Origin of the sequence: Actinoallomurus iriomotensis, from assembly GCF_030269445.1 — a bacterium.
Classification (GTDB): Bacteria; Actinomycetota; Actinomycetes; order Streptosporangiales; family Streptosporangiaceae; genus Actinoallomurus; species Actinoallomurus iriomotensis.
On sequence record NZ_BSTJ01000003.1, the window covers coordinates 511,658 to 742,343 of the forward strand.

Consider the following 230,686-nt stretch of genomic DNA (forward strand, 5'->3'; position numbering starts at 1 on the left):
GGCCGCCCGCCGTGGGCGTCAGGTGGATCGCCGACCCGTCGGCCCTCATCGTGTGCGGGATCAGGGCGTCGCTCCCCAGGCTCTCGCGCAGCGGCCCCCAGTCGCCGAGCTGTTCGATCTCCCCGGTGCGGTGCCGCAGCAGCATTCCGGTCGTGACGTGGATGAAGTCGCTCCCGTAGCGGGCCCAGGCGTCGTTCTCCAGCAGCCGCCCGTCCCGCAGCCGGATCACGCCCGCGTCGCTGACCCGGTACCCCCGGCGTCCGGCCCCTTCCGATCCCGTGAAGGGGCTGACGTGGCCGATGAGGGTGGCGAACAGGTCGAGGTGGCGGTCGCGCAGGCCGGACCGGGAGAGCCCGTCCTCGGGGGCGGCGTCGAAGTCGCCCATGAGGCTGCCCGCGTTCCGCGCGGTCCGGGAGATGGTGTGGAGGGTCTGCCCCACCTGATGATTCCGTGAGGTCTCGCCGGCCTCGTCGCGGGCGCCGAGCTGGTGGGCGATCTCGTGGGCGTAGAAGACCGGGCGCTGGCCGATGATCCAGGTCCGCTGTGTCATGAGCCGGCCCGGCGTGTAGGGGGCGACGGTGGTCTCGAGGTGGGCGTCCTGGCCCGGCTCGGCGCGGACGACCCTGACGCGGAACAGGTCGCCCGTCACGTCGCCGTGGCGGAAGCGGTGTCGCGGCCGGTTGAAGAACTCCTCGACGCCGGCGGTGAGGCGTTGCCAGGTGTCCTGCAGGTCGGCGTCGCCGACGCCGGCTTCGCGGTTCAGCCGGACCACGACGGTGAGCTCGGTGACGCGTTCGCCGTCGTGCTCGACCCGTCGTACGTCGAACGCGGACCTGACGGGCCGGTGGGACGCGGGATCGAACCAGGTGTGGCTCCGTGGCTCGCCCGGCGCCTGCGCTAGCAGGCGCGTCAGCGTGCCGGCGCTCGGCGCTGCCGGCAGGGGCGGGGGCGGCGCGACCGGCTCGCCGTCCGGCCGCTCCACGGCCACGGAGCTGGACGGCACGTGGGCATGCCCTGGACCTGGCGGCACAAGCGTCCGCAGCTGGTCGAGCGCGTTCCTCACCGCCGCTACCGCCCTGTCGGCGTACCGCACGACGATCGGGTTCCGCTGCGCGACGCCGCGCAGCGCGGCGGCGAGTCCCTCCAGCTCGGTGACGAGGTCCGCGGCCCTCCTGACGTCGCCGCGCAGCATGTCGCTCGTCGCGCCGACGATCGTGTCGACGCGCTCCTCGGTGACGACCGCCGTCTCGTTCTCCAGGCCCTGCAGGACGGGATCGAGGTGCCAGGCGATGTCCAGGGCCGAGTCGATCTGCCGGGCCCACTGCGGGGTGGCGCCGCGGAACATGTCGAGCCGGGCCGGCGCGGCGGCGGCCAGCCGGCGACCGGTCTCGGTGTTCGCGAGGGTTCCGAACACTCGGGCGGCGTGGTGCGCGCCCTGCGCCATCATCTGCACCGTCTCGAAACGGTCCCGCAGGCCCGCCATGGTGTGGCGCCCGTTCTGCTGCCGTCCGAAACTACGCAGCTCGACCAGGACCAGGGGCGGAGACAGGCGACCGTCGTTGGTGTCCGGATCATCGAAGTGCGTGTCCACGCCGAGCGCCTCGTCCTGGGTGATCAGGTCTTGGCCGGGCAGCAGCGCGGTGTTCAGGTAGTCGCCGAGCGTGTGTCCCCACCTCTCGTCGAGGCTCTCCTCGCTGAGCGGGTCGGTGCCGTCCACCTCCGGCCGCCGGGCGCTCGCCGTCCGCACGACCGCGTCCCGGATGTGCTGCGCGTGGGAGGCGAGGAACGACCTGACCGGGTCCGGCAGGGTCCTGCGGACGCCGGCCAGGGACGTACGCGACGCCGCGGCCGCGCGCGCCTTGAGGGCCACGTTCCGGCCCGGCTTGCCGTGCATGATGGGGCCGACCTGGGCGTAGACCAGCGCCAGGAAGCCGCGCAGCGCGCTGACGTCCGGGCGCTCGGTGAGCAGGTCCACCGCGTACGGCGGGATCCGGTGGCCGGCGAACTGGGGCAGCGTCCGCACGTAGTCGGCGGCCATCGCGTTACCGAAGTTGAGCGCGTCCGCGAGATGCTGCCGGGCCGCGTTGTGGGAGGAACTGTGATCGCGGACGCCGCTCAGGAACTCGTGCATCCGCGAGACCGGAACCCCGGCGGTGAAGTGCACGAGGAAGTCGAACGGGCGGTCGGCGAGGTCAGGATGGACGACGGCGCCCCGCGCGTCGTCCGAGTACGTGAACGACTCCTCGGGGAAGATCTCCTCGATCGGGCGGCCGGCCTCGAGCCGACCCAGCTGCTCGATGGCCTCCTCCACCGCCGCGAGGACCTGGTCGCCGTTCGCCCGGCCCGTGTCGCCGGGGACCGTCTCGATCGGCGCGGTGACGATCTCCAGGACCCGCGCGGGCACCTGCCGGTCGAGAGTCCGGCCGGCGGCTCGCAGGGCCTGCGCGGTGCCGTGCACGCTCCCGTCCGTGGCGACGTAGAGATAGGTGTTGTCGAGGACGACGGAGAAGCTCCCGTCCCGTGCGGTGATCCGGAAGTCGCTCTCCCAGGGGTCCAGTCCGTCCCGGAGCAGGATGATCGTGCGGGCCTCAGCCTCGAAGCCGACCGCGCCGGCCCGCACTCTCGGCGGCGTGCCGAGCGCGAGCCGGCCGGCGATGTCGGTGGCCAGCCCCTTGGGGTCCTTCGGACCTCCCTCGGGCAGCTCGGCCAGCGCGTGCCGGACCTGGTCGGCGTCGACCGCGCCGCCGGTCCAGCGGTCCCCGAACTCGGCCAGCCGGCGGTTGACCTCGATCACCAGATAGTCGTCCACTTCGCGGTTCCGCCGGCCCGCCGGGCCGGCGAAGGGGGCCCCGCTCGGCGCCTCGGGGGCGACCGGCGCCGTCGGGGACAGGTCCGGCACGCCGGTGGACGGCCCCGGGTCTCCCAGTTCCTGGTGGATCTCCGTGGTCAGCCGCTCCAGCTCCCGTACCTCCCGGAACATGGTGTCGAGCCGGTGCTGGGCGCGGATGTGCGCCGGGACGTCCGGGTGGGCGTCGGGCGCGCGGCCCTGCCGGAACCGGCCGACGATCGCCTCGGCCTCGGTGCGCCGCGCGGCCCCGGTGTTCGGCGGAAGCCGCCTCAGGAGCGTCTCGAGGTCGGTGGTGGCACCGTGCAGTCGCCGCTCCAGCGCCTCGGTCCGCGCCTGGAGCCGTCTCCGGGCATCCTCGGCCGACGTGGGCAGCGCCGGACGGAGCCTCTCCCACCGCACCCCCGGAGCGAACGGGTTCGTGCTCTCCGCGCCGCGGAAGTGGCCGGGCGTGCGGATGAAGCTGAGCCGGGCCGTCCCGTCCGGGCCGAGCGGCGTGACGTAACGGTCCTGGATCAGGGTCAGCGGCAGGCCCAGCTCATTCGCGGCGATGTGCGCGGCGAGGTCGCCGGCCTCGTTGGACCACGAGTCCATCCGCCGGATCTGGTTCACGAGCGCGCGCTGCTGTTCGGCGATCGAGACCCCGTTGTCGGCCACGTGGAAGAAGTCCCCGTAGCGGGACGGGAGGCCCTGGGCCGCCACCAGGAGGTCGGCCTGCAGCCGGTCCGCCAGCCAGTTCCGCAGGCGCTGCACGGCGACCCGCTGATCGCCCTGGACGTCCAGGCCGGAGATGTGCCGGGCCAGGTACGGACCGGCCATCACGAGCAGGCTGTGGTAGAAGCAGTTGTTGTCGAGCGGGACCTCCACCGCCCGCAGCCGCCGGTCGCGCAGCACCTGGTCCAGCCGGGCCGGGTCGAACGCGGTCTGCTCGATCTCGGCCGCTCGCCGGGCCGCCCTCTCGACCTCGTTCGAGCCCGTGGACGTGGACGCGGTCGCCTTCGCCGGCGCGCTCCGGCGGGGCCGGGCGATGACGACGGTGTGCCGGCCGTCGTTGACCGGCGACAGGCCGGCCCGGTCCTGCGTGGTGAGTGTCGTGTCGCCCGGTCCGGTGCGCCGGTAGCGGCCGTCCGGCAGCACCACGGCGGCGCCGGTGTGCACCGGGCCGGTGTAGAAGATCAGCGTGCCCGGCGGCAGGTTCGCGGGGACCTCATGGGTCGTCTCGACGGTACGCCCGGTGGTGCCGGCGATGAGCGAGCGCACCGTCTCGGCGGTCTCGCCGGTCACGCTCGCCTCGGTGAGGAAGCTCGTCGCCCGGTCCAGGTCGGTCGCCACGACGTCCGCGACCGTCGTGTTCCGGGCCGGGCCGCCGCGCGACAGCCACGAGATCGGGGCGTACGCGGAGAGCGGCCCGAGGTCCCGCCGGTCCGGGTTCTGTGAGCCGGCGGCCGCGACCCGGTAGCGCCCGTCCGGCCCGACGTACAGGTGCGGTGTCTGCGGAAGCGGCCGGTCCACCGCCACCTGCTGCGACGTGTCCGCGGGCGCGGTGCCGCGCCGCCCGCCGGCCCCCCGGCCCCCGCGCCGTGTGCCCGTCCCGCGCTGCGTGCCGTCGCCGCGCGAGGTGCCCCGCGTCCCGGTGGAGCGTGCCGTGCCGCCGGAGGTGTCCGGGCCGGGTGAGGAGGGGACGGCCGGGCTCCGGTCCGGGGACCTGCGGGCGCCCACCGGCACGCGGCTGACCACGATCGTGTGGGGCCGCCCGTTGAGCTCGTCCCGTACGTCCTGCTCGGTCTCCTCCGTCGTGTCCGTACGGCCGGTGAGGTGGACGCGGTACCCGTCCGGCGTCACCACGGCGACACCGGTGCCGACCGGACCGGTGAACCAGACCCAGGTGCCGACCGGCAGGCCGGCCGGCAGTTCCCGCGGCGTCTCGGTGATCCGGCCGACGCGGTCGCCGAGCGCGTCGCGGACCCGCTGGACATCGGTCCGCCCGGAGCGGCCCGACAGGTGGTTCACCGCGGCGCCCAGCGCGGTCCGCACGACGTCCGCGGCGGTGGGCACCCGCCGCGGACCGCCCCGGAGGAGCCACAGCAGAGGCGCGAAGTCGGCGAGCCGCCCCACCGGCCGCCAGCCCAGTGTCACCGCGCCGGCCGGTCCGATGCCGTGCCGCCCGCTGATGTGGGCGTAAAGGTGCGGATCGGCCGGGAGCGGCCCGAGCGCCGCGGTGGACAGGCTGACGATCCGCGCGTCCGGCCCGGCCGTCGATGCGGCTCTGGCCTCGTCCTCGGCGGCCACCTCGTACTCGAACGCGGCGGCGGACAGGACGAGCGCCGGGCGCTCACGTTCGGCGACCGCCCAGGCGTCCTGGTGACGGCCGCGCGGATCGAGGTGGTGCGCGACCATCGCCAGCGCCGTGTCGCGCACCGGGCCGAACGCGGTCTCGCGCGGTCCGGCTCCGCGTAGCTCGGCGGGCGGGTTCACCAGCGTGCCGCGGGCGTCCATGTCGAGCGAGTACACGCGCTGGGCGTCGGTCGGTGGGCCCACCCGCAGTCCGGAGAGCGACTCGAACCACCTGACCCGGCCCTCGTGCTCGACCACGATGAACCGGCCGCCGGTTCCGTCCGCGTCCGTGGTGACGACCAGCGAGACCGCGCCGGGCCCGGCCTGCCGGAGTGTGGACTCGATGTCCTCGATCGCCTCGGCCGTCGTCCGCGCCGCCCGCTGCCGGTACGCCTGCCGTACCCGCCTGCCCTCGGTGAGGGTCTCCAGGTCCGTCACCTGCCGTCCGACGTCCTCGACGGCGGTGTCGGACCAGCGTTCCCGTGCGTCGTCCTCGTCCTGCTGTCCGGTGGCGCGCAGGTCGCCGAGGACGGCCTCCGCGTCGTCCGCCCGCGCGCGTGCGTCGTCGAGCCGGCGGGTGAGCCGCGCGTCGCGGCGCCGGTGCTCCTCCAGCCGTTGCCGCCGTCGCTCCCGGCTCGTCTCCAGGGTCCGGGTCCGCTCGGCGTTCCGGCGCAGCGCGTCCCGGTCCGGCGACTCCTCCAGCGACAGGGAGAACCGCTCGCCGTCCAGCTCGCCGAGCTGGTCGTTCCGGCGGTCGAACGCCTCCTCGGCGCGAGTGATGTCCCGCGCCAGCTCGGCCTGCTCCAGCTCCAGCCGCCGCACCTCGGCGTGCCACTCCTCGGCGGCGGCGAGCGCCCGGTCGAACATGCCGGCCAGTCCGGGGTACACCGTCTCCAGCCGCGCCCGGCGCTCGGCGATCTCGGCCGCGACCGCCTGCTCGAAGGTGCGCTGGTCGGCCCAGGACGTGCGGTAGAACCGGCCGAGGTCGACCGGGCCGAGTCCGTGGGCCAGGGCCTCACGGCGGATCTGGTCCGACCAGAGCCCGGCGCGCGTCGCCTGGTCGGCGGTGAGCGCGATGTCGTTGAAGGTCGCGGGGTCGAAGGCGTAGATCCGCCCGGCCGGGTCGACCCAGCGGCGTACCCTCGTACCTCCCGGGTCCTCGATGTCGAGCCGCACGTGGGTGTTCAGCTCGTTCGCCACGTCACGGGCCAGGTGGACCGGGTCCATGGACAGCAGTGACGCCTCCGGCGGCAGCGCGGCGGGAGCCCCGAGCGGGTTGTCCGGGCGCAGGTCGTGGATCCGGTTGACCTCCCTGATCATCGCGGTGATCTCGGCCGCGACCGGGCGGGGCAGGCCGCTGGGGATCCCGTCCACGGCGCGGTACCCGCGGTAGCGGGCCAGCGACGGCGGGACCGCGACGGTGGGATCCACCGCACGGGCGGCGCGCAGGTCCTCATCGATGGTCCGGATCGCCCAGTCCAGCATGGCGCGGTACCGCAGGACCTCGGCCTCCCGGCCGAAGCGCAACGCCAGCCGGCGGGCGCCACCGGCGTGCTCACGGATGTGGCGCACCACGCCGTGGTGGGCGCGCCTCGCGTCCAGGCCGTTCCGTCCCGCGTCCACCAGCAGCGTGTGAAGGTCGAAGGCGGGCGCGTCGTCCATGCCCCGCCAGGCGGCGGGGACGACCCGGTTCCGCAGCGCCTGCTGGGCCTGCCGGGTGTTCGCGGCCATCTGGGCGCGCAGTTCCTCGTACTGGGCCTCGAACATCTCCACGTACACGTCGCCGGTGACCGGGTCGCTGCGCACCGGGTCGCCCACGTCGTGGGACTTGCGCAACAGGTGGTGGCGGGTCTTCTGCGCCTCCAGCCAGAACCGGCCGCGCATGCGGATCAGCAGCGTCGAGCCGAGCTCCTTGGCGTGCTGCTCGCGGCGGTAGTTCTCGGTGCCGGAGCTGTTCTGGTTCGCCGACGTGGTCCGGTTGCCGGAGTGGTTGAACTCCCAGTCGTGGTCGGGCCGGTGCGGTGGCGCGTCGGCCGGCAGGTTCTGCGGCCGGATCGTGTCGTTGCCGTTGACGGCGTACTCGCCGACGACCCGGCCCAGGTCCGAGCTGTTGTTGACCGTGGTGCCGCTCTGGTGCTTGATGTAACGCCCGGTGCCGGTGCCGCCGTCGGACATCCGCCCCACGACCTGCGCGTCGAACAGGTCGCCCTGCATCCACATCGTGGCGCGTTCGCTGGAGTCGCCGGGGATGAACAGGTTGTCGGCCAGCTTGTACCTGTCCCCGCCGGTCGCCTCGCGCACGTGGTTGGTCAGGTGCGAACGCGACAGCAGCACCGGCAGCGACAGGCTGGAGCGCGTCTTCGGGTCGTTCGCCCTGGCGCCGAGCGCCTTCTCGTACCAGCGCGGGCCGAACAGCCCGCCCAGCATCTTCCGGCCCGCCGGGAGCAGGTCGTCCACCATCGCGCCGGTGACGTAGGCGTTGCCCGGCAGCTTCGGCAGCGGGACGATGTTCCGCACCTGCTCCGGCCCCCGCTGCCGCCCCGCCTCGGCGAGGGCGCGCGGCACCTGGAGGTTCAGCGTGCCGTGCGCGACGGCCTGGGACGTCCGGCCGTGCCGGGTCCACTTCCCGAAGCTCTTCAGCAGCAGGTTGTTCAGCGGGCGGCCCGGCATCTTCAACCGCTGGACCCGCACCGTCAGCCGGTGCCGGAACCGCACCCGGTAGTGACCGCTCCAGTCGTAGACGGTCTGTTCGCTGACCGCGTTCTCCGCCCGGGTCGTGCCCCGATGGTGCCCCTCGGAGGCCTTGAGGTCGACCGGGCCGCTCGCACGGTCGCCGCCCGCGCTGAACTTGGGGAAGACCCACGCCTGCGAGCCGTCGCGGGACTTGGACTTGGCCGTGGCGATGTAGCCGTGTCCGTAGTTCTCCAGGCCGGTGTCGGGCTTGAAGTCGTGCACCTCCGGGGCCGAGGTCAGCACGTCGGCCAGGTTGATCTCGACGACGTCGGTCAGGAACCAGCCGACGGGATTGACCAGGTAGAGCGAGTAGCCGCCCTTGGCCAGCACGTCCTCCCACATCGCCTGGTCGCGGCCACGGGCCAGGATCGACTGCAACGCGTCGACACCGCCCTGCATCCGGCCGATCCGGCGGCCCCGGCCGTCCCAGATCTCCGCGCCGGCCGCCAGCATGCCGGGGGCCACCTGCTCGATCTGCTCCCGGACGATCTCATAGGTGGAGCGGTGGCCGTCATAGTCCAGGTCGTGCACGCCCGAGTGCCCGAGGACCCGGCCGTTCGGGTCGTCGCGGGTCAGGTACTCCGGCATCTCCATCAGGTGGTACGGGCGCGGCGGGTGCGACAGGTCCTGCCGGAACGTCTGGTTGAACCGCTCCCGGATCTCCGGTGAGTCGATCGGCGCGCCGCCGGACCGGTGCCGCTGGACGAGGGCCCCGACGAACGCGGCGCGCCCGCGCCGGAGCGTGCCCGGCAGCGCGGGCGCGTCGGCGTGCCAGCGCATCAGCGTCCGCGCCACCACGTCGCCGCTCAGCCGCACCGCGCCACTGCGCCAGCCGGCCAGGACCTCGGCCAGCCGCCGGTCCGTGATCGGCGCGCGGCCCTCGGCGTACGCGACGACGTCCGCCGGCATCCGCGGATGGAGATACGGCGACGCCGGGTCCTCCAGCGCGTGGCCGAAGGCCGCGTTGAAGTCCGCGCGTACCTCGTCGTCGAGGATCCGGACCGTGCCGATGCGGTGCATGCGCGCGAGCGCCCGCGCCAGTTTGACGCGGCTGACCCGTGCCTCCCGTGGCAGGCCGGGCGCCTCCTTGTTCCAGCGCATGAGGATCCGCGCCACGAGGTCGCCGCTCAGCTTGAGCCTGCCGTTGCGCCAGCGGAGCATGGCGTCCTTGAGCTGGGCGTCGGAGACCGGGAGGACGCCGTCGGCGTACCGGGTGAGCGCCTCCGGCTCGGGCAGCAGGTACACCACGGTGCGGGCCGGCACGGGCTCGGAGTGGTGCCGGGGAGAACCGCTCGGCAGGACCTTGGAGTGCTTCTCCCGGCGGCTGCGGACGGTCAGGTTCACCGTGCTCCGGTAGGAGTACACGCGGTTGAAGTCGAGCTGGATGAGCTCCTTGCCGCCGGTACGGCCGCTGCCCGTCGAGCGGTTGTGCTGCCAGTGCCGGTTGACGTCGGTCTCGCCGACCAGAGTGGCGTGCCCGGCCGGACCGCCGACCGCGACGTCGAGCTGGTCCCAGCTCCAGCCGAGGGAGCTGGTGTCGGTGAGGCGGTTCTCGGCCAGCCACAGCTTGATGACGCCCAGGACGAACTTGTCGTTGGTGGCGCCGGTGAACATCGACGCGCCCATCTCGCCGCTGATGTCCATGGCGCCGAACGTGTCGCGGAACAGGCCGGGCTCGAACGGACGGTCGGTGGTGTACTCGCCCTGCAGGATCTCCTTCAGGTGCGCCCGCAGCTCGATGGTGCTCGCGAATGTGTCGCGGATCGAGGACGCCGTGCCGGCCGGGTCGGCCATGTCCCCGAGCGCCTGGACCGCGTCCCGGACACCGGTGGTGTCGAGGAAGTAGACGACGCCCTGGTCGAGCACCTCGGCCGGCGTCGGACCCGCCGACCTCGGGCCGTGCTGGGGCCCGGCGCCCAGGGGCAGCAGGTACGCCTGCGCGGTCTGGTCGCGCACGTGCATCTCCGCGGGGTCGCGGCTGCCCTTGCGGACCTTGCCCTGCCGGCCGGAGTGCTGGTACTCGATCCGGATGTGGTAGTCGCTGGTCAGCGCGAACTCGTCGACCTCCCCGGGGTACTCCAGGAGCTCGGGACGGTTGTTGAGGAAGTTCAGCGAGTCGGAGGCGCCGACGACCCGCTGGAACTCGATGCCCATGAGGGCCGCCTTGAGCACCTTGAAGGTCCCCCGCAGCTTGACGCCCCAGGCGAGCTTGCGCGAGTGGCTGACGGACATGCCCGCGCTGTCCATGCCCATCGCCAGGTTGACGGTGTGGAACTCGTTCGTGCTGCGGATGAACCGCGGCGGTCTGGCCGTGTGCGGCGTCGCCGTGATGGTGACCTTCGCCGAGTCGACGTCCCAGTCGACCCCGGCGCCGCCACGCCGCTTGCGCAGCGTGAACGTCATGCCGTCCTGGTGGATCTGGTCGTAGTGGGAGTCCAGTCCACGGCTGGAGACCATCTTCTCGACCAGTTCGAGGTTGTCGAGCAGGCTGTCGGTCTTGTTGCCGTGGCCGTACCAGGAGTATCCGGCGAACGGGTCCTCGTCGTTCGCCGGCAGGAAACCACGCGCGCGCAGTTCGTCCTTGACCTGCTGCTGGAGCGCCTGAACGGTCCCGTCCGCGACCATGACCAGGCCCATCCCGACGCCCTTGCCGTCCGCGACGTACTGCGGCACGGGCTTCGTCGCGGGGTCGCCCGCGCGCCTGCCGGTGTTCCGGATCGCGTTCGGCGCGTACGGCTGGGGGCCGCCGTGCGGCGGCGGTTGCTTCAGCGCCTCCCGGTCGACGGAGAAGCCGTGCTCGTACGCCGCCGCCTCCGGCATCCGGACCAGGGCGTCGCCGCGGACCGGCCTCGTGGTCCGGGACGCGTCCGGCCGGCCGCCCGTGCGGACGCTGACCGCCGCCCGGTGTGAGAAGGACATGCGGTACGCGGCGGTGTGCGAGGTGTTGCGCGGCACCAGCACGTTGAGGCCGACCCGGCCCGTCGATATCCCGTCGGCGTTGGAGGAGGTGAAGCTCAGCGAGGTGCTGACGCCGAGGCCGACGTCGGGCAGCCCGAGCGGGTTCGGCAGCAGGTCGAACTCCAGGCTCGGGAGGGTCAGCGTGCTGCTGTTGGTGATGGTGTGGCCGCCGCTCGATCCGTCGATGGCGGTCCGCACGTTCTCGATGTGCGCCTTGTCGCTGGTCGCGCCGACCCGGGGCGCGGCGGCCAGCCGCTCGGACTTCACCGCCACCGTCGCCACCGGCCGCCCGTACTTGTTGTGCAGCGTGATCCGGTAGCCGCGCCTGGTGTTCACGGCCTCGTCCAGGTGGGCGTTCAGGTTCCAGAGCTTCTGCAGCAGCTCCTGGCGGATCGAGCTGCCCATCGGCAGGTCGAGCCCCTGGCCGCGCAGCGTCGCCACGATCTCGTCGAACAGCCGCGGGAGGTTCGTCAGGCCCGACGCGGAGAAGAACGCCGGCAGCTCCTTCACCTTGACCGCGGGGCCGGTCGCGGTGACCTGGTCCGGCGGGGCGGTGTCCAGGTAGTGGTCGGGAATCCACAGCAGCAGCCGCTCGTCGGTCCGGCCGCCGAGCCGGTGAACGTTGGTCGTGGCCCAGCTCTGGTTCGCGTCGGTCCGCAGCTTGAAGGACCACTTCGGCGTGTAGGAGACCAGGCGCGCCTCGGTGCGGTTGTCCTCGACGTGACCGCCCTCGGCGTCGGCGATGTGGGTGTCGCTGCGGTTCGACTGGTTCGTCGTGCCGGAGATGCCGCCGCCGACCTTGACGACCTGCAGGACGCCGGGGCTCACGCCGATGCCGAAGGTCAGCGAGAGCGCGCCGCGGGTCGCGCCGGTCTGCCCGGCCTGGGTCTGGACGTGCGCCCCCGTGGCGTACGTGGCGTTGATGGTGTCGACGGCGTGGTGCTCGCCCTCGACCGGCGGCAGCTGTGAGGGCGTCAGCGTCGAGCCGGCCGGGTTGTTCAGCGTGTGCGGGTCGGTGGCCTCCAGCGAGATGAGCAGCTCCGCGTCGCCGATCGGCACCTGCAGGCCGTTGGTGCCGATCGGGGCGCCGTCCCCGAGGAGGTACGGATAGTTGGCGAGCAGCCGGTGGGCCAGCAGGTTCAGCTCGTTCTCGTCGTAGCGCACTCCCTCGGCGTCCAGCTCGGCGCGGATACGCGCGAGGAGCTCCGGCTGCTGCGGCAGGCCGGCGCGCGGCACGCCGATCGAGCGGATCATCGGGTCGGCCGCGATGGGAGTGGCGACGGGCTGCGGCGGCAGCGGGCCGCCGGGTGGCCGGGGCGGCGCGATCCGCGGCTCCTCCCTCCTCCCGCGTTCCGACCCGCCGAACCGGCTCGGTGGGTGGCCGGGACTCTCGTCCCGCGGACGCCAGCCCTCGCGGGCGCCGTCGAACAGCGCCCTGAGGATCGGCTGCCCGTGCTCGTCGCCCGGGGAGAACACGCGGAACCAGTCCTCTTCCGGCGTCGGCCCCTCCGTCGTGCCGCCGGGGCGGCGGGACACCACGTCGCCGGTCTCGGTGTCGTACTCGACCTCGTAGGAAGTCGCCAGCACCGGTTCGTCCAGGGCCCGCGACAGCGGCTCGGCGACGCTCGCGCCCCCGGACATCAGCAGGAACGGCTTCATCCCCGGCGCCTTGCCCGCGATGGCCGCGGCCAGCGCGTCCACCGAGATCTCCCGCTCACCGGTCGTCACCCGGCCGTCGTGGACGGCGCCGAAGACCAGGACCATCTCCTCGGGCGCGAGCCGGCCGAGCCGGGTCAGGGTCTCGGCGTCGAACGCGGGCCCGGTCTCCGGCGCGCCCGGGAGCCAGATCGCCACCACGCGGTCACCGACCATGCCCACGCGCGTTTCCCGGATGACGTCCTCGACCCGCATGGGCGGGAGCGTCTTCGCCCCGCCGTCGCGCTCGGCCGCCTCGGAGGTGTCCTGCCCGTGCTCGTCCTCGACGTCGGACTCGTGTTCGAGCACGTCCCGGGTCTGTTCGTGGACGGTGACCTCGTCGGCGAAGCGGACCTGCCTGCGCGGACCCGAGCGCGTCCTGGCCTTGGGCGAGGCGGTCTTCCGCGCGCTCTCCGCGGCCAGCGCCCGTGCGAGCGCGGTCCCGGCCCGGCGCCCGGACCGGGCGAGCTCCGCGGCGACCAGCAGCCGCTGCTCCCGCCGTGCGCGGCCGCCGCCCTCGGGCACGGACGTCTGGACGGTCACCTCCCGCAGGATGGTGTCCGCCTCGTTCAGGAACCCCTCGGCCCGCACGTCCGACATGAGGCCCAGCGTCGTACGGGCCCGGCCCGGGTCGTTCCGGGCCGCGTTCGCGAACCCGGTCACGCTACGGGACCGGACGCCGGAGGCGGAGGAGCGCGGCAGGCCGAGGATGTCGGCCGCGAGGTTCTCGGCCGCCTGGTGGCCGGCCCACGGGATCTCCGCCGCCGTCAGCAGCCAGACGAGGGCCAGCCGTCGCGCGTTACCCCGCGTCGCGGACGGTGAGGGGGTCCGGCCGGCCAGGTGCCCGACGATCAGCCGGGCCTCCTGGAGAACCTGCGCGTAGTGGTCCTCGGAGATCTTCTTCATCAGATCGAGCGTCGCCCGGGCGAGGTTCAGGCGTTCGCCGTCGACCGTGACGCGAGGGACGGGCTGAGGCGACGGCTCGTGCAGACCCTGCCGCGCCAGCTCACGCGCGAGCGTCTCCCCGGCCGCCCGCCCGGAGTGGGCGATCGCCGCGGCCACCAGCACCCCGGCCCGGTCGAGGCGGGAGACCTGGTCGCCCACGTTCCGTACGGACGGCGCCAGTCCGCTCAGATCGCCGAGGATCGTTTCCGCCTCGTTCATGACCTCCGCGCGCCGCTCCGGGTCCAGCCCGTTCAGGGTCGTACGGGCCTCGGCCAGGGCGGGGTCCGCGGTGCTCTGGCTCTCGCCGGTACGGGACGCCGGAGGTTTCGTGCCCGAACGCACGTCCGTGGAGCTGATCTTCGTGGTGTCCGGCGTCGCCGGGCCGGCCGCGCCGTACGGCGGCGGCGGCGGCGGATCATCCGTCGTCTCGGTGGTCGTCGTGTTCTTCTCGGTGACCCGTTCGGGCTGCTCGAGGACGGTCATCGTGCCGTTGCCGTCATGGACCCGCAGCGTGCTCCCGGCCACGCTCTCGCTCGCCCCTGCGTCGCGCAGATCCTTGAGGGTGACCGGTTCCTTCCTCGCCGGGCGGGGCTTGACCGGTTCGGCCGGGGAGCCGCCGAGCTTCGCCCGCTCGGCCTTCGCCTTCTCACGCGTGCCGTTGTCCACGCCGGGGATGCCCGCGCCCTTGCCGTCGCCCTGGCCCAGCACCTCACCGTCGCCCGGGAACCGCTCCGGTCGCTCCGTCGTCGGGTCGTCGGCGGTCATCGGATCGCCGTCGTGCTCCTCGCCGGTGAACGGTGCGGCCTGCTCCATCGGCGACGGCTCCGGCGGCAGGTCGGCGAAGGTCATCGGGGCCCCGCCGTACCCCTTGCCGGTGCGGTCGGACCGGGCCCGCGCGGATTTGACCGGCGGTCTGCCCTGCTCGGCCCGTTGCCGCTCTCTCTCGGCGCGCGCGGCCGCCGACTCGGCGCGTGCGTCGTCGTCCAGGCCCGGGATGCCGGCGCCCTTGCCGTCGCCCTCGTCCAGCCGGTGGCCGGCTCCGGAGAAGGGCTCGGTGCGGCCGGCCTTCTCGCCCGCCCGCGCGGCGAGCCGCTTCCGCCGCTCCACGAACCATCTCGCCCGTTCGCCGCGGGTGAGACGGCGGATGCCGCTCGTGCCGCTGCCCAGCGTCCGGCCGGTTCCGGGGAACTTCGGCGGCGTGGTCTCCGGCAGGTCGGCGAAGGTCATCGGGTCGCCGTCGTACCCCTTGCCCGAGCGCGGCGGCCGTGCCGTGCCCGACGGCGTGGCCGGCCTCTCCTGCCGGGCGGCCGTCTTCTCCTCCGCCCGTCTCCTCCGTGTCTCCGGATCGATGCCGGGGATGCCGCCCGTGCCGTCGCCCTCGCCGAGCACCTCGCCACGGCCGGAGAAGGGGAGACGTTCGCCACCGGTGACCACGGGCTGGTCCGACCCGATGTACGCGCCGTGGGACCACGGGGTCGAGCGCTCGGCGATGGCCGTACGGGGGAACCCCTCGCTGGTCGGCAGGAACTGCAGGCTGCGGAACCGGTCCGGCGGCGTCGCCTGCGCCCCCTTCTGGCCGTCCAGGTACACGATCCGGCCGTTCCTGTTCACGACGTTGAACACGTGGTCGATGTCGTTGCCGCTCCGGCCGACGAGGAGCATCCCGCGCGCGCCGTCGCCGGCCGCCTTCATGGCGTGCTCGACCGCCCGGTAGCCGGGCACGTCGACCGGGTCGCCCTTGCCCATGTTGGCGAGGTGTTCGTACGGGGCCTGCTGCTCCGGCGGCACCTGGTAGTAGTGCAGGTCCTCGGGCCGTACGTCCGGGTTCTGCTGCGCCTCCTGCAGGGTGAGCTCGACGCCGATGGCGGCGAGGAGACAGTTCGTCAGGTAGTCCCCGCCCGTGACGTACATCGGGTTGATGTTCGGCAGCCAGGGGTAGGCCTGCCGGAACTCGGCGTCGGACAGCGGGGTGTGCGACCACGCGGGCGTGACCGGCGCCGGCATCGGCAGCGGCCTCGGGCGGCCCCCGTCCGCGGGGAAGCTCATCCACTGCACGCCCTTGCGCCGGCCGTTCCCGAGCTGCGCGCGGTCCACCCGCGCCACGACCTCGACGCCGATCCGGTCCGCGGCGGCCTGGACCTCGTGCGCGGGCAGCACCTCTCCCTCGCCGGCGTCCACGACGAGCCTCTTGGCGAGCGGCACGTGGGAGACGTCCAGGGAGGCCAGCCGCGTCGCGGGGACGACGGTGGCGTCGTCGATCACCTCGGCGGGCAGTTCGGTCCGTGCGGTCCCCTCGCCGGCGGAAGCCGCCCGGGCCCGCTCCTCCATCCGCGCGCGGAACGGGTTGGTCTGCCGCTGCGGCGACCGGCTGCCGCCGTTCTGGTCTCCGGCGCCGCGGTCGTTCGCGGTGCGGTCGTCGCCGGGAAGCCTGGTCTGCGACCGGCTCGGCCCGCCCGGGTTCGTCGTGGCCCGGTCGGTCGAACGGCCACCGGTGCCCTGACCGGCCCCGGCGGTCGCCTCTTCGTTGCCGGTGTTCGTTCCGGTCCGGGTCGTCGTTGAGGGGGGCGTGGTCGTGGACCGGCTGCCCTCGCGGAACGGGTTGCGCGAGGACGACGAGGACGTCGTCTTCTGGCCGTCCTGGTTCCCCTTCAGCGTCTCGGTCGAGGAACGCGTGGTCGGCGTGGACTCCGACGAGGCCGTGTTCGTACGGCCCCGGCTCGGCGGCAGGTTCGTCGACGGGCCGGTCCGGCCGGTGCGCGAGGGGGCGTCCTTCGGCGGCACCGGCGGTGGGGTCTGCGCGTCGCGGCTCGGCGACGGCGATCCGTTCCGCGAGACGCCCACGACCGGGCCGGTACGCGAGCCGGTGTCCTTCGGCGGCACTCGCGGCGGAAGGGCCGAGCCGGACGGCCGCGTCGTGTTCCGGCTCATGCCGTCGCCCGGCGACGGTGAGGACGGCCGGGAGGACGGCGGGCTCGACGCGGGTGACGTGGCAGGCGTCGTCGTGTCCTCGTCGGAGTGCCCGAACAGGGACTCACCGTCGTCGACGGTTTCGGTGGTCTCGGTGTCGGAGGTCTCGCCGGCCAGCAGCGGCGTGTGCTCGTCGCCGCCGTCGCCGAGCGCCGTGTAGCCCTGCCGCACCGGTTTGGGCGTGGCCAGCAGCCTGCCGATGCCGTGACCGCCCTGCGTGGCGATGCTGGAGGCCACCCCGGAGGTGAAGGAGAAGGGGTTGAACTGGAAACCCTGCCCGTTGACGGCCATGACGACGCCCTCGGTGATGGCCTCGTGCAGGCCCTCCTCGGTCATCTCGATGATCGCCGGCACGCCGATCTCGGTGAGGCGGATGCGCAGCGGCTTGTCCGCGGCTCGGAACAGGTGCTCGGTGACGCTCTTGGCGGCCTGCGGGATCGGCGTGTCCTTGCCGAGGTCGCGCGCGGCCCCGTTGACCGCGCGCACCACGACGGGCTGGAGGGTCGTGACGTTGACCTCACGGCCGAGAAGCCTGGTGAGCCCGTTCGTCAGCCGGTGCGACAGGAAGTGGCTGATGGCCGAGAAGGGCAGCGACAGCAGGCCGCCGATCGCGCCGACCTCGACCGCGCTGATGGTGGCCTGGACGTCCCAGCTCGTCCGCGTGCCCTTGGCGAACTGGATCGCCTGCGTCAGCACGTCCAGCGCGACCTGGAACGCGATGCCGAACAGCTCGGCGAGGACGAACTGCAGGACCAGGCGTCCCCACCAGGTCTTCAGCAGGAACCGGACGATGGCCATCCGGGCCGCGAGCCAGGTCATGCTGGCGCCGTCGGTCCAGAAGGCCATCGCGATCGCCCAGGCGATCTGGGCGATGAGGAGCACCAGCTCCTCGATTGAAATGATCTTGACGTACTCCACCTGGGTGGCCGCGTCCAGCAGGAACTTCTTCAGCTGCTGGAACTGCGCGGCCGCCTGGGGGACGTACCGCGGCTGGTCCACGACATAGGGCGCCATCATGTCGGCGAACTTGATCGCCGACTTTCCGGTGAAGTTCGCCCTGATGTTCTGGACCACCTGGAGCAGGTACGGTGCGAGTTCGTTCTCCAGGCGATCGCCGGCGGTCCCCCAGGCGTTGCCGACCTCGCGCAACGCGTCCTCGTTCGCGGTCGGCCACTTCTCGCCGGTCAGGACGAGGAACAGCCCCTGTACGCCCTCGGGAACCTCGATCGCCATGGCGGATCAGCCCTTACGGCCGTGGCCGCCGGATCCGGATTCGGTGATGGTCGTGTCGTTCACGTCACCGAACAGGCCGCCCAGCAGGATCGTCTTGCCGCCGTGCGTGTCGACCAGGTCCTTCAGGTCGCGCAGGAAGCCCTCACTGTCCTCGGCCGCGGGGTAGTAGTTCGCCTCGAACGCCTTCTGCGTGTCTCCGTTGCCGCCGAGCCTGCGGCCGTACTTGCTGGTCACGTTGTGCAGGTCGCCGTAGATGGTGGCGGCGAGGTTGGCCAGGTGCTCGATGTCGACGCCGCCGCGCCTGAGCTCTTCGATGTCGACCGAGAACGTGCCGTCGTCAGCCATCGAGGTCCGCTCCTTCCGGGGAGGTCTCATTCGTGTCGGGGGCCGAGGCCATCGCCGCGGAGACCGCGGCGTCGAACATCGCGTCGAGGTCGAAGTCGCCGTCGACGGGGAGGCCGAGTCCCGGCGGCAGCAACCCGCTGAGCGCGGTGGCGGCCTCGCGGGCCGCGTTCTCCTGCGCGGCGCGCACGGTCGCGACGATCCGCGTGCACAGCTCCGCCGGGGCGAGCCGGCGGTAGCGGGTGCCCGCGAGCTTCAGCTCGACGAGCCGGCCCTGGCTGTCGACGGTCGCGCTGACCATCCGGTCCGCCGACGACGCGGAACCGGTCACGCTCGCCATGTGCTCGCCGGCCGCCTGGATGCGGGCCTGCTCGGCGCGCAGCTCGGCGATGGCCTGACCCATGTCGTATTCCGGGGGGTTCGACATTGTTCCTTCCTTCGGGTGGTTCGTGCCGATGTCACGTCGCCGACGCGGAACCGGACTCCTCGCCGGGGGCCTGGATCTCCTCCTTGCGCCGTTCGTCCTCGTCGCGACGCCGCCGTCGCGTGTCCGGGCGTGCCCGGCGTGAGGGTCCGGCCAGGGGGATCTCCTCGACCTCGAACTCCTCCTCGTCGAGGCGGCCGATGACTCCGGAGCCGACGTCGACGCGGGTGCCCCAGATCTCCTCGTCCTCCGCGAGCCAGGTCTGCCGCTCGCGTTCCTGCGGCTTCTCACCTCCGGCGCCGGCGCCGCCCATCATCGGCGGGAAGAAGGGGACCCCACCGGAGCCGTCGCTGCCACCCGAGGATCCGGGCGCGCCGTTCAGACCGGGGCTGCCGCCGGTGAGCTTCGCCGGGACCCCGTCGAGCAGGCCGTTGCCACCGAGACCGTTGTTGCCGAGCCCCGCGCCGCCGACCCCACCGGCACCGCCCAGACCGCCGCCCAGTCCACCGCCGACACCGCCGACACCGCCGCCGGCACCCGTACCGACGCTGGAGCCGTTGCCGCCGAAACCGCCGCCGAGGCCGCCTCCTGTACCCGCGCCGGCGCCCAGGCCGTCGCCGAGACCGCCGCTCGGGTCGAAGTTCTTGCCGGGGTCGGAGCCGAAGCCGCCGCTGCCGTCGGCACCGCCTCCCGGCGGTACGGCCGTGTCCGACTTGCCCGCTCCCGGAGGCAGCAGCGAACCGCCGGTGCCCCCGTCAGGTGGCGTGATCACGCCGTCGCCGCCGCCGTTCTCGTCGAACGCGCCGTCTCCGCCCGGTCCGACCCCTTTGCCCGTACCGCCGCCGCCGGCATCGGAACCGCCCGGGGGCACCAGCGAGGGAATGAACGCGCCGTTGCCACCGCCGTCGGCGGGCGGCCCGTCACCGCCGGGCACGTTCAAACCGTCGCCCCCGCCGCCGGGCACGTTCAGACCATCGCCCCCGCCGCCGGGCACGTTCAGCCCGCCGTCCCCGCCACCGCCGGCACCGGGCAGGTCGGCCCCGCCGGAGCCGTCCGGAGGCGGGATGTCACCGCCGCCCCCACCGGAACCGTCCGGAGGCGGGATGTCGCCGCCTCCGCCACCGCTGCCGCCTCCGTCCGGCGGAGGGATGTTCCCCCCGCCGCCTCCGTCGGGCGGCGGAGGAAGGTTGCCGTCGCCGCCACCACCGTCGCCGCCACCGCCGTCTCCGTTCGACGGATCGGGCTGAGGAGCCGTCTCCGTCGGCGGCGGGGTGATCTCGATCAGGGAGGTGGTCGCCAGCACGTACTTGGGCTTGAGCGTCGAGATCGCGGTCTGCGCGTAGGTGTCGAGGAGGTTCTTGAGGTTGTCGAGGGTGGTCTGGGTGATCGAATCGCCGATCTTCTGCCATCCGCTCGCGCTGGTGAGGTCCCCCTTGGGGTAGTTCTGCAGGACGTTGCGGATGAACGCCTTGCCGGCGTCCACGTCACTGTTGAACGCGTTGAGCTTGTAGTTCGGCAGCCCCAGCTGGAGGCCGCTGTCGTCGATGTAGCCGGCCACCGCGTTGATCTCTGCGCCGAGGGAGTTGTTGATCCAGTCCCGGATGTTGAGGATGTAGGCGGTGTTCCAGTGCCCCGACATCGTCGAGTTGAAGCTGGCGAGCTCGTCGGCGGCGTCCCCGACGGCGTCCGCGATCGGCCGCCCGTGCCTGCTGTTGACCTGCTCATAGGTGTCGTTCAGGCCGTCGCCGTTCACCTTGAGGCGCCAGTAGATCAGGAACGCCGCCTTGCCGCGGAAGGACGAGTCGTCGGAGTCCAGCCGGTTGGCCCACTGGGTCATGCCGCCACCGACGGCCTGGGCCCACCCGCCGAAGTCGCGGATCGCCCCCTCCAGGTCCCTGAGGGTCTGCAGGTCCATGCTGCCGCGCTTGCCCCGGGCGACGTCCGGCATCATCTCGTTGATCGCGTCGACCGCCTGCACCCACTTGGTGACCGCGTCGTCGTTGACGTTGACGCCGTAGTAGTAGTCACCCCACGCGTGGTAGGTGATGTGGTCGCTCGCGCCCGGGCTGGGGTTGAAGTTGAACCAGGTCGCCTTGGCCGCCGCGTGGAGGTCCTCGCCCTCGCCGGTCAGCGCCTTGAGAGCCTGTTCGAACGTCCACTCGGTCCAGTTCTCGGTACTGGGGATGCTCAGACCGCCCGAATCATCCGCCATGGCTCCTGCTCCTCCTTCTGGTTCACGCGGCCGGCCCGCCCGGCCCGCTCAGGTGGTCGTCGTGCCGCCGAGGTCCGGGTGCTCGTGCTCGAACTTCGAGGCGTCGTACGTGGTGAGGTCACCGGTCTCGTCGAAGACGTCCTCGGCGTTCTTGAGCGCCGTGTAGAAGGTGCGCAGGTCCGTCTCGTAGCCGGTCAGCCGCGTGTGCACGGAGTTGCCGAACGTGCCCGCCTGCGTGACGAAGTCCTTAACCACCGGCCAGTCCTGGGACCCGGGGTGGAACCTGGAGCTCAGCGTGGTGTCGAGCTTCAGGTCGGCCGACGGCCCGAGGTACTTGGGATCGGTGTTGAGGACGTGGTCGACGGCCAGCAGATAGCCGATGAGCTGGTCGTAGTGGGCCTTGTCGAACGAGGTGATCTTTCCGGTGTCGTCCACTTCTCCTCTTTCCAAGATCAGGCGGGCTGACGGTCCCGGGCCGCCGGGCCCGGGACCGGGACTGCACGGCCCGGACGGTCAGGCCATCGCCCGCGCGCCCTGGTTGTCGCCGTTCTGGAAGGTCTCCGCGACCTGGATCGACGACTGTGTGTGGGTGTTGAGCTGGCTCTTCATCTCCTCGTAGGAGCGGTTCCAGTTGGCCTGCTGCTCCTGCCAGAGCGGCGTCGCCTTACCGCCGCTCGCCTCGCTGATCCGGTTGAGCGTCGAGTTGAGGTCGGTCATGATCGTGTCCATGCGCACGACCTGGTTGACCAGGCCGGAGTTCACATCGCTGTAGTTGCCGTGGTTGACCCAGAACTGATCGCCCATCGGTGGTCTCCTTGTCTCGGTCGCTTACCTGGCGCCGCCGGTGGCGTCGTTGTTGGTGCCGCGGTTGATCTGCAGCAGGGCCTGGGCCTTGTGGTTGAGGTCGGTCAGGTTGTTCACGCAGGTGTGGAAGTCCGAGGTCCAGGTGGTCAGGTGACCCGACAGGATCTGCCCGGAGTCGGACCGGTTGGCGTCGACGAGCGAGTCGGTGTGCGCCTGCACCGTGTTGTTGACGGTGTTCATCTCGTTGATGGCGTCCTGCGTCTTGTTGATGATCTGCTGCAGGTCCGCGTCGCTGAAGTGGTAGGTGGACGGGTCGAAATTCCCGAATTCACCGGCCATGGGATCTCTCCTTGCGAATAGGGATGGGGACGAAGGAACAGGGCTAGCCGCCACCTCCCCCCGAGCCGAGGGTGCGGAGTACGGGACCGGTCGGGAGCAGTGCCAGCAGGTCGGCCGGCACGGCGACCGCCGCGGAGGTCGAGTAGCCGAGGGCCGTGGCCGCCGCGTCGTCGGCCACCGGGAACTTCGCGCCGTCCTCGGTGACGAGGTAGAGCCCCTCACCGGGAACGCCGGGTGCGGGAAGCGTGCGGGCGAGCAGGCCCGCCTTCGGCGCCACCTGCACCCGGTCGGCGGCACGAGCGTCGGCGGGCGCCGTCCCGGCCACCGCGGTCGAGGCGGTGACCTGCGTCGCCGGCGTGGTGACCACCGAGGTGGTCACCCGGCCGCCCCGCGGTACCGAGCGCACGCACGGCATCCGGCCGCCGGCCGTGGCGTCCAGGGTCGGCGGCGTCGCCGGGAGCTGCGACTCCCACACCGGCGCCGACAGCACCGTGGAGGCGGCCACCGCCGCGGGACTGAGGTCGCGGGCGCCGGCCGTACCGCCGGGATAGGCCTTGGCGGTCGCAGGGTCGGCGAGGGCGAGCGCCGCGGCGGTCTGCGTCATCGGCTGCAACCCGCCGCTGGTCAGCAGGTAGAGACGCCGGCCCGCTCCCGCGCCCTGGACCGCGAACACCTCTCCGACCTTGGCCGCGTGCCCGTCCAGTGCGGGCCCGTCCCGGCCGATGCCGGAGGTCGGGGGCGGCGGGAGGTCCGGCCCCGCGGGCAGCGTGTCGATCCACGCGTCGCGTACGCCGATCGCTGCGTCGTCCGGAAAGCCGAGCGCGCGTGTCACCCACGGCGCCGTCACGCGCAGGCGCCGGCCGCCGGTCACCAGGTAGGTCGTGCCGTCGGTGATGCGGACGAGCACCGCCTGCTCCGGGCCGAGCGGCCGCCCCTGGTCCGCCGCGGAGGCGACGCCGATCGTCAGTGACAGCGCGGGCTTGGCGCCGGTGGACGTCGCGCAGGCGAACCAGGGACCGGAGGCTCCCGCGGCGGGCAGCGAGTCGGGAGCGCCGTCGATCCCGACCGGTCCGCCGCGCGGGACGTCGGCGAGCGACTTGGCGGACACCGAGTCGACGGTGAGCTTCGCGCCGAGCAGCAGCCGGGCGGAGGCGTAGTTGAGCACCGGCCGCAGCCGCCCACCGGCCAGCACGAACCGCGTGCCGGTCTCCTTGTCCAGGATGAGCGTCCCCGGTTTGCGCCACGCGGACGCGCCGCCCGGCGAGACCACGGCCAGCACGGCGAACCCGGCTACGGCGAGCGCCGCCACGATCGCGCCGATGATCAGGCCGCTCCACGACCGGCGCAGCGGCGGGACCGCCATGTCGGGATCGGCGCGCAGCAGCGCGGAGACGAGACGCCCGACCATGAACCCGTGGGCATGAACCTGGTCACGCCGGTTGTGCATCGCACACCTCCGATCCGCCGCGCGTCCGTACGCTCACGCCCATCCGGCACGCGCCTTCGCGTACAGGCCGACGACCGCCAGCACCAGCGGGATGATCGCGATCGCGGTGCCCGAGTGGGCCAGGTCGGCGAGCCGTCCCCAGTGCGGCAGCAGGCGCCGGCCCGGTAGCAGCCGCGCGACCGACAGCAGCAGGGCGGCGACGATCAGCAGGCCCAGCACGACGACCGGCCGTACGGCGGCGGGCCGGTCGAGGGTCAGGTCCACGACCACGGCCGCCAGCCCCACCACGCCCGGTACGAACACGGCCAGCCGCGCCCGTACGCCGAACAGGTCACGGCCGTGCAGGAGCAGCAGCAGCGAGCCGACCGCCGCGAGCGTCCGCGCGCTGATGCCGGGCGTGGTGCCGAGGACCACCAGGCAGGCGGCGGCGATGGCGCCGAGGCCGAGGTAGAGCGAGCCGATGTGCTCGTGCGCGCGGGCCGTGCGTTCCAGCACGACGCGGCTGGGCTCGGGGTCGATCCCCTGCTGGAACTCCTCCGGGCTGGTCGGCAGGGGCGCGATCCGCAGGCCCGCGAACCGGGAGGCGATGACGGGCACGGCCGCGCCGGCCGCCAGCGTGACCGCCAGCACGACCGCGGCCGCTCCCGCCGCTCCGGTCAGCTTCAGCGAGACGAGCAGGCCGCCGAGGGCCGTGAGAGCCGCCGCGAACGCCGTCGCGGTGAACCCCGCGAGTGTCCCGCCGACCGCCGGACGGGCCAGCGCCGCCGCCGTGGCCGACCAGGCGCCCGCGGCCAGCAGCCCCGGCGCGCTCACCAGCGCCGCCGCGGTCAGGTGCCTTCCGTCGCCGGCCGGCAGCGCCAGCCCCGCGACCGCGGTGAAGCCGACCGCCCCGGCGGCCAGGATGACGCCCGCCGCCCGGTCTCCCAGCGCACGCGAGGCGGCGGCCGCGCCGAGCAGCAGGACGACGCTCGCCGCTCCGGCCGTCAGCGCCACCAGGGTGCCCGTACCGCTCATCGGCGCCACCGCCATGCCGACGGCGAGCGCCGCGCCGACCAGCCCGAGCACGAACCGCCGGGTCGTCTCCGGCCGCCACCGGTCGGGCCGGTCCGCCGTGCCGGTGGCCACGCCGTCCACCAGGTCGTCGAAGTCGACCGGCGGCAGGTGGTCGGCGCGCGGTCGCAGGTGCAGGACGTCACCGTCGTACAGGCCCAGAGCGGCGGTGCCGAGGTCCTCGTCCAGAGGCGGCTCGCCGAGCCGCTGCAACACCCAGCCGTCGTGCCCGAAGCCGGCCGCGGCCAGTTCGGGTCCCAGGTGTTCCAGGAAGGTGGGGAGCAGGTCGGCGACCGGAACGTGCGCGGGAACGGCCAGCTCGATCCGGGAGGCCGGGCCGCAAATCGTCAGCCGGCACATCTCACCGGAGCCCAGTGTCTGCGGAGTCGACATGCCCAGAACACGGTTGCCGGTTCGCGGAGAGTTCACTCGCCGTGAATACGAGCCGATTCGAAACCCTCCGGCCGCCGGCGTCCGTGGTTGAGGGAGAGGGGCCGCGACGACGCCCCCGGAAAGGACAGGGCTCGTGAGTACGACGCTGTTCCGGCGGCCGCCCCGGCAGTCACCGCCCGAGATGCCCGGCGGCGAGCTGTCGCTCCAGGAGCCGCCGGTGCTGCCGGAGGCGCCGACCGGCAACCTCGGCATGCTGCTCATGTACCTGCCGATGGCGATCGGCTCGAGCATGACGATCCTGCTCTTCGTCTCTCCGTCCAAGCCGGGCCTGGGCCTGCTGGCCGCCGGACTGATGGCGATGACGTCGATGACGATGGTGTTCGGCCAGGTCGGGCGGGCGACGAGCGAACGCAAGCGGCGAATGCGCGGCGAGCGGCGCGACTACCTGCGCTATCTGGCGCAGACCCGCAAGAAGGTGCGGGGCGTCGCGACGGCGCAGCGCGAGTCGCTGGCGTGGCAGCACCCGGACCCGGCCGGGCTCTGGTCGGTGGCGATGAGCAGCCGCCTGTGGGAGCGACGTCCGACCCATCCGGACTTCGCCGAGGTGCGCATCGGCACCGGCCCGCAGCGGCTGGCGATGACGATGACGCCGATGCAGACCAAGCCGGTGGAGGACCTCGAACCGCTGTGCGCGCGGGCGCTGCGCCGGTTCATCCGGGCGTACACGACCGTCACCGATCTGCCGGCCGCGGTGTTCCTCCGCGGGTTCGCCCAGGTACGGCTGCGCGGCGACGAGACGGCCGGGCGTGAACTGATCCGCGCGCTGCTGGCACAGCTCGTCACCTTCCACTCGCCGGACGAGCTGCGGATCGCCGTCTGCGCCGCGCCCGAGCACGCCGACGAGTGGGAATGGGCCAAGTGGCTGCCGCACAACCAGCACGGCACCGAGCAGGACGGCGCGGGGCAGGCACGGCTGCACGCCGACGGCATCGACGCGCTCGACGCGCTGCTCGCGACGGAGATGGAGGGCCGCGGGCGGTTCGAGCCCGGCGCCACGCCCACCCGTGACGAGCCGTACGTCGTGATCGTCGTGGACGGCGTCGAGGTGCCGGCGGAGTCGCGGCTCGCCGGCACCGGGTACCGCAACTCGATCGTGCTGAACGTCTCCTCGGGCCTGCCGATGGCCCCGGGCCGCGGCACGCTGCGGCTGGACGTCACCGACGAGACGATGGAGATGGTGCGCTTCGACCGGGGCGGTGAGGAGATCCGCACGTCGCTGGGGCGACCCGACCGGCTCAGCGTGCCCAGGGCGACCGCACTGGCGCGGACGATCTCCCCGTTCCGGCTCGGCGCGACGGCCGACGTGGCCGAGCCGATGCTCACCGACTTCGACCTCGGCACGCTGCTGGGCGTCGGCGACCTGGACGCGTTGGAGCCGTCGCGGGTGTGGTCACGCGCCGACGGCCCGGACCGCCTGCGCGTGCCGATCGGCATCGCCGAGGACGGCAGCCGGGTCGAGCTGGACATCAAGGAGTCCGCGCAGGGCGGCATGGGCCCGCACGGCCTGCTGATCGGCGCGACCGGGTCCGGCAAGAGCGAACTGCTGCGCACGCTGGTGCTGGCGATGGCGATCACACACTCCTCCGAGGTGCTGAACTTCGTGCTCGTCGACTTCAAGGGCGGGGCGACCTTCCTCGGCCTGGACGGGCTCCCGCACACCTCGGCGGTGATCACGAACCTCGCCGACGAGGCGCCCCTCGTACAGCGCATGCAGGACGCCTTGCAGGGCGAGATGATGCGCCGCCAGGAGCTCCTGCGGCGGGCGGGCAACTACAGCTCGCTGCGGGAGTACGAGGCGGCGCGCGCGAACGGCGCCCTGCTCGACCCGCTCCCCACGCTGTTCGTGGTCGTGGACGAGTTCAGCGAGCTGCTCGCCTCCCACCCCGACTTCTCCGAGCTGTTCGTGATGATCGGGCGGCTCGGGCGGTCGCTCGGGGTGCACCTGCTGCTCGCGTCGCAGCGCATCGACGACGGGCGGATGCACAAGCTGGAGAGCCACCTGTCGTACCGGATCGGGCTGCGGACGTTCTCGGCCATGGAGAGCCGCTCGGTGATCGGCGTGCCCGACGCGTACCAGCTGCCGAACGCCCCCGGCAACGGCTACATGCGCTCCGACGTCGCGACGCTCGTCCGGTTCAAGGCCGCGTACGTCTCCGGCCGCTACCGCCGGCGGACCGCCGAACAGCGTCAGGAGGAGGTACGCCGCCAGGTCGTGCCGTTCAGCTCGGCGCCCGTCGCGGTGCCCGAGGCGGCGCCCGCGCCCGAGCCCGTCCCGGCCGCTCCGGACGAGCACGTCGAGACCCTGCTGCAGGTCGCGGTCGCGCGGCTGCGGGACGCCGGACCGCCGGCCCACCAGGTGTGGCTGCCGCCGCTCGCCGACCCGCCGACGCTGGACCAGGTGCTCCCGCCCCTGGTGCCCGACCCGGACCTCGGCCTCACCGCGGCGACCTGGCCGGGCCGCGGCGGTCTCGTCGTGCCGGTGGCGGTCGTGGACAAGCCGTACGAGCAGGTGCGCGACCTGATGATGGTGGACCTGTCCGGCGTCGGCGGGCACGTCGGCATCGCCGGCGGCACCCAGGCCGGCAAGAGCACGCTGCTGCGCACGCTCATCTCGGTGCTGGCGCTCACCCACACGCCGATCGAGGTGCAGTTCTACTGCGTCGACCTCGGCGGCGGCACGCTCTCGACGCTGTCGGAGCTGCCGCACGTCGGCGGCGTCTCCGGGCGCATGGACACCGAACGGGTCAGCCGGACCATCGCCGAGGTGCAGGCCGTGCTGAGCCGCCGCGAACGCCTCTTCGCCGAGCACGGCATCGAGAACATGGCCGCGTACCGCGCCCTGCGGCGCGAGGGACACTTCGCCGACGATCCACACGGGGACGTGTTCCTGGTCATCGACGGCTGGGCGTCGCTGCGGTCCGACTTCGAGGAGCACGACGGCCCGATCCGGCAGCTCGCCGCGCGGGGCCTGACGTACGGCGTGCACCTGATGGTCAGCTCGGGCCGCTGGTCCGACATCCCGAGTGTGCTGCGCGACCAGCTCGGCACCCGGCTGGAGCTCCGCCTGGGCGACGCGATCGACTCGGTCATCGACATGCGCGCGGCCGGACGGGTGCCGCGTACGCCGGGCAGCGGGCTGACCATGGACAAGATGAACTTCCTGGCCGCCATCCCCCGGATCGACGGCCGGTCGCGTACGGACGACCTGGCGACCGCGACCCGGATGATGGCCGAGAGCGTGACCGACTCCTGGGAGGGACCGGTCGCGCCGCCCGTACGCATGCTGCCCGCAGTGCTGCCCGCCGAGCGGCTGCCCGGCCCGGTGGGCCGCATGCGGGTGGCGCTCGGCTGGGGCGAGGCGGACCTGGCCCCGGTCTGGCACGACTTCGACAGCCGGCCGCACCTGACCGTCCTCGGCGACATCGAGAGCGGCAAGACCGGCGTGCTGCGGCTCATCGCCCAGGCCATCCCCCGTGCGTACCGTCCGGGCGAGGCCGAGGTGATCGTGATCGACTCGCGGCGGGCGCTGCTCGAGGTCGTGCCGGAGGAGTACCGGCTGGGCTTCGCGTTCTCCGCCTCGGCAGCGAGCGAGCTGGTCGAACGCGCCGCGACCCGGCTGCGCGAGCGGATGCCCGGCGCCGACGTGACCCCGGCGCGGCTCGCACGGCGCGACTGGTGGGAGGGCCCGGACGTGTACGTCATCGTCGACGACTACGACCTGCTCACCGGCCCGATGGGCGGCCCGCTCAACGCACTGATCGACCTGCTGCCGCAGGCCGCCGACATCGGCCTGCACGTGGTAGTGGCCCGCAACGCGGCCGGCTCGGGCCGCCTGTCGATGGACGCGGTCGTACGGCGGCTGCAGGAGTCCAACACACCGGACCTGGCCCTGTCCTGCCCGCCGAACGAGATGCCGCTGCTGAACGGCATGCGCCCCCGGCAGTTCCCGCCGGGACGCGGTCTCGTGGTGACACGCCGCAGCGCCACCCAGCTCCAGGTCGGCTGGCTCCCCCCGTCCGCCGAGGAACCGGGAGACCCCCGATGACCGAGCCGTACCCGCGCCCCGCACGGCCCACCGGACACACTGACCACCCGCCACGAGACGCGAGGCCGGTACGGGCGGGTGCGACACCACTCCCCCCAGGGCGGGATGACACGCCGCGACACCACCCGACTTCGGATCGATTCGCCCACGCCGCCCGCCGAGAAACCACGAGACCACCGATGACCGAGCCCCATCCGGGCGACCGCCCCCCACGGGGCGCGAGGCCGGTACGGGCGGGTGCGAAACCGCGTGTCGCCGGTGGCCGTCGGTCGGCGGTGGTCGGGACGCGTGCGCTCGCGGCGGTGGTCGCGGGAGGGGTGCTGACCGGTATGCCGGTCAGCACCGGGACTCCGGCCGGCGCGGCGGTGCGGTGCGCGGTGCCGGCGAGGACGGTCGTCCGCGCCGAGCCGTGGGCGCAGCGGGCGATGGCGCCCGAGCGTGCCTGGGTGCTGACGCGGGGCGGAGGCCTCGTCGTGGGGGTGGTCGACACCGGCGTGAGCGCCGCGGCGCCCGCACTGGCCGGGTCGGTCCTGCCCGGGCGGGACGTCACCACGAACCGCGCCGCGAACGTCGACTGCCGGGGGCACGGGACGTTCCTCGCCGGGCTGCTGGCCGCGCGGCCGACCACCGGGAGCGGGCTGGCCGGGATCGCGCCGGGAGCCCGCATCCTGCCGATCGGCGTCGCCCGCGACGAGCAGCAGGTCGATCCCGGACGTCTCGCGACCGGTATCCGGGCGGCGGTCGACGGCGGCGCGCGCATCGTCGCGGTCGGCGTCGCGACCGCGACCGCCCCGGCTGCCCTGCGCGCCGCGGTCCGCTACGCCACCGGCCATGACGTCCTCGTCGTCGCCTCGACCGACCCGCCGGGCATGACGTCCTCCGGCGCGCCGTCCTACCCGGCCGCCCTGCCGGGCGTGCTGGCCGTCGCCTCGATCCAGTCCGACGGCAGACCGGTCTCCTCGGGACAGGCCGCCACGGCCGCACCGGCGCTGGCGGCACCGGGCGCCGGCCTGGTGAGCATCGCGCCCCGGGGAAACGGGAACGTCGTCGCGTCCGGAAGCGGAGTGGCGGTCGCGTTCGTGGCCGGCGCGGCCGCACTGGTACGCGACTACCGGCCGTCGCTCAACGCCGCCCAGGTGGCACACCGCCTTGAGGCCACCGCCGACCACCCGACCGGACGGCTGCCCGACCCCGCACTGGGCTACGGAATGGTCGACCCGGTCGCGGCGGTGACGACGGCGCTCCCGGAGGAGTCCGGCGAGAGCACGCCGAAGCCCCAGGACAGGCCGGTCGAGATCGTCCTGCCCGCGCCGGAGAACCGGCGCTCGGCGCACCTCGCCCTCATCACCTCGGCCGCCGTCACGGGCTGCGCGGCACTGGGCGGCCTCGCCGTCGCCACGATCCGCCGCGGCCGCCGCCGCGGCTGGCGCCCTGCCACCACCGACAAGACCTGACCCCCACCGCGGGCCGCACAGGAACCGAGTCGAACCCACACAGCCGAGGCGGCCGCCGGGGATCGTAGGGATCGTGAACACATCCTGCGAATCCACCGCCGAGGACACCTGCCCGCTTGTCCACCGGTGCCGGTTGTCGCCGTCGGGACAGACCGTCACGTTCGTCGCCGATTCGCTGCGCGCGTATCTCAGAACGATCGGCTCGCGGTGGCGCAAGCCGCCGCCGGGCGGATCGCGCTGGTCGTACCCGCGGCTGCTGCGGCACGACCAGCGGCCGGCCGACATGGCCGGCGGGACCGGCGTCGCCCCCTCCACGATCCGCCGCTGGGTCTGGGAGGTCATCGAGTCGCCCCCCAAGCGGGCGCCCCGCCTGCACCGCGCCCGCCAGGCCGGTCCGGCGAGGTCGCCATCGCCCGCCACAACGAGGTCGTCCAGAAGTCGCGGGACCACGACCTGGCCGCGCCGGCCGACCTCGGCTTCGTCGGTCTCGACGACACCGTCGGAACCGACACCGAAGCCGACCGGGCGCCCGCCGTCATCACCGGGAAGAAGGCGGCCCGCGACAAGCCGCTCCGCACCCATAAGCAGGTCAACCGGCTCATCGCCGCCGAACGCGCCGTCTGCGAGCACGCGTTCGCGTACTTGAAAGCGTGGCGGACCTTGGCCAAGGTCCGCTTCGACCGGGCCTGCGCGCCCCGCTCGTCGTCACCCCGGGACAGACGATCACCGGGCACCGGCGTGCCCTCACGACGCTCGTGTCCTCAGATCGACCGCGCCGGCTCGGCTGCCCGCGCCAGGTGCTCGGCTTTGACGGCAGTCCAGCGCTCAGCGGCGCCGGCGCTCTCGCCATCGCGCAGCACCGAACCGCCGAACACCACGAACCGGCTCGTCCGCGCTCGCTCACCGATGCGGTCGGTGAGCATGGTGGTCTCCAAACCGACGTTGGTTGTCGTGTGTCTGGACCCTCACTATGGCGCAACTTCCCTTGACTACCGCACATTCACCCGTACTCTGTGTTGAAGTTAGGTATTGAATGTTGGGAAAACCACATCGGGACGGAGCCTCACGTGGCTGTCTGCTCTCCCCATCCCACTCTGGTCGGTCGTGACGACGAGCTCGATCTCCTGAGCCGGCTGCTGGGCGAAGTCATGGGCGGCACCGGCCGTTCGGTGTGGATCGAGGGTGAGCCGGGGATCGGCAAGTCGGCGCTGCTGGAGTCGTTCCTGGCCGAGGCCGCGCGGCGGGGGTGCGCGGTGCGCTCGGCCACGGCGGAGGAGTTCGGGCACCGCGTTCCGCTGCACGTCATGCTGGAGTGCCTCGGCGCGACGCCGGGTTCGGCCGACCCCGCGCTGCGCGACGTCGTGGAGCTGCTCTCGTGCGGGGCGCGGGCCGCGCACGGCGACCCGGTCACGGCGGCGGCCGAGCGCCTGCTCGGCCACGTGGACCGGCTCACCGCGGACGGCCCCCTGGTGCTCGCCGTCGACGACCTGCAGTGGGCCGACGAGTTCAGCGTTCCGCTGCTGCACCGGCTGAGCCGCCTCGCGCTCCGCAGGCCGCTCCTGCTGGTCTGCGTCTGCCGCCCGGCCCCGCACGACGACCTCGTGACGCTGAGGCGTGGACTGACCACCTCGGGCGCCGAAGTGCTCCGGCTCTCCGCGCTCACGCCCGCGGCCGTGGCGACGCTGACCGCCGGCCTGGCCGCCGCGCTCACCGTACGGCCGGAAGGGCGGCCCTCGATCTCCCCCGCCCTCCGCGAAACCGCCGAACAGGCCGCCGGCAATCCCGCCTACCTACGCGAACTGCTCGCCGCGCTGGCCCGCGAGGACCGGTTGCGGTGGGACGGCGACACCGCCGACGTCGACTCGGCGGACCCACCGCGGACGCTCGCCGACGCGGTCACGGACCGGCTGGCCTTCCTGTCACCCGGCGCCCTCGAACTCCTCCGTACGGCGGCGATCCTGGGCCGGGCGTTCTCGGTGACCTGTCTGGAAGCGGTCGTCGGCCGTTCCGCGCTGGAGCTGACCGCGGCGCTGGAAGAGGCGACGGCCACCGGGGTGCTCGCCGAGTCCGAGCTGCTCCTCGCCTTCCGGCACCCCATGGTCCGGCAGGCCCTGTACGAACGCCCGCCGGCCGGGCTGCGTCTCGCCCTGCACCTGCAGGCGGCGCGTGCCCTCGCCGACGCCGGGCTGGCCGTCGAGCACGTGGCCGAGCAGCTCCTCGCGGCGCTGCGGACGTCCGAACACGTGCCGGTCGGCGGCTGGGCCGTCGACTGGCTGCTCGTCGCGGGCCGTACGCTCGTGGGCCGCGCCCCTCGGGACGCCGCCGAGTTGCTCGGCCTCGCCGTCGCCGGTCTGCCCGCGGACGATCCCCGGCGCGAGTCGCTGGAGGCGATCCTGGCCACGGCGCTGGTCCTGCTCGGCCGGCGCGACGAGGCCGTACGGCTCGCCGAGAAGGTCGCCGCCGCGACCCGTGACCCCGTACGGGCCGCCGAGATGAGCTGGACCGCCGCGTGGGCGATGACGGACGACGACCGTCACGAGGCGGCGCTCACGGTCCTCGGCCGGGCGCTGCGGGCCCCGGGCCTGAGCCCGGCCTGGTCCGCCCGGCTGCACGCGATGCTCGCCCGCGCCGCGATCGCCGACGGCGACCTGGGGCGGGCCCGCGCCGCCGCGCGCCGGGCCCTGGACGAGGCCGCCCGGTCGGGCGACCGTCCCGCCGCCGCGGAGGCCGAGCACGCCGCCGGTCTCCTGCTCGGTCACCGTGGCGACCCGGCCGAGGCCGCCGCGCGTTTCGAGCACGGGCTGGCCGTCGCCGAGCTGTGCGACGACCCGGAAACCCACGACCTGCGCCTACGGCTGCGGCAGGACCGCGCGTACGCCCTGCTCGCCCAGGAACGCCACGCCGACGCCGACCTCGCGGCCGGGGAACTGCTCGCCGCCGCGGAGCGTACGGCCGCCCCGCCCCGCCTGGCCTGCGCGCGGGTCCTCGCCGCCGACGTCCACTACCACGCCGGCCGCTGGGACGCCGCCGTCGCCCAGCTCGACGCCGCCGCCGCGTCGGACGACCTGATCCCGGCACGGGACCGGCGGTGGCTGCACGGGCTCGCCGCCGTGATCGCCGTCCATCGCGACGACCAGGCGTCGGCCGAGTCGCACCTCGGAGCGGTCCCGGCCGGTGAGACGTTCGCCGGAACGGCGTACGTCCCGCTCGCCCGTGCCCTGCTCGCCGAACGCCGCGACCTCACCGGCGAGGCGCTCGCCGTCCTCACCGGCCTGCTCGACCGGGCGGGCACGGTGTACCACCGGCACATCTGGCTGCCGGTCCTCCTCCGGCTGGCCCTCCGCGACGGCGACGACGCTCTGGCGCGGGCCGCCCGGGCCGCTGCCGGGGAACCGGCCGCGGCGGGCACACCGGCCGTAAGCCGGACCGCGGTGGCCCGGCACTGCGCGGGCCTGATCGAGTCCGACGCCGAGGCGCTGGGCGCCGCGGTGTCCGCCTACCGGGCCATGGGACGTCCGCTGCAACTGGCCCAGACGCTGGAGGACACGGCGGTGGTGCTGGCCGAGCGGGGCGACCTGCGGGCGGCGCGCACCGCGCACTCCGAGGCGACGGAGCTGTACACCGGGCTGGGCGCCCGCTGGGACCTCCTTCGCGCCGACACCCGCCTGCGCCGCCACGGGGTCCAGCGCCGGCGGGGGCCGCGCCGCCGGGCGGCCACCGGCTGGGAGGCCCTCACGCCCGCCGAGCTCACCGTCGCCCGTCTCGTCGCCGACGGTCGCCCGAACCCGGACATCGCCGCCAGCCTGTTCGTGTCCCGGCGCACCGTCGAGGTGCACGTGTCGCACATTCTGTCCAAGCTGGGCGTCCGCTCCCGGGTCGAGATCGCGCGGGAGGCGGCGGGCCGGTTGGAGCTGCCCTCCGCGGTCTGACGCGTCACGGACGACCACGAGCCCGTGGCCTCCGCCGGACCTCCGCCCCGGCGGAGGCCACGCCCGCGAGCGGGGGTCAGGCGCGTACGACGCGGGGGCCGGCCAGGCCGATCGCGGCGGCGGCGCCGTCGTCCAGGCCCGAGTCGGTGATCAGCAGGTCGACGTCGGACAGGGCGCCGAACCTGGCCAAAGAGTCGTTGCCGACCTTCGTGTGGTCGGCGAGCAGGATGGAGCGGCGAGCCGAGGCCATCATCGCGGCCTTCACCGACGCCTCGCCGGGGTCGGGCGTGGTGAGCCCGCGCTCCAGCGACAGACCGCTGGTCGCCATGAAGGCCGCGTCGACGTACATCTGCGACAGCGGCTGCAACAGCCAGTCGTCGACCGTCGCGTACGTGCTGCGGCGCACGCGGCCGCCCAGGATGATCACGGTGAGGTTGGCGCGCGGGGTGAGGATCGTGGCGAGCGGCAGGGAGTTGACGATCACGGTCAGCTCGCGGTCGGTCGGCATGATCTCGGCGAGGCGGCCCGTCGTGGAACCCGCGTCGATGATGATGGCGCCCTCGGCCGGGACCTCGGCCAGTGCGGTCTTGGCGATGCGCTCCTTCTCCGTGGTCATCAGGCCGTCGCGCGCCGACAGGGCGGGGTCGACCGGAGGCCGGCCCACGGGGACCGCGCCCCCGTACACCCGGCGGACGGTGCCCGCGCGCTCGAGGACGGTCAGGTCACGCCGGATCGTCTCGCTGGTGACGGCGAACTCGTCCGCGAGGCTCATGACGTCGACCCGCCCCTGAGCGCGGGCGCGTCTCAGGATCTCCTGCTGCCGCTCCTCCGCCTGCATTGTGTGGTTTCACCACCATTCCCTGTTGAATTCATCATCCAGGCCCGGCGGGAGACGGTCAACTCTCTCCGGTGCGCGGCTCGGACCCAACGCTCTCAGCTGCGCGGAGGCGACCATTCTGCCCGGTGAACGGCACACGTACATACGGGCCGGTACTGCCGCGAATCTTCAAAGTTTCAAATAAGTGGGCTCCACGATGTAAGACATGCGGCTTCAGCAGATCGTGGATTACGCCACGCCTCATGGCGAAACCGAAAGAGCGCTCTCACGGCGCTCTGATCAGGAGAGGCCCGATCCATGCGCACTCTGGAACGACCGATCTCCCCGGCCTCCGGGCACCCGCTCCGCACCCGCCCCGCGCGCGGCCGGGTCCGCCCCGCCCACGGGTCCGCGACCGGCCGGCCCGCACCGACCCCGGACCCGCACGCCCTCGTCCGCGAGCTCTACGCCGACAACGCCCCGGCGCTCCTGGCCTACGTCACCCGTCTGCTCTCCGACCCGCACCAGGCCGAGGACGTCGTCCAGGAGACGATGGTCCGTGCCTGGCGTAACGCCGACCTGCTCGTCCCGGAGCGCGGTTCGGTGAACGGCTGGCTGATCCGGGTCGCGCACAACATCGCGGTGGACAAGATCCGCGCCCGCCGGTCGCGGCCGGCCGAGGTCGAGGAGAACGCCGCCGTGCCCGGCCGGTACGACGATCACGCTCCGGCGGTGGTCGACTCGGTGTTCGTGGCCCGCGCGCTCGCCCGTCTCAGCCCGGCGCACCGCGAGATCCTGCGCGTCGTCTATTTCGCCGACCACACGGCCGTCCAGGCGGCCGAGATCCTGAACCTCCCGGTCGGCACCGTGAAATCACGCACGTACCATGCGCTGCGCCGCCTGAGGGTCCACCTCGACGAGGAAATGAGCGCTTCGTCCCGGTAGACCCGGCCCGCGCGGCGGGTCAGCCGCCGACGCCCGCCTCCGTGGGGGTCGCCATGACGTCCTCGCGCAGCAGCAGGCTCAGGTCCTGGATCGTCGGTGACTCGGTACGGCGCATGCGCTTGGCATGGCGGGTGACCGCCTCGTCGAGCACCTGGCGGGCGTACCGGCCGTTGCCGAAGGAGGGCCCGCGCTGTATTCCGGCGAAGTGCGCCCGCAGCGCCGCCACCGTCGCGGTGCTCAGCTCGTACCCGGCCGTCGCCGCGTGCTGGCTGACGATCGTGACGAGTTCGTCGGTCGAGTAGTCGGCGAACCGCACCCGGTGCGAGAACCGCGACGACAGGCCGGGGTTGGCGCCGAGGAACGTCTCCATCTCCCCCTCGTAGCCCGCCGCGATGACGACCACCTCATCCCGGTGGTCCTCCATCAGCTTGACCAGCGTGTCGATCGCCTCCCGCCCGAAGTCGGGGCCGGAGCCGGCCCCGGACGCCAGGGTGTAGGCCTCGTCGATGAACAGCACGCCGCCGCGCGCCCGGTCGAAGGCGGCCTTCGTCCGCTGCGCGGTGTGGCCGATGTACTCGCCCACGAGGTCGGCGCGGCCCACCTCGATCACCTGGCCGCGTTGCAGCACGCCCATGGCCGCGAGGATCGAGCCGTACAGCCGGGCGACCGTCGTCTTGCCGGTGCCGGGCGGGCCCGCGAAGATCAGATGCCGGGAGAGCGGCGGCGCCGGCAGCCCCGCCGCGATCCGCTGCCGGGACGACGCGAGCAGGTCGACCATGTTGCCGACCTCCCGCTTGACGTCGGCGAGCCCGACCATCTGCTGCAGCTCGGCGAGCAGCGTGTCCACCCTGCCGACGTCGGACGCGCCGGCACCGGCCCCGACTCCGCCCGAGGCCGGGGGCGCGAGGTCGGAGGGCAGCAGGCGGGTCATCTCGACGGGCGTGATGTCGGGTTCCTCGGCGAGCCGGTACGCCTGCCGGCCGACCATCTCCTCGAACACCTTCCGCGCGCTGCGGCCGTTGCCGAACGCGTCGTCGCGCGGCATGTTCTCGAAGAAGGTGACGAGCGCCGCGCGGGTCTCGTACTCCAGCCGGTAGTCGTGCGCCCGGCACTGTCCCTCGACGATGGTGACCAGGTCGGCGGGCGAGTAGTCGGCGAACTCGATGGTGCGGGAGAAGCGGGACGCGAGGCCGGGGTTGGTGGCCAGGAACTTCCGCATCTCGTGCGTGTAGCCGGCCACGATCACGACGATCTCGTCCCGGTGGTCCTCCATCAGCTTGACCAGCGTGTCGATCGCCTCCCGCCCGAAGTCAGGGCCGCCGCTGGCGTTCGCGGACAGTGTGTAGGCCTCGTCGATGAACAGCACTCCGCCCAGCGCCTGCTCGAACTTCTCCGCGGTCTTCAGCGCGGTGCCGCCGACGACGCTGGCGACCAGGTCGGGCCGGCCCACCTCGACGAGCTGCCCGGTGGCGATGACCCCGAGTTCGGCCAGGATCCGCCCGTACAGCCGGGCCACCGTGGTCTTGCCCGTGCCCGGGGAGCCGGTGAAGACCAGATGCCGCGACAGCGGAGGCGCCGGCAGGCCGACGGCGGCCCGGCGCGCGGCCATCTGGTGCAGCCGTACGAGCGTGGCGACCTCGCGCTTGACCTCGGCGAGGCCGACCAGGGCGTCGAGCTCGGTGAGGAGTTCGGCGAGCGCGCCGCGCGGAACCGCGGGCGCGGACGGCGCCGCGGCGCCGGACCGCCGGGCCGCGCGCGACGCCGCGGCGCCGTCGGCGTCGCGCGGCCGTGGACCGGCGGGCGCGGCCTCGTCGTCGTCCTCCCGGCCGCCGTCGTCGGTGTCGTCCGCGCCGTTGCCCCGGCTGGTGATCCGGGAGATCTCCAGTTGCTCCGACGGCGTGGTGACGCGCAGGCCGGCGCCGGTGTTCTCGCGCAGCAGGCAGTTGTGCAGGGTCAGGGGTTCGGTGGTGTGCACGAGGACGCCGTCGCCGCCGGACGTGAGGACCTCGCAGTCGGTCGCCTCGCCGGACGCGCCGGCCCGCCACTCGATCCCGGCGCGCCGGGATCCGCGCACGCGGGAACGGGTGAGCCGCACGGACCCGTGGTCGTCCACCAGCACGCCCTCGGCCTGAGAGTCGGCGATGTCGCCCTCCTCCAGGTCGACCTCGCCGTCGCGGACGTGGACCGCGGCCGCCCCGGTGCGTACCAGCGCGCAGCCGCGCAGCTCCGGCCGGCCGCCGTCGAGGACGCGGACGCCCGCGCCGGCGGGCTCGGTGACGCTCAGGTCCTCGAACAGGCCGCGTCCCTGGTCGAGGACCAGGGCGCCGTCCCCGCCGGGCGCGGTCACGGTCGCGCGGCGCAGGCGGGGATGCGCGGCGGTCCGTACCTCGATGCCGTGCCCCTCCGTACGGTCGACGCGCAGCTCGTCGAAGGTGGGCGTGGCCGACTCCCCGACCGAGACGCCGGTGCCCGCGCCCCCGTCGACGTGCAACGCCTCGAACGAACTCGTCACCGCGCCGGACACCAGGACGGCGGTGTCGGCCGAGCCGGCCACGACGCATTCGGTGAACGTCCCGGCCGACGTGTCGAGCACGTGCACGCCGTAGCCGTCCGCGTCGCGCACCTCCACCCGCCGCAGGTCCGGTGCCGCCCCTTCGACGAGCGCGATGCCCTGCGCGCCGGCGCGCGTGACCGCGCAGTCCTCCAGCAGCGGTGTGGAGCCGGACGCGACGAGCACGCCGACGCCCGCGGACTCCTCGATCACGGTCCGGTACAGCCGCGTCGCGCTCTCGCCCTCGATGGCGATGGCCGGGTTGCCGGCCCGGACGATCCGGCAGTCGCGTACGGCGCCGCGCGCCCGCTCGGCCGCGAGCAGGCCGCTGCCCTCCACGTCCGTGATCACGCAGTCGGCGAGCTGGGGGTTGGCGGAGGTGCGGATCACCACGGCCGAGGCCTTGACGTTCCGCAGCGTGCACTCGGTCAGGCTGCCCTCGGCGCCCTCGACGAAGATCACCCCGGCGCCGGCCGGGTTGGTGAACTCACATCCCCGCGCGGTGACCTCGGCCGCGCCGTGGGCGTACAGCGCGGCGGCCGAGTCGGCCTCCACCGTGCACTCGTCCATGCGGAGCCGGCCGGTCGGCACGTCGATGGCGGAGGTCTGCTCGCCGCTGTGCCGGATCACGATGCCCGAGAGCGTGGCGGACTCCCCCGCGATCCGGACGGCCGGCGTGTCACGGGACTCGATCCGCACCCCACCGGGCGCGCCCGCCGCCGACAGGGTGACCTCCCGGTGGAGCACCACCGACTCGACGTACGTGCCGGGCTGCACCGAGATCACGTCGCCGTGCCCGGCGGCGGCCACGGCGTCGCCGATCGTACGGTAGGAGTCCGGTGCGGTCGCCGAGACGTTGAGGATCGACCGGGCCGGGGTCAGCCTGCCTGCCATACCGGTCCTCCTTCGGCCGGGGCGAACAGCGTCGCGAGCGCTCGGTGCCGGGTGAGCCTGCCGAGCCCGCCCGGCGGTGACGTCCTGGTCAGGATGTGCGCGAGCAGGTCCGGCTCGGGCGCCAGACCGTGACGCTTGAGGTAGTAGGCCACGGCGTCGGACCAGACCCATTCACCGTCGGAGCGGAACCCGACCGGCACGGCCGCCACGCGGCTCACGTCCAGCACGTCGTTCATGGCGCCCGGGGTGTTGACGACGAGCTCCGCGGAACGCAGGTACGCCAGCACCCGCTCGCCGTCCGGCCCCTCCAGCCGGGCATGGCCGGCGGCGAAGAACGGCCCGTCGCCGGGGTCCGCCCCGTCGAACGCCCGCGCGAGGCGGATCGGCACGACCGGGGCCGGCCACACGAGTGAGGCGCCGTCGAGCGCGGCCTCGTGGTACGGCCCGAGCGGCGTGCCCTCGGTGAACACCTCGACTCGGGGCACGTCGTCGCTCGCCCGGGTCAGCGCGTACTGCGTCTCGGCGGTGAGCTCGACCACGTCCGCGCCGGGCTCCGCCTCGCCCAGGTACACGCGTTCCGGTGGCCCCGCGCTCGCGTGGCGGAACACCCGCCAGAGCGCGACCAGCCCGCCGACCCGCGTGACGGCCTCGACCACGACCTCGTCCATGGCGTCCGCCGGGACGTCGCGGCCGGGCACGGGCGGCACGCCGTGCCGGTCACCGAACCGGTACGGCAGGGTGGGCGGAGCGCCGACGCCGGGTGTCGCCTCGCCGGTCAGCGCCCGCACCAGCTCGGCCTCCGTCTCGGTCAGGGTGAGGCCGGCGACCTGTACGGCGAGGAGAGAGGCGAGCTCGGCCATCTCTCCGTCCGCCAGGCAGAGTCGCATCTCGGCGAGCGCCTCATCGGGGACCCGCCCGGCGAGTCCCAGCAGCAGGACATGCGTGTCCGTGTGGGCGTACCCGGCTCCGGCTCGGTGGTCCGTCGCGGTCACGGTCTGCTCCTCAGCTCGTCGAAGGCCGGATCACCCGGCAAGGCCGCGAACCGGTCATCGGATTCGCCGTTCTCGGCGGACGGCGTCGCGGGCCGGCTCTCCGCCGCCTCGACCAGCCGGGCTCGTACGCGGTCGGCCCACTCGGTGTGCGTGCGTCCCGCCTTGGCGGGCGGTACCTCGGTGAGCAGGACCCGGCGTACGGCGGCGGCGGACGGAGGGTCGACGGCGAGGACGCGGAACACGGTGCCGGGCAGGAAGGCCACCTCGCGAATACGCCGGTTCTCGGCGAACCCGGTCAGCCGCCGGGCCGTGGCCGACCAGATCAGGATCTCCAGCCCACCCGGAACCTGGGCGCCGAGGTCGTCCAGCGCGATGAGCGGTGCGGCCTCGACCAGGTCCTCACCCTCGCGGTACAAGTCCGCGGCGCCGGGGTCGGGCGGGCCACCGCGGACGACGACGCCCTGGAACGACGGCAGCCTCCGGAGGCCACCGGCCACACACGCGGCGAACGCGCGGTCGGCGTCATCCTCGCCGAGCCGGAACGATTCGACGGTCGCCGCCTGGTCACGACCCGCGAACACTCGCACGGCCGCCAGGTCCGTCATCAGCACCTCGTCCGGCGGACCGGCGCTGCGCAGCCCGGGATGCTCGGCGAGCAACCGGGCCACCGAACGCGCGGCCGCGTCGTACCGCCAGCCGAGCGAGGCACGGAACGCCTGCCGCTCCTGCGGCGTACTGACACGCTTCGCCAGCCAGAGCCGGTCGTAGTCACGCCTCTGCGGGATCCGCGGAGCGGTCGGCGCGTCGTCGGCCGGTACGGGTGCCGGAGCCTGCGGCGGGACGGCGGACGACAGGGGCCCGGTGGGCGAAGCGCCCTCCCCCGCGAGTGGCGCGGAGGTCCGCTCACCCGACACCGGGCGTACGTCCGCACGGATCGTCCACGGCTCGTGCCCACGAGCCGTGGCACCCGTCGCTTCGGGCATGTCCGCACGGCTTCCGCCGGGATCGGCGGCGAACGCGGTGTCGTGCACGGGGGTGGGTGGAGGGGCGTCGGTGACCGCACGCTCGTCCCCCCGGACCGGCCGGTCCGCCGGGTCTGCGGTATTGGAGCCGTCATCGGACGCGACGGGTCGTGGGGCGGGTTCCGGTAGCACGGCCTCGGCCGGAATCGCCGCCTGCTCCGGTGGAGCGACGACACGAGCGCTTGGCCGCGTCTGCGGCAGCACCGTCGAGGCAGTGGTACGGAAGACCGACGGCCCGGCTCCCACCTCCTGGCCCGCCGTGTACCGGTCTGCCGTGTACTGGTCCGCCGCCCCGCTGTCCGTCGCTTCGCGGCCCGCTGTGTCGTGACCCGTCGTGTCCTGGTCCGCCGCCCCGCCGCCCACCGCTTCGCGGCCCGCCACCCCGTGACCCGCCTCACGGCCCACCACCCCGTAGCCCACCGCCTCATGGCTGGCCGCCCCGTGGTTCGCGACCTCGCGGTTCGACGGGTCGAGCGTCGGTGCATGCGTGGCGGGTGTCGTGGGGTGGCCCTTTTCACCGCCTCCGGCGTTCGTCCGCGCGGGGCGAGGCTCGGCGGGGCGGGGGTTCGTCGGCGTGGCCGGGCGGAGGCGGCCCTGTGCGTCGACCGTGACGGACGCCGTGCCGCCGAGCGAGCCGGGTTGCGTGGACCGTGGTCCCGTTGTCAGGGCGGGGTCGGGTGCCGGGGCCGGCGGCGTGGGCGACTCCAGCAACGTGTCGAAGACGACCGGGTCGCCGTAGAGGTCCTCGTCGTCCTCCCGGGCACGTGGGGTCGCTCGGGAGGGCAGGTAGGCGTCCTCCGGGGTCTCGGTGAGCCGGTCCGGGGTGGCCCTCTCGTTGAAGACGGCGAACTTCCGGGTTCCGTCCGCCGCGTAGTGCGGCAGTGCGTGGTAGGCGCGGACCAGGCCGTTGAGGCGGTTCGCCAGGCTCTGCGCGAGGGCCGCGCACGCTTCCGGGTGCTGACCGTACGGCACCAGTACGGCGATGTCGCGCACCGCCGGGGGCAGACACTCGAGGAACGCGGCGAGTTCGGCCACCGCCGGTGGCTGCTCTCCCGGGGCGCCCACCAGCACGATCGGCCGAGCGGGTTCGACCGGTACGCCGAAACCCAGGTCGACCAGGGGCATCGGCGGGGTTCCCGCCTTGCGGACCCAGACCCCGGCCGGGATCGCGGTGACCGTCACCGAGGACGCGCGCCCGCGCAGCCGGGAGAGCGGCCGGGGCTTCGGGGACCTGAGCTCGCGCGGCAGCGCGGACTGCCAGGCCGGTGCCGGGTACCGGGGCCCGGTCCACTCGGGATGGACGGCCCGCCCGAAGCCGAGCCAGCCCGCGCCGGGTCCGGCGGAGAACAGCTCCCCGCCCCGGAGTGCGATCAGCTCTCCGTCGGGCGCGACGACGCCCATGCCGAGGCGGTCGGCCAGGCGGGCGGCCAGGGGCGGCTCCCCGGACGAACCCGGCCGGCCGGTACGCGCGGCGACCAGCCGCATCTCCCACCGTCGCGGCGGCTCGGCGTACAGCAGGTCGCGCAGCCGGGCCACGAGCCGGTCGTCGAGGGCCTGCAGCGCACCGGCCGCGGAGGCGTCGACCACGACGGTGGTCCGCTCGGCCTCGGCGGGCAGCGCGGCCGCGTACCCGACGGCCGCGGCGTCGGTCTCCGCCGAACGGACCACGAGCGCCGACTCGGCCCGTTCGACCACTATCGCGTCTTCACCGGTCCGCACTCGCGCCTCCTTCACCGCCGCGTCCTCACTCACTGCACGTGCGGCGGGGCTCCGTGAGTTCACCGATCTCCCCCAGAACGGGTACGCGCTACTCTCCGAAGAGCCGCCGTCACAGGCCCCCGGCCGGTGGCGCGGCCCTCCCCGCGGTGAAGGAGAATGTCGTTGGCTTGGGATCGGCGCCGTGGCCTGCCCGGAGGCGACGCGACACCGTTGGCGCCGCAGGACGTGCCGCCCGGTGACGGACGGTGGTCGCGGGTCCTGTTCCTCGGCGACGACGAGGCGCGCCGGACGCTGGCGCACACGGTGCTCGCGCGGCTGGCCGCGTCCTGCCCCGGCGGCCGCCTTGTCGTCGTACTGTGCGTGGCACCCGCACGACGGGCCGACTGGGCATGGACGCGCTGGCTGCCGCGCACCCTCACTCCCCCGAACATTCCGGCCGAGGTCCTCGCGGCCCGTCCCCCGTTCGTTCCGGGCGTCCGGGCCGACTCTGACGAACCGCTCGTCGTGGTCGTCCTCGACGGCGCCGACCCACCGGATGGCGAGTACGGCCCCGCGGGCCGGCGCGACACGGTCGTGTTCGACCTGAACGGCCGTCGGCACCGGCCCGGCCGTACGACGCTGCGCCTCGACGCGACGGCCCAGGGCGTACGGGCGACGTGGACGGACGATGATCGTACGGAGCGGTCCGTGCCGCTTCCCGACGCCGCGGCGGCCGCCCGGCTGCTGGCGGCCGGCACGGGCCCCGCCGAGCCCGGCACGGTGGGGTACCGCCTCGCGCGCGCCCTGGACGACCCGGACACCGGGCATCCGTGGCTGTGGCCCCAGCCGCCGGAGATCGCGCCGCCCATCGACCACCTGCTCCCACCGCTGGTGCCCACGCCCGGCCGTGGGCTGAGCACGGCGACGCCGCCGGACGACGAGCCGCTGACGGTGCCGGTGGGCGTCGTCGACCGACCGTTCGAGCGGCTCGGCGACGCCCTGCGGGTGGACGCGTCCGGGCACGTCCTCGTCCTCGGCGGCGCGGGCAGTGGGAAGAGCACACTGGTCACCACGCTGGTCACCGCCCTGGCCCTGACCCGCACTCCGGACGAGGCCCGGTTCTACTGCCTCGATCCCGGCGACGCCCTCGGTGCGCTGTCCGGCCTGCCGCACGTCGGCGCCGTGGCCGGACCCGGCGCCCCGGACACGGCCGACGCGGTCGTCGCGAAGGTCACCGGGCTGCTCGACGAACGCGTGCCGGGCGGGCCGTACGGCGACGTCTTCCTCGTCGTCGACGGCGCCGAGCACCGCGCGGCCTTCGATCGGATCGCCGCCGACGGTCCCGGCCGCGGCGTCCACCTGATCGTCGCCGCCGAGGACCGGCCTGACCTCACCGGTACATGGCGCGAGCTGTGTCTCGCCGGACCGCCCGGTCGCGGCCGCGTCGACGGGGCGCCCTTCCTGACCGCGGTGCCCCGCGTCGACGGTGTGGAGGGCGCCGAGGGCCTGGCCGATGCGGTGTCCGCGCTGGTCGAGGAGGTCGCCGAGCACTGGGGCACGCGGCCCGGCGCGCCGGGCGTGTGTCCCCTTCCGGCGATCGTGCCCGCCGCCGAGTTGCCCGGGCCGGAACGTCCCTTGGAGGTGGTGCTCGGCCTCGCGGACGGCGGCGCGCCGATCACGCACGACTTCACGACCGCGCCCCACCTCGTCGTCATCGGCGAACCGGGCAGCGGCCGGACGAACCTGCTCCGTCTCGTCGGCGAGTCGATCACCGCGGGGCACAGTCCCGGCGAGGCACGGATCCTCGCCGTGGACTACCGCGGCGGCCTGCTCCACGCGCTGCCCGAGGACTTCGTGCTGGGCCACGCGTTCTCGCCGGGTGTCCTGGGCGAGCTGATCGAGGGCACCGCGCGGGCGATCGGCGAACGCGCACCGGCGCCCGGTGCGGAGCCGCGCGCGTGGCACGGCCCCCGGCTGTTCATCCTCATCGACGACTACGAGCAGGTACGCGACCCGGCGGACGTCCTGTTCGCGCCGCTGCTGGACCACCTCGCGCTGGGGTACGAGGTCGGCGCGCACCTGGTCGTCGCCCGGTCCGGTGACGGAGCGGACGCGCCCGACCCGCTGCTGCGCGCCCTGGACGACGCCGGCGCGGGCACGCTGTCGCTGTCACGCTCGTCTCGTGAGCTGCCGCCGGGCCGTGGCCACTACCGCGTGCACGGCGAGACGACCCTCATCCAGACCGCGCTGGCCGACTGAACACCGTTCCGGTCAGGGCGAGTCGCCGCTGGCGTACACCAGCGGCCCGACCGGCGAGGAAGACGACCACCTCCGCGATCTCGGACGGGCTCGTGAGGCGTTCGAGCGGCGGCCCGTGCGCGACGCGTTCGATGAGCGCCTCGCCCTTCGCGTCGGGCGGAGTCGCCGGCGCCGCCGGACACCGGGTCCACCGGTGCGCGGCGGCAGCCGGCTCGCACCGTCGAGGAACATCTCGGGGGGCGGCCGGACCGGGCGCGGCCGCGGCTCCCGCACCAGGAGCAGCGCCATGGCCGGCGGCGTACGCCGCGTGGCCCGGCCACGGCATTCTCGTCCGCGACATCGGCCCGCACCGCGACCACCCACCCGCTGCGGTCGCGTCGGCCTGGTTCGTGCGTAGTTCACGACGGCGGCGTGGCCGTCACGGGCCAGGCGTGCGACGGCCGCGCGGCCGCTGCCAGGTGAGTCCCGGGACCGAGTTTTCTCCAGCCTGCCCCAGGGCGCCTCACCGGCGTGGTGGAAGGGCCTCCTCGGGGACGCGCACGTGGGCGTCGACCAGCTCGGCCAGGGCCCGTACGGCGGCGGTCGGCTTGCGCCGGCGGGGTGTCGCGAGGTGCAGCGACCACTCCATGCTCTCGTCCTTGATCTTGACGGTGCGTACGGCGTCGTCGCCCCGGACCGCGAACGGCGGGACGATCGCGACCCCGACGCCGTGCCGGACGAAACCGGCCGCGGCGTCGAGCGAGTCGACCTCCACGGCGATGCGGCGCTCGATCCGCGCGGCGGCGAAGACCTGGTCGGTGACGGAGCGGCCGGCGAACCCGGACGGGAAGTCGACGAACTCCTCCTCGGCGAGGTCCGGGACGGCGACGACGCGCCTGTGGGCCAGCGGATGCCCGGCGGGGACGGCGAGGACCTGCGGGACCCGGACGAGCTCGCGGCCGTTCAGCTCCCGGCCCAGCGTGTCGGCGGCGCAGAGGAGGCCGACGTCCACCTCGCCGCTCAGCAGGGCGGCGGCGATCCCCGCCGAGCCGCCGGACTCCGCCTTCAGGCGCATCTCCACTTCGGGGTAGCGGCGCCGGAACTCGCCGGCCAGCCCCGGCAGGTCCACCAGCCCCAGGCCGGCGAGCACGCCGACCCGCACGGAACCGCGGAGGGCGCGACCGAGCTCGTCCACGGCGTCTCGTGCCCCCTGCGCGGCGTCCAGCACGGCCAGTGCCTCGGGCAGCAGGGCGCTGCCGGCCTCGGTGAGCACGACGCGCTGCGCGTTCCGCTCGAAGAGCGTGACCCGGAGGTCACGCTCGAGCGACGCGATCGCCGCAGACACGGCGCTCTGCACGACGTGCAGCCGTTTGGCCGCGAGAGTGAAACTCTTCTCGTTCGCCACAGCCACGAAGTAGTTAAGCTGCCTCAACTCCACCTGAAAAGTGTGCCAGTTCAACGGCGGGTGTTGGTAATGGACCTCATGACGGTGGATATCGAGCAGGCTACATAATGGCGTTTCTCAAGGTAGGCGGTGTCTTCCCGGCCGGACGAACGGGTGGCGGAGGCGCCGGGCCCGGCCGCCCCGCCCGCGCACCGCGACCGATGTGATAGGGGGTACGCGGGCGCGGGCGGTCCCGCCGGCGCGCCCGCGGGAGGAGACGCGGGGAAATAGCGGGCGTCCCGCCTCCGGCGGCCGAGCCGAAAAAGCCCGGACGGCGGCCGCGAACGCGTGGACTTTCCTCCGAAAGGACGACCGGAATTAACCGATCGGGCGCACCTTTCTTGACGCCGAACACTGTTCTACCGGGCGCTCAGTAAATGCCTCCGCGACGAGGCGGCCCGGCTCGGTGACCCCGCCCGGCCGCGCCTTCGAGGCGGCCACCACCACGCCCACGGCACCCTGCCCGCGTCACGGGCCATCCGCCACGAAAACAATAGATCCCATCGTTATGTACTGCTATTTCATAGTTTCTCGCATTTGGTGACGCTCCGTTCTGTCCGGCTGTTCCGTTGACGACCAGCGGCCCCACCTGGCCGGAACACCGGGCAGAAGGAGAAGCTCGTGAGACGAGCCTTCGCCGCCATCTCCTCCGTCATCGCCCTCGCCGGAGCACTCACGCTGATCTCCCGGCCGGCCGGCGCGACCCCGCCCAACATCCCCTCCGCGAGCACGGCCGCCTCCCGGCTCGCCTCGCTCACCGTGGCCGCCGAGAGCCACCAGTCCACCTACGACCGCTCGCTGTTCCCCCACTGGATCACGATCAGCGGATCCTGCGACACCCGCGAGGAGGTGCTCAAGCGAGACGGCACGGGCGTCGTCACCAACTCCAGTTGCTCGGCCACGTCCGGTACGTGGCACAGCCCGTACGACGGGGGGACCTGGACCGCGGCGAGCGACGTGGACATCGACCACATGGTGCCGCTGGCCGAGGCCTGGCGCTCGGGCGCGTGGGCGTGGACCACGGCGCAGCGGCAGGCGTACGCCAACGATCTCGGCGGTCCCGAGCTGTGGGCCGTCACCGACAACGTCAACCAGTCCAAGGGCGATCAGGACCCCACGACGTGGAAGCCTCCGCTGTCCTCGTTCTGGTGCACGTACGCCCGCGCCTGGATCCAGGTCAAGTGGTACTACGACCTCACGCTGCAGAGCGCGGAGAAGACCCAGCTGACCTCGATGCTCGGCACCTGCTGAGGACCGGGAACGCCGAAGGCGCCCGGCTCTCGCCGGGCGCCTTCGGGCGTTGAGGGGTCAGGGGGTGTTGTTGGCCAGGGCGATGAGCCGGTCGTGGGAGCCGTTGAACACGTCCTGGTCACCGGGGAAGGTGCCGGAGTCGGCCCACTGCCAGATCGTGTAGAAGCCCCAGCCCGCGGGGAGCGTGCCGACGCTGCTGGAGTAGCGCGCGATGGCCAGCGGGTCGTTGCTCGCGTAGGCGCTGGTGTTGCCGGTGCAGGTCGTCCACCAGTCGGTGGTCGTGTAGATCGTGGCCCAGCGTCCGGTCTTGGCGTGGTACTCGTTCAGGAAGCTGGTGATCCACGAACGCATCGACGCCTGGCTGAGGCCGTAGCAGGTGGCGCCGTTCGGGTTGTACTCGATGTCGAGCATGCCGGGCAGCGTCTGGTTGTCCGCCGACCACGCGCCGCCGTGGGCGGCGAAGTAGTCGGCCTGGGCGGCGCCGGTCGAGCTGGCCGGCTGCGCGAAGTGGTAGGCGCCGCGGACCAGGCCGGCGTAGTAGGCGTTGGTGTAGTTGGCGCTGAAGTTCGGGTCACGGTACGTCGTGCCCTCGGTCGCCTTGATGTAGGCGAACTGCGCGCCCTGGTTCTTGACGGTGGTCCAGTTGATGGTGCCCTGCCAGTGGCTCACGTCAAGGCCGGGCAGACCGCCGGGGGCGAGGAGCGGCGTCGCGCCGGTCCGGTGCTCGTGGGCGGCGACGGTCGAACCCATGTAGTCGCGCTCGGGGTGGGCCATGGGGTTGGGCGTGGCGGCGTGCGCGGGCACCGTGAGACCGATGGTCGCGGCGCCGACGGCAGCGGCGACGGTGGTGACGGATCTCAGCCAGCCGGTGAGGCGGCGGGGGGACGCGGCCATGGGGGCTCCTTCAAGGGGGCGGGTTCCAAGAGGACTTGGCAGCACCTAGATTTCGACAGATTCTGACCTTCTCCGCAATGCCAGCGAAGGAATTTGCCTTACCCGCGGTTTACACGGCGTGAATTTCGCCACGTAAAAGGGGTTCACGCCGACACCCGGCCGCATCCGGCCAGGGCGTGCGCCTTGACGAACTCCGGTCGATCGGAGTTCCAAGGTCATCTGGCATGGTTGAAAATCTCTTGAACTCTGGGCCGCGCGTCACCCCGGCAGATGATCACATGAGGATTCTCGTCACCGGCAACCTGGCGACCAAGATCCCGTCCCCGACTCAGGCCGCCCGCGCGAGCGCGTGGTCCGAGACCGAGCGCATCCGGCGGGGGCCTCGCGCCACCTGGTCGACGCGGCGCTGGAGGCGGGCGCAGGCCGGTCTGTCCAGGAGTCGATCTGCTTCATCTACGCCGGCCGGGGCCACGCGTGGATCGACAAGGACGTGCCGCTGGACCCGCCGCCCTTCGGCCGGGCCAATGAGGCCGCCGAGGTCCAGGCGCGCCGGTTCACCGAGGCCGGCGGCACCGGGGTGGAGCTGCGCTTCGGTCGGTTCTACGCGTGGGATTCGACCTGCACCCGGTACATGCGCCGGATGGCGCGCCGACGGCTGCCCGCCATCCCCGGCCCGAAGGACGCTACGCGTCGGCCGTCGCCGCCCTCGGCGCGCCCGCCGGGACCTGGAACGTCACGGACGACCGGCCGCCGACCCGCGGGGAGTTCCACCGGACGCCGGCCGAGACGCTCGGCGTACGGCCGCCCGTGACCACCGGCTCCCTGCCGCTGCGGCTGAGCAGAGATCTCGGCTTCTACCTGCGCTCGCAGCGGGCCTCCGACCGCCGTTTCAAGCAGGCGACCGGCTGGTCACCCCGCCTCACGGCGCGGGCGCCGGCCGGCGGGCGATGGTCGCCGAGCACCCGAACGGCCAGGGCCGGTAAGTCCCCGTCCGTGGCGAGCGGTGTCCGCAAGGCGGTGGAGGGTGTCAACCCGGCGCCGACCGAAACGGCGAGGCGTCACCTGGGCACCGTGCGGTAGGACAGCGGAGGTCTGAGACCGGCTCTAGCACTGCTCGGTGTCGGCGTCGTCGCCGGTGCAGACGATCGGCACGCCGGTGGCGGCCTGCTGGAGCAGGCCGTAGAGCGTCTCGCGCTGGGTCTCGTCGAGCGCGCCGAGCACGTCGTCCTCGACGGCGGCGAGCGCGCACTCCGCCTTGACGAGCACGCGCGCCCCCTTGTCGGTGAGCACGACGACGTGCCGCCGGCGGTCCTCGGGTGAGCGACGGCGCTCGATCAGGCCGTCGCGCTCCAGGTCGTTGAGCAGGCCGACGACGTTGGTGCCGTCCATCTCCAGCGTGCCGGAGAGGGCCTGCTGCGAGCAGCCTCCCTGCTGGCGCAGCACCGTCAGCGTGACGAGGTGCCGCGGGCGCAGGCCCAGCGGCGCCAGCACCGACTCCGCACGCAGCCGCATGCGGCGCGCGAGGTGGTCGAGGAGCGCGCCGGACCGGTGCACCGGCTGGTTCACGACGGGGAGCTCGACCACACCCCGATTCTAGCCGCAGCCGCCATCGATCCGTGTGGTACAAATAGCTTGCCCTACACAAACGATTAATCAGGGACGAACGATCATGGCTCATCTGCTGCACATCGACTCGAGCATCAAGGGCGACCAGTCCGTCAGCCGGAGGCTCAGCGCCCGCGCCGCCGACGCATGGCGCGCGGCCCACCCCGACGGGACCGTCACGTACCGCGACCTCGGCGCCCATCCGCTCCCCCACCTCGACACGGCCGGCGGCCTGGCCCGGATGGTGTCGCCGGAGGACCACACTCCGGCGCAGGCGGCGTCGTGGCGGCTCAGCCAGGAGGTCATCGAGGAGGTCCGGCAGGCCGACACGATCCTGCTGGGCCTGCCGCTCTACAACTTCGGCGCACCGAGCAGCGTCAAGTCCTGGGTCGACCACCTGATCGGGCCGGGCTCGGTCGACTCCGAAAGCGGCACCGGCCTGCTCGGCGGCCGCGAGTTCATCGTCCTGGCCAGCCGCGGCGGCGGCTACGCCCCCGGCACGCCCCGCGACGGATGGGACCACGCCGAGCAGTGGCTGCCGCACGGCGTGTCGATGACCGGCCTGGAGCCGCGCTTCATCACCGCGGAGCTGACGCTCGCCGAGACCACGCCCGCGATGGCCGAGCTGATCCCGCTCGCCGTCAAGAGCCTCGCCGCGGCCGAGGACGCGATCGACCGGCTCTGGACGCCGGCGTCCGTCGCCGTCTGATCACCGGACGCCGCGGCCGGCGCGGGGGACGCCGGCCGCGGCCGTCTGATGGTCACGCTCGCGTTCGCCGGTCGCGCACGCCGCTCGTGTTCGCCGGTCGCGCCCGCCTCCTCACTCACTCCACGGACGGCTCATACCTCACCGGCCGCGCCGCTCGCTCGTCAGCTCGCCGCTCGTGTTCGCCGGTCGCGCTCGCCGCTCCGGTCAGCCGACGGCCGCGCAGACGGTCGTCGCCTTCTTCGTCGGGTCGCTCTCGGACGTGGCGGTCACCTGCACCGTGCCGAGATGGGCCGCGCCCGCGGTGTGCTGGGCGTACACGGTCACCGCCGTACGCCCGCCGGCCCTGGCCGTGGCTAGGTCGTTCGGCAGCCAGGCCGACCAGCCACGGCCCGAGGCGGTCGCGGACAGCCGGTACACGTCGGCGTCGGCGTACGGGGCGGTGCCCGCCGTGCCGGTGTTGGTCAGCGGCAGCGTGCACCTGGCCCAGCCCCGCTGCGGCGCGGCGACCCCGGCGCCGGGCGACAGCCGTACGCCGCGGCGCTGCGTGCCGGCCCCGTCCAGCGAGCGGATCGCGACGGTGTACGACAGCACGCCCGACTTGTCGCGTTTCAGGTCCAGCACGTAGAAGTGCAGCCGGTTGGCCTGGTCGACGTACTCGTACTGGCTGCCCGAGTCGGCCCCGGCGTGGAACAGCGCGTCGGAGAGCTGCCGGTAGTCGCCGATCGTCATCTTCTGCGGGGTGCCGTTCGGCAGCACGAAGTCCACCTTGTCGATGTCCTCCGGGTGCGCGTCGACGACCCAGATGAACGGCGCCGCGTCGCGGTCCTTGGTCTTGGACAGCAGCACGCCGCTGTCCGGTGTGAACGAGTCGTAGCCCATCCGGTCGACGACCTCGACGGTGTAGTTGTCGTACCCGCCGCCGTCGCAGAGCGGATCGGCCGAGACGTCACAGGCCGGGTCGTGGTCGCCGCCGTTCATCACCACGTTGACGCCCGTGAGCTCGCCGGACTTCGGCCGCACCTCACGCGCCTTGACCCTGGCCACCACGACACCCGACTGGGCGAGGCCGTCGCGTGAGACGTTCAGCACGCTGGCCGGGTCGACGATGCCGAGCCTCACCTTCTCGCGGAGCATGTGCTGGGCGCCCATCGAGCTGCCGGCGGTGGCGGGAATCAGCCAGCGGCTGTGCGGGCCGCCGGGCCCGTTGAACGTTCCCCGGCTGAGCATGTCCCACGGCCCGGAGTAGTCCCGCCGTGGCGGCACCGAGTACGGGTTGTTGTAGTTGTCGCCGATGCCGAGGATGTGGCTGAACTCGTGGGCGAAGGTGCCCATGCCCGAGCTCTCGGCCTGGATGGAACTGCCCGAGGCGGCGTTCGGCCAGATGTTGGCCGCGGCCTGCCAGGACGTCCAGTCGACGTACCGGGTCTTGTTCCAGTTGGGCAGTGCCGGGTCCGGCGGCCCCCACTCGTCGGTGACGTCGTCGCGGCCGTCGAACTTCATCTGGCCGAACTCCTGCCAGGTCGACGACTCGTCCTGGCCCGCGCTGAGGAAGAACACGAAGTCGTACCGCGCGGCGACGTCCGCGCCGACGTCCGCGATCCACGCGGCACGGGCGTCCCTGCGGAAGTCGCGGTTGCACGTGTCGCCCGCCGGGCAGCCCGTGCTGCCCTGGAAACTGGACTCGACGCCGTACTCGTAGCTCTTGCCGGGCATCCGGTACGGCCCGAACGCGCCCAGGTCGATGCCGTAGCGCCCGCCGGAGTCCTCCATCCAGTACTCGTTGATGGTGTGCCCGCGGTTGAGGTCGCCCGGAGTGTTGAGGAAGTCCTGGTAGAACCGCGGCACCTGGTCGCGCGGCACGTCGCTGACCGAGGTGGGGTTGCCGTAGATCGTGGAGTTCTTCGGCCGGCTGATGACGAACGACACGCTCGGGTAGTCGACCAGGACGAGCGCGCCCTTGAAGTTCTTGATCGAGCCCTTCTCGGCCGGGTCGTTCCAGTGGGTGCCCGGGATCGCCTTGTAGTCGTCCCACGTCATCGTGTCCGGCAGCTCGTAGTCCTGCGGGTCGATCGGACGTGGCACGTTCGGCGCGAACGCGCGCTGTGTCCGGCTCCGCTGCCACGGCTGCGTCTGGGGCCAGTGCCGCATCTGCCAGGGGTTGGCGGCCGGTTCGGGCCGCGGAGCGGCGGTCGCCGCCGCGGCCGAGGTCGCGGAAAGCAGGGCCAGTGTCACGACGAACACCGCGCACAGCGCCTCCCACCGGCGCCGGCGGGTCCTCCCGGGGTTACCCATGTGACGTCCTCTTTCATCGAGGCCAGGGGCGATGCCGTTCCAGCGGGGAACACCAGGGGGTGGCGGGGGACTCCGCGGCGGGACGGACGATCGATGATCTCCCGAGGGCACGGTTCGTGCCAGAGACGACTTCCCGTCCCGTCGCGCGACGTGCGCACCCCCCGTACGGGGGCGTCCGGCCACGAGGGCTAACGTCCTGGTGGGGGACTTGATCAACAAGGAGACACCGGATGAGACTTCCGATGAGGGCGAGGACCGTGCCGGGCCGGGTGACCACCGGCGCGTTCCTCCTGCACAGTGGGCTGGAGCACTGGCGCGGAGGCGACGAGCAGGCGTCCGGCGTCCACACGATGGCCTCGAACGCGTTCCCGTTCCTGAAGACCGTCCCGCCGCGCCGGTTCCTGCGCCTTCTGTCGGCCGCGGAGATCGCCACCGGCACCGCGCTGCTCGCCCCGGTCGTCCCGCCGGCGCTGGCCGGCGTCGCCCTCACCGGTTTCTCCGGCGGCCTGCTCGCCCTGTACGCGCGCACTCCCGCGCTCCGCAAACCGGGCAGCATCTGGCCGAGCCAGGCGGGCCTCGGCGTCAGCAAGGACGTCTGGATGCTGGGCATCGGCCTGGACCTGCTCGCCGGCGCCGTCGCCGACCGCCGGAGGCGCTGATCCCGGCGGCCGGAAATGAGCGGCGCCGGCCGGGATGTCGGTGTTACCGTGCCGAGGCCGGCCGCGGGACTCCGGTGCGACTTCCGGAACCCGCCTGTTAAGCGATGATTCGCAGCTCGTGCCCCCACTCCCCGGCCGGCTCCGGCGTCTGAGGGGGGATTCCGATCGAGACCATGGCGGATCTGATCGCCGCGGACGACGTGCTGCTGTTCGTCAACGCGGCGATCACCTCCACGGGCCAGCGCGAGTTCCACTCCGGCGCGGAGGAACAGGGCCTCTCGCTCGGTTTCCTGCACCGCTACCTGCTCGTCAACTACCGCGACCTGTACGCGGCCACGCTGGCGCTCGACATCAACGACCACAACGCCGCGCTGATCGTACGGAACCTGCTGGTCACCGCGGCCGAGGCCGACGCGGAGCAGCGACGGGCCGAGGGCCGCCTCATCGCGCGGCGGCTGGAGCTGCTTCCGCCCCAGCGGGTGTACGCCCTGTTCCGCGAGCTGCGCCGCGCGAGGGTCAACAACCGCCGTACCCGGGCGATCATGCGGGACTGGCTCGCCGCGCGCCCCGACCCGGCGTTCGACGCGGTCAAGTACCGCGGCGCCGTGAAGGACGCCGTACGCCACGCGCACCTGCGGCCGGACGGCGAGCTCGGCCCGTTCCTGTTCGCGTTCCGGCGGCCGGCCGCCTACACGACGCCGATCCTGGAGACCTGGCGCCGGGCCCACTACGACCAGACCGCGCTCTACGCGCTCCCGTACACGGTGGCGGAGGGCTTCGCCGCCAAGCACCGGATCCCGCGCGCCGCGTTCCTGGAGCGGATCGCGCCCCGGCTCACCCGGCTCGAACGGCTGCGCCTGCAGGAGTCCGCGCGCGAACGCGGAGCCGGCGCCGTACGGGCCGACCTGACGACCATGCCGCTCACCCGCCTGGCCTCGTACGTGCTCGGTCTCTCGCTGGACGAGCGGGCGCGCCGCCGCGGCGAGCTGACGGAGGCGCTGCGTGCGTCCGCCAGGCGCACCGCCGGTGACCAGGCCGGACGCTGGGGCAGGGTGGTCGCGGTCCTCGACGACAGCTTCTCGGCCTACGGGTCGGGCACCAAGCGCCGCCGCCCTCTCGCGGTCGCGCTCGCGTGCCACTTCCTGCTGGAGGCGCTCGCCGCCGACTACACGCCGCTGTGGCTGTCGGGTCGCGACGACGCGCTGCTCGTCCACCCGTACGGCGCGACGCCGCTCGGCGAACGCGTCCTCGACGGGCTCGACCTCGGCCCCGACCGGCTCGTCATCGTCTCGGACGGGTGGGACAACGCGCCGCCGGGCCTGGCCGGAGAGGTGCTGCGGGTCTGGCGCACCCGGCTGGACCCCGGCCACACCTGCGGCGTCGTGCACCTCAACCCCGTCTACGACGCCGACGGCTTCGACGTACGGCGGTTGACCCCGGTCGTCCCGACGGCCGGCATCCGCGACGCCGAGGATCTGGTCGCGCTGACGGAGCTGGCCCGGTTCGCGGAGGGACGCACCGGGCTGCCCGAGCTCCGCGCCCACCTCGACCGCCGCGTCGCGGCCTTCCTCGGGGAGGACACGTGATCGAACCGGCCGGCCTCACCACCCGTCCCGCGCAGGTCTGGGGCGGCGTACGGCTCGTTCCGCTGGTCCGCGAGACGCCGATCGAGGACCTGCGGCTCGACGTCCGGCTCCACGACGCCGACTTCGGGGTCGTCGCGGTCGACGCGCGGACCGACTACTGGTCCTACATCCCCCACGGGTACGTGGCGACGTGGGGCGACGACGCGCCCGCGGCGGCGTACGGGACCCAGCTCCTCAGCCCGGCCGAACGGACGCGGACGCCCGACCGGATGGCGCTGCGGTTCCACCGGCGCATGGCACGCCGCGTGGCCAAGAACCGTCTGCGGTTCCTGCCGCTGCACCTGGCCCTGGAGGGGTACCTGGCGCTGCACTTCGGCGGCCCGGAGATCGCGTGGCGGGAGTGGTCGCACCGCGCGATCAGTCACGGACTCTCGCCCCGGGTCGAGGAGGCCTACACCGGCGCCGTGGTGCGGGGCCTGGACGACGCCCTCCGCGTCTTCGAGATCCACGCCGGCCAGTGCGGGGTGCTCCTGTACGTCGCGGACGCCCTCGCCTCCGCCTTCGTCGTCCCGCGTCCCGCCGACTACCGCGCCCTGCACGGCACTCTGCTCCTCGACCTGTACGGCGAACTGATCTACCACTACGCGATGCTGAGCATGCCGGTGCCCGACTTCGGCGCGCGCATCGCGGACGCGAACGTGCGCTCGCTCGCGGACCTGCGCGCCGAGGCGGCCCGGCAGCGGGAGGAGTGGACGGCCTTCCACGACGAGGTCATGGCGGGCGGGCTGCTGGGAGCGGACTACACCTACGAGCACGTGTACGAGCTGGGCCCGTACCGCTTGTCGCGGTTCCTGCCGCCGTTCGAACGGCGGCGCGACAACCACATCGGCGAGCTGATCACCGACGAGAGCGGACAGGTGGCGTACCTGAAGACGTTCCGGCTGTCGGAGAACCAGGTCCGGCGCGGCCACCTGCTGACCGTCCTCGCCGCGAACGACTGGAGCCTGCCCGGCACGGCCGCGGCGCTCGGCGTGACCGAGCCCGAACTCGGCCGCCGCATCGAGAACGCGGGCTTCGGCCACCTGCTCCGCCAGGACGTCCGCGACCACTACCGCGCCCGCCGGTCCCACGCCGGCTGACCGACGCCGCGGGACGACGAGCCGGGCCACCGGCGCGAGCCGGTCCGCCGCTACCGGTCCCTGGCCCGGAACAGACTCGCCGCGATGGCCGGGCATGGTTCCGTGGGCTCGCGGGTACGCGACGCGACTACCCGGACTCAGGCCGGGTAGGAGGCGGTCGGCGTGAACCTGACGTCGTCGAGCCGGACCTCTCTGCCGGTGTCGTCGACGAACGCGACGTGGAGCGGCCGGTCGTCGCGGGCCGAGCGCCGGGCGACCGTCGGGCCGACCGCCGGGGGCCGGTGCGCGTCACCCCACTGTTGCAACGCACCGAGGATCGGCCGCAACTGCTCTCCCGCCGGCGTCAGGTAGTAGGCGTACCGGGTCCGGCGGCCGGGCTCGCGGTACGGCCGCTTCTCCATGACGCCAGCCTCGACGAGGGCGGCCAGCCGGTCGGCGAGGACGTCGCGGGCGATGCCGAGACGGTCACGGAAATCCTCGAAGCGCGTGATCTGCTCCAGGTCGGCGTCTCTCAGGATCAGCAGGGTCCACCGGTCTCCCACCACCGCGAGCGCACGGGCGATCGAGCAGTAGTCGGCGTCACGGGGGTTCATGGCTCGATTCTACCCTGCGTTGCTTTTTCAAACTCAGCACTCTAAGTTGGAAAAACCAACCCAATGGGAGAGATCATGGACATCAAGAACTCGCTCGCGTTCGTCACCGGAGCCAACCGCGGTCTCGGCCGGAGGTTCACCGCCGAGCTGCTCGCCCGCGGAGCCGCCAAGGTCTACGCCGGGGCCCGCGACCCCGGGACGGTCGACCTGCCCGGAGTCGTCCCGGTACGCCTGGACGTCACCGACCCCGCCTCGGTGGCCGAGGCCGCGGCCGCCGCCCCGGACGTCACCCTGTTGATCAACAATGCCGGGATCAGCACGCACACGCGGCTGACCGACGGCGACATGGCCAACGTCCGGCTGGAGATGGAGACGCATTACTTCGGCACCCTGGAGGTGACGCGCGCCTTCGCCCCGAAGCTGGCCGCAAATGGCGGCGCGATTCTCAACGTCCTGTCCGTCCTGTCCTGGGTGCACTACCCGGACTACGGCGCGTACAGTGCGGCCAAGGCCGCCGCGTGGGCGATGACCAACGTGATCCGGCAGGAACTCGCGCCCTCCGGCGTCGCCGTGACCGCGCTGCACGTCGGCTACCTGGACACGGACATGGCCCACTACGTCGACCCCGCGGACAAGACCGATCCCGCCGTCGTGGCCGCCGCTGCCCTGGACGGCGTCCAGGCCGGCATTCCCGAGGTACTGGCCGACGAGCGCAGCCGGAACGCCAAGACCGGCCTGTCCGGCGGGCTGGAGCTGATGTACCCCCACGTGTTCACGCCGGCCGGCGAGTAGCGACGCGTACGAGGACGGTCCGGCCTCAGGACGGCTCGCGCCGTCCGGTGCCCGCCGATACGAGGTCAGACACCGGGCGTGACGATCCTCGTTCGGGGGCCGCTCTCCCCTGACGCGTCGGCGGTCAGGACCGCTCCTCAACGGTCCAGCCGACGCCGCGCGAGGCGAGGGCGTCGAGGAAGGGGGCCGGTAGGTCCGGCCGGTCAGCCCGTCGCGCCGACGGGGACCTGAGTCGCGACCACGGCCTGCGCATCGGGCCGGCCGCGGAGGGCGTTGATGACGCGGTCGCGGTCGCGGATCGGAATCCGGATTCGAAAGTCGGATTCTGATGCATTCCCCGAAATCCCCCGCCGGGGTGAAGGCGTACCGCCGATGTGAGGTTTCCCGGTGTCTCCGTCGTGGGACGTACGTGACGACGCCGCAGTGGGAGAATGGACCGTGTCGCTAACGGGCGAGGTCAGGCAACAGGTCGTCGGTGTGATGGAGCTCTCCGCGCAGGCGCGCGAGTCCGTCGAAGAGGCCGGTGAACTCCTCGATTCGGCGGCGCGGCGCCTGACCGCCGTGCTGACCGCGTCACGTGATCCCCAGGCCGCGCAGGCCGTACGCTCGCTGCTCCTCGCGCAGGAACGCCTCGTCGAGGTCGCTGGGCTGTTCGGCTGGGTCACGAGCGAACTCCCCGTCTTCCTCAGCCGCCTCGACCAGGCGCCGAGCGCCCCGGCCGGCGCCGGCCCGGCGGTGACGACCTCACACCGTCGGGGCGGGGAGAAGGGCACATCGGTGTCACGGCCCGAGCGCCCCGAGGAGCCGGAGGCCCCCGAGGAGAAGTCGTTCATGGGCTGGTGGGGCACGAGATCACGGGAGGTCGCCGACGCCGGTACCGCCGAGAGCGTCATCGGTGAGGCCGCGGACCGCCTCCTGACCGGCGGACCCCGCGGGGTCGCGATCCGCTTCGGCAAGGGTGAACGCGAACAGGCGCCGCTACGGATCTACATCGACACGTCCGCGGGCCGGGCCGCCGTCTCGTGGCAGGGCAGCGCGGGCGTGGAGTCCGGCGTCGACCCGGACGAGGCGCTGGTCGTCGAGGAACACCCGAAGCGCCCGCCGGTCACCATCCCGCCGGAACGCGCCCGCGTCACCCCGGCGACCGCGATCCGCGCCGCCCGCGAGTACGTCGAGACCGGCCGGCGCCCGACCTGCCTGAACTGGAACGCCGACCCGCCCCCGTCCCGGGTGGAGGAGATCCGTTCGGGCGAGGCCACCTAACGTCCGCGCCGCCGTGGGAGACCTCGCCGCAGGATGGCGCCGAGCCGGCCCGGCTTCCCGGAGGAGACGGCTCGGTCCCGGCCGTCCGGAGACGTCGGCGCCCCACTGCGGGCGAGGAGCCGCCTGAGGCCGTCTCGCGTGGCCACGACGACGAGCGAATCGCCCGGCGTGAGGACGTATCCGTCCTCCGGGTTCCACTCATGGTCCATGCGACCGCGCGGCCGGACGGCGAGCACCCGATAGCGCTCCGGCTCGCCGGCCTCGCTCACCGGGCGTCCGTCGAGCGCGGACCCTGGCTCGATCGGCACGTCGGCGATGAGCATCACCTTCCGGCCCACTGGGATCGTCGCGAGGACCTGCCGGTCCAGCATCGCCCTGGCGAAGGCGGACACGGTGATGGACGACATCGTGCCGACCACCCGGTCGGCGTCGAGGCGCCGGTACACACGCGAGGCGAAGTCGTCGTCGGTGAGCCGCAACACGACGCGGACGTCGGCGCGGATCGCGCGCGCCTGCACGCCGACCTTGACGTTGCTGATGTCATGGCCCGTGGCCGCGATCACCGCCCGGGAGGTCTGGACCCATGCGTCCTTCAGCGTCTCCCGCCGCGTGCCGTCGCCGAACACGATGGGGATCCGCGCTCGGCGCGCCAGATCCCTGCTCGCCGCTCCTTCGCCGGTGTCCACGCCGACCACGAGTACGCCGAGGTCGGCGAGTTGCGAGGCGACGCGAAGACCGAGCTCGCCGAGACCGACCACCACGACGTGCCCGCTGATCGGGTAGGTCAGTCGCCGTACCGGATCGACCCGCGCTCGGAACCTCGCGTCGACGAACGCCGCGGTGACGGCCGGAACGAGACCGAGCGAGGCAAGGGTGACCGCGGTCTGAGCCACCTTCGCCGCGCTGTTGAGCGTGAGATCCGGGGTGGCCGCCCCCGCGATGTCCAGGAGTACCAGGTAGACCGCCTGCGGGAATCGATAGCCGGCGGCGACGCCCAGCGCGATGCTGCCGACCGCGACCGCCACCATGAGCACCGACAGGACCTTGGGCAGCGGGCCGCGGAAGACCAGGGCGAGCGCGTCCCGGTGCGTCACGGTGCGGTTCCAGAGACGGTGCAGCCGATGGCGGAAGGTCCGGCCGGCGATCGCCGGGGCGGTGGCGAGTAGGAGGTCGGCCCGCTCCTGGTCGGCCGGCAGCAGCCGGGGGCCTCCGTCCGGATCGCTGGTGTCCGCGAGGCCGCAGAGCACCTGCTCCGGCCGGTCCTTGCGCTCGACGACGTGCAGGGCGCGTCCGGCGACGACGATGCGCCTCGGCTGTTCGTGGCCGAGCGCGGCGGCCACCAGGAACGGTGCGGCCATCGCGGCATCGGACAGCGCCGCACAGTTGTCGAACAGGCTCACGATCCACGGGCCGAGAGTCATATCCGACATGCGTATGACGAGCCGGGCACCTGGATTCAGTTCCTGCACCCGCAGCGCCGCGTCGATGTTGTCGTTCTCATCGGCGCCGACGAACGCCACCGCCCGCGCCGATCCGGCGCGGGCGACCTGGAGAACCTCCTCGTTCAACGCCGTCGCTTCAAGAACCCTCACCCGCGACGATGGCGGGACCTTCGGCACGCGGCCCGGCACTTTGGGGGAAAAGATGACATTGACGTCTTGGTCGTATTGCGCGGACAGTTCAATGGCAAGCCGGAAAGCGAGCACCGTGTCGCCGCAAACGACGAGATGGCCACCGGAGATGGCACGATGTCGGCGAATGGACGGCATGCCGCGATACTAACGGCGCCCCGACGACGCAGACCGTACTTTTCCCCACGACCGCCGACCGGAGAAAGTTCTAGTCCAGCACGTCGGCCAGGAACGTACGGATGGCGGCGAACGAGCGTTCGTCGGTGGGGCGGTCGTACGCGACGCCGCCCGACCCCGGCACCGCGTTCGTGTGGGTGAAACCGTGCTGGGCGCGGCCGTAGACGGTGAGCTGCCAGTCGGCGCCGGCGCGGTTCATCTCCTCGGCGAAGACCGCGACGTCGCTCATCGGCACGTGCGGGTCCGCGGCGCCGTGGCAGACCAGGATCCTCGCCTTGACGGCTCCGGTCTCGGCGGGCCGGGACGTGGCGAGGGTGCCGTGAACGCTGACCGCGCCGGCGAGGCCGGCTCCCTCGCGGGCGAGCGTGAGCGCGGCCATTCCGCCGAAGCAGAAGCCCACGACGGCTCGGCCCACGCCGGCCTCGGGGCACCGGCCGAGGGCGTCGAGCCCGGCCTGAGCCCGCCGTACGAGGCGGTCCGGGTCGTCGCGCATCGCCATGAGAGTGGCCATGATCCGCTCGCGGTCGCCCTTGACGCCCTCGCCGAACATGTCGCAGGCGAGGACGGCATATCCCAGCTCCGCGTACCGTCGCGCCTGGTCACACGCATGATCGTCAAGGCCGGCGCCGCCGTGGACGAGGAGGATGCCGGGCCGCGGGGTGTCATGCGTCTCGTCCCAGAAGAACCGGCCGTGCAGCCGGGCGTCGCCGTCGTCGTACGGCAGATCGCGTGCCGCGATGGAAGTGGAAGTGGCCTTTGGAGGAGAATTCGTCACACGCGGAGGCTAACACCAGAAAACGCGTATAGCGCTCTATCATAGCACAATTAATTGAATTTGTATAGCAATTCCTAATTGCGGTTCTGTCTCAATGGAGAAGGGGCGGACGCTCGCCGCGCCCGCCCCTTCCCGTTCACGTTCTAGTGGTGGTGCTGCATCCCGGCGCCACCGTGGTGGACCGGAACACCGGGCCGGTTCCAGCCGCCTCCCGGGTGGACCGGGCGGTTCCAGTTGCCGGGACGGACCGGGATGACCGGGACGACCGGCCGGTTCCACCCCCCGTGGCCCGGCCGGACCCACACGGGCCGGTGCAGCGCCATGCCCCGGTGGTACCAGCCGCCGATGTGGAAGATCGGGACGGCCGGGCGAACCCAGGTCCCGCTGTACGGCGAGGCGACGCGGAGGACCTCGGCCACCGCGGCGTCGCTGGGCACGCACTGCACCGGCACGCTGCCGGCCTCCGCGCTGTTGGCGGTGAGTTCGATGCCGCCGACGCTCAGCAGGTCGGTGCCGCCCATGACCGGCGCCCAGTCACCGACCATGTCGCCGGCGAGCACGCCCTGGGCCGGCACGGCCCCGCCGCCCCCGGTGACCTGGAAGGTCGAGTGCTCCGCGCCCCGTACGTTGATCCACGCCGCCCCGCTCCAGGAGGAGATGGGCAGCGGCGCCTGCAGGCTCAGGCTCGAGATGTGCAGGCGGAACCGGGCCGGGCCGTTGAAGGTGGTGCCGGGCGAGGCGAGCCATCCGTTGAGGACGGCGGCGGTCTGCCCGAGGTTGCCGATGTTGCAGGTGTACGCGGCGGAGAACGCGGAGGCCTGGGCGGGTGCCTGCCCCACGACGGCGCCGAGACCCCCGACCGCGAGGGCCGTCGTGACGGTCACGGCGCGCCTGCCGAGCGACTTGATCATCTGAGCTCCTTGTAGGTATGTCCCGGAGATCGACGTCATCACCCGCCGAAGCGCCGTACGCCCACGCCGCAGGCCCTTTTGCCAGGTCCGATGACGATCAGTACCGCCCCATGGCGGAATCGGCGCCGCATGCGGCCGGGCGGAATCAGCGCGCCCGCGCACCGGTTGACGAGGATCGCCCCGGAAGGCTCCGATGCGCCAGGAGACGCCATGTCCCTCGACCAGCCCGATGCCGCCGCACGAAGGTTCCTGTTCGTCCTGGGAAGTTCCCGCGCGGAGGGCAACACCGAGACGCTGGCCCGGCAGGCGGCGGCACGGCTGCCCGCCGAGGTCGAACAGCGGTGGATACGGCTCGACGACCTGCCGCTGCCCGCGTTCAGCGACGTCCGTCACGCCGGCGGTCCCGGCTACGCCGAGCCGACCGGCAATGAGCGGCTGCTCCTGGACGCCACGGTCACGGCGACGGACGTGGTGATCGTGTCCCCGCTCTACTGGTACAGCGTCTCGGCGGCCACCAAGCTCTACCTCGACTACTGGTCGCCGTGGCTGCGCGTTCCCGGCGTCGACTTCAAGGCCCGGATGAGGGGCCGGACCATGTGGGCGATCACGGTGATCAGCGAGGAGGACCCGGCCAAGGCCGATCCCCTGCTGGGCACTCTCCGGCTCACCGCCGACTACCTGGGGATGCGGTGGGGCGGAGAGTTGGTGGGGTACGCCGACCGGCCCGGTGACATCCGCGCCGACGCGGACGCTCTGGCGGCGGCGGAGAAGTTCTTCACACCGTGAGGCCACCCCTACCTCTCGCGTGAACACGCAGGTCAGCCCGCTTCCAGGCCCCTGGCCAACCTCGGAGGTCGGTCGTAACGTGGGTGGTGACCACGGCTGCGGGGGGTGCAGTGATCGTGTCCGATGCCCCGACCATCGGTGACCGGCTGAAGTTGCTCCGGCACGAACGTTCCATGACCCGGCGCGAGCTCGCGGACCGATCCGGGGTGAACACCGACGTGATCGAGAAGCTGGAGCACGGGCGCCGGCAGACCGCCCGTGCGACCTGGCTGATGAGGCTCGCCGGCACGCTGAGGACGGAGCTGTCCGGCCTGCTCGGCCGGCCCCGCCCCGAGGACAGCGCCGTACGCGACGCCGTGACCGCGCCGGAGTCCACCCCCGGCGTCGATCCGGACGACGCGGGCGAGGCGCCCGACGTCGGCGAACTGCGCGACGCCGTCACCGACGCCTGGCGCGCGTACTGGTCGGGCGACCTGCCGCACGTGGCGATGAGGCTGCCGGGCCTGATCGGCGAGGCGCGTCTCGCGTACCTCGGCCTGGGCCCACGGGCGGCCGCGCCGCTCGCCGACGCGCACCACCTGGCCGCGCGCCTGCTGTCGAGCCTGGGCGAGACCGACCTCGCGGCGCTGGCCGCACAGGAGGCGATCCAGGCCGCCGAGAGCGGGGACGACGAGCTCCGGTGGACGGCGCTGCACGGCTCGTACTGCTCGGCGCTCCTGCACCAGCACCTCACCGGCGTCTGCGAGGCCCACGCCGTGCACATCGCCGAGGACACCGAGCCGCCGCTGGGGGCCGCCGAACTCCGCCGCCTGACGGTGTGGGGCAACCTGATCCTCACCGCGATGGCCGCCGCCGGCACGACCACGCGAGCGGGCGCGGTGCACGACTACGTCGGCCTGGCCCGCTCGGCGGCGGGTCGCTTCGACCGCGAGCATCTCGACTATCACGTACGGTTCGGCCCGTCGGAGGTGGCGATGCACGCCACGCACGCGTACACGCTGTTGCGCGAGCCCGGTCTGGCCCTGCGGGCGTCCTGCGCCGTGCACCGGGAGGACCTCCCGCGTGCGATGTACGGCCGCCACCTGCTCGACGTGGCCCAGGCCCAGGCGCAGCTCATGGATCTGCGGGCGGCCGAGTCGACCCTGCAGGAGGCCGAGAGCCTGTCCCGCTGGTCCTTCCGCGACCACGGCCCCGCGTACGCCGTGGTCGGTGAACTGGTCGAGGAGATGGCCCACGTCTCCCCCGACCTGCGCCGTATGGCGCAGGAGGTCGCCATCGAAGGCTGACCCTGGCCCTGCGGCGCCACGGCACGCTGCTGTACTACGGCGCCCTCATCGGCGAGGTGCCGACGATCGGCATGCGCGAGCTCCCGGCCGGCATCAAGGTCTGCTACCCCGTCTTCCGCGACCGCATCCCCACGCGGGCCGCGTCGTGGCCGGGAGGGATTTCTCGCGATCTCCCGCAGGAGATGTCAAGACGGCGGGGACGGCTCCGACTCTTCCGTGAAGGCGCGCCCCGCCGGGGCGCCACGGGAGCCGAGGAGCTCGTCATGCGAAAGATCATCTACTGGGTCCACGCGTCCATCGACGGTTTCATCGCCGGTCCGAACGGGGAGTTCGACTGGCCGGCCGTCGGGCCGGAGCTGTTCGCGTACTCCAACGGGATCAACGAGCACGTGGACACCCTGATGTACGGACGGGTCGTCTGGGACTTCATGGCCGCCTACTGGCCGACGGCCGACGCCGATCCGGAGACCACCGACGAGCACGCCCGGTCGTTCGCCCCGTACTGGCGGCGGACCCCGAAGGTCGTGGTCTCCCGCACACTGGAGAAGGCCGCCTGGGACGCCCGCGTCATCGGCGCGAACCTCGCCGAGGAGGTCGCGGAGCTGAAACGAGGGCCGGGCAAGGACATCCTGCTGACCGGCGGCGCCGAGGTCGCCGCGTCCCTCACCGACCTCGGCCTGCTCGACGACTACCGCATCGTCATCCACCCGGTCGTCCTCGGCGGCGGCCGGCGGCTGTTCCTGGAGCCGAAGGACCGCGTCGGCATGACGCTCGTCGAGTCGCGGACCTTCGACTCGCAGACCGTCATGCTCCGCTACGAGCGCCGGCCCTGAGGACGCGGAGCACGGCTCTTTACCAAAGCCGGTGTTGCATGATCATGCATTAGTATGCATACTTCTACTCATGTCCAAGGTGCTGACCTCCCTGCCTGTCGGCGAACGTGTCGGGATCGCCTTCTCCGGCGGCCTCGACACATCGGTAGCGGTCGCGTGGATGCGCGAGAAGGGTGCCGTGCCGTGCACCTATACCGCTGACATCGGGCAGTACGACGAGCCCGACATCGCCTCGGTGCCCGGGCGCGCCACCGCGTACGGCGCGGAGGTCGGCCGGCTGGTCGACTGCCGGGCGGCACTCGTGGAGGAGGGCCTCGCGGCCCTGGCCTGCGGCGCGTTCCACATCCGCTCCGGCGGCCGCGTCTACTTCAACACCACGCCGCTCGGCCGGGCCGTCACGGGCACGCTGCTGGTCCGCGCGATGCTCGAGGACGACGTGCAGATCTGGGGCGACGGCTCGACCTTCAAGGGCAACGACATCGAGCGGTTCTACCGCTACGGCCTGCTCGCCAACCCGTCGCTGCGGGTCTACAAGCCGTGGCTCGACGCCGACTTCGTCAGCGAGCTCGGCGGCCGTACGGAGATGTCCGAGTGGCTGCTCGCCCGCGGCCTGCCCTACCGGGACAGCACGGAGAAGGCCTACTCCACCGACGCGAACATCTGGGGCGCGACCCACGAGGCCAAGGCGCTCGAACACCTCGACGCGGGCATCGAGATCGTCGATCCGATCATGGGCGTACGGTTCTGGGACCCCGCCGTGGAGATCCTCGCCGAGGACGTCACGATCGGCTTCGAGCAGGGACGGCCGGTCACGATCAACGGCAAGGAGTTCTCCTCCGCCGTCGACCTGGTGCTGGAGGCCAACGCCATCGGCGGCCGGCACGGCATGGGCATGTCCGACCAGATCGAAAACCGCGTCATCGAGGCCAAGAGCCGGGGCGTCTACGAGGCTCCGGGCATGGCGTTGCTGCACGCGGCGTACGAGCGGCTGGTCAACGCGATCCACAACGAGGACACCCTCGCCAGCTACCACAACGAGGGCCGGCGGCTGGGCCGGCTGATGTACGAGGGCCGCTGGCTCGACCCGCAGGCGCTGATGCTGCGCGAGTCGCTGCAGCGCTGGGTCGGCACGGCGGTCACCGGCGAGGTGACCCTGCGGCTGCGGCGCGGCGAGGACTACTCCATCCTGGACACCTCCGGACCGGCGTTCAGCTACCACCCGGACAAGCTCTCCATGGAGCGCACCGAGGACTCCGCCTTCGGCCCGGTGGACCGCATCGGCCAGCTCACCATGCGCAACCTCGACATCGCCGACTCCCGCGCCAAGCTCGAGCAGTACGCCGGGCTCGGCATGGTCGGCAGCCAGCACCCGATGCTGATCGGCGCCGCTCAGGCGGCCTCGACGGGCCTGATCGGCGCGATGCCCAAGGGCGGCGCCGAGGCGATCGCCTCCCGCGGTGAGGTCCCGGCCGACGACGAGCTGCTCGACCACGCCGCCCTGGAATCCGGCAACGACTGACCTGAGCGGCGAGCCGACGAGCGAGCGGAGCGGCCGGTGAGGGACGAGCCGTCCGTGGAGTGAGTGAGGAGACGAGCGCGACCGGCAAGCTCGCGGCGAGCCGACGAGCGAGCGGAGCGGCCGGTGAGGGACGAGCCGTCCGTGGAGTGAGTGAGGAGACGAGCGCGACCATGGACACGTGCGGCGAGCCGACGAGCGAGCGGAGCGGCCGGTGAGGGACGAGCCGTCCGTGGAGTGAGTGAGGAGACGAGCGCGACCAGCACGGCAGGCCCGCGGAAGGCCACGGGGTTCCCGCACCTCGGGGGTGCGGGAACCGGCGTGCCGGCAGCCCTGGTCATTGAGCGCGGCGCGAGGCTCTAGCCGAGACGCGGGTCAGGGCCCTCGGTGATCCCCCACGCCTCCGCGAAGCGGCCGTCGCTGATGCGGAAGATCTCGATCAGCGTCGGCGGCGCGGCGCCGTCCGGGGTCGCGATCCCCTCGACCGACGACCGGACCGCGACCTTGTCGCCGTCGACCAGGATGTCCTGGGCGACGACGCGCACGTGGGGGAACCGGGCGACGAGTGTGCGCCAGGCGTCCCTGCCCGCCTCGAACCCGGTGCTGCCCAGCGGATGACTGAAGAAGTCGGGTGTGTGCAGATCCTCGGCCTGGTCGAACCGCCGGGTGTTGAAACACTCCTGCATCCGGTGGACCAGGGTCTTCGCCTCGTCGCGTGTGGTCATCGGCGTGGTCTCCTCGTGACTGGGTGAGGACGAGACGGCCCGGACCAGTAAGCGGTGCGCCGCCCCGGTTACCGTCTCAGAGTATCCGGTGCGTCGCCCCGGTTATGCTGATATGCCATGACCAGCCGACCGTCCGGCCCCACTCCGGCAGCCCACGGGAGCGACCGCGAGCTGCGGTCGGACGCGCGCCGCAATCGGGAGCGGGTGCTGCGGACCGCGCAGCAGCTGTTCGCGACGCAGGGCCTCGGCGTCTCACTCGACGAGATCGCCCGCCGCGCGGGCGTCGGTCCCGGCACCGTCCACCGGCACTTCCCGGCCAAGGAAGATCTGTATCTCGCCGTCGCGACCGATCGGTTCGAGCGGCTCGTGACGGAGGCGGAGGCGCTCGCCGCCACCGACGATCCCGCGGCCCTGTTCACGCTGCTGTCCCGCATGATCGCCACGGGCGCCGAGAACGCGACGGTCAAGAGCGCACTCGTGGCCGCCGAGTTCGACCTGCGCACCGCGGCCCCGGACGTCGCCGCGGGCCTCACCCGCCAGGTCGCGCGACTGCTCGACCGCGCGCACGCGGCCGGCGCCGTTCGCCCCGACGTCACCGTCGACGAGGTGATGGCACTCGTCGCCGGCGCCTTCGCCGCGATCCGCCACGCCAACGCGGAGATCAGCCGCGAACGCTCAGCGCACATCGCCCGGCTCATCCTCGACGGGCTGCGCCCCGGACCCCGGTGACCTTCGAGTACTCGAACGAATTACGACGGTCTACTAACGAATACGGCCCTACCGGCTCGAAGTTCCGACCGATCGACGACCCGGCGCCGGACCATCGCGACCGCCCGGCGGCCGGGCGTTCCGGCGAAGTCCTTTCGCGCGCGGATAGGGCGCACACATTTCGATTCGGCGAAGCCGGGCCGGACCATAAGGACCGGCCGACGACTTCTCTGAGTAGTCACTCGATCTTGATCCGTGACCGCTCATGGCCAGCGCTCTTGTCGAATTTCAGATACTCGACGACATTTGCCGAGGGTCTTCCCGGATGAACTCCCCCCATGGCTCGAGGCGGACCCGTCCCATCCCGGAACAGCCCCGCTCAAAGGAGAGCTCCCAGATGCGGAGAGCTATTTTGTCGCGCGCTTTTCGAATAGGTTCCTCAGCTACCGCCGGATTACTCGTCGCGGGTGTCCTGGTCGGCCTGAGTGCCACGCCGGCGCCCGCCGCCGACGGCTCGGTCCTGCACAAGAGCGCCCAGAACGTCACTCATCCGAACGCCGGGACGGCGAGCCACGGGGACGTCATCAACTGGGTGGTCGACTACACCGACAACGGTTCCGCCACCCCCGCCACGGCGACGGTCACCGACCCGATCAGCGGCGCGACGGGCGCGCAGACGTACGTGCCCGGCTCCCTCAAGGTCCCGCCCGGCTGGAGCCCGTCGTGGTCCACCGACGGCACCACCTTCCAGGGCTCCGACTCCGGCGCCGCGACGACCGCCGTACGGGCCACCACCTCGTCCGCGCGACAGGGCGGTACGAACCTCTCCGCGGACCTGCTGCCGCCGCTGCAGTCGGTGAGCACCGCGACCGGCGGCGACGGCTTCACGCCGGTCCTGTACCGCGCGGACGGCAAGGTGGAGGCGTGGAACCTCTTCCACCACTCCAACGCACCGGCCGCCGTGGCCGTCTGCACCGACCTGAGCACCGGCCAGGCGTGCTCGGGCGGCCCCTGGCCGAAGCCGATCAACGCGGCCGCCGGCCCACTCGGCAGCGGCAACACCTCCGACCTGGGGACCACGACGACCGAGGAGTTCGTCCGCGACCCGGACCGCGCGGGCGTCGTGTACTACCCGGCGTTCGCCGCGACCACGGTCGGCGTCGCCTGCCTCGACCTCGGGGCCCGCGCGAACTGCGGGTACTGGCCGCTCATCGACCGCGGCGGCTCGCCGTCGCGGGTCAACAACATCGGCGGCCTCGTCGAGCAGGGCGGGAACCTGTACGGCGTGGTGTCGACCGGTCAGGTGCTGTGCCTGTCGATGGCCTCGCGTACGCCCTGCGCCGGCCAGCCGTACGCCGCGGTCGTCCCGCCGAACGGCGACCAGACGAGCACCACGAGGAACGAATACTTCGGCTCGATGGTCACCGTGAACGGCAAGGTCTTCATCTCGTCGTCGCCGACCAGTTCCTCGACCGGCGCGCACCCGCCGGCGATCGGCTGCTTCGACCCGGACACCGATGCCTCGTGCGCGGGCTGGACCACGCCGCACGACATCGGCCTCAGCGGCTCGTACACCTACAACGTCTACGCCGGGTACGACACCGGCGGCCACGCGGACCGCGTGTGCGCCACCGTCACCACTCCGGCGATGAGGTCGGCGTGCTTCGACTTCGGCGGCGCGGCGGTGGCCGCGCCCACGGAGTTCGACGGTCTGTCCAGCGGCGCCCAGGCGTTCAGCCCGAACACGGTCACGACACCGGACGGGCATCTGCGCAGCTACTTCGGCATCTGGGGCGGATCCATCACGGGCGCGGCGGTGTGTCACGACTGGACCGCCGGTGGAGCCTGCGCCGGGTTCCCGCTGCCGGCGACGCATCCCGGCGTCAACGGCGGGCAGACACGCGACTACGGCTACGCGTACGACACGACCAGCGGATGCCTGTTCGGGCTCGGTGACGCCGGCGTGCTGTTCTCCATGGATCCGGGCACCGCCACGACTCCGTGCCTGCACAGCGGGGCCGACGTCAAGGTGACGCCGTCGCGGTTCTACTGCGACGGCGGGTCCGGTCACGTCCAGGGGTACCAGAACGCCCGACTGGAGAACATCGACGTGTCCCACGTCGACCTGGCCGCCTCCACGGCCACGGTCACCGACGACGACGGCACCACGATCGCGACGCCCTCGTTCGCGCCGGACGGCACGATCGACCTGTCCGGCATCTCCGTCTCGGCGCATCCGACCATCGAGGTGTCCACTCACCTCGTGTTGAAGAACGGCGGCGACTTCACCGGCACGAACCACCCGGCCCTCGTCGTCACCTACCGCGGCGACGCGCCGCAGGTCTGCTTCCAGACGAAGGTCGGCGACACCTGCACCGTCACCGGTGTGTCCAACACCGCCACCGGCTCCGATGCCACCGGCGACCTGACCTCCAACCGGGTGGACCTCGCGATCGCGCCGGGCGCGTCCTGCACGCCCCACGTCACCGTCGACAAGGAGATCTGCGCGTCGACGCTGGGCGCCACGTGCGGCCATGGCGGCAGCGGCCCCTGGGTCAAACAGACTCCGGGCGGCCTTCTCGGGCTGCTGGGCACCGCCTATTGGCGAATCACCGTGACCAACAACGGTCCGGTCGACGCCGCGAAGGTCACGCTCAACGACCACACCGAGTCGTCGTGTGAGTCGGCCGCCGGCAAGTTCACCCTGGCGGTGAACCAGACCAAGCGGTTCTACTGCTCGACCTTCCTGCTCGTCCTGCCCCTGAAGAACACCGTCACCGCGTCGTTCGTCCCGGCGAACTCGCCCCCCGGCACCTCGCCGACGACCACGGATCCGTCATCCGCGGTCGCCTGCGGCGTGCTGTGCGTCCTGACCAAGTAACCGTCCGCGCCACAGTGGCGGCCCGTCTCGTACGAGCGGGCCGCCACCCGCGGCGGCCGGGTCAGCCGACGGCGCCGCGTGCGCCCTTCGCCACGGTGATGCCCGAGGCGAACTTCACCATGGTGGTGACGTTCCAGTTGAGCGAGTGCGGCAGCTGCACCATGACGTTCAGCGGAACCTCGGAGAGGCCGGGGGCGGGCCGGCCCCGCTGATCGGTCTGGAAGATGAGGGTGACGGAGTAGCCCGGACCCTTGTGGCCGAAGAACCACCCCCGGTGCCCGTTGACCTCCACGGCCTGATCGCCGGACTTGGGGAACGGGTTGAGGTCCCCCTGGACCACGATCTTGTCCTCGTACGTACCGCCCGTGGGTGTGCCGGCCCGGTGCAGGATCAGGCTCAGGTCGTCCGCGGAGGCGACCTCCCAGCCCTGCGGGATCGTCCGGAGGGTGTACCCCTTCGGCTGGGCGCCCTCGTACGCGACCAGGGCGACGCTTCTCCCCACCGAGGCGGCGGGGCTCGCGGCCTCGTGGGAGTGACCCGCGGGCACGCCCGTCAGCAGGAGGGCCCCGGCGACGCCGGCGGCGACCACGCCGGTTCCCCCGGCGAGGGCGACACGACGGCGGCGCCGCATCAGCAGGGCACGGCCCCGGGCGATGTCCGGCTCGGCGTCCGGCCAGGGGTAGGAGGTGCGGAGGTCGGGCGGAACCGCCTCGGACAGCAGGGAACGCACGTCGTTCATCGAGATTCCTTTCTACGGAGTGGGGGCCAGAGCGGCGCGCAACCGGTCCAGGGCCTTGGCGTTCATGCTCTTGACCGTCCCCTTCGCACAGCCCAGAGCCGAGGCGGTGTCCTCGATGCTCAGATCGAGTTCATGGCGGAGCACGACGACGGCTCGCATTCGCGGCGGCAGCTCCGCGAGTGCCCGGCGCACCGCCCCTCCGTCGAGTTGCCCGTCGACGTCGCCGAACGCGTCGCCGGCCGCGGCCGCGTCGGGCAGCTCGTCGGTCGACTTCTCCCGTCGCCACCACGGCCGCCGCGTCTCGTCCAGGAAGGCCGAGACGACGGCCCTGCGGGTGTACGCCTCGGCGCTCTCCCGTATCCGCGGCCAGGCGACGTACACCCTGGCCAGCGCCGTCTGGACGACGTCCTCGGCGAGGTGCCGGTCGCCCGCCGTCAGCATGCAGGCGGTGCGGAGCAGACTCACCCGGCTCGCACCGACGAAATCCGAGAACTCGCGGTCCCGGGCCGTTCGGATCATGTGTACCTCCTCACGGCCTAGACGGAACCGAGGGCGAAAAGGTTCTACGGCCTCAGCTCGCGCCGGCCGGCGGCCGGTGGCCGTCTCGCGCCCTCATCGCCTGCTCGAAGAACGCGGCGGGGGTGACCCGGCCGGCGACCGGCTCCGCACCGGGCACGCCGAAGTCGATCCAACCCGAGTTGAACCCGTCCGACATCTCCTCGAAGGGTCCGGTGGCGCCGGGTGGCAGGCCCTGGGCCGCCAGGGCGGCCGTCCACCGCTCGCGGGGGATCGAGCGTGCCCGTACCGGCCGGCCGAGCACGTCGCTCATCGCGCGGGCCAGGTCGTCCGGGCTGACCGGAGAGCCGAGCTCGATGATTCTCCGGCCGTTCCAGTCTTCGGTCAGCAACCGCGCGACCTCCGCCCCGATGTCCGCCGTGGCGACCATCGGCACGGGACGGCCGGCCGGCGTCAGGAAGGTGTCGAACCAGCCGGTGGCGGCCGCCGCGTCGAGCCCGAACGTGTAGTTCTCCAGGAACGAGCCGGCTCGCACGAAGGCGGTGGGGAACGGCACGTCGTCCACCGCCTCCTCCAGGAGGTGGGTCGAGGTGATGTTCCCGAGGCCCTTCTCCCGCTCGGAGCCGACCGAGGACAGTACGACCAGCCGGGGCGGGGGCGCCTTGCGCAGAGCCTCGCGGAAACTGACGATCAAGGCCCGTGCCTCGGGGAAGCCCGCCGCCGGAGCGAGTACCGGGGGCAGCATGAGGAAGGCGCCGTCGACGCCCTCCAGCGCGCCGGCCACGGCGGCGGCGTCACCCAGGTCGCCCTCCCGGACGTCGACGCCTCGCCGCGCCCACTCGGCGGCTCGCCGTGGGTCACGGACCAGGGCACGCACCGGGTGCCCCTCGTCCAGCAGCCGCCGTGCGGCCGCTCCTCCGACATGACCGGTGATTCCCGCCAGGAAGAACACGTCGCGATTCCCTTTCCGGTGACGATGCGCGCCCGGGAGGGACGCGCTCGGTACCGGTGAACGATCCGCCACGACGACGCGGAACTGAAGGATCGGTTCGCTCCCGGTTGTTACCCTGAGGGTATTACCGTCGGAGGTGGGGGTCGTGGAGTCCAGGCCGCTGCGCTACTTCGTCGCCGTGGCGCAAGAGCTCAACTTCGCACGCGCGGCCGAGCGGCTGGGGATCGCCTCGCCACCGCTGTCGCGTGCTATCCGCAAGCTCGAGGCGGAGCTGGGCGTCACCCTGTTCGAGCGGACCACCCACAGTGTCGCGCTGACGCCGGCCGGGGAGGTGCTGCTCACGGAGGCGCGGATCGCGCTCGACGCCCTGGATGCCGCCGGACGGCGGGCGCGGCGAGCGGCCGACCCCGAGCCGAAGCTGGTGCTGGCGGTCAAGGCCGACGCCGACGCCGGTCTTCTGGACCCGATCCTGGCCGGGTACGCCGCCGATCCCGCGTCCCGGCCGGTCTCGCTCCGGCTGTGCGGATGGGGCGAGCACACCCGGCTCCTGCGCGAGGGCCACGCCGACGCCGCCCTGCTCTACGAGCCGTTCGACCACACCGGCCTCGACGCCGAGACGGTGACCACGGAGCGGCGTGTCGCCGCGCTCCCGGCGGCGCATCCGCTCGCCCGCCGCGACAGCCTCAGCCTCGCCGATGTCACGTCCGGCCCTCCCGGCGAGGTCGACCGGTTCGTCGACGAGGTCGCCGCCCGGCACCGGGTCCGTGACCTTCCCCAGTTGCTCAAGCTCGTCGAGCTCGGCGACCTCGTCACCCTGCTGCCCGAGTCGGTGCCCGCCCGGTACCCACGTCCCGGCATCGCCTACCGGCCCGTGCCGGACGCGCCTCCCGCCGTGCTGGCCGTCGCGTGGCCCCAGCAGTCCCGGTCGGCGGCCACCGCCGCACTCGTCCGCGCCGCCACGTCACTTCGGGGGGCGTGACCCCTCTTCCGCGCCGGTGTGGCGCAGACCGTCGAGCAGCAGGCGTACGACCGTGTGGGCCTCGCTCTCCCAGCCGGGCTGGTCGTGGGAGGCGCAGATGCCGCCCATGGCCAGGAAAAAGGTGTGCGGCGCGATGTCGGCGCGGATCGCGCCGGCCTTCGCCGCAGCGGTCATGAGCGTGGCGATCGCTTCGACCATGTCCGTTCTGGCCTGCGCGAAGACCGCCGACCGGCCGTCCATGAGCGTCTGCAGGGCGACCGCCATGCCCCGGCTTTCGACCGCGTGGGCGATGAGCTGCTCCAGGAACGCACGGAGCGCCTCGTACGGCGGGAGCGTGGCGAGCAGGTGCGGCGCCATGGCGCACAGGTCGTCCACGCGCCCGCGGTACACGGCCTCGATGAGGGCCTCGCGGGTCTCGAAGTGGCGGTAGAGCGTGCCGACGCCGACGCCCGCCCGTCGAGCGATCTCCTCGATCCGCACGTCCATCTCTCCGGCGGTGAACGCCTCGCGTGCCGCGGTCAGGAGCGCGTTGCGGTTGCGCAGGGCGTGCGCCCGCAGCGGCCTGCCGGACGCCGCCGACCGCGGCGCCGAGTCCGAAGTGTCCATCCCGAGCCTCCTCCGGTGGGCGTCGGTTCGGCCTGCGACCCAAGCTTATCGGAATCAGATTCCGGTATGGTTGGCGGAATCTGATTCCGGTTTGTCACCCCAGTGGAAGGAAGACCGGCTCATGCATTACACGACCTTCGGCCGGCGCACCGGCCTGCGCGTCTCGGAGTACGCACTCGGCACCGCCCGCTTCGGCCCCGCACCCGCCGGCGCCGGACCGGAGCGCTCACGGGAGATCTTCGAGACGTTCGCCGAGGCGGGCGGCACGTTCATCGACAGCGCCGACCGTTACGAGGGCGGGCAGGCCGAGACCCTGCTGGGCGAGCTGCTCGGCTCCGACCGCGACCACTTCGTGCTCGCGACCAAGTACACGTGCGGCGCCGCCGGCCACACCCGGGTCGGCGAGACGGGCAACAGCCGCAAGACCATGGTCCGTTCGCTGGAGGCGAGCCTGAAACGGCTGCGCACCGACTACGTCGACCTCTACTGGGTCCACCTGCCCGACACCCTCACGCCGGTCGAGGAGATCGTCGCCGCCTTCGACGACCTGATCCGCGCCGGGAAGATCCTCCACGGTGGCCTGTCCAACTTCCCCGCCTGGCGGATCGCGACCGCGGCGACCGTCGCCGAGCTACGCGGCCGGGCGCCGATCATCGGCCTGCAGGCCGAGTACAGCCTCGCCGAGCGCACCGCCGACCGCGAGCTGCTGCCGATGGCCGAGGCGTTCGGCCTGGGCGCCGCCCTGTACGCCCCGCTGGCCGGCGGCCTGCTCACCGGCAAGTACCGGCACGGCGACGAGGGCCGGCTGACCACTCTGGGCGCCGGCGTACACGCCGAGGACAGCGAGCAGCGGACCGCCGTACTCGACGCCGTCCTCGCCGTCGCCGAGGAGAGCGGCGCCACCGCCGCCCAGGTCTCGGTGGCGTGGCTGCGCGCCCGCGCCGCCCGCGCCGCCACGGCTTTCGTCCCGGTCATCGGCCCGCGGACGCCCGCCCAGCTCGACGAGTACCTGAAGGCGCTCGACCTCGACCTGACCGGCGAGCAGTACGACCGCCTCGACCGGGTCAGCGCCGTCGCCCTCGGCGTGCCGCACGAGTCGGCCACCGCCGCGCTCCCCGCGACCCTCGGCGGCGACGCCGGCCGCGTCCGCCGCCACCCCGTCCCGGTGATCTGACCTCGCCGGGCCGCCGCCGAGGAGCCGGGACGGGCCGTCGCCACGAGGCGATCAGCGTGCTCGGGAACGCCCGTTCGCGCGGCCGGCGTCCTACGGATTCCGGCCGCAGAGGGGGACCATGGACCTCATGACGGATCGCAGGAACGGCGAGACCGCGCTCGGCCACGTCCGCTGGCTCGCCGGCGGGACCGGAACGGGCAAGAGCACGGTGGCCGCGGCCCTGGCGGAGCGGTACGGCGTCCGGGTCTACGACGGCGACCGCGCCGAGCACCGCTGGCGGGCCCGGTGCACCCCGGACCACCACCCGCACATGTACGCCACGTGGAACGGACCGTCGGGCGCCATGTGGGCGGACCGGTCGCCCAGGGAGATCTTCCAGTCCATGGCGAGCCTGTACGGAGAGACCGTCGGCTTCGTGGCCGAGGACCTCGCCGCCATGCCGGCCGACCGCGTCATCGTGGTCGACTACTTCGGCGTCCTGCCCGGTCACCTCGCACCGCTGCTGCACCGTCCGGACCACGCGGCCTTCCTCCTTCCCACCTCCGACTTCCGAGCGAGAGTCCTCCGGGAGCGCTACGCCGACCCGGCCCGCGCCCGCGCGAACTGGGGAGACCACGACCTGGAGACCGTCCTGGCCAAACGCCTCGCCCGCGACGCGCTCTGGGACGACGAAGTCCGCCACCAGGCCCGCACTCACGGCCTGCGGGTCACCACGGTCGACGGCCGCACGACCATCGACGACCTCACCCGCCGACTGGCGACCCGGTTCGGTCTGGACCGCGCCGATCGGTAGCGGACGCGGACGAAGCCGGTATGAGAGTCGTCTCTCACAAAGTGTCAGAGGACCCTTGCGTCATTCGGTCGCCCAAGTGTGGTGTGAGGTCGTCCTGCTTCTCTGGTGGGTGGCCGTCATCGCGCACGGGCGGTTCCTGGCAGGCGGGCGGCGCGCTCACGAGCGCGCAGTGCGCGGGCAGCGTCTGGTCGCGCTCGGCGTCACGGTCGCGGTGCTGCTGGCCGTGGGACTCCTGCGGTTCGACGCCTCCCGAATCGCCCGGAGCGTCAAGCCGTGGCCAAGCGGACGATGCAGATCAGCGGTGCGAGCTGCCCCCGGCACATCTCCTACACCACGTCCGGCATCATCGACACCGGCCCATCCTCCAAGCAAGCGCCTGGACGGCTTCGGGCCTAAACTGGCGGCCTTCCTCGCGTGAGACGGCACTGTGGCGTTGAACATCTTCGATGCGGCGGCGAAATTCTTCCGCGGCCTCCACCTGTTCGAGAGCGGAGTTCTTCTCGATCAGAATGAATCCCCCGTCATGCTGGCCGGCCGGAGATCCCTCGACGACCTCGCCGAACGGTACGGCGACGACATCGCCTATCACGGATCAAGGGACTACATCCCGCTGCTCGAACCTCGCCAGATGACCTGGTACCACCCGCCCAGCGGCAAGCGGTTCCCTGACGGGGCTCCGGCCATCGGCGCCGACACCGGTTATGACATCCCCACCTTCATGGCTCTGTTCAGCGGCAGGCGGAGATGCACCTACATGGCGGACACCGACGGCACGGTGAAGTACACCGTCGGAGATCCCGTGACCCCGGAAGGGCAGGACCTGAACAGTCTCGTGGGCTATGTCCACGTCCTCGAGAGGAAACACTTCGAGACCTTCACCCTCGACGTTCCCGATGGATGGCCGGAGCCCCTCAGCATCACCAGGCCGCCAGAACTCCGGGCACATGTTCCCGTGCGCCCTCTCGCGGTGGTCAAGGTGACTCTCGAGGATTTCCCCCATCCGATCACCTTCGAATAGCCCGCATTCGGGACTTGTGGACACCCCGCCAATCCTCTACACATTGTAGTACTACACGTTGTCGTGGAGGTGGCTTCGATGCGGGTGCTCATCGTCGGAGCGGGGATCGGCGGGCTCACCGCCGCCCGTGGTCTGCTCGCCGCCGGACACGAGGTGACGGTGCTGGAACGCGCGCCCGTCCTGCGGGCGGGCGGCGGCGCCATCACCCTGTGGGGCGGCGGACCCGCCGTCCTGGCCGACCTGAACGTCGACCTTCGCGGCCTGGGGCAGCGCCTCACCGCCATCGAGGCCCGTACGGCGGCGGGCCGCGTGGTCTCCGCGATCGACATGGAGCGGATCGAGACCGGGCTCGGCACTCCCACCGTGGTCATCCCCCGCGGCCCGCTACTGGACCGGCTGGCCCGGGACCTGCCCGAGGGCACGGTCCGGTTCGGAGCCCGCTTCGCCCGCCTCCGCGAGCGCGGTGACGAGGTACGGGTCTGGACCGAGGACGGCGCCGCGTACGGCGCTGACCTGCTCATCGGCGCGGACGGGGTGCGTTCCGGCGTCCGCGCCGCGCTGGGCGGCGACGCCGACCCGCCGGTGACCGGGGTGGCCAGCCGGCAGGGCCTGATCCCCACCCCGGTCGACCTGGGATCGCGCGGGCTCATGATCGTGGGCCGGGCCGGTGACGTCGGGCTCAGCCCGGCCGGCGACGGGCTCGCACAGTGGTTCTGCGACGTTCCCTGGCCGCCGGCCACGGCCGGTGGCAGACCACTGGAGACGCTGAGGGAGCGGTACGGGGGCTGGGCCTCCCCGGTCCCCGAGCTCCTGGAGGCGTTGTCCGGCGTGGACCTGGAGGCGTTCCCCCACCACCGGGTGAAGGTACGGCGCTGGGCCCGGGGCCGGTGCGTGCTGCTGGGCGACGCGGCCCACGCGATGCCTCCCACCTTCGCGCTGGGCGCGAACCAGGTGCTGGAGGACGTCTGGGCGCTGCTGCGCCACCTGGCCGCCGTCCCGGCCACGGCCACGGCCACGGCGCTGCGGGCCTACGAGCGCGACCGCCGCAGGCGAGCCGCGACGGCCTCGCTGGTCGCCACCCGGAGCCTGGCCGTCACCGGGCCGATGACGGTCTTCCAGGGCGAACGGCCGATGCGCGTGACCTCGGCCGTCCCGTCCCGGCTGACCACTCGCGGCGTCATCGCGCTCCACCGGACCATCAGCGGCCGGCTGCGGAACCGGCGCGACACGGCGATGGGAGAGCCGGGACGCACCCCCGTGTGAAGCGTCAGCGGCGCAGTTGCAGGCTGATGCCCTGGGCCACGCGCCCGGTGGTCTGGGTGAGGTGCCTCAGCGGGCGTCCCGGGTCGGTCATCACGCAGAGCGCGGCGATCGGCTGGCCGTCCGCGCCGTGGAGGGGAACGGCGGCACAGCACACGCCGGAGACGAGGCCCTGGTGGTCGAAGGCCACCCCGCGGTCACGGATCTCGGCCGCCTCGCGCCGCCAGGCGGCCGGACGTGGATCCAGCAGGTGCTGCGGGCGTACGGCGGCCAGCAGCACCTTGCCGGCGGCCGTCGAGGCCGAGCAGGCGAGGCCGGGGCGGAGCGGCGCGACCTCGTCGATCTCACCGGGCACCACGGCGATCACCAGTGCCCGCCCCTCCGACAGCACGCAGACCCCCACCGTCGCGCCGGTGGCGCGTGCGAGTCGCCGGATCGGCCCGCGCGCCGACGCCAGCAGCTTCGGATGGGGTTGCCAGGCCTGGCCGAGCCGGAACATCGCGGGTCCCATGCGGTAGCGGCCCGCGGCGCGCTCGACCGCACCCAGGTCGACCAGTTGCTCCAGCAGCCGGTGCGCGGTCGCCTTCGGCAGCCCGCTGTCCGAGGCGAGAGTGCTGAGTCCCGCGTCTCCGGCCGTCCTCAACGTCTCCAGCAGGCTGAAGGCGCCCTGCAACACGCTACGGCCGCTCGAATCGCCCATCGACCAGCACTCCCCGTGCCCACCCACCCATTGCCGACCGATATTACGATCAGTAAATCGCTCCGCACATCAGGGCAACTACGTACTTTATCTACTTTGCAGCAAGTAACGACAATTATCCGAATTCAGCGTTTTCGGATTGGGCTATTACAGGGACTAATGGACCGGCCTACCGTCGCGCAGCAGGAGGCCGCCGTGCGCGGTGGACGGGGCCCAGATCGCGTCCCCGGCGAAGCTCACGTCGTAGCCGAGCAGGCCGCCGAGCAGTCCGCCGCAGGTGGCGTGCCCGGCCGCGTCGGTGGTCACGTCGCAGAGCGTACGGCTTCCCGCGCTGAACCTGACGTGCCGGCCGGCGATCGGCTTCCCGGTCGCGGTGTCGGTGAGCGTCGCCGTCGCCGAACCGAGTGAGATGGATCCGGCCCTCATGGTCGTGGCGTACGCGGCCGGCGGGCTCATCCGGAGCGAGGCCGTCACCTGGGGACCGGCCTGGTTCGCGTCGGCCGACCACACGTACTCGACCGCCGAGTCGGCCTTCCCCTGACCTCCCAGGCAGTCGGAGGCGGAGCCGCTGACATCGCGAGTGCCGTCGGTGACGTATCCGCCGAGCGGCGCGAAGATCGCGTCGGGCCAGCACACGTACTTCACCGAGTCGGGCACCGCCTGCGGATCGCCGCTGCCCGACAGCGCGACCGCCAGGCTCGGCGTCAGGGGATTGACGTCGTTGTCCACCACGGCCGTGTCGCCGGTGGCCGGGGCGTCCGTCCGTTCCACGCCGACGGTCGGATCGAACGGACGGTACGGCTCACCCGCCGCACGCGGCTGGATGGCCGGACCGTCGTCGGTGCCGATCTCGGTGTCCCACAGATACTGGATCTTGTACTGGTGCTTCGGCGTGTTGTAGTCGGTGATGCTCGTCGTGACGCTGACCCGGGTGTCGGCGACGGTGCCGCCGGTGACGGAGACGGCCTGCTCCACGAACAGCGAAGACCGCGACCAGGTCGTGGTCGTGGTGGTCCCCGTGGTGCTCTGGCCGATGGAGGAATCGTCGAGGGAGACCTCGTTGCCGTGGGTGAGCATCTGCCCCTGGACATAGTCGACGCCCGCGGTGACGTCCCGAATGATCATGTAACTCGTGCCCGGGACGCCCTGGCCGAAGAGCACGTCGAGGCCCGCGCCCGCTGGGTTGCTCGCGCCGGTCATGACGGTGAACTCCCCCGCTCCGACGCTCCGCGCCGGAGTCACGTACACCTGGAAGACGCCGTTTCCGAATCCTCCGGCGGGAAGCGCCGATCCGGCGCGTCGCGGCAACAGCCCCGACTGGCGCAGCACACGCGACTTCTGCTGCGACGCCGTCAGCGGTCGTGGCCGCGAGGAGGCGTCGGCCGTCGAACCCAGGACGGCCATGCCGGGCCAGGTCAGGACGGCCGTGAGCATGAGGCGCAGGAACCAGCGGCTTCGTCTCATCATTCTCATCCCTGTCAGATCTCGACGGCGTCCACGTAGACGAGCCGGTCTCCGCCGGCCGGCGGTTTCTCGCGCTCCTCGACCACCAGCCGCATCGGACCGCTGCCGCGCGCCCCCGGCAGCCGGACGTCGCCGGCCCACTGCCCGCCGGACCAGTTCAGATCGGTTTCGGCGGAGGTCTTCCAGCCCACCGCGCCGACCGGCTTCCGGTCGGCGGTCTGGGCCAGGATCGTCATCCGCGCTCGCCGGTCCGGCTCCGCCGTGTACGTCGTGCCCGCGACGGTGACGTGAGCGAGGGCCGCGTCGGAGGCGTCGAACACGATCGAGAGGGTGCGGTCCGGCGTGAGCTGCGCGAACTGCGCGAGCACGACCGGCGAGAGCTCGACATCGGTCAGCGAGTTCGGCTGGAACCTCGCCAGCGCCAGCCGGAGGAACGGGCTGTAGACCTTCCCCCCGGCGCCTTCGGCCATGGTGATGTCGCAGTACCACATCCGCCGGTCCTTGTCGTAGGCCACCGGGTGCGGCGCGACCGCGACGGTCGCGGTGAGCTCGGGAAGGATGTCGGACTCGGCCGGCCGGTAGCCCTGCCTCGGATGGAGCGCGAGCGGGAACTCGCTCATGAGTGGAGCGACCGGCGTCGACGAGGACGCGAACAGCGGGTCCTGGCCGCGCAGCGTGACGTACTGTCTCAGGTTCGCCGGCAGGTCGCCGTTCCCCTCGAACAGCACCACGCCCAGCATCTCGCCGTCGCCCGAGGAGTACCACGGCCGGCGAAGGTAGACGCGCAGTCCGTTGCCGCGACGCGTGCTGGAGATCGTCGTGGCGCCGGCCGCCTGCTGCCAGCCGAACGTCGGCACGATGTAGGCGACGTCCGGCGCCGCGGGCCGCGCCGAGGACCGTACGTTCACCACGACCGGTTGCTGGGTTTCGGTGTTCGTCCGCGTCACGGAGCCCGCGACGAAGTCGACGGCGACGGTGGCGCCGTCGGCGATGGCCGACGCGTCGCCCGAGCGTGCCACCGTGCCCGCGTGGAGGTCCACGACATAGTCGCCGGTCACCGTGCTCGACGCGCTGTGGTCCTCGCCGAAGTCGCGGCCGGTCCCGGGGTCGGTGACGTGCAGGGTTCCCTCCGCGATGCCCTCACGGGCCAGCGTGACCGGCGTGGTCCCCGACAGCGTCACCTGGGCCCGCTGCCGGAAGAACTCCACGTAGCGCGAGGTGCCCACGGCGGAGAGGGTGATCTGCCGGTGGATCGTGTCGTGGAACTCGTGGAGGTCGTTCAGCGGGAGCCGGTCGCCCTCGGGCGCGTCCTCCGGGGCCATGAGCTTGATGACGTGGGCACTGCCGGGCCGCTGGACCGGCTCGGGGTCGGACGGGTCGTCGATCGGCTGGGTCCAGGTCGCCTGCACGTCCACGTGATCGGTGCTCGCGCGGTCGATGGTGAGCGTGTCGGTGATGCGCGCCGTCGTGTCGCCGGGCCGGCGGGTCGCCACCGGTTTGGCGAAGGCGGGCGGGGTCATCGGCTGTACGACGGCGTGCGACAGCGTCAGCGTCCCGGCCGGGGTCAGCTGCCACAGCCGTCCCTGCGCGGCGAGCCGGCGAAGGTCCTGGACGCTCAGCCCGCCGCCGGGCTCCATTCCGCTCTCCACGAACCAGTTCCAGACGCCCATGAGGTCGACGTCCGCGTCGTCGATGCGGCTGGAGTAGGCGACGTCGACGGTCCGCCCCGGAGGGAGCTGCACGGTGAGGACCCGCGACAGGCGGTCATAGCCGGGCTTGCCGGTGCCGTTGACCAGACGGATCCGGAAGGCCCACGGACCGCCCACCGCCAGCGGGCGGTCGAAGTCGACGGAGAAGACCTCATCCGCGCCCATCCCGGGAAGCCCGTGGAAGGCGACGCCCCGCGCGAGCACGTCGGTGATGTACGGGACGGTGAGGATCGGATCCTCGTAGTAGCGGACGTCGCCCCAGCCGTTCGGGTCGGCCTTGCCGCCGGTCGCCAGCGTGGCCTTGTCGCGTTTGACGATGTCGGCGTAGGCGGACGTGTTCATTCCGCCCGGATTCAGCGGCGAGGGAGCGACGTCGTACAGGCCGTGCTGTTCGGCCATCAGCTGGCTCATCCTGGGCTGGACGACGTGGCGCTGGCAGTTCCCCGTGGCGGGCGCGTTGTAGTTGCCCCTGATGACCATCACCTGGGCGGACTCGGCCGGCGTACGCGGTGCGGCGGGGAGCAGCAGCGGCGAGGGGACCGGCTCGAAGCGCAGATACCGGACCGCGGCGGTGCTGGAACTCGTGGTCGTGTCCGCCGGGCCGGGGCCGTTCCCGGTGATGTCCACGGTGCGCGCCCGGAACCGGTAGCTCCTGCCGTAACGCAGCTTCGGCAACCCCGTCGCCCGGAAGCTGGTACGGAGTTTCACCGGGCCGGTGGCGTCGCTGTCCGGCCCGACCGTCACCTGCTTGCCGTTGACCGTCTCCAGCATGCTCCCCGGGCGGTTGACCACCATGCTGTAGCCGCTCCAGTTGAAGACCGACTCGTGCAGGTAGATCGTCGGGTCGTCGACGCGCTGGGTGTGCGCGAGGTGGACGGTCCCCTCGTCGTCGGCGCTGACCCGCGTTCCGTTGACGTCGTACGTGCCCGTGCGGCGGCACAGGCTGTACCAGCGCTTCGACGTGTCGTCCCACACGTCCACGCGGACTCCGTACGTGAGGTCCTCGGCGTGGAACGGGTCGTCCGTGAGCCGCGCGAGGTTCGCGGTTCTGGTCGCGCTCGCCGTGAGCCGGTCGTGGAGCTGCTTGGCGCGGCCCACCTGGACGACGGAGAAGCCACTGTTGCGCAGGGCCGGCAGTGGCTCCGGCTGGCGGCCGGGGTCGGTGAAGATCGGCACCCCGCCGCTCATCGGGCGTACCGGCTCCTTGGCCGCCTTGCGCTTCTCCGGCGACCCTTCGCCGGTGGCCCTCGTGAAGATCGTCTGGCTCAACGCCGACAGCAGCGCGGCGGCGGAATCCGCCTCGATCTCGACGACGCTGTACTGGTCCGTGTTCAGCGTGAGGAAGCCGTCCTTCATCGTGGTCCCGAGCGGCTTCGCCTGGAAGACGGTCTTGGTCAGCGTCGCGGCGACCGCCGGGTACACAGGGGTGTACGACGTGCCGCCGGGCCAGTCGACCTGGAGGCTGAGCGTCGCCGGGTCGCTCGGGACGGGAATCCCGATGGCGGCGGGATCCACGACCAGGTCGACGACGAGGCCGAGGGCGCGTTGCAGCACCGGGTACTGGGCGAATGAGCTCAGCGCGGCGTGGAAATCGATGTCGTCGTCGCTCTGGATCATCCGCACGTGGTCGCCCACGGCACGCCGCCCCGGCGCGGCGTTCGTGCCTCTCTCGTGGAACAGCTCGGCCAGGAGAAAGTCGATCTCCGCCGCCGAGAATCCGGAGAGCCGGCCGCCGAGGAAGTAGCCCTGGCTCCACGTCTCGGCGTCGATCGCCGCGATGGCCTCCTTCCGCCGCTCGGATGACATGTAGATGTCGGTGACCGTTCCGTACGGCCGGTCCTTCGGCGCCAGGCCCTCTCCGGGCGGGATGTAGTCGTTGACCGTGGGCGGTGCGGTGGGGCTGTACGCCAGCGCCAGGGCGTGCTCGGTGGAGGCCATGGATCGGGCCGACGTGCTCGGCCAGGAGCGGATGGGCGGTACGCCGGTGGCCGCGAGCGGCTGGGGCAGTGCGGTGACCGGCGTGTCCTTGGTGAACAGCCGCTGCCAGAGGTCCAGCCGGGGCGCCGGGCTCGAGACCGTGGCGGGCACCGCCGGACCTCCGCCGAACACCACCGAGTACGCCGGCCGGACCGCAGGCCAGGTGAGCCACTCCGGATGGCCGCCGAGCGTGGTGGCGCCCGCCAGCCGCGGGGCGATGAGCACGGACATCCGCAACCTGCCGTTGGCATAGCCGTTCGGCACCGGCGTCCAGACGATCTGTGACGTGGCCATGGCGTTACTCCTCGCCGGGGGCGTCAGCTGGCGAACGAGGCACAGTAGGTTCTCCAGTCGTCTCTGCTGACCAGGTCGCCGAACGTCGGCGGGGCGCTCGCGGCGTCCAGAGCCCGGACGGCGCCACCCGGCACGTTGGCCTGACTCGCGCCGCCGAACGTCTTCGTGAACTCGATTCCCACGCTCACGTGCCAGAACGTGATGTCGATGGAGACCGTCAGGTGTGCGTGGAACCAGACGGACCCGACGCCGTCCTGGTTGACGTACTCGATGTCCGCGTAGAGCTCGGCGTTGATGCTGATGAGGCCGAGGACGCTCAGCCGCCCGGTGACCCGTACGTAGCCGCCCAGGTGGACCTCCGTGTAGGTCCCCGGCCGGTCGGTGTAGTCCTTGATCTCCAGGCGGAAGAACACCCCGAGTTCGATGAGCACCCGGCCGGCCGCGACGAGGACGTCCAGGGCGACGTTCCCGAGCACCTCGATGGAGGCCTCGAGCTTCTCGATCCTCCTGGGGCTGACCTCGATCTCGAAGTGGCCGCCGCCGCCGAGACCGTAGACGCTGACCTTGAACTTGTCATCGGGCGCGCCGAACGCGAACCGCGCCCGCGGCAGGTCGGCATAGAGGTTGAAGGGCGCCGGGTTGAACGGCAGGATCACCCCGGCCTCGATGTGCAGCCCGTCCAGGGCGAAGAACCCCAGCGGCAGGGAGGGGATGTCAAAGGTCACCCCGACACCGATGTGCGTCAGATCGAACTTCAGGAGCTTGAACCCGAACCCCGCCTTCTTGCCGTCGGCGGCGGGCGCCAATGCCTGGGACCTCCGCTTCTTCGTCCGGGCCTTCGCCACGGCGGAGTCGCCGCCCCCGCGGAAGAGGTCGGCGAGGGCCCCCACGAAGTCCAGGGGCGGCTTGAACTGCACCGAGTCCAGGTCGGGATCGCAGTCCGGCCCCTTGCCCAGCTGGTAGGTGAACGCGAACTTCGTGAAGATCAACAGGATGGGATTCAGGTCGAGCGTGAAGTCGGTCAGGCACCCGTAGATCTTGGCGATCGCCTTGTTGAGGGTGTCCTCGTCCTTGGTGACCCAGTTGATCTGGTTGCTGCACTGGAGGATGAACTGCGTCAGGACGTTGCCGCTCACGTCCTTGCTGATGACGAGCGGCAGCGGCGGGGACGGCGTCACGTTCTCCCGGAACTCCAGGGTGACGGTCTGCCCGATCGGCTTCGCGTCGTAGTCCGGATTGCCGTCCTTGTCCTTCGGGAAGTCGGTGTACTTCATGATCCGGGGGCCGTGCAGCGAGACCTCCCCGTCCTCGAAGAGCGCGCCCAGCGCGATCTGGCCGAAGAGCGCGGCCTGCTGGAGCGTGTCCCCGAGATTCGAGAAATAGGCCTTGAAGTCGACCTTTCCGCTGTTCTGGACCTTGTCCACGGAGTCCTGCAGCCCACTGATCGGCCCGAGCGACGACGCGGAGATGGCGCCGATCGCGAGGTTCGGGCTCGCGATACCGCCGGCCTTCATGGTGTTCTGCACGATGCGGCGCACCGGGCTGTCGGCCGTGCGGTCGCCCTTGATCACGACCGTGTTGATGGCCGCGACCGACGTCTGCACCCGGACGAAGATCTGCGGATCATTGCCGGAGTCCGCCAGCTTCGCGAGGTGCCCGAAGCCGTGGGCGAGATACGTGGGGTCGTGCACGAGGAAGACCGGGTCGCCGGTGCCGATGACCGCGTCGATCGCCGGCACCTGGGCCTCGGCGGCGAACATCCTCGGATAGAACAGCGGCGAGTCCACGTGGGCATGGTCCCGGCCGTCCTGGGGAGCGCCCGGTGGCAGCGGGGGCCGCACGTCGCCGGCGGGCCCCTCGACGCCCCAGTACCAGCGCACGGTGGGAAAGCTCGCGACGCCGGGCTTCGGCTCCTTCGCGTACGCGATCTCCTGGCCGCGCAGGTCGATCACTCGCCGGGGGTTCACGGCCGGCCCGACGATGTCGTCGTAACTCCCGTAGTGGCCGAGCACGCTCGTGAAGAGCGGGTCGCCGGTGTTCCGCGCGGGGTCGGCCGGCATGAAGGCCATCGGCGTGGTGAACTCGATCCGCCGGCCCGTCAGATCGGTCGCCACCAGCGAGAACACCACGTCGGAGTGGCCACCGCCGGCCTTCGGGGCGTTGATGTCCTGGATCCAGAACGCCGGCGCCGTGGCGTTCGGCGGTCCCGGCAGGAGCGGATCGAGTTCTCTGGGCAGATCGGGAAGCGTGGTGTTCCGGATCGTGATGTCGGTGAACGGGAACGCCCGGCCGGCCCAGTTCTGGAACGGCGCGGCATAGGTCTTGACCCGTTCGGTAATCCGGATGAACAGTCGTTGCCGCAGATAGGCGACGCCCGACTCGTCGATCTGGCGTTTGGTCTCCGAGATGAGTTCGGCCCGATGCCCGAACGGGAACAAGAACCCGTACTCCTCGACGACGACCTTGTTGTCGCGGCCGAGCCAGGAATGGTGTTCCCAGCGCTTCAGCTCGAACCCGACCGTCGGTATCCACTGCGCCTCGAAGTCGAGAGTGGCGCCGGCCGCGCTGAGTGAGAGAAGGTCGGCGTTCACCGGCCGGTACGCCCCCAGCGTCGGATTACCGGCCAGCTGCACGATCTGCTTTGGCGGGTCCACGAAGTGGGGCGGATACAGGGCGCTGAAGACCGTCGCCTCGTCCCCTGCCGGCGCGTCGTAGTACACCGCACGGAGCTTCGGGATCGCGGCGTCGGCGGGTGCCGGAACCGGGATCGACTCCTGCGGCCTGCCGTTCGTCCCGCGTACGGCGAGCCGCGTGTGCCACAGCTCCGTCCGGTCGCCGTGGGTGACCGGCCGGGTGGCGTGCGCCCAGGTGGACTCGCGCTCGGGAGTGAGGTGCAGCCAGTCCACCACGAGCAGGTCGGTGTGCAGGTCGTCGGGGGGTGATCCGTTGGGCGGCCCGGTGACCGCCTGCATGATCCACGGCCACCACTGCAGCAGGCCGTCCTCGTTGTAGGGCAGCGACTTGACCGTTTCCGGTACGACGAAGACGATCCGGCTCGGGCCGACCGCCCTGCCGCTCGCCTTTCCCGGCGCCGGCGGATTCTTCTCGTCCTCGAAGACCGTCTGCTCCATCACGTGCTGCGACGCGAAACGCGCCACGACATAGGCGAGGACCGAGGAGTCGACGCGACGCAGTTGGGGCGGATCGGTGTCGAACGCCGGCGCCAGATTGTAGAAGTCGAAGTCGAGTACGAGCATGTCCTGCGGGCGGACGAGATGCAGACTCGACGTCGGTGTCGCCGATCCGGCGACCAGTGCCCGCGGCAGTGTTCTCTCACTCGACCGGAGGCCGGCGGCCATCAGCAACCCACTGCTCGACGCCAGCACGACGCGCCGGGAAATGGGACGCCGCCAGAGCGCGCTCTCTGAATTCAGGTGTTCGGGCATCGGCCGTCCGTCTCGACGGACGAAATGCAGCAGACCATGGAAGCCGGCTCCTTCCAGAACCCCCGGTCAAGCCCCTGTCAGGCGACAACGGTGCCTGCGGGGTCGGTCGCCGACAAGGTCCGGGTCCACTCAGCGGACCAAAGTTCTGGGCAGCAATCCGTACAGGTCATCGAGTTATTCGTAGAAGGTGTCGACCGAAATGGACGACGGCGTTCCCGCGAGACACGCGCCCGTCGTCCACCGCCCGGAGCGCCCGGTCCTCCAGCGCCGCACATGGCGGCCACGGCACCGCCGACCGACCTCCGCCGGACGACATCTTGCCTGGTCAGCGCTATGGTTCGAGTGGTTTGACGGGTAGTATCCGGTTTCTGCTGTTATGTGTGATTTGCACGGATGTAATGGAACGGAGGGGCCGGTGTCGCTGATCGAGGCACTACGGGCGGGTGCTCCGCAGGCGTTCGGCGCGCTCTATGACGAGCACGCCGGGCCGCTCTACGCCTACTGCTACGTCATGGTCGGCGACGAGGCGGGCGACGCGCTGCGCGACGTCTTCGTCACGGTCGCGCGCCACCCGGACGCCATCCCGGGCGACGACGCGGAGTTGCCGGCGTGGCTGCACTCACTCGCCCGGACCGAGTGCGTACGGCGCGGCGCCTTCCTGCGCGGCGTCGTGGCGACGCCATCGGCCGACCCGCTGCGACGCGCACTGGCCCTCCTGAGCCCCGAAGACCGTGAGGTCCTGGCACTGTCGAACGCTCTCGACACGGCGGAGACCGCCCGGGTCCTCGGCGTGGCGTGGGACGCCGCCGAACTCCTCGTACGGGAGGCGCAGTGGCGCCTGCAGCAGGCCGCCGCCTCGGTGAGCGACCGGGAGCCGCGGGACTCGGCCACGCTCGCCCCGCTGAGCGGTGCGGCCCTGCACCGGCTGGTGACGCTCGGGTACGAGCCTCCGGCGGGACAACGGGAGCGCGTGCTGTCGTCCTGCGCGGCGGCCGGACGCGCGCGGGGCGGAACGGCGGTGTTCGGCGCCGACGGGACACCGCTGCCGCCGGATGCGTTCTCCGCACAGGCCGACGACGCCACCCACCAGTTCTCGACGATCTCCCCGGACGATCCGGCCACCGCACCGCTGCGCTTCGACGGGATTCCGGCGAACACGCGACCGGACCAGCCCGGATCGGACAGACCACCGCCCGCCGAGATCCCCGGAGCCGCACCGGCCGGACTGGAGCCCACGGGCGCGGGACCGGCCCACGACTCGCCGTACGACGAAGCGGCCACCGCACCGCTGCACCTCGGCGGGACCCCGGCGAACACGCGACCGGACCAGCCCGGATCAGACCGACCACCGCCCGCCGAGATCCCCGGAGCCGCACCGGCCGGACTGGAATCCGTGGGCGCGGGGCCGGCCGGGCACTCGGCGCATGCGGACGAGCAGCCGCCGCCCGGTCGAGGCACGCACGCCAAGCGGAGAAAGCCGGTCATCGGCCGGCGGGTCATCCCGGTCGTGGGCCTGGTGGCCTGCGTCACCGCGGCGACCGGCGTGGCCCTCGCGTTGTCCGGTTCCAACGACGCCGACCGGACCAGCGCGATCGTGCACCAGAGTGTGCGCCCGAGCCGATCGGTCCAGCCGTCGCCGTCGGGCGACCAGACGGCTCCGCCGCCCCGGGAGGCCTCGTCGGATCCGGACACGTCGCCGGCGCCGGCCGGCAGGTCCGCCGGGCCCACGGCCACGAAGTCCCCGAGCAGCCGCGCCTCCGCCGGCGCCCCGGACCCGGCGACCCCCACTCCCACGGCCGAGCCGACCACGACTCCGACGGCACGGCACACCCCGACCCCCAAGCCGACCCCGACCCACCATCACACCCCGAAGCCCCACCGGACTCCCAAGCCCCATCGGACCCCGACGGCCGAGCCGACCTCGCCTGACGAGCCGCGCCCCGAGACACCGACGACCGAGCCCAGGCCACATCACACCGCCGGGCGGGGCGACCTGTTCGGGCCCACGGGTCGCCGCGACGGCGATCCGGGGGTCCCGTGGCGCCCCGGCCCCCGGTGGTGACGCGGCCGGACCGCCGACCGGCCGCTAACCGGCCTCGGCGCGGTCGCCCTCGGGCACGGCGCCGAGATGGAGGATGGCGGTGAACCGCTGGTCGGCGCGGTCGAGCTGACCGGTGATGTGGTGCTTGATCCGGTCCGTCAGCGGGGTGTCGTCGCGGTTGATCAGCTCCTTGAGCGCCGGGACGAGCGGGCGGTACTTCATGGCCAGCTTGCGCACCTTCGGCCCGGTCGTGTGGACGAGCCCGACCCCGTTGTCGGTGAAGTCCGACACCTTGATGATCCGAGCCGTCGGGTGGCGGTCGAGATTGGCGATGACGTGGGCGCGGTACTGGGCGTGGACGTCGCGGGTGCGGTCGTACGCCGGGTTCGTCACCGCGTGGACGAGCCCGGCGACGCGCGGGCCGAACTCCTCGGACAGGACCTGCAGGGCCGCCGCCGCCGGATCGTCGTGGCCCTCGCCCGCCAGCTCGACGGGATGGTCCTCGACGGAGTCGTGCAGGAGGGCGGCGACGAGGACGTCGACGTCGTCCACCTCGTAGTGGCACATCACGCGCAGCGTCACCCGCAGCAGGTGGTTCACGACGGGTTCGCGGGCCCTGCGGTCCTGGCGGTGCAGGTCGCTCGCCAGCGCCAGCGCCCGGTTGAGGCGGCGCCAGTCGCGCTCTTCGAACCGCTCGACCTCGCGGGAAAACCGGTCGCGCAGACCGGCCTCACCGTAGACCTCGGTGATCGTGTGAAGTGGCAGGGTCTGTAGGAAGCTGGGCACCGTGCTCCTCCCCCACAGCGGTGCGCTCCCGCCCTCCGGGAGCGACGCCCGGCGTGTGGAAATGGCCGTGTGGGGATGAGACGCCGCCGAAGATCACCGGGTTCCGGCCGGCGCGTCGTCCTTACCAGGGGACCGGGGTCCCGTCCCAGGAGAAGAACTCCCCGGAGGGCCCGTCGTCCGGCAGCAGCGCCAGCCGTACGGCGCCCTCCGCGGCCTCGGCCGGGTCACCGTCGCTGGCGGCGGCGGTGGCGTTCAGGTCCGTCCGGCGGAGGCCGGGCGCGAGCGCGTTGACCTTGATCCCGTCGTCGGCCAGGGAGTGGGCGTAGAGCACGGTCAGCGCGTTGAGCGCCGTCTTCGACGACCGGTAGGCGGCGTACGTGCCCCGGTGCGGGAACTGCGGCCCGGTCGACCAGGTCAGCGAGCCGGTGCCGCTGGAGACGTTCACGATCCGAGGGTGCTTCGAGCGCCGCAGCGCCGGCAGGAAGGCGTTGGTCACCGTGACGATCCCGAAGACGTTGGTCTCGTAGACGCGGCGGAAGGCGTCGGCGTCCTCGTGCTCCGGCGTGGCGCCCTCGCCGGAGATGCCGGCGTTGTTGACCAGGATGTCCAGCGCGGCGACCTGCCGTACGGCCGCGGCGACGCTCGCGGCGTCGGTCACGTCGAGGACGAGCGGCCGGGCGTCGCCGCCGATCTCCTCGACGGCGCGTTCTCCGCGCGCGGCGTCGCGCGAACCGACGTAGACGGTGAGGCCCGCGCCCGCGAGCAGGCGGGCGATCTCCTTGCCGATGCCCTTGTTGGCGCCGGTGACCAGTGCGATGGAGTTGTCCATGCCTTCGAGGGTGCGCGCCGGCGGCGCGGCCGATCCAGGGACAATCGATACCAGGGAGAAGGGAACCGAGGAGGAGCCCGATGGCGAGAGCCGAACTGGCCCGCTTCCTGCGCGACCGGCGGGAGGGGCTGCGCCCCGAAGACCTCGGCCTGCCCGCGGGCGGCGGGCGCCGTACGCCGGGCCTGCGCCGCGAGGAGGTCGCCGACCTGGCTCGCATGTCGGTCGACTACTACGTCCGGCTGGAGCAGGCGCGCGGCCCTCGCCCCTCCCCGCGGATCCTGGGCTCCATGGCGGACGCGCTGCGGCTCTCGCCGCCCGAGCGGACGCATCTGTTCCGGCTGGCCGGTGTGCCTCCGGAGCCGCCGGCCGGCCCGCCGCGGCACGTCCGCCCGTACGTCGCGGGCCTGCTGCACCGGCTCCCGGCGACCGCGGTCGTCGTCACCGCGGCCACCTACGACGTGATCGCCTGGAATCCGCTGGCCGAGGCACTGCTCGGCGACCTTGGCGCGCAGTCCAACCTGGCCCGCCGGCGCTTCCTGTTCTCCGACGAGGTGCTGACCACGGGCCACGAGGAGTTCGGCGAGATCGCGGTCGCCCGGCTGCGGGCGGCCGCCGACCGGTATCCGCGCGACGCGGCCCTGGCCGCCCTGCTGGCCGAGCTCAGGGCGGGCAGCGCGGAGTTCAACGAGATCTGGGCCACCAACCCGGTCCGCGTCCCCGGCCACCGGACGAAGACGATGACGCATCCCGAGCTCGGCCGGCTGCACATCAGCTGTGACATCCTCAGCGTCCCCGACGACGACCAGCAGGTCGTGTTCATGACCGCCGAGCCGGACACACCGACCGCCCGGGCCCTGCACCATCTGGCCGACCGGTCTCTGCGGGAACGCGGTGGCGGAAGCATCCCTCCGCACACGAGATGATGCGCGGGCGGGCCGGGGCGCGGCGGAGTGCCACGGCCGAAGGGTGTAGGCCTGAAGGAAAGCCTTAGGGGAGGACGAGTCGACGGTGAGTGACAACGTGTCCGATGGCGTGTCGAGCTTCGCGGATCTGGGGTTGGGTCCGGAACTCCTGAACGCGCTGTCCGGTCTGGGTTACGAGGAGCCCACGCCCATCCAGCGGGAGGCGATTCCGCCGTTGCTGGAGGGAAGGGATCTCATCGGGCAGGCGGCCACGGGCACGGGAAAGACGGCGGCGTTCGCACTGCCGCTGTTGCAGGGGTTGTCCAGTGACGAGGGACGCACCGGGCCGGCGGCCCTGATCCTGGTGCCCACGCGGGAGCTGGCCGTACAGGTCTCCCAGGCGTTCCACCGCTACGGCCGCGGGCTGGGCGTGCGCGTCGTGCCCATCTACGGCGGGCAGCCGATCGGCTGGCAGATGAAGGCGCTCGAGCGCGGGGTCGACGTCGTGGTCGCGACACCCGGACGGGCGCTCGACCACATCGGCCGTGGCACGCTCCGCCCGCAGGAGATCAAGGCGGTCGTGCTGGACGAGGCGGACGAGATGCTCGACATGGGTTTCGCCGAGGACATCGAGGAGATCCTGCGCGAGACCCCCGACGACCGCCGGACGGTGCTGTTCTCCGCGACGCTGCCCCCGCGCATCAAGGGGCTCACCGGCCGCTACCTGCGCGACCCGGTCCAGATCCAGATCGGCCGCGAGGAGGCGCCGCCCGGTGAGGCCCCTCTGGTACGGCAGAACGCGTACGTGGTGGCACGGGCGCACAAGCCGGCGGCGCTCGGACGCCTGCTGGACGTGGAGGCGCCCACGGCCGCGATCGTCTTCTGCCGCACCCGCGAGGAGGTCGACCAGCTGACCGAGACCCTCAACGGACGCGGCTACCGCGCCGAGGCGCTGCACGGCGGCATGAGCCAGGACCAGCGCGACCGCGTCATGGGGAGGCTGCGCGGCGGGACGGCGGAGCTGCTCATCGCCACCGACGTCGCCGCGCGCGGCCTGGACGTCGAGCAGCTCACGCATGTCGTCAACTACAACGTTCCGTCCGCGCCCGAGTCGTACGTGCACCGCATCGGCCGGGTGGGCCGCGCCGGCCGCGAGGGCGTGGCCATCACCCTGGCGGAGCCGCGCGAGCACCGGATGCTCAAGACGATCGAGCGGGTGACGAAGCAGCGCATCACGGTGGAGAAGGTGCCGACGGTCGCCGACCTGCGCGCGCGGCGCCTGGAGCTGACCCGCGCCGCGCTGCAGGAGAGCCTCATGGAGGACGACCTGTCGCGCTTCCTGGCCGTGGTCGAGCCGCTCACCGAGGAGTTCGACGTCATGGAGGTGGCGCTCGCCGCGGTGAAGATGGCGTACGAGTCCAGCGGGGCCGCGGCCGACGAGGAGGAGATCCCGCAGATCGCCCCGAAGGCCGCCGACCGGGAGGGACGCGACCGCCGGGGCGCCGGCGCGCGGCGGGACCGGCGCGGGGGCACCCCCGCCCAGGGCATGACCCGCTTGTTCATCGGTCTCGGGCGCAGTGCGGCGGTCCGGCCGCAGGATCTGGTCGGCGCGATCGCCGGCGAGTCGAAGCTGTCCGGGCGCGACATCGGGGCGATCGAGATCGCCGACCGGTTCTCGCTGGTCGAGGTCCCGGAGTCCGCGGCCGAGCAGGTGATCAAGGCCTTGCGACGCACCACGATCAAGGGAAGAAAGCCCACGGTCCGCCGGGAACGCGACACGACGGGCAGACGTCCACGGTGAGGTGAAGCCACGGGCGCGGAAAGCGGAAGCCGGTTGCGGTTGATACCCAGGTGACCGCCATCCGCGCTATGGAAAGGCATCACATGACAGGGGATCCTCCGCCCCATCCGGCCGAGCGTTTCGACGAGGTGTTCGACGCCTACTTCGTCGAGATCCACCGGTACGCGGCCAAGCGGCTCGGCCCGGACGCCGCCGGTGACGTCGCGGCACAGACGTTCCTGGAGGCGTTCCGGCAACGTCGCCGCTACGACCCGGAGCGCGCGGGTGTGCGCACCTGGCTGTACGGCATCGCCACCAAAGTGGTCGGCAGGCACCAGCGGGCCGAGACACGCGCGCTGCGGGCGCGCGCCCGCCTCGGCCCGGGCCGGGGCGCCGAGGAGCACACCGAACGGGTCGACGCGCGGGTCAGCGCGCAGGGCCTGCGAGGCGAGCTCGCCGGGGCGATCGCGGCGCTGCCGCGCGGGCAACGCGACGTGCTGTTGCTCGTGGCCCTGGCCGACCTCAGCCACGACGAGGTCGCGGCGGCGCTGGGGATCTCCTATGGCACGGTCGGCTCCCGGCTGAGCCGTGCCCGAACCACACTGCGCAGGGCGCTGGGCGGCACCAATCCGATGCTCACTCTGGAGGAACAACATGGATGAGGTGCGGATGGTCCGGGACTCCTACCCCGAGCCGGCCCCGCCCACCGCCCGGGAGATCGCTCGGGCGAAGTCGCTGCTGGCCGGCCCGCCGCGCCGCTCGCGGCCCCGGCTGCTGTGGGGACTGGGCGGTGTCGTCGCGGCGGGCGCGGCGACGGCCGTGGCACTCACGCTCGTCGGCGGGAACGCGCCCGCCCCGCCGCAGCCGACCGGCCCGGTACACCTGGACGACAAGGCGCTCGTCCTCGCGGCGGCGGAGAAGGCGGAACAGCAGCCGACCGGCGTCTACTGGCACACCGACGTGGTCCAGGGCCAGTCCTTCATCGTTCGTGCGAAGACCGGGACCTATGCGATCACCGGTGCGCTCGACGAGATGTTCGGCTGGTGGGGCGCCAAGTCCGGCATGGGCGAGGGGCACTACGGTCGCGACCTCCCGGCCCGCCCGGTGACCGCGCGGGACGCGGCACTGTGGCGCAAGGCCGGGTCGCCGTCGACCTTCCGCGTCTGGGCCGGCGACCACTACGACACCTACACCACCAAGGCGCAGAAGTGGCAGATGGACGGCGTGAACAAGGGGACGGATCCGCACGGGGGTGGAAGCCTCGTGGGCGCCCTGGGGATGTCGGTCGAGGAGCTGCAGAAACTGCCGAGTGACTCTGCCAAGCTCGCCGAGATGTTCCTGAGCGATAAGACCATCTACAAGAAAGAGCACCCGATGGGCGCGCCCGCCGGCCGGACGAGGCAGGTCCCGCCCGCCGTCAAGCTCCACTTGGCGGGAGCCCTGGCACAGAACCCGGTCCAGCCGAAGGTGCGGGCGGGCCTGATGCGGGCGGCGACCACCCAGCCGGGCATCCACGCGATCGGCCGCGACACCGACCCGCTGGGCCGCCCGGGCGTCGCCCTGGCCGCCGACGACACCGCCTCGACCTGGACCGGGGAATACGGCGGGCCGCAGGCCGCCCGGGGGACCTACCGTTCCCGCAAGGTGATCGTCTTCGACCAGCGCACCGGGGCGATGCTGTCCGAACAGGAGGAGCTGACCAAGCCCGGTGGCCCGTACGCGGAGATGAAGCCCGGATTCATCATCGACTACGTGGCCTACCGCTCGGCGGGCTGGACCGACACCAAGCCGAGCCCGTCGGCCGAACTGCCCTTCCGCTGACCGGCGCCTCGCCGCCCGCGCCCGGATCTCCCCGGCGTGGGCGGCGGGGCCCGCTACCGCGAGGTGACGAGCAGGGCGATCCGGACCGCCGCGACGACGGTGACGAGACATGCCACGACGACGGCGACCGTCGCGGGCTCCCGGCCGTCCCACGAACGGCCGTTCCGGTCGGCCGGTCTCCTGGTCCGCAGCAGAGCGGGCACGCCACAGGCCAGGGCGATGATCGCGAAGAGCGCCGGCGCGCCCATGCGCCCGGCGGCGTAGTCGGTCCCGATGTCGGCCGCCGGCCGATACGAGAGCGAGTTGAAGGTCATGAGCCCGGCGAGCACCGCGAAGGTCGCGGCGGTGATCGCCAGCACGTTGCGGCGTCGTGGCCGCCGGTCCTGCTCTGCGGACGTCTCAGGCTCTGCGGTCATGGTCGAGAAGAGTAGAGATGATCAGTCGCCGGGTGAAGGCTCGTCGATGACGCGGTAGCCGACGCCCGGCTTGGTGACGATGACGGGTGGGTCGCCGAGCTTGCGGCGAAGCCGGCCGATGGTCACGGCGACCGTGTTGGTGAAGGGGTCGGCGTGCTCGTCCCACACCTGTTCGAGCAGGTCCTCGGCACTGAGGAACGCGGGACCGGCGCGCAGGAGCGCCTCCAGCACCCCGAACTCCTTGACCGACAGGTCGAGCGGGCGTCCGTCCCGTGCGACGGTGCGCCGCAGCGGGTCCAGCTCGATGCCGGCCGCGCGCAGGACCCGGGCTCGGGCGGCGGGCTGACGGCGGGCCAGCGAGCGGATGCGCAGCACGAGCTCGGGAAAGTGGAACGGCTTGGCGAGATAGTCGTCGGCTCCCAGGCTCAGCCCGCTGACCCGGTCACCGGGCGAGCCGGCCGCCGTCAGCATCAGCACCATGACCCGGTCGTGGCGTTCGGCGATCATCTTGCAGAGGGTGTCGCCGTGGATGCCCGGCAGGTCACGGTCGAGGACGACCACGTCGTAGGCGTTGAGGTCGAGCTTGGCCGCGGCCTCCAGGCCGTCGTGGGCGGCGTCCACGGCCATGCCCTGGTCGCGCAGCCCCTCGACCAGGACGTCGGCGAGGGACCGGGCGTCCTCCACCACCAGCACCCTCACGACGGGACTCCGGCCGCCATGTGGACGGGCAGCGAGATGCGGACCCGCAGGCCGCCCTCGGGACGAGCGCGCAGGTCCAGCTCGCCGCCGTGCGCGGCGGCGATGGACGCCACGATCGAGAGCCCGAGGCCGGACCCGCTGCCGGTACGGTCGGCGCCGAGCCGCCGGAACGGCTGGGCCAGCTCCGCGACCTGCCGCGCGTCCAGAACCGGTCCGCCGGTGTCGACGACCAGGTGTGCCGTCGCGCCGTCGGCCTCGGTGGCGACGCGGATCCAGCCTCCGTCGTGGTTGTGCGCGATCGCGTTGTCGATGACGTTGTCGACCATCCGGCGCAGGAGCGTACGGCTGCCGCGCAGCGGTACGTCGTCCCGGCCCGCGGTCTCGTGCACGGTCAGGCCCTTGGCGGCGATGTCGGCGGCGCGGGCCGCCAGCGCCTCGGACACGACGGGGCCCAGCGAGAGCGTCGTGTGGTCGGGCAGATCTCCGTGCTGGGTGCGGGCCAGGACGAGGAACCCCTCCAGCAGCCGGTCGACCTGGTCGAGCTCGGTGCGCAGCCGGCCGGCCAGCGCGGTCGTCTGTGCCGGAACCGGCTCCGGCTTGGCCACCGCCACGTCCAGCGACGCCCGCATGGTGGCCAGCGGCGTGCGGAGTTCGTGGGAGGCGTCGGCGACGAACCGGCGCTGGGCGGCGAAGGCGCCCTCCAGCCGTTCCAGCAGTTCGTCGATGGTGTCGGCGAGGTCCTTCACCTCGTCGGCCGGGCCGGGCGCGGCCAGCCGTTCGTGGAGGTTCTCCGCGGTGATCCGCCGGGTCGCCGCCGTCACCGTACGGAGCGGGCGCAGCACCCGGCCCGCGACGAGACGGCCCAGCACGACCGACGCCACCGCCATGACGCCCAGCGCGATCAACGACGCCGTCAGGAGCTGACGCGACTGGGCCGCGTGCACCTGGGCCAGCTGGTCCTGCAGCTGGTGGATGCGCGTCTGGGATTCGGCGGTCCACCCGCTCGCCGGCGGTCCGGCGGGCGCGGCCTCACTCGTCCGCGTTCCTCCGGAGACCATGACGGCGACGATGGCCAGCAGCCCGACCCCCGACAGCAGGAACACGGCACCGTACAAGGCGGTGAAGCGCGACCGCACGGTACGGCGCGACAGTCCCAACCGCATTCTCATCGGCCCTCCCCCACGGATGAACAGGCGCGCAGTCCAGGATGCCCGGAGTGACCTAACAACGGGATGACGGCCTGCGTTCGGCCGATGTTATGGCGGCCGGTGCATCGTTCGGGACCGCCCCGCAGAGCCGAGCGAAGAAGGACACGTCACGACATGAGCACCGCAGCGGCCATCGAGGTCATCGGGCTACGAAAACGCTTCGGCACGGCCGTCGCGCTGGACGGGATGTCCTTCGCCGTGACGACGGGGCGGGTCACCGGCTTCGTCGGGCCGAACGGAGCGGGAAAGTCGACCACCATGCGGGTGGTCCTCGGCCTGGACGCGGCCGACGAGGGTCAGGCGCTGATCGGCGGGCGGCCGTACGCGAGCCTGCGCCGTCCGCTGAGCCGGGTCGGGGCGCTCCTGGACGCCGGGGCGCTGCAGCCGAGCCGCAGCGCCCGCAACCATCTCCTGTGGCTGGCCCATTCCCAGGGGCTGACCGCCGAACGGGTCGACGAGGTGGTCGAGCAGGTCGGGCTGCGGCCCGTGATCCGCCGGAAGGCGGGCGGCTACTCCCTGGGCATGCGGCAGCGGCTCGGCATCGCCGCGGCGCTGCTCGGCGACCCGCCGGTGCTCATGCTCGATGAGCCGTTCAACGGCCTGGACCCCGAGGGCATCGTGTGGATCCGCGGTTTCCTGCGGTCGCTGGCCGCCGAGGGGCGCGCCGTCCTGGTGTCCAGCCACCTGATGAGCGAGCTGCAGGACACCGCCGACCACCTGGTGGTCGTCGGCCGCGGCAGGGTCATCGCCGACGCCGGCGTGGCGGAGCTGCTGGCCTCCACCGCCCGGGGCCGGGTGACGCTGCGCACCACGGCGAGCCCGGATGCGGCGACCGTGCTGACACGCGAGGGCGCCACCGTCACCCCCTCCGGCTGGGACACGCTGACCGTGTCCGGGCTGGCGGCGGAGCGGGTCGTGGCCCTCCTCAACGCGCGAGCGGTGCCGTTCTCCGAGGTGGCGCCGCATCGCGCGACGCTGGAGGAGGCCTACCTGGAGCTCACCCGCGACGCGGTCCAGTTCCGCGCCGCCGCCGTACGGGGGGAGGCCCGATGACCGGCACCCTCGCACCGAGCCGGCCGGGCGTGCGGACCGGCTTCGGCCGGCTGGTGCACGCGGAGTGGACCAAGTTCCGTACGGTCCGCGGCTGGGTGATCGCCATGGTGGCCGTGGCCCTGGTGACCGTACTGCTCGGGCTGTTCTCCGCGCAGGGCAGCCATTCCTCGTGCGGCAGCGGTCCGGTCGAGACCGCCTGCCCCGCCGTTCCGGTGGGGCCGGGCGGCGAGGCCGTGAACGACCACTTCTTCTTCGTCCACCGGTCGCTCACCGGAGACGGCGCCATCACCGTACGGCTGACCTCGCTGACCGGCATCATCACCTATCCCCCACCGAACCACGACGAGATCGTCCCCGGCGTCGTGCCGTGGGCGAAGGCCGGAGTCATCATCAAGGACGGCACCCGGCCGGGCTCGGCCTACGCGGCGCTGGTGCTCACCGGCAGGCACGGGGTGCGGATGCAGCACGACTTCACCGGGGACACGGCGGGCCGCCCGGGCGGCGCCTCCGCGGCGTCCCCTCGCTGGCTGCGGCTGACCCGCTCCGGCGACACGCTCACCGGCCACGAATCGCCCGACGGCACGCACTGGACCGAGGTGGGCACGGCGCACCTGGCCGGGCTGCCGGCCACGGCGCAGGTCGGGCTCCTCGTCACCTCCCCCGGTGACCTCACGGTGAAGCAGGGCGCTCTCGGCGGCAGCATCGAACAGAGTCGTTTCACCCAGGCCACCGGCGTGTTCGACCATGTGGAGGTGCGGGGCGACACGTCCGGCGGCGCATGGAGCCACGGGGAGGTGGGAGCCACCGGCACGCAGACCGACTGGGAGAAGTACCACCGTCCGGCCGGGGTCGAGAGGTCCGGCGGCACGTTCACCGTCAGCGGGAGCGGTGACATCGCGCCGCGCGGCTCGGGGGAGGGCATACGGATCGAGAACACCCTCACCGGGGCGTTCGCCGGGATGATCCTGCTGGTGATCGTGGCGGTGCTGTTCGTCACGGCCGAGTACCGGCGGGGCCTGATCCGCACCACCCTGCTCGCCGAACCACGGCGTGGCCGCGTGCTGGGCGCGAAGGCCGTCGTGATCGGCCTGGTCACCTTCGTCACCGGCCTGATCGCCGCCGTGGTCGCCGTACCGGTGTGCACGCACATCCTCCGCGCCAACGGCAACTACGTCCTGCCGGTCTCCTGGCTCACCGAGCTCCGGCTGATGGCCGGCACCGCGGCGCTGCTCGCCGTCGCCGCCGTCTTCGCCCTGGCCCTCGGCGCGCTGTTCCGGCGCGGCGTCGCGGCGGTGACCGCCGCCGTCGTCGTGCTCGTCCTGCCCCACGTCCTGGCGACCGCCTCGGTCCTGCCCGAAGGCGCGGCGCAGTGGCTGCTGCGGCTCACGCCGGCCGCCGCGTTCGCGATCCAGCAGAGCATCCCGGCGTACCCCCAGGTGACGGGCCACTACGTGCCGCAGGACGGCTACTATCCGCTGCCGCCGTGGGCCGGCCTCGCCGTGTTCTGCGGCTATGCCGCGCTCGCCCTCGGCCTGGCCGTCGTCCGGTTGCGCCGGAGGGACGCATGAGGCGGCACCTGCATGCGGAGTGGACGAAACTGCGCACCGTGCCGGGCACCGGCTGGCTGCTCCTCGCCGTCGCCGGGCTGACGGTGGCGCTGAGCGCCCTGGCGGCCGCCGCCGTGACCTGCCCCGCGACGGGCTGCGGCACGGACACCACCAAACTCAGCCTCACCGGAGTCCAGCTGGGGCAGGCGGCCGTCGCCCTGCTGGCCGTCCTGGGGATCGGCGGCGAGTACGGCACCGGCATGATCCACACCACGCTCACCGCGATGCCGGACCGTACCACCGTCCTCACCGCGAAGGCGGCCGTGCTCGCCGGCCTGACGATGGCCGCGGGAACCGTCGCGGTCCTCGGGTCCGTACTGGCCGCGCGACTGATCCTGCCCGGCAGCGGCTTCACCTCGGCGCACGGCCACCCGCTGCCGTCCCTGGCCGATGGGGCGACGCTCCGCGCGGCGGCCGGCTCGGTCCTCTACCTCATGCTGATCGCCCTGCTCAGCCTCGGCGTCGCCACCGCCGTACGGGACTCGGCGGCCGCCGTCGGCACCGTGCTCGGCCTGCTCTACCTGTTCCCGATCATCGGCCACGTGGTCTCCGACCCGCACTGGCAGCGGCGCCTGTGGCAGATCTCGCCGATGAACGCCGGGCTGGCCATCCAGAGCACCACCGAGCTGCGGAGCCTGCCTCTGACCCCGTGGGCCGGTCTCGGCGTCCTCGCCGCCTGGACCGCCGCGGCCCTCCTGTGCGGCGGGCTCCTCCTGCGGCTGCGCGACGCGTGAACGGGCGCCTGTGCCCGAACTCTCTACGGCAGGTCCTCCCGCCGGTGATCGCCGGCTCGCTCGACGATCAGCCGCAGCGCCTCGACGTGTTCGACGAACCGGTCTCGTCCCTGGCCGGTCGCCCGCACCGTGGTCTTGGGCACCCGGCCGAGATACGTCCGTCGCTGCTCCGCGTATCCGTCCTTCCTCAGCGTGGCCAGTTGCTTGGACAGGGCGGAGTCCGACAGGGACACCTCGTCCCGCAGGAAGGCGAAGTCACACCATTCGGCCGCGCACAGGACCGACATGATCGCCAGCCGCGTCGGGTCCGACAACAGGCGGTCCAGTCCCGGTGTCCCACCCGACGGAGACGTCATCGGTTCGTTCGCCGCCGCGAGACCGTGGTCAGCACCTGGCTCAGCCCGAACAGCAGGGTGAACCCGGCGCCGTACAGCACCCCGTCCACGGTGTTGGGGTAGTCCCGCAGGCCGACCGTGCCGGCGAGGTCACCGGCGAGACCGGCGCCGTAACGGGAGGCCAGCCAGGTGCCGACCACCGCCACGACGAGAACCACCCCGAAGACCTGCGGGTCGAACGACTGCCGGCGCTCCACTCCGCGCATCCTGCCCAGCAGCGACGACCGGCTCGCGAAGACGGTCACGAGCACGGCGGCCAGCGCGACCAGGACCAGGACGGCGATCAGCTTGGCGCCGCCGAGACCGACGAAGTCGTTGGCCGCCGTGCCCCCCGCGGTCAGCACGAAGATCGCCGCATAGACCCACCACGGGAGACGGGCCGCCCGCCGGGTCCGCTCCTGGTGGGTGCGGACCATCGCCAAGGCGTCCGCCGCCTGCCGCTGCTCGTCGTGTTCGTCCATGACCGCCTCCTTCGACTACTTTCCCATAAGGAAAACTCACTCCTTTCCGGTTAGGCAAGTAGTCGACGTGTCACGTGCCGCTCAGGGCGTCGAGGTGCGCCAAGGCGTCGGCGACGGATCCCGCCGGGTCGGAGATCGGGTACAGGACCGCACGGATCGTGCGGGCGCGGTCGATGACCAGGCTGAGTCGTTTGAGCCGGTCGACGCCGGCGGTGCGGAAGGTCGGCAGGCGCAGCGCCATGGTCAGCTCCAGGTCCTGGTCGGACAGCAGCGAGAACGGGATGCGGTGATGGGCGGCGAACTCGTCGAGCTGGTCGGGACGTTGCGTGCTCACCCCCTGGACGGTCGCGCCGCGCTCGGCGAAGTCGGGTAGCCGGTCGCGGAAGGTGCTCGACTCGAGCGTGCAGCCGGAGGTGCCGGGGATGCTCTCCCAGCCCGGCGGGTGGCCGGGAGTCCGCGGCGCCCAGGCGCCGGGGAAGCAGTACAGCACCGTCCACTCGGTGTCGGCGACCGGGTCGGTGCGGCCGTTCCGGCGGTCGGCCAGGCGGTGCGGCGGGAGGCGACGGCCGACGAGAGCGTGCACGCGCGCCGCTTCGGCCGATCCGGGCTTCGTGGTGGCGGTCAGGGATCCGTCACCGAGCAGGAACCGGTCGCCCCAGTCCTGCAGCGCGACGAGGACGGGCAGCAGACCACGCCCCTTCTCCGTGAGGTGGTACTCCGAGCGGGGCGGACGGTCGCTGTACGGACGGCGTTCGACCACCTCGTGCTCGACCAGGGCGTTGAGCCGCTCGGTGAGGACCTTCCGGCTGATGCCGAGCTCGTCGGCCAGGTCGGAGAACCTCGTGATGCCGCCGGCCAGATCGCGGAGCACCAGCAGCGTCCACCAGTCGCCGACCACGCCGAGAGCCTGCGCGATCGCGCAGTCGCCGTCGGCGACCTCGGGGTAGCGCATCCGCCCCGCCTTCCGTGGTGAGATCGCCGCCAGTATAGTCAGTTCCGATTCGGAACTGACTAGGAACGCATCGACGGGCAGGAGACCTCCGTGAGCCGACCGATCGCCGGCGACTTCGACTACGAGACCCACGGCACCGGCTACGCCGTGCGGCGGCGCACCGATCCGCGTATCGCCGTCTACGTCCACGCCGCGCTCGGCGACGCGCGAACCGTGATCAACGTGGGTGCCGGCGCCGGGTCGTACGAGCCGACGGACCGTCAGGTCACGCCGGTCGAGCCCTCCGCGTCGATGCGTGCGCAGCGGCCCGCCCACCTGGCCCCCGCGGTCGACGCCGTCGCGGAGGATCTGCCCTTTCCCGACGACGCCTTCGACGCCGCCATGGCCACGGTGACCATCCACCAGTGGTCCGACACCGACGCCGGCCTGCGCGAGCTGCGCCGCGTCAGCCGCGGACCGGTCGTCATCCTGACCTTCGACGGCGACGCCCTGGACCTCCTGTGGCTGGCGGAGTACGCGCCCGAGCTGATCGCCGCCGAACGGCGCCGCTACCCGGACATCGAGCACGTACGGCAGGTGCTCGGCGGCACCGCCACCGTCACGCCGATCCCCATCCCGATCGACTGCGTCGACGGGTTCACCGAGGCCTACTACGCCCGGCCGGAGCGTTTCCTCGACCCGCTCGTCCGGAAGTCGCAGTCCGCCTGGGGGTTCGTCGACCAGCCGGCGATCGACCGCGCCGTCGAACGGTTGCGGACCGACCTCGCCGACGGCGAGTGGAACCGCCGTCACGGCCACCTGCTCCGGCAGCCGTCCTTCCTCGGCTCCCTGCGCCTCATCACCGCCCTGCCGGACTGACGTCGCGGCCGGTGACGAGCAGGTCATCCAAATTCCTGCCTTTCAACATCCTTTGTGGTGGAATATCGGGCAGAAGTTTGATGATCGTTTCGGGGAGTCGCATTGCCGGGTGAGCTGAGCCTGGAGGCGGGGCTGCTGCTGTCCCAGCGGTACCGGCTGGACGCTCCCATCGGCGCGGGCGGCATGGGCGAGGTCTGGCGCGGGGTCGACCTCGGCCTGAACCGGCCGATCGCGATCAAGATCCTCCCGGCGCAGCTGGCGCAGGACCCGACCGGGGTCGCGCGGTTCCGCCGGGAGGCCGAGTCCGCCGCCGGCCTGCAGCACCCGGGCATCTGTGCGGTCTTCGACATCGACACCCACGGTTCCGTGACGTTCCTGGTGATGGAACTCCTCCAGGGCACCGATCTGGCCAAGCTCCTCGCGGCGAATCCCCGTGGGCTGCCGATCGACCAGGTGGTCGGGCTGGCGGAGCAGATCACCGACGCGCTCGCGGCGGCGCACGCACGCGGGGTCGTTCACCGGGACATCAAGCCGGCCAATCTCTTCCTGCAGCAGGACGGCCGGGTGAAGGTCTGTGACTTCGGCATCGCCCGGCTGGTCGACCGTACGACGCTGACCGCCACCGGCGGGGTGCTCGGCACGCCTCGTTACATGGCGCCGGAGGAGTTCCGCGGTCAGCCGGTCGACCACCGCGTCGACCTCTACGCGCTCGGCGGGGTGCTGTACGAGCTGTTCACGGGGGCGCCCGCGTTCGACGCGGACGACTCGGGACTCGCCGCGATCATGTACAAGCACCTCAACGAGACGCCGCTGCCGCCGCGTTCACACCGTCCGGACCTCCCCGCTCACCTCGAACGGCTGGTGCTGGACCTGCTGGCCAAGGCGCCCGACCGAAGGCCCGTCAGCGCGGCCGCCGTACGGGACTTCCTGCGCCGGTCCGGGCACACCGCCACTCCTCCCCCCGGCCCACCGCCGTACCTGCGTCCCGTGGAACGCTCCCAGGAGGCGACGACGGTCACCGCGTCCGCCGTCGTCGAGGCGCCGAAGAGCCGGAAGGGCCTCGTCGCCGCCGCCGTCGGCGGCGTGCTCGCGGTGGCACTGGCCGGCGCCGGGGCCTTCGCGCTGCTGAACGGTTCCGGCGGCGACGGCGCGAAGGCGAAGAGCACGCCGCGTGCGTCCTCCACCGGGGTGCCGATGCTCCAACCGGTCGGTGAGACGGTGCCCGGCCAGGCCCGGCCCGGTGACCAGTACCCGATCGGCCGGATGGCCATCGTGCCCGTCACCCATGGGGCGCGTACGGACGCGGTGGGGGTGACCGTGACGTCGATCGTCAAGGGATCCCAGGCCGACCTGGCCGGCCTGGCGCTGCCGGGTTCGGACAAGCAGGACACCCCGTACTACGTCCATTTCTCGCTGACCAATCTCGGCCCCGACGACCCGTACCTCGATTTCTCCCCCGCCGACAAGATGGTCGGGATCGACGCCGCGGGCCATTCGGTCACCAGCACCATCACGCTCGACGATCCGAAGGCGTACCCCGGCCAGTGTCGCCCGGTCGCCATCGATGACGGCGGGTTCCGTCACGGGGCCCGTTACGACACGTGCACGGTCATCCTGGAACCCCGGTCCCAGGACATCACCACCGTGCAGTGGTGGGAGAAGCCCTACGACCTTGGCGACGGCCAGGGCGTCGACTGGAAGCGATGAGGGACGATCGTGCACAGCACCCTCGGACAGGTACTGGCCGGGCGATACCGTCTCGACGCGGCGATCGGCACGCTCGGCGCCGGAGCCGGTGAGGTATGGCATGGGTTCGACCTCCGCCTGAACCGGGTCGTCACCGTGAAGACCTTCGCCGCGCCGACCGCCGCCGACCAGGCGGGCGTCACGGCGTTCCGGCAGGGGGCCGAGAAAGCGGCGGCCGTACGGCACCCCGCGGTCGAGGCGGTGCTGGACATCGGGACCTCCGAGTCCCCCGTGTTCCTGGTGACCGAGTACCTGGAAGGGCAGGACCTGAGAACGGCCCTGGCCGCACAGGGCGGCGGGCTGCCCGTCGGCCAGGTCACCGACGTGGCCACGCGGGTCCTCGACGCCATGACGGCCGCGCATGCCCAGGGCGTCGTTCACGGTGGCCTCACCCCCGCCGACCTGTTCCTGCTCCGCAGCGGGGACGTGAAGCTCTGCAACCTGGGCGTCGGTTCAACGCGGACGGATCCGGCCGATCCCCAGGCGGATCTGCACTCCCTCGGACGCGTCCTCTATGAACTGCTGACCGGTGCACCGCCGGCGGAGTCGCACCCGGTGCCGCCGGCGTCCCGCCGCGCCGATGTGCCGCCGTACCTCGACCGTCTGGTGCTGGGTCTCCTCGCCGAGGGCCCGGCCGGACGGCCACAGAGCGCGGCCGCCGCCCTCGCGGTCCTCCGCGAGGGGATGGGCCCCGCCCCCCGGCCCACGACCGCCTGGCCGTCGGCGAATCCCTCATCGGCGGACTCGACCGTCGACGACCACGTGCCGAGCGGAACCACGAGGAAGAGCGGCCGAGGGCGTCTGGCGGCGGAGATCGCCGGTGCCGTCGTACTCGTGGTGGCCGCGGCGACCGCCGGCTACCTCGTGCACGGCGGTACGAAGACCAAGGCGCCGTCGCGCCCGGTGGCCGGCAAGCCCACCGCGGGCACCACGGGCACCACGGCCCCGGCGCCGCCCGGTGTCAGCCCGAAGTCGCCCCCGGTGGTCGCGGGCTGGCAGGTCGTGGTCTCCCCCGACTTCGGCGTGGTGTACGACGTCCCGCCGGGTTGGAAGGTGGAGGCCCCCGGCACGGGTGTGGGCCTCGCCGACGCCAGCGGGAACGTCGCCGTCGGTTCCAACGGCGTCGCCGACATCAGCCGGGACGGCACCGACGGCAACACCTGCGCGATCGTCCAGTCGGGACTGTTCGGTGGCGCGGGCATCACCTCGGCCTCCTCCGGTCAGCTGGAGTCCCTCGACACGGCCGCCACTCACAACGCGCTCCAGTGGGCGAACTTCGGTTACCAGCTCGGCGGGGTGCTTCCCCGCACGGTGCTGAAGACCGGGGAACATCCCACGATCGGCGGCCTCAAGGCCGTGCTCCAGGGCGTCGCCGTGACGACGAAGGGCGGCAAGGGCACCGCGTGCGAACCGAACGGGGGCACGCTGTACATGGCGGAATTCGCCTCACGGCAGGGCGCGCCCGTCAGCTTCTACGTCTTCTCCAACAGCACCGGCCCGGGGAACGTGAGCGACGCGACGCTGCGGCGGATCGTCGGCACGATTCGCCCCCTGGCCTGAGCCGAGGACCCACCGCGTCCGCCCGTTACCAGGGCACCACCCCGGCGTCGTCGAAGAACCCGCCGGTCGGGCCGTCGTCGGGCAGGGTCGCGAGCCGGATCGCGATGGCCGCGCCCTGTTCGGGCGTACGGACGCCGCGGAAGCCGTTGAGGTCGGTCGCGCAGTAGCCGGGGCAGCCGGCGTTGATCAGGATGTTCGTGTCGCTCAGCTCCTTGGCGTACTGCACGGTGACGGCGTTGAGGAACGTCTTCGACGGCGCGTACGCGGCGGAGATCGGGCCCGTCTCGGCGCCGGGAGTGCTCTGCCGGGTGAGGGAGCCGACGGTGCTGGACATGTTCACGATCCGCGGCGACGCCGAGCGGCGCAGCAGCGGCAGCATCGCGTTGGTGACGCGGATGACGCCGATCACGTTGGTCTCCACGGCCGTCCGTACGGTCGCGGGGTCGACCAGGGTGGGCTCCTGCGGCAGGCCGCCGGTCACTCCGGCGTTGTTGACGAGCACGTCGAGGCGGCCGGCCCGCTCCTCGATCAGCGCGACGGCCGCGGCCACGCTGGTGTCGTCGGTCACGTCGAGCGGCACGCCGAACGCGTCGACGCCGGCCGCGCGCAGCTTCTCCACGGCGGTCTCCCCGCGTTTCTCGTCCCGGGCGCCGATCCCGACGCTCCAGCCGAGGGCCCCCAGGCCTGCCGCGATCTCCTGACCGATCCCCTTGTTCGCGCCGGTGACCAGCGCGATCGTCTTTTCGCTCATGCCTTCGATCCTGTCCGCGCCCCGGCCCGGCCGCCAACATCGTCTGGGTGGGCGGCGATACCTCCCCGGTATCGATTGCCGGTACCGTGGCGGCATGGAGACGCGGGAGCTGCGATACTTCGTCGCCGTCGCCGAGGAGCTGCACTTCGGCCGGGCCGCGCAGCGCCTCGGGATCGCGCAGCCGCCGTTGTCGCGGGCGATCCAGCAGCTCGAACGGCGCCTCGGGGTGGCGCTGCTCGAACGCACCAGCCGCACCGTCACGCTGACCGAGGCCGGGTCGGTGCTGCTGCGCGAGGGCCGGGCGGCCCTCGACGCCGTGGACGCCGCCGACCGCCGTACCCGCCGCGCCGCGACCGGCCGGCCCGGCCTGGTTCTCGTCACGAAGGCCGGAGCGTCCGGCGACCTGCTGCGCAAACTGCTCGACGCGTACGCCGCCGAACCCGGCGCGGTCACCGTCGACGTGCTCCTGTGCGGACCCGCCGAGCAGGAGCCGCTGCTGCGCGACGGACGGGCCGACGTGGCGCTGCTGCACCGGCCGTTCGACTCGACGACCGGCTTCGACACCGAGGAGCTGTGCACGGAGGGGCAGGTCGCGCTCCTGCCGGCCGGACACCCCCTTACCACCCGGGCCCATCTGCAGATGGCCGACGTCACCGCGCTGCCCGGCCTGCCGATGCCACGATGGCCCGCCCCCGACGGGACGTACCCGGACGGCCCCGGTCCGCGGGTTCGCGACAGTGCGCAGCTGTTCCAGCTGATCGCGCTCGGCCGGGCCTCCGCGGTCCTGCCCGAGTCGTGCCGAACCCATCTGCGCGGCGACCTCGTCGCCGTGCCGGTGCTCGACGCGCCGACGGTGACGACGGTGATCGCGTGGCCGCCGCACAGCCGATCCCGGGCCGTCGCCGGGCTCGTGCGAGCGGCGACCCGTCTCTAGCCCTTGTCCGGCGTTCCGGTCTCGCATTAGCGTGCCGCGGTGGATCTCTTCTCGCGTTCCTGGACGGCGTTGCGCACGGCGGTCGCCGAGCTCCCGGACGAGGACTTCGCGCGGCCGTCGGGCTGTGCCGGCTGGCTCGTTCGCGACCTGGTGTGCCACCTGGTCATCGACGCCCAGGACGTCCTGATCACTCTGGTCACGCCCGCCGAGACCGAACCGACCGTGGACGCGGTCACGTACTGGAACATCGTCGAACCCCCGACCGGCGAGGACCCGCTCGACGCGCTGATCCCCCGGCTGGCCGCCGCGTACGGCGAGCCGCGGTGGCTCAAGTTCCACCTCGACGACGTCGGTTCCGCCGCGGGCCGCGCGGCCGAGCTCGCCGATCCGGCCGCTCGCGTCGGCACCCGCGGCGAGGTGCTCACCGCCGGCGACTACCTGTCCGCGTACGTGCTCGAATGGACCCTGCACCACCTGGACCTGATCGCGCACCTGCCCTCGGCCGCCGAGCCGCCGGCCGAGACCATGGCGGCGGCGCGCGCGTCGCTGGAGAGGATCGCCGCAAGCCCGTTCCCCGCCTCGGTCGCCGACAGGGACGCACTGCTCATCGGTACCGGACGTCGCACGCCCACCGACGAGGAAAAGACCGTGCTGGGCGATCTCGCCGTAAGGCTCCCGCTCATCCTCGGATAACAGGGCATACAAGCGGCGACTTGTCGCTTGCCGCCTACCCCGGTTCGATCACCATGACCGGGCGCCCGGCGGGCCGTACCCCGGATGACCACGTTCCCCGCACGTCCCTGCGACTCTGACCGCGCTCACGTCCCATCAGCGCGGGACCTCCCGCTGCGTCCAGCGCAGGGTCTTCTCGTCGACGATGTCGATCTTCTTGCCGACGATGGAGGCTTCCTCCTCGAAGGAGCACTGGTGGCCCGACTTCGTGTGCCTGCACTCGACCTTGTCGCCGTAGGCGACCATGAAGTCGTCACCGGAGTGGGTGAGGGCCTGCACGGTCACCTTCACCTTCTTCGAACTCTTGCGCTCGGTGTGGATGGACTGGACGGTCGGCGGCAGGAATCTCTCCCAGTCGTACGTGGCGTCGGCCTTGGAGTACTTCCACTGCGGGTCCAGGAACTCCTTCTCGAGGTGCGCGACCGCCGCCGGGTTCTCGATGAAGTAGCCGTCGTCCTGTAGGAAGGCGGGATAGGCGTTCTTGGAGCCGAGGTAGAAGACGCGGTCGTCGACCACGACCAGCTTGGTGTGCTGGGCGTAGGTGCAGGGTTTCTTGGCGTCGTCGCAGTCGATGACCTTGCCGCGGTCATCGGTCGCCTTGCCCTTCCAGTAGGGCTTGTCGCTGCTGCGCAGCGAGGCGTACTGGAGGGTGTCCCGCATGACCGTGTCGGCCGCGCGGTCACTGCCCGCCTGGAGTGCGATCCGCTTGCGCAGCAGGTTCGAGAACTGCCCCATGTTCTTCATGGTGGAGTAGGAGTCCTCGTTGCCGGGCGTGGAGATGACGATGCGGACCTTCACCCCCTTGATCATCTTGGCTGCGACGTTGTCGAGCAGCCGCAGGTCGCCCAGTGGCTGGACGGCCTTGATGGGCCCGCCGATGGCGGCGCACCAGCCGTACAGGTCCTGCTGGGAGAACACGATGGAGCGGGTGGCGGTGGCCACCATCTCCCGCAGCGCCGTTTCCTCAGGGTTGACGGTCTGGTAGTCCCGGTCGAGGTTGACGACGTCCTTGTCGGCGTAGCTCAGGTCGCACTTGGCGTCTTCGGGCCGCTTGAGGGCGGGCAGTTGGTAGGTCGAGGAGGGATCCTTGGCCTGGATGCCGACGCCCAGCCCGCCGACCTCCAGCATGTCGAGGTCGCCGGCCTTGGCCGCGGCGGGAGGCCGCAGGCGGGAGACGCAGCCCCCGCCCGACTGGTACACCCATGATCCGGTGGTGGCCAGCCAGTTCAGCTTGTTGCGGTTGGCGCAGGTCCAGTCCCAGAGCCGGTTGATGTAGCCGGTCGCCGACATGGCCGCGGGGCCTCGGATGGCCATCATCATGTCGGTGACGGGCTTGGGGGTCTCCACGTAGTTGTTGGTGTAGGTGTTGACGCCGCCGGTGATGACGGTCCGCCCGTCGACGACGATCAGCTTGGAGTGGTTCCAGGAGGGCGTGTAGCCGCCTTTCGGGACGAGGGGCGTCCCCGCGTAGGACGTGGTCATCGTCGCCACGTGGAACTCGACGTTGCCGGCCGAGGAACCGATCGTCTTCTTCGCGGCCTTGATCCAGTCGTCGCCGTTCACCGTCGCGGGCAGTACCGGCGCGCCCAGCAACATCCTGAAGATGATCTTGTGTTTGCCGGCCGCCTTCTTCAGCCCGGCGACGATGGCGTCGCGGAAGGCACCGTCGGGATAGGTGCCGCACGGCGAGGGGAGTTGCGCGATCAGCTTCTCCGGACAGCCGAGCGAGGTGATGTCGACGGTCTTGGAGGCCTCGCCGATATTGGCGGTGATCTTGTCCAGGAGCCGTTTCGTGCCCGGCCGGTCGCTCCGCGGGCAGGGGTCGTGCCCCCAGCACTGCGGTGTCTGCAACAGCCAGTCGCCCGCCGAGTCGTCCAGGCGGTTGCCGCCGGTGCGTTCCCAGACCTGGTGTTCCAGCCCCGGCGACACGTGCCGGACGGCCTTCTCGATCCGGTCGAGGTACGGAGTCGGCGACACCGCGGCCGCGGCCACCCCGCGCTCGGCCGCCGGGGCCATCGAAGAGGAAACGGCGGCGATGAACGCCGTCACCGCCACCGCGCTCATGGTCATTCTCATATTCGCCAGTCAAGCCAGCCGGAGACGCTCGCAGGTCACCGGCCACGCCGAGCGCGGGTAAAGCCCTGACCGAGAAAGCACAGCGATATTTCTAGGCAACCCGACTGAGCATCGTTCTCCCTCTCGTTGGGCAGGTGCCCTGACGCTAGGAAGGACCGGTACACGCGGGGTACACGGCGGCCGGGGATCAGACGAAGCGGTACGGCGTGAGGTACTGCGGGAGTACGACCTTGGTGCGCGGGCTGATCTTCCGCACCGCCGCGACGAAGGCGTCGAGGTGCGGCTTGACCTGCGGATCGGGCTTCGGGGGGTTCGTCAGCTCGGTCTCGAAGTCGTCCCAGTGGACCGGGACGACGACCGAGGGCCGGCCCAGGGCCGTGAGGATCCGCTCGGCGTACGCGTAGGTCGAGTCGCTGGCCTGCATCGCGATCATCGCGATATCCGGGGACAGGCCGGCCACATTGCGTTCGACGAAGTCGCTGCCGCCCATGAGGAACACCGACGGGCCGTTCTTGACGGTCACCTGGTAGGCGAGGGTGTCGCCTTCGGGCAGATCGGCGACGGTCTGTGGCTTCTCCGGCCGGGTGAGCCGCACGCCCGGCAGCGCGACCGAGTACGCGGCGTTACGGCTGTGCAGGGAGGCGATGACCTCGACGGTGTAGGAACCGAAGTCGAGCACCTCGCCGCCCTTGACCAGCCCGAGCTGACCGGACGGCACGTCGGAGGCCAGCGCCAGGTTGTAGGTCGTCATCGTGCCGATGACCCGCGCGCCGGTCCGCTGGGCGATGTAGGGCACGTCGTTGAAGTGGTCCCAGTGCGAGTGGGTCACCAGGACGGTCTCCGGCTTGCCGACGTGCTGGTCGATGGTCCCGGTGGCCACCGTCAGTTCGGTCGTCGGATCGAACGGCCCGGTGAACATGCCGGTGTCGTACCGGCTGAGGTACGGGTCGACGAGCAGAGTCCGCGCCCCGACGTCGATCCTCCACCCCGCCGTTCCGAACCAGCGGAACGTCGCGGCCGCCCTTCTGCCGTTCGCGCCGGGCGACGCCGCCCGATTCTCATCGGCCGCCGACGCCGCGTACGCTCCCCCACTCGCCACCGACACGACGGTGGCGCCGACGGTCGCGCTTCGCAGGAAACGCCGCCGGTCGACCCGCTTTCCGGACACGCTGAATCTCCCCCTTGTGATGGGCGTACGACTGATCCGGGCGCATTCGACCACCGGGCCACCGGCCGCGTCCAAGATCAGCGAGGCGGCTGGCTCATAGGGGAACGAATATGAGGCCACGTCGGCACGGGCACGCGGCTCCGATCACACCGGTCGTTTCGCTCGTCACGGGTCAGGACGCGCGCAGCGCCTCGACGGCGGCGTGGGCGGCCTCCCCCATCGCCAGGTCGACGTCGATGCGGCGCGGGTCGAGCCGGTCGGCGCGCGCGAAGATCGCGATGGCGTACCGGCGGCCGTCGGGATACTCGGCGACCCCGGCCTCGTTGTGCAGGCCGGGCAGGGTGCCGGACTTCGCGGCGACGTGCACCGCCGGCGGGAAGCCGCTGGGGATGCGGGTCCAGGAGAGCTGGTGCCTCATCAGCTCCCGGACCATGGCGCACGCCGGTCGCGGACCGGCCTCGTCGCGCCAGATGAGGCGCAGCAGGCGGGTGATGTCCCGTGGAGTGCTCGAGGTGGTGCGCTCCGGGTCCAACACGCGCAGCGCCCGTACGCGCTCCTCCGGAAGGGTCGGGAAGACCTCGGCGAACTCCGCCTCGGTCCGCGCGCCGACGTCGGCGAACACCGACGCCAGGAGCTCCCGCGGCCCGCCGGTCACCCGGGTGCGCGTCAGGCCGAGCTCGCCGGCGAGCAGTTGGAGGGTGTCCGGGCCGATGCGACGCATGAGCAGGTCGGCCGCCGTGTTGTCGCTGATCGACATCGCGAAGTAGGCGAGGTCGCGCAGCGACGCCTCGACGTCGTCGGCGCATCCCGCCATCCCCCAGCCGCCGAGCCGGTCCTCGGCGCGCACGAGAAGCCGCTCGGTCGGGTCGATCTGGCCGGCGGCGACCTGCCGGGCGAACTCCAGCACGAGAAGGATCTTGAATACCGACGCGATGACGACCTGGCCGTCGGGCTCGACCCCGACCTCTCGGCCGTCGTCGACGTCGACCACGTGGAGCCCGGCGGTGACGCCCACGGAGGTGAACGTCCGGGCGATGAGATCCTCCGTCCGCACCGGCTCACGGTATCGCCGTATCGGCCCGGCGCCTCCCATAGGCGATCGCCTATCGTGGCGGGGTGGATCTGTCGCGGCACCTGCGGTACTTCGTCGTCACGGCCGAGGAACTCCATTTCGGCCGGGCCGCGGAGATCATCGGCATCGCCCAGCCGCCGCTCAGCCAGTCGATCCAGCGGCTCGAGCGGGAGCTCGGCGTCACGCTGTTCGACCGGTCCCGGCGCCAGGCGGAGCTGACGACCGCCGGTCGCCTGCTCCTCGACGAGGCACGGGACCTGCTGGCCCGCGAGCAACGGCTGCGCACCCTGATGCGCAAGGCCGCCGACGGCGCGCTCGGCACCCTGCGCGCCGGCGTCCCACCGGAGACGCCGGCGGTGTCGCTGCAGGCGCTGTCCCGCCGGCTCGGCGAGGAGGTCCCCGAGCTCGACGTCGACCTGCAGGAGCTGACGACCGCCGAGCAGCTGCGCCTGCTCGCCTCGGGCGACCTCGACGTCGGCCTGGTGCACCATCCGGTGGAGGCGGCCGGCCTGCGGTTCGGTCCGGCCGTCGACGTTCCGCTGGGCGTCGTCATGCCCCGTACGTCACCACTCGCGCGGCTGCCCGACGTGGCGTTCGGCGACCTCGACGGTCACGGCCTCATCCTCGCCCCGAGAGCGACGGCGCACGGCTGGCACGACCACGTACTCGAGGTCTGCCGGAAACACGGCTTCACCCCGGCGGCGCTGCGGCACGCCCGCAACCCGGAGTTCCTGCTCGGCCTGGTGCTCGGCGGGCACGGCGTGGCGTTCGAGCAGGAGGCGATGGCCCGCCGCGAGCCGCGCGTGGCGTGGCGCCCGCTCACGGACCGGCCCCTGCTGCGGAGCGTGTCGGCCGCCTGGCCGGCCGAGACGGCACACCCGGCGGCACCGAGGTTCGCCTCGATCGCGGCGGACGTCATCGCCGCCGACCACGCCCTGCCTTCGCCCGCCGCTCCCGCCGTGTCACGGCCGTGGTCGGTGGTCTACGACGCGAGCCGGTGACCGCGGCCACGAGGCCACGCCTCGGCATGGTTCGCGGGTCAACCGATCGGTGGATCGGCTCGACCGTCCGGTCCACCCGGTCGTTCATTCCGTGACCTGGGAGATTTCGCCGGGCGGTCGATACCGCGTCCGGGCGGATCTCGCGAGGCTGAGGGCATGCCAGCAGTGATCGAGGTGCGGAATCTGCACAAGAGCTATGGGGACACCGTGGCGGTCGACGATGTCTCCTTCACCGTCCAGGAGGGAGAGATCTTCGGGATCCTCGGCCCGAACGGCGCCGGCAAGACCACGACGGTGGAGTGCGTCGAGGGTCTGCGCAGGCCGGACCGGGGTGAGATCAGCGTGCTCGGGCTCGACCCGCAGCGGGACCGGGCCGAGCTGACCGAGGCGCTCGGCGTACAGCTCCAGGACGGCGCGCTGCCCGACCGGCTGAAGGTCGGGGAGGCGCTCGCGCTCTACAGCTCCTTCTACCGGGCTCCGGCGGACTGGCGTGCGCTGATGGACGAGCTCGGGCTCGCGAGCAAGAGCTCGACGATGTACGGGAAGCTGTCCGGCGGCCAGAAGCAGCGGCTCTCGATCGCGCTGGCGCTGATCGGGAACCCGCGGGTGGCGGTGCTCGACGAGCTGACCACCGGCCTCGACCCTCAGGCCAGGCGTGACACCTGGCAGCTGATCGAGGACGTGCGATCCCGCGGCGTCACGATCGTGCTCGTCACCCACTTCATGGAGGAGGCCGAGCGGCTGTGTGACCGGATCGCGGTGATCGACACGGGCCGCGTCGTCGTGGTGGACACCCCGGCCGGGCTGACCGAGCGGGTGCAGACCGAGCAGCGGATCCGCTTCCAGCCGTCCGTACCGTTCGACGACGCACTGCTGACCGGCCTGCCCGACGTGACCGGCGTCGTCCACAGGGGCGACGTCGTGGTGGTCACGGGCAATGACAACGCGCTGAACGCGGTCACCTCCGTACTGGCCCGCAACAACATCGTGGCGCAGCGACTGCGCGTGGAGCAGGCCAGCCTGGAGGACGCCTTCGTCGCGTTGACCGGCCGGCGCCCGGAGACCGAGCAGCACGCGAACCAGGGCCGGGCCGCCCGGGGCCAGGCCAGGACCGGAAGGAAGTGACCATGTCCGTCACCACCACCGCGGCGCCGCGGGCGACCGGGTCGCGTTCCGGGCTCGGGCGGCTCGCCGTCACCGAGCTGAGGCTCTTCATCCGCGAGCGGGTCGGGCCCATCTGGGGCGTCGGACTCCCGCTGGTGCTGCTCGTCGTCTTCGGCAGCATCCCCTCCTTCAAGGAGCCGCAGCGGGATTTCGGCGGCGCCACCAAACTCGAGATCTACGTGCCCGTTCTGATCGCGTTCTCGATCGCGCTCCTGGCGCTCAGCTCGCTGCCGACGGTGCTGGCCGGCTACCGGGAGAAAGGCGTCCTGCGCCGCCTGCGGACGACGCCGGTGGGCCCGGCCCGGCTGCTCACCGCCCAGCTCGTGGTCAACGTCGCCGTCACCATGGTCACGGTGATCGCCCTCCTCGTGGTGGCGAGGGTGGCGTACGGCGTGGCCCTGCCGAAGCAACCGGCGGGGTTCGTCATCGGCGTACTCTTCGCCGCCGCCGATCTGCAGGCGGTCGGCCTGTTCGTCGCCGCGACGGCCGGGAGCGGGCGGACCGCCCAGGCGGTCGGCACGCTCCTGTTCTTCCCGATGATGTTCTTCGCCGGCCTGTGGATCCCCATCGCCCAGATGCCCGGCCCGCTGCGCTCCATCAGCCACGGCACTCCGCTCGGCGCGGCGGTCCAGGCACTGCTGCGGGCCTCCGCGGGACACTGGCCCAACGGGTGGCAACTGCTGGTCATGGCGGCGTACGCGCTGGTGCTGGGGCTGGCCGCCGCTAAATTGTTCCGCTGGGAGTAGTTCGTAGCGGGAAGGATGCAGATGAGCGATCCGACGCCGCGTACCCGGCAGGATCACTGGACCCGGCGGCTGCTTTCACCGATGACCCTCATGCCCTACGTGCTGCTGGCCGCCGTGACCTGTGTCAGGATCCCGAGCGAACGGTCCGGCGGTGAGCCCTTCGCCATCAACCTCGCGCTGTGCGCGCTGACGGCGGCGTGGATGCTGTGGATGTTCACACTGCATCCGGCCTGGCGGGAGCGCCCGCGGGTGATGGGGCTGTTCCTGGCCGTGCTGATCGGGCTGATGGCGATCCTGGTGATCAGGGATCCCTGGTTCGGGCTGTTCACGCCCGCCGGCTACGTCTACTCCTACCGGCTCCTGCCCTGGCCGTCAGAGCTGGCCGCCATCAGCGGGGTGGCGATCGTGGCGGGCACCGCGCAGGCGTCCCCGGTAGCCAAGACGGACGTCTACGGCGTACTCGCCTACCTGGTCGTCGTCGCCGTGAACGTCGGTCCCTTCTGCGCCGTGGCCTGGCTCGGCCGGAAGGCCGAGGAGTACGACGAACTGCGTGAGCGGGCCCTCGCGGAGGCGAGGGAGGCGAACCGCAGGCTCGAGGCGAGCATGGCCGAGAACGCCGGGCTGCAGCAGCAGTTGCTGGCCCAGGCGAGGGAGGCCGGGGTCTCCGACGAGCGGCAGCGGATGGCCCGCGAGATCCACGACACGCTGGCCCAGGGGCTCACCGGGATCGTCACCCAGTTGCAGGCGGCCGAGCAGACCGCCGACGACCAGGCACTGTGGCGGCGGCACCTGCGGGCGGCGACCCGGCTGGCGAGGGAGAGCCTGTCCGAGGCGCGGCGGTCGGTGCACGCGCTGCGGCCCGAAGCGCTGGAGGCGGCACGGCTGGGTGAGGCACTGGCCGGTGTCGGCGAGCGCTGGTCGGCGCTGCACGGCATCCCGATCCAGGTCACCACGACCGGCACGGCGCGGCCGATGCCGCCGGAGGCCGACGTCGCCCTGCTGCGTACCGCGCAGGAGGCGCTGGCGAACGTCGCCAAGCACGCCGGGGCGACCAAGGTCGGGCTCACACTTTCCTACCTGGAGAACGAGGTCGCGTTGGACGTACGAGACGACGGCAGAGGCTTCGCGCCGGACCGGTCCGGCGACGGCCCGGCGGACACGGGAGACGACGGCCCACGGCGTCCGGACGCGGGCGGGTTCGGCCTGGTCGCGATGCGGCAGCGGATCGAGAGCCTGGCCGGGACACTCCAGGTCGAGTCGGAACCCGGCGCCGGCACCGCCGTCTCGGCCTGCATCCCGGCCGCGCCCGCGGGGGCCGGCGCATGACCGGCGCACCGATCAGGCTGCTGATCGCGGATGACCATCCCGTGGTCAGGGACGGGTTGAGCGGCATGTTCACCCGCGACCCGGGATTCGAGGTGCTCGGCGAGGCCGGCGACGGGGCCGAGGCGATCCGGCTCGCCCAGGCCCTCGACCCCGACGTGATCCTGATGGACCTGCGGATGCCCGGGATGGACGGCCTGACCGCCATCACCGAGCTGGCCCGGCGGGGCGTCACCGCGCGCGTGCTCGTACTCACCACCTACGACACCGACAGCTACGTCCTGCCGGCGATCGAGGCGGGCGCCACCGGCTACCTGCTCAAGGACGCTCCCCGCGACGAACTGCTCCGCGCGGTACGCGCGGCGGCCGACGGCCAGGCGGTGCTCTCGCCGTCGGTGGCGACCCGGCTGATGAGCCGGGTCCGCGAGCCCGAGACCAAGCCGCTCAGCCGGCGAGAACTGGAGATCCTGGAACTGGTCGCGGCCGGCACCACCAACCGCGACGCGGCGGCCAAGCTGCTGATCAGCGAGGCCACCGTCAAGACCCACCTGCTGAACATCTACGCCAAGCTCGGCGTCAACGACCGCGCCGCGGCGGTCGCCGAGGCGTTCAACCGGGGGCTGCTCATCCCCGGCACGCCGGAGGAGCCGTGACGCCGGCCCCGCAGAGGTACGTTGAGCGGCCGCCGTTGCCGGAACTGGCGGGCGTGGTGCGGACGATCTGGATCCAGCACACCGGTGAGGCGGCGTACGTGCAACGGCACCTGCCCACCGGCGGGGTCGAGATCCACTTCCCGATCGGTGGCCGTCTCCAGTTGGTCGGGCCGCTGACCGGTCCGCAGATCGAGGTCATCCCGGCGCGCACCACCATCGTGGGGGTGCGGTTCCGCCCGGGGACCGCACCGCCCCTTCCGACGACGCTCGACGACCTGGTGGACCAGCGCCTGGGCCTGGCGGAGTCGCGGGGTAGCTCGGCGGACCGCCTCGGCGAGGCGATGGCCCGGGCCGCGACGCCCGAGCGGGCGCTCATGATCCTGCAGGCCCACCTCGTACGGGAGTTCCGGAGCGGGGTACGCGTGGATCCGCTGGTGGGCGAGGCCGTGCGGGCGCTGATGCCCTGGCACCCCGTCGGCATCGACACCCTGGCCGCCCGCCTCGGACTCTCCGCGAGCCAGCTGCGCCGCCGCTGCCTGCGGGCGGTCGGGGTGAGTCCCAAGGTCCTCCAACGGACGTTGCGGTTCCAGGGCTTCCTCGCGCTGGCTCAGGCGGGTGCCGCCGCCTCGGGCCGGCGCGGCGCGGACGGCATCGCCGGGCTGGCGGCCGACGTGGGATACGCCGACCAGGCACATCTCACCCGCGAATGCCTCCGGCTGACCGGCCTCACCCCGAGCCGGCTCCTCGGCGGCGACATCGACCGGTGTGCCTGCGGCCATGAGCACTCCGCCTCGTATCGGCCCTTTCTCGCCACCCGTGGTCCGCGCGATTCGTTCAAGACGGAGTCGGCGGGCCGCGCCTAGCTTCGGACTCGTGCACGATCTGGCCGGGTTCGGCGATTCACTCGACGGGGAAGTCTTCGGCCCCGGCTCAGCGGGCTATGAGACGATCCGCCGCCCGGTGAACCCGGCTTTCCGGGACGTACGCCCCCGGCTCGTGGTGCTGTGCCGCTCGGTCTCGGACGTCGTCGGCGCCGTGACGTACGCGGCCGGCGCTGGGGACCGCATCGCCCCTCGTGGTGGCGGGCACTGCTTCGCGGGCCGATCGTCGACGGACGGGATCGTGCTCGACATGTCCGGCCTCGACGGCGTCTCCGTGGCGGATGACGGGGTCGCCACGGTCGGAGCCGGCGCCCGTCTGGGCCAGGTGTACGCGGCGCTGCACGCCCACGGCCGGACCCTGCCGGCCGGGTGCGGTCCCACCGTCGGCATCGCCGGCCTCACCCTCGGCGGCGGAATCGGTCTGCTCGGGCGTGAGCACGGGCTGACCTGTGATCGCCTCGTGGGCGCCTGGGTCGTGCTCTCGAACGGCCGCGTCGTGGACTGCGACCACGACCGCGAACCGGACTTGTTCTGGGGCCTGCGCGGGGCGGGCGGCGGCCAGTTCGGGGTGGTCACGTCACTGCGCTTCGACACCGTCCCCGAGCCGATCACCACCCGTGTCGAGGCGCACTGGCCGGACTTCGCCGTCGAGGAATTGGCATCGGCCTGGCAGGCCTGGGCCCCGGACGCCCCGGACGGGCTCACCGTCGATCTCACCCTGACGTCCGATCCCGGCACGCCCGTCCAGGCCACCCTCTTCGGCGCCTCCACCCTCGGTGCGGGAGCGACCCGGGACCTGCTGCGGGAGTTCGCCGACCGGGTGGGCGTGCGCCCCACGATCGCGTTGCGCACCGGCCTGTCCTTTCACCGTCTGAAGGACACCTTCGCCGGGCCGCCGGACGAACGAGCCGTACGAATACGATCGGAGTTCTTCTCGCGCGCGATGTCCGGTCGTACCCTCGCGTCGCTCCTGTCCGGGCTCGACGGCCCGGGGCGCAGGGGCCGACGGCGGCTCACGTTCACCGCGATGGGCGGGGCGTACAACCGAGTCGCCGAGGACGCCACCGCGTTCGCCCATCGCAGCGAGCGCTTCCTGCTCGAACACGTCGCCGACGCGGCCGACCCGTGGGTCGATCGTTCCTGGACGACCGCCCACGCCGACGGGTCGGGGCGCGTCTACCCCAACTTCCCCGACCCCGGGCTCGACGACTGGGCGGCGGCGTACCACGCGGGCAACCACCCCCGGCTGCGAGCGGTCAAGAAGGCCTACGACCCGCACCGGTTCTTCGACTTCCCCCAGGCCATCTGACCGGGAGCGCGTTCAGCCACCGGTCTCCGGGAGGTCGTACCGCCAGCGTTCGCCGGCGTACCCCTCGCAGGCGGCCACCAGCCGGTCAGCGGCTCCTTTGAGCTCCTCCAGCTCGAAGAGCACGATCGCGTCGAGCTGCTCGGACCATCGCGGGTACCCCCACCGCCGGGTGGGCACGGTGTGTCCCGACGCGGGCGTCGCGGTGAGGACGGGCACCGGGCGGTGCACCGGCCCGGGCTTGAGCTCGATGCCCATGGAGTCGACCTGATCCCACCTCAACGTGGTGCTCCGGCCGGCCGCCGCGACCATCACCCCCGTCTCGTCGACCGCGATCCAGAAGGGGGAGACCGCGATCCGGCCGTAGAGCACGGCGCCGTAGGCGAAGAAGAGCACCAGCACGACGAGGCCGTACTCAAGGCCCCCCGCTCCGTACTGCGCCCTGAGCCAAGGGATCCCACCGGCCGAAAGCAGTGCCAGAAGCAGGAACGCGGCAGTACGACGAATGTGCGGGCGTTTGTCGCCTTCGAAGCGGCTGATCATGAACCATCTCGCCTTAACGGGTACGCGGAAAAGGCTCCGCAGGCGCCTCTCCCGCGAAGATCGTCCCCACGGTGGGCTCCGTTACCGTGAGAGGCCCGGACTCTCAGGGCACCGTCAGGCGAAAGGTGTGGTGGTCCACCTGGACGGGGCGGTGCCGAGCACGGTGATCCGCTGGTAGAGGCCGGTGACCCCTCCGGTGGTCTGGAGCCGCTGCAGCGTCCGGCCGGAGGCCTGGACCGTGACGTCGAACCCGTTGACGTCGAGGACGATCAGGGTGTGTCTGGCCACTCCGCCCGATGTGGTCCGCCGATCGACGGCGCGGTGGCCGCCGACGGTGATCCTGCGGCCGGGATCTGTGGCGAGTTGCCGCTTCATGAGCCCGGCCGGATTCACCGAAATCTCCAATCCATTGTTCGGTGAATACGCCCCGGCGCCGAAGCTCACTCCGGCGGATTCGCCGGTCCCGCGGCCCAAACCCGGGCCGGCCGTGGATCGATAGATCGTAAGCCCATCCGGTAGCCCTCTGATGCGAAAAGGAAAGGCGACCGGTTGAGCGGCGCCGAACATGATCGACTTGGCGATTCGGTGAATGGTGCCGGTGTCGTCGGCGGACCCCAGCACGGAGATCTCGGCCCAGCGGTGAGGTCCGTACTGCCAGCGCAGCCTGCCACCGTCTTTGTCACCCGGCTGGGCGATCCAGTGGGCCGGCCTTCCGTTCACGGGCGTTGCGGGCAGGGGCCGCGCCGGCCTGCCGCCGGAAAGATGGCCGAGGATCGGCTCGGGCCCGGCGCCGAAGTCGGTCAGGTCGATGATCCCTCCGCGGCCGCCGTCGAGGCCGGCCATCGCCTCGAAAGTGTGTTGACCGTTCTGGTGATCCTCCATGACAGTTGCGGTCACATAACCCTTCGGCAGCCACCCGAAGATGGCACGCCGCACGAGCGGGTTGGGATAGGTCCCGGTAGCCGGCCGCGACGGCGGGGAGGCGGGCCGTCCGGATCGGGCGCCGATTCTTGGCAGGCCGGTGGCCGCCAGCGTCACGACCAGACCTACCGCCACGGCCGATCCCGCCACGGCACAGGCGCGCCGCGCGCGCAGCTTCCGGCGGCCACGAGCAGCGAGTGGAGGGATGGCGATCTGCGGGCGTTGGCGGGGAGTGTCCGCGATCCGCGCCAACCTGCGCTTGAGATCGGTGATCTCATCGGTCATCGGGCCGTTCCCTCCTCGATGCTCACGGTCGGCACGAGTGCTCGGCGCAGCGCCGCCAGTCCCCGCGAGGTCTGGCTTTTGACGGTTCCCGGGGAGCAGTCCAGAACCTCGGCCGTCTGTTCGACCGACAGGTCGCAGTAGAAGCGCAACACCACTGCCGCGCGCTGCCGCGGGGCCAGCTCCCGCAGCGCCGTACGCAGGTCCAGATCGCGGTCGCGGTCGGCGATGTCCGGGCCCGGCTCGGGCGGTTCCCGGACCGTCGTGACCCGTTTCCACCAGCCGGTCCGCTGTTCGGCGAGAAAGACCCGTAAGAGCACGGTCCGCGCGTAGCCATCGACGTTCTCCACCGAGCCGACGCGGTGCCATCGCACGTACAGCCTGGTCAGGGCCACCTGCACAAGATCATCGGCACGATCCCAGTCCTGGCAGAGCAGATAGGCGACACGCTGCAACCACGGAAGCCGCGCGGCGACATACGCCGTGTACTGCTCGTCCCGTGCTGGTCCCGCCATGGGCGCCGCCTTTTCGTCAGATGCCGCACACCTGTCTAATGCGGCCGAACCTCCATGAGGTTGCATCGGTTTCGACGGGCGACGCGACCCACCGTACGGGCGCCGACCGCCCAGGTGACGAGCGCGCAGAGCGCGAGCGTCGCACCCAGGACGGTGGGGCCGAGCCAGCCGGCGGCGCCGAACAGGGCCGTGGTCGCGGCCGCCCCCAGGGCGGAACCCAGGGAGTAGAAGACCATGTAGGCGCCGATGGTCGTGCTGGTGCGCTCGGGGTAGGCGGCGGTGAGCGTGTGCTGGTTGCTCACGTGCACGGCCTGAACGGCGAAGTCGAGCAGGATCACGCCGAGGATCAGCAGCGGCAGCGACCACGAGAGCTGTCCGATCGCGGTCCAGGAGGCGAGCAGGAGTGCGAGTGCGATGCCGGTGACCCGGCGCGCGTGCCCGGCATCGCCCCAGCGTCCGGACCGGGCGGCGCCGAGCGCTCCGGCGAGGCCGGCGAGGCCGAAGAGCCCGATCCGCGCTTCGCTGAGGTGCCACGGCGCACCGGACAGCGGCAGGGCCATGCCGCTCCACAGCGTGCCGAACGAGGCGAACAGGAAGAACGCGATCAGCCCGCGGCTGAGGAACACCGGCTGGCCGAACAGCCCGCCGAAGGACCGAAGGACCTGCCCGTACGGTGCCGTGTCCCGGCGGACGTCGGCGGGCAGCAGGGTGAGGGTGAGCAGCGCGAGGACGGCCGCGAGGACCGCCAGGGCCAGGTAGATGCTCCGCCACCCCCACAGGTCCGCGAGGATTCCGGCGATGACGCGCGCGCCGAGGATGCCGATCACCACGCCCGAGGTCACGATGCCGAGGTTGCGCCCGCGCTCGGCGGGCGGGGAGATCGACGCCGTGTACGCGACGGTGGTCTGCACCACCACCGCGAACACGCCCGCCGCGGCCAGTCCGGCGAACGCCGCCCAGGCGACCGGGGCGGTCGCGGTGATCGCCGTTCCCGCGGCCACCAGGGCGAGGTGCGCGGCGATCAGGCGCCTGCGGTCGAGCATGTCGCCCAACGGCACCAGCAGCACCAGCCCGGCCAGGTAGCCGAGCTGGCCGGTGGCCACGAACCAGCCGAGCGAGTCGACCGGAACCCCCAGGTCGCGCCCCATCGGGCCCAGCACCGGCTGCCCGGCGTAGACGCTCGCCACGGCGACCCCGCACACGACCGCCAGCAGCAGCCTCGTCCTCCAGTTCACGGACACACCCCATTTGGTTTCGTTTTGCAACTGATTGGAGGCTAGGCGAGAATGGTTTCATTACGCAACTCATTGGAGGGGTGATGGCACGCGACGCCGAGGGGCAGAGCCCCGCGTGGACGGACCCGACCTGCCCGGTCGCCCGCACGGCCGATCTGGTCGGCGACCGGTGGAGCCTGCTCATCATTCGCGACGCGATGGACGGCGCCCGATCGTTCACCGACTTCCAGCAGCGCACCGGGATCGCCCGCAACATCCTCACCGAACGGCTCCGCAAGCTCGTCGCTCACGGCCTGCTCACCCAGGTCGACGCGCCGTCGGGCAGACGCAGGCCGTACGCGCTCACCGAGGCGGGCAAAGATCTCTTCCCCGTGATCGTCACCCTGCGGCAGTGGGGCGAACGCCACGCCTTCGAGGCCGGCGAGGCGCACTCGGTCCTGGTCGACGACAACGGCACCCGCGTACCCGACCTCCTGCCCATGGCAACGAGCGGATCGCCCCTGACGAGCGACACGACCTCGGTACGACGGCCTGAGTCCGGCGCGACGCTCACTTGACGGCCGAATTAGCTACCCGCTATCTATTAGCTAGCCGTTAGGGGGTGGCACGTGCAGGACGCACTGCTGGCGATGCTCGCCAAGGAACCGTCGTACGGCTACCACCTGCGCACACGCCTACGGCGAGCGCTCGGACCACTGGGCGAGTCGATGAACGCGGGCCAGGTCTACGTCGCCCTGACCCGACTGGAAAAGGCCGGCCTGATCGTCAGCGAACGCGCGGACGGACTCCCCGAACGCCCCGATCGCAAGATGTACGCCCTCACCCCGGCCGGCCAGCAGCGGGTCGCCGCCTGGCTGGCCGAGGTGAGCTGGCCCAAACCCGACCTGGCCGACTTCCACCTCAAACTCACCACCGCCGCCGCGGCCCGGCTCGCCGACCCCGTGGAACTGGTGGCCGCCCAACGCCGCGAACTCATGCGCCGCCTACGCGACGCGCAACACGCCGCGCTGGCCGAACCCGACGACTCGACCGCCGGTCTGCTCCTGGAAGGCGTCGTGTTGCGACTACAAGCCGACCTGCGCTGGCTCGCCGCCTGCGAACGCGCCTGGTCCGGCGACGAGAACCGAATCTGAGGACGCATGGACGAATCCGGTGACGTGCTGCGGGTCCGCGACCTGTACAAGGAACACGGCCACCACGAAAGCCTGGTCCGCGCGGTCGACGGAATCGACCTGGACGTGCCGACGGGGCAGATGCTCGCGGTGATGGGCCCCAGCGGCTGCGGGAAATCCACCCTGCTCCACCTGCTCGGCGGCCTGGAACGGCCCACCGACGGAGAGGTATGGCTGGCCGGCCGGCGCATCGACACCATCAGCGAACGCGGCCTGGCCCGCCTACGACGCCGGGCGGTCGGATTCGTCTTCCAGGCCTTCCACCTGGTGGAGGAGCTGTCCGCGGCGGAGAACGTGGAGCTGCCCGTCCTTCTGGCCGGCGGCTCACCACGCGCGGCCAGACGCCGCGCCGCCCTCCTGCTCGAACGGTTCGGCCTCGCCGACCGCGCCCGGCACCTGCCCTGGCAACTGTCCGGCGGCCAACGCCAGCGAGTCGCCATCGCCCGCGCCGTGGCCAACCGACCACACGTCCTCCTGGCCGACGAACCCACCGGAAACCTCGACACCACCGCGACACTCGACGTCCTGCGAGTCTTCGAAGACCTACGCGCCGCAGGACAGACTCTCGTGATCGTCACCCACGACGAACGGGTCGCGGCCACCGCGGACCGGCTGATCTCCATGCGAGACGGCATGTTCGTCGACGACACCCGGCTGGCGGGCAGCACCACCGGACGACTCGACGGCCTCATCAGGCTGGAGGACTGATCGCCGTGGGCCGCGTCCTGCTCATCTTCCGCCTCGTCCTGGCCGACGTACGCCGGCATCCCACCCAGGCGGTCATCCTTCTCATCTCGATCACCGCCGCCACCGCCATGCTCGGCCTGGGCGGATCGCTACACGGCGCGACGCAAGCGCTGTACCAGAAGACCCGCGCGGCCACGGCCGGGCCGGACGTGGTCGCGTTCGCACCCGGCACCGGCCGGACCGCGATCAAAACCTTGACGTCCTTGGAGCACGTGCCCGGGGTGCTCACGCACAGCGGACCGTACCGCGAGTACTACACGAAGCTCACGGCGCACGGCTCCACGGGAGCCGCGGTGGCGCAGGTCGCCGACATGACACCGGGCCCGGTCGACCGTCCCCTGGTCACCTCGGGCCATTGGATACGCCCCGGCGGCGTCGTGGTCGAACGCGGCTTCGCCACCGCGCTGGGCGTCCACGTCGGCGACCACGTCACCGTCGCCGGCCGCTCGCTCCCGGTCGTGGGCATCGCCGTGACCGCGGCCCACGCGGTCTACCCGTGGGCGCCGGGGATCGGCCCGGGCGGCGGGCCGAGCGACGGCGGCGGCCTGATCTGGCTGAACGAACGGGACACCCGGGCACTGGAATCGGCCGCCGATACCTCGGTGACCTCCTTCATCGACCTGAAGCTGCGGGATCCCGGCACGGCCCTGGCGTGGCATCGCAATCCCGCCGTCACCTCCGCGATCGGGGACCGCTGGGTGAACGTCAGAGCCTGGCAGCTCATCGCCGAGCAGGACTCCCTCATGCTCAAGGGCAGCCAGCCGATCCTGGTCATCGGCAGCTGGCTGCTCGCGTTCCTGGCCATCGCCGGGGTGGCCACGCTGGCCGCGGGGCGCGCCGCCAGGCAGACCCGCCGGGTCGGACTGCTCAAGGCCGTCGGCGCGACCCCCGGCCTCATCGCCGCCGTCCTGCTCACCGAATACCTGACCCTGGCACTCCTCGCCGACGCGCTGGGGCTGATCACGGCACGGCTGATCCAGCCCGCCATCATCAATCCCAGCGCCGGCCTGATCACCACCGCCACCGGACCGACCGGTACCACCATCGCCGTGACGACCGTCGTCGCCCTGGGCGTGGCCGCCCTGACGAGCCTCGGCCCTGTCGTACGGGCCCTGCGCACCGAAACCGTCGCCGCGCTCGCGGACACCGCCCACCGGCCCCAGCACCGGGCGCACCTGACCAGGCTGTCCGCGCTGCTGCCGACGCCACTCCTCCTCGGGCTACGCCTGATCGCCCGCCGGCCCGGCCGCGCCGTCCTGCACGCCTGCGACACCGCGGCCACACTGACCACGATCACCGGCCTGCTGATGATCTACGCCCAACCCGCGAAGGGTTACCCGGGCTCTTCCATGGCGAACCATCTGCGAGACGCCCAGGAACACCACGTGATACTGGCCGTCACCGCCGCGCTGGTCGCCCTCGCCGCCATCAACACCGTCACCATCACCTGGACCACGGCACAGGACGCCCGGCCCACCATGGCCATCGCCCGTACGCTCGGCGCCACCCCCGGCCAGATCACCGCCGGCCTGTCCGCCGCGCAGCTCCTGCCGACCCTGCCCGGCGCCCTCGCCGGCATCCCCCTGGGCATCATCCTGTGCCTGCCCTTCAGCACCGCGAACACGACCTGGCCTCCCGCATGGTCGCTGCTCGGCGCGGCACTCGCCGCCCTGCCCGCGACAGCCGCACTCACCGCCGTACCCGCCCGCGTCGCGGCCCACCGATCCGTGGCCCACACCCTCAGCGCCGAGGCGACGTAAGCGACCGCCGCCCTCACATGCGGGCCGTCAGGCCGTCCAGGGTCAGGTCGAGCAGGCGTTCGGCCCGTTCCCGCTGGTCGGGTCCTGCCGAGGTGAGGGCGATGCCTTCGAGGGCGGCGCCCATGTCGGTGGCGCTGATGTCGGTACGGATCGTGCCGGCGTCCGCGCAGGCGTCCATCAGGGTGGTGACGGCGGCCTGGATCATTTCCCGGCTATGGCCGTAGGGGTTGCTTCCCGCGGCGGCGATGGCGCGCAGAGCGTCGGCCATGCCGGATTTGGCGGTGACGTAGTCCAGGAAGAGGCGCGTCCAGGCACGCAGGGCCTCGTAGGGCGGCTTCACCGCGAGCAGCTCGGGGACGGCGTCACACAGCTGGGCCACCTCGTTGCGGTAGACCGCCTCGATCAGGACCTCACAGGTGGGGAAGTTGCGGTACAGGGTCGCGCTGCCCACACCCGCCTCTTTGGCGATGCGCTCCAGGTGCGCGTCCAGCCCCTCTTCGGCGAACACGCGCACCGCGGCCGCGAGGATCTTGTCCCTGTTACGCCGTGCGTCAGCGCGCAACGGGCGTTGTGCACCGTCGGCCATCAGTCGTCGCCACTCCCCTCAACCTGCTAAGTGGAGGCGCGCCCACTTAGCCTCAGCGTAAGTGGTGGCGCCCCCACTTTCACTGTAGGTCATGGACCGACCCCCTTCTGGAAGGACGTTGATCATGTCAGGTGTCGAGGGCAAGGTCGTGGCGATCACAGGCGCCAGCAGCGGCATCGGAGCGGCGACCGCGACCCACCTCGCCGGAGAAGGAGCCCGGCTCGTGCTGGGGGCCCGGCGGGAGGACCGGCTGGACGCGGTGGTGGACCAGATCACGGCCCGGGGCGGCACGGCCGTCGGGGCCGTCATCGACGTGACGCGCCGCGAGGACCTCAAGCGCCTGACGGACACGGCGGTCGACCGGTTCGGCCGGCTCGACGTCCTGGTCTCCAACGCCGGCACGATGGCGGTGTCGCCGTTCGACGAACTGCGCCAGGACGACTGGGACGCCATGGTCGCGACCCATGTCACCGGCCTGCTGAACGGGATCGGGGCGGCACTTCCCGTCTTCCGGCGGCAGCGCTCCGGCCAGTTCGTCAACGTCGCCTCCACCGCGGCGTACGTCGTGAAATCTCCCCAGGCCGTCTACGCGGCCACCAAGACGGCGGTGAAGGTGCTGACCGAGGGCCTGCGACAGGAGTCGGGACCTGACCTGCGCGTCACCCTCGTCTCACCGGGGTTCACCAACACCGAGGGCGTGGGCAAGGGGGCGAGTCCCGAAGCAGCCGCGGCGGCCGCCCGGCAGCGCGACGAGATCGCCATCCCGCCCTCCGCCATCGCATCCGCGATCGGTTACGCGATCGGGCAGCCCGCCGGCATCGACGTCAGCGAGATCGTCGTCCGGCCCACCGTGCAAGCCTGACGCCCAGCGCGGACGACCGCGAAGACAACGGCGGCCGGTGGAGAACGGTCAGGAGCGCCCTGCCAGGCGCTCCGACGCCCTTGGAGCAGCGGGGCGAGGCGGTGACCGATCCTGTGACGTCGCTGTGACCGGCTCCTTGGCAGTCTGCCCGGCATTCGGGTTCCCCGAGAGGAAAGGATCTTCGGATGAGACGTGCGGCAGTCGGGGGCGTGGTTGGCCTGGCCTGCGCGGTGCTGACGCTGGGCAGTACGACACCGGGCATGGCCGTACCGGCCACCGCCGTGGCGAGTCCGCCGGTTTCGGCGGTCGACTGGAGGCCCTGCCCCGCCTATTCCGATGAGGTGATCGCCGGCCTGGGTGCCACCGGCGAGCAGATACCGCGGTTCCGCGCGCAGCTGAAGCGCCTGGAGTGCGGGACGATCAGCGTCCCGCTGGACTACCGCCGCCCGGCGGGCCGGAAGATCAGTATCGCGGTCACCCGGCTGGGCGCCGTGGACCCCGGACACCGGCTCGGCGCGCTGGCGATGGCCCCGGGCGGGCCCGGCGGCAGCGGATATCTCGACCCCATCAGGATGACGCTCAGGAACAAGGAGATCGCCCGGCTCAACGACCGGTACGACCTCATCGGCTTCGATCCCCGTGGGGTGAACTACAGCACCAAGACCAGCTGCGAGGGTGCGCCGCCTCCCCATGTGGGACCCGGACCGCTGACCAAGGCGTCGGCCAAGCGGATCTACGAGGCCATGGCGGCGGACAACACCGCCTGCGGGCGGTCCGATCCGGCCTTCCTCGGGCAGCTCACCACCGCGAACGTGGCCCGGGACCTGGATCGGGTGCGGGCCGCGCTCGGTGAGCGCAGGCTCAACATCCTCGGCTTCTCTTGGGGCACCTGGCTCGGCGCGGTGTATCGCAGCCTCTTCCCCGGCCGTACGGGGCGCGTCTTCCTGGACAGCCCGGCGCCGCCGTACACCAGCTTCGCCGAGCATGACGAGGGAGTCGCCGAGGCCACGGAGCGGAACTTCGCGCGTATGGCGGCGTGGCTCGCGCGCTATGACACGACGTACGGGCTGGGCACCACCGCACAGCAGGTGCGGGCCGCGGTCCTGAAGCTGCGCCACGACTATGACGCCGCCCCCAAGACGTTCACGGACCTGAAGGCGACCATCGACGGCGCCTCGATCGCCCAGCTGGCAGGCAAGACCTCACCCGAATGGCCGCAGGCCGGCCGGGCGCTCGCCGAGCTGCGGGGCGCGACCGGCTCCCAGGCGCCGCCCACCGTCAAAGAGATCTTCGGCGCCGAACCGGCCCCGCCCGTTCCCGGCGCACCCGAGATGACGAACATGACGATGAACCGGGCGACCATCTGCAATGAGGATCAGAGCCGGCTCGGCTTCTCCGCCGCCTGGGCCGTCTACCAGAAGCGCCTCGAGCGTGAGCCGGTGACGGCCTTCTACTTCGGCGCCGGATGCGCCGGCTGGCCGCTGCCCGCACAACAGACCCGGGTACACCGCACCGGAGGTTCGCTGGTGTTGTCCGGGCACCGTTACGACACCATGTCCGCCTACAAGTGGACCCTGCAGACGCAGGCCGCCATCGGCGGCAAGGTCTACACCGTCGACGACGACGTCCACGTATCGGCCACACGCGTGCCCGAATGCGCCGTGGACGTGGTGGCCTACTTCACCACCGGACGAATCGACAACGGCTGCGACGGAGAGCCGGTGCCGACCCCCTAGGAGGCGCGCCAAGTGTGACCACTCTCCGGCGGCCGCGGTGGGCGCGGGTGCCCACCGCGGCCGCCGGACCGCTCAGCAGGTCAGCCGGCGCAGGTCGATCGAGTCGGCGACGGCCCGGTAGCCGGCGTCGCTGAGGTGAATGTGGTCGCCGGAGTCGTACGGTGCGGCCAACCGGGTGGCGTCGCCGCGATCGCGGACGACGGCGTCGAAGTCGAAGACCGCGTCGAAGTCGCCGGTGGTTCGCAGGTATCGGTTGATCTCGTTGCGGGTCGCCTCCCGATCGGCGTCGTCGAGGTTCGCCGGAGTGATGGTGGCGGCGAAGACGCACTTGCCCATGGCGTGCGCCTGTTCCACGATCTGCCGGTCGGCGGCGATCAGATCGTCGGCGGAGACGCCGCCGCTGACGTCGTTGATCCCCTCGAAGAGGAAGACCGAGCCGATTCCCGGTTTCGTGAGCACGTCGCGCACGAGCCGGGTCTGGCCGGGCAGGCCGGTGCTGCCGCCACCCGAGGTGACCCGGTTGCCGGAGATGCCCTCGTTCGCGATGCCGAACTGTTTCACGTCCGGGAGCCGCTCGACCCGAGCGGCCAGTTCGTCGGTCCAGCGATGGTTGGCGTTGATGGTCGATCCGACGCCGTCGGTGATCGAGTCGCCGAGTGCGGCCATGGTGCCCACACGTGTCGGCGCGTCGAGCGTGATCGCGTCGAGGAAGAACCAGTTGGCGTCCTGGGTGCCGAAGTGGTCGGCGGACTCATCGGCCGCCCAGTCACCGGTGCCGGACTTGAAGGTGTACTGCATCGTCCGGTTATGGGCGGTGATCACGCTCGCGGTTCCCTTCAGCGCCAGCGAGACCGAGAGATCGGCGCCCGGCGCGACCGTCCCGGGCAGCCGATCGCTGAGCACCACGCCACCGGCGGGGATGGTCACCGACGTCTTCCCGCCGAAGGTGATCCGGCGATTGCTGCCCGGCACGATCGCGGCCGAGTCCGACGCCGTCGGCGTACCGATGTAGGCGGAGGAGAAGGTGATGGCCGAGGTCCCGAAGTTGTTCGACAACCGGATACGGAGGTTGCCACCGCCGATCGTGGTGTGCACGACGTTGCGCACGGTAACGTCGATGAGGCTGCCGCCGGCCTTGTCGTCGCTCGCGGCCCAGGTCGTGACGGTGGAGAGCGGCCGACCTTGGGCGGCGTCGGCCGTGGAGCCGGCGAGTGTGCCGGCACCGGCGGCGAACAGGGTCGCCGCCAGCGCGGCCGCGCACCCGGCGACGATGCGCGATCGGACAGACCAGGTCAGTGGCATGGATGTCCTCTCGAATGAGGGAAAGGACCCGGTGTCGGGTCGCCGAACATGTCGATAGTGACCTGGGATTCGACGTCTGATCATGTCCACTTTCGGTCTGGCCGTTATGCCGCGAAGCCTTGCGGATCTCTGCGGAACACCGCGTAGCACGGCGGGCATAACGGCGAAAGCCCCCGGCCGGCCTCAACAAAGTGCACTTCTCAGCCGATCGGCCGCTTGTTACCTTTGACCGACCAGGGCTTCGGCGGCAGTGAGGACCCTCCGATGACCGAACATGGTGAAGCCGGCGTCCAGCAGCCTCTTTCGATCGAGAGGCTCCCGGTGAGCGAGGACCGGGACACCGCCTACGCCATGATCCGCGAGCGCGGACCGGTCACCCGCGTCACCACCGGGGTGGCGGCCATCTCACGCGAGACGGTCGAGTACGTCCTGCGGCATCCGGAGCTCTTCTCCTCCAAGCGGGCGTACGAGAGTGCGGGCAGCCCGGTGCCGATGCTGCCGATCGCGTTCGACCCGCCCGAGCACACCCGCTATCGGCGCCTGCTCCAGCCCCACTTCAGCCCGCGCCGGATCAGGGCGATGGAGCCCGAGATCAGAGCGCTCGCCGTCCGGCTGGTCGGCGAGGTCGCCGACGCGGGCCGCTGCGACTTCGTCTCGAGCATCGCCGTACCGCTGCCGGCGCAGGTGTTCCTGACGATGTTCGGACTCCCGCTCGCCGACCGTGATCGTCTGATCGCCTGGAAGGACGCCATCCTCAGCTCGGCCCCCGAGTTCGGGGCCGAGGCCCCCTCCGAGGCCGCCGCCAAGGCCGGCGGTGAGCTCTTCGGCTACCTGGTCGAGCACATCGCGGCGCGCCGCGCGGAGAGCGGCGGGAACGACCTGCTGGCAGTCCTCCTCGCCGACACCGGTGACGACCGTCTCACCGAGCACGAGCTCCTCGGCATGTGCTTCCAATTCGTCCTCGCGGGGCTCGACACGGTGACCGACGCCCTGTCGAACGCCTTCGCGATCCTGGCCACCCGGCCGGACCTGCGGCGGCAACTCGTCGACGACCCGGAGGTCATCCCTGACGCGATCGAGGAACTCTTACGCATCGACGGCCCGATCCTGACCCTCCCCCGCGTGGCCGTTGAGGACGTGCGGTTGGGCGGCCACCGGGTCACCGCGGGTTCCGCCGTCCACGTCGCCGTCGCGGTCGCCGACCGAGACCCCTCGGAACACGCCGAGCCCGACACGATCGACTTCCACCGCCGCCAGCCCCATCTGGCCTTCGGCATCGGGCCGCACTTCTGCCTCGGTGCTCATCTCGCCCGGCTGGAGATGAAGGCGGTCCTGGAGGAATGGCACCGCCGCATCCCCAGCTACCGGCTCGCCGAGGGGGTTCGCCCAGCGGCCCTCTGGCCGGCCGGACTGGTCGGCGTCGCCGGCCTTCCCCTCGTCTACCCGGCCGACCGAGATGGGCGGGCGGACAGTCGGTGAATGCCCCCGTTGGTCGGTTGTGTACGGGGCGGCCGGCCGAGTACGCGCATCTCTCGCTCTCGACATCGGCGACTTGTCGGCTCATCCAAATAGTGCTGGTTGCATGGCGTGCTTCCATGCGCCCCAAAAGGGCGCGGCACCAAAGGAGGAAACGATCATGCGCAAGAGAAATCTCACTCTGGCTCTCGCCGACGCCACCCTGTTCGGATCGGTGGCCCTGACGCCCGGCGTGACGCCCCACGCCAACGCCGCACAGAGCGCCGGCACAGCGACCGTAACGGCATCGCACAATGCGAAGAAGCCCGTACCGCCCGCGACCGAGGAGGATTACCACCGCGGCTACAGGAGCGGACGGTCGGACGCGAGGAGCGGCGGCTACAACCGCGATGTCGGTGGCGAACCCGCCGACTATCAGTCCGGCTGGGGGGACGGATTCGCCGACGGAGGATGCTGACACGCGTTATATCAAAACTGCGGAATGAGGCTGGTCCGCATGTGTTGGCCAGCCTCCCGCGCCCTGAATCCCAGTCCTGTCAGTTCACATAAGTCCGTAACGCCGTCGTCCAGGAGGCCGTTATCGCGGGCCTTGGCGGCGGCCTGCGTACGGGACACGGCACCGAGCTTGGCGAGGACCCTGGTCACGTGGGTGGCGACGGTGTTGACGGAGATGAACAGCTCCGTGGCGATCTGCTGGTTCGACCGTCCATGTGCCAGGAGGCGCAGCACGTCGAGTTCGCGGCGGGTCAGGCCGAAGGGGTTGCCGCAGGCGCCGTCGGCGGTGTCGGTGAGCCGCCCGCGGGCGGCGAGGTCGTCGATGCGCGCCAGCAGCGGAGCGGCGCCCAGCTCGGTGGCGATGACGCGTGCCTCGCGCAACCGGGATTGGGCTCCGGGACGGTTGTTGGACGCGAGCGCCGCGGCCACGCCCTCCACCAGAACCACGGCGGTCTCGTAGCGGTTGCCGAGGTCACGCCAGGCCGCGGCCGCCTCGTCCCAGGCGGGCAGTTCACCGCCCGCTGTGAGCGCCCGGAAGGTGAGGCGGAACGCGTCGATCACCGGTGTGGTGGTGCGCACCGAGCCGAGCATGCATGTGAGTTTCGCGAGCCGGTCCGCGGTTTCGCTCGCGACCTTCCGGTTTCGCGGCGCGGCCGCTCGCCGGGCCCGCTGTACCCGTGCCCCCAACACCGCCAGCCGCGCCGTCTCGTGCGGAGGCCAGGCGTCCGGTGCCGTCGCCAGGTGCTCGCCCACGATCAGATCCGCCGTGTCGAAGGCGTCCTGGTCGACCGCCTGCGTGATGCGCAGCAGCGCCAGCCAGGACTTCGTCTCTGCCGTCCCGGCGGTGTGCATGGCGAACTGCGTGATCTGACGCAGCAGCGTCGCGCCTCGTTCGCTCTGGCCACGCCGCTGTGCGATGTCCGCGGCGGCCAAGCGCAGATACGCGGCGTACAGCGGGGGTGGCACCAGAGTGAGGGCGTCGTCGATGACCCGCAGGGCCTCGTCCCAGCGTCCCAGCAAGCCCAGGGGAATGGCGCGGGCCGCGGCGAGCATGCTGCCGCGGGACCGGGCCTGGCCGAGCCGTTCGGCGGCCCGCTGCCCGGTGCGGGCGAGTTCGACCGCCTCCTCGTACCAGCCGGCGTCGGACAGAAAGCTCGACTCCCATTGGAAGGTGGTCAGGAATATGTACGCGTCGCCCGCCGCGTCGGCGGCACCGCGGGCCTCGGCGAAGGCACTGCCCGCCTGCTCCGGGTCGCCGAGCGTGCCGTGGAGTGCGCCCAGCACCAGCAGCGCGGGCGCGCGCAGGGCGTCGTCACCGAGCCGCTCGGCGATGTCCAGGGCCTCCGTGGCGTGCCGCCGGAGGGCGTCGAGATCGAGCGCCATGAACTCGGCGAACGCCAGGGCGGACAGCAGGCGGCCGCGCAGTGCGTCCGACGACCCGGGCGGCACCAGGGCGACCGCCCGTTCCAGGTCGTCGTGTCCCCCGCCGTCGATACGGCTCTGCAACCGGCCACGCAGTCCGAGCAGCCGGGCCGCTCGCTCCGGCTCGGCCGCCGGGTCCAGCTCGTCCAGGGCGGCCGTGCCGTACGTCACGCCGGCGGCCGATCGGCCCGCGGCGAACGCCGCCGTGGCCGCTCGTTCGAGCACGACCGTACGGTCGGCGCCGATGAGCTTGACCGGCTCCGGCACCTTCGCCCACTGATTCAGGACCAGCTCCAGCAGATGGAACTGCTCGTCGTAGGCGTTCTGCCGCCCGGCACGGTCGGCCGCGTGCCACGCGGCGGGCAGCGCCCGCTCGAACTCGCCCGCGGCCGTCCAGTGGTCGGCCAGGGCCATGCCGCCCTCGCTACGCTCGGCGAGCGCGGCGGCGTACCGGCCGTGCATGCGCCGCCGCCGGGTCGGCGGCAGCGCGTCGTAGACCGTCTCGCGGATGAGGTCGTGCCGGATCGCGTACCCGTTCTCCCGCGCCACGACCAGTTCCCGTCCGATCAGGTCGTCGAGGGCGTCCCGGAGCCGGTGATCGGGCTCGCCGGCGACCGTGTGGACGAGGTCGTCGGTCAGCTCGGCGCCCGCGACCGCCATGGCTTCCAACGCCTCGCGGGCCGGGGCCGGCAGGTCGGTGATCCGGGCGAGCAGGAGCGTTCGCAGGTCGCCCGACGGCACCTCGTCCGCGGTGCTCAGCGCCTCGACGAACAGTGGGTTCCCGCCGCTGCGCCGGTGGATCCGGACGCTGCGCGCCGGGTCCGGCGGCTGCCCGTCGACGGCCGCGAGAAGCGCGGCGACGTGCCGGTGCTCCAGCGGGCCGAGGGCGATGCGCCTCACCGCGCCGCTGCGGCCCAGCTCCGCCAGCATCCGCCGGGCCGGCTGCCCGGTGGTCCGCTCGCCGGTGCGGACGGTGCCGACCAGCAACACGGCGACGCCGGTCAGATTGCGGGCCAGGTAGGCGAACAACTCACGGCTCGACGCGTCCGCCCAATGCAGGTCCTCGACCACCACGGCCACGGGCCGTACCTCCGCCACCCGGCCCAGCAGCGTCAGCGTCTCCTCCAGCAACCGGGTCGGCCCGTACCGCGCCGGCGCCGGACCCAGATCCGGCAGCCAGTCGCCGAGCGCGGCACCGCCCGACGGCAGCAGCGCCGCCACCCGGTCGCGCCCGAACCGGCGCACCAGATCGCGCAGGACCGCGACGAACGGCACATACGGGGCGCCCTCCGAGCCGAGTTCGAGGCACCCGCCGGACACCACCAGCGGATCGCCGGGCAACTCCCGCACCGCCGCGGCGACCAGCCGTGACTTGCCGATGCCCGCCTCACCGGAGACCAGGACCGTCCCCGGGTGGCCCGCCCGGGCCCGCTCGTAGGCCTCGCGCAGCACGGCGATCTCGTCGTTCCGCCCGACCAGCACCGGGCTGACGACCGAACCCGTCATGCCGCTCCCCCCAAAGCCCGGACCGAATGTCACCAACTCTGACGACGACAGCCTGCCACCGGTGCCACCAGGCTGAACGGGTGATTCCGACAACCGAAAGGAACCGTCCGATGACCGGAGACAACGCCCGCCGTACCGTCACCGCCAACATCACGCTGTCCCTGGACGGCCGTGTGAGCGGCCCCGGCGGCGAATACGACATGAGCTGGATCGCGCCGCACGCCATCACTCCCAAGTCCCGCGACCACATGGTGTCGGTGACCGGCGCGGCGACCACCGCCCTGCTCGGCCGCAAGAACTACGAGGGCTTCGCCGGGTTCTGGCCCGCCGTCGCCGACGACGAGGGCGCCGACCCGCGAGACCGGGAGTTCTCCCGCTGGCTCAACGCGGTCGAGAAGGTCGTCTTCTCCACCACCCTAAAGGGGGCCGCCTGGGACAACGCGCGCATCGCCGACAGCGACCCGGTCACGACGGTCAAGCAGCTGCGCGAGCAGGAGGGCGGCGACATCATCATCCTGGCCAGCGCCAGTGTGATCCGTAGCCTCCTCCAGGCGGGAGAAGTGGACCGGCTGAGCATCACGCTGTGTCCCGAACTCGTCGGCGGCGGTGCCCGGCTGTTCACCGACGGCCCGTCCGCGTCGTGGGCGCTGACCTCCAGCGAAGTCACCGAAAGCGGCGCGATCTGCCTCCTGTACGACCGGGTCGGAGACTGAACCCTCGACTCCCCAAGCTTTGTGATCAACAGCGAGGAAAGCATGAGCAAGGTTTTCAGCGCCCACGCCGTCTCGGCCGACGGCTACATCAGTGGTCGCACCCCCGACGCCGATGAGGAGTACGGCGGCGATGGCCCGCATCCGACGGCGCCGTTGTTCGTCCTCAGCCACCGGCCCGCGCCCGAGATCAGCGAGAGGCAGACGCTCGTCACCGACATCGAGACCGCGATCGCGGCGGCCCGCGAGGCCGCCGGGGACAAGGACGTCGCCCTCATGGGCGGCGGCGTGGTGACCGCCGCGCTGGAGGCGGACCTCCTCGACGAGGTGATCCTCCACCAGGTACCGGTCCTGCTGGGCGCCGGTCGCAGCTTCTTCCACGAGCTCCCGGAGCACGTGCGACTCCGTCTGCTGGAGGCCGTCCCGGCGCCCGGCGTGACCCACCTGCGCTACGAGGTGGTCCGATGATCCTCGTCACCGGAGGGCTGGGCATGATCGGCGCCCACACCGCCCGCGCACTCGTCGACCTCGGACACGAGGTCGTCGTCACCGCGCACCGCCGGACCGAGGTCCCGTCGTTCCTGGCCGGCCGGGTCAGCGTGGAACCCCTCGACGTCACCGACCGGGACGCCTTCCTCGCCCTCGGCGAGCGCCACGCCATCAGCGACATCGTCCACCTCGCCGGCACCATCCCCGGTCAGGACCCGGTCCGCTACTTCCGTACGGACACGACCGGCCTGCTCAACGCGCTGGAGGCCGCCCGCACCTGGGGCGTGCGCAGATTCGCCGTCGCCAGCAGCATCGGCGTCTACATCGGCCGGACCGAGACCCGCTGGCACGAGGAACTCGCGCTGCCCGCCGCGGAGCTGCCGCACCTGATCGTCGCCTTCAAGAAGGCCGTCGAGCCACTCACCACGCACAGTCTCCAGGGCAGCGGCGTCCAGCCGGTCGTACTCCGGATCGGGAGCATCTGGGGACCGCTGATGGACCCGGAGTCACCGTTCAACCCCATCCCGCCGTACATCAGTGCCGCGCTCCGCGGTGAGGAGCCACAGCCGCTGTACGCCGACGACGGCGGCGACAGCTGCTACGCACCCGACGCCGGACGCGCGATCGCCCTGCTGACGACCGCGGAAACCCTCCGGCACGACACCTACAACGTCTCCCGCGGCCGGCCGTTCACCAACCGCGAGCTCGCGGACGCCGTACGGACGATCACTCCCGACCTGCGACTCGAGCTCCTGCCCGGACGGCAGGGCGGCCTCGGCGACAACCCCTACCTCGACACCACGCGGCTGACCCATGACACCGGCTTCGCACCGACCTTCGACATCGCCACGGCGGTCGCCGACTACGTCGCCTGGCGCGCCGACAACCCCCGCTGAAGGAGCTTGACCGCCAGAAGCTCAGCGAGACGCTCGGCTGGGCCATCCCAGCCGAGCGTTCCCTCCCTCACCTGGTCTCGAGGGGGGGCGAGCTGCCAGCCGTTGGCCGCGTCGGTTCGATCGGCCGCGTACCGCTGCCAGGGGGCGAAAGCGCAGGCGGCCGGTTCGGGCCGGTGGGCCCGAACCGGCCGGCCCGAAGGCGGTCGTTGGCGCTTTCCGTCAGTGCGCGCCGACCTCATCGAGGTGCTTGAGCGCGATCCGGTACGACTCGATCAATCCCGCCTCGGTGTACTTGATGCCGTGTTCGAGGCAGTAGTCGCGGACGATCGGCTGGGCGCGGCGCAGCGCGGGCCGGGGCATCGACGGGAACAGGTGGTGTTCGACCTGGTAGTTCAACCCGCCGAGCAGGAAGGCGATCAGCCGCCCGCCGCGCACGTTGCGAGACGTCAGCACCTGCCTCCGCAGGAAGTCGATCTTGTCGTCCTCACCGAAGATGGGCATGCCCTTGTGGTTCGGCGCGAACGTGGCGCCCATGTACAGCCCCCACACCGCCTTGTGCAGGAGCAGGAACGCGATCGCCTTGCTCGGCGGCAGTACCCAGAACAGCGCGCCCACGTAGACGATGCCGTGCGTGGTCAGCGCCACGGCCTCGGGCCAGCGTCGCCGCGACATCGCCCTGACGCTGGACACGTGCAGGTTCAGGCCTTCGAGCAGCAGCAGCGGGAAGAACAGCCATCCCTGCAGGCTGGCGAACGCGCGGGCGAAGCCGCTTCGCCGCGCGGCCTGCTCCGGCGTCCAGACGATGACGCCGTCGCCGATGTCCGGGTCCTGGCCGACGTGGTTGGGATGGCTGTGGTGCCGGTTGTGCTTGTCCACCCACCAACCTCGGCTCACCCCGATCGCCAGGTTGCCGCAGACCACCCCGCCGACCGTGGTGGCACGGCGCTTGGCGAACACCTGGTGATGCCCGATGTCGTGGCCGAGGAAGGCGATGTGCGTCCAGATCAGCCCCAGGTACGCGGCCACCGCGAGCTGCCACCACGAGTTACCTACCAGGGCGAACGCCGTCCACCCACCCGCGAACAGCACAGCGTCGACGATCATCTTCATCGTGTAGTAGCCGGGTCTGCGGCGCAGCAAGCCACGCTCTCGAACCAGCCGGGACAGTCTCGCGTAGTCGCTGCCGCGTGCCGTGGTGTCGCTGGCGCGTGCCGTGATGGTCTGCGTCATGTCCGCGAGGCTAGGGACGCCGCGCCCGAAAGCGCCTCACCCGCAGGGAGGGGTGCTCCTCTCACTCTCAGGTACCGGATCCCGGCCGGTGAGTCCGTTCTCGTACGCGTAGACGACGGCCTGGGTACGATCGCGCAGGGAGAGCTTGGTGAGCACGTTACCCACGTGCGACTTGACGGTCTGCTCGGCCAGGTACAACTCGCCCGCGATCTCCGCGTTGGACAGCCCACGCGCTATCAGCCGCAGCACGTCGCCCTCGCGCGGGGTAAGGCCGGCCAGCGCGTCCTGCCTCGGCCGTTCGTGGCGGCGCCGGCGCGCGAAGTCACCGATCACCCGCCGCGTCACCGAGGGTGCGAGCAGGGCCTCGCCGGCGGCGACCACGCGTACGCCGGTGATCAGGTCCGCGGCGGGGGCGTCCTTCAGCAGGAATCCGCTGGCCCCGGCGCCGAGCGCCTCGTAGACGTACTCGTCGAGGTCGAACGTTGTCAGCACCAGCACCCGCGGACCCGGGGTATCCGGATCTCGGTCGCGCATGATCTCAGCGGTCGCCGCGAGCCCGTCCATCTCCGGCATCCGGATGTCCATGACCACGACATCGGGCACCAGACTGCGGGTCAGCTCGACGGCCTCCCGGCCGTTCGCCGCCTCCCCGACGACCTCGACGTCCGGGGCGGCGGACAGCAGGGAGACCAGCCCGTCCCGGATCATCTCCTGGTCGTCGGCGATCAGCACGCGGATCGTCATGGCAAGACCCTATTCGGGCCTGGCGTACGGTAGCTCCGCGGCGACCGAAAAGCCGTCCCCGGCCGGCCCCGCGGTGAGGGTGCCACCGAGCATGGTGACCCGCTCGCGCACGCCGACCAGGCCATGGCCGCCGCCCGGCTCCGAGGTCACCTCGCCCGCAGAGCCGTCGTCGCTGACCGAGACCGTCAGGGCCCGCGCGCCGTACCGCACCCGTACCCGCACCCGCGAGCCGGGCGCGTACCGGCAGGCGTTGCTCAGCGCCTCCTGCACGATCCGGAACGCGGACAGATCGACCCCGGCCGACAGCCGCCGCGGCATCCCGTCGATGCGCGCGTCCACGTCCAGCCCGGCGTGGCGGGCACGCTCGACCAGCTCGTCCAGGCGGTCCAGCCCGGGCTGCGGCAGCCGTTCGGCCGTCTCGTCCTCCTCGCGGAGCAGGCCCACGACTCGCCTGGTCTCGGCCAGCGCCTCCCGCGCCGCGTCCCGGATCAGCCCGAACTTGCCCAGCGCCGCGTCCGGCAGATCGTGGATCTTGTACGGCGCCGCCTCGGACTGCAGGACGATCACCGACATGTGATGGGCGACGACGTCGTGCAACTCGCGGGCGATGCGGGCGCGCTCCTCCAGGACGGCCTGCCGTGCCCGGTCGCGCTCGTGCAGCGCCGCCTGCTCCGCCAGTCGCGCCTCGGCGGCGTACCGGCCGCTGAGCGCATCGGCGAAGATCAAGACGAAGCCGATGATCCCACACAGGATCAGCGCGAACCAGAACGGCATCTTCGAGACCGGCACGGCGGGCAGCACGACGATCACCGCGGTGATCATGCCCGCGGCGGCGGAGGTCCGCCGCTCGCAACAGACACCGACCTGGAACAGCACCACCACCATGGCCAGCCACGTGGTCACCGGCCACGGCCAGATCCCGCCGGTGGACCCGATGGACAGGTTGCCCGCGACCATCGCCAGCGCCATGATCCGCCACGAACCGAGCGGCCACCGCAGGGCCCCGGCCAGCGGCACGGCCTGCGCCAGGCCGAGCAGGGCCGCCAGGTTGCCGTTGACGTGCATGGACACGATCATGATCGCGATGGCACCCGCGCTGAACCCGATCGCCATGGCGCCCAGGAGCGCCGTCACGACCGCCGGCCAGACGGGCCCCCGCTGCCAGCGCCATCGGCGCCCCGCCCGCGCCGGCGCTCGGAGCACGGCGTCGATCAGCGCTCCCACCAGAGCCGCGTCGTCAGTCACCCCCCGAGCGTAGGCGTCCGAGCGCGCTCAGCGCCGCCGGGTCGGCGAGGTCCGGATCGTCCTCCTGGCGGTCGCCGTCCACGCCGGGCGGCTCGACGGCCTCTCAACCGTTGCCGTCGGCGGTGCGGCCGAGTTGGTCGATGCGCCGTACCCGCCCGTCTTCGGCGACCTCACCGATCAGGATCCACTCGATCACCAGGTGTCCGAGCTTGCGGTGATCGGTGATGAGGTGGCAGCGGGCCGCGAAGCGGTGGCCGTCGACGAGGAGGTCGTCAATGCGCATCTCGATGGCGGTGACGTTCCTACGGGCCGGCGGCGCGTGCGCGATCAGCCGGTCGCGGGTGAGCTCGGTGCCGTCGGTCACCCAGATCGCATCGTCGGTCAGGGTGCGGTTCACGATCTGTGCCGGGTCCTCCTCGGAGAGGGCCATGTCACGGGTGTAGTCGATCAGAAGGCGGCGCGCCGCCGCCACTGTTATCTCTGACATGCCTGTCATATTTAGCTGGGCCGCTATAGTTGTCAACCGTGTCAGAGATAAGGCGCCGTCGGCAGCGGGTCGAGGTCGGACGTAACCGTGCCGCGCTGGTCTCGGCGGCGATCCGGATGCTCGCCGAGCGTCCGGAGGCGAGCATGGCCGAGATCGCGTCCGTGGCCGGCGTGGCGCGGCAGACCGCGTATGCGCACTTCGGCACTCGCGAGGCGCTCCTTAAAGAGGTACGCGACGAGTTGAGCCGCCGGGCGATCGCCGTCTTGGACTCCGCCGACCTGGAGACCGGCACCGCCACCGAGGCTCTGGGCCGGTTCCTGGACGCGGCCGGAACCCTGCTGGCCGAGCAGGCGGCGACACCCGGGCACGAGGCCGGCGACACGACGGAGGAGGCGAATCGACATCTGCCCGTCGAGGAGCGCCTGGCGGCACTGATCCGCCGCGGCCGCGACCGCGGCGAGTTCGCGACCGACCTGGAGACCGGTTGGCTGATCGCCGCGACGATCGCGCTCGGCCACGCCGCCGACCATCAGATCCGCGCCGGCCGCCTGAACGCACGAGCCGCGGCGATTCAGTTCCGTACGTCGGTGATGCGCTTGTACGGCGCGACCGACCCCGGCCATGCACGGTGACGGGCCGGCGATCAGAGCCCCTCAGTTCCCGCACACTTCTTGGCGCATATCTCGGATTATCCGCGTCCGGCCGAATGGCGCATGAGCGATATCGTCCCGCCATGGGTTCCGCGGAACGGACTATCGCAGGGCGTTACCGGCTGCTGGACGCGCTCGGTCGCGGCGGGATGGGGATCGTCTGGCGCGCCCGGGACGAATATCTCCAGCGTGACGTCGCGGTGAAGGAGATCCTGCTTCCCGGCGGTCTGGATGACGCATCCCGGGCAGGTCTGCTTGAGCGATTCGTTCGTGAGGCCAGGGCCGCCGCTCACCTTGATCATCCGGCGATCATCAGCGTCTACGACGTGGTCACCGAGGACGACCTGCCGTGGATCGTCATGCGGCTCGTACGCGGCAGGTCCCTCGACCAGTTGGTCGGCGAGCACGGCCCGCTCCCCGCGGAACGCGTCGCGGCGATCGGCCTGCAGATGCTCGACGCGCTGGACACCGCGCACGCTGCGGGGATCCTGCACCGGGACGTCACACCGAGAAACGTGTTGGTCGGCGATGACGATCGCATCGTCCTGACCGACTTCGGCATCGCGGCGATGGCGGGCGCGACCGCGCTGACCCAGACCGGGGCGCTGATCGGATCTCCGGGGTACATGGCGCCGGAACGCCTACGCGGACGCCCGGCCGGCCCCGAGTCGGACCTGTGGTCGCTTGGCGCCGTGCTCTACTTCGCCGTCGAGGGCAGGCGCGCCTACATCGCCGATGAGATCCCCGCGCTGATCGGCATGGTCCTCACCGAGGAACCTGAACCGCCGACTCAGGCCGGCCCCCTCGCGCCGATCCTGAAGGGTCTCCTGATCAAGGATCCGGCCACACGGCTGGGCGCCGAGGCCACACGGCGAGGGCTGCGAGCGGTCACCGAAGCGAGCGACGCCGCAGGCCGCCCGCCGGCGGAGCACGCCACGTACGGGGCGCCGGAGCGGCCTTACGGTCCGGTGCCGGTAGCGGCCGCATACTCCGGCGGCCGGCCTCCAGGGGGTCCCTACAGGGCGGGAGCCGTCGCGGGACCTTCCATTCCCCCTCCCCCCGCGTTCGTTCCGGGCACGCGCCCGATCAGGGCGAACGTCTCGGCGAAGCTGCCGACGATCGCCCTGATCTGCGCACTCGTGGTCCTCCTGGGGGTGGCCGGCGTTGTGGTGAACCTGGCCTGGAACCCGTTCCGCATCGTCGGCGAGGGGAGGTTCTCCGCGGCTCCGGCCTGCGGTGGGATCACCTCGGCCGCCCTCGACAAGGCGATCCCGCAGCCGCGTCATGCGGTCGGCGGCCACTGCGAATGGTGGAGTCTGGCCAATGGGAACCTCGACCTCCAGATCCTGTCCACCACCCGGTACGCCCGGTCCTGGTGGCATTCGGCGGAGGACCGTGCGCACTCCGGGATGACCAGGCTTCGCTCTGATGACCCGTTGATGGAGGAGATGGTCGTCGGCGACGAGAAGGCCGTCATCAGGCAATCCGGCGAAGAGTCGAACGGCAGCGGCACGGTCGTCCTCTGGTTCCGGGTGAGCAACCTCATCGTGAAGCTGATGCTCACCGACCCGAAGGGCTCGGCGACCGCGTACTTCGGGGCGATCGGTGCTGGGCGCGAAATTGCCCGATCCCTCGCGAAACACCGCTGACCGGCAGCTCCGCTTACCCTCTTACAGGGATTACAACGGTGTAGAGCGCGGAGAGGGGACGGGAGCCGATGAGCCTTCGTCAGTTCGAGTACGCCCTGGCCGTCGCCGAGGAGGGCTCGGTGACGGCGGCGGCGGAGCTGCTGCACGTCGCTCAACCGTCGGTGTCCCAGCAGATCCGCGGCCTGGAGCGCGAGCTCGGGGTGGAACTGTTCGCCCGCACGCCGACCGGACTGGTGCCCACCGTGGTCGGCCGCGCGTTCCTGCGGGAAGCGGAGGTCGCGGTGAGCGCGGCGCGGCGGGCGAGAGCGACGGCGCGTGCCGGCGCCCATGAGCTGGTCGGCGAGCTGGTGGTCGCGGTGCAGATGGGCTTCGGCACCCGGCAGCTGCCGGGCGCGCTGGGCGCGCTGCGCCGCCGCTTCCCGCGGCTGGAGGTCACCGTCTTCGAGGAGCCGAGCTCAGCCGAGCTGGAGCGGCTGGGGCGCCGGGGCGTGCTGGACCTCGCCCTGATGGCGGCGTGCGAGCAGACCCCCGCCGACGCCCACCACCTCGGCGACGAGGAGTTCGTCGTGGTGCTGGGCGCCGGGCACCCGCAGCTCGCCGCGGACCGCGTCGAGCTGCGCGAGCTGGAGGGCGAGCCGTGGGTGAGGTTCGACCGCGACAGCGCGCTCGACGGCGTACTGATGAGCGTGCTGCGGGACAACGATCTGACCCCGGCCACGGCCGCCCGCGTGTCCCAGACGGCGACGGCCGTGCGCTGGGCCGCCCACGGGCTGGGGGTGACGCTCGTCCCGGCCTCCGCGGTGCCTCAAGGGCACGAGCACCTCGTTCGCCCGGTGTCCCCGGTCGTGTCCCAGCCCGTCATCGCCGTGGTCCGGCACGGCGCGGGTCCGGCGGAAACGGCCCTGCTCGAACTCCTGCGTCACGAGACCTGGTCCGAGTCCGCTTCCTTCTCACCGGTGTCCTGAAGCTCCGGAAATGCCGTCGGCGTCAGCCCCTGGGGAATTCGCCGCCGTCCACGACGAGATTGCTCCCGGTCAGCCAGCCCGCCCGGCCGGACACGAGGAACAGCACCGCGTGGGCGATGTCGTCGGGCCGGCCGTCGCGCCCCAGCGGCGTGGCGTTGTTCGGGCCGGGCGCCGGATCCAGAAGCGCCCACTGCTCCCGCGTCGCCTCGCCGCCGGGGGTGGCGACTCTGCCGGGACTCACGGTGTTGACCCGGATTCCGTACGGGGCCAGCTCCAGGGCCAATCCCCGGCTGTAATTCTCCAGCGCCGCCTTCGCCGCCGTGTAGTGCAGGAACGGTCCTATCGGGGTGAGGACCGCGGCCGAGGAGACGTGCACGATCATCCCCGAACGCCGTTCCCGCATTCCCGGTGTCAGCAATGAGTCCAGCCGCACAGACGCCAGGAAGTTCAGGTCCAGCGCGTCCTGCCATTCTTCGTCGGTGATGGCCGGACTGCCCTTGTGCGGTCGCGCCCCACCCGCGTTGTGAACCAGGATGTCCACCCCGCCGAGCGCCTCCTGCGCGGCCGCGGCGATCGCCTCCGCTCCGGCCCGTGACCGCACGTCGGCCTCCACGAACGTGGCCCCCTCCGGGACCGCGCTCGTCGCCGACCTGGCGGTCGTGAGCACCTCGGCGCCCGCGTCCAGGAGCCGGCGCACGACGGCCGCTCCGATCCCGCGAGAACCACCCGTGACCAGTGCCCGCTTTCCCTCGAGTTCTCGCGTGCCCGATCCGTTCTCGATCGTGGTCATGCCATTCCCCTCAATCGCATTTCGTCCGCTCGACGAAAGAAGGATTCACGTGCGCACAGCGCGAATTTCTGGAGAATTCGCGGCGAGTGCCTCGTCGAGCTGTTTCACGCTACGTTCGGAAAAGAACGAAAGGCAAAGACGAAATGTCAGCAGGCGCTATAGGGGATTCCTATGGCATCCCGGCCTGGGAGGTGACCTCCCAGGCCGCCTCGATCATCCGGAAGATCTCGTCCACCGCGGCCTCCGGGTCGGCCGCCTCACGGGCCAGGGAATAGGCGTCGATCACGAACCTCGCGATCGCCCGGCAGGTCGTCGCGCTCTTTGCCAGGTCGAGATCGGCGGCGATGGCCGTCGCGAGCGACTCCGCATGGCGCAACCTCATCGACTCCTCGTACTCCCGCAGGGCAGGTGATTCGTCGATCATGCGCCAGACGGGGGCGGCGCCGTCCGCTGTGCAGTGCCGTACCAGGGCATGGATCTCGCGGCGCAGCGCAGGGATGAGCGGCTCGTGGGACGCCCGGTCGGTGACCGCCCGTGTGAGGCGTTGCTCGAAGTCTTCGTCCTGCTCGAACACCAGGGCCTCTTTCGAGGCGAAATGGGAGAAGAGCGTGGTGACGGCCACGTCGGCCTCAGCGGCCACGTCACGGATGCCCACCGCGTCGTACCCGCGGTCGAGGAAGAGCCGCAGGGCGGCATCGGCGATCTTCTGACGGGTCGCGGCCTTCTTACGCTCACGGCGTCCGGACGGCACGGTCATCCCGTGATGCTATCAGATACAAAACCGTAACCGTTTCAAAGCACTAACGGTTAGTGCTACGGTGGGCCGCATGAAGAAAGTGAGCTTCGCCGCGTTCGGCGGTCCGGACGTTCTGCGACTCGTGGACGCCGAGGAGCCCCACGCAGGCCCCGGTCAGGTGCGCATCGCCGTACGGGCGGCGGGTGTGAACCCCGTCGACTGGAGGATCCGTGAAGGCCAGTTCCAGAAGGTCCATCCGATCGAGTTGCCCGCCGGAGTCGGACAGGACGCCTCCGGGGTGGTGGACGAGGTCGGTGAGGGCGTCGAAGGGGTCGAGGTCGGCGACCCTGTGTTCGGCGAAGGCTCGAGCACCTATGCCGAGTTCGCCGTGCTGTCGGCCTGGGCCCGGATGCCCGAGGGCCTGACGTTCGAAGAGGCGGCCGGGTACCCCTCCGTGGTGGAGACCGCGCTGCGCGTCATCCGCCAGGTCGGCGTACGGTCCGGGCAGACGCTGCTGGTCAGCGGCGCGTCCGGAGGAGTCGGATCGGCGGTGCTGCAGATCGCCCGCGACCGCGGCATCACGGTGATCGGCACGGCCGGTCCCTCGAACCAGGACTATCTGCGCAGCCTGGGCGCGGTCGCCACGACGTACGGCGAGGGCTGGGTCGAGCGGGTGCGGCGACTCGGCCGCGTCGACGCGGCTCTCGATCTGGCCGGCTCGGGCGTGATCCGCGAACTCGTCGAGCTGACCGGAGACCCCCAGAAGGTGATCTCCATCGCCGATCTCGGTGCGCCGGAGCTCGGAGTCCGATTCTCCGGCGTGGCCGGGAGCATGCCGGAAGCGCTCGCCGAGGCCGCCGGCCTCATCTCGCGGGGAAGGCTCCACATCCCGGTCGAGAAGTCGTACACCCTTGCCGAGGCCGCGGCTGCGCACATCGACAGCCACGCCGGTCACACACGCGGGCGCCGGGTCGTGGTCGTCTGAGCCGTCTCCTGCGCGGTCACACGGCCCGGCAAGCCGGCCTACCCGACCGTACTCGCCCGGCGGGCGGCCAGTTCGGCGATCTGAACCGCATTGAGCGCGGCACCTTTGCGGAGGTTGTCGCCGGAGACGAAGAGGGCGAGACCTCGGTCGTCCGGGACACCCTCGTCCTGCCGAATCCGGCCGACCAGGCTGGGATCGGCGCCGGTGGCCTGCAACGGCGTCGGCACGTCGACCAGTCTGACGCCCGGCGCCCGGCCGAGCAGCTCCCGAGCGCGGACGGGGGTGAGGGGTTCGGCGAACTCCGCGTTGATCGCCAGTGAGTGGCCGGTGAGCACGGGGACGCGTACACAGATGCCACTGACGGGCAGGCGGGGCAGTTCGAGGATCTTACGGCTCTCGTCGCGGAGTTCGCGCTCCTCGACGGTCTCGCCCCGTCCATCGTCGACGAAGTCACCGCTCGGGTCGGCGGTGGCGGTGTCTTCGACGGGGATCTGGACGCCCTTCCAGGGCAGGGTCGTGCCGGCGCTTCTGGCGCTGGCGAAGAAGCGGATCCGGTCCACGGGGAAACCGCGCTCCTCGAGGATCGCCGCACGACCGCGCCGACCTGACCGGTGGCGACGACGACGCCGATGCTGAGGCCCATCTCAGTGCGCTCCTGACGATGTCGTCGGCACCTGCGCGCGGATCGGCCGGAGGACCGGTCGACCGGTCCGGACGGGCGACACGTCCAGACCGGCCAGGTCGAAGGGCAAGTGGAGCTCTGGTGGGGGGCCGCTGTGGGCCGTCGTGATCCCCCGGAGGAGCCCGATCCGGGCCCGGGCGGGGTATCGGCGTGTCGCTATTTCTTGACCGGATCGGATCCGGCCTGCTTCACGATCTGGTCGCCGGGGTTGAGGGAGTCCCAGAGGGAGCGGTCGACACGAATCTTCTTGGTCTTGCCGTCGGTGAACGTGACTTCGAGGTAGTGGTAGAGGTTCGACCCGTCCGGCATGTTGCGGGACTTGTCGTTGACGACGCCTTCCCACGCTTCGTCCTTGTGCACCTTCCGTGACCCGAACATGGATTCGCCCGCTTTCTGTGATGTGTCTCTTACTTCCGGTGACCAGATTAGAGATTCGCGCAGCCGAGGGCGTCAGCCGCGTGTCGGGTCTTACGGGTGCGACTTCAGACTGAGGCGCGGAGGCGGACCATACCGAGGTCGTAGGGCATCACGACGTCCTGGTGTCATGGCGGCTCCTCCACCGGCAGCCGGGCACGGACCCGGAACCCCCCGGCCGGGTCGGGTCCCGCCGTCAGTGATCCGCCCATCATCGCGGCGCGTTCACGCATACCGGCGATGCCCTGTCCCGCCCCCAGGCCGGTCAGGCGGCCGCCGCCGATGCCGTCGTCGCGGACGTCGATGGTGAGTTCGCGGTCGGTGGCGACAACCGTGATGTCGGTGGTGCGTGCGCGGGCATGGCGCAGGGTGTTGGTGAGCGACTCCTGCACGATCCGGTAGGCCGACAGTTCGACTCCGGGAGGCAGCGTCCTGCCGTCCAGACCCTCGGTACGGAACGTCACGCGCAGTCCCGCCGCGGCCAGGGGTCTGGTCAGGCCGTCGAGGTCGGCGAGGCCCGGCCGGAGCGCCGCGCCGCCCTCGGGCTCGTCGTCGAGGGAACGGACGGTACGCAGGAACGCGCGCAGCTCGGTGAGGGCCTGCCTGCCTGAGGTTTCCAGATCGCGCAGGGCCTGGCGGGCCTTGGCGGGGTCGACGTCGAACACGTCATCCGCCGCGGCCGCCTGGATGACCATGACCGAGACCGTGTGGGCGAGAACGTCGTGCAGTTCGCGGGCGATGCGAGCCCGTTCTTCGAGTACGACGCGCCGCGCCTCGGCCTGGCGGCGGGCGGAGCGGGCTCTGCCCAGCGCTCCCCAGCTCCAGGCCAACAGGGCGGCGGCGGGCCACAGCAGCGCGTGCCGCAGGTGCCCGGTCGCCCACGGCAGGACGCCGGCCGGCACCAGTGCCCCCGCCAGACCCCACAGAGACTCGCGGGCGGGACGGATCCAGGCGAGGGTGCTCACCACCACCAGCGCGATCCCGGGCCCGGCCTTCGGATACAGGAACTGGATCCCGCTCCCGGCCAGGAGAACTGTCGCGGTCACCGTGCCCGGCCACTCGCTCATCCACCAGACGGCGCCCGCCTGAACCACCACCAGGGCGATCAGCACGGCCCGTCCGAACCCGCCGGGAGCCCCCTGGGGCGTGAGGAGGACCAACGGCGCCAGCAGGGCCAGCGCGCACCCCACGAGTACGGTGCGCCACCGCGGTGACAGTGTCACCTCGAACCGGTCCGGCACGATGACCGACGCTAGCAGTACGCGTATCCGACCAGGCGACGCCTCATCCACGGTCACCGCGTCGTTGTCTCCCAGAACCCGCAGTTGTGCTCGGCCGCGGCGTCGACGGTCCGGATCGCTCCCGGCGCGAGGCTCAGCGGCGCGGTGCCGGGCCGCCAGCTCGGCGCGCCCCGATGGTTCGGATCGCCGGAGCGGGCGAAGGCACTCCAGTAACCGACCATCGTACGGGCCAGTTCCTTGCGATCCCGGGTGACCAGCAGGTCCCTGCCTCCCAGGTCGAAGAGGTAGGGAAGGTCGGAGGCGTGGGCGGCGCCCTGCGGGAGGCCGGGGATCCTCAGGCCGTTGACGTTGGGCGCGTTCTCGTCGGCGAACTCATAGGAGTACACGGTCGTACGCGCGGCGAGGTCCCGGGCGCCGGCCAGGGTCGAGCAGGCCCAGGACTCGTCGGTCAGGACCGCCGCCCAGGCCAGTCCGGCGGACGGGAACCGCGACAGCGGGTACCGGGCGGCCACCTTGCCCGCGCTGGAGCCGAACGCCCGCCTCAGCAGCCGCGGATAGGTCTCCGAGGTGATCAGCTTCGAGTCGTACTTGAGCGCGCCGCCGACGAACGCACGGGCCTCGTCACGGGTACCGCCGACGATCACCGGAACGTTGGTGAACGCGCCCGCGCCCAGCGCCACGGCGGGATCCCGCGGCAGCAGATCGGTGCCGTAGGCGAGATGATCGGCGAAGGACTCGGAGTGTGGGAGAAGGTCGGCGACGGGCTTGCGCCGTAGGCACGCCAGCGCCTTCTCGCCGCCACAGCCCAGCTCCTTGGCGGCGGCCAAGCCGTCGCTCTGCCCCTGGGCGAGAGGGACGTACGGCCTGTCGGCAGGCGCCCCGGGGAACAGCCCGCCGGCGGGCCAGCGCACCCGGCACGACCCCGACGAGACGATCGCCTTGCTGATGAGCCCCTTGGCCGCTGGGGAGGTGAGCAGGGCGCAGACCGACATTCCCCCCGCCGACTGGCCGAACACGGTGATGTTGCGCGGGTCGCCACCGAACGCGGAGGCGTTGCGGCGCGCCCACTGCAGCGCCGAGATCTGGTCGGCGAACCCGAAGTCGCCCGACCCTGGCAGCCCGGGCAGCCCCAGGTAGCCGAAGATCCCAAGCCGGTAGTTCACCGTGACGACGACGGCCTTGCCCTCGGTGGCCAGCCGGACGGCGTCGTACTCCCTGCCGCTTCCCTGGGTGAAGCCGCCGCCGTGCCACCACACCATCACCGGCAGACCGCCGTGGTTTTCGCGCGGGGTGGTGACGTTGACGTAGAGACAGTCCTCACCGGACGGCCGGCTTCCCTGCGTGCCCGCCGTGCCCTGCGGGCAGTCATTCCCCGGCCGTCCGGCCGCCCTCACGCCGCTCCAGGGACGCGGCTTACGCGGCAACGTCCAGCGCAGGGCGCCGGTGGGCGGTTCGGCGTACGGAATGCCGAGGAACTGTCGCGACCCGCCCTTCACGATGCCCCGCACGCTCCCGGAATCCACGCGTACGGTCAGCGGTGCCTGCGCGGGCTCCCGCGATGAGCGACACGCCCCCACCAGCCCCGCGGCCGAGACCACCGCGAGCACGGTGAACACGCTTTTGACATCCGCCATCTTCATGACCGCCTGACTGATCACGTCCGCCGTACGACGGCACGGGTTCGAAAGCCATGGCGAGGTGACCCGCCGACGCCGACGCTAGAGACCCCGGCGGCAATTGGCCTCAGCCTGTCGTCCGGTCTTGGAACCGCGACTTCGGACGGAGAGGCGGGCGCGTCCCCACCCACAGACGGAGACGCCTTGCTACCCGACGTGCCGCCGATACCGCGCTCGGACCGTCAGGGGGCCGTCCTGAGAGTCAGGGCGTAGTACTCGACCCAGTAGTCGCCCACGTTCTGGCTGTGGTCGGTAAGGAACAAGTTGTGCGGTGACTTGCAGCCGCCCAGCTTGGCCGTGTCCACCAGCAGTTGAGCCAGGCGCCGGCCGTCCACTTCGCCGGCTTCGTAGGTTTCTGAATGGAAGAGCGGGCCCGCCGAGGTCGCCGATTCCGCGATCCATCCCAGGTCGGCCAGCTCGGCCTTCGGTAGCGCCGGCTCGTTGAAGTCGTGCATACGGAGCCTCAACACGGGATCAGACTCGATATCGATGTGGATGGCTCCTGGCCATACGCCAAGATGCGCGATGTCCTTGCCGATGCCCAGTGCGCGGACTTCCGCGGGGAAGGTGGTCAGCATCGCGGCCACGGAAGTGGCGAAGACGTCCCAGTCGTCGGTGCGCCATAGACCGGGCAGGTCGAGGCCGTCGTTGGCTGGATCGTTCCCGGTGCCGAAGAAACCACCGAGCGCGAAGGAGTCGTGTTGCTGTCTCCGATACCAGTTCTCCACTGGGGCGCTCGGCGACAACAGCAGTTCGGGGCCTTGCTCGCCGGCGCGCAACTCCAGCGAGTTCGGATCGCCTCGCCACCGCCGGAACGGACTGCCCCACGATGCGGGCGCGTCATGGAACGGGCCCGGCCTCCCGTAGGCACCCATTATTGGCGAGGAGCCGAAAGCGGCCGTAAGGACATCGGCTGCCCTGCGGAAAGCGTCGGCCTTGGCGATCGGCGTATCCTGCGGGAGATCGATCGGCACATAGAGGCCGAAGTATTCTTCACCCGCGACGTGATCCTCCACCATATGCCTGCGAACCGACCGCAGGTACGCGTCGCCGGTCACCAGCCCAGTGCTCAGCACCGGCCCGTAATGCTCCCTGTGGAGCGGCTCCACTCGGTCACGCCACTCCCAGCCCAACCCGGCCACCAGTTCTCGCAGAGCCGTCTCGGCCCATCCACCGGTCTCGGCCGTCTTCAGCCGTCGCGCCAGCTCCACCAAGGCCTCATCGCTCAACCGCGCCACCGAGATCACCGCCTTTCACACGTACAAAGTCGATCTTCGTCGTCAGTGCCACAGCATCGCAGAGCAGGGCCGTTGATAATCAGTCATGACCTCTCGGATGACCTGCCTTGTCCCAGCGCCCGTCCACGTCCGGCCGTCGCCCGACGACAGCTTTCTCATCACGGCCGAAACCCGTGTCCGCGTCAGCCGGGAAACCTCTCGCATCGGGGACCATCTCGCCGAAACGCTCCAGCTGGCCACCGCCGCGGACGGCGAGATCTCGCTGTCCCTCCACGGCGCCGATCCACGAGTCGGCGACGAGGGCTACCGGCTCTCCGTCACCAGAACAGGCATCGCGCTGAAAGCCAACACCGAGACCGGGTTATTCAACGGTGTCCAGACGCTGCGCCAGCTGCTCCCGGTCGACGGGCCTCGTGTGGTGGACGGCGGCGAGGTCCTGGACCATCCGAGATTCGCCCACCGCGGCGCGATGCTCGACGTGGCACGACATTTCTTCACCGTCGATGACGTACGGCGGTTCATCGACCAGATCGCCCAGTACAAGATCAACGTTCTGCACCTCCACCTCACCGACGACCAGGGCTGGCGCCTGGAGATCACCGGCTGGCCCCGACTCACCGAAGTCGGCGGAGCGACGCAGGTCGGCGGCGGCCCGGGCGGGTTCTACACCCAGCGGGAGTTCCGGGATCTTGTCGCGTACGCCGCGTCCCGGCATATCACGGTCATCCCCGAGATCGACCTCCCCGGCCACAGCAACGCCGCACTGACCTCCTACCCCGAACTCACCTGCGACGGTGTCGCACCGCCGCCGTTCACCTCGATCGGGACGGCCACCGGATTCAGTTCCCTGTGCACCGACCAGGAGAGCACCTACCGGTTCACCGAGGACGTGCTCGGCGAACTCGCAGCGCTGACGCCCGGCCGGCATCTGCACATCGGCACGGACGAAACCCACGCCACGCCCGAAGAGGGCTACGTGAAGTTCGTCCGGCGGACCGTCGACATCGTGCGGCAGCACGGCAAACAGGCCATCGGCTGGCACGAGATCCTCCGCGCCGGCCCGCCGGAGGGCACCGTGCCCCAGTTCTGGAGCAAGACCGACGACGATCCCCGAGTCGCCGAGGCCGCCGCCCGGGGCCACCGAATCCTTCTCTCCCCCGCCAACAAGGTGTACCTCGACATGAAGTACACCCCCGACTCCCCCATCGGCTTCAAATGGGCCGGCTATCTCGATGTCCGCGACGTCTACGACTGGGACCCCGGCAGCTACCTCGACGGCGTACCGGAGCACGCCGTGCTCGGCGTCGAGGCGCCCCTGTGGTCGGAACACCTCGAACATCGCAGCCATATCGACCACATGGCCTTCCCCCGGCTTCCCGCGATCGCCGAACTCGGCTGGTCACCGGGACAGACCCACGGCTGGGACGACTTCCGACGCCGCCTGGCGACCCACGCACCACGCTGGACGGCCCAGGGCATCGAGTTCTATCCGTCCACCCAGATCCCCTGGGCCATCTGAGTGACCGCGCCTCGACAGGGAGCACGTCTCCGCCGAAATACCACCTTTGGGTACTACGACGCGCTGCCCACTGCCCACTACATTGGCGCGGCGTCTCTCAATTGCGATTGACCACCGGCATCCGGTCGCGTTGATGAGGATCGCGGGTGACGACGGAACCTCACGACCGGCGGCATCGTCCAAATTCCCACCTTGATCACCCATGTTCAGCAAATGATCGGGATTCCTGTTGAAACGTGCATTGATGCCCATTGCGGTGTCCGGCGTACTCCTGGCCGGCGCGACCGGCTGCCATTCGGCGGATCGTCCGCGAGCAGCGGATCTGTCCGGCGATTCGGCCCACGCGACGAGTCACCCGACACCGACGGCGGATGGTCCGGCAAAGGCGGATCTGTCGACCCGTTCGGTACGCTCCGCTGCTGCTCCTGGATGTGATGGAGTGGCCGTCGGGCCCGCCCAGGAGGTGGTCTCGACCGCCGAACGCAACCGTCTTGGGCTGGATGTGTGGCCTGACACGGCGTTGGGTGTGCTGAACGACGGGAGTGGAAAGTACCGGTTCTTCTCCACCGGAACGCCCGGCTCACGCGCTCCACAGAAGGTCATCACCACGAGCGGGACGCTCAACGCCCCGGCGTCCGGTGGCATCACCAGCTCTCAGCAGGTCACCGGTGTGCCGAGCGGGTTCGACTATGCGGGTGGCGGCCCGGTCTACCGCGACGCGAACAGCGGCCTGGTGCTGCAGATGCTGCACCTGGAGCGGCCGTACGGCAGTGACCCGTCGAAGTTCTACACCGAACTCGATCTCGGACGCGTCGACCCGGCGACGGGCAAGGTGACGCGGCTGGGCGCGATCGTGCGGCCGCACGCCGTTTTCGCGGACGCCCAGAAGACCCAGACCACGATCGACCTCGGCGCGCCCTCGTTCAGTGTGACGAAGGTCGGTTCGACCTCCTACCTGTACGTGTACTTCGCCGACGCCTCCGCCGACACCTCCGGGCACGTCTCCTTCTCCGGGCTGTCGGTGGCCCGCGCGTCGCTGAGCTCCGTGCTGGCCGCGGCCAAGCAAGGAAAGGTCAGCGCGTGGAACAAATTCTCCGACGGTGAATGGACCCAGCCCGCACTGGGCGGCGCGTCCGCCGACATCAACGCGGGCCGGCCGATGGCCTGGGCGCCGGGCACCGCTCGCGGTGATGGGCGCACCATCATGGTCGCAGGTGTCTCCCCCCACGAGATGGTCCTGTCCGCCTCCGCGGACGGGGTGAGCGGCTGGTCCGCGCGGCATCCGCTGTGGCGTGACCCGGACATGTTCGACGCCTACCCGACCGTCGTGGCGAACAGCGGCACCCCCGACACCCCCGGCACGACGTTCTTCGTCTACTACACCCAGTGGCAGAGCCCGAGCCCGGACTGGTCCAAGGCGCGGCTGATGCGGCGTACGGTGCGTTGCACGCAGGGAACGAGTGGGACCGACGTCGCCCTGGTCCGCTACAGCAACGGGTCCCACCACCAGGTCACCACCGGCTCGGCCCCGACCGGCTACCACGAAGAAGGCCGCTGGTATCTGCGCTCGGCACAAGAGTCCGGCACCGTCCCGCTGTACGGCTGCCGTAACGGCCAGGACGACCAGTTCCTGTACAAAGAGGCGGACTGCGGCGGCTCCCAGTTCGCCATCGTCCAGACCGAAGGGTGGATCTACACCGCCCGTCCGTCAAACCCCTCCGTGCCGCTCTACCGATGCCACATCACCGGCGTCGGCGACCATTTCGTCTCCACCCAACCCGACTGCGAGGCACCCGGAAACGCCAACGTCGTCCAGGAGGGCCTGCTGGGATACGCCCTCACCCACTGATCGGTACGTCATTCTCGGAGGGAGCGCCCGAGTACGCGGCTGAGCCACCGGGTGCGAGCGTGACGGGCTTCGCGGGCGAGGGCCGCGGTGGGGGCGACGGAGTCGAAGCCGTGGAAGGCGCCGGGCCAGACATGGAGCTCGGCGTCGCCCCCGGCGCACCAGATCGCGTGGGCGTAAGCGACGTTCTCGTCGCGGAAGGTCTCCGCCGAGCCGACGTCGACGTAGGTGGGCGGCAGCCCGCTCAGGTCGGTGGCGCGGGCGGGGGCGGCGTAGGCCGGCAGATCCGCGAGGCCGTACCGGTCACCCAGGTAGGCCTGCCAGGCGACGGCGGTCGAGGATCTGTCCCACAGGCCGACGCCGGCCATCTGGCGAGCGGAGGGGGTGTCGAGGCGGTCATCCAGCATCGGGCACTGCAGGAGCTGCCCGATCGGTCTCGGGCCGTCGCCCCGGTCCCGGTTGAGCAGGGCCAGGGCCGCGGCGAGGCCGCCGCCGGCGCTCTTGCCCCCGATGATCACGCGCTCGCCGTCGATGCCGAGCTCGTCCGCGTGGCCGACGGTCCACAGAAGTCCCGCGTGGCAGTCTTCCAGCGGCCCCGGATACTGCGTTTCCGGCGCCAGCCGGTATTCCACGGACACGACGGCCAGGCCAAGCGGGGCGGACCAGTCACGAAGGATCTTCGGGAGGACGGACCAGGCATTGCCCATCATCATCCCGCCCCCGTGCATGTAATACAGCACCGGCAGGGACCCGGCGGCGTCGGCGGGCCGCGCGTACACCAGCGTGACGTTCGGACCGCCCTCGGCACCGGGCACGCTCAGTTCCTCGACGGCGAAGCGGCCGTCGGCCCGCAGCTCGACCGCGGTGGGCCGGGGTCTGTTCGCGGCGTCGCGTTCTCGCCGGGCGGCGAGGTTCTCCGGAGTGAGCCGTTCCCTGGACAAGTCGCCCAGGGCCTCCAAAGCGGCGCCCAGCTCGGCATCGAACGGCGGGGCCGTTCCCACGGCGACCGTTTCGGAGGCCGGAGAGCGCCGGCGCCCCGTCATGACGCGCCGCCCTGGCGGCCGAAAGAGTACGTCGGCGGGACACTGTCATGCGGCATGTTGCTTGATCTATCCACCAGTGGTAGCGTAGTGGTAGTTGCAGTTGTGGTTCCCATGAGCTTATGTGCGCCTGCTGGTACTCACCTCAGGCGCATTTTTTGTTTTCCCGATAGTCCGTTCGGATGGGGTCATTACGGCGACGCGTGGCTCGCAGAGTGCGGGCCCCGTAATTGCCTTTCGGAAGGGACGAATATGGCCACCGGCACCGTGAAGTGGTTCAACGCGGAAAAAGGCTTCGGCTTCATCGAGCAAGACGGCGGCGGTAGCGACGTCTTCGCGCACTACTCCAACATCGCGGCTCAGGGCTTTCGTGAGCTCCAGGAGGGCCAGAAGGTCCAGTTCGACATCACGCAGGGCCAGAAGGGTCTCCAGGCAGAGAACATCGTTCCCGCCTGAGAACCGAACAGTGCGGCGCCGGGCCCGCATCTGAGCCCGGCACGCTGCCTGCCAGCAGGAAACGATCTTTCTGTCGACACCGACGTCTGATCGTTCGGGGGTGTGGCCCTTTCGTGGCGTTCCGCCATGCGGCTCCCCCGAAGTACTTGGCTGCGGGCTCTGGGCTGCACGCCGCTCAGCCCAGAGCCCGTCCTCCAGCCGTCTCCCGCGATATCACTCAACGCCCTTTTCCGGCTTCGGCGTTGCCTCGCGGTTCACTCAGGTTCGTTCTTGCGATCGCTTCCGGCCACAGGCTGCGGAGTCTTCCTCGAAACGTGCCAGTTCAAGGAAGGCTTTGCACATGCCCCATGGCACCCGTCCGTCTCACCGTCGTTTCTCCCACTCGCCTACCAAGGCCTCGCGTCAACCGGCCGCCCGGCGGCAGAACGACTTCGCACTCCCCGCCAGTTCCACGCCGCCCCTTCCCCCGGTCGCGTCGTTCGCCGAGTTGGAAATGCCGGCGGCCCTGCTGTCCACATTGACTCAACAGGGGGTGACGGAGCCGTTCGCCATCCAGGCCTCGACGCTTCCGGACGCGTTGAACGGCCGTGATGTCCTCGGCCGTGGACGTACCGGCTCAGGAAAGACCCTCGCCTTCGGCCTGGCGATGCTCGCCCGTAGCGCCGGCCGACGCGCCGAGCCGCGTAGGCCGCTGGCGCTGGTACTCGTCCCGACTCGCGAACTGGCCCAGCAGGTCACCGACGCCCTCATGCCCTACGCCCAGTCCCTCAGGCTTCGATCTGCCACCGTTGTCGGCGGCGTATCGATCTCCCGGCAAGCCGCCGCCCTCAACCGCGGCGCGGAGATCTTGGTCGCCACCCCGGGACGGCTCACGGACCTGATCAACCGGGGCGCGTGCAGCCTGGAGCACGTACGCATCACCGTCTTGGACGAGGCGGATCAAATGGCCGACATGGGTTTCCTGCCGCAGGTCACCGCGTTGCTTGACCAGGTCGCTCCGGGCGGTCAGCGGATGCTGTTCTCCGCGACGCTGGATCGCAATGTCGACCGACTGGTCCAACGCTTCCTCACCGATCCGGTCGTCCACTCGGTCGATCCGTCGGCGGGAGCGGTGACGACCATGGAGCACCACCTGCTGCACGTCACCGAGGCGGACAAGCACGATGCCACCACGCACATCGCCGCCCGTGATGGCCGCGTCATCATGTTCGTCGACATGAAGCATGCCGCCGACCGGCTGACCCGCAAGCTCCTGAGCAGCGGCGTACGCGCTGCGGCGCTGCACGGGGGCAAGTCCCAGCCGCAGCGTAACCGCACTCTGGAGCAGTTCCGCACCGGAGACGTCTCAGTCCTGGTCGCCACGAACGTGGCCGCGCGCGGCATCCACATCGATGGACTGGATCTGGTCGTCAACGTCGATCCGCCCAACGACCACAAGGACTACCTGCACCGAGGCGGCCGCACCGCACGCGCGGGCGAATCCGGCACCGTTGTCACCCTGGTGCTGCCCAAGCAGCGCCGTGAGATGGACCGGATGATGGCGACCGCCGGCATCACGCCGCACTCCGCGCGGGTACGGTCCGGCGATGCCGAACTCAACCGCATCACCGGTGCCCGAACGCCCTCCGGCGTCCCTGTCACCATTCCCGCTCCGGCCTCCGAAGGACGACGCGCCAGCGGAGCTGCGCGTAACCGTCGTCCGGCACGAAACCGCCGCCCTCAGCGATTCGCTACAACCGAACGCGCTGGCGGATAGGCGACCGTCCGAGGCCCGAGGGACTTCACGGCGCCGCGTCGCACCAGGGCGATGGCGAGGTGTCGGGGTGGATGGCAGCCGAGCGGCCTTCCCGGCTCCGGGCTCTCCGTTGGAACGCCGTCGAGCACCATCCTGCGCGTGCGGTGGGGTGGTGCCGATAGGTTCGGACCGTTGCGGTGGCGGATGCGGTTTGGACATGTCCGCGATACACGGAATCCCCGGTGGCTCAGCCACCCGATCCCCCGTCGGCCGGAGCCCCGGTGATGGCCTGCATCTCCTGCCCGATCATCTCCGGCAGCGGCACGCCGTCGCAGTTGCCGAGGATGACGCCGACCCAGCCGGTGTACGGGTAGATGTCCCAGTTGGCGCCGACACCGGGGTTGCCACCGGCGCGCTGGTACATCCACTGGCCGTTGACGATGGAGACCGGAATCCCGTACGCGCCGAACGACGCCGGTCCTTGGGGGATCTTGGCGGCGGTGAGCACGTCGGCCCAGGGCCGGTCCAGGACCGTACCGTCGCCCAGGGCGCGTGCGAACCGGACCAGATCCGGCGCGGTGGCGAAGCCGCCGTCCCCGGGGGCGTCGATGAAGGCGCGGCCCGGATTCTTGCCGAGTACGTTCGGATCCGGGCTGCTCTTGTCCAGGTTGCGGACGGCGTCCACCACGCTGCCGTCGGCCAGCGTCATGTACGGGTGCGCGATGTGCTTGTCGGTGAGCCACTGCGGCCTGGTGTAGAACGCCGATCCGGTCATGCCGCAGCGCTCGAAGATGTTCTCCTGCGCGTAGTCCCAGTACGTCTTGCCGGTCACCGCCTCCACGATCAGCGCGGAAATGGTGACCTCCGGCTCCTCGTGACCGGTGTTGGGCACGCCCGGGACGCCCACCAGTTTCGCCTGCCGGGCCCGCTGCTCGTAGTACGCGTGCACCTCATCCCGGCTCTGGAAGACGCGTTGCACGTCCTCGTCCGGGCCGGCCAGCCCGGAGGTGCCGGAGAGCAGGTGGTGGATGGTCACCTGCTCGGCGATGTCCTTGGCGAAGCCCTTGAGATGGGTGCCCACCGTGTCCGACAGCTTCACCTTGCCCTGCTGCGCCAGCTGCAAGACGGCCACCGCGTAGAACGGCTTGCCCGCCGAACTGAGGCTGAACGCGGTGCCCTCGTGATTGCGGATCCCGTTCTCCCTGTCGGCCATGCCGTAGCCGCGCGACAGCACCGTCCGGCCCCGGTGCGACAACAGCACCACGCCGGAGAACTTGCCGTCGGCGGCCAGCTTCGCCACGTACCGGTCGTAGGCCCCACCCGGCAGAGTGTCCGGCGGGATCCGGTCGTCGTCGGCCGGGGCCGCGCCGGCGTAGCCGGGCTGGGCACCCACCAGCGACGCGCCGGCCACCACGCCCGCGGCCGCCAACCCGCCCCACCCGAGCAGCCGCCGCCGGCCGACACCGCGTACGGAATCCGAGTCCATGATCACAATCCTCTCCCGATGGACGCATTGACCGTTGATGCGCCGCGGTCCATGCCTCCACCGAAGACGCAGGACCGTTGCGGTGGCGTATGCGATTTTGGATACTTCCGCGATACGTGCGGCCACGGCGTCGACGTCTTCGCCGAGCATCGACTACACCGGGTAGCGGCGCAGCACCACCACCGATCCAGCTCGCGTCATCGTGGCTCCCTCTCCTCGATCGCTCCGCTCAGGCCGTCGGCAGGTGTTTGGCGAGGAACTCGCGAATGAGCGCTGCGACCTCGTCGCCGGCGCTCTCGAGGAGGAAATGGCCGCCCTCGAACAGGTGGATCTCCGCGTTCTCGCTGTCGCGGGCGAACGCGCGTGCCCCGTCTGGGCCGAAGAACGGGTCGTACTTGCCCCACGCCGCGAGCACCGGCACCTGCCTGGTGCGCAGCCACTCGTGCAGCGCTGGATACAGCGGCGGGTTCGTCGCGTAGTTCAGGAACAGCTTCAGCTGGACCTCCGCGTTCCCCGGCCGTGACAAGAAGGCGTGGTCGAGGTGCCACGTGTCCGGGCTGAGGACGCTCTCGTCCTCGACGCCGGTCACATACTGGTCCCGGATCGCCTCGAGCGTGAACGCCCCGCGCAGGGCCGCCTCGTTCTCCGGCGTCTGCTCCCGCTGGTAGTCCCAGATGCCCTGCCAGCCGCTGGCGACGAAGCCCTCGTCGTAGCCGTTCCCGTTCTGGCTGATCACCGCGACGACGGCGTCGGGGTCGCGGATCGCGAGCCGCCAGCCGATCGGGGCGCCGTAGTCCTGAACGCCGATCGCGTACCGGGTCACGCCGAGCTGCTTGAGCAGTCCGGCGGTGAGGTCGGCCAGGGCGTCGAAGCTGTAGTCGAACTCGTCGGCCGACGGCGCGTCCGAGAGCCCGAAGCCGAGGTGATCAGGGGCGATGACCCGGTAGCCCTCCAGCTGCGGGATCAGGTTGCGGAACATGAACGAGCTCGTCGGAAAGCCGTGCAGCAACACGATCGCCGGCAGGTCGGCCGATCCGGCCTCGCGGTAGAAGAGCCGATGACCCTCGACCGTCGCGTACCTGTGATGCACCACTACGCTCATCGTTCTAACCTCCATAACTGCTGTCGGTGGTTATAGGAGAGCAGGCGCGATGTAACCTTGTCAAGGCATCAATGGAGGTTAGGACGATGATCAAGGTCATGACCCCGGACGAGGGGCTTCTGCTGGCCCTGCTGAACACGACGCCGACCGTCGCCGGAGAGGTGACCGATCGGCTCGCCGATCCCGAAGAGGCCTACGCCTGGGTGGAGGAGCACGCGGGCGAGGGGTATCTCGAGGAAGATCTCGAGCTCCTGCGCTCGACCCGCGACACGCTCCAGGCACTGGTGCACGGCGAAGCCGCGCCGACGGCACTCGCCCCGGCGCTCGACGGTGTCAGCTACCAGGCGGTCATCGGCGACACCGGCATCAACTGGGAGCTGGCGACGCCTCGCGCGCACACCCTGGCAGCCCGAGCCGTCGTGGCCTGGGACGCGCTCCAGCACACCGCCCCCGGTCGACTCCGCTCATGCGAGAACACCGACGAGTGCACCCTGTTCCTCATCGACCATTCCAAGAGCAACAGCGCCCGGTGGTGCTCGATGGCCGGCTGCGGCAACCGCATGAAGGCGCGCCGCCACTACGAACGCCGGAAGAACGCCCGAACCGCCGACTGACACCCGTAACCGCTCACGTAGACGCGAAGGGCGTCAGTCGAGGAAGCGGCCGACCGCGACGAAGGCGGCGAGCAGGAGCAGGAGCACGTTGGCCGGCAACGGTTGGCGTTCGTCGCGGACCAGGTGCACCCGAAGCGCGCCGATCTGCACGACGACCAGGCCGATCGCGGCGATCGGGGTGAGGATCGACGCGATCCCGGTCAGCCAGGGCAGGATCACGCCGAGTGCGCCTAGGATCTCCACCAGGCCGACCGCCTTCACCCCCGCGTCCGACGTGTCCTTCATCCAGTCGAAGTTGCCCGATGCGACCAGCCGATCGCGCGGCCGTACGACCTTGAGCCCACCCGCGGCGAGATAGACCAGCGCGAGCAGGCCCTGGACGATCCACAGTGCGATGTTCACGGCATTCCCCAATCCTTACTGCGTAGCCTCATCGTGCGTGCGCACGGGGGCGGCCGCAAAAGGCACATCGATGTATGCGTCCAGGAAAGAAGCCGCGTTATGGCGAAGGTCACACCGAAGTCGGGCGGCCCGCGGATCCGCGAAGGCGGCGCGGTCCGCGAGGTGATGGATCGGATCGGCGACAAGTGGAGCCTGCTGGTGATCGGCACCCTGCGCGCCGGGCCGCTGCGGTTCGGCGAGTTGGAGGCGGCCGTCGCCGGCATCTCCCAGCGGATGCTCACACTGACGCTCAAACACCTGGTCGAGGACGGTCTGGTCGCGCGCACCGCCTACGCCGAGGTGCCGCCACGGGTCGAGTACGAGCTGACCGAGCTGGGCCGGACGCTGGTGCCGCTGGTGATGGCGCTCGCTGAGTGGGCGATGGCCAACCACGAGCAGATCAACGCCAACCGATCAGGTCATGCGAGCGGCGAGGGACGGCCCTGAACGAGTGCTTGCGGCAGATGATACGAAATCGTATAGTCCGAAATCGTGACGTCTGAATCCGTGTCATCCGGGTGGTCGGCTTTGCTCGCACTGCAGCGGGCCACCCACGCAACACTGCAAGTGCTCTCCGCGGAGCTCGTCGACCTGGACCTGACCGCCTCCGAGATCAACGCGCTGGCGAACCTGGCTGACGGCCGAGGCCGGACCGTGTCCGAACTCGGCGCGGCCGTGGGCACCCGCCCCACCACACTGACCAGCGTGCTGGACCGTCTGGAACGACGCGGCCACATCACCCGCGGCGCCCGCCCCGGAGACCGTCGCGCGGTACTCATCGAACTCACGCCGTCCGGACGATCGGCCGCCGCCACGATCCGGCAGGCCATCGCCGCTTTGGAGCACCGCGCGTTCGACGGCCTGCCGGACGACGCGATCGCCCACCTGCGCACCGCCCTGGAGGCCCTGACGGAGATTCCCTCATGACCATGCGGCCCTCCTGCGACGCCCGCGACTTCGATGCGTTGATGGCCGAAGTGATGGCGACCGCCGAACGGTTCGGCCACCGGGAACATGTGCATCTGACGTGGCTGGCCGTGCGACGCGTTGGCGTGCCTGCGGCGGTCGGCCTGATCGGCGAGGGCATCCAGCGCACCGCCCGCTATGCGAGGGTGCCTCAGAAGTACCACGCGACCATGAGCCGAGCCTGGGTCGAACTGGTCGGTCACCACGCGACCGAACACGGCGAAGACGACTTCACCGCGTTCGCCGGCCACCACACCGCCCTGCTCGACAAGCGCCTTCTGACCCGCTTCTACCATCCGGCGACGCTGACCTCCTCACAGGCCAGGACCGGCTGGGTCGAACCCGACCGCGCTCCATTCCCGTGGCAGGACCCGAGCCGGCGGCAGCCCCAAGACGAAGAGGCACCGTGACCGTGACCAGGCGATGGCGGCAACGCAGGTTCGCTGCGCCTCATCCGTTTGGCGGAAACCTTGCGGGATCTTGTTCATACGCTTGGACTGCGGCCTGCGGGGTGTACTTGGAGGAGAATTCGACGATTCGGCCATCCTCGCGGCGCACGAGCACCGGCCCGGCGCCGATCAGTCCGTAGTTCGAATCCCCTGTTTCCAGCGCCTTCTCGGTGGTGTAAACGAACATCCACCCATACGGCGACTCAATCGTGGCAGAATCGATGATCACTATCCGTGGATATCGATCGGCAGGAAACGTACGCTCGATAAAGAGTTTCGCAATCCTCGTCGCCGCCTCGCGCGTCATCGAATACATTACCAATCATCCTCATCATGTGGCTGGGTAGTAATCGTAGATGATAAAGCCCGGCATGTCAGGGTAAGCCTCTGCCGTGTATTTCGTGAGCGATCCGTCCTGTCCGTCCAAGAAATGCACTTCGCCGTTCAAATCGGCGACGTTGTAAACATGGCTGTTCCATGGCATTGTCCTGATGTCCTGACGCAGGATCCCATAGGTGCCGGGATTGGCCCTCACGTCGGATACCACATGGCTAATGCCCGGGGCGCCTTCCATGATGCGGGACTCGACCGACAGCGGTCGAGTGACCGGACCGAGTGGCCCCGGATTTCTCCCGACCCAGACGTTGGTCGGCCCGGCCACCACTGCGCCGCGCTCGCGAAGCAGGTTCTCGCGAACGGCCAGCGAGCACTCGAGGCAGTTGCGTGTGCCACCAGTAGGATTGATGTTCTTCACTATCTCGTGCACTTCATCGGTAGTGAACGGCCTGCCGGCCGCACCTTCATGAATTGCCGCGATCCGTGCGTGGGCGGCGCGCATCAATGCCGCCTGTTCTTCTGTCATATCAGTGGCTTCGGGAAGTTTTTCCACCCCGCGTGGCCGGATCTCTGCCAGCGGTACGTCCTGCGGCGTCACCACGCGCTCTCCGGACGCGATCTCGCGCTCGGCACCCGCCAAGCCTTTGGGCGATTTGAAGAATTGCAACAAGGGCTGGAAGAGACGCCCGAGAGCCCTACCCTCGCCCGCGGTGAACCGCGCCGCCACTAGGCACCGCCGTTTTGGATCATTGATCGACAATAGCGGTGCGCGGCCGGTCGGCGACAGGCTCTCGTACGAGTGCGCTCGGGCTCGGGGCGTACAAGCGATCTGCGACGTGACCGCTGTTCCTACCCCCGCCGACGGCCTGGCTCGGCAGGGGCGTGCGGCTTTGGGGCCACCTCAAGCCGTCCGAGCATGTGCTTCGTAGGCCCACTCACATGAGTCGCCGGTCACGGACTGGCTGTAATGCACGCCTGGGCCGCGACACAGACACAGTGTGGACAGACGAGATGGGCGGTGTACATGACCGCGGACAGGCAGTGGTTCGTCGATATCTACGAACGTCACTACGACGCGGTGCTGCGGTACGCGTGGCGCCGGGTCGGCCCTGACGACGCGGCGGATGTCGTCGCGGAGACCTTCACGATCGCCTGGCGGCGGCTGCGCGACGTTCCGGAGGACATGCCGCTGCCCTGGCTGTACGGGGTGGCTCGCAACCTCATCGCGAACCGGAGGCGGAAGGACCGCCGGCGCGGCGTGCCAGATGCGTTCGACGCGGGTGTGTACCTGGTCGAGCCGGACCACGCGGAGGCGCTCGGCCGACGGGACGCCGCGCTCGCGGCGCTTCATGATCTCTCCGATGACGACAGGGAGATCGTCCGGCTGATCGCCTGGGAGGGCCTGACGACGGCCGAGACGGCCGTCGTACTCGGGTGCAGCGCCGCCGCGGCGACCGTACGCCTCCACCGGGCACGGAGACGGATCGAGAAACTGATGAGCGCCAAGCTCGAGGAGGTGGCGTCGTGAAGACCGACGCGGACATCGTGCGCGGCCTGCTCGCCGGACACGACCCGGCCCGGGCCGTGCGGGCCGACGTACCGGAGCGAGAACGAGCCCTGGAAGCGATCCTCACCGAGCCGCCGGCTGTGGACTCCGTCACGCGGAAGCGGTGGCGGCCCCGCTGGCGGACGATGGCGGTCGTGGCAACCGCGGCGGCGGCCACGGCCATCGTGGGCCTCACCGCACTGCCGCAGCTCCGAACGACGCACGTCTCGCGCGTGACCACCCCGCCGTTGCTGGAGTTGAAGCAGCCGGTGTACGGCGCAGCGGCCACGAAGGCGCTGCGGGACCTCGCGGCCAGGGCCGAGCGGCAGCCGGACACGATCGGGCACGGCCGCGTCGTCTACAGCAAGATCCAGGGCTGGTACCTCGACAGCACTGTCTCGCGTCGGCGGACGTCCGCCGTGGTGGTCCCGCGGACGGAGGAGCAATGGGTCGCACCCGACGGGTCCGGCCGCCAGCTCGCCGGCGCCGGCCGACCGTGGTTCCCCACCGCCAAGAGCCGGCAAGAGTGGGAGCGACAGGGCCGGCCGCCTCTGGGCGCCCGGGACAGCGATGACCGCTTCGGCCCCGGTGGGCTGTCGGGCGATCCCGATGTCGACAAGCTGCCGACGGATCCGGCGGCACTCCGCCGTGAGCTGGAGAAATCCGGAACCGACCTCAAGGGTGCCGCGGTCCTGCTGGAGGCGGAAGGTGACCTGTGGCGGCAACCGCTCCGGCCGGCCCTGCAGGGAGCGCTCCTGCGCCTCCTCGCCGACTCCGGTGAGATGGGTTACGCCGGACCGGTCCGGGACCGGGCCGGGCGCGCCGGCGTCGCGTTCACCCTCGACCAGAACCAGACCGGCCTGCCCGAGCGCGACGTCATCATCTTCGACCGGCGCACCGGCCGGGCGCTGAGCGAGGAGACGATCCTCACGAAGGATCCCGGGAAACTGCCGGTGCGGATCCCATCCGTCACCTCGTACACGCTCTTCCTCGGATCCGGCCGGGTCGACGGCATGAACGAGCGCCCCTGATCCCATGACCGGCGGGCCTCGCCGTAGCGGCGTAGGTATCGGCACCTGCCGGTATCTACGCCTACGGGGCCAGGAGGAGACTGCGAAGTGGAATGTCGACGCGGCTCTCCGGGGGTCACCCGGCCACCGTGAAGTAGACGGCCGGGTCAAGGGAGTTGAGCGCGGTCCAGCGCTGCGCCGTCGCTTCGGCGGGCGCTCGGCCGCCGCCCGCCGAAGCGAGGAAGAAGCCCTGCACGTCGAGAGCGATGCGGGGATCGTCGTCGATGCGCCGCGCCATGTCGTAGTAGACGGCCAGCTCATGGGCGCACCGCGGGGTGCCGGCCGGGCAGGAGCAGTCGACGCTGTCGAGGACCGGCGCGGGCGGATGGCCCGCGTCGACGATCGTGCGGTACAGATCGTCGGTGAGCAGGGGCTGGATGCCGCTCAGCTGTCGGGAGATCTCGGCCGTCGCCCCCGCGGACATCGGCGCGACCTCGATCGTGACCACCGAGGTGCCGCGACCGCGGTGCACGACGGCGCGCACGGTCCGGCCGTCGAACGTGATCTGCACCTTCCCGTCGCGCGCCATGCGCCGCGCGCTCGGCAGCTGGGGATCGGGACGGGTCTGGCGCAACGACTCGGCGAACCGGACCCAGTCCTTGCCCCACTTCGTGTAACCGTAGTCGTGGTCGGCCATGGTCAGTTGACTCGCTTCCGGCGCAGGACCTCGATGAGACGGTCGTCGTCCAGGCGGGTCAGCTCGGCGACGCTGGACATGTCAGCGATGTCCGACAGCGCGGACTTGCGGTCGTGCATGGCCGCGATGTGCTCCTCGACGGTGGTCCCGGTGGTCAGGGTGGTGACGGTGACCGTGCGGGTCTGACCGATCCGGTGTACCCGGTCGGACGCCTGGGCCTCCACGGCCGGGTTCCACCATCGGTCGAAGTGGATGACGTCGGCCGCGCGCGTGAGCGTGAGCCCGGTGCCCCCGGCCTTCAGGCTGAGGACGAGCACCTTCGGACCGTCCTCGGACTGGAACCGGCGGACGATGTCGGCCCGTTGCTCCTGGTTCAGGCCGCCGTGGAAGAACGGCGTACTCAGCCCGAACGTTTCGGCGAAGTGCCGGACCAGCAGCTCACCGGTCTGCCGGTACTGGGTGAAGACGAGAGTCGGAGAGTCGTTCTCCAGGTTGTTCGCCACGATGTCGGTGCACAGGTCGAGCTTTCCCGACCTGCCCGACAGCTCACCGAGGTCGTCCGTGATCAGGCCCGGATGGTTGCAGACCTGCTTGAGCGAGGTCAGGACGGCGAGCACCTTGGTCTGCCGCTGGGCGCCGCTGCCGAAGCCGTCGTCGATGACCTGCTCCAGCAGCCGGTCGTACAGGCTCTCCTGCTCCTCGGTGAGGTAGCAGATGAGATCCGCGTGGATCTTGGGCGGAAGCGACCCCGCGACCTGGGACTTCTTTCGCATCAGCACGACCGGCTCGATGGCCCCGCGCAGCCGGGCGGAAGCGGCCCGGGAGCCGTCCGCGATCTGCCGTACGAAACGACGGCGGAACTGCGCCCGGTTCCCGAACAGGTGCGGTGCGACCAGATTGAGCAGGGCCCACAGCTCGTCCAGGTGATTCTCGACCGGCGTCCCGGTCAGGGCGATCCGCGCGTCGGCCGCGATGGTGCGCGCGGCCTTCGACACCTGCGTACGGGGGTTCTTCAGGACCTGCGCCTCGTCGAAGACCGCGGTGCTCCACTGGATCCCCGCCGGGGCCGGGCTGTGCGTACGCAGCGTGGGGTAGCCGGTGAGCACCACCGTGCCGTTGTCCACCTCGGGCAGCGGCCCGCCGCGCCAGATCGTGGCCCGCAGGTCGGGTGCGAACCGCGCGATCTCGTGTGCCCAGTTCGCCACCAACGACGTGGGACAGACCACCAGTTGCGGCCCCTTCTCGGCCCGCCCGGCGACACAGCCGATGGCCTGCAGGGTCTTGCCGAGTCCCATCTCGTCGGCCAGCACCGCGCCGCCGTGCGTCTCGATGGTCTCGCGCAGCCAGCTCACCCCGCGCACCTGATACGGGCGCAGCTTGGCGGTGAGCGCCGTACGCATCTCGGCCCCCACCGCAGTGGTGCGACGGAAGACGCCGCTCGCGTGTTCCGCCGTCGTGACGGCGACACCCGTGGCGTCGGGGATCGCGTGCGCGGCGATCGGCAGAGCCGACTCGCCGCCCGCGATCCACGACCGCCAGACGTCCACCGACCGGCCGGGCGAGTCGAGGGGCACGGTCACGAGCCGGTCCGGCTCGATCAGCACGCAGTCGACGTCGGACACTTTGAGCCTGCCGAGGTCCGGCGTCGGCACGACCAGGGGGACGGTCTGGACGTCACCGACCGGCGGGGCCGCCCCCACGGCGCCGTCGGACCAGGTCCACAGGGCGAACATGTGCCGGTCGGGCAGGTACGTGGCCTGACTGTCCGACCGCGCCTCGGGGAGTTGCTGCCTGGTTCCCATGGCGTCAGCGGGTGCCCACGCCGGCGCCCTCGCGGGCGGTCAGGTCCTCGGCCCCGGCCCGGGGGGCCGTCTCGTCCGCGGTCGGGCCGCCGCCCCCCGCGGGCTTGCGGACCGCGCACAGGGCGAGCAGCAGCACGGCCGCGCCGAAGAGCGCGACGAACATGATCCAGACCGCGCCGACATGCATGGCATGGACGAACGCGTCGTCGGCGGCGTGCCCGAGCGCGGGCAGGTGGGACGTGGTGGCGACGTGCCGCGCCTGTTCGGCGGAGACCCGCGCCTGCTCCCGTACCGGTCCTGGGACACCGTCCAGCGACGGCTCGATCGCGCGTCGGTACGCGATCGACATGATCGTGCCGCCGACGGCGATACCGATCACGCTGCCGGTCTGGCGCACGGTGTTGGTGACGGCCGACCCGGCACCGGCCCGCTCCAGCGGAAGCGTGCTGATCAGCGCCGCGGTCACCGGGCCGAGCACCATGCCGATGGACAGGCCCTGGACCAGCAGCACGACCTCGATCCAGACGAGGGGCGTGCCCAGTCCGAAGAGCCCGTACGCGCCCATGGTCAGCGCCGCGACGATCAGCGCCGGCACGGCGACGAGCCGCAGCGACCAGCGGTGCACCAGGCGGGCGCCGACGGGCGCGCCGAAGATCGCGCCGAGCGCGGTCGGGAGGCCGGCCAGTCCTGCCTCGATCGGCGAGTAGCCGCGCGCGCCCTGCAGGTAGAACGCGTTGTAGAAGGTGACCGCGGACACGGCGAACAGGAGCAGGCCGAGCGCCGCGTTGCCGCCGCCGAACGCACGCTGGGCGAGCAGCCGGGGATCAAAGCTCGGCGCCCTGCTGCGCAGTTCGACGCGGACGAACACGGCCAGCAGGAGCAGTCCGACGACGATCGGCGCCCAGACGTCCGTACGGCCCCAGGCCGCCACCTGACCCGCGCGGATCAGTCCGTAGGCGAGCGCCGCGAGACCGGTGACGGACAGCAGCATCCCGGCCGGGTCCAGCGGCCGCGCGACGGGGCTGCGGAAGTTCGGGACCAGTAGGGCGATGCCGATCAGCGCGACGACCACGACCGGGACATTGACCAGGAAGACCGAGCCCCACCAGAAGTGGTCGAGCAGCACACCGGCGAGCACCGGGCCCACGGCCATGCCGACACCGGCGGAGGTCGAGGAGATGGCGATCGCGGTCGACCGCGCCGGGCCGGTGAACGTCCATATGAGGATGGCCAGGTTGGCCGGCATGATCAGTGCGCTGCCGACGCCCATCGCCGCCCGCGCGGCGATGAGCTGCCCCGCGTCCCCCGCGTACGCCGCCCACACCGAGGACGCGGCGAAGACCACCAGGCCCGTCGCGAGCACGGCCCGGTGGCCGAAGCGGTCGCCCAGCGCACCCGCGGTGAACATCAAGGTGGCGAAGGCCAGCGTGTACGAGCCGGTGGCCCACTGCAGCTCGGCCGGGCTGGCGTTCAACCCACGGACCGGGTCCGCGAGGGTCTCCAAGGTGGTACTCAGGACGGTGTTGTCCAGCCAGATCAGCAGTGAACACACCATGAGAACGGCAAGAATCAGCTGCTGCCTGGACTTCGGCAACGTGGATGTGGTCATGAATTCCTTCGGGTGCGGTCTGGAAAAGCCGACGAGCGGACCGTAGGCAACAATCGCGCTTGTGTCAATTCTCGGGCGGCCGTTAACGGTCGGCGATTTTCCGCCTCCCCCGAGGACATACCGCCAGGCACTCTGTCAATTCTTGAAGATGTGAGCGAGCCGCGGCTCAGTGTGCTCTCGTGGGCATGCCGCCAAGCACCTTGTCAATCTCTGGTCCTGTTATTTGACTTCGCGTGAATTCCGTGCCCCGCCCCGTGCGGGCGGTGCTTTCGGCCTGCCGGTTCAGCAAGCCGAACGTTCTTCCCCCCGAATTTTTGTAATAGGAGGATTGAATTCTTCCGGATATGCATGGAGAGGAGCGCAGGCCCCATCGGGACCCGGCCATGCCGAGCCTGTCGGCGACGAGATGACCGCACGCACCCTCGATCACGCCGGTGGCGTTGGGTCAGCCCACCCCGAGCGCCTGGTCGTAGTTGCAGGTAGGGGGCTTGCGGCTTGGATCCGCTGGACGGGTCCAGAGCCAGGGAACGCACATCGCATAGGTCCCTCGGGAGGGCCGCCCCCTCCGCACTCGCGGTTCCTCAGTGTCCGTAGGAGCGGGCTCGGCGGACACCCGGTCACGGAAAGCGATGCTCGGTTGCTTAGAGTTGCCTGGTGGACTGGAGTCTGATCACCTGCGGCCTCACCGGACACGTGACGTACGCGCCATCCGAGCCGGAACTGCGCGATCGGCTGCGCTGCACCAGCGCGGGGGGCACGTCGTGGCGGTGCCTGCGCTGTGGCGACTTCGTGCCTGGCGAGCCGCAAGCCTCCGGACCCGCCGACGAGGCACCGACCGTCGGTCGCGGAAGGCAACTACGTGACGCGTTCGTGCTCCGCGTCTTCGCTGTCGAACGACTGCTCCGGGTGGTCGTCTTCGGGCTCGCCGCGTACGGCGTGTGGCGATTCTCCGTGCACAGGACCTCGATTCGGCAGGTGTTCGAGCGAGATCTTCCGCTGCTACGGCCGCTTTTCGGCCAAGCAGGTCTGGACCTCGGCCATTCCCGCATCCTGCGCTGGACACAGGAGGCCCTTGGGAGCCGTCCCGGCACGCTGTACTGGATCGCCGCGGCGCTCGCCGCATACGCGGTGATCGAACTGGTCGAAGCCGTCGGGCTCTGGTCACTCAAGCGCTGGGGAGAGTACTTCGCGTTCGTCGCCACCGCGGTGTTCCTGCCGCTGGAGATCTATGAGCTCACCGAACGGATCAGCGTCCTTCGGGTCGGCGCCCTGCTCATCAACCTGATCCTCGTCGCCTACCTGATCTGGACAAAACACCTGTTCGGGGTCCGCGGGGGCCGAGCCGCTTACGAGGCAGAACGCCGTAGCGCCTCACTGATCGAGATCGAACGCGCCGCGACCTGACCGAGCCGGGCCGATGTCTATGACTTCACGGCTTCCCGCGGAACCCGCAGGCCTACTGCCGGTAGACGCCGCTGACAGTTGCGGCCCAGTCGCTCGTCGCCTGCTGACCATCCCCTGGTTGGAGGCCGCTGCCGGAGGCGGCCATGCCGCGACCGTTTGATCCGGGTCCTCTGACGGAAACCCGGCGATATACCCGATGTGTCGGCGCTATCGTCTATCTTCGCGATTAGCCCGATCGCCAGTTCCAATGCGGAGACCCTCGACCACTTTGGCACACACAGCGGACCTGACGAGCGACATGGAGCCTGCCAAGGGCGAGGGAGAGTCCCCCGAAGCCGAGCCGCTCCGCGCGGGAAGGGCAGCCCGCGCCATCGTCTCCGACGGCCGTGCGATTCACGACGCCATCGAGGCGGTCCTGGCCGCGCCGGAGGAATCCCGCGAGATCGCGCGACGGGCGTACGAAGTGGTGCGCGATCAGCTTGTCGCCGGCCAGCTGGACACGATGCCGGTGGACCGGCTCCATGAACTCGTACGGGGCCGGCCGGTCACGTTCGCCCCCGTCAGCGACGCCGGCCTCGACACCGTCGGCGCGGTCCTCATGGCCGGTGCGAAAGCGCTCGGGCGAATCCCTGGAGTACGCCGGAGGACGGCCAAGCGGATCATGGCCGCCGCACGACAGATGCGGGAGTTCGTCGAGGAGAGCACCCGCGTCCGCATCGAGCCGGACGCCCGTACTCCCGAGCAGACCGCGCTCATCGCCGCCTTGCGCCGCTACGAGCGCACCAGATCCCCGATGAAGGGACCGGACCCGAGCTCGCTGGCAAGTGAGATCGGGCGTCACCTCGACCCGGCGGCACGCGGCGCGAGCCGCCGAAGAATGCTTTTCACATTCTCCGAGCGAAAGAAGCAGGAGGCTCGTGACGCTCTCGCCGAGCTGGACACCACCCTAGGTTCGAAGAAAGTCACCGCGGCGCGCAAACGCCTGTCCAGAGCCGAGTCTCTGCTGGAAAAGGCCAAAAAGACGCCAAGGGCCGCCCGGCTATGGAGCGATTACCTCGCCCGGCCGGTCGCGTACAACGGCCTGCTGATCGAGGTGGCCGGACTCGACCCGGTCAAGGAGGCCGGCCAGGGATTCCTCCCCGCCGATATCGCCGAGCAAGTCCGCGTGCTCCCCCTCGACCAGTCTCTCCTCAAGACGTCGCTGCGTGGCTACCAGGCGTTCGGCGCGAGGTTCGCGCTGTTTCAGGAGCGCGTGATCCTCGGCGACGAGATGGGACTCGGCAAGACGATGCAGTCACTGGCCGCGATCTGCCACCTGGCGGCCGAGGGCGCGACGCACTTCCTGGTCGTCTGCCCGGCGAGCGTGGTCGTCAACTGGACTCGCGAGGTTGAGCGGCACACGCTGCTGGAGTCCCGCCGCGTACACGGACCGAGTGAGAAACGGGAGGCGGCCCAGCAGGAGTGGGTGGCCAGGGGCGGCGTGGCGATCACGACGTTCGAGGCGCTGCGCGCCATGCCGGAGGACCTGGACGTCTCGGTGGCGATGATGGTCGTCGACGAGGCGCACTACGTGAAGAACCCGAACGCGCTTCGTACGCAGGCGGTCAGTGAGTGGGCGGCGCTGAGCAGACGGGTGCTGTTCCTGACGGGGACACCGATGGAGAACAAGGTGAGGGAATTCCGGGTGCTGGTCGGGCACCTGCGCCCGGAGGTCGCCGAGAACCTGGACATCGCGGACGGAGCGCTGGACGGCACCAGGTTCCGGGAGGTGGTGGCACCGGTCTACCTGCGACGTAACCAGGAGGACGTGCTCAGCGAACTTCCGCCCCGGCTGGAGACGCAGGAATGGGTCGCACTCGAGGGACCGACGCTCCGGGCGTACCGGCAGGCGGTTCTCGCGGGGAACTTCATGGCGATGCGCCGGGCGGCGTTCGATCCGGGGACGGTGAAGGGATCCCCGAAGCTTCGACGGCTGGCGGAGATCGTCAGCGAGGCCGCAGACGGCGGGCGCAAGGTCGTCGTGTTCTCGTACTTCCGTGACGTGCTGGACACGGTGACACAGGTACTGGGCTCCGGGCGTGACGGCGTCCCGGGCGTCCATGTCTTCGGCCCACTGACCGGGGACATCCCGCCGACGGGCCGCCAGGAGATGGTGGACGAGTTCACCGCCGCCAAGGGGCCCGCGGTACTGGTCTCCCAGATCCAGGCGGGCGGCGTGGGCCTGAACATCCAGGCCGCGTCAGTGATCATCATCGCCGAGCCGCAGCTGACGCCCTCGATCGAGGAGCAGGCGATCGCCCGCGCGCACCGGATGGGCCAGGTACGCCGCGTGGACGTACACCGGCTGCTGTGCAGCGACAGCGTCGACCAGCGAGTCCTCGAGTTGCTGACGGACAAGCGTGAGGCGTTCGATGAGTACGCGCGCCGCAGCGATATGGCGAACGCGTCACCGGACGCGGTTGACACGGGCTCCGAGACCGAACTGCGACGCCGAATCGTGGCCGCGGAGCAAAAACGTCTCAAGGCGGCGTGACCCGCAGAGCAACCACCCGCCGCCCATCCTCGTAGACCAGCTGAAGCTCTGAGTCACTCTTCACGCGCGCCCGCGCCGAAGGCCGTTCGGGTCACGGTCTGCGAGCACGCCGGGTGGATCGACCAAGTCGCCGTTCGCGCTCGCCCACTCGGTCAGCGTGTGGATCGGATCGATCAGCGTCGCTCCGAGCGAGGTGAGCATCTTGCGGGAGATACCGCCGATCAGCTCAAAGAAAGGGGCCACCGGGACCGAAGCCGCACATGGCGCCACAGGTACCTGCTGGTTCCTGTCGGAAACCTAGCCTGGTTCTCTCCCCCTCCCAAGCCAGGAGAGCCATGCGAGTCATCACCCAGCGGTCAGATCGAAGTGGAAATGCGCGGACCACTCCGGACCCTGCCGTGCGAACAAAAAGGCTGACCTCGGACTGCGAACAGGAGGCAGGACGATGAGCGAGATAGACGACCAGATCATCGAGGAGTTCCGAAGGAACGCGGGGAAGGTCGGCGGCCAACTGGCCGGTATCCCGGTGATGCTGCTTCACCACCGAGGACGCAAGACCGGCATCGAGCGGGTCACCCCGATGGTGTACTTGCCATCGGCCGACGAGACCGTCATTTTCGTGATGGCCTCGAATTGGGGTTCGCCCGAGAACGCGGGGTGGTACTACAACATCACCTCCGCCGGTGAGGCCCGGGTCGAGAGCGGTACCGAGACCTATCCGGTGACGGTCCGCGAGCTGAAGGACGACGAGCGCGCCCGAATCTGGGCCACCGTGGTGCGGCGCTACCCCGTCTTCGGCGACTACGAGAAGAAGACCGCCGGCATCCGCACGATCCCGGTAGTGGAGCTGACCCGCGCCTGAAGGTCCCGTGCGCGTGATCGACCACCACGCCGACGGGCGGTGTTTGCTGGTACATCCGTCGGTCACGGCGATGAACGCACGGCCTCATTCGGCGTCGTGGACGAGGAGCGCGATCTGGACGCGATTGTCCAGGTCGAGCTTGGTCAACAGGCGTGAGACGTAGGACTTGACGGTGGCGACGCTGACCACCAGCCGCTCGGCGATCTGCGCGTTGGACAGTCCCAGTGCGACGGCTTCGGCCATCTGGCGTTCGGTGTCGGTGAGTTGGTCGAGTCGGCGCAGGGCCGCGGCGCGTCGCTCGTGTCTGTCGTCGGTGACATGGTCGACGAGCGTACGCAAGATTCTCCGGGAGAAGGCCGGCTCGCCCGCGGCCACGCTCCTGATCGCTTCTACGATCCGATCCGGAGAGGTGGTCTTCAGCAGGAAGCCGGTGGCGCCTTCGCGCAAGGCGCTCAGGACGAGTTCGTCCTGGTCGAAGGTTGTCAGAACGATGACTTCGGGCGGGTCGTCCCCGGCGCGGACCTGCCGGGTCGCGGTCAGCCCGTCGGTGCGCGGCATGCGGATGTCCATGAGGATCACGTCCGCTTCGGTCTCCCGCGCCTGCTCCAGTACGAAGGTCCCGTCCGCCGCCTCCCCGACGACCTCGATGCCCTCCACGCCTGTGAGCATGGTCCGCAGTCCGGCGCGGACCAGCCACTCGTCGTCGACGAGCAGTACCCGCACGGGCGTCGCGTCCTCGGTTCGAGCGGCCGTTTCCGTGGTGCGCACCGTGTCCGTCACGCTTCCCAGGGTAGCCATGCCCGCAGGAGATACTCTCCGCCGTCCGACGCGTCGGCGGTGGGTCCGTGGTCCAAGGTTCCGCCTGCCAGCAGGGCCCGTTCAGCGAGGCCGAGGAGCCCGACGCCGGAACCGGGCGGGACGACCGCGGCCTCCTGTCGCTTCGGTGACAGCGGCTGGCGTACCTCGACGGCGAGGCCGTCACCCGCCGTTCCCCGTACGGTCACGGTGACGGGAGCGCCCGGCGCGTGTTTGGTGGCGTTGGTGAGTCCCTCCTGAATGATCCGGTAGGCGGTACGAGCAGTCATCGTCGGCACTGTCACCAGATCGCCCGCGTCCGTAATCAGCGTGATCTCCGCGCCCGTCCTGCGGAACTCCTCCGCCAGCTCCGGCAGTCCGGCGAGGGCCGCCCGGTCCGTCCGCGTATCGTCGCCGGACTCTTCCCGCAGCAGGCCGATGATCTCGCGGAGGTCATCCGACATCTGGTGCGTGCCACTGCGGATGACTCCGGCAGCACGGGCGATCTCCTCCGGCGAGGCGTCCGGTCTGAACTCCAGCGCGCCCGCGTGCAGGCTGATCAGCGAGATACGGTGGGCGAGCACGTCGTGCATCTCGCGCGCCAGCCGGGTCCGCTCCAGCCGCCGCGCCTCCTTGATCTGCGCCTGCCGGTCGGCCTCGATGCGCCGGGCGCGTTCGGCGAGGGAGACCAGCAACTGCCGCCGGGCTCGCACCAGCCGGCCCCAGCCGAGGGCAGCCGCGGTACCCAGCATGGCGATCACGACACTCGCTGTGTACGGCACGTGGGGTACTGGCGTGACCCACGAGCTGACCAGGCCGGTGGCCACCCCGAGGGCGGCGATCCAGGCGGCGTCCCGCATCCGCAGGTGGACCGCCACGGAGAACAGGCCGATGAACGCCGCTCCGCCCGCGGCCGGTGATACGGCGGAGATGGCGCCCGCGACGGCGGCCACCGTCAGCGGGAACCGCCGCCTCAACGGCAGGGCGAGACAGCAGCCGCCGCCGACGGCCAGCGTGACCGTCCAGAGCCCGCTGGGGCCCGCGGCGATACGGGGCCACGAGGTGAGACCGCCCACCAGCAGAGAGATGGCAACGGCACCGGTGTCGACGGCGATGTCGCGTACGGAGCGCCGCGAGCCCGTGACGGATTCGGGTGCGGGGTCGGTTTCCGCGCGCAGCGCACCGGGCAGCAGCGGCCACGGAGCGAATGCGGTCATGGCCTCGTTCGACACCACCCGCAGCCACTGCCGCCAGCGGCGGATCAATTGGCGGAATGCAGCCATGCGTTCAGGAGCTTTGCCCACTTACGGTTGCTGGTGGTCTCCAGGAACGTCTTATGGTCGATCATGAGATAGATCTCGCCGACGATTGCGGTGTCGAGGATGAGAGGCTTGCCCGCGTTGAGAAGGCCACCCAGGAAACGCCCGTAGAGTTCCGTGAATTCGTTCGCGATGGACGCGATGTCCGCGGGTCGCAGGACAAGGTCTCCCTCATCGCCCCAGCCTTCGAGCACGAGGTGCTCAGAGCGCAGCGTGACCTTGCCGCGCCTCGGGAATAGCGTCTTCTGGTCCACGCCGGCCGCGATCCGATCGCCGCGCTTCTTGCGGGCCAGCTCCTCGGTCGTGGAGCCGATGTAGGAGGCCTGAGCGAGTGGTTCCGTCGCAGGTCGGGTCTGGTTCATGTCTCCACCTTGTCGGAGCGTTGGCGGTACGCCATCGGGCGATGGTTTCCACCTGTCGTCGACTTTCGTCTATGTCCTCGGGTCGAGGTGACCGTACGGGCGGTGCGAGGTGCGTGCACGTCAGTGGCGGCCGAGGTGGTTCCACAGCGCGCAGTTGTGCTCGCTGCTCGCGTCGACCGGTTTGATCCCTCCGCTTCCCGGAGCGAGCGACAGGACGGGGGACCCGTTCTCCTGCGTCGCGGAAGGCCACGCCGGCAAGCCGGGGTGGTTGGGATTGCCGTGGTACATGAATCCCGTCCAATATTCGATCATTTCCCGGGACAGAACGTTCTGGTCCGGTTGCAGTTTTGTAGGCATGTCGAACAGGTAGTTCAGGTCGGAGGCGTGATACGCGCCCAAGGGCAGCGACGGCATCCGTTCTCCGAGCCCCGGCCATTTCGGCGCTTTCCGATCGGCGAACTCAAAGCCGTAGACGGGCATCCGCGATGCGACCCCTGCCCGCATGGCCGCCGCCGGACAGCTGAAGCCCCAATCCGTCTGCACGGCCGTGAACTGATCGGTCCCCTCCTGCTTCGTACGGACGGGATACCGCCTGGTGATCTTTGGGATATCGTCCGGCGCGGCGAACAGCCCCTTGAGGACGGCCGGCCACGAGTCGTGGGTCACCCCGCCGATGAGCGGGAGTAGTCCGGATGCCGCGAGCGTACCGTCGTCCCGAGTCGATCCCACGAGCACCGGCATCCTGCGGATCCGGCCGGTCCGAACGGCCTTGTCAGGACGGGTCGGCAGGGTGGGCGTTTCGTAGGCCACGCGCCCGACCGCCGCGTGGCTCTTCGCCACGGCGTCCAGCAGGTCCGCGGCGGACTTCGAGCGCATGCAGGCGAGGCTGGAGCATCGCAGCTCCCGCTCGATCTTCTTGCCTTCCTTCTCGACCTCGGCCACCGGCGCCAGCAGGCCGTTGCCCGTATTGGTGCAGGGCCCGCTGTGGATGACGGCCTTGTCGAAGAGTTCGTCCGCCCCTGGGGACATCATGTTGATGCACGTGCTGATGCCACCCGCCGACTGCCCGGCCAGGGTGACGTTCTCCGGATCACCGCCGAAAGCCGCGATGTTACGCCGGACCCAGCGCAGGGCCGCCTGCTGATCGAGGATTCCGAAGCTTCCCGAATTCTTCAGTCCTGGCAGTCCGAGGAAACCGAAGACGCCGACACGGTAGTTGGCGGTGACCGCCACCACATCTCCCTGCCGGACCAGCCGATCGGCCTTGTACTTGCTCGCCTCCCCCGCGGTGAATCCCCCACCGTAGAGAAACACGATCACGGGCTTCTTCCGGGTGCGATCGCTACGGGGTGCCGTCACGTTGAGGTAGAGGCAATTTTCCTCGACGACTCTCCGCGGCTGCTCAGTGGGCTCCTGCGGGCAGGCGCTGCCCGGGGCGGTGGCGTTGCGCACCCCGGACCAGGAAACCGGTGGCCTCGGCGGTTCCCAACGGTCGTTTCCTGTTGGGGGGCCGGCGAAGGGGATGCCCTGAAAGTGCCTGACTCCCCTCGACTCGGATCCACGCACCTTGCCGGACTGTGTCCCGGCGACCAGCCCCGCACGCGCGGAATCGTCCTCCGTCGGTGAACAGGCCACTGCTGCAAAGGTGACGACGGTGAACGTGCACGCCGCCACCGGTCTGGAGAAACCCATACGGTGAGCTTCCTCAAAGGGCCTGCGGCGTGGCAGCGGCCGATGGTTCCCGTTCGCCGTCGACTTTCGTCGATGGACGCCGGTGCCGGACGATCCCTGAAGAGCGGAGGACAAGGCACCGCGCCAGTCGTAGGAGCGGACGGGGAACGGAGGCAGTGAGAGTACGGCGGTTCACGTCCATATCGGCAGCGTGACTCACCGAGCGTGGAAGTCCGGCGCTGGGCTCACATCCGCGCGGTCCGCATGGATACGGCGCCGCCGTCTCGCCGCAGTGCCGGGCCTGCCGGGCGGGCCGTCACTGATGCGGAACGGCGATGCCGGCTGCGCGTAGGTGCGCCTCGACCAGCGTGTTCAAGCGGGCGATGGACGGTGCCTGGTCTTCCCCGTGGTGGTTGACCATTCCGTACCGGGAGGCGGCGTCGGACTGGTTCTGAAACCCGGTCGGCACTGCCAGCAGCGCGCGGTTGGTCAGCAGCTTGTCGGCCAGCATGGACGCCAGCTCCTCGATCCGCGGGTCGTCCGGATCCCAGAACCTCGCATCCCAACCGCGCCTGGTCAGCTCGACGGACTCGGGATCGTCAAGCAAATGTTCGAGCTGGGTGAGGAAGCTGTCGAAGATCTCCGGGACCAGCCCCCGGGCCAGCACCAGAGCCTCCCGTTGAACGGCCACGTAGTCGGGACTGAAATCGAGTTCGGCGAGTCGGTCCAAGACCGCGCAGGCCCGGTCGGGCAGCAGAGCCCGGTCGCCATGGTCGAGACGGTGCAGCCTGTCGCGGCGCGCGATCAGGTCCTCGATCCGTTCGGTGAGCTGGTGATGGATATCGTCCAGGGTGGCGGCGAACGTCTTGGGATCGGCGTCGAGCAGGTCACCGATCTCAGCCAGCGGCACGCCGGCCGCAGCCAGGGTCCGGACCTGGACCAGCCGGAACAGCTCGCCCGATCGGTAACGGCGGTAGCCGGAACCGTCGCGTTCCGGCTCGGCGACCAGGCCGATCCGGTGATAATGCCGCACGGTCTTGATCGTGACACCAACGAACGCCGCCGCCTGACCGATTGTGAGCCCGTCTGCCATCGGCTCAGCGCACCTCCAGATCGCGGGCGGCTGCGGGTTCGCGAACCGCGTCGGCGACGGTCGGGAAGTCCGGACGATCGCAGGGGTGAGGATAGCGCGCACCAGTTCCAGCCCATCCCCCTGCCGCCGAGGGGGACCGCGATCGGTTCTGGTCGCCCCTTGATCGCGATAGCGGTTGACCTTGACCTTGGGTCAAGGATGCAGCCTCTTCACATGGCCGCTCGAAGGGCCAGGCAGCCACCAGGGCCGCCGTGAGAACTAACACTGTGAACAGGAGATTCGTCATGAGAACAAGCGACAGCGGCTTCTCCGACGCAGGGCTGCGTCGACTGCGCGACGTGCTGGCGCGGCATGTCGAGTCCAAGAAGATTCCCGGCCTTGTCGCCCTGGTCAGCCGAGGCGGCCAGACGCACGTCGAGGCGATCGGGACGATGCGTCACGACGGTGGCGCGCCGATGCGCCGGGACACGATCTTCCGGATGGCGTCCACGTCCAAGCCGGTCACGATGGCGGCAGCGATGATCCTGCTCGACGAGTGCAGGCTGCGGCTGGACGACCCGGTGGATCCGTGGCTGCCCGAACTCGCCGACCGGCAGGTGTTGAAGCACCCCGACGGTCCGCTGGACGACACTGTGCCGGCACAGCGGCCGATCACCGTACGGGACCTGCTGACCTCCACGTTCGGGCTCGGAGTGGACTTCGAGTCGATGACTTCCCCGATCAGAGCCGCGACCTTCGAGCGTCTCGACTACAGCGTGGCATCCGGGCCGGCGCCCGAGCCGGACGAGTGGATGCGCCGCCTCGGCGAGCTGCCGTTGCAGTACCAGCCCGGAGTGCGGTGGCAGTACGACCTCAGTAATGAGGTAGTCGGCGTGCTTGTCTCCAGGGTCGCCGGTCAGTCGTTGGAGACGTTCCTGCGCGAGCGCATTCTCGATCCGCTGGGGATGAAGGACACCGGTTTCCATGTGCCCGCCGACAAGATCGACCGGCTGCCGCCCCTGTACGGGCCTGACCCGCAGACCGGCGAGTTCGTCCTGTGGGACGAGGCGGCAGGGGGAAGGTCCAGCGTGCCTCCCGCGTTCCAGGGCGCCGGCGGCGGGCTGGTCTCCACCGCCGACGACTACCACGCCTACTTCCAGATGCTGCTGAACCACGGGATGTACGGGAGTGAACGGATCCTGTCCCGGGCCGCCGTCGAGCTGATGACCACCAACCGTCTCTCGCCCGAGCAACTAGCCGCCCGGGAAGCCATGTTCCGCAACGTCGTCCACATGTCGTCCGGCCAGGGGTCGAACGGCGGCTGGGGCTTCGGCATGTCAGTGCGCACCTATCGCAGCGACTACACGCCCATCGGCCAGTTCGGCTGGTTCGGCGGTACCGGCACCACCGCCTACGCAGACAGAACCAACCAGCTCACCGGAGTCCTGCTCACCCAGGTCGGACTCTCCACCCCGGACTCGCCGCGTGCCATGAACGACTTCTGGACCACGCTCTACCAGGCAATCGACTGACAACGCGCTCGACCGCTACTTCGTTCGGCTCCGTTGACCACCACAGCACCGACCCTGTTCACGTCGGGCGGCGCGTCCGGCGGCGAGGCTTGGGAGTGGAGTTCTTTCGCGGGGGCTTCTTACGGGTGGGTGGTTGCTGGGAGGTACGGCCCCGGGAGCTGTTGGGGGTGCGGCCGCGGACGATGCCGATCAATTCCTCCATGAGGTCGGTCGTCTCGGCCTCGAGCCAGGCCAGGCCGATCTGGGACTGAGGGGCGTCGGTCACGGTGCGGTACGTAAGGTCTTTGCGGTGGTGGAGACGGGCCAGAGACTGAGGGAGCAGTAGTACGCCAGCCCCCGACGCCACCAGCTCGATCGCGTCCGCCGTGCTCTCGGGGCGGGTGAAGGCGGGCTGCCCGGGCCGGTCGCTCCAGGCCAGGACCTCGTCGAACGGCTCGAACACCTGCTCGTCGGCGAGGTCCGAAAGCTCCACCTCCTCGACTGCGGCCACCGCGTGATCCTTCGGCACCACCACCACGGTCGTCTCCAGGTACAGCGGGATCACGTGGAGAGCTTCGCGGTCGACGGGCAGGCGCACGAACGCCGCGTCCACGCCGCCGTCCCGCAGCAGGAGGACAGCCTCGGCGGTGGGCATCTGGACGAGCCGAAGCGGCACCTCCCGTACCCGCTCGGCCCACACCCCGGCCCATTTCCCGGGGGTCACTCCCGGCGCGTAGGCCAGCCGAAACTCACTCTTGGTCACCTTCTCACCCTAACCGCGTCCAGACGGCCTCCTCCCGCTGGCTACCCTCTGTGTCATGAGCACGTCCAAGGCGAAGACCCCGCAGACCATGAAGCCCGCGACCGCGGCCAAGAAGCTGGGGATCCTGCTATCGGCAGCACCCGCCGAATTCCAGGAGGGCGTCGTCTCCCGGGACGAGCTGAACGCACTCCAGGCCGACCCGCCCTCTTGGCTCGCCGACCTGCGCCGCGAGGGCCCCCACCCCCGCCAGGTCGTCGCCGCCAAGCTCCGCGTCTCCGCCTCGGGCCTGGCCCGCGCCGGCATCACAGGCCCTCTTACCACTGCCGAGATCGAGGCCTTGAAGGCCGAAAGACCCGACTGGCTAGAACGCGAGCAGACCATCCAAACCCGGGTCCGCCAAGAGGAACTCCGCCTGAAGCAGCAGCGTGCGAAGGCTTGACCCACCGGACGAGGTTGGTCTCTGCCGGGGTCGGTCCGGCGTTCGGCTCTGTCGCTTCGACGGTGGAAATAGAGGGTGAGCTGTTGGAGCGATGGCGCCTCCGTCGAGTCGGCGGAGGCGCGGTTCGCCGAACGCGTGCGGGTTCACCCAGGATCTCGTCGTCGTACCGGAAGAGCGATGCGTACAGCCTCGTGCGCGCGGCACTTCGAAGCGTCGAGCCCGCTTCACGTCCGCTGAGTCGGGACGGGTGGGTCAGCCCCCGCCGCGGCGGGGACTGACCGGGGTTTGGTGCTGGCCTGTGGGGGTCAGTAGGTGAGGACGACGCAGCCGGGTTGGCCCGGGGAACGATCGGTCCTGTTGGGATGGTATTTGGCGTCTCTGCCCTTCCCGCCGGTGCCGGTCCCGGCGGGGCAGGCGCGGTCTACTCCAGCCCCGGCAGGGCCCCCTGCCCCTCCAGCCCCATAGGCTCCACCCAGACCGTCGGTGCCGGCAGTGCCCACAGCCAGGGTGACATTGGCACCGTCACACACTGCGCCGGCACCTCCTCGACCGCCGTGCTCCTCATAGCCACCCGCGCCGCCAGGGGCGCTCGCGCCGCCGGCGTTGGGAGAGCTGATGGTCGATTTCTCGCCAGGAAAGGCGTGGTCGACGCCTCGGTCGCCTCCCGGGCCGACGGTGATGGTCAGGGCGTCACCGGGTCGCACCGCCAGCGTGCAGGCGGCGGTGGCACCGCCTCCGCCGCCGCCGGCCCCGGAGAAACCAGGGTTGACCGTCACAAAACCGCCGCCTCCGCCGCCCCCGGTCAACACCACGCCGATCTGGGAGACGCCCGTGGGCACGGTGAAGGTGTAGGTGCCTGGGGTGGTGTAGGCGTTGATGGTCGCGGCGTGGGCGGGGCCGGGTGCAGCCGGCAGTAGCCCGGCCGCCGCTACGGCGCCCGCAGCGATGCCCAGGAACAGGGGAGATGACAAGCGCATGGGTTCCCTCTCGTTCGACGACCGTGCGCATACATCTAAACACGCTGAGTAGCCACTACCTATGCGTCGAAACCTTTTGCGACCGCACCTGTGCTGCGGATGGGCCCGCGTCCGGCCGCGAGAGCTGACCGCCTGGCGCCAGGTCCGTTCAGCGTCGGTGCGGCTGTCAGTGTCAGGAGCCGACCTTCCCCCTGGTGGGGTCTCGTCCAGCTTGTCGATGTGCGCGCTGGTCAGGTGCCGTGGGCAGAGGGTGTGGTGTACGAGTCCCCGCTGGTTAGGCGGCGGATTCTTCCGCGACCCCAGCCTGGCTTACATTCAACAGGCAGCCTGACCTGCACGATCAAGTCCAGGAACCCACAATCGGTACCTCGCGCTCGCATACCTGGCGACCATGAGGAGCTGGGCGAGCATGCCCGCCTTCAGGATCTCCCGGTTGCCTGTCCATCAGCTCCGGGATCTGGGGTGTCCCAGTCGGAGACGAACCAGGTGACCGCTCCGGTCGCCGGGTCGTACGAGCGCCGTTCGATGGCGCAGATGTCGGCTCCATAGACGTGGATCCCGACGGTGGGCGCATCGCCGACGGCCGCGACGGCGTGGACGTCGTCGTCGGTCGTGCAGCACACGGTGACCTGGCCGGGCTCCCACACGTTCTCCCCGGCCGGCTTGAGAGGGCGGCCCGCATCGGCGGCCGTGGGCTTGTCGTAGCGGAACTCGTGTTCGGATCCTGAGTAGATTCCGGCCACGCCCCACGTCTCGTGTCCGTGCACGGGCGTGCGCTGACCGACGTTCCAGACGACTGCGGCCAGGCACCAGCCGTGGTCGGGAGCGATGTAGAGCGGGTAGTTGACGTGGTGATCGTTCGACGGCCGTGTGACCTCGGGTGGGAGCCGGTAGTCGCCCGCCAAGAGGGCGGACAGCAGGTCCGCGACCCGCTTGGTGATCTCGTGCTCGTCATCGGTGCCGCCGACCACGGACTCCACATCGTCGATGAAGGTCTGCAGGGCGCCATCGGGTCTCATGGTGATCTCCCTTGTCACGGCAGCACGCGATAGGTCAGGTGCGTGATCGGGCCTGCCGCTCGCGACTCCACCTGCTCGAGGTTCAGCGACGGAACGCCGTCGAACAGCCGCGTGCCTGCGCCGAGCGTGATCGGCATGATGCGCAGCCGCAGCTCGTCGATCAGGCCGGCGGCGAGGTACTGATTGATGGTGGTCGCTCCGCCGTGGATGGAGATGTTGCCGTCTCCCGCCGCCTCGCGCGCCCGTTCGAACGCGGCCTTGATCCCGTCGGTGACGAAGTAGAAGGTGGTGCCGCCCTCCATCGGCTGCGGGTCGCGCGGGTAGCGCGTGAGCACGAAGACCGGGGCGTGGTACGGCGGGTTGTCCCCCCACCAGCCCTTCCACAGCCGATCCCACTCGCCGCGCACCGGGCCGAACATGTTGCGGCCCATGATGAACGCCTTGGTCTCCGCCAGCCAGTCGGCCTGGAGCCGGGACTCCTCCGGATCATTCATCCATGAGTGGAGCTTGGAGCCCCAGCCGTCGCCGCCGTCGTCGCCGAACGGGCGCTCCTCGGTCTGGTTGAGCCCGGCCGAGTATCCGTCGGCCGAAATCGAAAGATCACAGGTCACCTTGCTGGTCATCGCTCTGTCCTCCTCGCGGTGGGTCTCGCTCAAGGATGGAGCAGGCATGACATGACGTCTAATGACAATCCTGCGGGATTCACATCGATATTCTCGATTAATGCTCAACCTGGTGCACCTGAAGGTCCTGTCCGCTGTGGCCCGGCACGGCTCGGTGACCGAAGCGGCGAAGCACCTGCACTACTCCCAGTCCTCGGTGAGCCACCACCTGTCCCGCCTGGAGGCAGCCACCAGCGCCAAACTCGTTCAGCGGATCGGCCGCGGGATCCGGCTGACACCCGAAGGCCACCTGCTGGCCAACCGTGCCGCCGAGATCCTCGGACGCGTCGACGCGGCGACCAACGAGCTGGCGGCACAGGTCGGCCTGCAGTCCGGCCGGGTCCGCCTGGCCGCCAACGCGTCCACGCTGAGCACGATCGTGCCGAAGGCGGTCGCCTCACTGACCGAGGCGTACCCGGGAATCGAGCTGAGCCTCTTCGACCGCCACCCCGTCGAAGCGCTGCAGATGCTGCGGCACGGCGAAATCGACGTCGCGCTCGTCTTCCGCCACGCCGACGACCCGGTCGAGGACGAGGGATTCCGCCTCGTCCACATCGGCGATGACGCGATCTACCTCATCAGCCGGCAACCAGACGACAGCCTCGCCAACCACCGCCTCTCCTCCTGGATCGGCGGTTGCGTCCGGTGCCAGGCCGAGCTGAACGCGATGTGCCGGCACGAGGGCTTCACCCCCCGCATCGGCTCGCACAGCGACGACATGGTCGCCGTGCAGTCCCTCGTCGCCGCCGGCGCGGGCGTCACCACCCTGCCCGGCTATGCGCTGCAAGCCCACCGTCGCGAGGACATCCACGCCACCGACACCGGCTTCCGCCGACAGATCCACGCCGCGACCTACGGCGACCCACCCGACCCACCTGCCGTGGCCGCCGTCCTGACCGCCCTGACCGAGGCGGCCAACTCGCCTGAGCAGGGCCGCTCCGCTAGGGCCTAGTGGCGCCCTAGGCGGGCGCCTTCCGTGGCCCGCTGCCGCTTCCTCCGGCGGCAACACAATCCGGCGTACCGGTAGACGACCGGATGTCAGCGATATGGTGGCCACCTCCCGCCAGCCGTTAAGACCAGACACCCACGAACAGCGCCCGACCATATTCATGTGGGTCGGGCGCTGTTTCTTGCTGCTCTGGGATGGTGGCCAGGGACAGGGTTGAACCGCCGAACTCCGCTTTTCAGGAGTAGCAACCACCCTGTTCGCGGTACCTCTTCGTCAGCTCCGCCGCCGGAGGCTTATCTGTAGCCACTGCGCATCCGGCTGGCTGTCGCGGTGTCCGGCCCGAAGCGGAAAGCAGCACTCAAGATAGGCTTCACCGACTCCGTGGGGCGACACTAAGCGCATATGAACTCGCTTAGACGCAATCGCGATTTCCTGTTGCTGCAAGTCAGGCAGCTTCTGTCCAGCGCCGGCGGCCAGGCCGCCGCGGTCGCCTATCCACTGGTCGTGCTCGCGGTGACCCACTCACCGGCACTGGCCGGGGTAGTGTCTTTCGCTCGAATGGTGCCGAGTGTGTTGTTCGGCCCGCTTTCTGGCGTCCTATCCGATCGCGTCAACCGCAAAGCGTTGATGATCATCTCGGATGCGTTCCGCGCGGTCGCTGTCGGCAGCATCGCCCTGACCTTGGGGCTGAATGTGCTGCCGTACTGGCAGATTCCCATCGTCGCGTTCGTCGAGGGTGCGTTCTCCTCCGTCTTCAACCCCGCCGCGGCGGGGATGCTGCGCTCCATCGTGCCCGTGGAGGACCTGTCGTCGGCGGTGGCCACGCAGCAGGCGCGGTCGTCAGTGGCTCAGCTCGGCGGGCCGCCGGCTGGCGGCGCCCTCTACGCAGCGAGCCGCGCATTCCCCTTTCTGATCGACGCCGCGTCGTATTTCTTCTCGATGGTCGCGGTCATCCTGCTGCGGACACGGTCCTCGCATGTCACGTCTGAGCGGGATGGTCAGTGGCGGCTGCGCACCGATCTCGCCGAGGGCTGGTGATTCCTGTGGACGCAGCCGTTCCTCCGTACGACGACATTCCTGTACGGCCTGACCAACCCCATCGGTCCGGGCATCTTGCTTGCCCTTGTCGTCGTATCCCAGCAGGAGGAACTGCCATCCACGATCATCGGCGCGCTGCTGGCAACGTTCAGCGGCTGCCTCCTGATCGGATCGCTGCTGTCCGGGGTCGTCCGCCGACGGCTGTCCCCCCGCACGATCATGCTGCTCGAACTCTTGGCATGGCCAGGGCCACTGCTGTTCACACTCTGGCCGAATGCATACGTTCTGGCGGCGTCGATCCTGCCGGTGGCGCTTGCCATCCCGGCGACCGACTCGGTCGTCGTCGCCCAACGCCTCGCTGCTACCCCGGACCGGCTCGTAGGTCGGGTGGAAAGCGTGCGCAGTACCATCGCGCTGGTGCTCGCACCGTTCGGGTCGCTGGCCGCCGGAGTGCTGTTGGATGCCATGTCGGCACGCCCAGCGATTCTGATCTCCGCATTGCCGACCGTGCCGCTTGCAATCTGGGGTTTGCTTAGTCCAGCGCTTCGGAACCTGGCACTTCACCGAGTGGAGCACCGCACGGGCGTGGGCCAAGCTGTATCGGATGATCGTGGATGAGCTCGGCAGCGCGGTGCATTGTGTCCGACCGCAGGCACAAGACGAATCACTCAGAGCCCGCATCGGTGCAGCTCTACAGGGCAAAGACTTGGGCACGTATTGGGCACAGCCACCCGCCGCCACCCGTTAACAGCCGAACACAACCGGACACACAGCGAACAGCGCCCGACCTCGTTCATGCAGGTCGGGCGCTGTTTTCGCTAGTCTCAGGGAGTGGGCAGGGGCGGGGTCGAACCGCCGACCTTCCGCTTTTCAGAAGTGACATCACCCCTGCTCACGGGATCCGAGCCGAGGTCAGACGGTGGTCGACGTGTGCCCGTGTGAGTCTTTGGATGGGGACGTTGTCGTCAGGTCATATGCGTGTTCGCCATGCCCTCGGCTCGTCGTGCGACCGGACGAGTCGGGGTGGGGACCCTTGGGCACATGAGTTTCCAGACCTCGCAGTCGGGCACGCCACCCGGTTCCCTGAAGCCCGGGCCGTTACGCTCCAGGCTGGCGATCTTGCTCGACGTCCGGTTTCAACGTCGCTTCGCTCCGCTGCTTGTGCGGTGGCTGTAGGTCGGCGCGCTCGCGTTGATCGCCGCGGTAACGCTGTTCCGGCTTCTCATGTTGTGGTGCCTCGCGAGCTGGGCCGGCTGGCTACGACGGCTTGATCTGGCCCCGTTCGGGCGGCTTGAACTGGCCCCGTTCGGGCTGGGGGCGGGTGACGGGATCCTTATGTCGGCTTGAGGTGGCCCGCCGGGCGGGTTGCGCGCGGGAGCCTCGTGGTGCTGCGCGGCGTCAGGGTCTGGTGGCGGCCGCGAAGGCTGAGCTGTTCGAGCACATCCAGACCAGGCAATCACTTCGCTGCCTGGCAGAAACCGACGCTGTTTACCACCGAGGTCCGCGCCGCGTTCCGGTCATTGCGCTAGCGAGGCGCCCCGGTCATCCACGGCACGGTTGACGGCCCGATCTGGTTGCCGCCATTCTCCCCCCATGGGCTTGGGGGAACGCGTTCGCTACCAGACCTCCTTTTCGGACTCGGCCCGCTGGGATGGGTTCGTGTTCCGTCCCGGCGACATCGTGATCAGCACCCCGGCGAAGTGCGGCACGACCTGGCTGCAGATGATCTGCGCCCTGGAGATCTTCAAAAGCGCGACATTCGACCGGCCGCTCGACCAGATCTCGCCATGGCTGGACGTCCTGCTGCGCCCGCTCACCGGAGTGCTGGCCGACCTCGAGGCACAGACGCACCGGCGATTCATCAAGACCCATACGCCCCTCGACGGATTGCCCTTCGACGACCGCGTCACCTACCTCTGCGCAAGCCGGGACCCCCGGGACGTGGCCGTGTCCTTGGACAGCCATGCCAGCAACACCGACCGGGCCGTGTCCCTCGCATTGCGGGAGGATGCCATGGGCGCCGTGGTCCTTGACGAGCTGCTGGCCGCCGCTCCGTCCCTGCCGAGCGGGACCGCGCGCGAGCGCTTCTGGTCCTGGGTCAATCCGGCCGCGCCCGGGAAGGCCGTGTCCGACCTGGAGATCATGCTTCATCATCTAGACACGTTCTGGCAGGTCCGCGACCAGCCGAACATCGTGCTGCTGCGCTACGAGGACCTCCTTGATGACCTTGAAGGGCAGATGCGCTACATAGCAGCCCGGCTCGGGATCGCCATCACCGAGACAGCCTGGCCGGACCTAGTCCAGGCCGCCACGTTCGAGGTCATGAAAGGACGGGCCGGCGAGCTCGCGCCCGAAGCCAGCCACGACGGCTTCTATCACGACCACAGCCAGTTCTTCCACAGCGGATCAACAGGCCAGTGGCGGCAGGTCCTCATCGAGGAGGAGCTTCCCCGGTACGCCGCCCGAGTCGCCGAATGCGCGCCCGCGGACCTTGCCGCCTGGATCCATCGGCCCGCGCTGCCGGCGGCAGGCAACCTCTAAGGGCGCGGTGCATGAGTGAAGACGCGCCGGAGCTGACCGCGGAACTGGTGGCGGACGGCGTCGTGCCGTCGCAGCCGGTGATCTCGCCCGACGGGTGCCAGGTTGCCTAGGCCGTCGCTCCGGCCGGCTGCAAGACAGAGCTGGGAAGGATAGACGGGAATGCGCAGAGTCTCCTTTGGCGTCGCTCGGGCCCATGAGATCGTCTGCCGGTGGGGACTTGGGGAAAAGGGCCGTTCGACGACGACACGGCGATGGACTTCTTCGATGCTCTGTCCGACTGTGATGGAGACGCACGCGCTGAGCGCCTGAGAGCGGCGGTTCTGCGGGTGTCCAGGGCGCCCGGGTCCGTCAATTACTCCGAGGGCGTGGAGGCTGTGGCGGCGGCCTCACTCCTGGCCGGGATGACGCCACCTTCTACGAACGTGGAGTGGGTGGCGTCGCTGCCGACCGACCTGATGGCTGAGCTTGCGGACGATGCGGTCGTGGCTGTCGAGCGAGCGCATTCTCATGCCAGCGACCTGCACAAGTTGCGGAGCGAGGCATGCGGATACGACCAGGTATGGGAGGCGTTGGCTCCGGTGCTGCGAGCACTCAGAGCCGCCGGCGAACCGAAGCAGGACGGGCTGTTCTGAACCGGTGTCGGAGTTCGCCACGATCGTGAACTCGGTGTACCTCGTTGGGTGGCGAGGCCGCTGGTCACCGCTGTGAGCGACGGTTGTCGTCAGAGTTGTCGTCAAAAAAGACCCCGGGCGCGTTGCGCTCGGGGTCTTTCAGCAGGGCAGAGAGGTGGGCAGGGGCGGGGTCGAACCGCCGACCTTCCGCTTTTCAGAAGTGACATCGGCCCTGTTCGCAGTCTCCGTACCGAGGTCAGACAGTGGCCGACGTGTGCCGCCGGCAGCCGATGGTGGCTGCTGTTGCTGTCACCGTTGCTGTCAGCCGGACCGCCGGTTCGGACGCTGTCGACGTGCACTGATCCAGCGTGCCGGACTGGGCAACGTGACATATGTCTTCCGCATAGACCCGACTTTGCCTTGAGCTCATCCCGACGGGACGCCGATGGGCTCTTTGGACGACGGCCGCCTGGCGCTGGCCCGCTTGACGCCGGTCCGACATGCTATGGACGTGAATGCACCTCCGGGAACTCGGTGGAGTAACGAGCTGACGGCTTCGCTTATTCAGTCTGATCGGCCCAGCGAAGTGTTCCAGGCCGCAGCGCTGTGCATGGCTGAGGAATTCGCATCCGACGGGTTCCGATGGATCAAGTCACGCAAAAGCCTAGAGCGCCGGGATGACACGGGACGATTGGAGCGAATGAGCCTGGAGCCCGGCCATCGCAATCGGACTGGACAACTTATCGAGTTCGCCGTCGGTCAGCTGCGCGTCGATGACGCCCTGCTGGAAGAGTGGCGCTTCACCAACCATCCCCGGACCGTCGTCCGCACGGACAGTGTGCTCGGCATCGTTTGCGGCACCAGCTGTTACGACCTCGCACGGGTCGGCTTCAACAACAAAGTGATCTTGACCAGACCAGAGCGTCGCCTCGCTTGTCTGGGCACTCTGTGCGACCAGATCAAAGAGATCGTCTTGCCCTGATTCGCCAGCACCAGAGACCCGAAGCGGTTGGTACAAGCCCTCCCTGATGCGTTGCTGGGACCGTTCGCGTACGCGACGGATTTGATCGAGTTCCTGGTCGTCCACAACCAACCTGAGCAGGCCCGACTGCTCATCAACCGGGTCATGACTCTCGAGCCGAAACAGCGAGCAGCCTTCGACGAGGGACGCCGACTCGCCCAGGACGGGGTTCGAAGCCGGCCCCGCTGGCACACACCGGAAACCCTCGGCTGGACCAGCGCCACACTCGGCCTCGCCTGAGCACTCGGCCATCGCACCAACACGGCGACTTGAGAACTAAGTCGAGGGTCAGCTGTCAACGTCGCCGGCTACCTGGGGTTGCGTGCGCTGGCCTAGGGTCCCCGCCGGGCGGCATCTCCCCGTCATCGCCGTTCTAACGTGGCTCAGAGAGCGGAAGGGATAGGACCTTGTTCGCGAGTAGCCGGCGGTCGCTGTCGGGCGGGATGTCTGTGTCGTCAGCGACTGCGTGGTGTATCGCGCGGCGTTCCGACCCCGTCAGCATGCGCCAGCACAGCGGCGCCAGTTGCAGGCCGTGGTACTGCTCGTTCTTTGTGCGGAAGTCGATAATGGCTGAAAGGATCGTCGGACCGTCCGCGAGTGACGGATCTCCCTCCATCAGCCCGAGCGTTAGGACTCGCATCATCGGTGTGCCAGCCCGGAATAGATTCCGTACCTCCGTGGCATCGAACTTCTGGCGGCGGGCGATCGAGGCGGACCGTTCAACGAGAAGGTCGAGCAGATAGACCTTGGCTGCTTTGTGTTTCTCGTCGCTCAACTCATCGTGGATCAGGGTGTAGGAATCGGCATAGCGGGCGAGGTCGGTGCGTTCGAGAATCATTGCGGTTTTTTCCGCGCCTAGATCGCTGATCTCTTGGGTCAGCCGGAATTCGACTCCCTGGGTGGTCACCGAGAATCGCTCGATCCGATCGATCACGAACGGGCTGATCAACAGCAGCACACCGGCTGAGAGCAGTGCGATGGCCGATGCGGTACCCGTTACGCCGACCACCTTGATCACGCCGACCGCCAGCACTACGAGCCCGATGACGCCGAGGGAGAACCTCGGCAGAAGCTTGGTCACTCTTCACCTCCGCCGGGCCAGGATTACCACCTACGGTTACGGCGGATCCACTCATGACCATCAGCGGTCAGCCCGGCAAGCCAGTCGTGACGCGAGGCGGGTTTAGGTACCTGAGAGTCCGCTGTCTCCGCTGCTGATGCGCGAACCTGTGGCCTACTTTCGGAGAAGACCTCCGACCTGCACCTCGGGCCTGATCGGAGATCTGCCTCGTGTCACAGCCCCCGTCCGCGACCGTGACGCCTGAAGCGGACGGTCGGTTGCTGTCACCGTTGCTGTCACAAGAAAGCCCCGAGAGGCGACGTCTCGGGTCTATACCTGCAGGTCAGAGAGGTGGGCAGGGGCGGGGTCGAACCGCCGACCTTCCGCTTTACAGAATGTGACATCACCCCTGCTCGCAGCATCCGAGCCGAGGTCAGAACGTGGTCGACGTATGCCCATGTGAGCCGTTGGAAGGGGACGTTGTCGTCAGGCCGCATGTGCGTTCGCCATAGGCTCCGCACGTCATGCGGCCCCGCAAGTCAGCGTGCGGACGCTTAGGCGCGTGACGTTCCGGGTCCGCCGGAACGTGTCGCCGAACACCCGAAACGGAGGTCTTCCCGCAGCCGTACCGGGGAGCCGAGGAGGTCGGCGACGTCTCGCGGGTCCTACCGGTGCTGCCGGTGCTGTTCCATCCGTTCCGTGACACCGTGGTGCACGCATCGATGGAAACCATTCGGTCATAGGTGCAGCATCGTCGCCACCAGTTCTCTGCGACTGTGGACGCCGGTCTTCGCGAAGACGCTCTTCAAGTGATCCTGCACGGTCGCCGCGGTGATGTGCAGTTCCGTGGCGATGGCCCGCGAGGGCAGGCCGGCGACGACCCTCGCCAGGACGTCCCGCTCGCGCGGTGTGAGCCCGTACGCGAGCAGCAGCACCTCGGCCACGTCGGCGGCCGGCGCCGGGTGCATCGTCACGGCGACGGCCGCCGGGTTCGGGCCACCGCTTAGCGGCGAGGCCTGGACCGAGAGCCACCGGCCCGATCGGCCACGGACCCGCGCGTACGCCGGCAGCACCGCACCCCTCACCCGCGCGGCGACCTCCATGACCGCGATCGGCAGCTCCGCCCCCGACGGAGCCAGCTCGTCCCGCCAGAGTTTCGCGGCCGGATTCTCCAAGAGCAGCCGCAAGTCCTGATCGAGCAGGAGCACACCCGCCTCGGCCGGGCCCGCAGCGGCGTCGCCGGACGCCCGGTGGGCGGCCCGGCGCAGGGCCGCACCGACCGGGGCGGACAGCCGCCGCAGAACGTCGACGGCGGCCGGGGTGAAGTCGGGCCGCCCACCGCCGCGGAACAGCGCGACGGCGCCCAGCACCGGCCGTCCACCACGAAGCCCGCCCGCAGTTCGTGCCGCGCGTCGATCATCGGCAGCACAGCCCGGTACCGGTGGCTGGACTCCGGGTCACCGCCGGTGGCCGCACCGAGCGTGCCCACGGGCACCTCGGAACGGGCGAGCGCCGCGAACTTCAGCACGTCGTCCACCAAGTACTCGTTGTGCGCGGCGGCCGCGGCCGCCTCCGGCCTGAGCCCGACGCTCACGTCGTCGGTGATCAGCAACGTCTCCGGGTCGATCGTCCCGAAACAGTAGGAGTCGGCCGGGATGAGCCGCATCAGCCGGTCGGTGATCCGGCGCCGCAGCTCCCGAGAGCCGAGGTCGAGACGGCAGATCGCCTCGATGTCGCGCACGGTCTCGCGCTGGGCCACCGGAAAGCTCACCGGTCGAACCATATCCCAGAGATCTGGGAGGGTCCCGCGGCCTTCCGATGCCTATCGTCGATCCGAAACACCCGAGGCAACAGGAGGTACCGAGGCATGTCCCCGTCCATGCTCACCGTCGGACTGGATCCCGCGCTGGTGGACGACGCGCCCTCGTCACGGGCGGCGTTCCCCGAGGTCGACGCCGAAGCGGTCCGGGCCGGGATGGCCGCCAGCCGGGCCCGGCTCGAGGAACTCGGCTTCACCGTCGACGTCTGCCTGCTCGACTACGGCCGCACGGCCGAGGCGGTCTACCGCGCCGCGCTGGCCGCCAAGGACTACGACATCGTGATGATCGGCGCCGGCGTCCGGCTGGACCCGGAGCTGACCCCGCTCTTCGAGGTGCTGGTCAACACGACCCACGAGCTGGCGCCCGGCGCGAAGCTCTGCTTCAACGTGAGCCCGTCGACGACCGCCGAGGCCGTCCAACGATGGTGGCCCGAACGCAAGCCGCTGATCTAGCGCCAACGCCGCACGGCGTTGCGTCCAGCCCGCGCGTTCCACCTGGCTTGCGGGGCGGGCATCCCAGCCGAAGGCGCCAGCAGGGGACGCAGAGAGGGGTCGCCGAGCGGGTCGGCTACAGCATCTCCGTCCTGCTGAAGGTCTACGCCAAGTGCATCGAGGGCCAGGACGAGACCGCCAAACGCCGCATCGAAGCAGCTCTGCGGGGATAAGACTTTGGCACGTATTTGGCACAGCTACCCGCTGCCACCCGTTGACGGCCGAACATAGCCGGACACAACGCAAACAGCGCCCGACCCTGTCTGCGCAGGTCGGACGCTGTTTTCGCTAGTCTCGAAGAGTGGGCAGGGGCGGGGTCGAACCGCCGACCTTCCGCTTTTCAGAAGTGACATCACCTCTGCTCGCGGCGCTCATGTCGAGGTCAGACGGTGGCCGATGTGTGCCGACGGTTGCTGGTGGTGGCTGCCGTTGCTGTCACTGTTGCTGTCAGTCGGCCTCCCACTCCGCAGGCCATCGACGTGCGCAGACCGGCGTCCTGTGGCCAGCGTGCATGACAGTGCAGGAGTGGAACACGAGGCGTACATCTTCCCCATGGGTGCGGCGTTGCCTCGGCTGATCGCTGGCCTGGCTTCGTGATCCTCGACTCATGAACCCGTGATCGCCTTAGCCACGGTCGTCGAGAACAAGGCGCTCCGGCCCGCAGGCGCGCCAGCGCCGAGGACCGGATCGGCGCGTTAGCCGATCGCCCCAGCCGGAGCGGACATCAGACACCCATGGCGATCGTAGGCCGTACCCGCGACGGCCTTCCCGCGCCGGATCGTCGCCAGTCCTTAGCACGCCTCAAAGGCTGGCTTTCCGGTCGTACTTGGTCCGCGCATGTATGTGAGTTCTGCTGACTGCGCCGCACCTGCTCGCTCGCGCGTGGCCGACCCGGGCCCGGCTGCGGGGCCCTTACCAGGGGCTGCCCGAGCGGAGCGGATGACAGTCTCGCCTGCCATGCTCAGGTCCGGAGCAGTGTCTGACTCGGGGCGGCTCGGCGTGCTCAGGCGTTACGGGCCTGATTTCCGGCGGTGGTGGCGATGCCGTCCAGGACGGGCGGCAGGCCGGTGTTGAGCATCTTGCGTCGGACCCGGCCGAGCAGCTTGGACATGAAGAAGCCGCCGGTGCCGGTGAAGCCGGTGTGGTCGTAGGTCAGGCGGGTCCTGGCCGGGCCTTCGGGGTCGAGCCGCCAGGTGACGACGGTGTCGTCGCCGCCCGCGTTGTCGGTCCAGGTGTAGCGCAGCACGGCGGGCTCGGTGGCTTCGAGGAGCTCGCAGTTCACGATGCCGTCCCAGCCGAGCTTGGGCTTGGCGACGAACTGGAACTTGGTGCCGGGCGCGGTGCCGAATCCGACCGGGCGAGCGCCGGCCCCGGTGATGGTCCAACGCGGGATCAGGTCCGGGTCGGTGAGGGCACGCCAGACTATGCGGACGTCGTGCGGGTAGTGCTGGGCGATGTGGATCGCGCTCATGGGGGCTCCTCACGTCTGGATAATTTTTCTCTGACAGAAAATATAGGCAGACAGAATTTTTTCGTCAACTGAAGTATGATGTCCGGGTGAGCACGACACATGAGAGTCTCCGTGAGCGCAAGAAGCGCCTGCTCCGCCAGCAACTGTCCGACACCGCGACCCGGATGTTCACCGAGCGCGGCTTCGACGCGGTCCGCGTGATCGAGGTCGCCGAGGCGTGCGGAGTATCGGACAAGACGGTCTTCAACTACTTCCCCGCCAAGGAAGCGCTGGTCCTGGACCGCCTGGAAGGCACGATCGTCTCGCTGCGCAGCGGTCTGACTGACCCGCAGGTGCCGCCGCTGGACGCGACCCTGCGCGTCCTTGATGTGGAGCTGACCGCGATGACCGCCATGCTTACCAGCCAGGACGACCCGGCCGAGGCCATCGCGCAGATGAGGCGGTTCGGCGACCTGATCCACCAGACGCCGTCGCTGCGCGCCTACCAGAGCGACATGATGGAGCAGTTCGTGACGGTGGCCGCGGAGATCCTGGCGGCACGGGCACGGATGAGCCCGGATGAGCCCGAACCGCAGATCGCCGCCCGTGCCCTGCTCGGCCTGTGGCACGTCCAGGCCGCCAGCCTGCGCAGGCACCTGGACGGCAGCCGCACCCCGGCGCAGGTCCACGACGCGGTCGCCGCAGACGTGCGCCGAGCGGCCCGGGTCATCCAGCCAGCGCTGAACGCGATCCCGATGCGCGAGGTCCCGATCATGCGGCAGGGGTCCGTACAGAGCTGATCAGAGGGAGCTGACAAAGCTGAGCGCCCCCGGCCCCGCGCCGGGGTACGCCGCCGAGCTCCCGGCCAAGGGAGTGCTCGTCTATCGGACCTTGGCGCACGTCACCTCGGGCTGCGGGCTGTCCCGCAGGCGGCGTCGGTGGCGGTTCGCGTTCGACGCCGTCCCGCTGGCGGGGCCGGCGGTGATGGTCCAGCGACGTCGGCTGACCTCCGAAGCTGGGGCCGCATCAGGAAGGCGGCCAGGCCGCGGCGACGTCCGCTTCCACGACATCCGCCACACCTGCGTGTCCCTGCTGCTCGACGCGCCCCGCCGCACATCGTCCGTGACATCGTCGGCCACAGCGACATCGAGGTCACGATGAGCATCTACGCCCACGCCGCACTCGATGAGAAGCGCAAGGCTCTCAAGAAGCTGGGCGACGCCCTCGGTTGAGTCGGCCACTCCAGGGAGGCCTCGGACGGTAGATGTCCGAGGCCTCCCTGTCATTGAGGTGAAAGGGTGTCTCTGTGCGTCACCTGACGAGGTCATTCGCCGAGGGCACTCTTCGCCGCGGCCGCGAAGTCGAACAACTCCTCGAAGCGTTCGAAGAAGACGGCCGCCGCGGACTCCGCTGGGCATCCATCTCCCCAGCGACTCGCTTCCACGGTTTCATCGTGCGGCTTCACGTCGTTGAAGACCTCGATGACACTTACCGGCTCACCGTCGATGAATATCTGAGCTTCCATGAAACCGATGAAGAAGACTTCGGCCAGACCATCGGCGAAACCGAGTCTGCACAAGCAGCCATCGACCTGGCCAACCGAGAGCTCGGCGCCGACCCCACCCGCTGGGTCAACCAAGGAGTCCTGCAAGACGAGTACAACGACTACCTCAAGCAGGGACGGCCTCTAGGCCGCTGGCAGCCTTCGTGAGACAGGGTTGTCGTCAAAAACGCCCCGGGCCTGATGGCTCCGGGGCGTCTTCGCAGGTCAGAGAGGTGGGCAGGGGCGGGGTCGAACCGCCGACCTTCCGCTTTTCAGGAGTAACAACCACCCTGCTCAACGGCTCTATACCGAGGTAGACGGTGGCGGGCGTGTGCCGACGGCTGTCCACGGTGGCCGACGTTGCCGTCACCGTTGCCGTCAGCCGGGCCGTTGACGCCTATGCCGTCGACGTGCGCAGACCGGTGCGCTGGTCCCGTTAGTTATGGCCACAGCCGTCAACAAGAACGTCGTAGCGCATGCGTCCCAGCGTCGGACAGGTCTGGGTGGCCTACGCCGCGCCACTGCGAGCGAGTCAGAGGCAGACCCTTCGGAGACACGACTACACCCGCCTGACCCACCCCTACTCCAGTTGCTTCCATCCTTCGCGTTCCCCGCCGACTTGCAGAGCCGCGCAGAGAACGACGAGTCCCGCAAAGCCGGCCACGACGTATCCAAGGCTGTAGTCGAAGATGATTAGCTTGAGGCTCGTGTTCACCAGAGCTAGCAGGACCAATCCGTAGAATCCCCACTTCTTCCACTGGAAGAGAGCGATGCCGCAGGCGGCGGAGGCAGCGGCGCTCAGTCCCGCCGCGACATAGAGCCAACGTTCGTCCGGCAGGATGTACTTGCGGTACGCGACCAACTCCAACAGGTTGAAGACCGATATCACCGCACCGATGCCGATCACCAGCGCGAGGTAGACGGCAAGACACCCATGTCGTTGCTTCTGCTGATACACCCCGACATGGTCACATGCTGGTGCATGTCCCGAGACGTAGAAATGCACAGGGTGACCTGGAGCCCTCGGTGGACGCCCTGTTCCCGGCAGGGACCCGCGCGACGTTCATGATGCGTAAGCAGAGCGCATGCCGGCACGGCCCACGCACCAGCCGCAGGCGGCGGCCTGAGACCGTGTACGTCACGACGATGCTCGTCGCGCTCGGTTCCCTGGCCGCTCTGGCGGCCGGGGGCTGGGCGTGGCGCAAGCGGGCGCCTCGATCGTTCTGGTACGCCGTCGAGTTCCCGGCCAAGGCGGCGCTCGTCTATCTGACGTGGACGCACATCGCCTCGGGGTGCGGGCTCTCTCGCAAGCGGCGTTGGTTGCGGTTCGCGCTCGACGCCATACCTCTGGCGGGTCCGGCGGTGATGGTCCAGCGACGTCGGCTGCGGAGTGTGGAGGTCGAGAAGCCTCCGCGCCTACGGTTGCTGCGGCCGACGGGAGACGTCCGGGCCGTCTCCGTATTCAAGGTGAGAGGGTGTCTGAGTGCGCCACCTGACAAGGTCATTCGCCGAAGGAACTCTTCGCCGCGGCCGCGAAGTCGAACAACTCCTCGAAGCGTTCGAGCAAGACGGCCGCCGCGAACTGCGCTGGGCATCGATCTCCCCACCGACCCGCTCACACGGCTTCACCGTGCAACTCCACACCGTAGAAGACCTTGATGACACCTACCAGCTCACCGTCGACGAATACCCGAGTTTCCACGAATCCGACGAAGAAGACTTCGGCCAGACCATCGGAGAGACCGAGTCGGCGGACGAGGCCATCGACCTAGCCGCCAGAGAACTCGCCGCCGATCCCGCACGCTGGGTCAACCAGGGCGTCCTTCAGGACGAGTACAACGACTACGTCAAGCAGGGCCGACCCTTGGGCCGCTGGCAGCCCACATGATGCGACGTTGTCGTCAAAAGACCCCGGGCGCGAGGCGCTCGGGGTCTTTCAGCAGGTCAGAGAGGTGGGCAGGGGCGGGGTCGAACCGCCGACCTTCCGCTTTTCAGGCGGACGCTCGTACCGACTGAGCTACCTGCCCGCGCGGCACCGTGGTGCCTCAGCGGTCCTGACGGGATTTGAACCCGCGGCCTCCACCTTGACAGGGTGGCGAGCACTCCTAGCTGCTCCACAGGACCTTGCCTTGCTACCCCGAAGGGTATCGTGCCCCCAACGGGATTCGAACCCGCGCTGCCGCCTTGAAAGGGCGGAGTCCTAGGCCGCTAGACGATGGGGACTCGACGGCGTGGCCGCCGTGTTGCCCTTGCCGCCTGCCGTCGGGGACACCGAAAGCATAGGGGACAACAGCCCCAACCACCAAAGTGATTCCCCTACCCCGGCCGTCCCGCCGCGCTGGAGCTCGCTGACCTGGGCGAACGCGAAGGCGAAGCCGACGGCGAAACAGGCGAAGCAGGCGTGGTGAGCGGCGTTCGGGCGGACGGGGGTGGGCCGATCGGGCGGTCCGGCTTGGGTTCGAGGGTGCGTTCGATCTGGGCCGAGGTCAGGCCCAGGCCGCCGAGGCGTATGTCGTCCCAGCCCTGGAGGCGGTGGCTGGTGCGGTTGAAGTACAGCACCGACATCTCGATCGGGGTCGGCTGTTCGTGTTCCAGGCCTCGCATGCCGGCGCCTCCGGTGGAGCCCTGGACGAACAGGCGGGTGCCCGAGGGCAGCATGCGGGTGGAGCGCTGGTGCATGTGGCCGCTCAACACCAGGGGCGCCGTGCCGTCGAACGCCTGGCCCTCGGCCGGATCATGGACCAGCACCACGTCCGGGGCCTGGTGCGAGGCCGTCAGCTGCGCCGCGGCGCCCTGGCCGATGCCGAGCATCTCGCGGGCGTCCACGTCGTCTCCACGGGTGGTCTTGTCGGGGGTGAAGCGCGGGTCGCCGATGCCGAAGATCCGCAGGCCTCCGACGTCCTTGACCTGGTTGTCCAGTACGACCGCGTTCTTCTCGCGGCGTACGGCGCGTTCGGTGCCGGCGGAGTCGTGGTTCCCGCGGATGAACACGTACGGGATCTTGAGCTTGGAGATGTCGTTGGCGAACTTCTCCTCGGCCGAGGAGCCGTGGTCGGTCAGGTCGCCCGTGTCGATCACGAACTGGATCTGGAACTGCTTGGCGACCTGGCGGATCACGCTCCACGCGACCGGGTTGAGGTGGATGTCGGAGACGTGCAGGACGCGGATGGTGGTCGGGTCGGGCTCGTACGTGGGCAGCGTCGAGGTCACGTCGTACAGGCGAGAGACGTTCCCGATGAGCTGGGCGAGTTGGGCGCGGTACGCCCCGAAGCGGGACACGATGGACTTGGCGTCGCCGACGACCTGGGGCGCGCCGGCGAGGATTCCGGTGAAGCGCGGCTCCCCGACCGACTGCGGGTCGAACGTGACCGCGCCCAGGACGCCGACGAGCAGCAGGCCGTTGAAGGCCGCGAGGGTCGACCACAGCATGCGCTTCCACGTGCGGAACACGACCAGGCCGGCCAGGGCGGCGCACGCCAGCGCGGCCAGCGTGGCCTTGACGATCATGACGATGAAACCGTGACGAATATCACCTCCGATCGTGGTGGTGAGGCGGTCGACGGCGGCCGGGTCCTCGAGGAGTTTCTGGGCGGGTTCGGGGCGGATCCGGGTCACCTGGGCGTCGATGCTCACGGGGCCGGAATGGCTGTCGAGGCGCAGCGTGCCCAGCGGCGGGATGTCGATCACGGTGCCGCCGGAGAGGGACGGGCGGAGGGAGAAGGTGACGTCGGCCGGGCCGATGTCGGTGTTCGCGTGGCCGCCGTACAGCATCCCCAGCCAGCCCGCCAGCAGTCCCACGGCGACCACCGCCGTGATCCGCGCAGGGAGCCGGACACGCCGCATCGCCGTGATGCGGCGGACTTCTGTCATCACTCGGGTCAACACGTCGGTACCTATGCTCGCTTCGGTCACTCTCCACGCACAATGGCAGAGTGATCGACGTCAGTCGCGAGGAGTTCGAGGAACTGGTGGGCGAGGCGCTGGACACCATCCCGCCCGGGCTCACGCGGCTCATGAAGAACGTCGTCATCATGGTCGAGGACGACCCTCCGCCGCAGGTCGGAACGCTTCTCGGCCTGTACGAGGGCGTGCCGCTGACCGAGCGCGGAGACACTTACGCCGGTTTCCTGCCCGACCGAATAACGATCTTCCGGCGTCCCCTGCTGGCCGTCTGCAAGACCCGCGCCGACCTGGTACGAGAGGTGCGGGTGACCGTCGTGCATGAGATCGCTCACCATTTCGGCATCGGCGACGAACGGCTTCACGAACTCGGTTGGTGATCTTTCCCATACACAGGTTGCACACAATGGGTCACACCTCAGCGACGCTGCGTGAGATAATCCCTGGGACCGCCCGGTCACGGACAGCGATGACAGGGGAGCGCGCGTGGGTGGACGACATCGACGGCCGTTGGATCGGCAGGCCACTTATGGCGACGTGTTCGGTGTCGGTGAGTTCCGTTCCCTCTGGCTGGCCCAGGCGCTTTCGTACATCGGCGACCAGTTCGCCCAGGTCGCTCTGGCCGTCCTCGTCTACAACAACACCCACTCGCCGCTGAAGACGGCCGTCGCGTACGCCCTGACCTACCTGCCGCCGATCCTGGGCGGCCCCATCCTGTCGGTCCTGGCCGACCTGCTCCCCCGGCGCCGGGTCATGATCTTCTGCGATTTCGCGCGGGCCGGCGTGCTCGCGCTGATGGCCCTCGAGGCGATGCCGTTCGCGGCCCTGTGCGCGCTGGTCTTCTTGAGCGTGCTGCTGGGCACGCCGTTCACGGCGGCGCGGGCCGCGCTGCTGTCGGAGGTGCTGCCCGGCGACATGTACGTCGTGGGCTCGGCCATCAACAACATCACCCACCAGCTGACCCAGATGATGGGCTTCCTGGCGGGCAGCGCGGTGATCTTCGTCGTCGGCACGCACCAGGCGCTGGCGGTCGACGCGGTGACGTTCGTGCTGTCGGCGCTCATCGTCGTGACCGGCGTACGCCGGCGGCCGGCGCCGCCGGGCGAGGCCAAGACCCGCGAGTCGCTGTGGCAGATCACACGCCGCGGCGGGCGCCTGGTGCTCGGTGACCGTACGCTCCGGCCGCTCGTGTGCTTCGCGTGGCTGTGCGGCTTCTACGTGCTGCCGGAGGGGCTGGCCGCGCCGTACGCCAAGACGTTCGGCGACAGCCCGTTCATCGTGGGGCTGCTGATGTCGGCGACGCCGACGGGCATGGTGGTCGGCGCGTTCGCGTACAGCCGGTTCGTCCGGCCGGACAACCGGCTGCGCATGATGGGCTGGATGGCGATGCTCGCCTGCGCGCCGCTGGTGGGTTCGGGGCTGCGCCCGCCGCTGTGGGCGGTCGTCGTGCTGTGGGCGCTGTCCGGCGTCGGCTGCGCCTACCAGGTGGCGGCCAACGCCGCCTTCGTGGCGGCCGTGCCCCCGTCCGGACGGGGGCAGGCGTTCGGCTTGGCCCAGTCGGGCATCCTGGCCAGCCAGGGCATCGGCATCCTGTCGGGCGGCGCGCTGGCCCAGGTGCTCGGGCCGGAGCCGGTCGTCGCCCTCGCCGGTGTGGCGGGCCTGACGGTGGCGACGATGCTGGCCATGTCCTGGACCCAGGTGCGCACCGAGGTGATCGCGTCCACCCACGACCGCGCCATCAGCGCGGCCGCCTAGGACCGGTTGGTCTGCTTGGTGATGAGTTCCTGGGCGATGGAGACGTCCCTGCCCTCCTCGGGGATGAGCAGCACCGCGGCGGCGTACAGCAGGATGCCCGCGCCGCTGGTGAGGAGGGTCACCACCGCCGCGCCGATCCGTACGAGGGTGGGGTCGACGTTGAAGTAGTCCGCGATGCCGGAGCAGACGCCGGTGATCATGCGTCCGTCGCGGGTGCGGGTGAGGCGGCGGGGGCCGGTCGTGTCGGTGGGCTCGTGCGTCATGTTCTCGTCCATGTCTCGATCGTGCCCGGCTCGTACGGCCGCCGCCATGGGGGCTTGCCCTGATCCGTCCCTGAGAGAGCCCCTATGGCCCCTCGGTCACATCGATGACGCATGACCTCCGGACGAACCGCCAACCCTGAGACGGCGCCGGAGAGTCCCCGAACCCGACCGTCACGCGCAGCCGTGAGCGGTCCAGCGGCCGTGCCGTGCCCAGCCCGTAGATCAGCCGGTCGCGGGCGGACGGCGAGCCGTACGTCAGCATGCGGTCGCCCTCGATCACCACGACGCTCCCCGCGTCGTACAGGCCGGGCCGCAGCCCGCCGGAGAAGTCCGAGAGCGCGAGCGTGCGGGGCTCGGTGAGCGCGATCCGGGCGAACACCGCTGGGTCGATCACCGGCGCGCGCTCCTCTCGTGGTGCCTGGCGCAGCAGCTCGCACAGCGGCGCGGCGTGCGCGGCGTCGTCGAGGATCACGAACTCTCCCCCTCCGACCGCCACGAACCCCTCAGGGCCGCTGTGCGGCCCGCGCAGCCGCTGGAACCCGCAGTCGCGCACACTCTCGCCGCGCAGCACGTCGCCGTCGCGGCGGAACGCCACGGACAGCTGCACGCCGACGCGCAGCCACAGCGGGAGCACGAGCAGGCCGCCCTCGGCGAGCTGGTCGCGCCAGGCCCGGGAGATGTCGGAGGTGCCGATGGTCAGCTGGATCCGGTCGTACGGCGCGTGGTCCGGCGCGCCCGCCCAGCCGTCGCCGGTGCGGACCTCGACGTTCGCCACGCCGGCCAGGTGGTCGCGCGCCGCCGCCGCGATGTCGTCGTCGATGTCGATGGTGATCACCCGGCCGGCGAGCCGGCCGAGCAGCGCCGCGTTGTACCCGGTGCCGGCGCCGATCTCGAGCACCGAGTGCCCGGGGTCGACCCGCAGCTGCTCCAGCATGACCGCGACCATCGCCGGCTGGCTCGCCGAGCTGATCGCGACGCCGGCGCCGTCGCGCTTGGTGATCAGCACCTTGTCGTCGTACGCCTCGCCGCGCAGGTCCTCGGGGACGAAGAGCTCGCGGGGCACGGCCGTCATCGCCTCGGCCACCCGCGGATCGCCGAGCACCCCCTTGTCGGTCAGGAGGCGTACCAGGTCGCGGGGGGCCATGGATCCCAACGTACGCTGAGGGTCGAACCCCCTGGGAGGTCTTCATGGATCTGCTGCGCGTCGACGACCGGCTGACCGACGAGGAGCGACTGGTCCGCGACACGGCCTGCCGGTTCACGGCCGAACGCATCGCGCCGCACGTCGCGGACTGGTTCGAGGCGGGCACCTTCCCGGCGCGTGAGCTCGCGCCCGAGCTCGGTTCGCTCGGCTTTCTCGGCATGCACCTGTCCGGGTACGGCTGTCCGGGCGCCGGCGCGGTCGCGTACGGCGTCGCCTGCCGTGAGCTGGAGGCGGCCGACTCCGGGCTGCGCAGCTTCGTGTCGGTGCAGGGTTCGCTGGCGATGTCGGCGATCCACAAGTTCGGCTCGGAGGAGCAGAAGCAGGAGTGGCTGCCGCGGATGGCCGCCGGCGAGGCGCTCGGCTGCTTCGGCCTGACCGAGCCCGACCACGGCTCGGACCCGGCGAACATGCGCACGCACGCCAAGCGCGAGGGCTCCGACTGGGTCCTGAACGGCTCCAAGATGTGGATCACCAACGGCTCGGTGGCCGACGTCGCCGTCGTCTGGGCGCGTACCGACGACGGCATCCGCGGGTTCCTCGTGCCGCGGGGCACGCGCGGGTTCTCGGCGCGCGACATCCACAAGAAGCTGTCGCTGCGCGCGTCGGTGACCTCGGAGCTGTCGCTGTCGGACGTACGGGTGCCGTCGTCGGCGATGCTGCCGGAGGTACGCGGGCTGCGCGGGCCGCTGAGCTGCCTCTCGGAGGCCCGGTACGGCATCGTCTGGGGCGCGATCGGGGCGGGCCGCGCGTGCTACGAGGCGGCCGTGGAGTACGCGGGCAGCCGCGAGCAGTTCGGCAAGCCGATCGCGGCGTTCCAGCTCACGCAGCGGAAGCTGGCCGAGATGGAGATCGCCCTGGGCCAGGCGGGGCTGGTCGCGCTGCACGTCGGGCGGCTCAAGGAGGCGGGTGAGGTGACGCCGCAGCAGGTGTCGTTCGGCAAGCTGGCGAACGTCCGCGCGGCGATCGACGTCGCCCGCTCGGCCCGTACGGTCCTGGGTGCGAACGGCGTCACGCTGGAGTACCCAGTGATCCGGCACATGACGAACCTCGAGTCGGTGCTCACATACGAGGGCACGGAGGAGATCCACACCTTGGTGCTGGGCGAGGCCATCACCGGCGTCTCCGCATACCGCTGACCGGGCGGGGCCCGGTCGCCTGCGACCAGGATCACGTGAGGCCGTCCCCTCCGGTACGCTCGTTACCAGCGGGGCGTTAGCTCAATTGGCAGAGCTGTGGACTTTTAATCCATAGGTTCCGGGTTCGAGCCCCGGGCGCCCTACCACTCACTTGGGCGCTGACCTGGGGTTCCTTGCCGTGACCGGATCTCGTCCTGATCGTTTCAGGGCGTCGGTGCTCCGTGGGGTGCTCTCTGGTCGCGATCTTGTGGAGCATGGCCATCAGGGGTATGCGGCATGGTGCATAACTTTTCAACCATCGGTGCCCGAATAGACGGCCGCGTCGTGAATAGAGGGCTGGCCGGCTGGCCCCGTCAGGGGGAATGGGAAGGTGTGCACGCCCTCCGCAGGTAGGTTGGAGAAATGGTGGAGCAGCCGAAGATCGCGTTCTCGAAGCGGACCCGTACAAAAGAGGGCCGCACCTACTACGACAACGTCTACGCCACCTCGCTCGAAAAGGCGTACGAGCTGTACGGCACCAGCAACATGGAAGATGCCGTCGTCGACATCATCGAGGCCGACGACGAGGACCTGGAGCGCGGCGAGCGCGGGCTGAGCCATCCCTGACACGGGCTTTCCCCAAAGAAGGCGGCGAGCTTGTCGACGGCCGGTCCATGAGAACCACGGTGAGGACCATCGGACCTGTCCGCATGAGTCGACGAGCGAGACACGCCCTTACGCACGTCGACGGACGGCCCGCACCGGGCCGGGTCCGTGATGTTGAGGGGCTCGCCGCCGAACTCCAAGAGATCCTGCGCCGCCCGCGACCGCGCCGCGGTTCCCAGGGACACGCAGAACATCACGGGTGACCCCCGAGCGCAGACCCAACCGTCGCTCGTACAACAGCCCATACGCCTCATTGCCTCAACAACCGGCCCTCGGCCGCCAACGGCCGCTGCCGCTCGTTCAGATGCGGCAGCAATACCGCGAATCGCGCCGGCTCGACAAAGGCAAGAGCCTGTACGCGCCGCGTCGCGACCTGTACTATTGCCCGCCAGGGTACGGCCACCAAGCCGACCTGACCGATCAGAGCGAGCAGGCGTGGCGTTTGACCTTTTTAGCCAATTGCCTGGCGGCTTGGACGACCAAGTACCAAACCCTCGCTCGGAAGCGCTGGTCGATGGGGGACGAGCTACTCGCCCGCATATTCCCTAGCCACGGCGACAACGTCATCTTCTTCGGCATCATCAACGTCGACATCGAGGGCCGACCCGTCCGAACCGACAGATGGCCGGCGGGCGCTACGGCCCGTCCAGCTACGCCGGCCCGGAGAGCCACCCCCACAGCCAGGACAGTGTGTTGACAGCAGCATTCGAACGCCTGCACATCGTGCCTGAAATGTGGCTGCGGGCGGGGCGCGGTATCGATGAGGCCGCCGCCCGTTTGGCCGATGGAATCGATATGTTCTGTCAGGCGATGGGCGGACAAGCGTTCGGTAGCGATTATTTGGGCCAGGGGTTGTTCGAGGGGGATCCGGCCGCAGGCGCGATGGGATTTACGCAGCGGCGGGATGGGTTGTTGAAGGACCTGCCTCCGATGGTGGATTCGTTGCAGCGGATGGGGGCGGGTCTGGTCGCTGCCGGCCGCCGGTATACCGCGGCCGATACGGCGATCGTCGATGAGTTGGGTGGTGGCCGGAGCCTGCCGGCGCTGGCCGATTTTTTTGCCGGTGTGGCGTCGGGTGGGGGTGAGTATCGGTTGCCTCCGGTCGAGGGCGGGCTACCGTCGAGTTCACCGCCGCCGGATATTGTGCGTCAGGCGTTGTGGCTTTTTGAGCAGGTGGGATTGGGATTTGCATGGCCTGATGGGAATGTGGCGGCGGTGGAGCGGCTGGCGGATACCGCAGCTGTATTGTCTCGGGTCATCGATGCGCTGAAAGACGAGGTTGCCGAGCACGCCGGGAAGGTGACCAGCAACGGGTTCGGGGATGCGACCGAGGCGTTCGGGAACGCCGCGCGGACGTTGCACGGGCCGGACGGACTGCTGACGGATCTGAAACAGCGTTGTGATGAGCTCGCCGCCTACTGCCGAGCATCCGCCGATGCGATCATCACCGCCCAGCGGCATTTCGTTGCCTCAGCGATGTTCGCAGTGGGGTTGATGTTCGCGGTCAGCACGCTCGGCCCGCTCGTCCAGGCCTGGCTCGGTGTGGCGTTGTCGTTGATCCGGCTGGAAGGCCAGGCACTGCAGATCATCGTGCGGCTGTTGTTCGAAGCCGTGGTCGGCGGGCTCTTTTCTGTCGGCTCGGACGTGCTCGATCAGCAGTTCCGCAGCGGTCGTTTTGACTGGAGCGAGCTGGGCGGAGCGCTCGGACAGGGCCTGATACTGGGCGGGCTGATGGGTGGTGCGAGAGCGGCTCTGCCTGCACTGCTACGCCGGGGACCGGCCACCGCCGGCCTGGCCACCATGATGGAGTCAAAAGGCGCCACCGGCATACTGTCCCGCTTCATAGTCGGCTGGAGCGTCAGCACCGGAGCGATCGCGGCCACCAGCAAGATGACCGGACACGGCTGGGACCTCGAGCACGCCTGGCGAACCGGAATCGCCATGGCCTCAATCAGCGCCGGCGGTGAGGGCATCAGGTACCTGCGCGACATCATGCGGCCCACTGACCTCGCCGACGTATCCAGCGCCGCCACGGCCGGCACGCCCGATCACTTGGCCTCAAGCGCTGCCGCCGCACATGCCGACGCCGCCGAACGCCCGCTGGACCATCACGATCCCAGGCCGGCCCTCGGCGACGGGACCGGCATTGTGGACAACGGCGGGCAGAGCATTGCGAGCATTCTGAATAAGGATGCGAAGGTGCCGCCCACGGCCGATACCCCGGAAATCATTTCGCCCCCCACGTCCAGGCCGGCCACAACTGCCGTCGCGCCCCACGACCACTCTGTCCTTCCGGCAAAGCACCCGGAGTCACCCTATGAGCGCGCGAAACTGAATGGGGCGATTGAGCACGCGATCTCACATTCCGGAATCACTGACGACCTGAGCGAGTTTCACGTGGCATCACACAACGCATTGTTGGAATACCCTGCATTTGGGCCAGGCAATTATACGAGGTTCGATGGCATCATCGTTCCCACGGTGCGACCTGATTACCTCCACGGCGTCGGAGCCCTGGCCACCCTGGTCGAGACCCCCCTCGTGGTCCTTTGCGGCGAAGGCCAGAAAAGCATGGTGGATCTAGCGCTTTCAAAGTTGCTACCACCAGGCGACCTTCACGTGCTGGAGGTGATGCCGAACCGCGAGCACGGCTGGCTGCAGTCAGCCGGCGAACGCTATCCCTTTTCGAGAAGCGAGCAATTCAAGGTCGTGGATATCGCTGGGAAGCGCAATCTGGGCCTCATCCTCGCCCGGATGGCCGGCTGGGAAAAAATAATTTTCCTTGACGATGACATCGGAGCGATTAATCAGTCGATGCTTGGACGAGCAGCAGAGCTGACCGAACGCTACCGCACGGTGGGATTTCAGGTTCCAGAATTTCCGGACAACTCGGTCGTCGGTCATGCGTACCGTCTCGCCGGTGGACCGCAACACGTCTTCGTAGGAGGAGGGGGGCTGGCGGTGAAATTGCCCGAACACAGCGCCTTCTACCCGTCCATCTACAACGAGGACTGGCTCTATCTGCATGATGCCGTCGCGGATCGTTCCCTAGCCGTCGCAGACTGGATATCGCAACTACCTTATGATCCCTTCACGGATCCCTCTCGTGCGGTCAAGGAGGAGTTCGGCGATCTCATTGCCGAGGGTCTCTTCCGACTCTTGCATACGGGATCGTCTCGCACGGCGTACACAGAGGCCTACTGGCAGCAGGCGATCAAATGGAGAACCGCCTTCATTGAAGGTATCGCCGAACGGCTTGGCCAAGACCCGCGAAACACGCCGCAGGTCGCCGCCGCACGTACCGCCGTCAACGCCGCCGGTCAGCGCCTCGCCCGCATCACTCCCCAGGACTGCCTCTCCTTCGTTACCGGCTGGCGCACTGACCAGGAGGTCTGGAAGCGCAGATTCGACCGGCTACCGGTGGCGTCGAGCCTCGAGGAGGCAACCGACCTCCGGTCACCGATATGGGACCGGGTTCAGAGGCTGTTCGCCGACACCGAACTTGCCGCGGCGAACGGCGGCTCGGTGACGAATGGAACGTCGATCGTTGAGTTCGTGAAGTCGGCGAAGTCCCCTGTATTCATCCTCGGCCTGGCACCAAGTAGTGCGTCGATACGCCGCCGACGTCGGAAGACTCGTACGCCGTGACCGGCGACACCACTCGGTTACGCGTCTCGTAGGCGAGACGATGGTTCCGGGCCGGCCGCATGCCGGCCCGGAACGTCCACTCAACGGGCCGAGAAGGTGAAGGTCGTGGCCGTCCGGTAGGTCTGCCCGGGGCGGAGCACGGTCGAGGGGAAGTCGGGGTGGTTCGGGGAGTCGGGGAAGTGCTGGGTCTCCAGCGCGAGCCCGTCACCCTGCCGGTACGAGTGACCGCTCGTGCCGTACAGCGTGCCGTCCAGGAAGTTCCCGGAGTAGAACTGGATGCCCGGCTGATCGGTGGCGATGCTCAGGACCCGGCCGCTGCCCGGCTCGATGACGCGGGCGGCCGGGCGGAAGCCCGATCCGTCCAGCACCCAGTTGTGGTCGTAGCCCTGACCGTAGGCGAGCTGCTGGAAGTTGTCGCGGATACGGGCTCCGATCTCCGTCGGTTGCCGGAAGTCCATCGGAGTGCGGGCGACCGAGGCGATCTGGCCGGTCGGGATGAGGGTGGAGTCCACCGGTGTGAAGTGGCTCGCGTTGATCTGCAGCTTGTCCGCGTAGATGCTGCCCGTGCCCTCACCGGCCAGGTTCCAGTATGAGTGGTTGGTCAGGTTGACGATCGTGGGCTTGTCGGTGGTGGCCCGGTAGTCGATGCGCAACTGGTTACGGATCAGCGTGTAGGTCACGGACGCCGCCACGGTACCGGGGTATCCCATGTCGCCGTCCGGGCTTGTGAGATCGAGGCGCAGTGACACGCCGTCGCCGGTCCGGTCGGGTGTGGCGGTCCAGACCTTGGTGTCGAAGCCCTTCGTGCCGCCGTGCAGACTATTAGGGTCGTTGTTGATCGGTAGGTGGTAGGTCTTGCCATCGAGCGTGAACGTGCCCTTGGCGATCCGGTTCGCGTACCGGCCGATGAGCGCGCCGAAGTACGGACCGGGGTTGTTCTTGGTGACGTAGTCGTTCAGGTCGGGAAACCCGAGAACCACGTTGGCACGGTGACCGTGCCGATCCGGCGCGTCGAGCTGTTGCACGATTCCGCCGTACGTGATGATCCGGACACGCAGAACACCACTGGTCAGCGTGTAACGCCACACTTTGGTGCCGTCAGAGAGCGCGCCGAACTGCTCCTTGGTGATGTCCGGTTTGGAGGCTGCCTCGACGGCGGGTGCCGAGAGCGAGGCCAACAGCCCGACCATCGCCGTTAAGCCGACGAGCCGAGTCTTGAACAGGCGGGTGAGCACGGGTGTTCCTTTCTCAGGCCATTTCCCTAGGGCCATGCATCACGAAGATGCACATTCACCGCCCGCCCCCGATCCGGGCGAGGTCCGTCCAATCGAACGCACGACAGAGTGACACCTTGTTCGATATTTCGGACGCTGTTCGATATGTGCTCACGACGCTAAAGACCGGTTGAAAGCCTGTCAAGCACGTGCCGAATCCGGCGCCCCAGGGCGGCGGGTGACCCGGGCGGGAATCATTCACGGCATTCGCTTTTTGAGGTCGGCGGCGAGCTCTACGGTGATCTCGATCGCTCGCGCCGCCAGCGGGGAATGGCTGCGTCCCTCCTGCCAGCAGAGGTAAATCTCCCGCGGTGAGGGCGCCGGCCGCAGGTGATGTACGCGGAGCCGGTCATCGGCCCAGGCGCCGGCGCCGTACAAGGCCAGCCACGGCAGCACGGCCGGACCCATCCCGGCTCGGACCATGGCCAGTAGCGCTTCGTTGCTTGCGGTGCGGAAGACGATATGGGGCCGTACGCCGCGTCGTATCAGCGCCTCCTCCACCCGGGGTTGGTCGCAGGTCGCCGGCCAGGCCACCATGGGCAAGCCGTCGAGCTGTGTCACCCGAACCGGGCCTTCGGGAAAGTCGCCGCGGCGGGCGACCAGCAGGTAGGGGTCGTCGAGCAGACGCAGGTGCTCGACGTCGCCGTCGACGCGGCGATCGTAGAACAACAGGTCGAGATCGTCCGTCTGCGGTTGTTCTGGCTCTTCCTCCGACAGCCTGATATCGCAGCCGGAGTACTGCTCGCGCAGGCGGCGGAGTACGACCGGCAGGATCACGCTGGTCACGCTCTGCAGTGTGCCGATGTCAATTCGGCCATCGCCGGCCTTGAACCGCTCAACGGCATCGGCCAGGTCTGTCGCCGCGGCCAGCAGCTCACGGCCCTTGGCCAGGACGACGGACCCGAGAGGGGTGAGCCGTACCGGCTTGGGGCCGCCCGGCCGGGCGAAGACCGCGCCCCCCACGGCCTTCTCCAGCGCGGCGATCTGCTGGCTCACCGTGGACTGGGTGTACCCCAACCGGCTCGCCGCCCTGCCGAACGAGCCTTCGTCGACCACCGCCGCCATGGCGGCCAGATAGCGAAGTTCCACGTCGGACACGGGCGTCAGATTAGCATTATCATCGCGAACCCCGATTGCAATGATCGGAATTTATCGCTTTTCGCGATGACATTGCCTGCCTAGCGTGGTCCCCATGCCCAATGGAGAAAGGACGCACCGTGCATCGGGGACTGTACTTGGCGCCGTTCGACCGTCTGGCCGATCCGCGTCTGCTGGTAGAGCTCGCAACGCTGGCTGAGTCACGTGGGTGGGACGGCCTGTTCCTGTGGGATCGGATCGCCTATCCGCCCACGGGTCGCGCCGTCGCCGACCCGTGGGTGGCGCTGAGCGCCATCGCGTTGGCGACCGACACCCTCCGGCTCGGGCCGATGATCACTCCGCTGTCCCGGAGGCGGGTCCAGAAGGTCGCCCGAGAAACGATCACCCTGGACCATCTCAGCAACGGCCGTCTGACGCTGGGGGTAGGGCTCGGCAACGCTGATGACTTCGAGGCGTTCGGAGAGGTCACCGACCCGCGTGAGCAGGCGCGCATGCTGGATGACGGACTGGAGCGACTGGACGGGTACTGGCGCGGGGATTTCCATCCGCTTCCGGTTCAGCGCCCGCGGATTCCCGTCTGGGTCGCGGTGAAGTGGCCGAACCGACGGCCGATCCGACGTGCGGCCCGGTGGGATGGCCTGTTCCCGATCGATCTGCCGGGAACTGAACAGCTTGCGGAGATCACGCAGGAAATAAGCCACGCACGAACCAGTTGCGAGGATCCATTCGATCTGGTCGTGGAGGTGCCACCCGGAGCCGACGTTCGCCCGTGGGAGTCCGCTGGAGCGACTTGGGCGCTGACCAGCATCGAGCCTCAGACCCCAGAGGGCAAGATACGCGAAGTAATCGAAAGCGGCCCATGAGCACCGACTACGACTCCGAACTGCGGCTGTACAACGAAGTACTGCGCCGGGCCTGTGGCGTACAGCCACGCGATCATGTCCTCGACATCGGATGCGGGACCGGGCAGACGACCCGGGACGCCGCGCGTACGGCCAGGGCCGGCAGCGCGCACGGAATCGACCTCTCCGCGGCCGCCGTCGAGCGCGCCGGTGAACTCGCACGCGCGGAAGGCCTGGACAACGTGACCTTCGAGCGCGCCGACGCGCGACTCCACCGTTTCACCCAGGGACACTTCGACCTTGCGATCAGTAGGTTCGGCACGATGTTCTTCGACGAGCCGGTCGCCGCGTTCGCCAATATCAGGCGGGCACTCCGCCGGAGCGGGCGTTTGGTGATGATGGTCTGGCAGGCGCGTGAGCACAACAAGTGGGAAGTCGCGACTCGTCAAGCCCTCACGGGACCCGAGGCATCAATGGCCGTGCCTTCCGCGGGACCGGACCCGTTCTCATTGGCCGATCCCGTGACGGTGAAGAGGATCCTGACGGAGGCCGGGTTCGTCGGCATCACCCTCACCGACGTCCGTGAGCCCATCTCCTACGGCCCGGACGTGAACCGCGCCCTCGACTGGGTCTGCGGCTTCACCAGCACCACCGAAGCCCTGAAAAGACTGGATCCCGCCGCGGCGACGCGTGCGCTCGAGCGGCTGCGCGAGGCGCTTTCCACGCACATGAGCGGCGACGGTGTCTGGTTCGACTCCCGCGCCTGGTGCGTCACCGCCCGTCAGAGAGAGGAACCATGACACAGAGCGAGCCACGGGCCGCCGTTCCAGTCCCTGGTGGGGAGGTGTACGCGAAGAGTTTCGCACCGCGCTTCTACGAGATCGACGGCCAGGGAGTCATGTTCAACATGTGGTACCTGGCCTACGTGGACGAGGCGGTGGACGGCTTCTTCATCACCCGCGGCCTGCCGTACGCCACCTGGCCGGAGTTGGGCATGGACGTGCACGTCGCACACGCGGAGATCGACTGGAAGGCTCCGATCCGGTACGCCGACCGGCCGGACGTGCTCATCAGCACGGCGCGGATCGGAAGGAAGAGCTTCACGCTGGACTTCGCGTTCCGCCGAGACGGAGACATCACCACGACCGGCTGCGTGGTCTACGTAGCGGTCGCGTCGGACGGGACGGGAACCACGCCGCTGCCCCAGCGGCTGGTCGACGCGCTGGGCGAGGTGCGCACGCTCCGTCCTGAACGACCGAAGGACCGCCGCCCTTAGGGCCCTGAGGTGCCATCCATCCGCAGCCCCCACCCTTCAGCCAGGGCCACCGGGCGCCGGCGCACACGCCATGACACACCCGGCCCGTTGGTGGACAGGGACAGGGCATGAGCAATCCTTCTCGGGCGCCGGCCTCGAAGGCCACCTTCGAGGCCCTGTACAAGTCCGTCTACTCGGACTTGCTGAGGTTCGCACAGCGACGGGCCCACCCCGATCGTGCCGAAGACGTGGTCGCGGACACGTTCTTGGTCGCCTGGCGTCGCCTCGACGACCTGCCGAAACACCACGAAGACGCGCGGGCCTGGTTGTTCGGCATCGCTCGGAACGCGTTGCTCAACGAGCATCGAGGAGCCGAGCGTCGACAGGCGCTCGGCGTACGCCTCAAGGAGATCCCGGCCGAGCTTCCGGCCGATGGGGATGCGGATCTGGTGGCGCGTCGCATAGACCTCGCGAGGGCGTGGAGCCGGCTGCCCGAGGCCCACCAGGAGGTCCTGAGCCTGCATGTTTTCGAGGAGTTGCGAGCGCCACAGGCAGCAGCGGTGCTCGGCATCTCACCGGTCGCGTTCCGCCTGCGCCTGAGCCGGGCCCGCCGAGCCCTACGGCGTCATTGGGACGCGTCGCCACAGTCGTCCGGCCTTCCGGTCGACGTCAGCGAAAGGATCGCCAAGCCGTGACCCGCAGCCCGGACATCTTCACCATGTTGCGAAGCCTCGACGCCGCCGACCAGGACATCGACGCCCGGGGCGCCCGGGCCCGCATCGAACTCGCGCGCATCGTGGCCACCGGCCCGTCCGGCCGTCCGTCCCGGCAGCCGCACCCGCGGCGGCGCGGGCGAACGGCGTGGAAGGTCACACTCCTTGGAGGAACGGTCGTAGCAGGCACAGCGGCGGTCATCGTCGCGTTGCCGTCGATCATGGGCGGTGACCGTGCGTTCGCGAGTTGGACACCGACCCCGCACGCCATGTCGGCGAAGGAACGCGCCAACGCGGCCGGCAGGTGCCGCCAGGTCCAGGAAGACGGTGCGGGACGTTTCGATGCGAACGAACTACGCCATGCCGATGCCGCGATCGTCGAACGCCGTGGTGCATGGACGACCGTTGTGCTCGCGACGGGAAAGGGTTTCTCGGCGACCTGCATCACCGACGACTCGACACACTTGTTCAGGGACTCGTTCGGCTCGATCGGAACGCCTGCGGGCTACACCCCACCCGGCCCCCGTGACCTGGTCGCGACCGACCTCGGCACCGGCATCATCGACGCCGGCCACCTGTCCATCGCAGCCGGCATCGCCGGTCCCGAAGTCGCGAAGGTCCTTTATCGGAGCCCAGCCCACGGCGACGTCACCGCGACGGTGTCGCGAGGACGCTTCGCGCTCTGGCTGCCGGGCGACGAACTCGCGCACGCCGCGAAGAACGGCGTCGAGGTCGAGGTGACCTACCGCGACGGCGGCACCGGAACCAACCGCCTGCACCTTTGAGGAATGAACCAGGGGCTCGGGGATCCGCCCCTTGGCGAGCGAGCAGCCACTGACCTGCGGTTCCTTGTCGTTGTTGCTCGTTTCCCGCTGTTCGTACGCCCCTCTCTGGCCGGCGGGAAGACGGCGACCGGTGCGGGCGTTATGGGGCCCAGCGTCCCAACGGTGCGGGCGCCATCGAAGGAAGGACTCCGATGACCTACGAGGAGTACCAGCGCGGACAGATGTTCTTCGACGCCCGGGACTACGCCGAAGCGGGCCGCATCCTCGTCCCGATCGTCGAGAACGAGCCGGACAACCGGGCGGCCGTCGAACTGCTCGGGCGGGCCTACTTCCACAGCGCGCAGCTGGGCCGCGCGGAGCAGACCTTCCGGCGGCTGATCGAGCTGGACCCCGCGAACGGCTGGGCGCATGAGGCGCTGGCCCGCACGCTCGAACGGCGCGGCCGCGCCGACGAGGCCGCGCCGTACCGCAAGCTGGCTCGCGCCATGGGCACCGACCAGGCCGAAGAGGCGGCGATCTCCGTCTCCGCGGCGAACCTCGTCGGCTGAGGTCCACCGGCACCGGGCGCGCGGTGGGACCGCCGGGCTCCTAGAGATCGGCCGGCGGTCCCACCGCGGCCCTGTCCGGGCCTTGGGTCGGTCCGGTCGTGACGGGTGCGGCCCAGGCGCGAAGGAGCCGCACCTCGGTTGCGCTCTTTTCATCCGGGATGAGGGTGACCAGTCGGTGGCGTGTTTCGTCCACCGGCACGAAGTTCTGATATCGCAACCGCAACACTCCGAGGGCCGGATGACGGAGGCTTTTGACTCCGGAGGAGCGCTGCTCGACGTTTCCCGCGTTCCACAGTGCGCGAAAATCCTCGCTGTACGTCGTCAATTCCGCGATCAATGCCGCCAATTGGGGGTCACGGGGGTACTGGCCTGCCGACAGACGCATCTGCCCGGCAGTGGCGGCGGCGACCTCGTCCCATTCCACGTAGAAATCACGTGCGCCAGGGTCGAGAAAGAGGTAGCGGGCGAGGTTGTGCGTCCCACTCTTCGCGGTCGTGACATCGATGAGCAGGCGGGTGGCGAGCGAGTTGGCGGCCAGCACCTCGAAGTAGTCATTGATGATCAATGCCGGGATGCCGTCCATCAGGGAGAGCATGCGTCGCAGTTGTGGGCGTGGCGCGCCGGCCGCCTGGTCGGCTGAATGGGCCGCGACGCGGCGCAGGGAGTCCAGATGGGCGCGCTCTACCTCCGAGAGGCCGAGTGCGCACGCGATCGCGTCTAGGACCTCGCGCGAAGGTCGGGTCGCCCGGCCCTGCTCCAGCCGCTGGTAGTACTCGACGCTGATCCCGGCGAGTTGTGCGAGTTCCTCCCGTCGCAGCCCGGGAACCCGGCGCCGCGAGCCACCAGGTAGGCCGGCGCTCTGCGGAGTCACCCGGGCACGTCTCGTACGCAGAAATACCCCGAGCTCCCCTCGATGCATCATGACCGTCATTATGCCCAGCGTCGACGAATGGAAGGTGGCCCTGCCAGTACCCGTAAGAGTGGGATCTGGATGACATGGCGGGCTCATCGGCAATCTCTGATCCGTACGAACGCCACGGAACGGAAGAGATCAATCATGTGCCATTCGGTCGACGGCCGCCCACCCGCCTCACCCGTGGTCACCGGAGAGGTCGTCGAACATGGACACCTGGAGATCACGGCAGACGACGGCAACCGCCTGAACGCCTACCGTGCGACTCCCACCGTTCCGAACGGACGGAACGTCGTCATCCTCCCGGACGTTCGTGGACTGCATCCGTTCTACGAGGCCCTGGCCCATCGGTTCGCCGAGGCCGGCTTCCACACCATGGTCATCGACTTCTACGGGCGCAGCGCGGGCACCCTGCCACGCGATGACTCCTTCGATCCGATGACGCACATGGCGTTGCTGGAGGCCCCCCATGTCGACGCCGACGTCGCGGCGGCCGTCGTACGGCTACGCGAGGAGCACCCGGGCCCGGTGTTCACCGTTGGGTTCTGCCTTGGCGGAGGGCACTCCTGGCGGCAGGCCGCCACCGAACTGGATCTCGCCGGGGCGATCGGCTTTTACGGGCCTCCCCGTTTCTTCGGCGACGCCACTACGACGCTGTCCGCGCCGTTGCTGATGCTGCTGGCCGGCGACGACGTCGCCACCCCGCAGGCCGAATTCCAGGCGCTCGCGGCCGGCTTCGACGAGGCCGGCAAGGAGTATGAGATGCACGTCTACGACGGGGCCCCGCACTCGTTCTTCGACGTGGCCTTCCGCGACTGGGAACGGGAGTGCGCCGACGCCTGGCAGCGCATCCTGAGCTTCACCTCCCGGAACGGTGGCGAGGCGGCATGAGTGTTCCGCCGATCGACACGGGGGTTCACCACATTCCGCGCTCGGCCGGGGGGCCGGTCGGGAGTGCCGGGAAGGTGACGGGCAGGGCGTCGAGGGCGCGGTGGAAGGGGCCGGGGCGCCACTGCAGCCGGTCGGTGGGGATGGCCAGGTCCATGTCCGGCAGCGAGTCGAGGAGCCTTTCGATCGCGATGGCGGCGATCAGGCGGGCGTGTCCCTGGGCGGGGCATCGGTGCGGGCCGGCGCTCCAGGCCAGGTGGGCGCGGTTGCCGGCCCGCTGGTCCGAGAATGTGGCCGGGTCGTTGTTCGCGGCGGTGAAGCTCACGACGACCGGCTGGTCGGCGGGCAGACGGGTGCCGGCCAGGGTGAGGTCCCGTACGGGGTAGGTGATGCCGAAGTTGGCGAGCGGCGGGTCGGTCCACAGGACCTCATCCAGCGCGTCGTCGACGGCGAGGCTGCCGCTGGAGACGTCGCCGGCGAACCGGTCGTCGGACAGCAGGAGGTGCAGCGCGTTCGCGATGAGGTTCTGTTCGGGTTCGGTTCCGGCGCCCATGAGGATGACCAGCTGGTACATCGCCTCTTCGTCCGTAAGCCCGACAGGGTGCTGCAGCAGCCAGGACGCGACGTCCTGGCCGGGCCTCCTGCGTTTGAGCGCGACGAGTTCGATGAGGCACTGGACGAGTTCCACGTACGCCTTCTCGGCGTCGACGACGTCGAAGATTCCCTTCACGCCCGCGGCGAGCCGTTCGCCGAGCGGGCCGGGGCAGCCGAACATCTGATTGAAGATCAGGATCGGTAGTGGCCTGGCGTACTGGGTGACCAGGTCGGCCTCTCCGTCATGCGCGAACTGCGCGATGAGCTCGCCCGCGCTGTGCTCGACCTGTTCGCGCAGCGTGTGCACGTCCAGGCGCTGCAGGCTGTCGTTCACCGCTCGGCGAAGTCGGGCGTGCGTGGCGCCGTCGGTGTACAGGCAGTTCGGCCGGTACATCATGAGGGGGAGGACCGGGCAGTCCGGGGGAATGTTCCGCTGCCATCGGCGCGGGTCCTTGGGGAACGCCTCGGGATCACGGAGCACGTGGAGAGCGGCCTCGTATCCCAGGACGAGCGTGGCCGGGACGCCGGGCGCGAGCTCCACCGGCGCGGCCTGTCCGTACCCCCGCAGGTGGTCATAGACGCGGCCCGGGTCGGCGGCGAACTCCGCTCCGTAGAGCGGGGTGGGCCGGGGCCGGGGGCACGACTCTTCCGCATGCGGCTCGTACTCATGCATATGTGTGCTTCTTCCGCTTTTCCCGCAGGAGCGCGTTCAGCTCGATGGCGGTGGTCGCCGTGACGCGGTCGTTCTTGCCGCGCAGTGCGGACCAGGTGTTCTGCCACGGGTCGTACAGGAACGCCCAGTCCGGGAAGGTCTCCCTCAACTTCTGCAGCCAGTTCGCCGCATCCACCCAGCCCGTCATGGGCTTGCGTCTCGGTGAACGGCCGGCAGCGCGAGAGGCTCGGCAGGTTCGACGTGTTCGGTCGAGGGGCGTTGTTCGTCGATGTCCCACTCGACGCCGGACTGGTCGCAGGACGACCGGGCGCCGGCGGTCAGCGGGGCTCTCACCACCGGCGTACGCGGCCGGGGATCGAACAGCAGCCGGGTCACGTCGCCACGGCTGTAGTGCCCCGCAGGGTCCTGCAGGGACTTGACGAGGGGGATCACGCCGAGGTCGATCTCGCCGTAGACGAGTCCCTCGACGTCGGGTGGCAGAGTCGTCCCGACCGGGCGGCCGTCGGGGGCGAATATCTGGGAGAAGCCGCCGCTTCCGCCGGAGAGGAAGTGCACCCGTTCTTCGTTTCCCTCGGCGAACATGTCCAGGCCGCGCTCGCCGAGCATCGTCGTGGCGGCGAGTACGTAGCAGCCGCCTTCGAGCGCGTAGACCTGGCTGATCCGCATACTGGCCTCGTCGGACAGCGGGTAGGTGTACCGGCTCTTGGCAAGGCTGGGCCACGACGCCACGTGCACCTGCTCGTTCATGCTGTACATCGCGTACTTCGTCAGCGGCTGCAGGTGTTCCCAGCAGTTGAGCGCGCCGAGGCGGCCGATGCCCTCGACCTCGTGGACGGCCAGGTCGCTTCCGTCGCCTTCGCCGAAGACGCCGCGCTCGACCGACGTCGGCTTGAGCTTGCGCCGGGTCGCGATCACTTCCCCCTGCGCGCCGAAGATGAACTGCGCCATGTACAGCGATCCGCCGTCGCGTTCGCTGGCGCCGACGACGGCCGTGATCCCGTGTTCGGCGGCCGCCTTGGCCAACCGGGTGAACGGTTCGTCCCCGACCACGATCGAGTTCTCGTAATAGCGGGGGATGAACTTCATTCCCCACAGCGGCGAGCCGCTCCAGATCCACGCCGGATAGCCGGGGATCCACGTCTCGGGAAAGGCGATGAGGCCGGCGCCGTTCCGAGCGGCCTGAGCGATGAGACCGATCGCCTTGTCCGTGGAAGCGTGAACGTCCAACCAGACTGGCTCTGCCTGAACGACCGCGGCCTTGAACCGGGGGGTGGGCATGAGACTTTCCGCCTGTCAGCAACTCCAGGTCGATGACCTGGGGGTTTGATGATGAGCCGACACGCTAGCGGGCGGAGCCCCGGCCTCCTTGCCCAGAAGCGCCCGGACACTTGACGCGGCGCGCACCGGCGGAATGGCGGATGTCCCCACCTGGGAGACCACATTTCGTCCCTGCGGCGCGCTAAGGTGCGCTTACTGTCTGTTGCACAGGTTTTGAAGCGGAGTACGGATGACCCTCGTCCGATCCACCGGCGACCGGCCTCCCGATGAACGGCTGGACTACTGGCACGAGATCGTCGCCGAGTCTCTGGTACGCCTGCGGATCTCCGCCGCCGAGGGTCCGGCCGTGGTGGCGAGCCTGAGCGTTGACGATCTCGGCGACCTGCGGTTGTGCTCCGTACGTGCCGGTGGCGGCGAAGTGGTCAGGACACCACGCCTGATCTCCGCTTCGTCCGAGCCGTTGATCCTGTTGAGCCTGCAGACGTCGGGCAGCTCCGTGGTGGCACAGGATGGCCGCGAGGCGCTGCTGCGCCCCGGAGACTTCGCCTTCTACGACACCAGCCGGCCGTACTCCCTCGGCTTTCACGACCCCTTCACGATGACCGTCCTGCGGGTCCCCGCGCGCAGTCTCGCGCTGCCCGAGTCCACGATGCGTGCGACCACGGCGACGGTCTTCCGCGGCGACGACGGCTTCGGCCGGTTACTGTCGCCCTTCCTCACCGGACTCGCGGCGCAGGCGGGTTCGTACCACGAGAGCGCGCGCGCCGAGCTGGCCGGCGGCATCCCCGAGCTCATCAGAGCCGCGGTCGCCCTGCGGGCCGGCCAGGCGACGCCGTTTCGGGAGGACGCGCCCGGCACCGCGCTGCTGGCACAGATCAAGCAGTACATCGAGCGGCACCTGGACGCCCCTGGCCTCTCCCCCTCGGCGGTGGCCCATGCGCATGGCCTGTCGACGCGCTACCTCCAGAAGCTGTTCGCCCGGGAGGACACCAGCCCGGCCGCGTGGATAAGACGGCGCAGGCTCGAGATGTGCCGGCGCGACCTCACGAGACCGGCCTCGGCCCACCGCACCATCGAAGCGGTCGCGTTCCGCTGGGGCTTCGCGAGCGCCGCCCACTTCAGCCGGGTCTTCAAGGACACGTACGGGATGACGCCCCGGGAGTGGCGGGCCATGGCGAACGAGGGCCCGGACCGCACCGCCTGACACGCGCGGACGGTGCCGGCCGCACTCATCCCGGCCGGCACCGTTTCACTAGGCTGACGTCCGATGAAACCCCCCACAGGCACCTGGGCGACCGTGCTCCTGCCGATCGACGAAGACGACGACCTCCGCTGGGAGCACGTCGGCGAGCAGCTGGACCACCTCATCGGCGCCGGAGTCGACGGCGTGTACACGGGTGGGTCGGCCGCCGAGTTCTGGACGCAGAGCGAGGCGGAGGTCGACCGGCTCGCCGAACTCGTGGCCGCCCGCTGCCGAACGGCGGGCGTACCGTTCCAGATCGGCTGCGCCCACCCCAGCCCGCAGGTCGCCCTCGACCGGCTTCGCCGCGCGCGGGAACTCGCGCCCGACGCCGTTCAGGTGATCCTCCCCGACTGGTTCACCGTCACCGACCGGGAGGCGGTCGCCTTCCTGCGCCGTCTCGCGGATGAGGCGGCGCCGGTTCCCCTGGTCCTGTACAACCCTCCGCACGCCAAGCGTGTGCTGACCCCGGCCGGGTACCAGCGGCTGTGCGAGGAGATCCCGGAGATCATCGGGCTCAAGGTCGGCGACGGCGACGACGCGTGGTACGAGGCGATGCGCCCGGTGATGAAGCGGGTCTCCGTCTTCGTCCCGGGCCACCATCTGGCCTCCGGCCACCGCCGTGGCGCGGCCGGCGCGTACTCCAACGTCGCCTGCCTGCACCCGCGCGCCGCCGTCGCCTGGTGGCAGGCCATCCGCGACGGCCACCCCGACGCGATGTCCGTCGAGGCACGCCTGAACGCGTTCTTCGGTGAGTTCATTCAGCCGCTCCAGCACGAGTACTGCAACGCGGCACTCGACAAACTGCTGGCCGCGATCGGCGGCTGGAGCACGATCGGGACGCGGCTGCGCTGGCCGTACTTCGGCGTGCCCGCCGAACACGCCGAAGCGCTGCGCGCCGTCGCCCGCGAGCGGCTGCCCGACTTCACCTCCCCCTGATCGGCGGCGGGCCGCAACCCGGCCGAGCCGCGGCGTCAGGAGTGCCAGCCGACCGGCTTCGTGGTCGGGGTGAGGACGAGCAGGCGCAGTTCGTTCGGGTTGAGGGGGAGGGTCTGGCTCGTGTATCCGCCCGATCCGCGCGGGCCGATCACGAACTGCTCCACCGGGTTCAGCTCGCCGGTGTCGGAGTCGTCGGCGATACGGTAGCGGGTCACCAGGACGTTGGAGTTCAGGAACGCGGCCGGGAAGTTCGACAGCACGATCCTCGAGTCGTAGGCGGTCTTGAGCGTCCACTGGTAGTTCCAGGTCATGACCGCGACCTCGCCCGGATCGGCGGCCGCGAGGCCGTACACACCGATGCCCTTCGAGCTCAGGCCGTCAGAGGTGGCCTGGTAGCGGGTGCCGGGAAGCATCGACTCCATCCGGATCGCGTTGTAGTACGGCCGCGCCATCCCCGTGTCGGTGTCGGCGAACATGCTCTTCCGGTCGTTGTCCGGGTGGTGGATCGTCCAGTCGAACGGGGTGACCGACGATTGGCCGAGGTAGTAGTAGTCCAGTGACGGCAGCGCCGCCGCCTGTATGTGGTAGTCGGCCGACAGGCCCAGGTCGGACTCGCGGGAGCCGGGGAAGACACCGGTCTCGGTGACCATGACGGGCCGGCTGGTCAGGTTCCGGGCGGTCAGCATCGAGTCGACCTGCGCGCGCTCGGTGGAGACGACGGCCGGGTTCTGCTTCGGGGCGTCCCACGTGCCACTGCCGGACGTGTTGATCAAGTACTGGTGGTAGGTGATGAAGTCCAGCCGCTTGTTCGTGTCGGTGTCGGCGGCGTACAGGTCGAGGAACTGGCCGATCCGGCCGACCGAGAAGATGTCCGTGGTCGGGCCGCCGATCTCGATCTTCGATCCGGGCAGGCCCATCGCGTTGACCGCGTTCACCACCTGATACATGAACTTGTATTTCGGGTAGTACGCGGCGATGTCCGGCGGTTCGTTCTCGGCCTCGAGGTACTTGATCGACGGGAAGTGCCTCTTGTAGTCGGCGAGCATGTCACGCTCGGCCGCGAACAACGCCGAGCGGGTGAACGTGCCGTTCGTGACGAGCGGGTCGTAGTCCGAGCGCCAGTCGACGACGAGTCCGTCGCTGGACCGTGAGGCGTACTCGCTGAGGTAGTCGTACCACTTCGAGTATTCAGGGGTGCCGGTCCCGACGTCGTACGCCTGGTCGAACTCCAGCCAGACCCGTGCCCGCGCGAGACCGAGGTCGCTGAGCTTCTCGTTCGTCGTCGTGCCGTACTTCCAGCTGTTCGGGGTCGCGCTGAGCTGGCGACCCGGCCGGAACGGGAACGCGCCGAGGCTGTGCGACAGGTCCACCCGTACCGTGCCGGCCGTCGGCGTGGCCTCCTCGGCCGCGAGCGACGAGGTGGCCGAGCTCGGCCGGGCCGCTCCGGGGTGCGGGATCGCCGCCCACAGCGTGAACCCGGTCAGCAGTGCCAGCCCCGAGGCTCCCCAGGCAGAACGAGTACGACGGCCCATCGGGTCCCCTTCTCCGGTGCCCTGGCCCGCCGATGAGACCAGGTCTCGCGGAGATTCTCCTTGATCGCGTGCGCTCTGAGGGTGTTTTCCGATGGTGTCCGGTTCGATGGCGAAAAGAGCGGCTCAGCCGAGCGGGAGGTCGGTGGAGTGTGACCGGGCGGCGTCCAGCGCGGCCATGGCGTCGTCGTCCAGGGCGATCGTTCCCGCGGCGATGTTCGCTTCGAGGTGGGCGGCGTCCGCGGTACCCGGGATGAGCAGCACGTTCGGCGCGTGGTGCAGCAGCCAGGCGAGGCCGGTCTGCGCGGGGGTGCGGCCGAGGGACCGCGCGACGGCGATGACGGCCGGGTCGTCGGTCACCTTCGGCATGCCGGGGAGGGCGCCGCCGAGCGGGAAGAACGGTACCCAGGCGATCTGCTCGTCGGCGCAGAGCCGGAGCATCTCCTCGTCGCCGCGCGCCACCAGGCTGTAGGCGTTCTGGACGCAGGCGATCCCGGCGGGAAGGGCT

General features: G+C 70.7%; 195 protein-coding genes and 5 tRNA genes (2 of these 200 cut by a window edge). 101 read left to right on the plus strand and 99 right to left on the minus strand.

The genetic code is table 11. The annotated features are described in order from the left end of the window. The 9 genes from QSK37_RS15445 to eccD form a co-directional block, all read right to left on the minus strand. Positions 1–17,710, minus strand: partial view of a scabin-related ADP-ribosyltransferase gene (locus QSK37_RS15445; protein ID WP_285621003.1) — the 5' portion only. 986 nt of this gene lie to the left of the window's left edge; 17,710 of the gene's 18,696 nt are visible here — the first part of the coding sequence; the start codon lies at positions 17,708–17,710; its stop codon lies beyond the left edge, outside the window. Positions 17,711–17,716: 6 nt separating this feature from the next. Beyond that, positions 17,717–18,055 (minus strand): hypothetical protein, encoded by a 339-nt coding sequence (locus tag QSK37_RS15450; protein ID WP_285621004.1) that lies wholly within the window; start codon positions 18,053–18,055, stop codon positions 17,717–17,719. Then, positions 18,048–18,479 (minus strand): YbaB/EbfC family nucleoid-associated protein, encoded by a 432-nt coding sequence (locus QSK37_RS15455; protein WP_285621006.1) that lies wholly within the window; start codon positions 18,477–18,479, stop codon positions 18,048–18,050. Before QSK37_RS15455 ends, QSK37_RS15450 begins: the two co-directional genes overlap by 8 nt. 31 nt (positions 18,480–18,510) lie before the next feature. Further along, positions 18,511–20,688, minus strand: coding sequence for a hypothetical protein (locus tag QSK37_RS15460; protein ID WP_285621007.1), 2,178 nt, complete (start codon positions 20,686–20,688; stop codon positions 18,511–18,513). A 48-nt stretch (positions 20,689–20,736) separates the two neighbouring features. After that, positions 20,737–21,123 carry a hypothetical protein gene (locus QSK37_RS15465; RefSeq protein WP_285621008.1) on the minus strand — a complete coding sequence of 129 codons (387 nt, stop codon included), beginning with the start codon at positions 21,121–21,123 and terminating at the stop codon, positions 20,737–20,739. Positions 21,124–21,201: 78 nt separating this feature from the next. After that, entirely contained in the window at positions 21,202–21,492 is a 291-nt protein-coding gene (locus QSK37_RS15470) for a WXG100 family type VII secretion target (protein ID WP_285621010.1), read from the minus strand. Between the two features lie 24 nt (positions 21,493–21,516). Continuing rightward, entirely contained in the window at positions 21,517–21,831 is a 315-nt protein-coding gene (locus tag QSK37_RS15475) for a hypothetical protein (protein ID WP_285621012.1), read from the minus strand. A gap of 43 nt (positions 21,832–21,874) precedes the next feature. Next, a complete protein-coding gene (eccB, locus tag QSK37_RS15480; protein WP_285621043.1) occupies positions 21,875–23,278 on the minus strand; it encodes a type VII secretion protein EccB in 1,404 nt (467 codons plus the stop codon). Positions 23,279–23,311: 33 nt separating this feature from the next. After that, positions 23,312–24,757: a type VII secretion integral membrane protein EccD gene (gene eccD / locus QSK37_RS15485; RefSeq protein ID WP_285621045.1), complete on the minus strand. Its 1,446-nt coding sequence runs from the start codon at positions 24,755–24,757 to the stop codon at positions 23,312–23,314. A gap of 97 nt (positions 24,758–24,854) precedes the next feature. Between eccD and eccCa the strand changes: the two genes are divergently transcribed. Further along, a complete protein-coding gene (eccCa, locus tag QSK37_RS15490; RefSeq protein WP_285621048.1) occupies positions 24,855–28,826 on the plus strand; it encodes a type VII secretion protein EccCa in 3,972 nt (1,323 codons plus the stop codon). 179 nt (positions 28,827–29,005) lie between these two features. Then, on the plus strand, positions 29,006–30,280 hold the full coding sequence (locus QSK37_RS15495; protein WP_285621050.1) for a S8 family serine peptidase: 1,275 nt from the start codon (positions 29,006–29,008) through the stop codon (positions 30,278–30,280). A gap of 761 nt (positions 30,281–31,041) precedes the next feature. Here the strand turns inward: QSK37_RS15495 and QSK37_RS15500 are convergent. Then, positions 31,042–31,203 (minus strand): hypothetical protein, encoded by a 162-nt coding sequence (locus QSK37_RS15500; RefSeq protein ID WP_285621053.1) that lies wholly within the window; start codon positions 31,201–31,203, stop codon positions 31,042–31,044. Positions 31,204–31,347: 144 nt separating this feature from the next. Between QSK37_RS15500 and QSK37_RS15505 the strand changes: the two genes are divergently transcribed. Continuing rightward, complete coding sequence (locus QSK37_RS15505; RefSeq protein ID WP_285621056.1) at positions 31,348–34,209, plus strand: helix-turn-helix transcriptional regulator; 2,862 nt, start codon at positions 31,348–31,350, stop codon at positions 34,207–34,209. Between the two features lie 76 nt (positions 34,210–34,285). Here QSK37_RS15505 and QSK37_RS15510 read toward each other — a convergent pair whose 3' ends face one another. Next, complete coding sequence (locus QSK37_RS15510; protein WP_285621059.1) at positions 34,286–35,047, minus strand: DeoR/GlpR family DNA-binding transcription regulator; 762 nt, start codon at positions 35,045–35,047, stop codon at positions 34,286–34,288. Positions 35,048–35,344: 297 nt separating this feature from the next. Here QSK37_RS15510 and QSK37_RS15515 point away from each other — a divergent pair, with 297 nt between their 5' ends. Then, positions 35,345–35,971, plus strand: coding sequence for a sigma-70 family RNA polymerase sigma factor (locus QSK37_RS15515; protein ID WP_285621062.1), 627 nt, complete (start codon positions 35,345–35,347; stop codon positions 35,969–35,971). 19 nt (positions 35,972–35,990) lie between these two features. Here the strand turns inward: QSK37_RS15515 and QSK37_RS15520 are convergent, their stop codons facing one another. From QSK37_RS15520 to QSK37_RS15530, 3 genes are read right to left on the minus strand one after another with little or no spacing between them, the layout of a single operon-like run. After that, positions 35,991–39,416, minus strand: coding sequence for a right-handed parallel beta-helix repeat-containing protein (locus QSK37_RS15520; protein WP_285621064.1), 3,426 nt, complete (start codon positions 39,414–39,416; stop codon positions 35,991–35,993). Next, positions 39,401–40,408 carry a hypothetical protein gene (locus tag QSK37_RS15525; RefSeq protein ID WP_285621066.1) on the minus strand — a complete coding sequence of 336 codons (1,008 nt, stop codon included), beginning with the start codon at positions 40,406–40,408 and terminating at the stop codon, positions 39,401–39,403. The genes QSK37_RS15520 and QSK37_RS15525 overlap by 16 nt, the downstream gene beginning before the upstream one ends. After that, a complete protein-coding gene (locus tag QSK37_RS15530) occupies positions 40,405–43,149 on the minus strand; it encodes a hypothetical protein (RefSeq protein WP_285621069.1) in 2,745 nt (914 codons plus the stop codon). The genes QSK37_RS15525 and QSK37_RS15530 overlap by 4 nt, the downstream gene beginning before the upstream one ends. Before the next feature lie 162 nt (positions 43,150–43,311). Here QSK37_RS15530 and QSK37_RS15535 point away from each other — a divergent pair, with 162 nt between their 5' ends. Then, complete coding sequence (locus QSK37_RS15535; protein WP_285621072.1) at positions 43,312–45,387, plus strand: FtsK/SpoIIIE domain-containing protein; 2,076 nt, start codon at positions 43,312–43,314, stop codon at positions 45,385–45,387. A 502-nt stretch (positions 45,388–45,889) separates the two neighbouring features. Here the strand turns inward: QSK37_RS15535 and QSK37_RS15540 are convergent. Then, positions 45,890–46,804, minus strand: a complete 915-nt coding sequence (locus tag QSK37_RS15540; protein ID WP_285621074.1) for a LysR family transcriptional regulator — start codon at positions 46,802–46,804, stop codon at positions 45,890–45,892. A 627-nt stretch (positions 46,805–47,431) separates the two neighbouring features. Between QSK37_RS15540 and QSK37_RS15545 the strand changes: the two genes are divergently transcribed. Next, positions 47,432–48,061: an HNH endonuclease family protein gene (locus QSK37_RS15545; protein ID WP_285621076.1), complete on the plus strand. Its 630-nt coding sequence runs from the start codon at positions 47,432–47,434 to the stop codon at positions 48,059–48,061. A 57-nt stretch (positions 48,062–48,118) separates the two neighbouring features. Here the strand turns inward: QSK37_RS15545 and QSK37_RS15550 are convergent, their stop codons facing one another. After that, a complete protein-coding gene (locus tag QSK37_RS15550) occupies positions 48,119–48,955 on the minus strand; it encodes a GH25 family lysozyme (protein WP_285621078.1) in 837 nt (278 codons plus the stop codon). A 606-nt stretch (positions 48,956–49,561) separates the two neighbouring features. Between QSK37_RS15550 and QSK37_RS15555 the strand changes: the two genes are divergently transcribed. Then, positions 49,562–50,035 carry an NAD-dependent epimerase/dehydratase family protein gene (locus QSK37_RS15555; protein WP_285621080.1) on the plus strand — a complete coding sequence of 158 codons (474 nt, stop codon included), beginning with the start codon at positions 49,562–49,564 and terminating at the stop codon, positions 50,033–50,035. 24 nt (positions 50,036–50,059) lie between these two features. Here QSK37_RS15555 and QSK37_RS15560 read toward each other — a convergent pair whose 3' ends face one another. Then, positions 50,060–50,539 (minus strand): MarR family winged helix-turn-helix transcriptional regulator, encoded by a 480-nt coding sequence (locus tag QSK37_RS15560; protein ID WP_285621082.1) that lies wholly within the window; start codon positions 50,537–50,539, stop codon positions 50,060–50,062. A gap of 85 nt (positions 50,540–50,624) precedes the next feature. Between QSK37_RS15560 and QSK37_RS15565 the strand changes: the two genes are divergently transcribed. Further along, a complete protein-coding gene (locus QSK37_RS15565; protein ID WP_285621086.1) occupies positions 50,625–51,269 on the plus strand; it encodes an FMN-dependent NADH-azoreductase in 645 nt (214 codons plus the stop codon). A 204-nt stretch (positions 51,270–51,473) separates the two neighbouring features. On the opposite strand, the gene QSK37_RS15570 is transcribed toward QSK37_RS15565, so the two are convergent. Then, positions 51,474–53,561 (minus strand): M6 family metalloprotease domain-containing protein, encoded by a 2,088-nt coding sequence (locus QSK37_RS15570; protein WP_285621088.1) that lies wholly within the window; start codon positions 53,559–53,561, stop codon positions 51,474–51,476. 230 nt (positions 53,562–53,791) lie between these two features. Here QSK37_RS15570 and QSK37_RS15575 point away from each other — a divergent pair, with 230 nt between their 5' ends. The 3 genes from QSK37_RS15575 to QSK37_RS15585 all read left to right on the plus strand — a co-directional run bounded on the left by QSK37_RS15575 (position 53,792) and on the right by QSK37_RS15585 (position 56,945). Continuing rightward, the gene (locus tag QSK37_RS15575; protein ID WP_285621090.1) at positions 53,792–54,220 is read left to right on the plus strand and encodes a hypothetical protein; all 429 of its coding nucleotides are present in this window, start codon (positions 53,792–53,794) and stop codon (positions 54,218–54,220) included. Positions 54,221–54,393: 173 nt separating this feature from the next. Next, positions 54,394–55,806 carry a hypothetical protein gene (locus QSK37_RS15580; protein WP_285621093.1) on the plus strand — a complete coding sequence of 471 codons (1,413 nt, stop codon included), beginning with the start codon at positions 54,394–54,396 and terminating at the stop codon, positions 55,804–55,806. Next, positions 55,803–56,945 carry an ARPP-2 domain-containing protein gene (locus tag QSK37_RS15585; protein ID WP_285621095.1) on the plus strand — a complete coding sequence of 381 codons (1,143 nt, stop codon included), beginning with the start codon at positions 55,803–55,805 and terminating at the stop codon, positions 56,943–56,945. The genes QSK37_RS15580 and QSK37_RS15585 overlap by 4 nt, the downstream gene beginning before the upstream one ends. Before the next feature lie 137 nt (positions 56,946–57,082). Here the strand turns inward: QSK37_RS15585 and QSK37_RS15590 are convergent, their stop codons facing one another. Further along, positions 57,083–57,538, minus strand: a complete 456-nt coding sequence (locus QSK37_RS15590; RefSeq protein ID WP_285621097.1) for a winged helix-turn-helix transcriptional regulator — start codon at positions 57,536–57,538, stop codon at positions 57,083–57,085. Positions 57,539–57,613: 75 nt separating this feature from the next. Here QSK37_RS15590 and QSK37_RS15595 point away from each other — a divergent pair, with 75 nt between their 5' ends. Together QSK37_RS15595 and QSK37_RS15600 are read left to right on the plus strand one after the other, a co-directional pair. Further along, positions 57,614–58,330, plus strand: coding sequence for an SDR family oxidoreductase (locus QSK37_RS15595; RefSeq protein WP_285621099.1), 717 nt, complete (start codon positions 57,614–57,616; stop codon positions 58,328–58,330). Positions 58,331–58,768: 438 nt separating this feature from the next. Further along, the gene (locus QSK37_RS15600; RefSeq protein WP_285621101.1) at positions 58,769–59,593 is read left to right on the plus strand and encodes an Imm1 family immunity protein; all 825 of its coding nucleotides are present in this window, start codon (positions 58,769–58,771) and stop codon (positions 59,591–59,593) included. Here QSK37_RS15600 and QSK37_RS15605 read toward each other — a convergent pair. The 3 genes from QSK37_RS15605 to QSK37_RS15615 all read right to left on the minus strand — a co-directional run bounded on the left by QSK37_RS15605 (position 59,590) and on the right by QSK37_RS15615 (position 63,087). Continuing rightward, complete coding sequence (locus QSK37_RS15605; RefSeq protein ID WP_285621102.1) at positions 59,590–61,362, minus strand: NAD-binding protein; 1,773 nt, start codon at positions 61,360–61,362, stop codon at positions 59,590–59,592. The genes QSK37_RS15600 and QSK37_RS15605 overlap by 4 nt on opposite strands. Positions 61,363–61,432: 70 nt before the next feature. After that, on the minus strand, positions 61,433–62,176 hold the full coding sequence (locus tag QSK37_RS15610; protein ID WP_285621104.1) for a dienelactone hydrolase family protein: 744 nt from the start codon (positions 62,174–62,176) through the stop codon (positions 61,433–61,435). Between the two features lie 143 nt (positions 62,177–62,319). After that, positions 62,320–63,087 (minus strand): hypothetical protein, encoded by a 768-nt coding sequence (locus QSK37_RS15615; RefSeq protein WP_285621106.1) that lies wholly within the window; start codon positions 63,085–63,087, stop codon positions 62,320–62,322. 210 nt (positions 63,088–63,297) lie between these two features. Here QSK37_RS15615 and QSK37_RS15620 point away from each other — a divergent pair, with 210 nt between their 5' ends. The 4 genes from QSK37_RS15620 (at position 63,298) to argG (ending at position 67,511) form a co-directional block, all read left to right on the plus strand. Further along, the gene (locus QSK37_RS15620; protein ID WP_285621107.1) at positions 63,298–63,873 is read left to right on the plus strand and encodes a flavodoxin family protein; all 576 of its coding nucleotides are present in this window, start codon (positions 63,298–63,300) and stop codon (positions 63,871–63,873) included. A gap of 116 nt (positions 63,874–63,989) precedes the next feature. Continuing rightward, positions 63,990–65,159, plus strand: coding sequence for a helix-turn-helix domain-containing protein (locus QSK37_RS15625; RefSeq protein WP_285621108.1), 1,170 nt, complete (start codon positions 63,990–63,992; stop codon positions 65,157–65,159). Between the two features lie 263 nt (positions 65,160–65,422). Next, positions 65,423–65,992 (plus strand): dihydrofolate reductase family protein, encoded by a 570-nt coding sequence (locus QSK37_RS15630; RefSeq protein WP_285621110.1) that lies wholly within the window; start codon positions 65,423–65,425, stop codon positions 65,990–65,992. A gap of 70 nt (positions 65,993–66,062) precedes the next feature. Continuing rightward, the gene (argG, locus tag QSK37_RS15635) at positions 66,063–67,511 is read left to right on the plus strand and encodes an argininosuccinate synthase (RefSeq protein ID WP_285567932.1); all 1,449 of its coding nucleotides are present in this window, start codon (positions 66,063–66,065) and stop codon (positions 67,509–67,511) included. A gap of 356 nt (positions 67,512–67,867) precedes the next feature. Here the strand turns inward: argG and QSK37_RS15640 are convergent, their stop codons facing one another. Next, the gene (locus tag QSK37_RS15640) at positions 67,868–68,233 is read right to left on the minus strand and encodes an ester cyclase (protein ID WP_285621112.1); all 366 of its coding nucleotides are present in this window, start codon (positions 68,231–68,233) and stop codon (positions 67,868–67,870) included. A 117-nt stretch (positions 68,234–68,350) separates the two neighbouring features. Here QSK37_RS15640 and QSK37_RS15645 point away from each other — a divergent pair, with 117 nt between their 5' ends. Next, entirely contained in the window at positions 68,351–68,962 is a 612-nt protein-coding gene (locus QSK37_RS15645) for a TetR/AcrR family transcriptional regulator (protein WP_285621114.1), read from the plus strand. Positions 68,963–69,338: 376 nt separating this feature from the next. Next, the gene (locus QSK37_RS15650) at positions 69,339–71,822 is read left to right on the plus strand and encodes a DUF7617 domain-containing protein (protein ID WP_285621117.1); all 2,484 of its coding nucleotides are present in this window, start codon (positions 69,339–69,341) and stop codon (positions 71,820–71,822) included. Between the two features lie 61 nt (positions 71,823–71,883). On the opposite strand, the gene QSK37_RS15655 is transcribed toward QSK37_RS15650, so the two are convergent. The 3 genes from QSK37_RS15655 to QSK37_RS15665 are packed head-to-tail and all read right to left on the minus strand — an operon-like array spanning position 71,884 to position 74,029. Continuing rightward, a complete protein-coding gene (locus QSK37_RS15655) occupies positions 71,884–72,561 on the minus strand; it encodes a hypothetical protein (protein WP_285621118.1) in 678 nt (225 codons plus the stop codon). Between the two features lie 12 nt (positions 72,562–72,573). Then, positions 72,574–73,080, minus strand: a complete 507-nt coding sequence (locus QSK37_RS15660) for a SigE family RNA polymerase sigma factor (protein WP_285621120.1) — start codon at positions 73,078–73,080, stop codon at positions 72,574–72,576. A gap of 52 nt (positions 73,081–73,132) precedes the next feature. Beyond that, the gene (locus QSK37_RS15665) at positions 73,133–74,029 is read right to left on the minus strand and encodes an NmrA family NAD(P)-binding protein (RefSeq protein ID WP_285621122.1); all 897 of its coding nucleotides are present in this window, start codon (positions 74,027–74,029) and stop codon (positions 73,133–73,135) included. A 145-nt stretch (positions 74,030–74,174) separates the two neighbouring features. On the opposite strand from QSK37_RS15665, the gene QSK37_RS15670 reads away from it, so the two are divergent. Beyond that, on the plus strand, positions 74,175–75,008 hold the full coding sequence (locus tag QSK37_RS15670; protein ID WP_285621124.1) for a LysR family transcriptional regulator: 834 nt from the start codon (positions 74,175–74,177) through the stop codon (positions 75,006–75,008). Here the strand turns inward: QSK37_RS15670 and QSK37_RS15675 are convergent. Further along, positions 74,991–75,614, minus strand: coding sequence for a TetR/AcrR family transcriptional regulator (locus QSK37_RS15675; protein WP_285621127.1), 624 nt, complete (start codon positions 75,612–75,614; stop codon positions 74,991–74,993). The genes QSK37_RS15670 and QSK37_RS15675 overlap by 18 nt on opposite strands. Before the next feature lie 121 nt (positions 75,615–75,735). Here QSK37_RS15675 and QSK37_RS15680 point away from each other — a divergent pair, with 121 nt between their 5' ends. The 4 genes from QSK37_RS15680 (at position 75,736) to QSK37_RS15695 (ending at position 79,862) form a co-directional block, all read left to right on the plus strand. Beyond that, on the plus strand, positions 75,736–76,788 hold the full coding sequence (locus tag QSK37_RS15680) for an aldo/keto reductase (protein WP_285621129.1): 1,053 nt from the start codon (positions 75,736–75,738) through the stop codon (positions 76,786–76,788). Between the two features lie 127 nt (positions 76,789–76,915). Beyond that, on the plus strand, positions 76,916–77,581 hold the full coding sequence (locus tag QSK37_RS15685) for a nucleoside/nucleotide kinase family protein (protein ID WP_285621131.1): 666 nt from the start codon (positions 76,916–76,918) through the stop codon (positions 77,579–77,581). A 427-nt stretch (positions 77,582–78,008) separates the two neighbouring features. After that, the gene (locus tag QSK37_RS15690) at positions 78,009–78,599 is read left to right on the plus strand and encodes a hypothetical protein (protein WP_285621133.1); all 591 of its coding nucleotides are present in this window, start codon (positions 78,009–78,011) and stop codon (positions 78,597–78,599) included. Between the two features lie 78 nt (positions 78,600–78,677). Beyond that, positions 78,678–79,862, plus strand: a complete 1,185-nt coding sequence (locus tag QSK37_RS15695; RefSeq protein WP_285621135.1) for an FAD-dependent oxidoreductase — start codon at positions 78,678–78,680, stop codon at positions 79,860–79,862. Positions 79,863–79,866: 4 nt separating this feature from the next. Here the strand turns inward: QSK37_RS15695 and QSK37_RS15700 are convergent, their stop codons facing one another. From QSK37_RS15700 to QSK37_RS15715, 4 genes are all read right to left on the minus strand, one after another. Beyond that, positions 79,867–80,559, minus strand: coding sequence for an IclR family transcriptional regulator (locus tag QSK37_RS15700; RefSeq protein ID WP_285621137.1), 693 nt, complete (start codon positions 80,557–80,559; stop codon positions 79,867–79,869). A 156-nt stretch (positions 80,560–80,715) separates the two neighbouring features. Further along, positions 80,716–82,023 carry a hypothetical protein gene (locus QSK37_RS15705; protein WP_285621139.1) on the minus strand — a complete coding sequence of 436 codons (1,308 nt, stop codon included), beginning with the start codon at positions 82,021–82,023 and terminating at the stop codon, positions 80,716–80,718. A 14-nt stretch (positions 82,024–82,037) separates the two neighbouring features. Next, on the minus strand, positions 82,038–86,003 hold the full coding sequence (locus tag QSK37_RS15710; protein ID WP_285621141.1) for a hypothetical protein: 3,966 nt from the start codon (positions 86,001–86,003) through the stop codon (positions 82,038–82,040). Positions 86,004–86,026: 23 nt separating this feature from the next. Next, positions 86,027–89,449: a hypothetical protein gene (locus QSK37_RS15715; protein ID WP_285621143.1), complete on the minus strand. Its 3,423-nt coding sequence runs from the start codon at positions 89,447–89,449 to the stop codon at positions 86,027–86,029. Between the two features lie 415 nt (positions 89,450–89,864). Between QSK37_RS15715 and QSK37_RS15720 the strand changes: the two genes are divergently transcribed. Continuing rightward, complete coding sequence (locus QSK37_RS15720) at positions 89,865–91,511, plus strand: RNA polymerase sigma factor (RefSeq protein WP_285621145.1); 1,647 nt, start codon at positions 89,865–89,867, stop codon at positions 91,509–91,511. 24 nt (positions 91,512–91,535) lie between these two features. Here QSK37_RS15720 and QSK37_RS15725 read toward each other — a convergent pair whose 3' ends face one another. Further along, the gene (locus QSK37_RS15725) at positions 91,536–92,276 is read right to left on the minus strand and encodes an HD domain-containing protein (RefSeq protein WP_285621147.1); all 741 of its coding nucleotides are present in this window, start codon (positions 92,274–92,276) and stop codon (positions 91,536–91,538) included. 121 nt (positions 92,277–92,397) lie between these two features. Then, the gene (locus QSK37_RS15730; RefSeq protein ID WP_285621149.1) at positions 92,398–93,105 is read right to left on the minus strand and encodes an SDR family oxidoreductase; all 708 of its coding nucleotides are present in this window, start codon (positions 93,103–93,105) and stop codon (positions 92,398–92,400) included. 80 nt (positions 93,106–93,185) lie between these two features. Between QSK37_RS15730 and QSK37_RS15735 the strand changes: the two genes are divergently transcribed. The 4 genes from QSK37_RS15735 to QSK37_RS15750 all read left to right on the plus strand — a co-directional run bounded on the left by QSK37_RS15735 (position 93,186) and on the right by QSK37_RS15750 (position 97,608). Then, the gene (locus QSK37_RS15735) at positions 93,186–94,028 is read left to right on the plus strand and encodes a helix-turn-helix transcriptional regulator (RefSeq protein ID WP_285621151.1); all 843 of its coding nucleotides are present in this window, start codon (positions 93,186–93,188) and stop codon (positions 94,026–94,028) included. Positions 94,029–94,113: 85 nt separating this feature from the next. Continuing rightward, entirely contained in the window at positions 94,114–95,808 is a 1,695-nt protein-coding gene (locus QSK37_RS15740; protein ID WP_285621154.1) for a DEAD/DEAH box helicase, read from the plus strand. Positions 95,809–95,891: 83 nt separating this feature from the next. Then, positions 95,892–96,449 (plus strand): RNA polymerase sigma factor, encoded by a 558-nt coding sequence (locus QSK37_RS15745; RefSeq protein WP_285567892.1) that lies wholly within the window; start codon positions 95,892–95,894, stop codon positions 96,447–96,449. Then, entirely contained in the window at positions 96,442–97,608 is a 1,167-nt protein-coding gene (locus tag QSK37_RS15750) for a hypothetical protein (protein WP_285621157.1), read from the plus strand. The genes QSK37_RS15745 and QSK37_RS15750 overlap by 8 nt, the downstream gene beginning before the upstream one ends. A 53-nt stretch (positions 97,609–97,661) precedes the next feature. Here QSK37_RS15750 and QSK37_RS15755 read toward each other — a convergent pair whose 3' ends face one another. The 3 genes from QSK37_RS15755 to QSK37_RS15765 are packed head-to-tail and all read right to left on the minus strand — an operon-like array spanning position 97,662 to position 99,892. Then, positions 97,662–98,024, minus strand: a complete 363-nt coding sequence (locus QSK37_RS15755) for a hypothetical protein (RefSeq protein ID WP_285621159.1) — start codon at positions 98,022–98,024, stop codon at positions 97,662–97,664. A 21-nt stretch (positions 98,025–98,045) separates the two neighbouring features. Further along, positions 98,046–98,723, minus strand: a complete 678-nt coding sequence (locus tag QSK37_RS15760) for a response regulator transcription factor (protein ID WP_285567886.1) — start codon at positions 98,721–98,723, stop codon at positions 98,046–98,048. Next, positions 98,720–99,892, minus strand: a complete 1,173-nt coding sequence (locus tag QSK37_RS15765; RefSeq protein ID WP_285621162.1) for a sensor histidine kinase — start codon at positions 99,890–99,892, stop codon at positions 98,720–98,722. Before QSK37_RS15765 ends, QSK37_RS15760 begins: the two co-directional genes overlap by 4 nt. Before the next feature lie 153 nt (positions 99,893–100,045). Between QSK37_RS15765 and QSK37_RS15770 the strand changes: the two genes are divergently transcribed. From QSK37_RS15770 to QSK37_RS15780, 3 genes are read left to right on the plus strand one after another with little or no spacing between them, the layout of a single operon-like run. After that, positions 100,046–100,984: an ATP-binding cassette domain-containing protein gene (locus QSK37_RS15770; protein ID WP_285621164.1), complete on the plus strand. Its 939-nt coding sequence runs from the start codon at positions 100,046–100,048 to the stop codon at positions 100,982–100,984. After that, on the plus strand, positions 100,981–102,552 hold the full coding sequence (locus tag QSK37_RS15775; RefSeq protein ID WP_285621166.1) for an ABC transporter permease subunit: 1,572 nt from the start codon (positions 100,981–100,983) through the stop codon (positions 102,550–102,552). The genes QSK37_RS15770 and QSK37_RS15775 overlap by 4 nt, the downstream gene beginning before the upstream one ends. Further along, positions 102,549–103,325 (plus strand): ABC transporter permease, encoded by a 777-nt coding sequence (locus QSK37_RS15780; protein ID WP_285621168.1) that lies wholly within the window; start codon positions 102,549–102,551, stop codon positions 103,323–103,325. The genes QSK37_RS15775 and QSK37_RS15780 overlap by 4 nt, the downstream gene beginning before the upstream one ends. Positions 103,326–103,348: 23 nt before the next feature. Here QSK37_RS15780 and QSK37_RS15785 read toward each other — a convergent pair whose 3' ends face one another. The 3 genes from QSK37_RS15785 to QSK37_RS15795 all read right to left on the minus strand — a co-directional run bounded on the left by QSK37_RS15785 (position 103,349) and on the right by QSK37_RS15795 (position 105,133). After that, positions 103,349–103,639, minus strand: coding sequence for a winged helix-turn-helix domain-containing protein (locus QSK37_RS15785; protein ID WP_285621169.1), 291 nt, complete (start codon positions 103,637–103,639; stop codon positions 103,349–103,351). A 38-nt stretch (positions 103,640–103,677) separates the two neighbouring features. After that, the gene (locus tag QSK37_RS15790) at positions 103,678–104,181 is read right to left on the minus strand and encodes a hypothetical protein (protein ID WP_285621171.1); all 504 of its coding nucleotides are present in this window, start codon (positions 104,179–104,181) and stop codon (positions 103,678–103,680) included. 70 nt (positions 104,182–104,251) lie between these two features. Beyond that, complete coding sequence (locus QSK37_RS15795; RefSeq protein ID WP_285621174.1) at positions 104,252–105,133, minus strand: winged helix-turn-helix transcriptional regulator; 882 nt, start codon at positions 105,131–105,133, stop codon at positions 104,252–104,254. A 90-nt stretch (positions 105,134–105,223) separates the two neighbouring features. Between QSK37_RS15795 and QSK37_RS15800 the strand changes: the two genes are divergently transcribed. From QSK37_RS15800 to QSK37_RS15810, 3 genes are all read left to right on the plus strand, one after another. Beyond that, on the plus strand, positions 105,224–105,991 hold the full coding sequence (locus QSK37_RS15800) for a class I SAM-dependent methyltransferase (protein WP_285621176.1): 768 nt from the start codon (positions 105,224–105,226) through the stop codon (positions 105,989–105,991). 102 nt (positions 105,992–106,093) lie between these two features. Continuing rightward, on the plus strand, positions 106,094–107,698 hold the full coding sequence (locus QSK37_RS15805) for a serine/threonine-protein kinase (protein ID WP_285621177.1): 1,605 nt from the start codon (positions 106,094–106,096) through the stop codon (positions 107,696–107,698). A gap of 9 nt (positions 107,699–107,707) precedes the next feature. Then, positions 107,708–109,297, plus strand: coding sequence for a serine/threonine-protein kinase (locus QSK37_RS15810; RefSeq protein WP_285621179.1), 1,590 nt, complete (start codon positions 107,708–107,710; stop codon positions 109,295–109,297). Between the two features lie 25 nt (positions 109,298–109,322). Here the strand turns inward: QSK37_RS15810 and QSK37_RS15815 are convergent, their stop codons facing one another. Continuing rightward, positions 109,323–110,048, minus strand: a complete 726-nt coding sequence (locus QSK37_RS15815; protein WP_285621180.1) for an SDR family oxidoreductase — start codon at positions 110,046–110,048, stop codon at positions 109,323–109,325. A gap of 94 nt (positions 110,049–110,142) precedes the next feature. On the opposite strand from QSK37_RS15815, the gene QSK37_RS15820 reads away from it, so the two are divergent. Both QSK37_RS15820 and QSK37_RS15825 read left to right on the plus strand, forming a co-directional pair. Next, complete coding sequence (locus QSK37_RS15820; RefSeq protein WP_285621183.1) at positions 110,143–110,982, plus strand: LysR family transcriptional regulator; 840 nt, start codon at positions 110,143–110,145, stop codon at positions 110,980–110,982. A gap of 39 nt (positions 110,983–111,021) precedes the next feature. Then, positions 111,022–111,675, plus strand: coding sequence for a maleylpyruvate isomerase N-terminal domain-containing protein (locus QSK37_RS15825; protein ID WP_285621184.1), 654 nt, complete (start codon positions 111,022–111,024; stop codon positions 111,673–111,675). Between the two features lie 135 nt (positions 111,676–111,810). Here QSK37_RS15825 and QSK37_RS15830 read toward each other — a convergent pair whose 3' ends face one another. From QSK37_RS15830 to QSK37_RS15840, 3 genes are all read right to left on the minus strand, one after another. Continuing rightward, a complete protein-coding gene (locus tag QSK37_RS15830; RefSeq protein ID WP_285621186.1) occupies positions 111,811–113,790 on the minus strand; it encodes a phospholipase D-like domain-containing protein in 1,980 nt (659 codons plus the stop codon). A 187-nt stretch (positions 113,791–113,977) separates the two neighbouring features. Next, entirely contained in the window at positions 113,978–114,958 is a 981-nt protein-coding gene (locus QSK37_RS15835; RefSeq protein WP_285621188.1) for an MBL fold metallo-hydrolase, read from the minus strand. A 172-nt stretch (positions 114,959–115,130) separates the two neighbouring features. Beyond that, complete coding sequence (locus QSK37_RS15840; protein WP_285621190.1) at positions 115,131–116,012, minus strand: serine hydrolase; 882 nt, start codon at positions 116,010–116,012, stop codon at positions 115,131–115,133. A 62-nt stretch (positions 116,013–116,074) separates the two neighbouring features. On the opposite strand from QSK37_RS15840, the gene QSK37_RS15845 reads away from it, so the two are divergent. From QSK37_RS15845 to QSK37_RS15875, 7 genes are all read left to right on the plus strand, one after another. Beyond that, positions 116,075–117,031, plus strand: coding sequence for a LysR family transcriptional regulator (locus QSK37_RS15845; RefSeq protein ID WP_285621193.1), 957 nt, complete (start codon positions 116,075–116,077; stop codon positions 117,029–117,031). Positions 117,032–117,187: 156 nt separating this feature from the next. Then, positions 117,188–118,156, plus strand: a complete 969-nt coding sequence (locus QSK37_RS15850) for an ABC transporter ATP-binding protein (RefSeq protein WP_285621199.1) — start codon at positions 117,188–117,190, stop codon at positions 118,154–118,156. A gap of 2 nt (positions 118,157–118,158) precedes the next feature. Then, a complete protein-coding gene (locus QSK37_RS15855; protein WP_285621202.1) occupies positions 118,159–118,941 on the plus strand; it encodes an ABC transporter permease in 783 nt (260 codons plus the stop codon). Between the two features lie 21 nt (positions 118,942–118,962). Continuing rightward, on the plus strand, positions 118,963–120,267 hold the full coding sequence (locus QSK37_RS15860; RefSeq protein ID WP_285621205.1) for a sensor histidine kinase: 1,305 nt from the start codon (positions 118,963–118,965) through the stop codon (positions 120,265–120,267). Beyond that, on the plus strand, positions 120,264–120,917 hold the full coding sequence (locus QSK37_RS15865; RefSeq protein ID WP_285621207.1) for a response regulator transcription factor: 654 nt from the start codon (positions 120,264–120,266) through the stop codon (positions 120,915–120,917). Before QSK37_RS15860 ends, QSK37_RS15865 begins: the two co-directional genes overlap by 4 nt. Continuing rightward, complete coding sequence (locus tag QSK37_RS15870; protein ID WP_285621209.1) at positions 120,914–121,780, plus strand: helix-turn-helix domain-containing protein; 867 nt, start codon at positions 120,914–120,916, stop codon at positions 121,778–121,780. Before QSK37_RS15865 ends, QSK37_RS15870 begins: the two co-directional genes overlap by 4 nt. A gap of 10 nt (positions 121,781–121,790) precedes the next feature. Continuing rightward, the gene (locus tag QSK37_RS15875) at positions 121,791–123,107 is read left to right on the plus strand and encodes an FAD-binding oxidoreductase (RefSeq protein WP_285621212.1); all 1,317 of its coding nucleotides are present in this window, start codon (positions 121,791–121,793) and stop codon (positions 123,105–123,107) included. Positions 123,108–123,119: 12 nt separating this feature from the next. Here the strand turns inward: QSK37_RS15875 and QSK37_RS15880 are convergent, their stop codons facing one another. The 4 genes from QSK37_RS15880 to QSK37_RS15895 all read right to left on the minus strand — a co-directional run bounded on the left by QSK37_RS15880 (position 123,120) and on the right by QSK37_RS15895 (position 126,600). Then, complete coding sequence (locus QSK37_RS15880; RefSeq protein ID WP_285621213.1) at positions 123,120–123,647, minus strand: hypothetical protein; 528 nt, start codon at positions 123,645–123,647, stop codon at positions 123,120–123,122. A 114-nt stretch (positions 123,648–123,761) separates the two neighbouring features. Continuing rightward, positions 123,762–124,853, minus strand: a complete 1,092-nt coding sequence (locus QSK37_RS15885) for a hypothetical protein (RefSeq protein WP_285621214.1) — start codon at positions 124,851–124,853, stop codon at positions 123,762–123,764. Further along, complete coding sequence (locus tag QSK37_RS15890) at positions 124,850–125,365, minus strand: SigE family RNA polymerase sigma factor (protein WP_285621216.1); 516 nt, start codon at positions 125,363–125,365, stop codon at positions 124,850–124,852. The genes QSK37_RS15885 and QSK37_RS15890 overlap by 4 nt, the downstream gene beginning before the upstream one ends. A gap of 35 nt (positions 125,366–125,400) precedes the next feature. Continuing rightward, positions 125,401–126,600, minus strand: coding sequence for an MFS transporter (locus QSK37_RS15895; protein ID WP_285621220.1), 1,200 nt, complete (start codon positions 126,598–126,600; stop codon positions 125,401–125,403). 83 nt (positions 126,601–126,683) lie between these two features. Between QSK37_RS15895 and QSK37_RS15900 the strand changes: the two genes are divergently transcribed. The 4 genes from QSK37_RS15900 to QSK37_RS15915 are packed head-to-tail and all read left to right on the plus strand — an operon-like array spanning position 126,684 to position 130,279. Next, positions 126,684–127,157 (plus strand): winged helix-turn-helix transcriptional regulator, encoded by a 474-nt coding sequence (locus tag QSK37_RS15900; RefSeq protein WP_285621223.1) that lies wholly within the window; start codon positions 126,684–126,686, stop codon positions 127,155–127,157. Between the two features lie 51 nt (positions 127,158–127,208). Beyond that, complete coding sequence (locus tag QSK37_RS15905; RefSeq protein WP_285621226.1) at positions 127,209–127,733, plus strand: PadR family transcriptional regulator; 525 nt, start codon at positions 127,209–127,211, stop codon at positions 127,731–127,733. Positions 127,734–127,739: 6 nt separating this feature from the next. After that, positions 127,740–128,480 (plus strand): ABC transporter ATP-binding protein, encoded by a 741-nt coding sequence (locus tag QSK37_RS15910; protein ID WP_285621229.1) that lies wholly within the window; start codon positions 127,740–127,742, stop codon positions 128,478–128,480. A gap of 5 nt (positions 128,481–128,485) precedes the next feature. Continuing rightward, positions 128,486–130,279: an FtsX-like permease family protein gene (locus QSK37_RS15915; protein ID WP_285621231.1), complete on the plus strand. Its 1,794-nt coding sequence runs from the start codon at positions 128,486–128,488 to the stop codon at positions 130,277–130,279. A 13-nt stretch (positions 130,280–130,292) separates the two neighbouring features. On the opposite strand, the gene QSK37_RS15920 is transcribed toward QSK37_RS15915, so the two are convergent. Beyond that, positions 130,293–130,865 (minus strand): TetR/AcrR family transcriptional regulator, encoded by a 573-nt coding sequence (locus QSK37_RS15920; RefSeq protein WP_285621233.1) that lies wholly within the window; start codon positions 130,863–130,865, stop codon positions 130,293–130,295. A gap of 124 nt (positions 130,866–130,989) precedes the next feature. On the opposite strand from QSK37_RS15920, the gene QSK37_RS15925 reads away from it, so the two are divergent. Then, complete coding sequence (locus QSK37_RS15925) at positions 130,990–131,727, plus strand: SDR family oxidoreductase (RefSeq protein WP_285621236.1); 738 nt, start codon at positions 130,990–130,992, stop codon at positions 131,725–131,727. Between the two features lie 185 nt (positions 131,728–131,912). Next, complete coding sequence (locus tag QSK37_RS15930; protein WP_285621239.1) at positions 131,913–133,463, plus strand: alpha/beta fold hydrolase; 1,551 nt, start codon at positions 131,913–131,915, stop codon at positions 133,461–133,463. Positions 133,464–133,535: 72 nt separating this feature from the next. On the opposite strand, the gene QSK37_RS15935 is transcribed toward QSK37_RS15930, so the two are convergent. Further along, entirely contained in the window at positions 133,536–134,765 is a 1,230-nt protein-coding gene (locus QSK37_RS15935; protein ID WP_285621241.1) for a GDSL-type esterase/lipase family protein, read from the minus strand. A gap of 264 nt (positions 134,766–135,029) precedes the next feature. Between QSK37_RS15935 and QSK37_RS15940 the strand changes: the two genes are divergently transcribed. Together QSK37_RS15940 and QSK37_RS15945 are read left to right on the plus strand one after the other, a co-directional pair. Next, positions 135,030–136,244, plus strand: coding sequence for a cytochrome P450 (locus tag QSK37_RS15940; protein WP_285621243.1), 1,215 nt, complete (start codon positions 135,030–135,032; stop codon positions 136,242–136,244). A 157-nt stretch (positions 136,245–136,401) separates the two neighbouring features. Beyond that, positions 136,402–136,698 carry a hypothetical protein gene (locus QSK37_RS15945; protein ID WP_285621246.1) on the plus strand — a complete coding sequence of 99 codons (297 nt, stop codon included), beginning with the start codon at positions 136,402–136,404 and terminating at the stop codon, positions 136,696–136,698. Positions 136,699–136,709: 11 nt separating this feature from the next. On the opposite strand, the gene QSK37_RS15950 is transcribed toward QSK37_RS15945, so the two are convergent. Further along, a complete protein-coding gene (locus QSK37_RS15950; RefSeq protein ID WP_285621248.1) occupies positions 136,710–139,664 on the minus strand; it encodes an ATP-binding protein in 2,955 nt (984 codons plus the stop codon). Between the two features lie 110 nt (positions 139,665–139,774). Between QSK37_RS15950 and QSK37_RS15955 the strand changes: the two genes are divergently transcribed. Genes QSK37_RS15955 through QSK37_RS15965 form a run of 3 tightly spaced genes read left to right on the plus strand, consistent with a single transcriptional unit; the run spans position 139,775 to position 141,759 of the window. Beyond that, a complete protein-coding gene (locus tag QSK37_RS15955; RefSeq protein WP_285621251.1) occupies positions 139,775–140,377 on the plus strand; it encodes a dihydrofolate reductase family protein in 603 nt (200 codons plus the stop codon). A gap of 42 nt (positions 140,378–140,419) precedes the next feature. Continuing rightward, positions 140,420–140,842: a dihydrofolate reductase family protein gene (locus tag QSK37_RS15960; RefSeq protein WP_285621254.1), complete on the plus strand. Its 423-nt coding sequence runs from the start codon at positions 140,420–140,422 to the stop codon at positions 140,840–140,842. After that, entirely contained in the window at positions 140,839–141,759 is a 921-nt protein-coding gene (locus QSK37_RS15965; protein WP_285621255.1) for an NAD-dependent epimerase/dehydratase family protein, read from the plus strand. Before QSK37_RS15960 ends, QSK37_RS15965 begins: the two co-directional genes overlap by 4 nt. A gap of 219 nt (positions 141,760–141,978) precedes the next feature. Here QSK37_RS15965 and QSK37_RS15970 read toward each other — a convergent pair whose 3' ends face one another. The 4 genes from QSK37_RS15970 to QSK37_RS15985 all read right to left on the minus strand — a co-directional run bounded on the left by QSK37_RS15970 (position 141,979) and on the right by QSK37_RS15985 (position 145,465). Beyond that, the gene (locus QSK37_RS15970) at positions 141,979–142,989 is read right to left on the minus strand and encodes a fatty acid desaturase family protein (RefSeq protein WP_285621258.1); all 1,011 of its coding nucleotides are present in this window, start codon (positions 142,987–142,989) and stop codon (positions 141,979–141,981) included. 36 nt (positions 142,990–143,025) lie between these two features. Next, positions 143,026–143,733 (minus strand): response regulator, encoded by a 708-nt coding sequence (locus QSK37_RS15975; RefSeq protein WP_285621260.1) that lies wholly within the window; start codon positions 143,731–143,733, stop codon positions 143,026–143,028. 9 nt (positions 143,734–143,742) lie between these two features. After that, positions 143,743–144,978 carry a sensor histidine kinase gene (locus QSK37_RS15980; RefSeq protein ID WP_285621262.1) on the minus strand — a complete coding sequence of 412 codons (1,236 nt, stop codon included), beginning with the start codon at positions 144,976–144,978 and terminating at the stop codon, positions 143,743–143,745. A gap of 103 nt (positions 144,979–145,081) precedes the next feature. Continuing rightward, positions 145,082–145,465: a hypothetical protein gene (locus tag QSK37_RS15985; RefSeq protein WP_285621263.1), complete on the minus strand. Its 384-nt coding sequence runs from the start codon at positions 145,463–145,465 to the stop codon at positions 145,082–145,084. Positions 145,466–145,503: 38 nt separating this feature from the next. Between QSK37_RS15985 and QSK37_RS15990 the strand changes: the two genes are divergently transcribed. The 3 genes from QSK37_RS15990 to QSK37_RS16000 all read left to right on the plus strand — a co-directional run bounded on the left by QSK37_RS15990 (position 145,504) and on the right by QSK37_RS16000 (position 148,729). Continuing rightward, positions 145,504–146,097 (plus strand): TetR/AcrR family transcriptional regulator, encoded by a 594-nt coding sequence (locus tag QSK37_RS15990; RefSeq protein WP_285621267.1) that lies wholly within the window; start codon positions 145,504–145,506, stop codon positions 146,095–146,097. Further along, entirely contained in the window at positions 146,094–147,764 is a 1,671-nt protein-coding gene (locus tag QSK37_RS15995) for a serine/threonine-protein kinase (protein ID WP_285621269.1), read from the plus strand. The genes QSK37_RS15990 and QSK37_RS15995 overlap by 4 nt, the downstream gene beginning before the upstream one ends. Positions 147,765–147,832: 68 nt before the next feature. Beyond that, the gene (locus QSK37_RS16000) at positions 147,833–148,729 is read left to right on the plus strand and encodes a LysR family transcriptional regulator (protein WP_285621272.1); all 897 of its coding nucleotides are present in this window, start codon (positions 147,833–147,835) and stop codon (positions 148,727–148,729) included. A 22-nt stretch (positions 148,730–148,751) separates the two neighbouring features. Here the strand turns inward: QSK37_RS16000 and QSK37_RS16005 are convergent, their stop codons facing one another. Next, positions 148,752–149,519, minus strand: coding sequence for an SDR family oxidoreductase (locus QSK37_RS16005; protein WP_285621275.1), 768 nt, complete (start codon positions 149,517–149,519; stop codon positions 148,752–148,754). A 169-nt stretch (positions 149,520–149,688) separates the two neighbouring features. Continuing rightward, a complete protein-coding gene (locus tag QSK37_RS16010; protein WP_285621279.1) occupies positions 149,689–150,276 on the minus strand; it encodes a TetR/AcrR family transcriptional regulator in 588 nt (195 codons plus the stop codon). Between the two features lie 70 nt (positions 150,277–150,346). Here QSK37_RS16010 and QSK37_RS16015 point away from each other — a divergent pair, with 70 nt between their 5' ends. Beyond that, positions 150,347–151,240: an NADP-dependent oxidoreductase gene (locus tag QSK37_RS16015; protein WP_285621283.1), complete on the plus strand. Its 894-nt coding sequence runs from the start codon at positions 150,347–150,349 to the stop codon at positions 151,238–151,240. Between the two features lie 38 nt (positions 151,241–151,278). On the opposite strand, the gene QSK37_RS16020 is transcribed toward QSK37_RS16015, so the two are convergent. The 5 genes from QSK37_RS16020 to QSK37_RS16040 form a co-directional block, all read right to left on the minus strand. Then, on the minus strand, positions 151,279–151,800 hold the full coding sequence (locus tag QSK37_RS16020) for an Asd/ArgC dimerization domain-containing protein (protein WP_285621286.1): 522 nt from the start codon (positions 151,798–151,800) through the stop codon (positions 151,279–151,281). A 278-nt stretch (positions 151,801–152,078) separates the two neighbouring features. Continuing rightward, entirely contained in the window at positions 152,079–152,300 is a 222-nt protein-coding gene (locus tag QSK37_RS16025) for a DUF7489 domain-containing protein (protein ID WP_285567733.1), read from the minus strand. A gap of 164 nt (positions 152,301–152,464) precedes the next feature. Beyond that, positions 152,465–153,577: a sensor histidine kinase gene (locus QSK37_RS16030; protein ID WP_285621288.1), complete on the minus strand. Its 1,113-nt coding sequence runs from the start codon at positions 153,575–153,577 to the stop codon at positions 152,465–152,467. A gap of 53 nt (positions 153,578–153,630) precedes the next feature. Next, positions 153,631–155,211 (minus strand): carboxylesterase/lipase family protein, encoded by a 1,581-nt coding sequence (locus QSK37_RS16035; protein WP_285621291.1) that lies wholly within the window; start codon positions 155,209–155,211, stop codon positions 153,631–153,633. Positions 155,212–155,435: 224 nt separating this feature from the next. Continuing rightward, positions 155,436–156,500: a hypothetical protein gene (locus tag QSK37_RS16040; protein WP_285621293.1), complete on the minus strand. Its 1,065-nt coding sequence runs from the start codon at positions 156,498–156,500 to the stop codon at positions 155,436–155,438. 88 nt (positions 156,501–156,588) lie between these two features. Between QSK37_RS16040 and QSK37_RS16045 the strand changes: the two genes are divergently transcribed. Both QSK37_RS16045 and QSK37_RS16050 read left to right on the plus strand, forming a co-directional pair. Continuing rightward, positions 156,589–158,010, plus strand: coding sequence for a beta-N-acetylhexosaminidase (locus QSK37_RS16045; protein WP_285621296.1), 1,422 nt, complete (start codon positions 156,589–156,591; stop codon positions 158,008–158,010). Between the two features lie 439 nt (positions 158,011–158,449). Next, a complete protein-coding gene (locus QSK37_RS16050) occupies positions 158,450–159,859 on the plus strand; it encodes a hypothetical protein (protein WP_285621299.1) in 1,410 nt (469 codons plus the stop codon). An 8-nt stretch (positions 159,860–159,867) separates the two neighbouring features. On the opposite strand, the gene QSK37_RS16055 is transcribed toward QSK37_RS16050, so the two are convergent. After that, complete coding sequence (locus tag QSK37_RS16055) at positions 159,868–160,857, minus strand: alpha/beta hydrolase fold domain-containing protein (protein ID WP_285621302.1); 990 nt, start codon at positions 160,855–160,857, stop codon at positions 159,868–159,870. A gap of 291 nt (positions 160,858–161,148) precedes the next feature. Here QSK37_RS16055 and QSK37_RS16060 point away from each other — a divergent pair, with 291 nt between their 5' ends. Together QSK37_RS16060 and QSK37_RS16065 are read left to right on the plus strand one after the other, a co-directional pair. Further along, entirely contained in the window at positions 161,149–161,352 is a 204-nt protein-coding gene (locus QSK37_RS16060; RefSeq protein ID WP_252786350.1) for a cold-shock protein, read from the plus strand. A gap of 340 nt (positions 161,353–161,692) precedes the next feature. After that, positions 161,693–163,108: a DEAD/DEAH box helicase gene (locus tag QSK37_RS16065; RefSeq protein WP_285621308.1), complete on the plus strand. Its 1,416-nt coding sequence runs from the start codon at positions 161,693–161,695 to the stop codon at positions 163,106–163,108. Between the two features lie 226 nt (positions 163,109–163,334). On the opposite strand, the gene QSK37_RS16070 is transcribed toward QSK37_RS16065, so the two are convergent. Next, a complete protein-coding gene (locus tag QSK37_RS16070; protein ID WP_285621311.1) occupies positions 163,335–164,573 on the minus strand; it encodes a serine hydrolase domain-containing protein in 1,239 nt (412 codons plus the stop codon). Positions 164,574–164,802: 229 nt separating this feature from the next. Continuing rightward, entirely contained in the window at positions 164,803–165,675 is an 873-nt protein-coding gene (locus QSK37_RS16075; protein WP_285621314.1) for an alpha/beta fold hydrolase, read from the minus strand. Positions 165,676–165,761: 86 nt separating this feature from the next. On the opposite strand from QSK37_RS16075, the gene QSK37_RS16080 reads away from it, so the two are divergent. After that, positions 165,762–166,289, plus strand: a complete 528-nt coding sequence (locus QSK37_RS16080; protein ID WP_285621316.1) for a CGNR zinc finger domain-containing protein — start codon at positions 165,762–165,764, stop codon at positions 166,287–166,289. 33 nt (positions 166,290–166,322) lie between these two features. On the opposite strand, the gene QSK37_RS16085 is transcribed toward QSK37_RS16080, so the two are convergent. After that, on the minus strand, positions 166,323–166,691 hold the full coding sequence (locus QSK37_RS16085; protein WP_285621319.1) for a DoxX family protein: 369 nt from the start codon (positions 166,689–166,691) through the stop codon (positions 166,323–166,325). Between the two features lie 99 nt (positions 166,692–166,790). On the opposite strand from QSK37_RS16085, the gene QSK37_RS16090 reads away from it, so the two are divergent. Genes QSK37_RS16090 through QSK37_RS16100 form a run of 3 tightly spaced genes read left to right on the plus strand, consistent with a single transcriptional unit; the run spans position 166,791 to position 168,106 of the window. Further along, a complete protein-coding gene (locus QSK37_RS16090; protein ID WP_285621321.1) occupies positions 166,791–167,177 on the plus strand; it encodes a winged helix-turn-helix transcriptional regulator in 387 nt (128 codons plus the stop codon). Positions 167,178–167,222: 45 nt separating this feature from the next. After that, positions 167,223–167,657, plus strand: coding sequence for a MarR family winged helix-turn-helix transcriptional regulator (locus tag QSK37_RS16095; protein WP_285621324.1), 435 nt, complete (start codon positions 167,223–167,225; stop codon positions 167,655–167,657). Continuing rightward, a complete protein-coding gene (locus tag QSK37_RS16100; protein ID WP_285621327.1) occupies positions 167,654–168,106 on the plus strand; it encodes a hypothetical protein in 453 nt (150 codons plus the stop codon). The genes QSK37_RS16095 and QSK37_RS16100 overlap by 4 nt, the downstream gene beginning before the upstream one ends. Positions 168,107–168,146: 40 nt before the next feature. On the opposite strand, the gene QSK37_RS16105 is transcribed toward QSK37_RS16100, so the two are convergent. Together QSK37_RS16105 and QSK37_RS16110 are read right to left on the minus strand one after the other, a co-directional pair. Next, complete coding sequence (locus tag QSK37_RS16105) at positions 168,147–168,452, minus strand: YrhB domain-containing protein (protein WP_285621329.1); 306 nt, start codon at positions 168,450–168,452, stop codon at positions 168,147–168,149. Positions 168,453–168,476: 24 nt separating this feature from the next. After that, positions 168,477–169,151, minus strand: a complete 675-nt coding sequence (locus tag QSK37_RS16110) for a toxin glutamine deamidase domain-containing protein (protein WP_285621331.1) — start codon at positions 169,149–169,151, stop codon at positions 168,477–168,479. A 354-nt stretch (positions 169,152–169,505) separates the two neighbouring features. Between QSK37_RS16110 and QSK37_RS16115 the strand changes: the two genes are divergently transcribed. Beyond that, positions 169,506–170,009: an RNA polymerase sigma factor gene (locus QSK37_RS16115; RefSeq protein ID WP_285621333.1), complete on the plus strand. Its 504-nt coding sequence runs from the start codon at positions 169,506–169,508 to the stop codon at positions 170,007–170,009. Next, a complete protein-coding gene (locus QSK37_RS16120; RefSeq protein ID WP_285621335.1) occupies positions 170,006–171,058 on the plus strand; it encodes a CU044_5270 family protein in 1,053 nt (350 codons plus the stop codon). Before QSK37_RS16115 ends, QSK37_RS16120 begins: the two co-directional genes overlap by 4 nt. Positions 171,059–171,173: 115 nt before the next feature. Here QSK37_RS16120 and QSK37_RS16125 read toward each other — a convergent pair whose 3' ends face one another. The 3 genes from QSK37_RS16125 to QSK37_RS16135 are packed head-to-tail and all read right to left on the minus strand — an operon-like array spanning position 171,174 to position 175,145. Next, positions 171,174–171,734, minus strand: a complete 561-nt coding sequence (locus tag QSK37_RS16125; RefSeq protein ID WP_285621336.1) for a hypothetical protein — start codon at positions 171,732–171,734, stop codon at positions 171,174–171,176. A 2-nt stretch (positions 171,735–171,736) separates the two neighbouring features. Further along, positions 171,737–173,536 (minus strand): DEAD/DEAH box helicase, encoded by a 1,800-nt coding sequence (locus tag QSK37_RS16130; RefSeq protein ID WP_285621338.1) that lies wholly within the window; start codon positions 173,534–173,536, stop codon positions 171,737–171,739. A gap of 4 nt (positions 173,537–173,540) precedes the next feature. After that, positions 173,541–175,145, minus strand: coding sequence for an MFS transporter (locus QSK37_RS16135; protein ID WP_285621341.1), 1,605 nt, complete (start codon positions 175,143–175,145; stop codon positions 173,541–173,543). A gap of 654 nt (positions 175,146–175,799) precedes the next feature. Between QSK37_RS16135 and QSK37_RS16140 the strand changes: the two genes are divergently transcribed. After that, on the plus strand, positions 175,800–176,549 hold the full coding sequence (locus tag QSK37_RS16140; protein ID WP_285621343.1) for a DUF2127 domain-containing protein: 750 nt from the start codon (positions 175,800–175,802) through the stop codon (positions 176,547–176,549). Positions 176,550–176,817: 268 nt separating this feature from the next. Continuing rightward, positions 176,818–179,082: a DEAD/DEAH box helicase gene (locus QSK37_RS16145; protein WP_285621346.1), complete on the plus strand. Its 2,265-nt coding sequence runs from the start codon at positions 176,818–176,820 to the stop codon at positions 179,080–179,082. 60 nt (positions 179,083–179,142) lie between these two features. Here QSK37_RS16145 and QSK37_RS16150 read toward each other — a convergent pair whose 3' ends face one another. After that, a complete protein-coding gene (locus QSK37_RS16150; RefSeq protein WP_285621355.1) occupies positions 179,143–179,283 on the minus strand; it encodes a hypothetical protein in 141 nt (46 codons plus the stop codon). Positions 179,284–179,527: 244 nt separating this feature from the next. Here QSK37_RS16150 and QSK37_RS16155 point away from each other — a divergent pair, with 244 nt between their 5' ends. Continuing rightward, a complete protein-coding gene (locus QSK37_RS16155) occupies positions 179,528–179,944 on the plus strand; it encodes a nitroreductase family deazaflavin-dependent oxidoreductase (protein ID WP_285621356.1) in 417 nt (138 codons plus the stop codon). A gap of 84 nt (positions 179,945–180,028) precedes the next feature. Here QSK37_RS16155 and QSK37_RS16160 read toward each other — a convergent pair whose 3' ends face one another. The 5 genes from QSK37_RS16160 to QSK37_RS16180 form a co-directional block, all read right to left on the minus strand. Then, positions 180,029–180,724, minus strand: a complete 696-nt coding sequence (locus tag QSK37_RS16160) for a response regulator (RefSeq protein WP_285621358.1) — start codon at positions 180,722–180,724, stop codon at positions 180,029–180,031. Then, positions 180,721–182,022: a sensor histidine kinase gene (locus QSK37_RS16165; RefSeq protein ID WP_285621361.1), complete on the minus strand. Its 1,302-nt coding sequence runs from the start codon at positions 182,020–182,022 to the stop codon at positions 180,721–180,723. Before QSK37_RS16165 ends, QSK37_RS16160 begins: the two co-directional genes overlap by 4 nt. Then, complete coding sequence (locus tag QSK37_RS16170) at positions 182,001–182,420, minus strand: hypothetical protein (protein ID WP_285621363.1); 420 nt, start codon at positions 182,418–182,420, stop codon at positions 182,001–182,003. Before QSK37_RS16170 ends, QSK37_RS16165 begins: the two co-directional genes overlap by 22 nt. A 120-nt stretch (positions 182,421–182,540) precedes the next feature. After that, positions 182,541–184,112, minus strand: a complete 1,572-nt coding sequence (locus tag QSK37_RS16175; RefSeq protein WP_285621365.1) for a carboxylesterase/lipase family protein — start codon at positions 184,110–184,112, stop codon at positions 182,541–182,543. 295 nt (positions 184,113–184,407) lie between these two features. After that, on the minus strand, positions 184,408–185,184 hold the full coding sequence (locus tag QSK37_RS16180) for a MerR family transcriptional regulator (RefSeq protein WP_285621366.1): 777 nt from the start codon (positions 185,182–185,184) through the stop codon (positions 184,408–184,410). Between the two features lie 284 nt (positions 185,185–185,468). Between QSK37_RS16180 and QSK37_RS16185 the strand changes: the two genes are divergently transcribed. Continuing rightward, on the plus strand, positions 185,469–186,695 hold the full coding sequence (locus QSK37_RS16185; RefSeq protein ID WP_285621368.1) for a serine hydrolase domain-containing protein: 1,227 nt from the start codon (positions 185,469–185,471) through the stop codon (positions 186,693–186,695). Between the two features lie 58 nt (positions 186,696–186,753). On the opposite strand, the gene QSK37_RS16190 is transcribed toward QSK37_RS16185, so the two are convergent. Continuing rightward, positions 186,754–187,437, minus strand: a complete 684-nt coding sequence (locus tag QSK37_RS16190; protein WP_285621371.1) for a LysR family substrate-binding domain-containing protein — start codon at positions 187,435–187,437, stop codon at positions 186,754–186,756. A 55-nt stretch (positions 187,438–187,492) separates the two neighbouring features. On the opposite strand from QSK37_RS16190, the gene QSK37_RS16195 reads away from it, so the two are divergent. Then, the gene (locus tag QSK37_RS16195) at positions 187,493–187,876 is read left to right on the plus strand and encodes a DUF5997 family protein (RefSeq protein ID WP_285621373.1); all 384 of its coding nucleotides are present in this window, start codon (positions 187,493–187,495) and stop codon (positions 187,874–187,876) included. 305 nt (positions 187,877–188,181) lie between these two features. Here the strand turns inward: QSK37_RS16195 and QSK37_RS52060 are convergent, their stop codons facing one another. From QSK37_RS52060 to QSK37_RS16205, 3 genes are all read right to left on the minus strand, one after another. Beyond that, positions 188,182–188,853 (minus strand): glycine-rich domain-containing protein, encoded by a 672-nt coding sequence (locus tag QSK37_RS52060; protein ID WP_490246501.1) that lies wholly within the window; start codon positions 188,851–188,853, stop codon positions 188,182–188,184. Between the two features lie 419 nt (positions 188,854–189,272). Further along, the gene (locus QSK37_RS16200; RefSeq protein ID WP_285621376.1) at positions 189,273–189,872 is read right to left on the minus strand and encodes a cysteine dioxygenase family protein; all 600 of its coding nucleotides are present in this window, start codon (positions 189,870–189,872) and stop codon (positions 189,273–189,275) included. A 14-nt stretch (positions 189,873–189,886) separates the two neighbouring features. Continuing rightward, positions 189,887–190,495, minus strand: coding sequence for a dihydrofolate reductase family protein (locus QSK37_RS16205; protein WP_285621378.1), 609 nt, complete (start codon positions 190,493–190,495; stop codon positions 189,887–189,889). Between the two features lie 100 nt (positions 190,496–190,595). Between QSK37_RS16205 and QSK37_RS16210 the strand changes: the two genes are divergently transcribed. The 7 genes from QSK37_RS16210 (at position 190,596) to QSK37_RS16240 (ending at position 196,934) form a co-directional block, all read left to right on the plus strand. Beyond that, positions 190,596–191,486 (plus strand): LysR family transcriptional regulator, encoded by an 891-nt coding sequence (locus tag QSK37_RS16210; RefSeq protein ID WP_285621381.1) that lies wholly within the window; start codon positions 190,596–190,598, stop codon positions 191,484–191,486. Between the two features lie 399 nt (positions 191,487–191,885). Then, complete coding sequence (locus QSK37_RS16215) at positions 191,886–192,521, plus strand: MFS transporter (protein WP_285621383.1); 636 nt, start codon at positions 191,886–191,888, stop codon at positions 192,519–192,521. A 75-nt stretch (positions 192,522–192,596) separates the two neighbouring features. Then, the gene (locus tag QSK37_RS16220) at positions 192,597–193,139 is read left to right on the plus strand and encodes an MFS transporter (RefSeq protein WP_285621385.1); all 543 of its coding nucleotides are present in this window, start codon (positions 192,597–192,599) and stop codon (positions 193,137–193,139) included. A gap of 975 nt (positions 193,140–194,114) precedes the next feature. Next, complete coding sequence (locus QSK37_RS16225; RefSeq protein WP_285621388.1) at positions 194,115–195,062, plus strand: sulfotransferase domain-containing protein; 948 nt, start codon at positions 194,115–194,117, stop codon at positions 195,060–195,062. Positions 195,063–195,271: 209 nt separating this feature from the next. Beyond that, entirely contained in the window at positions 195,272–195,694 is a 423-nt protein-coding gene (locus QSK37_RS16230) for a DUF4259 domain-containing protein (RefSeq protein WP_285621396.1), read from the plus strand. A 679-nt stretch (positions 195,695–196,373) separates the two neighbouring features. Then, entirely contained in the window at positions 196,374–196,655 is a 282-nt protein-coding gene (locus QSK37_RS16235) for a hypothetical protein (RefSeq protein WP_285621399.1), read from the plus strand. Between the two features lie 51 nt (positions 196,656–196,706). Next, the gene (locus tag QSK37_RS16240; protein WP_285621402.1) at positions 196,707–196,934 is read left to right on the plus strand and encodes a hypothetical protein; all 228 of its coding nucleotides are present in this window, start codon (positions 196,707–196,709) and stop codon (positions 196,932–196,934) included. A 133-nt stretch (positions 196,935–197,067) separates the two neighbouring features. Here the strand turns inward: QSK37_RS16240 and QSK37_RS16245 are convergent, their stop codons facing one another. Both QSK37_RS16245 and QSK37_RS16250 read right to left on the minus strand, forming a co-directional pair. Further along, positions 197,068–197,775 carry a hypothetical protein gene (locus tag QSK37_RS16245; RefSeq protein WP_285621404.1) on the minus strand — a complete coding sequence of 236 codons (708 nt, stop codon included), beginning with the start codon at positions 197,773–197,775 and terminating at the stop codon, positions 197,068–197,070. A 716-nt stretch (positions 197,776–198,491) separates the two neighbouring features. After that, positions 198,492–199,124, minus strand: a complete 633-nt coding sequence (locus QSK37_RS16250; protein WP_285621406.1) for a helix-turn-helix transcriptional regulator — start codon at positions 199,122–199,124, stop codon at positions 198,492–198,494. Between the two features lie 96 nt (positions 199,125–199,220). Between QSK37_RS16250 and QSK37_RS16255 the strand changes: the two genes are divergently transcribed. Both QSK37_RS16255 and QSK37_RS16260 read left to right on the plus strand, forming a co-directional pair. Beyond that, on the plus strand, positions 199,221–199,397 hold the full coding sequence (locus tag QSK37_RS16255; RefSeq protein ID WP_285621409.1) for a hypothetical protein: 177 nt from the start codon (positions 199,221–199,223) through the stop codon (positions 199,395–199,397). 224 nt (positions 199,398–199,621) lie between these two features. Beyond that, positions 199,622–200,026 (plus strand): hypothetical protein, encoded by a 405-nt coding sequence (locus QSK37_RS16260; protein ID WP_285621412.1) that lies wholly within the window; start codon positions 199,622–199,624, stop codon positions 200,024–200,026. A gap of 1,042 nt (positions 200,027–201,068) precedes the next feature. On the opposite strand, the gene QSK37_RS16265 is transcribed toward QSK37_RS16260, so the two are convergent. Further along, positions 201,069–201,536 carry an SRPBCC family protein gene (locus QSK37_RS16265; RefSeq protein ID WP_285621414.1) on the minus strand — a complete coding sequence of 156 codons (468 nt, stop codon included), beginning with the start codon at positions 201,534–201,536 and terminating at the stop codon, positions 201,069–201,071. Positions 201,537–201,622: 86 nt separating this feature from the next. Here QSK37_RS16265 and QSK37_RS16270 point away from each other — a divergent pair, with 86 nt between their 5' ends. Together QSK37_RS16270 and QSK37_RS16275 are read left to right on the plus strand one after the other, a co-directional pair. Further along, the gene (locus QSK37_RS16270) at positions 201,623–202,315 is read left to right on the plus strand and encodes a TetR family transcriptional regulator (protein ID WP_285621416.1); all 693 of its coding nucleotides are present in this window, start codon (positions 201,623–201,625) and stop codon (positions 202,313–202,315) included. A 506-nt stretch (positions 202,316–202,821) separates the two neighbouring features. Continuing rightward, on the plus strand, positions 202,822–203,226 hold the full coding sequence (locus QSK37_RS16275) for a hypothetical protein (RefSeq protein ID WP_285621419.1): 405 nt from the start codon (positions 202,822–202,824) through the stop codon (positions 203,224–203,226). Positions 203,227–203,292: 66 nt separating this feature from the next. On the opposite strand, the gene QSK37_RS16280 is transcribed toward QSK37_RS16275, so the two are convergent. Both QSK37_RS16280 and QSK37_RS16285 read right to left on the minus strand, forming a co-directional pair. Then, positions 203,293–203,354: transfer RNA gene (locus tag QSK37_RS16280), tRNA-Ser, on the minus strand. 284 nt (positions 203,355–203,638) lie between these two features. Continuing rightward, entirely contained in the window at positions 203,639–204,016 is a 378-nt protein-coding gene (locus QSK37_RS16285) for a hypothetical protein (RefSeq protein ID WP_285567636.1), read from the minus strand. A gap of 525 nt (positions 204,017–204,541) precedes the next feature. Between QSK37_RS16285 and QSK37_RS16290 the strand changes: the two genes are divergently transcribed. Next, on the plus strand, positions 204,542–204,946 hold the full coding sequence (locus QSK37_RS16290) for a hypothetical protein (RefSeq protein ID WP_285621422.1): 405 nt from the start codon (positions 204,542–204,544) through the stop codon (positions 204,944–204,946). Positions 204,947–205,011: 65 nt separating this feature from the next. Here the strand turns inward: QSK37_RS16290 and QSK37_RS16295 are convergent. The 4 genes from QSK37_RS16295 to QSK37_RS16310 all read right to left on the minus strand — a co-directional run bounded on the left by QSK37_RS16295 (position 205,012) and on the right by QSK37_RS16310 (position 206,928). Beyond that, positions 205,012–205,085 (minus strand) — tRNA-Phe (locus QSK37_RS16295). A 22-nt stretch (positions 205,086–205,107) separates the two neighbouring features. Further along, a tRNA-Asp gene (locus tag QSK37_RS16300) sits at positions 205,108–205,182 on the minus strand. Positions 205,183–205,208: 26 nt separating this feature from the next. Continuing rightward, positions 205,209–205,281: transfer RNA gene (locus QSK37_RS16305), tRNA-Glu, on the minus strand. A 93-nt stretch (positions 205,282–205,374) separates the two neighbouring features. Further along, positions 205,375–206,928 carry a metallophosphoesterase family protein gene (locus tag QSK37_RS16310; protein ID WP_285621424.1) on the minus strand — a complete coding sequence of 518 codons (1,554 nt, stop codon included), beginning with the start codon at positions 206,926–206,928 and terminating at the stop codon, positions 205,375–205,377. Between the two features lie 62 nt (positions 206,929–206,990). Between QSK37_RS16310 and QSK37_RS16315 the strand changes: the two genes are divergently transcribed. After that, the gene (locus QSK37_RS16315) at positions 206,991–207,338 is read left to right on the plus strand and encodes a metallopeptidase family protein (protein WP_285567608.1); all 348 of its coding nucleotides are present in this window, start codon (positions 206,991–206,993) and stop codon (positions 207,336–207,338) included. Positions 207,339–207,444: 106 nt separating this feature from the next. Next, positions 207,445–208,713: an MFS transporter gene (locus QSK37_RS16320; protein WP_285621426.1), complete on the plus strand. Its 1,269-nt coding sequence runs from the start codon at positions 207,445–207,447 to the stop codon at positions 208,711–208,713. Here QSK37_RS16320 and QSK37_RS16325 read toward each other — a convergent pair. Continuing rightward, positions 208,710–208,988: a PspC domain-containing protein gene (locus QSK37_RS16325; protein WP_285621428.1), complete on the minus strand. Its 279-nt coding sequence runs from the start codon at positions 208,986–208,988 to the stop codon at positions 208,710–208,712. The genes QSK37_RS16320 and QSK37_RS16325 overlap by 4 nt on opposite strands. 70 nt (positions 208,989–209,058) lie before the next feature. Next, positions 209,059–210,120, minus strand: a complete 1,062-nt coding sequence (locus QSK37_RS16330) for a protein-L-isoaspartate O-methyltransferase family protein (protein ID WP_285621431.1) — start codon at positions 210,118–210,120, stop codon at positions 209,059–209,061. A 44-nt stretch (positions 210,121–210,164) separates the two neighbouring features. Between QSK37_RS16330 and QSK37_RS16335 the strand changes: the two genes are divergently transcribed. The 4 genes from QSK37_RS16335 to QSK37_RS16350 all read left to right on the plus strand — a co-directional run bounded on the left by QSK37_RS16335 (position 210,165) and on the right by QSK37_RS16350 (position 215,609). Continuing rightward, positions 210,165–211,316, plus strand: a complete 1,152-nt coding sequence (locus tag QSK37_RS16335; RefSeq protein ID WP_285621434.1) for an acyl-CoA dehydrogenase family protein — start codon at positions 210,165–210,167, stop codon at positions 211,314–211,316. A gap of 70 nt (positions 211,317–211,386) precedes the next feature. Next, positions 211,387–211,462: transfer RNA gene (locus tag QSK37_RS16340), tRNA-Lys, on the plus strand. Between the two features lie 256 nt (positions 211,463–211,718). Continuing rightward, on the plus strand, positions 211,719–211,922 hold the full coding sequence (locus QSK37_RS16345) for a hypothetical protein (protein ID WP_285621437.1): 204 nt from the start codon (positions 211,719–211,721) through the stop codon (positions 211,920–211,922). Positions 211,923–212,582: 660 nt separating this feature from the next. Beyond that, a complete protein-coding gene (locus QSK37_RS16350) occupies positions 212,583–215,609 on the plus strand; it encodes a WXG100-like domain-containing protein (protein WP_285621440.1) in 3,027 nt (1,008 codons plus the stop codon). Between the two features lie 80 nt (positions 215,610–215,689). Here QSK37_RS16350 and QSK37_RS16355 read toward each other — a convergent pair whose 3' ends face one another. Next, a complete protein-coding gene (locus QSK37_RS16355; RefSeq protein ID WP_285621442.1) occupies positions 215,690–216,844 on the minus strand; it encodes an aldose epimerase family protein in 1,155 nt (384 codons plus the stop codon). A 237-nt stretch (positions 216,845–217,081) separates the two neighbouring features. Continuing rightward, positions 217,082–217,981, minus strand: a complete 900-nt coding sequence (locus QSK37_RS16360) for a LysR family transcriptional regulator (RefSeq protein WP_285621445.1) — start codon at positions 217,979–217,981, stop codon at positions 217,082–217,084. 119 nt (positions 217,982–218,100) lie between these two features. Here QSK37_RS16360 and QSK37_RS16365 point away from each other — a divergent pair, with 119 nt between their 5' ends. The 6 genes from QSK37_RS16365 (at position 218,101) to QSK37_RS16390 (ending at position 222,124) form a co-directional block, all read left to right on the plus strand. Then, a complete protein-coding gene (locus QSK37_RS16365) occupies positions 218,101–218,844 on the plus strand; it encodes an LLM class flavin-dependent oxidoreductase (RefSeq protein WP_285621448.1) in 744 nt (247 codons plus the stop codon). Next, positions 218,772–219,623, plus strand: a complete 852-nt coding sequence (locus QSK37_RS16370; RefSeq protein WP_285621454.1) for a class I SAM-dependent methyltransferase — start codon at positions 218,772–218,774, stop codon at positions 219,621–219,623. The genes QSK37_RS16365 and QSK37_RS16370 overlap by 73 nt, the downstream gene beginning before the upstream one ends. Positions 219,624–219,667: 44 nt before the next feature. After that, on the plus strand, positions 219,668–220,099 hold the full coding sequence (locus tag QSK37_RS16375) for an acyl-CoA thioesterase (RefSeq protein WP_285621456.1): 432 nt from the start codon (positions 219,668–219,670) through the stop codon (positions 220,097–220,099). A 107-nt stretch (positions 220,100–220,206) separates the two neighbouring features. Beyond that, positions 220,207–220,773 carry an RNA polymerase sigma factor gene (locus tag QSK37_RS16380; RefSeq protein ID WP_285621458.1) on the plus strand — a complete coding sequence of 189 codons (567 nt, stop codon included), beginning with the start codon at positions 220,207–220,209 and terminating at the stop codon, positions 220,771–220,773. After that, a complete protein-coding gene (locus QSK37_RS16385) occupies positions 220,707–221,576 on the plus strand; it encodes a hypothetical protein (RefSeq protein ID WP_285621460.1) in 870 nt (289 codons plus the stop codon). Before QSK37_RS16380 ends, QSK37_RS16385 begins: the two co-directional genes overlap by 67 nt. Before the next feature lie 191 nt (positions 221,577–221,767). Further along, positions 221,768–222,124, plus strand: coding sequence for a tetratricopeptide repeat protein (locus tag QSK37_RS16390; protein ID WP_285621462.1), 357 nt, complete (start codon positions 221,768–221,770; stop codon positions 222,122–222,124). A 40-nt stretch (positions 222,125–222,164) separates the two neighbouring features. Here QSK37_RS16390 and QSK37_RS16395 read toward each other — a convergent pair whose 3' ends face one another. Next, entirely contained in the window at positions 222,165–223,133 is a 969-nt protein-coding gene (locus QSK37_RS16395) for a helix-turn-helix transcriptional regulator (RefSeq protein ID WP_349497969.1), read from the minus strand. Between the two features lie 48 nt (positions 223,134–223,181). Between QSK37_RS16395 and QSK37_RS16400 the strand changes: the two genes are divergently transcribed. After that, positions 223,182–223,928 (plus strand): dienelactone hydrolase family protein, encoded by a 747-nt coding sequence (locus tag QSK37_RS16400; protein ID WP_285621465.1) that lies wholly within the window; start codon positions 223,182–223,184, stop codon positions 223,926–223,928. A 25-nt stretch (positions 223,929–223,953) separates the two neighbouring features. Here QSK37_RS16400 and QSK37_RS16405 read toward each other — a convergent pair whose 3' ends face one another. The 3 genes from QSK37_RS16405 to QSK37_RS16415 are packed head-to-tail and all read right to left on the minus strand — an operon-like array spanning position 223,954 to position 226,470. Continuing rightward, on the minus strand, positions 223,954–225,192 hold the full coding sequence (locus tag QSK37_RS16405; RefSeq protein ID WP_285621468.1) for a cytochrome P450: 1,239 nt from the start codon (positions 225,190–225,192) through the stop codon (positions 223,954–223,956). Beyond that, positions 225,185–225,379 carry a hypothetical protein gene (locus QSK37_RS16410; RefSeq protein ID WP_285621471.1) on the minus strand — a complete coding sequence of 65 codons (195 nt, stop codon included), beginning with the start codon at positions 225,377–225,379 and terminating at the stop codon, positions 225,185–225,187. Before QSK37_RS16410 ends, QSK37_RS16405 begins: the two co-directional genes overlap by 8 nt. Then, on the minus strand, positions 225,376–226,470 hold the full coding sequence (locus tag QSK37_RS16415; RefSeq protein WP_285621473.1) for a carbon-nitrogen hydrolase family protein: 1,095 nt from the start codon (positions 226,468–226,470) through the stop codon (positions 225,376–225,378). The genes QSK37_RS16410 and QSK37_RS16415 overlap by 4 nt, the downstream gene beginning before the upstream one ends. A gap of 229 nt (positions 226,471–226,699) precedes the next feature. Here QSK37_RS16415 and QSK37_RS16420 point away from each other — a divergent pair, with 229 nt between their 5' ends. Next, complete coding sequence (locus QSK37_RS16420; protein ID WP_285621476.1) at positions 226,700–227,674, plus strand: AraC-like ligand-binding domain-containing protein; 975 nt, start codon at positions 226,700–226,702, stop codon at positions 227,672–227,674. A 63-nt stretch (positions 227,675–227,737) separates the two neighbouring features. Further along, on the plus strand, positions 227,738–228,649 hold the full coding sequence (locus QSK37_RS16425; protein ID WP_285621479.1) for a dihydrodipicolinate synthase family protein: 912 nt from the start codon (positions 227,738–227,740) through the stop codon (positions 228,647–228,649). 35 nt (positions 228,650–228,684) lie between these two features. Here QSK37_RS16425 and QSK37_RS16430 read toward each other — a convergent pair whose 3' ends face one another. Together QSK37_RS16430 and QSK37_RS16435 are read right to left on the minus strand one after the other, a co-directional pair. Next, on the minus strand, positions 228,685–230,181 hold the full coding sequence (locus QSK37_RS16430; protein ID WP_285621480.1) for a hypothetical protein: 1,497 nt from the start codon (positions 230,179–230,181) through the stop codon (positions 228,685–228,687). Between the two features lie 123 nt (positions 230,182–230,304). Beyond that, positions 230,305–230,686 carry the end of an aldo/keto reductase gene (locus tag QSK37_RS16435; RefSeq protein ID WP_285621482.1) on the minus strand. Its footprint extends 560 nt past the window's final position, so only the last 382 of its 942 coding nucleotides appear in the window; its start codon lies beyond the right edge, outside the window; the stop codon is at positions 230,305–230,307.

Excerpts from the sequence above, each read along its gene's own strand:
- QSK37_RS16080 (WP_285621316.1), top strand. The coding sequence starts at position 165,762 with ATGATCAAGGTCATGACCCCGGACGAGGGGCTTCTGCTGGCCCTGCTG.
- QSK37_RS15780 (WP_285621168.1), top strand. The coding sequence starts at position 102,549 with ATGAGGCGGCACCTGCATGCGGAGTGGACGAAACTGCGCACCGTGCCG.
- QSK37_RS15890 (WP_285621216.1), bottom strand. The coding sequence starts at position 125,365 with ATGGCGGGACCAGCACGGGACGAGCAGTACACGGCGTATGTCGCCGCG.
- QSK37_RS16165 (WP_285621361.1), bottom strand. The coding sequence starts at position 182,022 with ATGGCTGCATTCCGCCAATTGATCCGCCGCTGGCGGCAGTGGCTGCGG.
- QSK37_RS16390 (WP_285621462.1), top strand. The coding sequence starts at position 221,768 with ATGACCTACGAGGAGTACCAGCGCGGACAGATGTTCTTCGACGCCCGG.
- QSK37_RS16005 (WP_285621275.1), bottom strand. The coding sequence starts at position 149,519 with ATGACCACGATCGAGAACGGATCGGGCACGCGAGAACTCGAGGGAAAG.
- QSK37_RS16210 (WP_285621381.1), top strand. The coding sequence starts at position 190,596 with ATGCTCAACCTGGTGCACCTGAAGGTCCTGTCCGCTGTGGCCCGGCAC.
- QSK37_RS15830 (WP_285621186.1), bottom strand. The coding sequence starts at position 113,790 with ATGAGAATGACCATGAGCGCGGTGGCGGTGACGGCGTTCATCGCCGCC.
- QSK37_RS15855 (WP_285621202.1), top strand. The coding sequence starts at position 118,159 with ATGTCCGTCACCACCACCGCGGCGCCGCGGGCGACCGGGTCGCGTTCC.
- QSK37_RS15975 (WP_285621260.1), bottom strand. The coding sequence starts at position 143,733 with ATGACGATCCGCGTGCTGATCGCCGACGACCAGGAGATGATCCGGGAC.
- QSK37_RS16060 (WP_252786350.1), top strand. The coding sequence starts at position 161,149 with ATGGCCACCGGCACCGTGAAGTGGTTCAACGCGGAAAAAGGCTTCGGC.
- QSK37_RS15470 (WP_285621010.1), bottom strand. The coding sequence starts at position 21,492 with ATGGGCGATCAGTTCTGGGTCAACCACGGCAACTACAGCGATGTGAAC.
- QSK37_RS15655 (WP_285621118.1), bottom strand. The coding sequence starts at position 72,561 with ATGAACGACGTGCGTTCCCTGCTGTCCGAGGCGGTTCCGCCCGACCTC.
- QSK37_RS16000 (WP_285621272.1), top strand. The coding sequence starts at position 147,833 with ATGAGCCTTCGTCAGTTCGAGTACGCCCTGGCCGTCGCCGAGGAGGGC.
- QSK37_RS16100 (WP_285621327.1), top strand. The coding sequence starts at position 167,654 with ATGACCATGCGGCCCTCCTGCGACGCCCGCGACTTCGATGCGTTGATG.
- QSK37_RS15650 (WP_285621117.1), top strand. The coding sequence starts at position 69,339 with ATGCGGAGAGCTATTTTGTCGCGCGCTTTTCGAATAGGTTCCTCAGCT.
- QSK37_RS16045 (WP_285621296.1), top strand. The coding sequence starts at position 156,589 with ATGACCTGCCTTGTCCCAGCGCCCGTCCACGTCCGGCCGTCGCCCGAC.
- QSK37_RS15775 (WP_285621166.1), top strand. The coding sequence starts at position 100,981 with ATGACCGGCACCCTCGCACCGAGCCGGCCGGGCGTGCGGACCGGCTTC.
- QSK37_RS15615 (WP_285621106.1), bottom strand. The coding sequence starts at position 63,087 with ATGATCAAGTCGCTCGGCAGGCGCGCCGTGACCGTCACGACGGCCCTC.
- QSK37_RS16265 (WP_285621414.1), bottom strand. The coding sequence starts at position 201,536 with ATGAGCGCGATCCACATCGCCCAGCACTACCCGCACGACGTCCGCATA.
- QSK37_RS16170 (WP_285621363.1), bottom strand. The coding sequence starts at position 182,420 with ATGAACCAGACCCGACCTGCGACGGAACCACTCGCTCAGGCCTCCTAC.
- QSK37_RS15960 (WP_285621254.1), top strand. The coding sequence starts at position 140,420 with ATGAGCAAGGTTTTCAGCGCCCACGCCGTCTCGGCCGACGGCTACATC.
- QSK37_RS16310 (WP_285621424.1), bottom strand. The coding sequence starts at position 206,928 with ATGACAGAAGTCCGCCGCATCACGGCGATGCGGCGTGTCCGGCTCCCT.
- QSK37_RS16405 (WP_285621468.1), bottom strand. The coding sequence starts at position 225,192 with ATGCATGAGTACGAGCCGCATGCGGAAGAGTCGTGCCCCCGGCCCCGG.
- QSK37_RS15500 (WP_285621053.1), bottom strand. The coding sequence starts at position 31,203 with ATGCTCACCGACCGCATCGGTGAGCGAGCGCGGACGAGCCGGTTCGTG.
- QSK37_RS16200 (WP_285621376.1), bottom strand. The coding sequence starts at position 189,872 with ATGAGACCCGATGGCGCCCTGCAGACCTTCATCGACGATGTGGAGTCC.
- QSK37_RS16400 (WP_285621465.1), top strand. The coding sequence starts at position 223,182 with ATGTGCCATTCGGTCGACGGCCGCCCACCCGCCTCACCCGTGGTCACC.
- QSK37_RS15970 (WP_285621258.1), bottom strand. The coding sequence starts at position 142,989 with ATGACGCAGACCATCACGGCACGCGCCAGCGACACCACGGCACGCGGC.
- QSK37_RS15930 (WP_285621239.1), top strand. The coding sequence starts at position 131,913 with ATGAGACGTGCGGCAGTCGGGGGCGTGGTTGGCCTGGCCTGCGCGGTG.
- QSK37_RS15675 (WP_285621127.1), bottom strand. The coding sequence starts at position 75,614 with ATGGACACTTCGGACTCGGCGCCGCGGTCGGCGGCGTCCGGCAGGCCG.
- QSK37_RS15910 (WP_285621229.1), top strand. The coding sequence starts at position 127,740 with ATGGACGAATCCGGTGACGTGCTGCGGGTCCGCGACCTGTACAAGGAA.
- QSK37_RS15710 (WP_285621141.1), bottom strand. The coding sequence starts at position 86,003 with ATGGCCACGTCACAGATCGTCTGGACGCCGGTGCCGAACGGCTATGCC.
- QSK37_RS15645 (WP_285621114.1), top strand. The coding sequence starts at position 68,351 with ATGACCAGCCGACCGTCCGGCCCCACTCCGGCAGCCCACGGGAGCGAC.
- QSK37_RS16425 (WP_285621479.1), top strand. The coding sequence starts at position 227,738 with ATGAAACCCCCCACAGGCACCTGGGCGACCGTGCTCCTGCCGATCGAC.
- argG (WP_285567932.1), top strand. The coding sequence starts at position 66,063 with ATGTCCAAGGTGCTGACCTCCCTGCCTGTCGGCGAACGTGTCGGGATC.
- QSK37_RS15790 (WP_285621171.1), bottom strand. The coding sequence starts at position 104,181 with ATGGACGAACACGACGAGCAGCGGCAGGCGGCGGACGCCTTGGCGATG.
- QSK37_RS15885 (WP_285621214.1), bottom strand. The coding sequence starts at position 124,853 with ATGACCGATGAGATCACCGATCTCAAGCGCAGGTTGGCGCGGATCGCG.
- QSK37_RS15765 (WP_285621162.1), bottom strand. The coding sequence starts at position 99,892 with ATGAGAATGCGGTTGGGACTGTCGCGCCGTACCGTGCGGTCGCGCTTC.
- QSK37_RS15955 (WP_285621251.1), top strand. The coding sequence starts at position 139,775 with ATGACCGGAGACAACGCCCGCCGTACCGTCACCGCCAACATCACGCTG.
- QSK37_RS15940 (WP_285621243.1), top strand. The coding sequence starts at position 135,030 with ATGACCGAACATGGTGAAGCCGGCGTCCAGCAGCCTCTTTCGATCGAG.
- QSK37_RS16015 (WP_285621283.1), top strand. The coding sequence starts at position 150,347 with ATGAAGAAAGTGAGCTTCGCCGCGTTCGGCGGTCCGGACGTTCTGCGA.
- QSK37_RS16105 (WP_285621329.1), bottom strand. The coding sequence starts at position 168,452 with ATGACGCGCGAGGCGGCGACGAGGATTGCGAAACTCTTTATCGAGCGT.
- QSK37_RS16130 (WP_285621338.1), bottom strand. The coding sequence starts at position 173,536 with ATGGGAACCAGGCAGCAACTCCCCGAGGCGCGGTCGGACAGTCAGGCC.
- QSK37_RS16325 (WP_285621428.1), bottom strand. The coding sequence starts at position 208,988 with ATGGACGAGAACATGACGCACGAGCCCACCGACACGACCGGCCCCCGC.
- QSK37_RS15850 (WP_285621199.1), top strand. The coding sequence starts at position 117,188 with ATGCCAGCAGTGATCGAGGTGCGGAATCTGCACAAGAGCTATGGGGAC.
- QSK37_RS15550 (WP_285621078.1), bottom strand. The coding sequence starts at position 48,955 with ATGGCCGCGTCCCCCCGCCGCCTCACCGGCTGGCTGAGATCCGTCACC.
- QSK37_RS15510 (WP_285621059.1), bottom strand. The coding sequence starts at position 35,047 with ATGCAGGCGGAGGAGCGGCAGCAGGAGATCCTGAGACGCGCCCGCGCT.
- QSK37_RS15580 (WP_285621093.1), top strand. The coding sequence starts at position 54,394 with ATGGCGGATCTGATCGCCGCGGACGACGTGCTGCTGTTCGTCAACGCG.
- QSK37_RS16420 (WP_285621476.1), top strand. The coding sequence starts at position 226,700 with ATGACCCTCGTCCGATCCACCGGCGACCGGCCTCCCGATGAACGGCTG.
- QSK37_RS15750 (WP_285621157.1), top strand. The coding sequence starts at position 96,442 with ATGGATGAGGTGCGGATGGTCCGGGACTCCTACCCCGAGCCGGCCCCG.
- QSK37_RS16330 (WP_285621431.1), bottom strand. The coding sequence starts at position 210,120 with ATGGCCCCCCGCGACCTGGTACGCCTCCTGACCGACAAGGGGGTGCTC.
- QSK37_RS52060 (WP_490246501.1), bottom strand. The coding sequence starts at position 188,853 with ATGCGCTTGTCATCTCCCCTGTTCCTGGGCATCGCTGCGGGCGCCGTA.
- QSK37_RS15705 (WP_285621139.1), bottom strand. The coding sequence starts at position 82,023 with ATGAGACGAAGCCGCTGGTTCCTGCGCCTCATGCTCACGGCCGTCCTG.
- QSK37_RS16225 (WP_285621388.1), top strand. The coding sequence starts at position 194,115 with ATGGGCTTGGGGGAACGCGTTCGCTACCAGACCTCCTTTTCGGACTCG.
- QSK37_RS15590 (WP_285621097.1), bottom strand. The coding sequence starts at position 57,538 with ATGAACCCCCGTGACGCCGACTACTGCTCGATCGCCCGTGCGCTCGCG.
- QSK37_RS16235 (WP_285621399.1), top strand. The coding sequence starts at position 196,374 with ATGAGCCTGGAGCCCGGCCATCGCAATCGGACTGGACAACTTATCGAG.
- QSK37_RS15815 (WP_285621180.1), bottom strand. The coding sequence starts at position 110,048 with ATGAGCGAAAAGACGATCGCGCTGGTCACCGGCGCGAACAAGGGGATC.
- QSK37_RS16115 (WP_285621333.1), top strand. The coding sequence starts at position 169,506 with ATGACCGCGGACAGGCAGTGGTTCGTCGATATCTACGAACGTCACTAC.
- QSK37_RS16205 (WP_285621378.1), bottom strand. The coding sequence starts at position 190,495 with ATGACCAGCAAGGTGACCTGTGATCTTTCGATTTCGGCCGACGGATAC.
- eccB (WP_285621043.1), bottom strand. The coding sequence starts at position 23,278 with ATGCACAACCGGCGTGACCAGGTTCATGCCCACGGGTTCATGGTCGGG.
- QSK37_RS15950 (WP_285621248.1), bottom strand. The coding sequence starts at position 139,664 with ATGACGGGTTCGGTCGTCAGCCCGGTGCTGGTCGGGCGGAACGACGAG.
- QSK37_RS15515 (WP_285621062.1), top strand. The coding sequence starts at position 35,345 with ATGCGCACTCTGGAACGACCGATCTCCCCGGCCTCCGGGCACCCGCTC.
- QSK37_RS16180 (WP_285621366.1), bottom strand. The coding sequence starts at position 185,184 with ATGGCAGACGGGCTCACAATCGGTCAGGCGGCGGCGTTCGTTGGTGTC.
- QSK37_RS15945 (WP_285621246.1), top strand. The coding sequence starts at position 136,402 with ATGCGCAAGAGAAATCTCACTCTGGCTCTCGCCGACGCCACCCTGTTC.
- QSK37_RS15520 (WP_285621064.1), bottom strand. The coding sequence starts at position 39,416 with ATGGCAGGCAGGCTGACCCCGGCCCGGTCGATCCTCAACGTCTCGGCG.
- QSK37_RS16335 (WP_285621434.1), top strand. The coding sequence starts at position 210,165 with ATGGATCTGCTGCGCGTCGACGACCGGCTGACCGACGAGGAGCGACTG.
- QSK37_RS15495 (WP_285621050.1), top strand. The coding sequence starts at position 29,006 with ATGACCGAGCCCCATCCGGGCGACCGCCCCCCACGGGGCGCGAGGCCG.
- QSK37_RS15570 (WP_285621088.1), bottom strand. The coding sequence starts at position 53,561 with ATGGGTAACCCCGGGAGGACCCGCCGGCGCCGGTGGGAGGCGCTGTGC.
- QSK37_RS15880 (WP_285621213.1), bottom strand. The coding sequence starts at position 123,647 with ATGATCAGCCGCTTCGAAGGCGACAAACGCCCGCACATTCGTCGTACT.
- QSK37_RS16195 (WP_285621373.1), top strand. The coding sequence starts at position 187,493 with ATGAGCACGTCCAAGGCGAAGACCCCGCAGACCATGAAGCCCGCGACC.
- QSK37_RS16185 (WP_285621368.1), top strand. The coding sequence starts at position 185,469 with ATGAGAACAAGCGACAGCGGCTTCTCCGACGCAGGGCTGCGTCGACTG.
- QSK37_RS15475 (WP_285621012.1), bottom strand. The coding sequence starts at position 21,831 with ATGGCCGGTGAATTCGGGAATTTCGACCCGTCCACCTACCACTTCAGC.
- QSK37_RS15575 (WP_285621090.1), top strand. The coding sequence starts at position 53,792 with ATGAGACTTCCGATGAGGGCGAGGACCGTGCCGGGCCGGGTGACCACC.
- QSK37_RS15450 (WP_285621004.1), bottom strand. The coding sequence starts at position 18,055 with ATGGCTGACGACGGCACGTTCTCGGTCGACATCGAAGAGCTCAGGCGC.
- QSK37_RS15920 (WP_285621233.1), bottom strand. The coding sequence starts at position 130,865 with ATGGCCGACGGTGCACAACGCCCGTTGCGCGCTGACGCACGGCGTAAC.
- QSK37_RS15925 (WP_285621236.1), top strand. The coding sequence starts at position 130,990 with ATGTCAGGTGTCGAGGGCAAGGTCGTGGCGATCACAGGCGCCAGCAGC.
- QSK37_RS15935 (WP_285621241.1), bottom strand. The coding sequence starts at position 134,765 with ATGCCACTGACCTGGTCTGTCCGATCGCGCATCGTCGCCGGGTGCGCG.
- QSK37_RS15860 (WP_285621205.1), top strand. The coding sequence starts at position 118,963 with ATGAGCGATCCGACGCCGCGTACCCGGCAGGATCACTGGACCCGGCGG.
- QSK37_RS16430 (WP_285621480.1), bottom strand. The coding sequence starts at position 230,181 with ATGGGCCGTCGTACTCGTTCTGCCTGGGGAGCCTCGGGGCTGGCACTG.
- QSK37_RS16410 (WP_285621471.1), bottom strand. The coding sequence starts at position 225,379 with ATGACGGGCTGGGTGGATGCGGCGAACTGGCTGCAGAAGTTGAGGGAG.
- QSK37_RS15460 (WP_285621007.1), bottom strand. The coding sequence starts at position 20,688 with ATGGCGGATGATTCGGGCGGTCTGAGCATCCCCAGTACCGAGAACTGG.
- QSK37_RS15745 (WP_285567892.1), top strand. The coding sequence starts at position 95,892 with ATGACAGGGGATCCTCCGCCCCATCCGGCCGAGCGTTTCGACGAGGTG.
- QSK37_RS16065 (WP_285621308.1), top strand. The coding sequence starts at position 161,693 with ATGCCCCATGGCACCCGTCCGTCTCACCGTCGTTTCTCCCACTCGCCT.
- QSK37_RS15985 (WP_285621263.1), bottom strand. The coding sequence starts at position 145,465 with ATGTCAGAGATAACAGTGGCGGCGGCGCGCCGCCTTCTGATCGACTAC.
- QSK37_RS15900 (WP_285621223.1), top strand. The coding sequence starts at position 126,684 with ATGGCACGCGACGCCGAGGGGCAGAGCCCCGCGTGGACGGACCCGACC.
- QSK37_RS15820 (WP_285621183.1), top strand. The coding sequence starts at position 110,143 with ATGGAGACGCGGGAGCTGCGATACTTCGTCGCCGTCGCCGAGGAGCTG.
- QSK37_RS16070 (WP_285621311.1), bottom strand. The coding sequence starts at position 164,573 with ATGGACTCGGATTCCGTACGCGGTGTCGGCCGGCGGCGGCTGCTCGGG.
- QSK37_RS16125 (WP_285621336.1), bottom strand. The coding sequence starts at position 171,734 with ATGGCCGACCACGACTACGGTTACACGAAGTGGGGCAAGGACTGGGTC.
- QSK37_RS16135 (WP_285621341.1), bottom strand. The coding sequence starts at position 175,145 with ATGACCACATCCACGTTGCCGAAGTCCAGGCAGCAGCTGATTCTTGCC.
- QSK37_RS16150 (WP_285621355.1), bottom strand. The coding sequence starts at position 179,283 with ATGCTCACCTCGCTCGGAGCGACGCTGATCGATCCGATCCACACGCTG.
- QSK37_RS16260 (WP_285621412.1), top strand. The coding sequence starts at position 199,622 with ATGTCCCCGTCCATGCTCACCGTCGGACTGGATCCCGCGCTGGTGGAC.
- QSK37_RS16075 (WP_285621314.1), bottom strand. The coding sequence starts at position 165,675 with ATGAGCGTAGTGGTGCATCACAGGTACGCGACGGTCGAGGGTCATCGG.
- QSK37_RS15620 (WP_285621107.1), top strand. The coding sequence starts at position 63,298 with ATGTCCCTCGACCAGCCCGATGCCGCCGCACGAAGGTTCCTGTTCGTC.
- QSK37_RS15595 (WP_285621099.1), top strand. The coding sequence starts at position 57,614 with ATGGACATCAAGAACTCGCTCGCGTTCGTCACCGGAGCCAACCGCGGT.
- QSK37_RS15965 (WP_285621255.1), top strand. The coding sequence starts at position 140,839 with ATGATCCTCGTCACCGGAGGGCTGGGCATGATCGGCGCCCACACCGCC.
- QSK37_RS15755 (WP_285621159.1), bottom strand. The coding sequence starts at position 98,024 with ATGACCGCAGAGCCTGAGACGTCCGCAGAGCAGGACCGGCGGCCACGA.
- QSK37_RS15695 (WP_285621135.1), top strand. The coding sequence starts at position 78,678 with ATGCGGGTGCTCATCGTCGGAGCGGGGATCGGCGGGCTCACCGCCGCC.
- QSK37_RS16090 (WP_285621321.1), top strand. The coding sequence starts at position 166,791 with ATGGCGAAGGTCACACCGAAGTCGGGCGGCCCGCGGATCCGCGAAGGC.
- QSK37_RS15680 (WP_285621129.1), top strand. The coding sequence starts at position 75,736 with ATGCATTACACGACCTTCGGCCGGCGCACCGGCCTGCGCGTCTCGGAG.
- QSK37_RS15715 (WP_285621143.1), bottom strand. The coding sequence starts at position 89,449 with ATGCCCGAACACCTGAATTCAGAGAGCGCGCTCTGGCGGCGTCCCATT.
- QSK37_RS16035 (WP_285621291.1), bottom strand. The coding sequence starts at position 155,211 with ATGGCGGATGTCAAAAGCGTGTTCACCGTGCTCGCGGTGGTCTCGGCC.
- QSK37_RS15640 (WP_285621112.1), bottom strand. The coding sequence starts at position 68,233 with ATGACCACACGCGACGAGGCGAAGACCCTGGTCCACCGGATGCAGGAG.
- QSK37_RS15700 (WP_285621137.1), bottom strand. The coding sequence starts at position 80,559 with ATGGGCGATTCGAGCGGCCGTAGCGTGTTGCAGGGCGCCTTCAGCCTG.
- QSK37_RS15455 (WP_285621006.1), bottom strand. The coding sequence starts at position 18,479 with ATGTCGAACCCCCCGGAATACGACATGGGTCAGGCCATCGCCGAGCTG.
- QSK37_RS16215 (WP_285621383.1), top strand. The coding sequence starts at position 191,886 with ATGAACTCGCTTAGACGCAATCGCGATTTCCTGTTGCTGCAAGTCAGG.
- QSK37_RS15660 (WP_285621120.1), bottom strand. The coding sequence starts at position 73,080 with ATGATCCGAACGGCCCGGGACCGCGAGTTCTCGGATTTCGTCGGTGCG.
- QSK37_RS15730 (WP_285621149.1), bottom strand. The coding sequence starts at position 93,105 with ATGGACAACTCCATCGCACTGGTCACCGGCGCCAACAAGGGCATCGGC.
- QSK37_RS16025 (WP_285567733.1), bottom strand. The coding sequence starts at position 152,300 with ATGTTCGGGTCACGGAAGGTGCACAAGGACGAAGCGTGGGAAGGCGTC.
- QSK37_RS16350 (WP_285621440.1), top strand. The coding sequence starts at position 212,583 with ATGGCCGGCGGGCGCTACGGCCCGTCCAGCTACGCCGGCCCGGAGAGC.
- QSK37_RS16380 (WP_285621458.1), top strand. The coding sequence starts at position 220,207 with ATGAGCAATCCTTCTCGGGCGCCGGCCTCGAAGGCCACCTTCGAGGCC.
- QSK37_RS16345 (WP_285621437.1), top strand. The coding sequence starts at position 211,719 with ATGGTGGAGCAGCCGAAGATCGCGTTCTCGAAGCGGACCCGTACAAAA.
- QSK37_RS15865 (WP_285621207.1), top strand. The coding sequence starts at position 120,264 with ATGACCGGCGCACCGATCAGGCTGCTGATCGCGGATGACCATCCCGTG.
- QSK37_RS15685 (WP_285621131.1), top strand. The coding sequence starts at position 76,916 with ATGACGGATCGCAGGAACGGCGAGACCGCGCTCGGCCACGTCCGCTGG.
- QSK37_RS15735 (WP_285621151.1), top strand. The coding sequence starts at position 93,186 with ATGGCGAGAGCCGAACTGGCCCGCTTCCTGCGCGACCGGCGGGAGGGG.
- QSK37_RS15630 (WP_285621110.1), top strand. The coding sequence starts at position 65,423 with ATGCGAAAGATCATCTACTGGGTCCACGCGTCCATCGACGGTTTCATC.
- QSK37_RS15565 (WP_285621086.1), top strand. The coding sequence starts at position 50,625 with ATGGCTCATCTGCTGCACATCGACTCGAGCATCAAGGGCGACCAGTCC.
- QSK37_RS16175 (WP_285621365.1), bottom strand. The coding sequence starts at position 184,112 with ATGGGTTTCTCCAGACCGGTGGCGGCGTGCACGTTCACCGTCGTCACC.
- QSK37_RS15770 (WP_285621164.1), top strand. The coding sequence starts at position 100,046 with ATGAGCACCGCAGCGGCCATCGAGGTCATCGGGCTACGAAAACGCTTC.
- QSK37_RS16010 (WP_285621279.1), bottom strand. The coding sequence starts at position 150,276 with ATGACCGTGCCGTCCGGACGCCGTGAGCGTAAGAAGGCCGCGACCCGT.
- QSK37_RS16155 (WP_285621356.1), top strand. The coding sequence starts at position 179,528 with ATGAGCGAGATAGACGACCAGATCATCGAGGAGTTCCGAAGGAACGCG.
- QSK37_RS15605 (WP_285621102.1), bottom strand. The coding sequence starts at position 61,362 with ATGCCGTCCATTCGCCGACATCGTGCCATCTCCGGTGGCCATCTCGTC.
- QSK37_RS15795 (WP_285621174.1), bottom strand. The coding sequence starts at position 105,133 with ATGCGCTACCCCGAGGTCGCCGACGGCGACTGCGCGATCGCGCAGGCT.
- QSK37_RS16395 (WP_349497969.1), bottom strand. The coding sequence starts at position 223,133 with ATGAGCCCGCCATGTCATCCAGATCCCACTCTTACGGGTACTGGCAGG.
- QSK37_RS16415 (WP_285621473.1), bottom strand. The coding sequence starts at position 226,470 with ATGCCCACCCCCCGGTTCAAGGCCGCGGTCGTTCAGGCAGAGCCAGTC.